Genomic DNA, 230,686 nt, shown 5'->3' on the forward strand with positions numbered 1-230,686 from the left:
TTACTTTGTTACCGGAAAATATTCAATGATTTTATCAAGTTGCTTTAATAGATGTGGAATATATGTCTGGTCGAAATAAAAATAAGAAGTTAACTTATTTCCATATCCAGGTGCATCGTTGGCTACGCATATAGCATTTAGGTGACCTAATCCGTCCCCTTTAATATCTATTTTTAAATATCCCTCTAATCCTTCAAATTTTGCTGAACTATCTAAATTGATGTATAGGTTTTTTTAATTCCTTTTTAAAGGCCACGAAATCGTGGGTCATAAATTCCCCCCTATATGTTCCAGTAAATACACCGGCTTTGATTTCTATTTTGGTTTTTATCCAGTTTTTATCCCATGAGGTTTCCGAATCATAGATTATAAATTCAACTGGGGTTATTTTTATTGAATCGCCATCGCATTTCAACTCAAAAAATAATTCATCCTGATCTTCCACATCCTAAAAGTATTAATTTTCTCAAACGTTTGTGTTGTATCCATAGCATTTTTGACATTTCCTCAATTCCCCCTTCCCTGCAAAATCCGTATCTTTGCGGCAACATAAATAACCCATCTATGCTTAAAGGATTTTTTAATGTTCCGCCGCCGCAAAATGAGCCTGTTTTAAACTATGGCCCGCGCAGTTTGGAACGTGTAGCGCTTAAAGCCGCCTTAGAGGCTGCCCGTGCTCACCAATTGGATATACCTATGTACATCGGCGACAAAGAAGTACGTACGGGCACTAAGCTCGAGATCCGCCCGCCGCATGATCATAAACATTTACTGGCTACTTTTTCTGAAGGTGATGCCAGTCACGTTACTGCTGCTATTGATGCTGCCCTGGCTGCCAAGGCCGATTGGGAAAATTTACCCTGGGAGCAGCGTGCCGCCATATTTTTAAAAGCTGCCGAACTGATTGCCGGTCCGTACCGTGCGGAAATTAACGCGGCAACCATGTTGGGCCAGTCAAAAAACGCTTACCAGGCCGAGATCGATTCTGCCTGTGAACTGATCGATTTTCTGCGTTTTAACGTGGAGTACATGACCGAGATCTACAAGCAACAGCCACCTGTATCAGGCAAAGGTGTTTGGAACCGTGTGGAGCAACGCCCGCTGGAAGGTTTTGTATTTGCTTTAACGCCATTTAACTTTACAGCTATCGCGGGTAACCTGCCTTCGTCAGCGGCCATGATGGGTAACGTGGTGGTTTGGAAACCGGCCTATACCCAGATATTTGCCGCCAACGTGATCATGAAGGTGTTTAAAGAAGCGGGTGTACCAGCTGGTGTTATCAACCTCATTTATGTTGACGGCCCGGTTGCAGGCGAGGTGATATTTAACCACCCTGATTTTGCCGGTATCCACTTCACCGGATCAACCAAAGTGTTCCAGAATATCTGGCAAACTATTGGTACCAACATTCATAAATACAAAACCTACCCGCGCATTGTAGGCGAAACCGGTGGTAAAGACTTTGTGCTGGCCCACCCAAGTGCCAATGCCGATGTAGTAAGTACAGCGTTGGTTCGCGGTGCTTTTGAATACCAGGGACAAAAATGCTCTGCCGCTTCACGCGCCTATATCCCGGCCTCATTATGGCCTGCGGTAAAAGCCAATGTGCAGCGCGACATCGCCTCGTTTAAAATGGGTCCGGTGGAAGATTTTGAAAACTTTGTTAATGCCGTGATCACCGAAGTATCGTTTGATAAACTGGCCAAATACATCGATGAAGCCAAAGCTGATAAAGGTGTTGAAGTAGTTGCCGGTGGTAGCTATGATAAAACTGTTGGCTGGTTTGTAGAGCCTACTGTGCTAAAAGTAGATGATCCGTACTATGTAACCATGTGCGAGGAGCTATTTGGTCCTGTATTGACCATTTACGTGTACGAGGACGCCAAATTTGATGAGGTGCTTAACATCGTAGATAAAACATCCATCTACGCGCTAACAGGCTCTATTATATCGCAGGACAGATATGCCATTGCCGAGGCTACTCAGCGTTTACGTAACGCTGCCGGTAATTTCTATATTAACGACAAACCGACGGGTGCCGTTGTTGGTCAGCAGCCATTTGGCGGTGCCAGAGGATCCGGAACCAATGATAAGGCTGGTTCTATGATCAACCTGCTGCGCTGGGTATCTCCACGTACTATTAAGGAAACCTTTGATCCGCCGAAGGATTACAGGTATCCGTTTTTGACAAAGGAAGTGTAAGCGCCAGAGTCAAGAGACAAGAATCAAGACGTAAATTTGTCTTTAAATAAAAGAGCCGGGAATTATAATCCCCGGCTCTTCGCATATCATGATATTTATAATTTTAATCTTGTCTCTTGACTCTCTCGACTACTTAAACTTAAACACGTTCTCCATATTATCGTTGTTATAAGTGCTCACGTTCATGTCGCCGATTTTGCCGGTGCTCAGGCTATAAACCCAGCCGTGCACACCCAGTTCCTGGCCGCTTTTCCAGGCATTCTGCACGATGGTGGTTTTACAAAGATTATATACGTTTTCTTTCACGTTAAGCTCTACCAGGCGGTTGCCGCGTTCGGTTTCGTCAGTAATGGCATCAAGTTCATCGGCATGCAGGCGGTAAACATCTTTAATGTGGCGCAGCCAGTTGTCAATCAATCCAAAGGCTTTGTTGCTCATGGCGGCAAGTACACCACCGCAACCGTAATGGCCGGTTACAATCACGTGTTTTACCTTCAATACGTTTACGGCATAGTCCAGTACACTCAGCATATTCATATCAGAGTGAATAACCATGTTGGCAATATTGCGGTGTACAAATATTTCGCCGGGTGCTGTATTGGTGATCTGGTTGGCCGGTACGCGGCTATCGGCGCAACCTATCCACAGTATTGGTGGTTTTTGGCCATTGGCCAGTTTAGTAAAAAAGTCCGGATCGGAGTCTAAGGCGTTTGCGATGAACTGCTTGTTACCTTCCAGCAAACCTTCGTAAGTAATGTGGCTGGTGTCGTGAATGCTTGTTTGGGCGCACATAGGTGTAAATGTTAAAGAGTTAATGATCTAAACCGGCCTGCTTTTATCCGTCCGGAATATCCGGCTGATCTTATGCAGTGCTACCGGCGAAAGAATCTAAACCGGCCTGCTTTTATCCGTCCGGAATATCCGGCTGATCTTATGCAGTGCTACCGGCGAAAGATCGTAATATAAAATGGTAAGCAAAATTAGCGGAATGAAATAAAATATCGCAAAATCATACAAATTAAAAAAGAACCCACCCATGATGCCGCCGAAAAAATAAAAGCCCAGTACGGTGAGGCGCACGTAGATCTTGTTGCGGGTAGTTTCGGTTTTGGCGGTATTGGGATGAAACCATTCAGATACATCGCCGCCCAGGTCAGTGAACAGGCCGGTTAAGTGTGTCGATTTGATGAGCCCGCCGGATATGGTAGATACCAGGCTGTTTTGCAAACCCATGCAAAAAATGATCACGCCGATAACCACTTCACGCTCGGTTTGGGTTTCGCGGTAAAAGTTATGGCCGTAAATAGCCACAAACAGTAGCAGAATGATCTCGATGACAATGGGAATGGAATGTGCCCGGTAGCGGCTTTTATGCTCCAGCGAGTGGACAATAAAGTTAGACATAAATGCCCCGGCAAAAAACATAAGCAGCCATATCAAGAAAACCACAATTTCGCTCCAGTTTTGTTCAACCACGTGCTTGGCCAGGTTGGCCACATGCCCCGTGATATTTGAAGTAAAGGCCAGAAAGGCGATCATGCCGGCCACATTGGTTACCCCAGATACAAAGGCGGTAGATGAGGCCAGTAATAGGTTTTGCTTTAAAGTGCGTGTTTCTTTTGATTGCCTCAGCATAAATATTTTTGCTTGTTGCTTCAGGATAAAAATAGGATAAAAATTGAAGGATTGAGTATGAAGTCAGTAATTTCAATATATGTTATTCAATTTCCAGGCAGATTTTGAAGTTCTGTATAATATCCACGCGTCATTGCGAGCGCAGCGTGGCAATCCCCGATTAACAGAGCCGCTCTGTATAGTTTGGGATTGCCACGCTGCGCTCGCAATGACGTGGGGGATTGGACTTTCCGTCATTAGCAGATGAATAGGGTTGTCGCCTTCAAAAAAAGAACCCCGGCCATTAACAATGAACCGGGGCAAACCAAACATAAACCTCTCCCTTTGCAGGTATTGAGGGAGAATCCTTGAAGGCTTAAGGGCAGCAGCCTTTATTAATGTTGAGCAACAGCATTTGCGTTGTCAAACTCATACACATAACCCAGGTTATGCGGACTGCTGCTGGAAACTTTTAAATCCTTGATCAAACCTGTACCCAGGTCAATCACCCAGCCATGAACTTCCAGGTCATGGCGTTCCTGCCATGCATTTTGTATAATGGTGGTTTTGCACACGTTGTATACCTGTTCGCTTACATTAAGCTCCACCAGGCGGTTGGTGCGTTCCTGTTGGTCTTCAATAGCATCCAGTTCTTTAGCGTGCAAACGGTAAACGTCTTTTATATGGCGCAACCAGTTGTCAATAACACCAAATTGCTTGTTACTCATAGCAGCAGCTACGCCGCCGCAACCGTAGTGACCGGCCACAATAACGTGTTTTACTTTAAGCACGTTTACTGCGTAGTCCAATACGCTCAGCATATTCATGTCAGAGTGTACCACTACGTTGGCAATGTTGCGGTGTACAAACACTTCGCCTGGTTTGGTACCTGTTACTTCATTGGCAGGTACGCGGCTGTCGGCGCAGCCTATCCATAATACTTCGGGGCTTTGGCCTTTAGCCAGTTTTTTAAAATAGTCTGAGTCTTCCTGTAGTTTCAGGTCAACCCATTGGCTGTTGCCGCGTATCAGGGCATTATAGCTACCGTCGTTATTTACCAGTTTTAAATTATTATCTATTGAGGTCATGATTTTTCTTAGTTAGTGGGGTTATACATTAATTCTTTTAAAGGAGGTATATCGTACTTGTCCTTTATTTCATGCAGTTGCACAACGATGCCTTTAGTGTAGGCATTGTGCTTGTAATTGTGGATGATCTCGATCACGTCCGGGTCAATAAACCTGGAATTGGAGCCATCGATGATCACATCTGTGCCTTTAGGTAAGCTGGTTAGCGTTATCTGTATGGCCGCTTTATTTAAAAAGGATACCTCCTCGGCAAGCTTTATCCTAATCACCTTTTTATCGCCATTACGATCGATCTGGTAGAAGTAGGGGTTGCGCAAATTGGTACGCAGGATATAAAATATACCCACCAGCATACCAATGCCCACGCCTATCAACAGATCGGTTAGTACTACGGCAACAATGGTTACTACAAATGGTATAAACTGGCTCAGCCCTAAATGCCACATGTGTTTAAACAGGCTGATGCGGGTTAGTTTATAACCGGTCATGAGCAGTATAGCTGCCAGGCACGATAACGGGATGAGGTTGATGAGGAAGGGGATGCAAAGCAAGGATACCAGCAGGAGCAAACCATGTATGATGCTGCTCATTTTGGTACGCGCGCCAGCATTTACGTTGGCCGATGAGCGTACAATTACGGCAGTCATAGGCAAGCCGCCTAATAAGCCGCTGGTGATGTTACCAATTCCCTGGGCCACCAGTTCGCGGTTGGTGGGTGAAATACGCTTTATCGGGTCGATCTTATCAACAGCTTCGAGGCTAAGCAAGGTTTCCAGGCTGGCTACTACGGCTATGGTAAACGCAGTTATCCAAACCTCTTTATTGCCGATCTGGCTAAAGTCGGGCGATTTGAATAAGCCGAAAAACTCGGCGCTGCTGTTTACGATAGGTATGTGTACAAACTGCTTATCCAGCAAGGCAAATCCACTTCCTTTAAATACCATACTCAAACCAACACCAGCCAAAACAACCAGTAGCGGGGCCGGAACAATGGCCAGCTTTTTGAATTTTGGCCAGTAAATAAGCAGTAGTAACGAAACCGCAGTAATAATAACTGCCCCGTAATTGATACGGGCTACCGCGCGCAGGATACCTGAAAAAGTATTGTGTTCGTCTATCTGACTAAAGCGCTCATCACCCTCAAAGTCGGCATCATAACCAACAGCATGTGGAAATTGCTTCATGATCAGGATGATACCTATGGCCGCAAGCATGCCTTCAATTACCGATGAAGGGAAGTAATTGGCAATGGTACCCGCCTTTAATATACCCAGGAGCATCTGGAAAACACCGGCCAGCACAATGGCCAGCAAAAAGGTTTCGTACGCGCCAAGTTTGGTTATGGCATTCAATACAATAACCGTTAAACCGGCCGCCGGACCTGCCACGCTCAGTTGCGAACCACTGAAGGTGCCTACTACAATACCACCAATAATGCCGGTTAATACGCCGGCGAATAAAGGAGCGCCCGAGGCCAGTGCTATTCCCAAACATAGAGGGAGCGCAACCAGAAATACAACGACACTTGATGGAATATCCTTTTTTAAGTTTTTGGATAAGAAATATTTTTTCAGGTTGAGATTGCCCGCAGCAAAGCCACCTTGCTTATCTTGCATAAGATCGATAATTTGAATGAAGCCTTCCTTCCGATCATATCGGAGGATAGTTTCATCATCGTTAATAAATTATTTTGACGAAAAATTTAAATGAATTGTAAAGCGTTAGCATCCGGATAGGGAAGTATCCGGTTAATCATTTAAACGTTGGGTGGCGGCGTGGGGACAACAGGGTGATATGCCTGTTTATATAGATGGTCTTCCTGATTATGAAGTATATTGTTTTCTGCAACAAATGTAATATAGGCTACACTGTGCATATAATATTCATCAAAGGCTTTTTTCTCCTTAAAAGTGTCCTTATCCGGGTTTTCTTTTTCGGTTTTAGATTCCTGCTCAAGCTGTAGTATAACTGCTCTTACTGTTTTATTATCAAGATACAAAAACGCAGGCGCAAGGGATATAGCCATCTTTATCATAAAGACACCCATAAACATTACTACTATCAGCGTTTTGAAATTCCTGATCCTCATTACTACAAATATACAATTTTACAGCTGTTAGAACGTAGCGAATATGATTTTAGTCTAATCTTACAATTTAATTACTATTTAGCCTCACCTGATCCGCTCCAAAGAGTATCAGCTCATGAAAGGCATTTGCTAAAAAAGAGATCAAAGCCAAAATACAGGGTAATAACCTGTTGTCATAATTTGCCCTTAATTTGTCGTTTTTACACCTCATCGGGTTGCATTAATGCCCGTATGTTTGTTTCAGACATTTAAACAAATAAACATCTAATCATCAAACATCATGGCAACTCAAATTTTTGTAAACCTACCTGTTAAAGACCTTAACAAATCAATCGAGTTTTTTACCAGCCTGGGCTATAGCTTCAATCCACAGTTCACTAATGAACAGGGTGCATCATTGGTTATCAGCGATAATATATTTTTTATGCTGTTAACCGAGCCATTCTTTAAATCATTTATTAAAAAAGATATCGCCGATGCTACCAAAGTAGCCGAAACCATTAATTGTATTTCGGTTGATAGCCGGGAAACAGTTGATGAAATTGTGCACAAGGCAGTAGCCGCAGGTGCCACAGTACCTAACGAAAAACAGGATTATGGCTGGATGTACAGTCACGGTTTCCAGGATCTTGACGGTCACCTGTGGGAATTTGCCTATATGGATATGAGCGCTATACCGCAGCAAATGTAATAGATGTACGGATGTGCAGATTTCAAATGTGTAGATTGAAATTTCCTTAAAAAGGCGTCATTGCGAGGTACGAAGCAATCCCCAATTGGCAGAGTCACTCCGCGCCGTTGTTGGTGTTGTCACCAACAACTTATTATGGTCGACCAAGCAGTAGAATGTTGGTGACAACACCAACATTGGCGAGGCAAAGTGCACAAATAGATCCTTCGTTCCTCAGGATGACAAATGGTAAAAGCATTATAAAAAAAACGCCATCCGATTTCGGATGGCGCTTTTTTATGTTGTCCCACACCTTTCAGTGGGCCGGTCGTCTATCAAACTTTGATCTCAACTTCAACACCGCTTGGCAATTCAAGCTTCATCAGGGCATCTACAGTTTTTGAGTTAGAGCTGTAAATATCTAATAAGCGCTTGTATGAGCATAATTGAAATTGCTCACGTGCTTTTTTGTTTACGTGTGGTGAACGTAATACAGTGAAAATTTTCTTTTCGGTTGGTAAAGGAAGTGGTCCGCTAACTACAGCGCCAGTTGGCTTTACTGTTTTTACGATCTTCTCGGCAGATTTGTCTACCAGGTTGTAATCGTAAGATTTTAATTTGATCCTGATTCTTTGGCTCATTTTATTTTTTGTTTTTAGTTACCCTAAGAGCTATTTATTAGAGTAACTGTGATTTATTGTAAGATTACACCGATCATCTGTGAAATCACAAAAAGATCGGTGTAATCAAAGATTTGTTTTACGCGTTTTGAGCAGCTTTTTTGCCTTTTGCTTTGGCTACTACTTCGTCCTGTACGTTACGTGGCGCTTCAGCATAGTGATCAAACTCCATGGTTGAAGTAGCACGGCCTGAAGTAATGGTACGTAACTGGGTTACATAACCAAACATTTCAGAAAGTGGCACAGTAGCTTTAATAACCTGTGCACCTGCACGTGAATCCATACCTAACAGTTGGCCACGACGACGGTTCATGTCACCGATAACATCACCCATGTTTTCTTCAGGGGTTAAGATCTCGATTTTCATGATCGGCTCAAGCAATACTGGTTTACATTTTGGCAATGCCTCACGGTAAGCCATTTTAGCAGCTAACTCAAATGATAAAGCATCCGAATCGACAGCGTGGAACGAACCATCAATTAAACGAACTTTTAAGCTAGTTAATGGATAGCCGGCTAATACACCGTTTACCATGGAAGCCTCAAAGCCTTTTTGAACAGATGGGATAAACTCACGAGGGATTGAACCACCGCTAATTTCGTTCACAAACTGTAAACCTTCTTTACCTTCGTCATTTGGAGAAAGGATAACCTGTATATCTGCAAATTTACCACGACCACCGGTTTGTTTCTTGTATGTTTCGCGGTGTTGAATAGTACCTGTGATAGATTCTTTGTAAGCTACTTGCGGAGCACCCTGGTTAACCTCTACTTTAAACTCACGTTTTAAACGGTCCATGATGATATCCAAGTGAAGCTCGCCCATACCTGAAATTACAGTTTGGCCGGTTTCTTCGTCAGAGTTTACACGGAAGGTTGGATCCTCTTCGGCTAATTTACCAAGAGCCATACCTAATTTATCTACGTCGGCCTGAGTTTTAGGCTCAATAGCTAAACCGATAACCGGCTCTGGGAAGTTCATTGACTCCAGAATGATCGGGTGTTTCTCGTCGCAAAGAGTATCGCCAGTTTTGATATCCTTAAAGCCTACTACCGCAGCAATATCACCTGCACCTACGTTAGGGATAGGGTTTTGCTTGTTAGCGTGCATTTGGAATATACGGCTGATACGCTCTTTGTTGTCAGAACGCATGTTATGTACGTATGAACCAGCTTCCAAGTTACCAGAGTAAACACGGATAAAGCACAAACGGCCTACGAATGGGTCAGTCGCGATTTTAAATGCTAAAGCTGCAAATGGCTCTTTAACATCTGGTTTACGTAATATCTCTTCGCCAGTATCAGGGTTAGTACCGATGATACCTTCTACGTCCATTGGTGAAGGCAATAATTCCATCACATAGTCAAGCATGGTTTGTACACCTTTGTTTTTGAAAGATGAACCGCAAACCATAGGAACAATCTTAGCATCTAAAACCGCTTTACGTAAAGCGTCAAGCACTTCGCGTTCAGTGATGGTTTCAGGAGCGTCAAAGAATTTTTCCATCAGGCTTTCGTCATACTCAGCTACTGATTCCAGTAATTTCTCTCTCCACTCGGTTGCTTCTTCGATCATATCCTCAGGGATAGGCACTTCGGTAAAGGTCATACCCTTATCATGCTCATTCCAAACGATACCTCTCCAGTTAATTAAGTCAACCACACCTTTAAAGTTCTCTTCGGCACCAATAGGTAATTGAAGCGGAACGGCGTTGCTGCCTAACATGCTTTTAACTTGTTTAACAACGTTTAAGAAGTCGGCACCAGAACGGTCCATCTTATTAACGAAACCGATACGGGCAACGTTATAGTTGTTAGCAAGCCTCCAGTTAGTTTCAGATTGTGGCTCAACACCATCAACCGCGCTAAAAAGGAAAACCAAACCATCTAATACACGCAGGGAGCGGTTTACCTCTACGGTAAAATCCACGTGTCCCGGAGTATCAATGATGTTCATGTGATAGTTATGGCCTCTGTATTTCCAATTTACGGTTGTAGCAGCAGAAGTGATAGTGATACCACGTTCCTGCTCCTGTGCCATCCAGTCCATGGTAGCAGCACCTTCGTGCACTTCACCAATTTTGTGGCTAACACCAGCGTAATAAAGGATACGTTCGGTTGTGGTGGTTTTACCGGCATCAATGTGGGCGGCAATACCTATGTTTCTTGTATATCTTAGATCTCTTGACATGTTAATTATTGAGTTATTGAATTAGTGAATTAGTGAGTGAAAAATTACTTTTTAAAATTTCAAATCACTGATTCTGTTATTCAGTAAATTTTGTTTAAGGAATTGCGAATTTGTGAATTACCGATTAGCATAATGTTACGTAATCAATAATTCACTAATTCACTAATTCAATAATTAAAACCTAAAGTGTGAGAACGCTTTGTTGGCCTCGGCCATTTTATGCGTATCTTCTTTTTTCTTCACTGCTGCACCTTCACCTTTAGCTGCTGAGATGATCTCACCGGCTAATTTCTCCATCATGGTTTTTTCACCACGACGACGGGCATAGCTGATCAACCATTTCATACCCAAAGCAATTTTACGCTCCGGACGAACTTCGGTTGGTACCTGGAAGTTAGCACCACCTACACGGCGGCTTTTTACTTCAACAGCAGGCATTACATTGTTTAAAGCCTTTTTCCAGGTCTCTAAACCGTTTTCGCTTGTTTTTTTCTCAACGATGTCAACTGCGTTGTAGAATATTGAGTACGCGGTAGATTTTTTACCATCATACATCATGTTATTTACAAACCTTGTTACCAGGGTATCATTGAACCTTGGATCAGGAAGGATAATTCTCTTTTTTGGTTTTGACTTTCTCATTGCTATCTATCCTCCTTAATTATTTCTTTTTACCTTTTGCAGGGGCTGCAGCAGCTTGACCTGGTTTAGGGCGTTTAGTACCATATTTAGAACGACGTTGGTTACGACCGGCTACACCTGATGTATCTAACGCGCCACGGATGATGTGGTAACGTACACCTGGTAAATCCTTAACACGACCACCGCGGATCAACACGATTGAGTGCTCTTGCAAGTTGTGACCTTCACCTGGGATGTAAGCATTTACTTCTTTACCGTTGGTTAAGCGCACACGGGCAACTTTACGCATTGCTGAGTTTGGTTTCTTAGGGGTAGTGGTATACACACGGGTGCATACGCCTCTTCGCTGTGGACAGCTGTCCAACGCTGGTGACTTACTCTTGTCAACCAGAGCTACTCTACCTTTTCTAACTAATTGCTGAATAGTAGGCATTTTTCCTTTTTTGTATTTACAGTTTTATCCTTATTTTAAGGACTGCAAAAGTACGGACTTATTTTTTGATTTTCAAGCGGTTGTGTAAAAAAGTTTTTGTAATGGCTTGATTGGGTGCGGGTGCGAGGTGCGAGAGCGGGATTTTTAGGCGGAATTATTTGCTAATTAAGCTATTGGTGGTGGAGGGAGCAACTCAACAGTAATATTACTGGGGCCGCTGCCATAATACATTTCGCCGCGGAAAAATATGACAGGTGCAAAATCAAAATAACCATTGAACAGCGCATTATGTAATTTACATTCATCGGGCCCAAAATATGGTGTATGCAAACCCTTCACATAAAGCAGGCTTGTTCTGATCGGAACAAAACTGTAATCTACAAATTGCGCCTCGATTTCCTTTTGTAAATAATTAAAATCGGTTCCAAATTCCATGTATGGCGATTCTGTGATTACATTAATGGCACGGTAACCGTAAGCTAATTCATCTGCCTTTTCTTTTATAACAGTTTCATCGACGCCGTATATAGTAAAGTAGGGGGCAATTAAGCTAACGGAAAACCGGATCATTTTTATCCTCAGCAATGCATCATCCTGGTAGCGTTCAAGGGTGAGCTCACCGCTAAAAGATACATCATGCACATAGCTACAGTTGTGTATCTTGCTTTTTGATCCGCTTCGCAGTTTTTTTAGAAAATCAGCCCATGGTTTGTTAAATTTTTTATTTTGGGTAGCATTCTCCTCCATAATGGCCATGATTTTTTTCATCCCAGGATGCGCATTATATTCGGGATCATCGGGCGTTACTCCAATAGGATAATACTGCTTGATGGTTTCGCCTATTTCTGCGTATAATTTATTATAGGGATTATCTAAAGGAAAATAGCGGATCATATTAATTTAATTCACAGTTTATAACTAAAACGGAGTATCATTTTCCAAACTTATCATCCAGCACTATCTTATCCTTATTCCCCAGTTTCACATACTTTATCTCGCCCGAGCCTTCAAATGCGATACAGATACCGGCTATTTGCGTAATGGTTTGGGTGATGGGTTTTGTAAAAATGAGGTTGTTGTTCAGGTAAAGGCTTAATGTCATGTCCTTAACCTCGCATTTGAGTTTTTGGAATTGGCTGAAATCGCAGCCAAAAGCGCTCAGGTCGTTACTTTTGCCAGATACCCAGTCGGATGAGGTGAATATGTTGAGGTCCGAAATACAGCCTTTATCTGCCAATGGAATAACGATGGCATTTTGTTTTCCCAAAATATACAGGATCATTTTCCGGCAGGATGATTCATCCACTCCCGAAGTATTACGCAATGTAGTTTCAAAAGTAAAGTTACCGCCATCAAGCCCGTCAAATTCACGTACATTATAAAAACTGAGCCATTGGCCATTAAATACCGGCGATGATAATTTTAAGGCCAGGGTTTTACTATCCAGGCCCATGCTCCCGGGTTGATGGATATCCTTATCGGCCAGGTAAAGCGGGTTGTTGTTTCTTCTGATAATACCCGTCCACCCGTGCGTTTTAATAAACACCGGATTTTCTTTTTTTAACCTGCCGTTGGCTATCAGTTTGGCTGTAAAATAACCGGGATAGTAATAGATGGAGGTATGCTGCCTGCCGCTTGTGGGGATCCTTTCTACCCGCGATGGATCCCAGCTTTGCTGCAGGGTTACGCTATCTATATTTAAAGCCGACGCATCATAATCAAACACCACAGAATTGGGCAGACCATCGGTCACTTTCCGGCTCGAAAATTTAACCGGTCCGTTGAGGTTGGGTTTTACAGCTTTCGGCGGAGTTAAATTGCGGGCGGCTAATATGCCTAATACCACCACAACCAAGGCCATAGCCATCGCTGCCATAATGTATCCTTTTTGTTTGATGCCTGTTTGTGGTGATGGAGTAGGGAGGCAAGATCTTTTTTCGGCTGCTATATTTTTCTTGTAGCCGCGCCAATCTTCGGCCCCGGCGTAGCGTGCCATGGTATTTAAGGTGGCTGTGGTGGGCGAGCTGTTGTATTTAACCCTTCCCCAGATACGCTTGAGGGTGGTGATGCTCAGCAGCGTACCGGTTTTCTGAAATATTAACTCGCCCAGTTTCTCAAAATCATGATCGCTCCAGGACGAGCTTTCGCCCCAATCCAGCGATCGCTCAACTGTTTTGCACCAGGTATGGATATATAGAGCCTCTTCCTGCATGATTTATGACCGTGAACGGGATTGAATGTACTTGAATATGGGTTTACAGTAATACAATTTCACCTTTAGCTAAAATATCCATAAAGATGAAAAATAAACTTAACCAACACAAAATTAAACCATTAATTACAAGTATGCTATGCCTGTTCCTGTTCAGTACCATGGGTATGGCCCAGGTAAAAACCGGCAAGGGAAAAGTGATAGCTATTCCTTTTGAAGCGAGCCGCTGGGACACTTCTAAGCAGCATGCGGAATTTTTGACCTACAAAAATGCAAAAGCCATGAAAATAGTGCGGGGCAAGGGTGCCAGTAACCAGGTGATATTAAAAGATTTTAGCTTTACCAATGGTACGATTGAGTTTGATACGCAACCTATTGATGGCAGTAAGCCGGCATTCATGAGTGTGTACTTCAGGCAGCAAAGCCCCAGCGAAACCGAAATTGTTTATTTACGCACCCAGCCCGATGAAAGTCAGCAGCGTAATACCGCTATACAGTACGCACCCATATTGCATGGTATAAATATGTGGGATTTATATGGCCATTTCCAGGGACCGGCGCCTATTCGTAACGACGACTGGAATCACTTTAAACTGGTGATATCGGGCCTGCAAATGAAGGTGTATCTGAATAACATGGAACGCCCGGTATTACAAATTCCGCGACTGGAAGGGGAGAGCCGCACCGGGACAATTGCCTTTGACGGGCCAGGCTACTTCGCCAATCTTATTGTAAAACCCAATGAAACGGAAGGTCTATCGCCGGAAGAAGGCATGGACCTTACCAATCATGATATCAATTATATCCGCCGATGGGATGTATCCGCCTCGCAGTTCCTGGAAGATGGGCGGGAACTCATGGTTAAAGACCTGCCCACAGATACCTCCAAATGGAAACCCATACAAGCCGAGCGAAGGGGACTGATTAACCTAAGCCGGGTATACGGAGGGATGGAAAACAGGGGCGGCGGTGTTCAGAGTAAAAACCGGTATGTATGGCTTAAAACTAACATCCACTCTACTAAAGATCAAATAGCCAAAATTCAGCTGGGCTTTAGCGATGAGGTGTATGTGTTTATTAACCGGGGTTTACTCTATGTAGATAAGAATGAATTTGGGCGACCCATCATGAAATATCCCGCCGGGCGGTTGGATATTGCCAACTCGTCGTTTGACATTCCGCTCAAAGCCGGCGACAATGAACTGATCATTGGGGTATCCAACTATTTTTATGGCTGGGGCATTGTTGCCCGCATGCAAAACACGGATGATATTACGATTTTGCAGCAATGATCAAAAACAAAAAAAGAGCGGTAACACTCACGCACCGCTCTTTCATCATTTATCAAAACAAACTCAATTAGCACTTTATTAATAACCATGCGTGCTGTCATGGTAATGATCACCGCGGTTATAACCGTTGTCATAACCATAGCCATTGTGGTACCTATCATGATGGTACCTGCGGTTTCCGTATCCTTCACGTACCATGCAACCTGAGGTTACTGATACGATGGCTGTTAACGCTAACATATATGCAAACAATCTCTTTTTCATGGTGATAACTATTAATGTGGCTGTCTAACTAACAGGCATTATACAGGTTTGACTGCGGTAAAATGAAAAGGATTAATACAGGCGTGGAGGAATGGTATTGCGATGACATACCCATCATTATGAACAATTAGCAACAAAAAAAGAGCGGTAACACTCACGCACCGCTCTTTCATCATTTATCAAAACTTAACTCACTTAAACTTTAACCATTAATAACCACGGTAATGGTAACCGTCATGATATCTGTGATGATACCCATATCCCCCTTCACGTACCACGCAACCCGAGGTTACGGATACTATTGCTGTTAATGCTAACATATATGCAAAAAATCTCTTTTTCATGATGATCGTATTTAAAGTTTTGCCCATCCTTTTAAAGATGTATAACTATATGACTGGATAAAAATGAAAAGGATTAATGGGTGGGAATTTAGAAGAAGTCATGCTGAACTTGTTTCAGCATCCCACATCCTATGTGGTACAGTTGGCGGTGATCTATCTTGCCGAGACGCCGAAATAATAATATTGATAACAACACATATAATGTAATGGTACAGAAACTTATAGAAGATTCTGCAAAATAGAATATGATAAGATAGTGTGATAGAATTTTTAATAAATACTAAACTAACCATTTAAATATAAAATTAGCAATTACTCCAGTTGTTATACCTAAAAATATAGATGTGAAGAATACGGTCCATGTTTTTTCTAATTTTTTCTTGGTTTCATCTTTATATTCGTTTGCTTTTCTTGTTAAAACCAAAAAGCTTGGTTGAATGCTATTTGAGGCGGTATTGTCTATCCATATTCCAAAACCAATTGAAGTTAATAGTGAAATCAGAAGAAATATACTTACCTTAAAATAATGCTGTGTTGAGACGCCACTTGCAATATAAGAGGTGAGGAAATTTAATTGTTGATCGACGGTATGTGTTTTTACCAATGAGAATGATTGGACTTTTTTAAGTTCGGAGTTAATAAAACCTTGTGTTATAACGAACGATCCAATAATACTTGATAAAAAGAAAAGTGCACTAAAGCCAATCGATATTTTGCTACTATATTTTTTTATAAATTTTCGGTATTTGTTATCTTTAATTAGGTGGGATTCGATCTGATTACTTAGCATATTTTCCATGTCAGACCCCCAACTTCTTGCAGTATGCTGAATTGTTATTTTAAACTCTCCTCTTTTAGGCAAAAGGAAAGACAAGGAATCGTCCTCTTCTAATAATTTATTAGTTGCAATGATTAAAAGCTCTATACTTTGTTTTTCAGGTTGAGTTTTATCATGAAATTGAATTAAAAAATCCCAACTCAATTGTACTGCTTCTGAAATTATAGGTTTTACTTCATTATAAGTAACGAGTTCATGATAGCTACCTAATTGTACTGTTGATCTATCTGTAAAATAGATCTTGATATTAAATTGAATTAGTTTTCCATTGTTTTGTTGTGAAACTCGCTGAATTACTAAATCATAAAAACTCTGTAAATCTTTTAAATGAATTTCAAAATTTCCAGATATTCTTTTTGTAATAGTTTGAGGTTTACCCAAAAGTCCTACGATAAACTCTTTAAATTGATCGTTATCGAATGGTAATGCTAAGAAACCTTTTGAAAAATTTTTTGGCTCACTACTAGGGTCTTCGTTGATAATTGTGATTTCTGACATGGTTTAAGTTTTAAGGTTTAGAATCAAAAATAGCACAAAATGTTAAATTTGAAAAATAACCCAATATGTACTATCGCTAATACTATTCACCTAATGGTATCAGTAGGGTTTAATGGCGCACAAAACTATTTTACACCAAGCCCATGCTCTCTCTATATTCCTGCTGAACGATGAGCAGGCAGTTGGCGCACAGGCATCCATCATACATTTCGCTTACGTACTGTACCTCGTTGAGGCTGAGCTGTACGGTACTGCACTGGCACTTGCTGAATGAATTGGCTTTACATTCAAAAGGGGCCTGACAGCGTTCGCAACGGATGATCTCGTGTTTGGTCATTGTTTTTAAAAGTCCATGGTCCATAGTCGATAGACCATAGATTACTTTATTTAGCAAAAGTAGCTAAAGTTGAAATGATTAATAAAACCCTAATGTCATTAATGAAAAAAGTCCATGAACTATAGCTTTTGCAGCTATGGTCCATGGACTATCGTCTATCGACTAATTAAAACTTATGCAGAGCAGGTTACGCAACCTTCTTCCATTGAGCAGCTTGGGCCTTCTGGTACGTTGTCGGCAATTTGCTCAACCACTTCTGGTATTACAGGCTCCATGTTTGAACCGCCCTGATTTTCCACAGTGAATTTAACTGCTTGTGATGCCGCTTGTGTACGCAGGTAATACATACCGGTTTTTAAGCCTTTTTTCCATGCGTAGAAGTGCATTGAAGTCAGTTTCGACGCGTTTGGCGAGTTGATGAACAGGTTTAATGATTGCGACTGGCAAACATAAGCACCCCTATCAGCAGCCATATCAATGATGTTACGCATCTTGATCTCCCAAACGGTTTTGTACAGTTCTTTGATATCGGCAGGTATTTCGGCAATATCCTGGATAGATCCGTTGGCGCTGATGATCTTATCTTTCATGGCCGGGCTCCATAAACCAAGGTTAACCAGATCGCGCAGCAAATATTTGTTTACCACGATGAACTCACCGCTCAGTACACGACGGGTGTAAATGTTGGAGGTATATGGTTCAAAACACTCGTTGTTACCCAATATTTGTGAGGTTGACGCGGTTGGCATTGGCGCAACTAATAAAGAGTTACGTACACCATTTTTCATCACATCTTTACGCAGGGTTTTCCAATCCCAACGGGTGCTGGCAGGTTCTACATTCCACAGATCAAACTGGAATTTACCTTTTGACAACGGTGAACCCTTGAAAGTTTCATACGGACCTTCGGCAATAGCCAGGTCTTTTGAAGCTGTCATGGCAGCGAAGTAAATAGTTTCGAAGATCTCTTTGTTCAACTGTTTGGCTTCGTCGCTTTCAAACGGCATGCGCAGCTGTATAAAAGTATCGGCCAAACCTTGCACACCTAAACCAATAGGGCGGTGACGCAAGTTAGAGTATTCTGCTTCGGCAACAGGGTAGTAATTACCGTCGATGATGCGGTTCAGGTTCAAAGTAGCCTGGTAGGTTACTTCGTACAGTTTTTGGTGATCAAACTCGCCATTGATAATATAGCGTGGCAATGCTAATGAAGCCAGGTTACAAACGGCTATCTCATTGGCATCGGTATACTCCATAATTTCGGTACACAAGTTTGAGCTTTTGATGGTACCTAAATTTTGCTGGTTTGATTTTGCGTTAGCAGCATCTTTATATAACAAGTATGGTGTACCGGTTTCAACCTGGGCATCCAGTACGGCAAACCACAATTCCTGTGCTTTGATCACTTTACGTGCACGACCTTCTTTTTCGTATTGGGTATACAGGGCAACAAACTCATCGCCAAAGCAATCGGCCAGGCCTGGTGCTTCGTGCGGGCAGAATAAGCTCCAGTCCTCATTGGCTTCTACACGCTGCATAAACAGGTCAGATACCCAAAGTGCGTAGAACAAGTCGCGGGCACGCATTTCTTCCTTACCGTGGTTTTTACGTAGGTCAAGGAATTCAAATATATCGGCATGCCATGGCTCTAAATAAATAGCAAAGGCACCTTTACGTTTGCCACCACCCTGATCAACATAACGGGCAGTATCATTAAACACACGCAGCATCGGGATGATACCATTGCTGGTACCATTGGTGCCGCTGATGTACGAACCTGTAGCCCTTACATTGTGGATGCTTAAACCGATACCACCGGCGCTTTGCGAAATTTTGGCGGTTTGTTTTAAAGTATCGTAGATACCGTCAATGCTGTCATCTTTCATAGTTAACAGGAAGCATGACGACATTTGTGGTTTTGGTGTACCTGCATTGAAAAGGGTAGGAGTAGCGTGGGTAAACCAGCGCTCGCTCATTAAATGGTAGGTTTTAATAGCGCTTTCAATATCGGCTTTGTGGATACCTACCGATACACGCATAAACAGGTGTTGCGGGCGTTCAGCAATTTTACCGTTGATCTTTAACAGGTATGATTTTTCCAGGGTTTTAAAGCCGAAATAATCAAAACCAAAGTCGCGGTCGTAAATGATGGTGCTATCCAGTAACTCGGCGTTGGCTTCAATCACGTCCCATACATCATCGGCAATCAGGGATGCTTCTTTGCCGGTTTTTGGATCGATATATTCATGCAGTAAACGCATGGTTTCAGAGAACGATTTGATAGTGTTTTTATGCAGGTTGGATACCGCTATACGCGATGCCAGCAAAGCATAATCGGGGTGTTTGGTGGTTAACGATGCAGCTGTTTCTGCAGCCAGGTTATCCAACTCAGACGTAGTAACCCCATCAAACAAACCTTCAATTACTTTTTTGGCCACATCAATGGGGTCAACCAGATTGAACCCATAGCACAGTTTTTCTATACGTGCTGTGATCTTGTCGAATTTTACCGACTCTTTTCTACCGTCTCTTTTTACTACAAGCATGTTTTTATCTATTTAGTGGCCGGCACTAAGGCTTTTGCAGGACCTTTTTACCGACTGGTGAATTTTTATATTTAGTATCAAGTAGTTAGTATCAAGTATTAAGACCTTTTTACTAACCGTGTTGTTAAGGTTTCGTATCGATTGCTAATAGTGGGTATCAAAATTGTTTTTATCGTGATACTTGATACTAGCTACTTGATACTATACCTAGAAATCCTCGTCCAACGAAAACGCTTTGCTTTCGGCATTGTTCATGACGCCGCTTTTTTGATAGTCGCCTACGCGTTTTTCGAAAAAGTTGGTTTTGCCTTGCAGCGAGATCATCTCCATAAAGTCGAATGGGTTGGTGGCGTTATAATGTTTTTCGTAACCCAGCTCGCCCAACCATCTGTCGGCCACAAACTCAATATACTGGCTCATCATTTTGGCGTTCATACCAATCAGGTTTACCGGCAGGGCATCGGTCACAAATTCTTTTTCTATTTCTACCGCGTCGGTAATGATCTTAGTTACCGCTTCGGCACTTAAGCGGGTTTTCAGCATTTTGTATAACAGGCAGGCAAATTCACAGTGTGAACCTTCATCGCGCGATATCAATTCATTACTGAAAGTTAAGCCCGGCATCAGACCGCGTTTTTTAAGCCAGAATATAGAGCAGAAGCTGCCCGAAAAGAAAATGCCCTCAACAGCGGCAAATGCTACCAGGCGCTCGGCAAAGTTGCCGTTGTTTATCCAGCGCAGGGCCCACTCGGCCTTTTTACCTACACACGGCACGGTATCAATGGCGTGGAAAAGGCGGTCTTTTTCGGCCGGGTCTTTTATATATGTATCAATAAGCAGGGCATAGGTTTCGGAGTGGATGTTCTCCATCATGATCTGGAAACCGTAAAAACAACGGGCTTCGGGCAACTGCACCTCGCTCATAAAGTTTACGGCCAGGTTTTCGTTCACGATACCATCGCTCGCAGCGAAGAACGCCAGGATGTGTGAGATGAAATGTTTCTCGCCCTCATTCAGGTTTTCCCAATGTTTCATATCGTCCGAAAGGTCGATCTCCTCGGCCGTCCAAAAGCTGGCTTCGGCTTTCTTGTACATTTCCCAAATGGCAGGATATTTAATCGGCAGAATTACAAACCTGTCCTTGTTTTCTTTGAGTAATATTTCATCTTCCTGTTTCATATGATACCTATTTTATTGTTCCTTTTTATTACTTCAAGCAATCAGACACGAAACCCACCCCAATTTTTCAATCAGGTGATTTGGTTGTTTGCGTTTGGTCTGACCAATCACAGGTTTTATTATGTAACTTACTGACAGCTAAGTTCTTGTATTTTGGATGGGGAATACATCCGGCTGTCTTTTGAATACTTTTTGCGAACCTTGTTCAACAAAGTTAAGGTATGATATCTTAAGATTTTAGTGTTAGTTTTTAACAAAGGGGCGAGTTATTAACACTTTGTACCCCTGGGTGAACAAAATGGAAAATTAATGAACTTGATTCCAGTCGGTTAAAAATTGTGGTCAAAATTTGTCGTCCAAAAATTTGCAGAAAACGATAATTTAACATTAAGAATTAGTTGACTTAACACCGACAATTATTGCCAATTACATAATACCCTTGCTAAGCCTTAATTCCAATTTCGAAATTTGTTTGAAAACCCGGTCCTGATACCCCAATGTTGAAAAAAATATCCCGGCAAAACCAGTCGTTCGCCGGGATATCTCTCCAGTTTTTTTAATTATTTTTTTATATCATCGGCCGATACAAATTTCATCGATACCGAATTAACACAATGACGCACATTTTTAGGTGTGAGGTATTCCCCCTCAAACACATGACCCAAATGGGCACCGCAATTGGCACATACAATTTCTACCCTGCGACCATCGGCATCAGGTACCCTTTTAACAGCTCCGGGTATCTCATCGTCAAAACTTGGCCAGCCGCAGTGCGACTCAAATTTTGATTCGGAGGTATACAACGGTGTGTCGCAGCGTTTGCAAACATACAGGCCCTGGGCCTTATTGTCCAGCAAAGCACCGGTAAATGGTCTTTCGGTTCCTTTATGCAATATCACCCATTCTTCTTCGGGTGTTAACTGATTATACATCATTAATTATTGATTTAGTGAATTACTGAATTCGTGATTTCTCATCCCTTTTTCTTTACTTAAAGATACGAAATTTTGTTGGTATAGATTGCCTTGGGAGGCCTTGTTTACACTGGTTTGACATGGGCCTGGGGTATTTACAGAGAATGTAAAAGTTGTCATCCTGAGCGTAGCGAAGGATCTGTTATTGACCATGCAAATAGCAAAATAGATGCTTCACTTCGTTCAGCATGACAAAAAATTTGAGGGAGAGAGAGAAAACAAAAATGTCATCTCGAACGAGGTACGAGGAGAGATCTTTTACGCCGGGACTTATCCTGTGTAAAAGATTTCTCTCTTCGTTCGAAATGACAGACGGAGTAAAGATATTTTCCCTACCCTCTTTCTGCCGTAGGCGAAGAGAGGGTGGTCCAGCGAAGCGTAGACCGGGTGAGTCGGTTCTGCGCCATGACTTTGGGTGTGTTCAAATGTTCAATAACACACTCTGCCTATTTAAGCGTCCACGCTTAAATAGGCAATAGGTGAGCGTCGACGCTCACCTGATATAAGTTCAAGTGAAGACACTTGAACTTACGGCTTTTAGATACTATTGTTTCGTTTTACTTTCCAAAGCTATCGGCTCAACATCAATCAATTCGAGCGATTTGACCATATCATTTGTGGTGCTCTTGTATTTTTTAAAATGAGCTGTTTGCAAATGGGCCTGGTATGCTTCGGCGTTAGCATATATTTCAAAAACCGTGATATGGGCGGGGTTATTTTTTTCGGCCACAGCATATAAGGTTATTACCCCGGGTTCTACACGTACAGCTACTTCGGCATGTTCCTTCAATGCTGCCTTGTAGTTTTCCAGTTGAGCAGGATCTATCTGTAGTTTGGCTATCCGTACCACCTGATCCTTATTTTGCGCTATGACGTTACTGAATGAAAACAGCATCAGCATAAAAAACATAACCATAGGTATTAGCCCTACGCTCGGTTTCGAAATAACACGCTTCATCTTCTTTGTTTTATTGATTATTATATTGTTCGTCTGTCACCTGCTCCATCCAGTCAACCGGCGAACCATTGTGCTTTTCCTGGATGGCGATGTGACTCAGTGCCGTAGTGGCAGTAGCGCCGTGCCAGTGCTTTTCGTCGGGGTCAAACCAAACTACATCTCCGGGGTGAACGTTCTCTATCGGGCCGCCTTCGCGCTGCACCCAGCCGGCGCCAGCGGTAATAATCAATGTTTGTCCCAGCGGGTGGGTATGCCATGCCGTGCGCGCGCCCGGCTCAAAGGTAACCTGTGCCATGGCTACGCGTGCGGGGTCTGGCGGATTGAAAAGGGAGTCTATACGTACCGTTCCGGTAAAATATTCTGCCGGGCCTTTGCCCGATGGTTGTGAGCCGCTGCGTTTAATTTCCATAAAATGATGTCTTTGATATTGTTACTACACAAATTTATTCATTAGTGTTTCATGCAGCACAAAGATACCGTAGCCAAGAGGCCGGAGGCTAACGAAAATCAAACCGAAACGTACGAAAATCAAACAGGAATGCAAGCCGGAAGGTAGTGGGAGACACATGCGATGTGTCTCTACGGATTATTGTTGTAGAGACACACCTACTTGCGCTCGTTTGCAACGAGTGCTTATTGTGGTTAAGCGATTGCATCGCCCTTGCGTTTAAAACGCAAACCCATGTTAAGCACTTGTTGCAAACGAGCGCAAGAGGGCTTTGGCTGGAAAGAAGAGCGGTTTTCTCTCTCTACGCGTCATTGCGAGCGCAGCGTGGCAATCCCCTACTTACAGAGTGAACCTGCATATCGGGGATTGCCACGTCGTTCCTCCTCGCAATGACGTATTGGTGAAATTGCCCACAAAAAAATCCCGGCCAAACCTTGACCGGGATTTTTTTAATATGTTTTCCAACCTCCCCCTTTAGGGGGCCGGGGGCCTTATAATTTAGCCAGTTCTTCTGCCATGGCAGCGCCAATTTCGGCAGGAGATGCTACTACGCGGATACCGCATTCGGCCATAATTTTCATTTTGGCAGCAGCAGTATCATCGGCACCGCCAACAATAGCACCTGCGTGGCCCATACGGCGTCCAGGAGGCGCTGTTTGGCCAGCAATGAAACCTACTACAGGTTTTGTACCATTGGCTTTGATCCAGCGGGCAGCTTCGGCTTCCATGCCGCCGCCAATTTCGCCTATCATGATGATACCGTGTGTGTCCGGATCGTTCATTAACAATTCAACAGCTTCTTTGGTAGGTGTACCGATGATCGGGTCGCCACCAATACCAATAGCGGTAGTGATGCCTAAACCGGCTTTAACCACCTGGTCAACTGCCTCGTAAGTTAAAGTGCCTGATTTTGAAACTACACCCACATTACCTTTTTTGAAGATAAAGCCAGGCATAATACCAATTTTGCTTTCGTCTGCAGTAATAATGCCCGGGCAGTTAGGGCCAATAAGGCGTGCATCCTTATCGGTTAAATATTCTTTTACCTCGATCATATCCTTTGTAGGGATACCTTCGGTGATACAAACAATAACTTTAATACCAGCTTCGGCAGCTTCCATAATGGCATCCGCACCAAAAGCCGGAGGTACAAAAATGATAGATACATCGGCACCTGTAGCAGTAACCGCGTCTTTAACAGTATTGAAAACCGGTCTGTCCAGATGTTGCTGACCGCCTTTACCCGGTGTAACACCCCCAACCAATTGGGTACCATAAGCAATCATTTGCTCCGCATGGTAAGTACCTTCTTTACCTGTGAAACCCTGTACAATAACTTTAGAATTTTTATTTACGAGAACACTCATTGGCTTTTTTCGTTTAGTACGGCAAAGCTAAAGTTATTGACAATAAAGTCAAATTAAATTTAGCCGCCCTAACTGCTAATGCTGTAATAATTTTATTTGTTAACATAAAGTTGACTTTTGGGTTATCAGAAAGAGCTTGCTTAGGATGGTTATAAGCGTTTAAAGTTATATAAGTGCTTACTTAAGCATCCCGATGATAAAAGCCGAGATACAAGGCAATAATAATGTGAGTACCCAATGCTTAACAGAGGCACGGCGAAATATGAGCACACCCATGAATAAAGCAGATAAGAGCCCTATCAAACACTTAATATATAGATGTTGGAGACCAAAGCCCAAACCACCAATAAGTAAAAACAGACAGATTATGATAGTAACAACCTTATAGGCTATATTGTTAAGCTTAGTTCCTTGCATGTTTTGATAGAATTTGATAAATACTAATATACGATATCGCTGGTGTTATTGACAATGCAAGCTTTTCTACGAAGTTTTACAAAACTATTTACAAGTATGAACAAAAAGTTGACTTTTAGGTTATCACAAACAACTTGTTTAAGAGAGTCTGATAGTCCCTATCATTTTAATTAAATTAGTCGCACGTTACACCCCTTAACACTATGAAAAAAATAAACAAAAACCTGATCACACTACTTGTAGCCTGTATTTCCTGTATCACCGTCGCGCAGGCGCAATTTGGCGGCTTAGGAAAAAAGCTGTTGGACAAAGGCACCGAAATGGCTTCGGGAGGCGGACTCAACAAGATCCTGAAACAGCCCCAGGCAATCACCACCAGCTTTAAAGATGTCAACAAAACAGGATCGAAACCGCCGTCGTTTATGGAAGGGCAAACACCCGAGCCCCTTTATCTTTTACCCAAAACACCTGAAGGTGCTTATAAGCTTTGCGCCGGTTTTTATGAAATGACCTGCAAAAGCTATTGCCTGCATGCGGGTACACGTGGCCCCAGCAGCGGTGATGGCTATATGCTTGCCCCGGTGCTTGGCCCCAAACGCGATGTGGTGATCCTGATACTGAAACATGCCGAAAAACACCCGGAAGTTAACCAGCACAGCATCCAGGTATTGTTATGGGCCATCATAGCGCGTACCCGTTTTATTGATTTTGGTACGGATATTAAACTTACGGCCACCACGCTGCTTTCGCCCAACGAATTGCTGATGCTGGAAGGCGGCGCTTTAGGCGTATTGCCTGCCAGCGTAATGGCCAAGGCCAAAGATCAGCTGCCACCCGCTGCGCAAAGCGTTTTTGAGGCCGAAAATAATATCCGTCAGCTGGCGGCATCAGGCAACGCCTCGTATGAGCAAATGGAGAAATATGCCATGATTGCCGGATTGGCTCCGCAGCCCGATCCGGAAGTTCCATCGGGCATATGGTCATTACACCCCGATGGTTATTATATTCGGTTTATTCCGCATGGTTACTCGCGCACCACCGTACAGATTTATGTGCCCAAAGAACTGGTAGATACCAAACCCGGACTGATCTATGACGGTCCCAATGGTATAGCCTGCCCCGCCAACGTTGGCGCCCAGCGCCTGGCCCAAACCAATGAGCCATTGAACCCCGATATGACGAAGAAATTGAAGGTGATTTGTAATTAGTAAAGAGGGGAAAGGACAAAGGTAAAAGGTGTCACCCTGAGCGCCGTCGAAGGGTAGAGCGCAGAGGCCTGCCCACCCATGCTTCGACGGCGCTCAGCATGACAGCTTTATTTGGCAAATGTTTAATGCCGGGAAGCTTTTTGATTTTGCCCGATAATTGCTTCTACCGCTAAATTTTTGTATCTTTAAAAATGTCACGGCCCGTTTCTCCAGGTAAAGGAGTAACGGGCCGTTTCAGTTAAGACCAAAACACGTCAAAAATTGACTAATTTTTATATAGCTATTTGATAATCAATAAATTAAATTTTTTTAAAGTTTTAAAAACCGCTCAAAATGGCCTTGAAATTTGTTAAAAAGCGTTAAAACGAGGATTTTTGAACAATTTTTGAGTGATTTTTATGCGATTTTGGCCAGAAAAGTGTTAAAATTTAAGGTTTAAAAAGTTTCTGGCATCATCTGGTCTAATTACCACCCCGGAAAGTAGTTAAAAACTTTCCGGCTCCTTTTATAAAATCAACTGTACCGTCATCGTCGTCATTTTTATCCGGTTGTGGTGTAAATTCTTTCTCACTCTTGGCTATTACAATGGTAGCTACCCCATTGCCGATCACGTTGGTGATGGCCCGTGCTTCGGACATAAACCTGTCGACCCCAAGTAGGATCGCTACCCCCTCCACCGGGATTACTTTGATGGCTGTGAGGGTACTGGTGAGTACGATGAAACCACTGCCGGTAACACCTGCCGCGCCTTTAGAGGTCACCATCAGGATGCCTATGATGGTGAGTTCCTGGAATAAGGACAAAGGGATATTGAAAACCTGCGCCAGGAATATAACACACATGGAGAGGTATATGGTAGTGCCATCCAGGTTAAAAGAATACCCGGTAGGGATCACCAAGCCCACTACCGATTTGGAGCAGCCGAAAGTTTCCATCTTATTCATCATACCCGGCAATGCCGACTCAGAAGAGGATGTTCCCAGTACTATCAGGATCTCCTCTTTAATGTGTTTCAGGTATTTCCAAAGGCTAAATTTAAACAGGTAACAAATGAGGTTAAGCACCACAAAAATAAACAGGAACATGGTGAGGTAAACCGAACCCATGAGCAAAGCCAGGGGTTTTAACGTTTTTAAACCATATTTGCTGATGGTAAAGGCCATACCCCCGAAAGCGCCGATAGGAGCCACCTTCATTACTATCTTCATTACATTGAAGAATACTTTTGACAACTTATCAAATAGTTGTATTACAGGTTGTCCGCTTTCGCCCATCAGGCTAAGGCCATAACCAAACAGTACTGCAAAAAACAGGATCTGCAAAATATCGCCTTTGGCAAAGGCTTCAAAAGCGTTGGATGGTATAATATGCGCGAAGAAATCGCCCCAGTGCATTTCAGAAGCAGCCTTCTCATACACAACAAGCTTACTGGAATCAACAGGGCCTTGCCGCACAAAGCCTGCGCCTGGTTTAAGAAGGTTAGCCACGGTAACCCCAATGATGAGGGCAAGAGTGGTCACTACCTCGAAATAGAGTAAGGCCTTGCCACCTACACGGCCTACTTTTTTCATATCGCTCATGCCGGCTATTCCAAGTACAATGGTGAAAAATATAATCGGGGCTATCAGCATCGTGATCAGGCTGATGAACATTTTGCTGATCATCTCGGCCGTAGGTCCGAATTGTTTAAAATTCAGTCCTACGATAATGCCCAAAGCAATTGCGATAAGTACCTGGACGGTGAGGTTTGATAAAAAACGTTTCATTACTCAATGATACAGTTTTAGGTTCAGGATACCAACAAACGATATGACACTTGTCTGATAAATGGGCTTGTAATTTAATTGAAAAAGTACCGTTCTTTGAAATAGTGAAAGCAACAGCGCTCCTTTTGGTTATTTGTATGGTCTTTGTTTCTGTTTTTACAGTAAAGGCTAACGGTAGGGGTATGCTTGAAAAATGCTGCCACAAAACAGCCCAAAGCCAACCCTGCGAACACCAGCAAAAAGACGATTGCGGTGCGGGGATGTGCAACACCATGCTATCCTGTAATACTTGCGGATTTTTGTATGTAGAGCGGGTAACTGTAAATTCAATTGTTCCGGTTTTGAAGGAACAATCCATTACACCTTACCTTTCGGGAAGCTTGTCTGCTTATTCATCGTCATCCTGGCGCCCTCCAAAAGTTTAATAATATGATCCCGTCTGCCTTTACCTTATCCGTTTAGGTTAAATTTTTATTATTAAACAATTTAAAAAATCAAATCATGAAAAAGTTTCTTTTCATCGCTATAGTGATGATCTCATCTTTGGGTACCACATCAATCGCTAACGCTAATACACCATGCTGCAACAGTAAAATGAACCATTGCACTAAATGTTCAAAAACCTGTGATAAAAATACCTGCATGGATTATTGCAGTAACGTTTGCAAAAGCTCTGGCAATTGCAACAAAACTTGTAAATAATAAAATCTGCTAACGCATCAAAAAGCCGGGTTAGCCCGGCTTTTTGATTATCGGCGAAAATATCGACCCGTAATTTTCTGCCGTTCACCGAGATTTTCCCGCACCTGGTCAAAAAGCTTTGGCGGGTGTAACTTCCACACAGCAATTTTGAAGAAAAAACAATATTGCTATGAAAATTTTATCCGCACCTATTATATCATTGATCGTTTATCTGCAGGAACATTCTCCCTTGTTCACGCAACTAGTAGCTAATTTATTTACCTGAAATAAAGGCATTCCATAACCGGTTAAAGCTTTTTCGTTCATCGGTGATTTTCCGCCGTTTACCGGAAGTTTAGCCGCCTTTACCTAAAAGCACTACTCAAAAACATATTCTGTTAGCACATTTGAACCATAAAATCACCACATCATGAAAACGTTACTTGCCATACAAATTATGCATTTGATCATGAAAGCTTTAGTTTACGCCGAAGCACTATGGCGCTCTATTGGTCACCTGATAAAATAATATTGATTATCAAATCATTAACCGGTATATCTTGTTGATATATATAAATATTCAACATGATGAAAAAGGGAGATACCGTAAGCTGGAAGTGGGGCAAATCAACCGCCGAAGGCAAAATAGTGAAGGAGCATGAAAAATCCGTTACTAAAACTATAAAGGGCGCAAAAGTAAAGCGTAATGCCAGTAAAGATGAGCCTGCTTATGAAATTGAACAGGAAAATGGCAATAAAGTACTCAAATCTGAAAGTGAACTAAAAAAGAATAATAAATAAAACTTGCTTTTAATAGCCTGAGTGTTTCGTAAAAATTCTGTAATACGAATAAAACTCATGGTTATTTCATTATAGTAATGCATTTTTACCCTATGACAAAACAACCCATCATCACTGTAAACGACCTGGTAAAAAACTATGGAGATTTTGCAGCCGTAAAAGGCATTAGTTTTGAAGTATATGAGGGCGAAATTTTTGGTTTGTTGGGCCCAAACGGCGCCGGTAAAACCACTACCCTGGAAATTATTGAAACCCTGCGCGAAAAAACATCAGGCCGCATCATTGTTGATGGCTTTGATATAGAAACCGATACCGACAGTATTAAAAAACGTATTGGCGTACAATTGCAGGCTGCAGGTTATTATCCCAATTTAAACCTGTCGGAATTGATCACCCTGTTTTCCGGCTTATATGGCATTGATAAAAGCCCTATGGAAATGCTCGAAAAAGTAGCGCTAACGGATAAGGCCAAAGCAAAATATAAAGACTTATCCGGCGGGCAGAAGCAACGATTCTCCATAGCTACCACGCTTATCAATAACCCCAGGATCATTTTCTTAGACGAGCCTACAACCGGTTTAGACCCACAGGCCCGCCGCAATCTATGGGATCTGATCCGGGAAATCCGTGACCAGGGTACAACCGTTGTGATCACTACCCACTATATGGATGAAGCCGAAGTATTGTGCGATAGGGTAGCCTTTGTTGATGGTGGCTATATCATAGGTATCGATACCCCCGATCATTTTATTGATCAACTGGTAGCCTCTGGCTTTGAACGCAAGAAGCAGGTAAAACTGGCCAATCTGGAGGATGTATTTATAAATCTCACCGGTAAGGAGTGGCGGGAGGGATAGCCCACCAGTCCCCTGAAGGGGAGCCAGTAAACGCAGCTGGCAGTTTACAGTTCGCAAATCCCAGGATGACCGAATGACAATTCCTAATGAACTAATGAACAATTGAACCAATGAACCCAAAACCATACAGCAATACAAAAGCAACACTGGCTATAGCCAAAGCCAGTTTCCGGTCGATACTGCGCAGCCCCTCGGCTGTGGTATTTACCTTGGCTTTCCCTTTGATATTTATTATAGTTTTTGCCAACATTGGCGGCGGCGGCGTTACGGTTGATGTGGGCGTAGCTAAAAGCTGCGATACGCTTAGTCCGGTTTATCAGGCATTAAAAAACGTAAAGGTGGTTCATCTGATAAAGGATCAATCCACCGAAGAGATGAATACAAACCTTTCAAAAGGGAGTATCGATGCTATTATCAACATACAAAAAAACAATACCAGGCCGCCATTTACGGTAAATGTAGAGTATACTAAGGCATCAGCCGAAAAGGGGAATATCCTGCGGTCGGTGCTCAGCAATATTTATTACAATATCAATAATAATGCACAGATCAATACCCCGCCGGTAGCCGAGATCAGGGAAACCACTATACAAGGACGTGAGTATAAATACATTGATTTTATATTGCCCGGACAATTAGGCTTCTCTTTGTTGAGCAGCGGTGTTTTTGGTACGGCATTCGTGTTTCTAAGTCTGCGCTTAACGCTGGTGATCAAGCGTTTTTTTGCCACACCAGTTAAACGCTACAGCATTGTGCTGGGTGAAGCTTTGGCCAGGATGACCTTCTCTTTATTAGGCTCTCTATTCATTATTTTAGTTGGTCACTACATGTTTGGCTTTACCCTGGTGCATGGCGTAACTACGGTGCTCAATATGCTGGTGCTCTCGGCCATTGGGCTCATTATTTTTATGGGTTTCGGTTTTACCATATCGGGTATCGCCAAAAACGAAAGTACGGTGCCCCCTTTATCTAACATTATAACGTTACCGCAATTCTTGTTATCCGGCACATTCTTTTCGGTTACGGCTTTTCCTAAATGGTTGCAGGGAATAAGTAATGTGCTGCCGTTAACACACCTGAACAACGCAATGCGTAAGGTTGCCTTTGAAGGCGCCGGCTTAGGCGATGTTACCCATCAGTTGTTTATACTGCTAATATGGTTTGTGATTATATATGCGGTTGCGGTTAAAACCTTTAAATGGGAATAAAAGAGGGCGCGTTAACATAGTGATAATCCCTGCTTAATGTAAAATCCCAAAACCGAAAAATGAAAGTCGATTTCTTGCTTTGTTTATCAATTTTCCGCTGTATTCTTTAAAAAATCGTATTTTTGAGCTGTATTTCAGATCATCATACTGGCAGCAGTAAACTATAAATAATCGTAGCTTATGAATATCGTTCATAATAAGGATATTGGGACAAAACAAAAAGCGCTTGCCATTAACCTCGACCCCGCAATTTATGGTTCATTTGCCGAAATTGGTGCAGGGCAGGAGGTAGCTGCCAATTTTTTCAAAGCTGGAGCCTCGTCGGGCACAATCGCCAAAACCATGTCGGCCTATGACATGATTTTTTCTGATGCTATTTATGGGGTTCAGCAAACAAGACGCTACGTAAGTGAATCGCGCTTAATATCCATGCTCGATCATGAGTATGGCTTGCTGATTGAGCGTTTGGCGGCGTTGCGTGGTGATACCACAACTTTTTTTGCTTTTTCAGATACTTTTTCGGCCCTCAACTATCATAAAACAAACGAAGGGCACGGCTGGATGGGGGTTCGTTTCCAGTTGGAGCCTAACGGCGAATATAACGATGTAGTGATCCACGTAAAGCTGTTGGATAATGATAATATCCTGCAACAGCAGGCGGCGGGTATATTGGGTGTTAACCTGATCTATGCCTGTTTCTATTATCATGAAATAGCTCCTGTGTTTTTACTTTCGCTGATAGATAACCTGTCAAGAGATCGTATCCAGATAGATATGATCAGCTTTGAAGGCCCTGATTTTCAGAAAGTAGATAATCGCTTAATGAGTTTGCACCTGGTTAAGTTTGGATTTTCAGATGCTGCCGTATTTGGCCCTGATGGTAAAAATCTGCAACCTACAGAGGCATTATATAAAAAACATGCGGTAGTAATACGCGGTCGTTTCCGTCCGGTTATCAACGTGCACATCGATATGCTAACCCAGGGAGTTAAGCAATTTCTGCAGGAGCCCGACGTAGATAAAAGCAATGTGATAGTTGTTACCGAACTTACGCTGCAATCATTAAAGGAAAGGGATGCCGATCTTAATGCCGAGATCGACGAAAAGGATTTTCTTGACCGTGTGGACATCCTTTGTTCACTTGGGCAAACGGTTTTGATCTCTAATTTTCATGAGTATTATAAACTGGTAGCTTATCTATCCAAGATCACCAAGTTAAAAATGGGTGTAGTATTAGGCTATCCCAACCTGGAATACATTTTTTCGGAAGAGCACTATCAGGATTTGCCGGGTGGTATCCTCGAGTCATTTGCCACCTTGTTTAGCCGTAAAGTAAAGCTATTCATTTACCCCACTTTACGTGATGGGATAATCTGGAATTGTCTGAAATTTTCGCTGCCTCCACATCTGATCGACCTGTTTAGATACTTGATAGCCAATAATAAAATTGAAGATATCAGGCACTATAACGAAAATAACCTGAACGTTGAGACTGATAATGTATTACAGCTCATCAAGCAGGGAGCAACCGGATGGGAAGAATATGTACCAGCTGAGGTAGCTACCATAATCAAAGAAAGGCATTTATTTGGTTACCCAATAACAATTGAGGAAGCCAAACAAGACTTACCCGCTGCAAATGAAGATTCGGGAGCGGTGAAAGATATTGCTTAACATTATCATAACATTAACTATTATAAAATTAACATTGAGATAATATTGTGGAAATATCTTTGCGGTAATAAACCCGCATAAGATGTTGAAATCCCCTATTATTATAATTGTAATTTTTGTATTGCTAACCGCACATTCTTTTCGTGCTCATGCCCAGGATTCTAAAGTTGGTACCTGGGGAATTGCCACGGTTGTGCTCCCTGGCGATAGTAGCCATAAATGGGGTGGCTACTCCGAGCTGCAGGTGCGTACCAATGGGCCGTTAAGCCAATTTCAATACTACGAGGCCAAAGCCGGTGTAAGCTATGACATCAATAAGGACTTTACCGCTTTGTTGGGTACAGGTACATACCATACATATGATTACGCTGATCTGGGCAGCGGCCCCAATACCAATGAATTTAGGTTATGGGAGCAAATGACCGTTAATCAGTTCCTATATCGCCTTAAATTTGAACATCGTTACCGTATAGAACAGCGCTGGGTTAATGGCGATTACCGTAACCGATTCCGGTATAGATTGAATATGTTTATTCCATTGAATAATACCAAGATCGTCGCTAAAACCTGGTTTCTATCTGTTTTTGATGAAGTCTTCTTCAATAATAAGGCGCCGAATTTCGAGCGTAACCGGATATCGGCAGCATTGGGTTACCAGTTCGACAGATCATGGATAGCGCAGGCAGGCTGGATTAATCAGCGTAATTACACGGCTTCTCAAAGCAGCGGGAAAAACAATATCTTACTGATGGTTATGTATCGTATCAGCCGTAAAGGAGCTGGTCAGCGTGAGCATGTACCGACAACAACGGATTAAAGGTAGTACGGACTTATGAAGTAAAGAACAAGGATCTTATTTGTATTGTCTTTATTCTTAAAGAAAGCTTAACGCTAATATCTTAACTCTTTTTTGTGATTTCTTGAATTTGCTGTTAACTTAGCCCGCGGTTTACAAATTACAAATATCTGACAATAAACTATGAGCTTAATAATTGACGTACACGCCCGCCAGATCTTAGATTCGCGCGGTAACCCCACTGTGGAGGTAGAAGTTTTAACCGAGAATGGCGCTTTAGGCCGTGCTGCTGTACCATCAGGTGCATCAACCGGTGCGCACGAGGCTGTTGAACTTCGCGATAACGATAAATCAAAATACATGGGTAAAGGCGTTTTAAAAGCCGTTGCTAACGTAAATGACATCATTGCCCCAGAGTTAAAAGGCATTGACGTTTTTGAACAAAATGCTATCGATGCCATTATGATCGAGATAGATGGTACCGAAAACAAAGGCAAATTAGGCGCTAACGCAATCTTAGGTGTTTCTTTGGCCGTTGCCAAAGCAGCAGCTCAGGAAAGCCGTCAGCCTTTATACCGCTACATTGGTGGTGTTAATGCCAATACTTTGCCTATCCCAATGATGAACATCATCAATGGAGGTTCGCACTCTGACGCGCCTATCGCGTTCCAGGAATTTATGATCATGCCGGTTGGCGCGCCATCTTTTTCTGAAGCATTACGTTGGGGTACCGAAGTATTCCATAACCTGAAAAAAATTCTGCATGACCGTGGTCTTTCTACCGCTGTAGGTGACGAAGGTGGTTTTGCTCCAACTTTTGACAGCACCGAAGATGCAGTTGAAACCGTTTTAAAAGCTATTGAAAAAGCAGGTTACAAAGCCGGTGAGGATATTTTCCTGGCGTTTGACTGTGCCGCATCTGAGTTTTACAAAGATGGTAAATACGATTACACCAAATTTGAAGGCGAAAAAGGTGCTATTCGTACCAGCGCCGAGCAGGTAGAATATCTGGCCGAATTAGCATCTAAATACCCTGTAATTTCTATTGAAGATGGTATGCACGAAGATGATTGGGCTGGCTGGAAATTATTAACCGAGAAATTAGGCGCTAAAGTACAGTTAGTAGGTGATGATTTGTTTGTAACCAACACAACCCGTTTACAAAAAGGTATCACCGAAGGCATTGCTAACTCCATCCTGGTAAAAGTAAACCAGATAGGTTCATTAACCGAAACTATCAACGCGGTAAGTTTAGCTCAAACTAATGGCTATACTTCTGTAATGAGCCACCGTTCTGGCGAAACTGAAGATGCAACAATCGCCGATCTTGCTGTAGCCTTAAATTGCGGCCAGATCAAAACCGGTTCAGCTTCACGTTCAGACAGGATCGCGAAATACAACCAGTTATTACGCATCGAAGAAGAATTGGGCAGCAATGCAAAATTCATCGGTAAGAATTTTAAATTCTACAAAAAATAATTCAACTCATCAAAGAGCCATCTGCCTAAAAACAGGTGGCTCTTTTTAATTGGTATAGATGGGAAAGAACAAACAGCCGGGATGGTTAAAACGGGAGATAAAGTACTTCAACAAGGCCGATGAATCCTTAGCTGGCGAAGCTGAGCTTGCACCTATTGAGCTATCAATCCTGCAAAACTATTTTGAGGCTGATACCGACGATCCCATATTTGATACCTACCAGCTTGAGCCTGTCGACGCTACTTTTTTAAAACCATATACCACCCTTGATTTTGATTTTGAAAAGTACGACTATTGGCTGGCAGCCTACACCAATAACTGGGAGCAAACCAAACGCGACAAAGGTTTTATGGGCCAATATCCCCTGCCCAAGCAATAGCTTCCTAAATAATTTAACTATACCGGCAACGTTATTACAATAAAACTATATCAATGAACAAAAAGTGGGTTTTGAGGGCTTTGGCGATACTATTGATCCTGGTTGTTGATATCGGTTTAGATAGAATTTTCAAGAATCATATACGTCATAACTTTCTGCTCTACCAGGAGTTTTATCCTTTCAAAGGTGATACCCATTACCTTATTACCCGGGTTGAAAATACAGGCGCCTTTTTAAGCCTCGGCGATTCGCTGGGCAATCCATGGCGGTTTATGCTGCTTACGCTGGTGCCGGCCGCAGTACTGTTATTTGGCTTGGCTTATATCATTATCAAAACCAATCTGCACAAATTAACCGTGCTGGGCATTATCCTGGTGCTTGCCGGTGGCATGGGTAACCTGTACGATCGCTGGGTTTATGGCAGTGTAACCGATTTTATGCTCATCAAATATCCCTGGTTTAAAACCGGAGTGTTCAACGTGGCCGATGTATCCATCATGATAGGGGTAGGCCTGTTACTGATCCAATCATTTTTGAATGACCGGAAATCGTCTAATAAAAAATCCGAAAACAACCCCGAAAAAGCAACCGCTTAATTTATTCTTCAGGTTACTTAAAAACTTTTTAAACCTTAAATTTTAACACTTTTTTAGTCGAAAACAGGGTAAAAAGACTTGTGTTTTGATCGTTTTAACTAAATTTTAACGCCATTTTAACACTTTTTAACAAATTTTTAGCACACTTTTTTTACTTTAAAAAGTATTTGTGCTGGTTAAACAACTTAATTTTAAGACAAGTTGCTTGGCCCTAATTGTTGTCAAAAAAATAACCTCATCTTTGTTCAGAGAGCCTATCTGCCATCGATACAGATGTACAAAAATAACAGGAGATATTTGGGGCATCTGCACATTTGAAACTTGCATATCCGCACATCTGTTAGCATCTGCAATAAAAAGCGTATCTTTGCAAAAAAGATTACACGATCGCTTACGGTTTTGATCACCGAAACTCTTCAGACCCGCTTATGCTTTGGCGATAGCACATACACATTACAATCATTACATGTCATTCGAAAATTTAAATTTAATTGAGCCCTTATTAAAGGCTTTAAAAACCGAGGGATATACCTCACCAACCCCTATACAAGCGCAAGCTATACCTATTGTATTGCAACGACGCGACCTTTTAGGCTGCGCCCAAACCGGTACCGGTAAAACCGCTGCCTTCGCGCTGCCTATTTTGCAATTGTTGCATCAGGACAGGCAACAACATAAGGAACAAAAGACCATCAAGGCCCTTATCCTTACACCAACCCGCGAACTCGCTATACAAATTGCCGAAAGCTTTACCGCTTATGGTAAACATACCGGTTTAAAAAACCTGGTTATTTTTGGCGGTGTATCACAAAACCCGCAGGTTGACGCTTTAAGGCGCGGTGTAGATATCCTGATAGCTACCCCAGGTCGTTTGCTCGACCTGGTGAACCAGCGTTACGTTCACCTGGAACACGTAAAAATGCTAATCCTGGATGAGGCCGACCGTATGCTGGATATGGGCTTTGTGCACGATGTTAAAAAAATCATCACTAAAGTACCTGCCAAAAGGCAAACCCTGTTCTTTTCGGCTACTATGCCCAAAGAGATACAGCAACTGGCCGACAGCATCCTGTCTGACCCTGAAAAAATTGAAGTTACTCCGGTTTCTTCCACAGCCGATACTATACAGCAGTCGCTTTTTTATGTTGATAAGGGCGATAAAAAATCATTGCTGATCCACATATTAAAAGATAAGAATATTAAAACCGCCCTGGTATTTACCCGTACCAAACACGGTGCCGATAAGGTGGTGAAGGATTTAATACGTGCCGGTATTACTGCCGAGGCTATCCATGGTAATAAATCGCAAAACGCGCGTCAGCGTGCGCTTACCAATTTCAAAAATCGCACCACACGGGTACTGATAGCTACCGATATTGCTGCCCGGGGTATTGATATCGACGAGTTGACCCACGTGATCAACTACGAAATCCCAAACATCCCCGAAACCTATGTACACCGTATTGGCCGTACCGGCCGTGCAGGGGCAAGCGGTATAGCGCTTTCTTTTTGTGATGAGGATGAAATAGAGTTTTTAAAGGATATCCACAAGCTTATAGCTAAAGAAATTCCTGTTGAAGAAGCACATCCTTACCCGCTTAGTCCGGTAGCTATTGCCGCTGGCATGGGCGCCAAAAAAGGAACGGCTAATGCCAATTTGCGTAACGGCTCATCGGGCCGTAGCGGTGGGGGTAATAAACGTCGCGGAGGCAACGGAGGCGGCAATCGCTCAGGTGGCGGTGGTAAACGCTCAGGCGGGGGTAATAGCCGCAACGGCGGCGGCAAACCAGGCGGCAGCAGCGGCATGAGCGGAGCCAGCAGGTCATCAGGCGGCGGTCGTAGCTAATATTAACTTATAACAGGTTTTTCAACCTGGTTAAAACCCCATTAAACATTGTTTAATGGGGTTTCTTGCATTATGCAGGCCCGGTTTACGCTGCCGGATAGCAGATCGATAATCACAAAAAGGGGGGCTGTCACCCTGAGCTTAGTCGAAGGGTTGAGCGCAGAGGCCCGGCCACCATGATGTCCATCAAAAGAGCCCGGGGCTTGGTGCGATTCCTTCCCTCGGGAAGGGGAGGATGGGGTTTATCGAATAGGATAATCATTGCGCGTAGAAACCCCTCCCTGCCATTACACCTGCCCAACGCACCCCTCCCGTGGGGAGGGAATTAAAAATGAATTTCTTAATTCAAAATCTTTCGTCCTCTCAGGGGCTCCTGAAAGGGACCCTGAGAGGACAACGGGGATGAGACCGGAGTGGATAAAAAACGCTTGCCCCCGCATATGGGGAGTGTATCCCCACTTTAGGGTATAGTATGGCATAGCCGCTCATGGCATCTTTGTAAAGCAAAATTGCTAAACAAGTAAAATCCACTAAAACATCTTTTATTATGGAAATGCAAGCTCAGGAACAATTAAAAGGAAAAAAAATATTATTTGCTACCATTCCGGCCGATGGTCACTTTAATCCGCTCACCGGTTTGGCCAAGCACCTGCAAAGCCTGGGGTGCGATGTGCGCTGGTTTACATCAGATTACTTTGCCGGGAAACTGGAAAAACTGGGCATCCCGCACTATGGTTATAAAAAAACACTAAACCTAACCGGTGATAATGTAGATGACTATTTGAACCGCCGGTCGATCACCGACCCGATCGAAAAGTTGAATTTTGATTTTGAACACATTTTTATCGCCCGTTCTCCCGAATCATATGCAGATATCGCGGAAATACATGAAAGCTTTCCATTTGATCTGTTGATAGCCGATAGCACATTTACCGCTATTCCTTTGGTGAGGGCGGGTTTAAATAAACCGGTGCTGAGCATTGGCATTGTGCCGCTGGTAGAGGATACGCCCGAACTGGCTCCTTTTGGGATGGCCCTGCCACCAGCTACCGATGAAGTAACACAAGCCGAATATGCTATGCTGCATGAACAGGCTGTTAATATATTATTCAAAAAAACGATCGATCTGCACGAGGGAATTTTGAATGAATTTGGGGTGAAGTATGAGCGCTCAATGTTCCCTAACCTGCTGGTTAAACAAGCCGACCTGTATTTGCAGATAGGCTCGCCTGGGTTTGATTATGAGCGCAGCCAAACGGGTAGCAATGTACGCTATGTAGGTGCGCTATTACCATATCAGCCAGATAACAGCGAGCATAACTGCTGGTTTGATGAGCGCCTTAACCAATATGAAAAGATCATCCTGGTAACACAGGGCACGGTTGAAAAAGATACCAGCAAATTAACCGAGCCTACCCTGGAGGCCTTTAAGGATACCGATGTACTGGTGATAGCCACTACCGTGGGCAGTAAAACCGAGGCCCTGCGCGAAAAGTATAATTTCAATAACATCATTATTGAAGATTATATACCATTTAGTGATGTAATGCCTTATGCCAGTGTGTATATCACCAATGGTGGTTACGGCGGTAGTTTACTTAGCGTCAATCATCAATTGCCGATGGTAGCAGCCGGTTTACATGAAGGCAAAAGCGAAATATGCGCCCGTATAGGTTACCTCGAATACGGTATCAACCTGAATACAGAAATACCAACCCCCGCAGCCATTAAGGCAGCAGCAGAAGAGGTGATGGCCAACGAGAAATATAAGCATAACATGATCAGATTATATCATGAAATGAATAGCTATAACGCCAGAGAGTTGTGTACACAGTATATAGCGGAGTTATTATCGGGTTTACCAGTGTCTAAGCAGGAACAAATAGATATTGAAATAAATTAAGAACGTGTTTTCGTACCCCTATGTCCCTGGTAGCCATATGTATTATGGCTGCCGGGACTTTTTTATTTAGCAACAACGCGTGCAATAAAATTCATTGTTAATAAGTTAATAAGCATATTTGTAGCGGTCAAAAAAAATAAATAGCTTTAAATGAAATTTATAGAGCCCATATCCATGAAACGCCTCATTAACCTTTTGAAGAACAAATTCTTTTTGGTTACGCTGGCCTTTTTAGTTTGGATGATATTTTTTGACCGGAACGATCTGTTCTCGCAGTATGAGTACCGCAAACAGGTAGGTAAACTAAAGGAGGAGCGTGATTTTTATAAAAAAGAGACCGACCAGGTAACTAAAGAACTGGACGAGCTAACCTCGAACCCCCAGAAACTCGAAAAGTTTGCCCGCGAAAAATACCTCATGAAAAAAGATAACGAGGATGTTTTTGTGATCGTTCACGAGAAAAAGGAAAAGTAAGGGATTTTACAATCAAGAGATAAGAGTCAGGAAATAAGATATAGAAAGCGGTGGATTATCCATCGCTTTTTTTTGTGAAATTGAAATTCGAAAACGGGATATCGGAACTATGAGGGATAAATAATATGAGGGATAAATAAAAAGCAGAGGCCTCGTGCGATTCCCTCCCCACGGGAGGGAATCGCACTGGCCAACGCTTTTTATCTTTTATGTTGTTTTTCTCTTCATTTAATGTCCACTACAATCCTTCCGAGGGAGGGAATCGCACCCGGCTTGGGCTTCTTATCTGTTATTATTTATACTTCACCTTATTTTCTACCATCATTATACCACCTCCACCGCCACACGGTTTTTACTATGCTTCCAACGCTGTAATAACTTATCCCTTATTTTTAAAGATGGTTTCTCGATAGTATATCTTAGTATCAGCGCGAATGTGATGGTGCTGAACAGGCAGCAAAGCATCATCAGGTTACTGTTTTTGTCGATACCGTTTTTTTGAAGCAGGTTTTGGGTAAGGTGGATAACCAGTTTGTGCGAAAGATAAATGCTGTAAGATAAAGTGGCTAATTGCGCTGTTATGGCCGACCCTCGGCGATACAGAAAATTGGACGGGCAAACGATCGCTGCCAAAATGAGTCCGTATCCCAGCGAAACTAAAGGAAAGCCCCAAACAGTACTGATTAGGCTATCGCCGGGCGAGCAAACAAAATAAGCGGCTATTAAAATCACCAGTCCCAGCAGCATCAGCAGGTGATTACGCCTGTTTGCTATTTCTTTTACGCAGGGATAAAAAGTGTAAGCACCGGCAATGCTCACGCCGATAAGCAATCCGTCTAAACGATTATAAGTGGGGTAGTAGATCACCCGGTGCCATATCGCCCCAAAATCATCTTCGGCGAGATGAGGAGCTGCAAAATAATGCCAGCCTGCATATCTGATGATGAACCCGGCGACAAGCAATCCTACGAGAATATAAACAGCCGTTTTACCTGCTTTAAAATGGTTGAGCAGCCAAAAGGTTAATGGCAATATTAAATAAAACTGCTCCTCCACACATAACGACCAGGCATGGGTAAAAGTCCCGGTGGTTTTCAGATCCAGGCCAAAATTGAGGGTAAAGGTGATGTATTTCCAGAGCGGGGCCATGTGTTCCCGCTCGCGCAGATATGGGATAGCGGTATATAAAAGCAATACAACCAGGTAAGGTGGAATGATGCGGAAGAAACGCTTGGCGAAAAATTCGCGCATATTGATGGTCTTGCCTTTTTTGATGGTATTAAAAAGTTGCCCCGCGATCAAAAATCCGCTAAGAACAAAAAACAGGTCGACGCCCGTCCAGCCAAAACCGCCTATTTTATTTACCCATTCCGGGTGCCCGAAAAGTTGGTAATGAAACAGCAAAACATAAGTAATGGCCAATGCCCGTAAATGATCTAAACCCAATAATTTATGCTTATCGGATATACTGGCTGTGATGGTATCTGACATGAAATATGTGCGGGGAATTTAGGCTGTAATTTATTGAATAAAGAGGATAAATAGGAGGGGAGGTTGTTTTATTTCTTGATCTAAATTTTAGTGTTTGGCAATACTGATTACGATGGAAATCATATGTTTTGCTGAAGCAATGGCCTCGTGCGATTCCCTCCCTCGGGAGGGGCAGGGAGGGGTTTGTTCGTGCGGTATATCGGATAAACTGAGGGGCTTCTCAAACTATTTCAGCAAGCTTAGATCAAATCCTACCGGTAGTTTAATAGACGGATCATTTTTCACCAATATAATTACAGTACTTTCAATAGTGCGTATTACATTAAACATATCCTGTTTTACCTCTGTCTCAGTAAATCTTAAAAAGTAAATCCCGAAACCCTCTAATTTTTGTTGTCTCTGTTCATCTTTATAAAAAGCCTCTTCATGATTGTGCGACATTCCGTCAATCTCAATAGCCAGCATTAAATTTTTAGAATAGAAGTCGACTATATAATTATCTATACAACACTGACGGTCAAAGTCAAAACCGAATAGTTTATTGTTTTTTAATTCATCCCATAGCAAAACCTCCCCAAAAGTCATATCCTTTCTGAGTTTGCGAGTCAGTTTCTTCAGTTTTGGATTGTATGGGATGATTTTAACCATTGCTGTTGTTTTGCCGCTTGCAGAGAACCCCTCCCTACCCTCCCGAGGGAGGGAATCGCACGAGCCGTGTCTCCATTTTTGTCTTATCTCTTAATCCTAATTTCCAGCTTCTCTCGCCCTCTAAACCTCGCCTTCGCGTTTACGCAAAAACCACTCGCCGGATAGTAACAGGAGTATCAGTATAAATATCCATTTTACATCAATGATGTCGCTGTAGTGTTTGTCTTCATAAACAACGGTTTTGATGTTGTCGTTTTTGCGGATGAGATTGGTCAGTTGGTTGAGTTGATCAGGGTATAGCATTTGGCCGCCGCTTTGTTTGGCTATCGTATTTAACAATTGATGATTGGCTGCGCTTTGCCGGGTTTCCAGGTTGAGCGGTTTTATGGTTAATTGTCCGCTTGCATTAAAGCGTTGGGCTCCGTTTTGGGTAGCCGCGGTATAGCTGTATTCGCCAATGGGCAGCGTACCGGCATCCAACTGGTAGCTTTGTCCGCTGCGGCTGAACAGGAAGCTATAGTTTTTACCGGCCTGGTTCTTCAGTTCGATCCTGACATCAGGCGTATTGATCAGTTCCAGGGCGTCGTTATACAATTCGGCATTCAGGATCACATTTTCACCTTCGTCAAAAACATTGCGGGCAGGGTATACCCTGAAACGCTGGCGATTGGCATTGGCGGTTAAATATTGTACACTCTGACTCAGGAGTTCGTCGGTAGCGTTGCGGTTGCCGTAGTTCTGGTACTCGGCCAGTTGCCAGCGCCACAGGCCCTCGCCGGTAAGTATAGCGGTACGGCGGCCTGCATCATCGGCAAAAGCCAGCAGGGGATAGGTGGTAGCTACCGCGCCAATTTTTTGTTTCAGGAGCACAGCCGTATTGGCAGCCGAGCCATAGCTGCCAAAGGGAGCCAGCAAGGGCGGCATTACCGCTATTTTTTTGCGGGAAGAATCAGACAGGGTAAAAGCCGAAAAGCCGGTCTCGGGCAGGGCCAGTACTTCCTGCGATTCGGAACGACCCGCGCTGATCTTGATACTGTTTTGCGCAGCATTAAAGGCCTGCAGATCTGTTTGCGAACCCAGCATATACCAAACCGGGATCTTGCTTTTGGCTATAAAGTTTTTTAGCAGCGGGTATTCTTCCGCAGGGGTTTGGTATAGGATCACGAGACTGTAATCAACCAGTTTAATGGCGGCTATATCGGCGAGCAATACGGTTTTTACCTCGTAGTTTTTATTGGTTTCGATAGCCTGTTTGATAACCGTAATATCGGGATGCGGACTGCGGTATACCACCAGTACTTTTTGGCGGGTATCCAGCACATCTACATAAATGGTTTCGGTATTGTTTTGGGTGGATAGCTCGTTTTTTACCGGGGTAATGCTGATGTTGTATTTCCGCAGACCTTTTTTATCAGCGGTAAGCTTGATAGGGATGATCTTTTTAAAATCAGCCGAAGTAACGGGGATGGTTTGGGTGAATACCTGTTTGCCGTCTTCGGTAACAGTGATGTGCATGTTTTCGCTTTTGCTTTGGTAAGCCGCGGCCAAAACTTCTATTTCAAAATCGTTATCCAGGAAGGCTGTTTTGTTGTAGTTTACATTGCCGATGAGGAGATCGCGTTTGGCAACGGTATCGCCCAGGGCAATGGTGTATATGCTGGTCTTGATGTTTTTGGCTTCATACTGCGGATCGTTACCCTGGTTGTAGAGGCCGTCGGTAGCTAAAACCAGCGCGCCGATGTTTTGGTTTACAAAGCGATTGTTGAGCTGTCGTAATGCCCCCGCCATATCGGTTTGCTTACCGCTGAATTTATCTGACAGGCCGTTAGACAGGGCTTTGCTGAAATTGAACTCCTGTACATCATACTGATCGCCCAATTGCTGTTTGAGTTTAGCCAGATCATTGATAAATTGAGCGGAACTAAAACCGGCGGGTTTAAAAGTATTGATGGAGGATGAATTATCCTGTGCGATGAGCACCAATGGTTTCTGCGGATCATATTTGATGGTTTTTACCAGCGGCGAAACCAGCAGCATGGCAATAACAAACACCACCAGCACACGCAGCACAGCTAACCACAACCTGAAATTTTTGCCCAGGTTAACGGGTTGCCGGTATAATAACCAGGCATAAAGCACGCCCAGTATTAAACAAACAGGCACCCACCATCCGGAAACAGACCCCCAGGTTATTGAAAACATTTTTTATAGGTTGTATTAATGCGCTACGTACAGCTGCAAAATGCGAAATTATTGTGAAATGCGGGTGAATAAGTTTTTATTCGCTTAGAGAGGGGTCTAGGTTAATGGGTATAGAGTACATACAGGGTACAGGTTTGCCATTACATTTACCTGGCTTCCACTTTAGGGTTGCGATATTTCTTAGTATTTGATTTCCAAGGAGGTGCTCATCGCCGGAAGGATCTCTTTTTACCCGCTGTCCATCTATTTGGCCATCAGCCTCCACCACAAATACGATTATCGTCAAGCCGTAATAATTAGTGCTAGGTGGTAGCTTTAAATTCTTGGTGATCACCTCATTTATTTTAAGAAATCCATCTACCGGTTCGGGTGCTTCATCAACCTTTGTGTAAACAAATTTATGCAGAATAGAATCTTGTTTGCCTTCGCAGGTATTTTCGCTGTTTTGGGCGAAAGCATCAACAAAAGCAAAACATAACAAATAAAAGATAATGATACTTTTCAAAAGCTAAAGTTTAAGGTTGAGACTAAAGATATGCTTTTTATAAATAGGCAGAAAAGACCAAAATCAAACAAGGCCAGCTTTAGCCGGCCTTCTTTAAAAATATGTTTGTCATACTGAACGGAGTGAAGTATCTAATAGCCGGTTTGCATAGTTTGCTAACAGATCCTTCGCTGCCGCTCAGGATGACTTATCGCTGAGTATTTTTGATTTTTTACTTTTGAATTTTGACTTTCTACTAAAGCATTCCGCCATCAACCGGGATCACCTGGCCAGTAATGTAGGTGGCCATGTCTGATGCCAGGAAAACGCAGGCGTTGGCCACATCTTCGGGCTGGCCGGCACGTTTCAATGGGATATCAGCTTCCCAGCCTTCAACCACCTTAGGGTCGAGCACGTCGGTCATTTCGGTTTTGATAAAGCCAGGCGCAACCACGTTGGTACGGATGTTACGTGAACCCAGCTCTTTAGCTACCGATTTTGAGAAACCGATGATGCCCGCTTTTGAAGCAGCATAATTAGCCTGCCCAGCATTGCCTTGTACACCTACTACCGAGCTCATGTTGATGAATACACCATTACGGTTTTTCATCATGATTTTGGAGGCTGCTTTGGTTACGTTGAATATTGATTTCAGGTTCACGTCAAGCACTTCGTCCCAGTTCTCTTCGGTCATACGCATCAGCAGGCCGTCTTTGGTGATGCCGGCGTTGTTAACCACTATATGCAGGGTGCCAAAATCGGCAACAATATCATTGATGAGTTTTTCGGCTTCGTCAAATTTGGAAGCGTCAGAGCGGTAGCCTTTTACCTTGGTGCCAAAGCTTTGCAGTTCCTGCTCAAGGGCCTGCCCTTTTTCAACCGACGATAAATAGGTGAATGCCACATTGGCGCCTTGCTCGGCAAACTTCTCGGCTATTTTACGCCCTATACCTTTTGACGCGCCGGTAATAAGCGCTATTTTTCCTTCTAATAATTTCATAAACTGACTATATGATTTCGGGCGGTGAAGTTAGTGGTTTTTTATTTTGGTTCATAGTTAGTAGTTGATGGTTCATAGATCATGGTTCATGGTCAGTATTTTTTGTTTTGTAGACCATAGTTCATAGAGGTAATTTAAACCAGTTGAATAATAACATCTTTGGCTATGATCTATGAACCATTAACTATGAACTGTTTTTCCTACAGAAAAACTTAATCAATTAACTAAATATCACTACCTTTGCGGCTCAAAAAATTACGTGTGCATGAGCCAGTCTGTTCAAATAAAAAACGCTTTAATTTCTGTTTACTACAAAGATAATTTAGAGCCCATTATCCTGGAGTTAAACCGCCTTGGTGTCGAGATATATTCAACCGGCGGAACCGAAACTTTTATCCGTAACCTGGGTGTTAATGTAGTGCCTGTGGAGGACCTTACATCGTACCCATCTATCTTAGGCGGACGTGTTAAAACACTGCATCCCAAAGTGTTTGGTGGCATCTTGGCCCGAAGAAGTTTTGACGGCGATGAACAGCAACTGGCCCAATATGAAATTCCGGAGATCGACCTGGTCATTGTTGATCTTTACCCTTTTGAAGAAACCGTAAAATCTGGCGCAGCCCAGGAAGATGTGATCGAAAAGATTGACATTGGTGGTATTTCCCTGATCCGTGCTGCTGCTAAAAATTTTAAAGATGTAGTGATCGTAGCATCTAAAAATGATTACGGCACGCTTGAAGAAATTCTGAAAACACAAGGCGGTGCAACCACGCTTGATCAGCGCCGGTCATTTGCACAAAAAGCATTCAATATATCATCACATTACGATAGTGCTATCTTCCAGTATTTTAACCAGGAAGAACCGCTGCCGGTATTTAAACAAAGCATACAAAGCAGCCAGGTTTTACGTTACGGCGAAAACCCGCACCAGGGTGGTGTATTTTATGGCGACCTGGATGCCATGTTCACCAAATTGCATGGCAAAGAGCTATCCTACAACAACCTGGTTGATGTGGATGCTGCTGTAGCCCTTATTGATGAGTTTACCGAGCCAACAGTGGCTATATTAAAACATACCAACGCTTGTGGTATCGCTTCCCGCTCTTCGATAAAAGAAGCCTGGATCGATGCGCTGGCCTGTGATCCGGTTTCGGCTTTCGGCGGTGTTATTATCGCTAACGATGAGATCGACGCGGATACCGCTACAGAGATTAGCAACATTTTCTACGAAGTACTGATAGCCCCGGCCTATACCGATGAAGCTGTACGGATATTACAAAGCAAAAAGAACCGGATCATCCTGGTTCGTCAGCCGGTGGCCCTGCCAACCAAACAGTTCAAAACTTTGTTGAACGGTGTTATTGAGCAGGATAAAGACGCGGTTATTGAAGGCCCGGCCCAAATGACCCCGGTTACCAACAGAAAACCTACCGAGCATGAATTGCACGATCTGTTCTTTGCCAATAAAGTGGTAAAACATACCAAATCAAATACTATTGTGTTTGCCAAAAACGGTCAGCTGATGGCCAGCGGTGTTGGTCAAACCTCCAGGGTTGATTCTTTGAAACAGGCGGTTATCAAAGCCGAAAGTTTTGGGTTCGATCTGCATGGCGCGGTAATGGCATCTGATGCGTTTTTCCCGTTCCCGGATTGCGCCGAGCTGGCTGCAGAAGCCGGAATAACTGCTATATTGCAACCCGGTGGATCAATAAATGACAAGCTTTCTGTTGAAATGTGTAATGAAAAAAACATTTCGATGGTGACTACCGGCGTTCGTCATTTTAAACACTAAAATTTTAAATTAAACGGGCTTATTGGGTTTGATGAAGTGTGGAAGATTGGAAATGGGAAAGGATTTTGAGATCCCGAAAGCCCGATTAACATAATTTAACATAACCGACCTGTCCAAACAATAAATATGAAATTTATACGCTCTTAATTGCAACTATGTGATTTTTTTAAGCGTATTTTTATAAACTTTACAGATTATTTGAAAGAAGCAACAGATGGGTTTATTTAACTTTTTTACACAAGAAATAGCTATCGATTTGGGTACCGCGAATACCCTCATTATACATAACGACAAAGTTGTTGTTGACGAACCTTCTATCGTGGCGTTCGACAGAACAACCAATAAAGTAATTGCCATTGGCAGGCAGGCCATGCAAATGGAAGGTAAAACACATGATAACATCCGCACGGTGCGCCCGCTGAAGGATGGTGTAATTGCCGACTTTAACGCTGCCGAGCATATGATACGCGGCATGATCAAAATGATCAACCAGGGCAAGGGCTGGTTTTTTCCTTCACTGCGTATGGTGATCTGTATTCCATCGGGTATTACTGAGGTAGAGAAACGTGCCGTGCGCGACTCGGCCGAGATTGCCGGTGCCAAAGAGGTTTACCTGATACATGAGCCTATGGCTGCCGCCGTGGGTATCGGTATCGACGTGGAAGAGCCGATGGGCAACATGATCATTGATATTGGTGGTGGTACTACCGAAATCGCGGTTATCGCCTTATCAGGTATCGTTTGTGATCAGTCTATCCGCGTAGCGGGTGATAACTTTGACTCAGATATTGTACAATACATCCGCCGTCAGCATAATATCATGATCGGTGACCGTACCGCCGAGAAGATCAAAATAGAAGTTGGTGCCGCGTTGCCGGAACTGGCCGATCCGCCAAGTGATTTTGCTGTTCAGGGCCGCGACCTGATGACCGGTGTTCCAAAGCAGATCATGGTATCCTATACCGAGATTGCGCACTGTTTGGATAAATCTATCTCTAAAATAGAGGAAGCTATATTGAAGGCATTGGAAATTACCCCGCCAGAACTATCGGCCGATATTTATCAAACCGGTATTTATTTAACAGGTGGTGGTGCTTTATTGCGTGGTTTAGATAAGCGTGTGGCAGCCAAAACAAAACTACCGGTTCACGTTGCCGAAGATCCGCTGCGTGCCGTAGTACGCGGAACCGGAACCGCTCTTAAAAACATAGGAAACTTTAAATTTTTAATGCAATAATTTGGTGAGTGGTGAGTAGTAAATGGGCAGTAGTTAATCAAACTTTCCAACCACTCACCACTCATTACTCACAACTCACTACCCGATGCGTAACCTCTTGATTTTTATCACTAAGTATAACGCGTTTTTTCTATTCCTGATTTTTGAGATAAGCTCGTTGCTTATTTATGTAAAATATAACTCTTTTCAGAAAGCCACCTTCATCAATTCAACCAATAAAGTTACTGGTACATTATACACCCAGGTTAGCCAGTTTTATGGGTATTTATCGTTAAAAGAGGTGAATGACAGCCTTGCCCGCGAAAACGCCCAGTTGCGGGGGATGCTTAAATCGGCATTGTATGTTGATACGGTTGAAAAACATAAAGTGGTTGATACCACCTACAAACAGCAATATACTTATATTGTAGCCAGGGTGGTTAATAACTCCACCAACAAGCGCAGCAACTATATTACCATTAACCGCGGGAGCAAAGAGGGGATAGCCAAAGACATGGGTGTTATTTGCGGATCGGGCGTAGTGGGAATGGTGGTAGATGTGTCGGAGCATTTGGCTATAGTACAATCGGTATTGAATAAAAATACCCGCTTTAGCGCCATGCTGGCTAATAACAAGGAGATCGGTTCATTTATATGGGGTGCTGATCTTGATCCTAAAAAGGGATTGTTAACAGATATCCAGAACGATGCGCAACCCAAATTAGGTGAGCAGGTAGTTACTTCGGGTTATTCACTTTTTCCTACCGGTATTCCGTTTGGTAAAATAAGCAACTTGCACGCCAAGGGTGGCGGACTATTGCTTAATGTGGATGTAACCCTTGCGGTTGATTTTAGTAAACTGGAATATGTTTACGTGGTAAATAATAAATTTGCACAGGAGCAAACGGGACTGGAGGCCGGACAGAAGAAAAATGAGTAGAGCTATTTTAGTCAATGTCATACGGTTTCTGATACTGGTTTTTATGCAGGTTTTTCTGCTCAAGAATATTACCTTTTACAACCTGTCAACCCCATACCTGTACATTCTGTTTATTTTGCTGCTTCCATTTGAGGTACCAAATATATTGCTGTTCGTACTTTCGTTTTTATTAGGGTTAACCATCGATGCTTTTTACGACACCCCCGGTCTGCATGCAGCCGCGTGTGTGGTGCTGGCTTTGGTACGTATCCTGTTTATCAGTATCACGGTACAAAAAGATGGATTTGATAATGAACCCGAGCCCACATTGAGTATTATGGGGTTTCGGTGGTTTTTTACTTATGCCCTGGTGCTCACTCTTTTTCATCATTTTTTTCTGCTGAATTTAGAGGTATTTAGTTTTTCTGAAATCCAATATACACTAAGCCGTGTTGTATTGAGTTCAATATTTACTGTATTTTTAATGCTTATTTCAGGACTGCTATTTTTCAGAAAGAAAGAACGTAAATGAATAAGTTTTTTGAGCGTCGATACGTTATAACGGGTATTTTTCTGGTAATTATGATCACTCTTTTGGGGAGGCTTTACTATATCCAAATAGTTGATGACCGTTATACCTTATATGCCAACAGTAACGTACGGCGTATACAGATCCAGTATCCATCGCGCGGTCCTATACTTGATCGTAATGGTAAAATACTGGTTCAAAATGTGCCAATTTATGATATTACCGTTAATCCTAAAGAAGTAAAGCCTTTTGATACCCTGGAGTTTTGTAAATTGATAGGTATTGATAAAGAAGGTTTCGATAAACGTTTACTCAAAGCCATTAAATATTCCCCCAATAAAGAATCGATATTTGAAAAGCAGCTTCCTTTTGAACTGTACGCTTCGTTTCAGGAAAAGTTAACCGAATTTCCGGGCTTTTATGTGCAGCCGCGTACGGTAAGAACCTATCCCGACTCAACCGCCGCTCAGTTTTTAGGTTTTATTGGCGAGGTGCAGGATCGTGATATTATGCGCTCCAATGGTTATTATCGTCCAGGCGACTACATTGGTGTTACCGGTGTGGAAAAATCCTATGAGCAGATTTTGCGGGGACAGCGTGGCGTAAAAATACAAATGGTTGATTCGCGGGGCATTCCCAAAGGCTCTTTTGCTAATGGAGCCTTCGATACTTTGGCCCGTCCCGGCGAACGGCTTACTTCATCATTGGATATCAACCTGCAAAAGCTGGGCGAAAAGCTGATGAAAAATAAACTGGGTAGTATTGTAGCAATTGAACCCTCAAGTGGCGAAATATTGTGTTATGTAAGTAGTCCTACCTATGATCCCAACCTGATGGTTGGCCGGGAGCGTGGTAATAATGCATCTAAGTTATACAATGATCCTTACAATCCGTTTTTTATCCGACCTATACAGGCTTATTATCCTCCTGGATCGTCATTTAAGCCTTTGAGCGCGCTTATTGCCATACAGGAGGGGGTAATTACCCCCGAAACTATGTATTACTGCCCCGGGTATTATATAGCGGGTAACAGAAGGATACCTTGTTTTCATGGCGAGGTACATGGGGCGGTTAATTTAAGTAAAGCCGTAGCAGAGTCATGTAATGGCTACTTTGATATGGTTTTTGAGAAGTTGATAAACCGTAATGGCGCCAAAAAGACTGATACATCATTTAACTATTGGCGAGGTAATGTAGCCAAATTTGGTTTAGGTACCAAATTAGGCCTCGATATGCCAAACGAAGGCCGGGGAAACCTGCCCAGAGCATCGTATTATGATAAAGTATATCACAAAGGCGGCTGGCGTTCAAGTACGGTTATTTCATTAGGCATAGGGCAGGGCGAGTTATTAGCCACTCCCTTACAGTTAGCCAATATCGAAGCTACTATAGCCAATCGTGGTTTTTATTATAAGCCACATTTGATAAAAGCTATTGGTGATAAGCAGGTGATCAAACACGAATACAATGTGAAGAATTATGTAGGTGTAGATTCACAGTATTTTAAACCGGTTATTGATGGTATGGAAAGTGTGGTTGATTACGGAACGGCCAAAGGGGCAAAAATACCTGGTATCATCATGTGCGGAAAAACCGGTACGGCTCAAAATAGAACCGGTAAGGATAATTCCGTATTTGTGGCTTTTGCTCCACGGGATAACCCTAAAATAGCTATAGCCGTAGTGGTTGAAAATGCCGGGCAGGGTGGTACATGGGCAGCACCTATTGCCAGTTTTATTGTGGAACAATATTTAAAAAAGTCAATATCGCAACGGCCTTCGGGTATTACGCCTGATTATTATATCAATGCCAACTTGTTGCCCGATCTGAATATCTATTTGCCCGAAAGATTAAAAGAACGCAGAAGGGATAGTATCCGGAGTGTAAGGGCCGACTCGATCAGGAAGGTTAAAGCAGATTCGATAAAAAAAGCGGCTCAGCTTAAAACAGCTAACAATAATAAACAAAGTGGTTTAAGCGCCCTTTTAGCAGCTAGGAGGGCTGGTAAATAATATGAGTGTGAATAACCAGCGCAGCTTTTTTTTCAATGTAGATTGGCTAACCGTACTGTTATACCTGGCCCTGTGTACCATTGGCTGGTTTAATATTCATGCCGCTGTATTTGATGAAAAGCACCCGAGTATTATTGATGCGTCAACCAATTATGGTAAGCAGTTCATTTATATCAACGTATCCATTGTGGTGGCTATTGTTATATTATTGCTGGAGAGCAGGTTTTTAACCGCGCTGGCACCCGCATTTTATGGCATAACGGTGCTGCTGTTAATACTCGTACTGGTAATAGGGCGAAACGTTGGCGGTAACCAGGCCTGGATAAATATGGGAGGAGGGTTTAGGCTGCAACCCTCGGAGTTTGCCAAATTTTCCACATGTTTGCTATTGGCCCGTTATCTGAGCTCGGTTAATATTAAAGTTACTGAACTCAGATCATTCCTGATAGCAGCAGCTATTATTGGTTTCCCGATGTTGCTGATTATGCTGCAGCCAGATACCGGATCAACCCTGGTTTTTTGTTCGTTGATATTTGTGCTTTATCGCGAGGGTTTATCCCCATATTTTTTAGTGGTTAGCGGTTTACTCATTACGCTTTTTGTGGTTACCCTTTTGTATAATCCACTGTATGTTATTCTGGTATTGGTGTTATTAACCGCGCTGATCATATTTTTATTCAAACGGCAGCGTAAGCTTATTTTTACCATGCTGGTAGGATTGGCTATATGTGTGGCTTTTATTTTTAGTGTTAAATTTATTTACTCCCACGTTTTAAAGCCTCACCAAACCGAACGTATCAATATATTATTGGGCATTACTACCGATTTAAAGGGTAAAGGCTATAACGTAAATCAGTCAAAAATAGCCATCGGATCGGGCAAGCTATGGGGCAAAGGTTATTTGCACGGCACGCAAACCAAATACTCCTTTGTACCAGAGCAAAGCACCGACTTTATTTTTTGCACCATAGGCGAAGAATGGGGTTTTGCAGGGTCTGTTGTTGTGCTTGGACTGTATCTGTTTTTAATATTACGGGTGATTTACCTGGCCGAAAGGCAACGATCCCCTTTTTCCCGGATATACGGATATGGGGTGGCGTCGGTATTGTTTTTTCACGTGGTTATCAATATTGGCATGACCATTGGTGTGGTACCGGTAATTGGCATACCCCTGCCATTTATCAGTTATGGCGGTTCTTCCTTACTTAGTTTTACCATCCTGCTCTTCATCCTTGTTAAGCTCGATTCCAACCGAATGGGGATCGTTTAATTTACCCGGAAGCTGCGGTGTCAAAGTGCTGATTATGCAGGGCTTATAATTTGGTTTATTAAAACATTGTTATACTAATATTAATTTATTTAATATTGATATGTTAAATATTAGTTGCTGAATGGTTAAATATTTAAAATCATAATAGGCAAATTATTTATCTTTTAATTAAATAGTTGAGTTAGTAACAATTGTGTTAATTATAGATTACTTTTCTTAAGAATTCATTACTTAGCCCGTATTTTGACTTTTATTTATTAAATAGCCCCCCGAAATCGGTACTGGAACTCTTGCAGAGTAAAATGAATGAATTGAATATGAATTCGTAAAAGTGTGTTTTTGGTCTAAAAAGCAGGTTTTTATTGTGTTTTATCCGGTTTTTAGGCCTTTTTTTCTTTCTGAAGCCTTACCTCCAATTAGGAGCTCATTCAAGTATTTATTGTTATATATTATATTTGTTTTAAGCGTTTGGCCAAACGGAGGCGTATCCTGAAAAGCCTATAAATAGAGTAGGGGGACAAAACAATAAGTAACACTATTATGAAAAATTTAGAATTAAAAGAACTTGGTGTTCAAGAAATGAACACTGCAGAAATGACTAAAGTAAACGGTGGCGGTCCATTAAGCGATCTGTTAGTTAACACTTTATTTGTGGCTTTGGGTGGCGTAAGCATTTTAGTAAACAACACAGTTCAGTTTGTTGGTTACACTGTAAATTCGCTTTTAAGCTTCGTTAAAAGTTAATTAGTTTATTTAACTATTTCCCAAAAACAATTTCACAATCCGTACTTAAATAGGGCGTTTAACACGGCCTGTTTTATTGGTTGCGATTCTAATTAATTTATGGCATTGCCATTATTGGCCGGCCAAACGGGCGAATCCTGAAAAGCCCTAACAGAGTAAGGGGTTATTGAACAAAAAATACTATTATGAAAAATTTAGAATTAAAAGAACTTGGCGTTCAAGAAATGAATGCTGCTGAAATGACTAACGTTAATGGTGGTTTATTAGGTATCAGCATTGACCTGGGTCCGCTTTTTGCTCAACTTAACAAAACAGTAACTGAAGTTGTATCATTTGTTACTACTCAAGTTAAGATTGTAGGTGCTATTCTTGGCGCATTATAATAAAAACTTTTAAAATAGCCGTTGCCCAAATTGGGTTAACGGCTATTTATTCCTATCGCACGTTACAAATCCTATTCCTCAAATTCACATAAATGGCGGATCCCGAAAAGCCATGAACAGAGTAGGGAAAATTTTTTAAACTACCCTTATGAAAAATTTAGAGTTAAAAGAACTTGGAGTTCAGGAAATGAATGTTGCCGAAATGGCTGATGTAAATGGCGGCAGTGTAATTGGAGGTATCATCGATGCTGTTCAAGCACTTGTGGACGGCCTTCAGAAAAATGTAAATCTTGATGGAATCATTCAGGACTTTAAAACCTTTTTTACTACCCTTAAAGGGTTGCTTCACCCGTAAGCTAAAAGTATCCCTGAATTTTATATAAACGGCGAATCCTGAAAAGCCATAACAGAGTAAGGAGAATGTTTAAGACTACAATTATGAAAAATATGGAATTAAAAGAACTCGGTGTTCAGGAGATGAATACTGCTGAAATGACTATCGTTAATGGTGGCGCTATTCTGGGTGGTGTTGCTACCCTTGTAGATAACCTGGCTATTATTATAGGTGGTACCCTTGGTCCGCTACTTCCGGGGCTTTCACTTGTACTTGTGGGGCTTTTACATTCTGTGTCAGGTCTCCTTAGCGAAGTTTAAGAGCTTACAGGAATTTAAAGTTAATAAAAGAAAAGCTACAAAATAGCTTTATGACGTGATATACCGGCTTCTGCCGATTAAGGCGTATCCTGAAAAGCCTTAACAGAGTAAGGGATTAATATACAAAAATACAATCATGAAAAATCTAGAATTAAAAGAGTTGGGTGTTCAGGAAATGAACACTGCTGAAATGACAAAAGTTAATGGCGGTGGCTTAGGCGACATTTCAATTAGCCTTAACCTTGAGCCTGTTTTGAAATTTTTAGCAGGTGTATTAACTGATACTGGCTCACTCCTTACTAAAACATTGGGTTCGCTGTTTCAATTACTTCAGGGGCAATTGTAAAAAATACAGAATAGCCGTTGCTCTTAAATACTTAAGAGCGCGGCTATTTTGTATTAACAAAGCCAACTTAATTAAGCTAATTCTCGTAAACAAAAAACAAATAAACACTCACAATTATGAAAAATTTAGAATTAAAAGAACTTGGTGTTCAGGAAATGGATGCTAAAGAAATGATCAATGTTAACGGTGGATACGGCTTAGGCGATCTGCTTGGCGCCGTTTTTACAGCTTTAGGCTCTATTTTAGACGCTGTTGTTAAATTGGTTCAAGGTTTATAAAAACATGGAGTAGTCATTGTCGTGAATTTTTCAGGATAATGACTATTTTAATATGTTAACAAGAGCATGGCATTATCTACCTATTCTACAGAAACAATTGCTGAAACCTCTATCGTTTACCGTTCACAGATCAGCAGGAAAACCCAGCTCATCTACTTAGTTACGGTAATAGCGATAATAGTAACTTTTGCAGTGCTTCCATTTATTAAAACCCCTATCAGTATAAAGGGTAACGGGCTTTTACAATCATCTATCGAAAAAGCCGAGTTAACTATTCCGGTTAATGGACGGCTCACAAAACTTAAACTTACCGACAATCAAAAAATTACCCGCGGCGATACCATTTTAGTGATAGACGCCTCGGTTCAGAAACAACAAGGCGCCTTGGCCGACAATCGTAAAAGGCAAATAGGGCAGTTTCTGGGAGATATTAATGAACTATTGGCTGGTGTTAACAGCGGGAGAACAAGTACCCCTAATTTGCAAACCGGGCAATATAATGCCTCATGGCAACAGTTTTCACAGGAACTGGAAAATTCGGCCATAGCCAAACAACAATCAGCAAGTACATTTAACCGCTATAACGAACTATATAAAAACAAGGTACTCACCGAATCTGAGTATGAAAAATATAAGTTTGAGTATGAGCAGGCCAAATCGGCCTATTTAATGGTGCTGGCTAAATATAAAACACAATGGCAAACGGAAGCCAATGGGTTCAGGAATGAACTTCGTCAGTTAAACGGACAGGAAGCTGAGATAAACGAACAAAAAAGACAATATATGCTGAGGGCTCCAATAAGCGGCTCAGTTCAAAATATATCGGGTGTGCAAAATGGCGCGTATGTATTTGCTAATCAAAAAATTGGTGAAATATCACCCGATGCCAATTTAACTGCATTTTGTTATATCAAACCTTCAGATATTGGGTTGATTAAAAAAGGGCAGCAGGTACGTTTCCAGGTAGATGCCTTTAATTATAATCAATGGGGCCTGGCAACTGGTAAAGTAGTAGATATTTCTGATGATATCATCATCATTAATCAAAATCAACCCGTATTTAAGGTAAAGTGTACCCTTGATAAAAATTACCTCACACTAAAGAACGGCTATAAAGGATACCTGAAAAAGGGGATGAATTTTACAGCCCGTTTTAGTGTAACCAAACGGAGCCTGTATCAATTATTATATGATAAGGTTGATGATTGGGTAAATCCTAATATTGGCAGCTAAACCAGAGAGTAATGAGCATTAAAATAAAACAGCGGGATATAACGGATTGCGGGGCAGCTTGTTTAGCTTCTGTCTCTTCACATTACAAACTCGACCTCGCGGTTGCCCGTATCAGGCAGCTTGCCGGTACCGATAAAAAAGGAACCAATGTACTGGGTATGGTTGAGGCCGCCCAGAAGTTGGGATTTGAGGCCAAAGGCGTAAAAGGACCTTTTGAAAGCTTATTTAAAATACCCAAACCTGCAATTGCCCATTTGGTAGTAAAAGAAATTTTGCATCACTATGTGGTGATATATAAGGTTACCGACAAGTACGTTGAGGTAATGGACCCCATTGACGGGCAGCTAAGCCGCAGAAGTCATGATGAATTTAAAAAAGAATGGTCTGGAGCACTGGTATTGTTGTTGCCATCAGAAGAGTTTGAAACAGGTAACGAAAAGAAATCCGTAAACGGCCGCTTCTGGAACCTGATTAAACCACATAAGAGCATTCTGATACAGGCTTTGTTTGGTGCGGTTATTTATACCATTTTGGGTTTATCAACCTCTGTTTTCGTACAAAAACTGGTCGACTTTGTATTGGTTGATGGTAACCGGAATTTGCTCAATATTATGGGTATTGGTATGGTTATCATTTTGGCATTGCAGCTTTTTATAGGTACAGCCAAAACCATATTTACCTTAAAAACGGGGCAAATGATTGATGCCAAGCTCATTTTAGGGTATTATAAACATTTGCTCAGATTGCCGCAGCAGTTTTTCGATACCATGCGCGTGGGCGAGATTATTTCCCGTATTAATGACGCGGTAAAAATCCGTACGTTTTTAAATGATGTGAGCATTAATTTCCTGGTGAACATATTTATTGTGGTGTTTTCGTTCATCATGATGTTTACCTATTACTGGAAACTGGCACTCATCATGCTTAGCGTTATTCCTTTATATCTGGCTATTTATTACATCACGGATAAACTTAATAAAAAGGCGCAGCGTAAATTGATGGAGGATGCCGCGGAGCTGGAATCGCAACTGGTAGAGAGCTTAAACTCGGTTGGTACTATTAAGCGCTTTGGGTTAGAAGACCATGCAAATGAAAAGACTGAAGTACGTTTTGTTAAACTGCTGAAAGTTGGTATGAAATCAAACCTGAACTCAGTTTTTTCAGGTACTTCTTCCGAGCTGATATCCCGTTTACTCACTATAGCCTTGCTTTGGGTTGGTGCCGGTTATGTAATGGATAATAATATAACCCCGGGCGAGCTTTTATCGTTTTATACCCTGATAGGCTATTTTACTGGTCCGGTATCATCATTGATAGGGATGAACAGAACCGTACAGGATGCTGTGATTGCTGCCGACAGGTTGTTTGAGATCATGGATCTGGAGCGCGAAAATGATGAGAATCAGATTGAGCTTAGTCCGGATAAAATTGGTGATATCCGTTTTGAAAACGTGTCCTTCCGTTACGGAACCAGGGTGGCTGTTTTTGATAACCTGAACCTGATTTTACCAAAAGGTAAATTTACTGCCATTGTAGGCGAAAGCGGTTCCGGTAAATCGACATTGATGTCGATATTGCAAAACATATATCCTATACAAAGTGGTAATGTGCGCATTGGTGAGTATGATCTTAAATATATCAGCAATTCGTCTCTTCGTCAAATGATATCAGTGGTACCGCAGCAAATAGACCTGTTTGCGGGCAATGTTATTGATAATATTGCGGTTGGCGATAATGAGCCGGATATGAAAAGGATCATCGACATATCGGCCAGGCTGGGCATAACCGGCTTTATAGAATCTTTACCAAAAGGCTTCCAAACTTACCTGGGCGAAAACGGTACATCGCTGTCTGGTGGTCAAAGGCAACGCATCGCGATAGCACGGGCACTATACCGTAACCCCGAGATCCTGATACTGGATGAGGCGACCTCTTCGCTTGATTCGGTATCTGAAAAATACGTGCAAAAGATGATTGAAATGTTAAAGGAAGAACAAAAAACGGTAATTGTAATCACACACCGTTCAAGCACCTTAAATAATGCCGATAATATCATTGTGCTGGACAAAGGCGTAGTGGTAGAACAAGGCAGCCATAAAAAATTGAATTATAGCTTAAGCTAAGAGCTGAAGGCTTAAAGCGAAAAGCTTGATACTGAAAAAACGCGTCATTGCGAGGAGGAACGACGTGGCAATCCCCGCTTAGCAGAGCCGCTCTGTATAGTTAGGGATTGCCACGCTATCGCTCGCAATGACGGGTTTCTTATAAAACAACAAAAGCGAGGGCATGCCCTCGCTTTTGTTTTAGCCTTTAGCCTTTAGCCTTTAGCCTTTAGCCTTTAGCCTTTAGCCTTTAGCCTTTAGCCTTTAGCCTTTAGCCTGTTGGGTATCTTCGTTTGAGCAGAGCATAAAATTTTTCGGCAGTAGCGGGTTTGCTTTCCCAGTTGTTTTTTACAACATAGTTGGTTTTCAAAAAGCGCTCCGCTTCATCAAATGAATTAAAGCGGTTGGCTATTTCAATAGCTTCGCTGTAGGCCAGGCTGTAACCATTAAACAAGTCTTTGATATAAAGTAATTTATCATTCAGGTTAATGGCCGATTTCAGATCGGTAATAGGTAAAACAGCCGCAGGTGACGTGGTTGCTGCTACTTTATCTTTTTCGGCTTTTAATGCCGATATTTTTTGGTTAATAGTCAGTACTTTATCGTCGGTTACGGCTTTGCCGTTATTGGCGTGATCTGGAGTCTGTTCCGTATCGGTTACGGTGAGCCCCTGTTCGGCAACTGGTTGAGTATCTGCCTCTGCCGGAGGTAGTTGTTCGGTAAGCTCTTCCTGTTCAAAATGATCTTCTTCATCTTCCCATTCTGCAGCTTGTTCAAGCTCCAATTCTTCTTTTACCGGCTCTTGTTCATGGCGCTCAAATGAATAGGTATCACCCGTACTTTCGACCTTCAGATCAATGGTTGGAGCAGACTGCTGTTCTTCCTGTACAGGTTCAGGCTCCGGCTCGTTTTGAACAGGGTTATACGGTGGCTGAACAGGTATTGCTGGAATATCCTGGCTTAACTCCAGTTTGGTTTCGGCAACAGGTTTTTGTTGTACAACGGGTTCAAAATAGCGGGGCTCGGTTACTGGCTCCGGCTTTTTTTCAATAGGTGCCGGAGGAGGCAGAGGCAATGGAATAGGCTTACTTATTTCTATTACCGGTTCGGGTTTTTCGGCAACAGGTACCGGCAGAACCGGGTTGGCACGCTCATGCAACCGGCGTAATATTTCGGCATGATCTTTTAAAAAATGGGCGTTAGCAACAAACAGCTCCAATTCCAATTCGTTCAGTTCGCTGCTTTCGGCTTCAAGGTAATTATATTGGTCATTAAGCTCTTTTAAAATTCCACCTATCTTTTTAAATACATCCAGTTGCTTCATGGCTTTAATCTTAGAAAAATGCTTATCAAAAATAGGATTAAATTCTGATATTTGCCCTCCACAATAGTCAGAATGGTATTTAACGAGGAAATTTTTAAACGTAAAAGTGAATTAGGCGGAAGTATTGAACTGATCTGCGGATCTATGTTTTCTGGTAAAACAGAAGAGCTCATCAGAAGGCTTAACCGTGCTCGTATCGCGAAGCTAAGAGTAGAGATATTTAGCCCTAAAGCCGATACCCGTTTTGTTGAAGATGCCCTGGTTTCACACAATGCTAATTCTATACCTTCAACCCCGGTTGATAGCGCTTCGGCCATATTGTTACTCAGTAGCGATGCACATGTTGTAGGTATTGACGAAGCCCAGTTTTTTGATGATGAACTGCCCGAAGTTTGTAACATATTGGCTAACAAAGGCATTCGTGTAATAGTTGCAGGTTTGGATATGGATTTTAAGGGCCGCCCGTTTGGTCCAATGCCAGCTATTATGGCCATTGCCGAGTCGGTTACCAAATTACATGCTGTTTGTGTGAGATGTGGTAATCCGGCGCTTTATTCATATCGTTTGGTTCCAGACGAAGCCAAAATACTCCTTGGCGAACAGGAAAGCTATGAGCCTCGATGCCGTATTTGCTACCATAGCTAAAAGATCAAAATTATTTTGCTATAAATCCCTCTTTTCCAAAACAAAAGGTAGCACATCATGTGTTTATATTTAAGGCAGGATGTGGTTTAATTATTAATTATAATTAATTGCTCCTGCTTTAAGCAAAGCATCTATGGCCAAAAAAATTTTTGTAATAGAGGATGATAAAGACATCAGGGATACCATTGTATATGTGCTGGAGGAAGCAGGCTACGAGGTAATTGCCTCGGATAATGCCAGGATATTAAAAAAAGTTAGCGAGCTGGAGCCCGATCTGATATTGCTTGATAACTGGCTTACCGACTGGACAAGCGACCTGAGCGGGCAGCAACTGAGCAAAGCTTTGAAGAATGATCCTGCAACCAGTCATATCCCGGTAATACTTATTTCGGCGGTAAATAACTTAAAGGAAATTGCCAAAGCAGGCGAAGCGGATGGCTACATTCAAAAACCTTTTGACCTTACTCAATTAACAGAGGTTGTAAAGCGCCATATCAAAATAGATCTTTAAGCGTATCAAAGGTTAAGATTGCGATAACAGAGGTGATACTAAGCATAGTTTTATCCGGATTTGTAAAAAACAGATAAATATTAAAGGAAAATTTACTGTGTTATTATTACACTAAGTATTGATCGGAATCGCCTGTTTTAAGGTTATATTTAGCTGCTGGCAGATGCTTTTTCAGGAAGCGTTTATCAGGTTAATATAAAGTATTAAAACTTAATTGGCTTATTTATAATTAATTGTTAATTATTAACCGTATCTTTACTTAATTAAATAAAAATATAATGCAAGGAACAGTAAAATTTTTCAACGAAAGCAAAGGTTTTGGATTTATTACACCAAGTAATGGTGGTGCCGAAGTTTTTGTACATGCCTCAGGCCTTATTGACACTATCCGTGAAAACGACAGTGTTACCTACGATGTAGAGCAAGGTAAAAAAGGCTTAAATGCGGTAAATGTAAAAGTAGGTTAATAACTATCATTATAAAATCGTACAAGCATCTGCACATTGTGTGGGTGCTTTTTTTATGCTTGGATTTTTCTTGCCTATTTGTCATTTTGAGCGATAGCGAAGGATGACATACAAGGAAGGAGAAATAGAAACAAAAAAGGCCGATGGTAAAACCATCAGCCTTTTTTATAAAATTTGGGCGCTGTGCGCCCGCAATATTAGTTCAAATACGATTGTAAAAGATTTGATTTGGAATTATGACGCAAACGCATCAAAGCTTTATCCTTTAACTGGCGTACACGTTCGCGGGTCAGGTTAAATTTCTCGCCTATTTCTTCCAAAGAATGCGGAGCGTAGCCACCTAAACCGAAGAATAAGATGATCACCTCGCGGTCGCGTTCGGCAAGGATGCTTAATGAACGTTTGATCTCTTGTGATAGTGAGTCCATCATCAGTTCGGTATCAGTTGCCGCATCGGTACTTTGCAGTACGTCAAGCAAAGTGTTTTCTTCGCCCTGGATAAACGGAGCATCCATAGATATCTGGCGGCCTGCATTACTCAGGGAGTCGGCTATTTTATCAACAGATATTTCCAGGTCATCAGCCAATTCCTCTGGTGTAGGCTGTCTTTCAAACTCTTGCTCTAGTTTTGAAGCTGCTTTATGTATTTTGCTTAATGAACCAATTTGGTTTAAAGGTAAGCGCACAATACGTGATTGCTCTGCAACTGCCGATAATATCGACTGGCGGATCCACCATACGGCATATGAAATGAATTTAAAACCTTTGGTTTCATCAAAACGTCTGGCTGCTTTAATCAGGCCTAAGTTTCCTTCGTTGATAAGGTCGCCCAAAGTAAGGCCTTGATTTTGATACTGTTTTGCTACTGACACCACAAAACGAAGGTTAGTTTTGGTTAACCTTTCTAATGCGGCCTGGTCGCCCTCACGGATCTTTTGTGCCAGGATCACTTCTTCCTGCGCACTAATTAAATCTACCTTGCCTATTTCATGCAGATACTTTTCAAGCGACTGAGACTCGCGGTTGGTAATGGATTGGGATATTTTAAGTTGTCTCATTTTTTTGAATAGATTTTTTTCAAGCTAATAAACAGTCCGATAAGATTTTTGTCCGGTTAGCTTTAACCGGGCGGTATTAAAAAATAAATTAAATTAAACTTTGCTTCCGTAAATTTTACTATACCCGGGATAGTTACGAGGGTTGGCTAATGCTGTTATTGCAGTACGAAGCGTGGTGTTAGTAACCAATAAATGTTTAATCAAATGTATGATCTCTTAAATGGATGCACAAAGATACTCAATTAAATGCTATTATTGTGTCAAAATTACATGACGCAAGGATGTAATAACGGTTTATTATAGCCTTTTTTTAATTTAGTTGGTTATTTCGGCGCTGGTCTCTTCTTTTTTCGCTCTGTTCTTGTTCCATTTTATTTTAATCTTGCCGTCGTCGCCGTCTGTAGCTAATATATGTAAAACAATACCCTTCATGCGTTTTTTATTTCGTTCAGTTTGATCAACTATAGCGGTATCTTTTTTAGGATTACGCAATGGTATATCAAGCGCTATATTGGTACCTTTTGAAAGGGAATATACGCCGGCTACATCCATGTTGAGCACACTCGAGTTGATTTGCATAGGACTGATGTTGATCTTATCGCCGTCAATATCAAACTTACCCTTCAGGTTTGAAAAGGTGATATTCTTCAGATCGCGGAAAGGGAACGCGAATTTCCCTACACTTGTTATCGGGCTAAAATTAATCAAGGCCCCTTTTTGCAGATCGATGGTGGCTGTTCCCTTTAATGATCGTGGTACCAGATTACCATCATTATTGATCCCGCCTGTAAGATGAGCCTGCGCCGATAAAAATCCTCTAAGGTTTTTTGATGAAAAGCTCTTCAGGCCAAAATCATTAAACGATTCAAAAAAGTTGCTTACATTTACATTATCAACCTGCGTGTTAAGCAAAAAGTTATTCACCTTGCCATTTTGTACCAGGTTGCCGGCCAGTTTTAACGACCCGCCCGCGTTTTTAACGCTAACATTTTGAACTTTTATAATATTATTATCCAGCAACAGATCGGCAGTGGCATCGGTAGCTAAAAACTTTTTATAATAAACTTTGGCAACACGCAGATGCAATTCGGCCCTGCCTTTGTCAAATGCGGTGTTGAGTTTGTTGTTCAAATTTATTTTGGTATTTTTTGTTTTAGCCGGCGCTTCGCTTTGGCGGGCATTCAAAAAGCCTAAAAATTCGGCTATATGTAACTGCGGACTTGTTATTTGCCATACGATCAGTATTTTCTCAGGGGCTGTGTAGTACAGATTTAAAAAATTACTCACCTTTCCTTGCATATTTACCACACTATTACCCGTTTGCAAGCGGATATTATTCATATACAAATCGTTCTTATAAAATCTCAGTGCTATACCCGTATTTTTAAAATGAAGGTTACGCGGTAAATAACTAACATCAGCATTTTTGATGTTAACTACACCGTCCAGCACAGGTTTGTTTAACTCGTAATTTACCAGGTCGGCTTTGTAAGCCATGGTAATATCGGCGGTACCTTTTGTAAACTTAAGGCTCTGCTCGCCAATAACGGGATTAAGTTTTTCCACGTCAAATTTTGACCGGAATATACCGGTGGCTACCGGCGTATTCAGGTTATTAATAAAAGCGGTATCAACTGTAAAAGGCAAACCCTTGTAATCGCCATTGAAATGATAAAGCTTAATAACCGAATTTTCATCGCCCAACCCTTTGCCGTTGATATAATTATTGCTAAATACCCCATTAAAACTGCAATTATTTATATTGCCGCCCGGAGTAGTTAATGTATTATCTTTTACCTTACAGGTAACAAAGATCAAAGGATCTCCGCCTCCGTTAAAACTACCTTTTAAGTCGCACTTTACGGCGATTGGTTTGTCCAGATCAAACATCCGGAGGCTTTTAGTAATATTGGCCGCTAACAGGTTTGATGCACTTCTCCAAAGGATATTATCGTTAGCTATATTTATGGTAAAGTCTGTGGATTTTTGAGCCAGGTTAAATTGTGCACCAATAGTGAAGGTATCATCGCCAATATCCAATTTGTTAGGAGCAACGGTGATCAGTTTGCTTTTGTTTTCATAGCCGATATCAAAAGGCCCATTAAGCAGCTTGTCTTTCATGAAACTCCCTTTTCTGGTATTGAACGAGAAACTTTTTACCAGCGTTTTTAGTTGAAGGTGAGCCCTCCAGCCTGTAGCAGGATAATCCATTCTGCCATCAATATCCTGCACTTCAAACTGGAATAATTTATAAGCCTTCCGGTCGTCGACAACAAAGGTAACGTTGTTTAATTCAAAGCGTTTTATTTGGGTTGATGAGTTGCTCTTATCCTTGGTTTTTGGCGTATTTTCAGGGCTCTTGCTTTTAAAAACGGCAGTATTACTATAGCCTGTACTGTCTGTAAACAGATCAATTTTGGCATTGCTGATCTCTATTTTATTGATATCGACTGTGCCCTTCAGCAAAGCGCCGGCATTTACAGAAACATAAATATCATTCGCGCTGAGCAGTGTATGGCGATGGCTGGCCCACAGTTTATCTTTTAAGGTTACATTTTTTAGCGCCACAGACACACCTGGGAATCCCTTGAAAAAGGTAGGGTCAAGCCCGCCGATGGTAAGCGTGCCATTGATGTTTTTGTTAAGCTCGGTAGTGATCATGGTAAGCACTTTTTGCTTGTTGTAAATCACATAAGCAGTAACAATGATAAAGGCTATTATAACCAATGCTATAATACCACCTAATATTTTTAATAATGTTTTAACCCACTTAGGCATATTTATTAATTTAACAATAAAGGGTTAAACAATCTAATTGTTTGAAAACAAAGCTCCTTGTTGTGAAAAGTATATTCTTTTTTACAAAGTTTAAGGAAATTATAAACAATATGACGTAACAAAACTTTGCCTTAAATATCTTAATAATTTATTCCGTTGAAATGAAAATACGCTGCCTGTTAACCTTAACCATAATGCTGTTTGCCATTGAATTGCCCTTATCAGCACAGATAAAGCAACTTAATGAGCTGGTATATACCAAACAATATACGCAATTAGAGCAGGTTTTAAGCACCTCTCATTTATCGGCAAATAACCGGATGCTTTATCAGGCATTTTTAGCCAACGTATTTAATCAGCCCGAAACATCAAGCGTATTGCTTAAAAAAATATTTGCCGGTAAAATAGGGGCAGGCGACAGTAAATTGCAGTTTTACCTGCACCGTATTGCTTATGATAATTATGTTAAACTAAGTCAATACAAAGGGGCGCATACAGCTGCCGAACAATTGGTTAAGGATTACCGTGCCATGTTTAGCCCAAGTGAATTAACCGATCAGCTGGACGAAAACAAGATATGGGCCGCGCTTGCAAACACTCCTGTTCAGCAGGTGCAGAAACAAGCTTCATCAGCCATCCCGGTAAAAAAAGATATGGCCGGTTTGTGGAATATCCCGGTGCAGCAACAGGATAGCAGTTATCTGTTCATTTTTGATACCGGCGCCAATATATCAACCATAACCGCCACCTATGCCCAAAAGCTGAACCTGGATGTTATTAAAAGCTCCGAAGTGCGCATAGACGGTGGCATGAACGGTGTGAGCAGCAAAGTGAAATTAGGCATGGCCAAACATTTACATATTGGTAAAGTGCAGATCAATAACGCCTTGTTCCTGATATTTCCGGATAGCGCATTAAGTTTTGCGGGCGGGGCCTATAAAATAAACGGAATTATTGGCTTGCCCATTATTAAAGCATTGGAAGAAATAACCATTGCCAGGGATACTATGCATATACCTTTAGTGGCTGATAAAAGGCCTGTGCCACATAACCTGGCGCTTGATCTGTTGCAGCCCATTATATATATGGATTATCAGAGCAAGGCATTACCTTTTACTTTTGATACCGGCGCACAGGGGACTTTATTTAGCGATAATTTTTATAAGCGGTTTAAAACCCAGCTGGATAGCATTTCCAAAAAAGACAGCCTGCAAATGGGAGGGGCCGGTGGTTCAAGACGAATGAATATTATCAAGGTGCCTCAACTCACTTTCACTGTTGATCATAAGCCGGTACTCTTCCGCAATACCCAGGTAAGCCTGGAAACAGCCCAGGTAAGCGACAAATATTACTATGGTAACATAGGGCAGGATATGTTTATACAGTTTACCAGTATGACCATCAATTTTGTAAATTCATCTGTTTCCTTTGGTGATAGAAAAGAACCGGCGAAATGATTAGTTGCTGTTGATCAGTTTCAAAGCCTCCTGAATATAATGCATCCCCTGATCAGAATAAGGCAGGGTTAATGCAAACTGGTGCCCGTGCGTATCCATTTTTAGCAGTGACTTTTTGAGAATATTGATCACCTTGTCGGCTTCGTACTTAGGATGAAAATCCTCATATTGAAACTGCAGAAAAACCAGGCAAAGGGCGTTTTCCATGGTTTGCACATCAGGATCAACCTTAATCTTTTGTTTTAATAATATCTGCCTCACCCGGGCAATTTGCTCTGGAGTATAACCTGCATCTTCCATCATAGCGGTAGATTTTTCGGCATGGTGCAGGGCAAGGTCTTTACGCCATTTTAAATAAGCCTCACGGCCATCGGGATAGGTATTACGGGGGATTTCCCAGCGACCGATATGCTGGCTCCGGGAGGCCAATAATAATTCCTCGTTGGCATCAGGTTGCAATTGTTTTACCCAATCATATAGTTTAATGGCCAAAAAATATTCCTGCGGATAACTTTTGCCTTCCCAGGTAAAAGTGTGAGGATCTTTTTGATTATAGGCATCAAATTGCCCAAAAGCCGCGCTTAATTTACTCATGATTATAGTTTTTAACCAGAATACTCTTTCAACAATTGCCGGTAGCGGTTTAAAACACTTGATTTGGATATAAAGCCTACAAATCTATGCTGATCAACCACCGGAAGGTTCCAGGTATTGGTTTCATCAAATTTCCTGACAATTTCCCGCACATCATCTCCGGCATCAATAATAGCGGGTGGGGTAACCATTACTTTTTGTACGTTTAGTTCATCATAAAGTTCTTTATTGAACATCACAGGTCTGATATCATCCAGCAGGATAATACCTTCCAGTACGTGATCTTCATTGGTTACGGCGATGAAGTTTTTCTTACCTACGCTGATCAATCCAATTAATTCTGTGAATGATGCATAAATGCTGATTTCCTGTACGTCATGGTCGATCAGATCGAGCGTATGCAATAGCAGGAGCAGGTTTTGATCGTGTTCACGGGTAAATATTTTGCCCTCTTCGGCCAGTTGCTTTAGATCGGGCGATATGGCCGAGAAACGTTTGGCAATCAGGAACGATATCACCGAAACGATCATCAACGGTATAAAAAGATCATACCCCGAACTGGATTCCGCTATCAGGAATATGGCCGTCAAAGGGGCATACAACACGCCGCTCATTACCCCGGCCATGCCTACAATAACCATATTGGTTACCGGCACATTCGGGATACCCATCTGTGTGCATACTACCGCTATAAAATAGCCCAGCGTACCGCCTGCAAATAACGATGGCGCGAAATTACCGCCATTACCGCCGCCATAGATGGTAATGGAGGTTGCAAAGGCTTTTAACAGGCAAATAAAGCCCAGGAACAACAAAATAAACCACTCATGAAAAGTGAAGTATTTAAAAAAGCTAACTGCTACCACCGCCTCTATCTTACCCGTAGCTAGCACCTTAATGGTCGAATAACCTTCACCAAATAGAGGCGGAAACAATACACAGAGTATAGATAGTAATAACCCGGCAATGATGGCTTTTTGCAACCTGCTCCTTTTGAGGTGTTTAAATTGGTGCTCTACCCATTGCGATATCACCACAAAATAACGGGCATATAAACCACAGGCAATACCCAGTACAATATAGAACGGTATATTTTTGTAGTTGAATGGGTTGCGGGATGTAAACTGAAATAAGGCCTCCTCGTTCAGAATGATCCTTGATACCAGGCTACCGCATACAGCAGCTACCACCAAAGGAATAAAATCAGTAAAAACCACACCAGTGAGCAATATTTCAAAGGCGAACATCATCCCTGCTATAGGGGCATTGAATGCCGAAGCTATACCTGCCGTAGCACCTGCGGCCAATAGTAGTGTACGGTCTTTATAGTCAAGCTTGTAGGTTTTGGCGAAGTTGGAACCAATGGCCGAACCCGTTACCGCGATAGGGCTCTCTAAACCCGCCGAACCACCCAAACCCACCGTAATGGCGCTTTGCACTATCTGGGAGTACATTTTTACCGGTGATACCAGGCTGGAGTTCTGTGCTATTTCATACAGTATGGCTGGGATTCCTTTACGGTCGTTGCCCCGGTAAATGTATAGTACTACGAGTGTAGTGATCACAATACCGAGCAGGGGAAATACCACATAAAACACGATTTGTTGCTCGAACTGGAATTTGGAGGTGATTAGATAATGGATATAATGCACCAGCATTTTTAAAACAACCCCAGCCAAACCCGCCGTACAGCCCACCAGGATACCCGATAGTATCAGGAAATGACTGTGCGAAAGATTGTTTCGCAGCCAGAGCAGCACTACCTCATAACTCCTGACCTTTTGAACACTGTTGGCCCGGAAATCGCGCTGAAACTTAAAAAAGTTATGAAACCGCCTTAATTTGCTGTACTTGCTCAATGAAAAACCTCCCGGCTGCAATTTAGGTATAAATTCAGAACAAGAGTTTAAGATATTCAAATCGGGTAAATTAGATGGTAGTTATATCTGTCCTGAGGGATTCTGAAACAAGTTTAGGATGACAGAACAAGCTGCTACCTCTTCCGCCCCAAAGTCATTTCTTTCAGAGCATCCTCGTTCAGGAGCTTGAAGCTTTTGCCGTCGAGGGTGATAAGCTTGTTTTGGATAAATTCCTGTGTTACTTTAAAAAACGTTTCGTACACAACGCTTGCGTAGGAGGAGATATCCTGCCGGGTGAGTTCAATATCCACATAACCATCAGTATTTAAGCCAAACTGGTTACGGAGAGAGAGCAGTGCCTGTGCAATGCGTTCTTTTACCGGCATATGCGCCAGGTTTCGCATTCGTTTTTCCGATTCCTGCAGCTCATTGGCAAAAAACTTCATGAGCTTGTACGTAAGCTGACTGTTTACATTTAATGACGATTCAAAGAAATCCATAGCAACGTAGCAAACAATTGCCGGTTCAATAGCAGTTGCCGATATAGGGTAGGTTGATGTTTCGCCCAAACCTAAATGACCTACAATATCGCCCTGTTGGGCAAACCGCAGGATGAGGTCCTTTTCCTGGTCCCACTGTTTGTGGACTTTTACCACGCCCTGATACATAAAGTATATGCCCGTTACATCGTCGCCTTCTTTAAACAGCTGTTGCCCTTTTTTCAAGGTGATGTTCTGTTTGTGGGCGCCTATAGCCGGTAGCCAGTCTTTGAGGCTGTTGCGGCACAAAAAACAGGTGCTCAGATCGCAGGTGTTGGCGGCTTTTGTCATAAATGTTGTGCAATAATAATTATTTAATTGTTAGCCTAACCTAAGTTTAGCGACTCACCCCGATGTCGCTGCGCTTGTCACCCCTCTCTCCGCTTTGCGCATAGAGGGGGATACATTACAATTTCCGCGCGTCATTGCGAGGTACGAAGCAATCTCTATGCTATACAGAGCCACTCTGCTTATCGGGGATTGCTTCGTACCTCGCAATGACGCGTGTATTAAAAAGCGTAGACCGAGTCGATTCTACTCATCACAATAACTTACATGTGAGTTATTGTTTAAATAATACAATTAATATTAAAATGTAAAATTAATGTTTTATTTATATTGTTTATGCAATATTTGTGATGAAAATATTCTAATTTTGTACCCCGAAAAGCTGGCCCAAATAATCATTTGCCGGCATCGCAAAAATGGAATCATTAAAAAAAGCTACAGGTAAAGCCGGGATACCCATATCGCCCGCGTTAAATTATATAGAGAACCCATCTAATTCCGGAAACGGTATCATTCAAAAAAAGCGACTCGTATTTATTTCTTGTTTATCGGTAGCGGTGGCCGTAGCTATCAGTCTTATCGCCAAGGTTTTGATCTTTCTGATCAACCTGGTTACCAACATCTCTTTCTATGGATCGTTCAGTCTGGGATTTCACTCGCCTGCCGGTAACCATCTGGGGCCATGGGTTATTATTATCCCGGCCATTGGTGGTATACTGGTGGGTATTATGGCCTTTTACGGGTCGAAAGCTATCCGGGGGCACGGTATCCCCGAAGCTATGGAGCAGATATTGGTGAACGAAAGCAATATTAACCCGGCTATAACTTTTTTGAAACCGGTATCATCGGCTATTGCTATAGGTACCGGTGGGCCGTTTGGTGCCGAAGGACCTATTATAGCCACAGGCGGCGCCTTAGGATCAACCCTGGGGCAGTTGTTCCGGATAACCGCTAATGAGCGGAAGATCATTCTGGCAGCAGGGGCAACGGCGGGCATGTCGGCTATATTTGGTACACCTATAGCGGCCGTGTTTTTGGCTATTGAGTTGTTGCTGTTTGAATTTTCCCCAAAAGCCATCCTGCCTGTGGCTTTAGCCTGTATAACTGGAGCGGCGGGTCATCATTTGTTGTTTGAGGCAGGACCGGTATTCCCCATGCCGGATTTGCCGACGCCATCAAACCTGGCATTGGGTATTTACAGCTTTATGGGTATCGTTATTGGCTTTTTATCATTGGGCATTACCAAAATAGTATACGTTATTGAAGATAATTTTGAAAAACTGCCCATTCACTGGATCTGGTGGCCGGCTATCGGCGGCCTTGCGGTAGGTGTTATCGGCTTTTTCGCGCCGCATACGCTGGGTGTAGGGTATGATAATATTACGGGTTTGCTATCGGGCAAATGGCCGCTGATCATTATTTGTAACCTGTTGTTCCTGAAATTTTTATCCTGGGCCATCGCGCTGGGTAGCGGTACATCCGGTGGTACTCTGGCGCCATTACTCACGATGGGCGGAGCGGCAGGTGCGCTCACGGGCACGCTTATTTTATTGGTATTCCCTAATTCGGGTATCAGTATCCCGATGGCGGCGCTCATCGGTATGTCGGCCATGTTCGCGGGAGCTTCGAGGGCATATTTAACCAGTATTACTTTCGCGCTGGAAGCTACGATGCAATCGCATGCGCTGCTGCCTTTGCTGGGCGCTTGTACGGCTGCTTATATGGTGTCATTTTTCCTGATGGAAAATACTATCATGACCGAAAAAATAGCCCGCAGAGGTATTTTTACGCCAGATTCCTTTGAACCCGATCTGCTGCAGAAAATGGTGGTTTCGCAGGTGATCAGCGATGAAGCAACAGTCATCAATCTTAACAACAGCATTGCCGATGTGCGTGCCTGGGCAAGTACTAATAATATCCACGATAATTACCTTGTTGTAGTAAATAACGATGGCGAATTTAACGGTACTTTAAAGCTGACGGATATTTACAGAACTGATCTTGACCCTGCTTCGCCATTACAGTATCTGCTTAAAAAAGAGGCCTGGGCTTCCGTTAAAAGCACCGATACGCTGCGGTATGCAATGGAGATGATGTCGAAAACTGATGTGGAAGTGTTACCTGTACTATCATCAGTCGATAACCAGGTTACGAGTATATTATCCTACCGGGATATCATCTCGGCCTTTAAAATGGAGGCTGATAAAACACAGCAACCTTATGTGAAAATATCGCTTAAACGCCAGCGCATGAAAATGCTGCTGAAGGGGAGGAAAACCTCAGCCAACCCGATCCAAAGAAGAGGGCTTTAAATTTATAGCTACCACGTTATTGAGCGCAGCGTGGCAATCCCCAAAATATAGAGCGGCTCTACAAATCGGGGATTGCCACGCTGCGCTAGCAATGACGCGTTTATATGAATGTCAACAAAAACTCCCGCAACACTACTGCATGGTTTTGCTTTTCGTCATGAACGGAATAGAGTAGCGTGACTGTATCGTGCGTTTTGATCAGTTCGATCAATTCATTAACCGCTTCTTTTGATTGCTGCAGTTCGGCGATGTAGTTGTGCTGAAATTCTGTCCAGTTTTGCGGGTTGGCATGGAATTGTTTGCGCAATTCGGTTGACGGGGCTACGTCCTTCATCCAACGGTCAATTTGTGCCCGTTCTTTGGTAACACCGCGGGGCCACAGGCGGTCCACCAGTACGCGCAGGCCATCGGTTTTGTCGGCGGGGAGATATATGCGTTTTAGGTTGAGAATCAAGAGACAAGAATCAAGAGTTAAGAAAATGTCCAACAATTTAGGAAATAAATAATCATATTCCTTTTTTCTTGATTCTTATCTCTTAATTCTTGCCTCTCTCCCTCAACCTTCCGTTTTATACTCCTCTATCTCCTTCAAAAACTCCATAGCTTTGATGATCTTTTTGCCTCCAAAACTTTCAACAAAGCTCCGTACCCATTTGCGGTGTATGTTTTTATAGGTTAGGGCATTGAACAGATAGAGGGATAGTATAGTAAACAAAGCGACTACGGTAAGGTTGATAGCCCAAAACGTTGTTCCACCATGATCAACCAACTGCTGATTGTACCAAAACGTACACCAAAATGGGGTTTGCAATATCATGATACGGCCGACCATGTTCAACGAACTTTGTATAGCCGCCAGTTTTTCCTGTGTGTGGGTTATGCTATCGGCTATACTTATACGCTCCAGCATGGCCAGGTGCCTGATGTAAGCGGCCACGGCAAAAATATTGAACAGGGCGATAAGGCCGATGGAGATAGCGAAATAGATATTGTTTAAACTATTGATCACCAGGAAGCCCAGAAAAACGGTAAATAATATGCCTACCCCCACACCCAAAACCTGGTTGCGGCGAAACGAGTTGATATGGTCCTCGATCTTTTTGGTTTGCATTTCCCTGATGATCTTATAATTGAGCTGCAGGCTTTTTTCCAGCTTCTGATCATACTCCTGCCACAGTTGTTTTATCATTGACTCTTCCATTGTATTAAGCGTTAATTTTTGAAAATTTTTGTTTTAATTGTTCTTTAATGCGGTTGGTTTTGGTGCGCACGTTAGCTTCAGACAAACCCAGTATTTCGGCTATTTCCTTGCCGCTTTTTTCTTCCAGATATAGCAGCATCAGGGCCCTGTCCAGCTCCTTCAGTTCGTTAATAAATTGCTGCAGGAGACTAAGCTGTGTTTCGGGTGACGTCTCTGTTTCCTCGCTAAAATCCATCATCGTTTCGGACAGTGGAACGATCACGTCATTCTTTTTTTTCTCCTTCCGGTACGAGCTGATACCCACATTTAGCGCCACACGATACATCCAGGTAGACAGCTTACTGCGGTCATCAAAACAGGGGAAGGCCCGCCAAAGCTGCAGGATGATCTCCTGCACCAGGTCCTTTTTATCATTTTCATCTTTCTTGAACGAATTGGCGATCTTGTAGATGATTCCCTTGTTCTGTTCAATTATGGATAAAAATATTTCCTCTTGTTGATTACTCATCGAAGTACCTATCTATTGTGTTTTACCAATTATTCGCACGGGGGGGTAAAATGTTACAGTTTTTTTAGAATCAAGAGATAAGAGTCAAGAATCAAGAGGGAAGAACCTGTCCGCGTTATCTCATTTCTTTCGCAAATTATGTCTTTTGTATTTACGTGTCTTGATTCTTGACTCTTATCCCTTGATTCTATTCCCTATATAAATCTATAGGATTTTACTTGTCTTGATTCCTGATTCTTATCTCTTGATTCTATTCCTGATTTTTTTTCTCAAAACAGAGTCAGGGTAAAGTTTATGGAGTGTGTCATAGCTGCAAATACACGATAAATAATACAGTTATGAATTTTTACTCTTACAATGACAGCATCTTATTAACTATTTTAAAAATATGGACGTTTTGTTTAATAGTATTTGTGGGCACCAATGCACAAGCTCAGGATCATGACCGGCCCCGTACCAATGTTGGCCTGGTTTACCCACTCAGCAGCAACTGGACAAGCGCTCCACGCGACACCAATAGTTTTTCGTTAAACCTCATCGCCGGTGTATCGGCCGCCGAGCGCGGGGTTACCATTGGCGGTATCACCAATATCATCCACAATGACGCGCGTGGTTTCCAGATAGCCGGATTTTCAAACCACGTTGCTAAAAATGCTGATGGCACCATGGTAGCCGGATTTTTAAATACTTATGGCGGCGGTAATGGGGTAGCAATAGCCGGTTTTGCCAACATCGCAAAGAATAGCAGCGGCGCCCAGATAGCCGGTTTTTTGAATAAAGGCGGCAATGTTTCAACCCTGCAGCTTGCCGGTTTTATGAACATAGCCCGCGATAATAAGGGCACGCAGATAGCTGGTTTTATGAACCTGGCCAAAAAATCAAAAGGTACACAAATAGGCTTTATGAACATTGCGGATAGCGCCGGTACACAGGTAGGGATCATCAACATAGCCAAAAACGGCGAGAAAGGTCTTGGCGCTACTTTCGATCAAAATCAAACCGCGTTGTTAACCTTCCGCTCTGGTGGTAAGGTGTTTTACGGGATTGTGGGTATTGGTTACAATTTCAAGAATAAAAAACAAAAGTATGCCTACGAGGCTGGTTTTGGCGCGCATGTGTTAACTATTCAATCGTTCCGCCTGAATACAGAATTGGTTAACGGCGGATTGGAAAGTTTTAAGGATGGGGATGAGTACTGGAAGTCGACGTTCCGCCTGATGCCATCATTTCGGATAGCCAATAAGGTAGAGATATTCGCCGGTCCGTCTATCAATTATGTAAATACCAATACCGAAGAAGGCCGCAGTATGACCACCAAATATATCAACAGCTGGACACGTCATGATGGCCGCGACCTGCATGGATTCTATTGGGGTTATACCGCGGGCATACAGGTGGGTTTGTAATAGCCTCACTGATAAGTTCCCTCCCCACGGGAGGGGTGTGATGGGTTGAGTTGTGGCAGGGAGGGGTTTATGCAATATGCATTACGAATAAACCCTCCCTGCCCCCTCCCAAGGGAGGGAATCGCACCGGTCCGGCGCTTTAAAATTTAATAAAGAAGGGTCTAAAACAAAATTTTTTCAAAACACAGTCAGGGTAAAGTTTACCGGGCGTGTCATACTATCGAATAACAAAATAATAAACAGATAAAGATGATCACAAACAAAAACCAAAAAATGAAAGCAATTAAATTATTTGCAACAGCAGCTATCCTGGTTACCTTAGGGATAGGTTCTGCAAAGGCGCAGTCGACATCAGATCTTGAATTTGGTATCAAGGCGGGTGTTAACTTTTCTACCTTAAAAACAGGCTTGAGCGCTATAAACGATAAATCGGGCAAAATAGGTTTTAACGCGGGTATATTTGCCAGGGCCGGACAAACCTTATATTTTCAGCCGGAGTTAAACTATGTAACCTTCAGCGATAAATACCGTTTTAATTCTAATCAGTACGAAGCTAAATTCAGGCAATTGAACGTACCTTTAATGGTAGGCTACAAACTTGTGAATACTGCCGATCTGAATTTCAGGATATCAGCAGGTCCGGATCTGTATTATAATCTTAAAACACCAATTGCTCCGGAAGGATTTAAATACAAGAAATTTAGCGCCGGTGGTGTAATTGATGCAGGTGTTGATATCGGCAGCCTTACTTTTGATGCCCGCTATAGCCTGGGTTTAAGCAAGGTGAATAAAGAGCTTGGTCAAAAAGCCAATATCTTTAGCCTGGGGGTTGGTTTTAAATTTCAATAGCTTATAAAAGAGAGTCAAGATATAAGAGTCAAGAGACAAGACAGGAAACAATAACAAACGAATTAATTTTGTCCTTATCTTGACTCTTGGCTCTTGATTCTAATCTAAAAAGCCCATAATGGATAATAAGGAGACGACGGCCGATTTGATCAATAAACACGAGGCCGTTTTTGAGCAGCTGTTCAAAAAACATTTTAGGGAACTCCACGCGTATGCTTTCACATTGTTGAAGGACTGGGATGTGGCGGAAGAAATTGTACAGTCGCTGTTCTTGAAACTGTGGGAAAAAAGCGAGTGGGCGCATATTCAAACATCCATTAAATCGTACCTGTACAAATCGGTATATCATGACTGCCTGAATTATATCAGGCGACAAAAAGTTCAATTAAAATATCAAACCTCAACAGCGTATGCCATGAAGAACGATACAGATGATGCGGCGGGCAAGCTAAAAATGAGCGAACTGGAGCACCATTTAAACAATGCCCTGGGCAAACTGCCCGAAAAATGCCGGGCCATATTTCAGCTGAGCCGCTTCCAGGAATTAAAATACCAGGAGATAGCTAACCAGCTGGATATATCCATAAAAACTGTAGAAACTCACATGGGCAAAGCGCTACGGATATTAAGAAAAGAAATGAAGGAATTTTTACCACTTATTGCATTTATGCTATTTAATATGTTTAGATCATGAAACAGGATATGAGCGAAGATATACTGATCAAATATATTTTGGGAGAGGCCAGCACCCATGAAGGGCAGGAGATTGAAACCTGGAAGAGTGCTAATCATGCCAATGCCAAAAAATTTGAGGAGGTAAAAATTATCCTGGAAACCGGTAAACGGTTGGCAGAGGTAAGTCCGCTAAATGAGGCTGAGGCCTGGGAGAAATTTAAAGAAATAAGAGCGACAGCACAGCGGGAACCTGCCAAAGTGGTTCCCATGAACAGGAACACCAGCACCAACTGGCTGCGCATAGCCGCAGCTGCCATACTGGTACTGGGTGGTGGCTGGATAGGTTATGCTTTATACCAGCAGAATGCCGCCAACCAGGTAGTGAATATCCAGGCAAACAATCAGGTACGGGTAGATACTTTGCCCGACGGGTCGGTAGTGCATTTGAACAAGAACTCGGGCATAAGCTATACTGGTACTTTTAAATCGAAGCGGGTGATCACCCTTACCGGCGAGGCATTTTTTGATGTGAAGCACAATGAGGCAGCCCCCTTTACCGTGCACGTGAATGATGTTACAATCAAAGATGTAGGCACGGCCTTTAACGTAAAAAGCAAACAGCGCAACACTGAAATTATTGTAGAAAGCGGCATTGTACAGGTAAGCCGGAGCAGCAACGCCGTGAGGCTAACCCGCAACCAGATGGTAAGCATCAAGCCCGGGGATAAACAATGGAAAGTTGAAGAGAATACCGACAACCTGTATGGCTATTACAGGGATACCGTATATAACGCTAATGCTGTACCGCTATCGCGTTTGGTTGGTTTATTGAACCAGGCTTATGGCGCCAATATCAAAATTGAGAATGCCGCCATGCACAATATCCCTATTACCATGCCCATCAAGTGGACCGATCCGTTGAGCAACGTATTGGCTGCTATAAAAAACACAACCCCTACTATGAAAATCATAGAAGTAGGAAATACGGTCATCATCAGATAATAAAAGAGGCCGATCATCAATCATGATCAGCCTCTTTTATTTGATCTGTCCGGATACTCCATGATCTTAAATTAACCAAAAAGTGGGTTTACATGGTTTACACTTTTTAGGGTTGATATTGATTTATATTATTGATAATCAAATAATTGATAATTTTTTCGAAGAAAATGTGTAAACCCACTTTTTGTATCGATTCGCGTTGGTTCAACCGTGGATGCCTGGATTGGCAGAGGGTTTATAAAAATTATATCACGCGAGCGTAGTATGGACAACCGACCGGAGGGAGCTCATTAATGCCTTAAAAGAATAATTAACACCATTAATAATCTCCTCGCGTTCAATATGCATAGGAGGAGATTGCTTCGTCGTTCCTCCTCGCAATGACATGATAATGTGAAAGTCGAAGCGCAGGAGCCTGCCTACCATGCTTCGACGGGGCTCCTTGACATCCGTTTTTCAATTACTCTTTTACCCCTATTCATATAACTAAAGAGACGCATCGCACGCGTCTCTTTTTTTATTACCAAACAAATTGCAGGCCGCCGGTTATGCCAATACTTAAAGTGGTGATATTATCATTGCTGATGTGTTTGCTCAGTTCCCAGCCGCGTATTTGGACATCGTCATTGGGATCGGAGCCGCTGATATTGAATGTGGGGCCAGCAAACAGGCGTAACAGTTTGGTAAGTTTATAGCCAGTTAGCAGCCTGAAAGATTGGGTCTGATAGGATTTAGTAAAGATCTGTACCACGTACTCACTACTCAGGGAAAATTGGGGATGATTGATGATATGAGCGCCAAAACCTATATCAAATACATGTTTAGATGAAGCGTCTTTAGATGATGCATCGCCAAACTTATAACCGGCACCAATTAAACCGTACATCACCCTGCCGCCCGAGCGAAAATCAAGATGGGTAAACGATGTTTCATCTGTGCTGATGGCCAAACTTTTTTCGCCATTTTTTATAAAGTTGATGATGCCGATGGGGTGGTCGCTGCTATCAGCTACATTAAATAAAAAGCCAAGCTGAAAGCCCTTTACCTTTTTGGCCACGTTGAAAAGGCCTGCCATTTGTGAGCCCGTTTGCCCTGTCGACCAATTGAACAGGCCCGCAAACTGCACGCCACTGGATTGCTGCCCGGTATTGAACAAGCCTGCTACCTGTACACCGCCGGTAAAATCTTTTACACTATTAAAAAGCCCTGCCATTTGAAAGCCACTTGCATCCTGATCGCGGTTGGCTATACCAGCCACCTGCATGCCTTTAAATTTATGGGTTCTGTTACCTATACCGGCCACTTGCATACCGCTTGCATCGTTGAGCACATTGTTGTAAATTCCGGCTATTTCAAACCCACTCAGGCTGCCGCCCACCACGTTAAATATCCCGGCCATCTGAAAGCCTTTCACATCTTTACGGTTAATATTAAATATGCCAGCTGCCTCAACACCGTTAATACCGGCAGTATAGCCACCCAACAAATTATAAGAAACTTTATCAATGATTTGGCTGTTATACATACCATGCGTGCTCAGGCCGGGCACCAGCGAAACCTGATAGGGGCTTGTGGCAAAAAAGTTGCCCAGGTTCATGCCCTGCACCAGTTGTTTGGAGCTGATAAAGAACCGGGCAAAACGACTATGCTCTACACCGTTTCCCGAACCTTCATCGGGGTAATATTTATAATTCTTGTTGTTATTATGTTTGGAGTCCACATTCACTACAGGCAATATATAAAGAGCCGTATCGCGGTAATTCTCCTTACTTACGCTTAAGGAGAGCGGGCCGGTTGGGTTTTTAAGCTTGAGCTCAAAATAACCCTTGTCGTTGGTTAAGGTTGATACCAGCTGATTTTTTTCGTAAACGCTGGCTTGTGCTATAGCTTTCTGTCCCGAAACATCATTTACATAACCTTTAACTATTGCGAATTCCTTATCTACCTCGGCGGTGATGTACAACCTACCGGGCGCATGTCGTAATACAATATACCCGGGTACCTCTTTAAACTCGTAGCTATCGCCCAGTAATTTATCCAGCAGGCTAAAAAGTGTTCCGCGGTAACCGGCCACGGATACCATGCTATCAGCCGGAATGTTTTTGTTATTGTAGGCAAAGTAAAAGTTGCCCTTGCTGGCTATCTTATCAAGTACGGTGCCCATTCGTTGTTGTTTGATCTCACCGATCGAGATTTCCTTCATCAGGTTATTCTGAGCGTAAAGTTTGGTGCAAAAAAGCACGGGTATAAAAAGCGCGAGGCCACGGGTGATTAGTTTTTGGTTGATGGTCATTAATTTATAGATGCTTTGTGTGTATAGCGCGTCAGTTTTATGAGCCGTTACAGGCAACATAAAGCATGGCGTATATGTAACACGCTCAAGGGCTTTTACCCTTACCCAATTTTTAAATTATTTTAGGTTAGATGCCGGTTTTGCTAAATAGTGACAAAGAAATCTTCGGCGGTGTTTTGAATACGGCAAAATTAACCATTTTATTCCCTAAATGTCAGTGCATTGTAAGCAATAAATAAATATTGATTTTTATTTTGAAATGATCGTTTCAAAATACTTATCTTTGATTCAACATTTCAAAACAGAAATCTTAAACAAAAAAAATGAATAATTTAACCAACAAAATTGCCGTAGTTACAGGGGGTAACAGCGGTATTGGATATGCAGCAGCTAAAGAACTGATAGCACAAGGTGCAACCGTAGTGATCACCGGCCGTAATCGTGATGCCGTAAACAAAGCAGCCGAAGAACTGGGTGCTACAGGCATTGTATCAGACCAAAGCAAAATTGAACAGATAGATCAATTGGCTGAAGCCGTTAAAGACCAATTTGGCAAGGTAGATATTCTGTTCCTGAACGCGGGTATCGCAGCTTTTAGTCCGGTGGAAACCGCTACCGAAGATCATTATGATAGCATCATGAACCTCAATGTAAAAGGCGTTTATTTTACCGTTCAAAAATTTATTCCTTTGCTGAATGATGGCGCTTCTATTATATTTAATACCTCGGTAAATGCAGTTTTGGGTGTGGCCGATAGCAGTGTTTATGCCGCAAGCAAAGCAGCCGTATTATCATTTAACAAGGTATTGGCCCGCGAACTGGCATCACGTAAGATCAGGGTAAACGCTATTTCTCCCGGCCCGGTTGCAACACCACTGTATGACAAATTAGGGTTGGAGCAGGAGCAGGTTGATGGATTTGGCGCTGCTTTGGGGCAAAAAATATTGCTGAACCGCTTTGCACAACCCCAGGAAATTGCCAACGTAGTACGGTTCCTTGCTTCTGATGATGCTTCATTTATCACAGGTACCGAAATTACCGTTGATGGCGGCTTAACAGTGAACGCTATTATCTATTAAAAAATTTGCCCGTATTTGAAACGATTGTTTCAAATTATTGAATTGATTAACTTTGCCTCATGTCCTGCTTGCCTGATCGATAAGCAGGGCTTGATTTTTTAAATTGATTGACCATGGCACGTAAAAAAGATTTTGATGAGGATGAATTGCTGGGGAAAGCGGCAGAACTTTTTTGGAGAAAGGGATATAATGGCACCTCAGCGCAGGATTTGGTAGATTGTTTGAACATTAACCGGTCGAGTTTGTACAATACCTATACCGATAAAAGAACGCTGTTTAAAAAATCCCTGTCGCTGTATCAAACTCAGCAAACCGGCGCTATGCTCAGTATGCTGGCCAAAGCTACAGACCCGGAAGCCACCATAAAGCAAATTTTCGACGGCCTGATCAAGGAGAGTGTGGAAGATAAGCTGCTGAAAGGCTGTTTCATGGTAAACACCGCTGTTGAACTGGCGGGGCAGGATAAAGAAATAGGCGATATGGTTAATAACAACAACCTGAGTGTGGAAGATGCCTTAACCAAACTGATAGAGAGCGGACAGAAACAAGGGCAGTTTTCGACCCAAAAAACAGCCCATACATTGGCCCGGTTTGTTTTTGCCAATATCACCGGCATCAAGGTAGCTGCCCGCACCGGTGCCGATGAACAAACACTTCGTGATATTGCCGATGTGGCTATTGATGCTTTAAAATAAAGCAGGGATAAATTATTTTTTTAAATAATGATCCAGGCTCCAGTGATAAACCGGGATGGTTGACAGTAGCAGGGCGGCGGCACTATCAGCAAATACCGAATAGTTGAATGGTATCCTCGGCCCAACAAAAATGGCCATACTCAAGGCAAATGTCAATGTAAGCGCGAAGCTTCCTAAAGCGGTGAGTCTGGTTTTATAGCCGATGATTAGTAAAACGGCAAACAGAGCTTCGGCAATAGTAGCCAGCAATGCCATAATACCCGCAGCTGGTTTGCCCAAAAATGGGAGCAGTGTATTGGTATAAGTTACAAAATTGGCCCAGTTACCCCAGGCGTTGCCGTTTACGCCGGCATCGCCTAATGCGCCCAACCGGTCTAGTACTGGGAGTATAAAACCAATACCCAGGGCCAAACGCAAAAATAATTGTGGTGTTTTAGCAGTGTTATTCATGATGATAGTATGTTAAGGTAGGGGTAAAGTTAAATAACATTTACACACCCAAAGGCTTTAAGTAGTTACGCCTTTAAAATTGACATATTTATGGCAACAGCTCTTGTACTAAAAAAATAAGAAAATGATATCATCATATTACCCTGATTAAACAGTTGTAAGATCAATTGTTAATTTTCATCTTAAAACAATTAATTAATATAGGTTTAACCGAGGGGTAGTATTACCTGTTTAGCTTTGCCCTTGAGTTAAAAGAAGGCCATAATTTATTTGTGGTAATTAGTAGAGCGCTGGATGGCAGCACGCTGAAGGTTCGAATCCTTCCTCTACGTCCAAACCAATTTACAGGTAATGAACTACCCCATAATAGCTCTGATTATTTTACTGGCGCTGGCTTTTGTGGTTTTATTGGCCTGGAAAAATCAAAAAGACAGGAAAAAGATGGAGGAAGAAATGAACCGTTCCGAGATCAGGCCCGAAAAGCATGATGAGCATAAATCAAACGCTTGAATAGCACCCCAACCCCAACGCTGCTACCTTATTGATATTTAATTGTTATTTCAATGTTTCGTTAATGTAATCTGCTTATTTGTTAACATTAAGGTTACATTAAAATGTTTTCTTTGTTTGCTATTCCTAATAGCGAGTTAATGCCCTGTTTAATACTATGATCACCCATTCAATTTTAATGTATGGTTAGCATTTATGCCCGGCCCTCGCAATTTATGTCGGTATTGTTGGGAATTCTTGTATGCTTAAGCATGCTCGCCCATGCCCAAACCGAAAAAAATACCCAACTTCAGCAATTACAATCATTAGGACAGCCCCATCCCGATTCGGCGCTTATTGTACTTAAAAAAGCGCATGCCAAAGCGGTTCAGGATAATGATAACCTGGCAGCCGCCAAAATATTGCAGCAAATGGGGCAAATATGTTTTAACCAGGGGCATTACGCGCAGGCACTCGATTTTTATTTACATGCCGATAAAATATTCGTCCAGGAAAATAATAAAAACCTGCTGGCAGATAATATGGGCAAAATGGGCATCCTGTATTATTATAACAAACGCTCTGACAAATCATTTCAGCTTTATAATAAAGCCCTGGCTCTTTACAGATCTACGGATAATAAAAAAGGACAAGCCGAAATATTTGGCGCGATAGGTCACCTGTACGAGAAACATCATCAGTACGACAGCTCTTTTTATTACCAGCATTTGGCCCTGCGTACCTATAACCAGATAGGGGATAACTACGGGCAGGCAAAAATATATGAAAATCTGGGCAGCATTCATGAGGATCTGGCCAATTATGATTCATCTTACTCTTGTTTTAAAAAATCGCTGGAGATTTACCGGCAGCACCATGATGAGGTTGCCAGTATTGAGGTGATCAATAACATTGGCGATATTTTACGTAAAACGGGTAAATACGCGCAGGGGATTGAGCAATCGCGAAAGGCTTATGCTTTGTCGGTAAAAAATGATAACCTGTATCAGCTGGCCTCGGCCTGCCGCGACCTGGGTAAGGGATATCAGTTGCTGCATCAGATGGATAGTGCCTATCATTACCTGGAGTTAAGTCGTAAATATTCGCTTGAGGTATATTCGGGGGAAAGCCTTAAACAAACCTCTTTTTTACAGGTGTTGTATGATATGGATAAGAAGAGCGATGAAATTACGCGTCTGAACAATATCCGCAAGATAAACCAGATAATTACCATTGCCATAGTTACCATTGTACTACTGCTGATTGTACTTGGGCTGGTAACCTTTAGCCGGCAGCGATTAAAGATCAGGGATCAGCGTGTTTTGGCCGAGCAAAACAAATCGATATTTGAGGCCCAGCATGAGTTGATGCAGCTTGAACTGAAAAACAAACAGTTGGAAGAAGAAAGTCTGAAGCAGCAATTGGAGCTTAAAAGCCAGGAGTTATCGGCCCATACTTTAAACCTTATCAAAAATAACCAGCTGCTGGAAAGTATGCGTAATACGCTGCAGGTTATGGTTAAGGATGACAAGCGCGATCAGAAAAAGCAAATGCAGCAGATTATCCAGCAAATAAACCAAAGCTTTAACCATGAGCAGCAATGGAAAGAGTTTACGCTGGCTTTTGAGCAGGTGCACCAGCGATTTTTCGACAAACTGAAACAGCATACCAACGATCTCACCTCAACGGATATGCGATTGATAGCCCTGCTTAAAGTAAATATGGACTCCAAAGATATTGCCGGACTATTAGGCATCTCTAACGATAGTTTGCGTGTTGCCCGCTACCGTCTGCGCAAAAAGCTCAACCTGGAACAGGGTGATAATCTGTCGACTTTTATACAAGCTTTGTAGTGAGTGGTTTAGAAAAATGGCAGGTAATCTAATCAAATTCAGAAAATCCTTTAATTCTGAAAACGGCGTAGTCCTCAATAGAGTTAATTCTGATTCAGACAGAATGACAAACTGTTTTGATAACTACTCTCTCCTAACTACTCACCACTCTCTATAAGTGCTTAATATTCTCTTAATGTAACGGTAAACTAATGATAATGGAGGTTTTGTTATTTATTATATAATTGATAATGAGTTATTTGTGATTTTTTGTTGCCCTCGTGTATACGATGCTTGTAACGGTGTTTCCTTTTTGTAACGGCAAATATTCGCAGGCATCAGTATGGTTTAAACACTTTTGCAGCGTCAAAAAAAATCAATTCACAATTGTATCAATCGCTCACAAAAATGAATAAATATTTACAAACCTTATTGTTCCTGCTGCTATGCGTTACCGCTGCTAACGCTACCAAGCTTAAGGGGCATGTGTATGACCGTAAAACCGGCGAACCCATGGTAGGCGCTACCGTTAGTCTCGACAAAACCAATAAAGCTACCACTACCGGGTTGGATGGCTCATTTGAATTAAAAGATGTGCCCAAGGGTATATTTAATCTCCGGGTTTCCTATATCATGTTTAAAACTGTGATACAGGAAGTGGATATCGAAAAAGGGGATAACTTACAGCTGAAAATTTATCTGGAAGAAGCGGGTAAATCGCTGCAGGAAGTTACCATATCTACCAAAAAGAATGCCTCCTCTGAGAATACAGCCAGGAGGTTGGAGCAGCAATCAACCCAGGTACTGAACGTAGTATCAGGCAAGGCTATCGAAATATCGCCCGATTTAACGGTGGCCAATGTTATTGCCCGTGTATCGGGTGTGTCTGTTGAGCGTAACAGCAATGGCGATGGACAGTATGCCATTTTACGTGGTATGGACAAACGCTATAACTACACCCTGGTTAACGGCGTAAAGATTCCGAGCCCGGATAATAAGTACCGCTACGTTCCGCTTGATATTTTTCCATCAGATCTGTTGGATCGTTTGGAGGTTTACAAAAGCCTTACGCCTAATATGGAAGGCGACGCGGTTGGTGGCGCCGTTAATATGGTGATGAAAGATGCTCCCGACCGTCTTACCGTGAATGCCAATATTGCCGCAGGGTATAGTCAGCTATTTATCGATCGGAAGTTTATGAGCTATGATTACTCCGGTATCAACTATAAATCACCTTCGGAGATACATGGCAAGAGTTACCAGGCCACTCAAAATGATTTCTCAAAAGGTACTTTAAGCTATGCTTTAAAACATCCTGTTCCGAATGTGGTTGGCAGCTTAACCCTGGGCCAACGTTTTTTTGATAATAAATTAGGTGTACTTGTGGCCGGTAGTTATCAAAATACTTACCGGGGCAGCAATAGCGTGTTTTACAATTCGCAGGTTGTTAGTACAGATAAATTTGCCTCTATTACCAGCAGAAGCGACAGGCAGTATTCGGAACAACAAAAGCGTTACGGCCTGTTCTCCAAAGTTGATTATGTGATTGACAGCCGGAATAAATTGAGTTTATTCAATACCTATGTTAACCTGACCAATATACAGGTACGCGATGAGATTTCAACCAATTTTTCGACTAATTACGAACCTGAGAAAGGTAACGCGCAACTCAGTTATTCAACCCGTAGCCGCTTAACCGAGCAACAAATTTATAATGGTATGCTTCGGGGCGATCATAAATTGTTTGATGATAAATTAAAAATACAATGGTCGGCGGTGTATTCATCAGCCGAAAACGAAGTGCCCGATAACACGACGATCAGTTTGAACGGTGTCCGTGAAAACTTTATTAACAGACCTACTTTCCTCACCAATGGTACTTCGCTTACCCATCGCTGGGAACGTAATACCGATGAAGACAAGGCCGGTTATCTCGACCTGACTTACACAGCGCCGGTAGCGGGTGTAAATGTTGATTTTTCTGCGGGTGGTTTATACCGCGATAAGCAGCGCAGCAGCTTTTATAATAATTATGCACTCACTGCGGCTAACCCCGATTTACAATACGGTAAGGATTTTCAAAATTATACCGACTTATCTTTTAACGTAACCAATCCTACCGGCGCAGTAAACAATCCTTTAACCTATGATGCTTCCGAAAAAATAAGTGCAGGGTATGGCATGTTTAAATTTACAACCAAAACAGTTCAGGTAGTTGGTGGCGCGCGGGTTGAGCATACCGATCAAGGGTATAATATGCTTTTCCCGCAGGGTGAGCCACGGCCGCAGGGTAGTCAGGTTTATACCGATGTATTGCCAAGCCTTACTTTAAAATATTTTTTAACTGATAAAGAGCAATTGCACGCGTCTTATTTCAGATCAGTTAACCGGCCTGGCTTTTATGAGATAGTGCCCAGCAAAATAGTAAATGAAGAGTATGAGGAACGTGGTAACCCTGATCTGAAACGCGCTATAGCCGATAATTTTGATTTACGATATGAGCTCTTCCCAAGTGCATCCACACAATTGCTGGTTGGTGGTTTTTATAAAACCATTAAAGATCCTATCGAATATATTTTTAAACCGGATGCTACACGCGGACAGGATATATATTACACTCCGGGTAATTTTGGTACAGCACACAACTATGGTTTAGAACTTGATTTTATAAAATTCTTTAACAAATTCGGTGTAAAAGCCAATTATACCTATACACACTCGCGCATTACCACGCCAAAAAGCTCCAGGTACATTGATGCCAATGGCAACCCACAACTGGAATCTGTAAATCAAACAAGGCCACTTTACGGACAGTCGGAGCATATTGCAAATGTTTCCCTTTTATATAAGGATACCAAAAAAGGCTGGGATGCACAGCTGGCTACAAGTTATACCGGTCCGAGGATCAACACGGTATCGCAATTTCTGGATAATGACCTGTGGCAAAAAGGTTTTATACAAATGGATGCCTCTGCCGAAAAGAGATTTAAAAGTGGCATAAGCGTTTTTGTAAAAGCAGGTAACCTGTTAAATACCCCCAATAAATTATTTATAAAAGGTACCAATGCAGCCAACGCGAATGTAGAAGGGATAGACGAATCAAATGGTCATACTTTAATTCGCAGTGATTACTACAAACAGACATACCTGATTGGTGTGCGCTATAAACTTTAAAACATTAATCATTTTAATCAAAAATAAGATGAACTTAAAACCAATATTTACAGCACTGCTATTATCGGCCATAGCCATTGGCGGTTGTAGAAAAGCCAACCTGGATGTGGATACCAGCTCTGGCGACGGTTCGGCGCTGGGCGAGATATCTGGCGTGTGGGCAAAAGGCAGTACCCAGGTTATTAAAGGGGATGTGATCATTCCCGAAGGGAAATCACTGATCATTGAAGAAGGGGTAACCGTATTGATGGATACGGTAGCCAAACCCGAATTTATAGTAAAAGGCAACCTGTACTCAAGGGGTACTGCAGAGAATCCGATAAAATTTACGGTGAACGACGCCTATAAAACCGACGCCAAAAAATTCGGAAAATTGTGGGGCGGAATATTGGCAGCTAAAACCTGCCAGGAACTGGTTTTGGATCATACCATATTGGAGTACGGCGGCAATACCACATCAGATGCCTCAACTTCGGTAAAACAGGGTTTGTATAAAGCTGTTGCCGGCGAAAACGTACCCGCCTTATGGTTTTCCAATGTGAACGGTAAGCTGATTGTGGTTAACTCCATTGTTCGTAATTTCCAGGAAGACTGTACCTATATTGAAGGCGGCAAGATCATTTTTGCCAACAATACTTTCTATACAACGGGCGTAACAGGTGGCGAGGCAATGAACTTTAAATCGGGCTGTTTGGCTGATGTAGGCTTTAACCTGGTTTACAGCGCCAATACCAATGCCCTCAAATTGTCAAACGCGGGCGATCGTAACCCGCAGGCATATATCATTGCCTATAACAATACCATGATCAATACAGGCTGGCGCAGGCCATCGGCCAAGGGCGGTTCTATTTGGTTAGAGAGTACAGTACACGCCGATTTATATAACAACCTGTTTGCCAATACGCGTTTCGGTATAAAAAGAGATACTAAGGCTCCGGAAGATAAACGTTCGGTGATCAGCAATAACCTTTATTATGGTTATGATCAAACCACGGTAAATCAGTTCCAGCCCTCGAAAGATATTGTTGCCGGTATTAATGATATCATTAGTACCAAAGCAGGCGACAACGACCCTAAGTTTGTGAATTATCCTGAATCTACCCCGGTACTCAACGCAGTATTTAATACCGCCTGGGATTTTCATTTGCAAAGTGGATCGCCGGCCTTAAATCATGGTATTACCAACTTTACGCGCCACCATGCGGTAGGTATTACGGTAAATGGGGTAACCTATGTATCGCCAGATCCGGCTAATTACATCGGCGCTTTTGGTACAAAATAATTGAATGTAGCATACTATGCAGCCCGGCTATATGGCCGGGCTGTTTTTTAAGATAAATTAATGAATAAATTAAGCAGTTATATAATTATAGCAGCAGGGGTAATGCTGTTTAATACAACTTGTGGCCAAAGTCAGGTACGTGATCACAAAGGAAATATGATGCCAGCAGTTTCATCGCAGGCTATTAAACCTGTTATTATTACTGATACCGTATTGTTTGATACGGATGATCCCGCTATCTGGGTAAATCCTGCGGATCCGGCTAAAAGCCTCATCATCGGTACCGATAAGAACAGCGAAGGAGCACTTTATGTATTCGATTTGCAAGGAAAAATTGTGAAAGACAAAGTGGTGCGTGGATTAAAGCGCCCAAATAATGTCGATCTGGCTTATGGCCTGATGTTGGGTGGTAAACTCACAGATATTGCTATTACTACCGAACGTATGACCCATAAGCTGCGGATATATTCCCTGCCGGATATGAAGCCGGTGGATAATGGCGGTATTGACGCATTTGTAGGCGAAACTGGTTTTGAGTACCGCGACCTGATGGGTATATCTATCTACACCGCAAAAAATGGTAAAATGTACGCGGTGGTTGGTCGCAAAAACGGCCCGAAAGATGGCGGGTATGTTTGGCAGTATTTATTGGAAGATGATGGAACTGGAAATATTAAAGCGACATTGGTGCGCAAGTTTGGCGAGTACAGCGGTAAAAAAGAGATTGAATCGATAGCGGTAGATAATGAGCTGGGTTATATTTATTATTCCGATGAGCAGGTTGGTGTGCGCCAATACTATGCCGATCCGGATAAAGGCGACAAACAGTTGGCTATATTTGGCACTTCGGGTTTTGAGGCTGACCATGAAGGTATCTCCATTTATAAACTGACAGATAAAACAGGCTATATCCTGGTATCTGACCAGGGGGCCAACCGTTTCCAGATTTTTAGTCGTGAAGGAACAAAAGCAAATCCATTTGAACACAAACTAGTGAAAATTGTGAATGTTGCTGCTCAGCAAAGTGATGGATCTGATGTAGTGACCACACCGCTTAATACTACCTTTAAACATGGTATTTTTGTGGTGATGAGTAACGATAAAACTTTCCATTACTATCGTTGGGAAGATATTGCAGGTAAAGAATTGAAGGTAAAATAGGTTATAATTATCCATAGGAAAAGGTCGCCCTTAGGGCGACCTTTTCTGTTTTATCCGTACTTCTAAAATAAGAGTAATGCAATATAAAAGCCGTTTAAACTTGCAATAAAAATACTAATAATATTAGCATTTTAATAAAATTTGATATAGGTTTGTATCATGAAATAAGGTCGGTATCAGACTTGATAATGGGGTATAAAAAACGTGATATGAAAATTGAGGATAAGATTTACGGTAGTTTTGAAGTTGGGCCAGTGCTGGAAGAGTTGATCTTGTCGGCACCTGTGCAACGGTTAAAAAACATTCATCAAGGTGGGGCTATATTCATGGTGAACCCGGCTTTAAACCAAACACGCTATGCGCATTCTGTTGGTGTGCTTTACCTGGTAAAACATTTTGGCGGGGATATTGAAGAACAAATAGCAGCTTTACTGCACGATGTTTCACATACCGCTTTTTCGCATGTGGCTGATTATGTGTTTGACAACATCAATGAAGATTATCATGAAACCATATTCGACGAGGTGATCAACCGCTCAGAAATTCCCGTCATCCTCAAAAAATACGGGTTTAACAGCACTACCTTATTTAAACAAGCCTATACCATATTGGAGCAGCCACTCCCAGCGCTTTGTGCTGATAGAGTTGACTATACTCTGAGGGATCTGTATCAGGCTGATTTTATCGGGTTAACCGAGATCCGGAATTTTATCAAGGAGCTTACCATTCAGGATGGTTGCATGGCGGTGAAGTCTGAAACGGCGGGTGAATGGATCAAAAATCAGTTTCGCCGTTTAAACGAGGCTTATTTTAAAAAGCCGGAACACGTATTCGCTAACCTGAAGCTGGCCGAACTTATAAAGGATGCTTTAGATGAGGGGATACTTCAAAAAAATGATCTTTTACGGGATGATTTCCAGGTATTGCGTAAACTAAATAACCATGTAACCATGAACCAGCGATTAAATGACATCGGAAACCTGGTTCACTTTAAACAATTTTATAATAAAGGTGCCGCAGAACGATTTAAACAAAGATCGCTGCACCCATTGATCATGGGTTGAAACCGTATCTGCAATAAGAAATAAATACAACCTAAACTTTATACAACAAACAAGCCCGGAGATTGCTCCAGGCTTGTTTCATTTGAGCTCAGGCAAATCGTTCCTATTCGACCGACCTTAATATTATTGGCCTTTCACCGCGGCCAATACTGCGGCGCCGTAACCATTTGGGTCACTATTGAAAGCATAAACGAATACGCCTCCTTTTTGCCCCTGGGTTGGAGTCCATTTGGCAATGCTAATAGCATCGCTTTGCGAGCTTGGAGTTTCGGCATTATGTCCGTAAACCATTTTGCCCGATGGTATTTTATTGGTCCCCGTAGCATAATTATTCATTAACTGGGTGCGGGTTGAATCACCGTCGTAAGATTGTACGCCGAAATAAGTAAAGTTGTTTACAAAATTGCTGGCTATATTATTCCAGGCATAGCAATCCAATCCCGATGCTATTTCCAGTTCATTACCGGCTGTGGTGCCAAAGTATTTGGTCATTTCTTTAATGCAATTGATATAGTTTGCATTGGCGGCCATGCTGGCACTATACCAGCCATAGTAGCCAATCTCAGAATATTTTGGGAAAGGCGGAATTGGAGAAGGCCGCGTACCGCTGTGTTCCACATCTAAAGTTATGCCATCTAAATGCAGCTGATCAAGCAATACCTGTTTCATTTTTAAAGCGTAGGCCGATGCACTGGCGTACCCGGCGGGCTTGGTGGTTTGCCAGCTTGATTCATCATCAATATTTTGTATTACTTTAATGCCCCTTGCCTGGAGTTTTTTAATATCACTGTAAAAAGAGCCATAGGATTTATAAGCACCGATGTAGCCGCCGCTGGCCGGATATTTTATGGTATCAATATAATTGGGAAGTTTAACTACAAACAACACCACAATGTCTACGCCGTCAGGAATATCGGTTAGCTTATAAGTAGGATTTCGGCCGTCGGTTACAAAATAGGCAATAAATTTTTGTGTGGTGGCGCTGGTGGTTACTGCTCTTTTAACGGTGTTGTTTACCGGAGCCTGTGCCTGGCTGTCTTTTTTACAAGATGGAGCGAATGCGAGCACTAACAGGCAAAGCATCAAAAGCCCGGTTAAGGAAATAATGTTTTTTTTCATAATTGATTTTTAAAGGGGGATATGGGTAAAATTGGTTGTCTCAGTGTCCTTGATATATTCGCTTTTAAAAGCACATGGTATCGCCCGGCAGTACTTTCGGAAGGGGAGTAACGGATAGTTTAAAAGATTAAAAAAGGACCCTTCCTGAAAAGGGCCCTTATACTAACCACTTAATCAACCATACCCAGGTCTCACTCCAGGTAGAAGCTAATTTTTTAATTACCGGCTTTTAGGGGCGCCGGTATTTTTGCGTAATAACCCAGTGTTATAACCTAACTAACACTTAAGTGAATGTAAATCAAAAACATGTGATCTTGTATTTTTATTGTTACACAAACGTTTGCGTAAACGAGAGATGTTTAATGTAACATTCCTAAAAGCTCTAAGCAATGTGGAATTTTTGTGGTAGATAAATAGTTTTACCACCGGTAAATTGAGTTAAATAAAATTACCTACGGCCGCATTTTTAATTAGACTTATAAATTGAGCTTGAAATCATCACACAAACGTTTGTGTATGAATTTCATAGTATGATAATTTGTTAAGTTTTTCGATAATATATATTGTCTTTACTATCTATCCTTGTTTGAATGGATAGGAGTGTTTCTTTACTTTACCGTAAAATTGTTAAGCATTGCGTAGATATTGTCAAGCCAGATAGGCGAGTGATCCGGAACTTTGTTTAAACAAAAGACACAGATCATGAAAAAGACCATATTGATTACCGGCGTATCCTCTGGCATTGGCCGCGATGCCGCCAAACTATTTCAACAAAAAGGCTGGAACGTTATTGCCACCATGCGTTCGCCCGAAAAAGAGCAGGAACTTAACAGACTAAACAACGTGTTGGTTACACGCCTCGATGTACAGGACAAGACATCTATTAATAATACTATTGCAGAAGGTATCGCCCGTTTCGGCCGCATAGATACCCTTCTCAATAATGCAGGTTACGCGTTGATTGGTGTTTTCGAATCAGCTACTGACGAACAGATCCGCAAGCAATTTGATGTGAATTTTTTTGGACTGATAGACGTGACCCGGGCTATATTACCGCACATGCGTTCGCAGGGCAGCGGCACCATTATTAATATCTCGTCGATGGGTGGGCTGATAACATTTCCTTTTGGGGGCTTATATCATAGCACTAAATTCGCTGTGGAAGGGCTTTCCGAATCACTTGCGCATGAGCTGCATTCTTTAGGCATCGCTGTTAAGCTTGTTGAACCTGGCAGTATTGCCACCAATTTTCGTGGTGCGGTTGATATGATCAAAAATGATATTGCAGCTTATGATCCCATATTTGCCGGATTCTTTAATCATTATGCAGAAGCTGCCGCTCATTTGCGCAAAGCCACATCCGAAGAAGTTGCTCAAACCATTTATGAAGCAGCCACCGATGATACCGGTTGCTTGCGTTATGTAGTTGGTGCGGATGCTCACTTCTTTATCGATACCAAGTATCAAAATAGCGACCCCGACTATATGCGACAGATGCGCAGATATTTCATTAAATGATGTGTTAAACGGTCAATTCGTAACTTAATAACTAAATTTATCATATGCCACCCTATGTCGATATTGAATCCATCAGTGAATTGCACGAGTTTTATGGTGTAGGCAAACCAAAACACCCTTTAATTACGGTGATTGATGTAGGCAGCAACCAGGTAAATCGCCCAAAGGAACTGCTTACTTATCGGTTAAGTTTTTACACCATTTTTTGTAAGAAGTTCACCGGTACATTGAAGTATGGCCGTTCTTATTACGATTTCAGGGAAGGATCTTTAATGTTCACAGCACCGGGGCAAGTTGTAACTGCAAGTCCTGATATGAACATAGAGGAAGGCTGGGGACTTTTTTTTCATCCGGACCTGGTTAATACAGGTGTATTGGGCCGCAAGATGATCGATTATACCTTTTTTCAATATGAGGCCAACGAAGCGTTACATGTGTCTGAGGATGAAAAGGATGTCCTGACCACCTGTATCCAAAATATCCGTAAAGAGTACCTACAGAATATTGATAAGCATACTACTGGTTTGATCCAGGCTAATATAGAACTGCTGCTCAACTATTGCAGCCGTTTTTATGACCGCCAGTTTTATACCCGCGAAAAAGTGAATACCGATGTAGTGCAGCAGTTTGAAAAACTGATTAAAGATTATTTTGCAGGGGAAACGCCAATGAATTCTGGTTTACCCAATGTAGGTTATTTTGCTTCGCGAATGAATTTATCGCCCAATTACCTATCCGATCTGCTGCACCGCTTTACCGGTAAAACCACACAGGAACATATCCATCTGGAAATGGTGGAAAAAGCCAAGTCTCTATTGTGGAGCACGCAAAAATCAGTCAGTGAAATTGCTTATACATTGGGGTTTGAACATCCCTCACACTTCACCAGGTTATTCAAAAGCAAAACAGGTTACGCTCCAAGTGATTACCGACATTTGAATTGAACATCAATACCGGTAAGCAAGTAAACCCAGTTGACGCATCCCTGCCTGTAAAAAGCGAAAAGTGTTAATCTTTGAACACATTTCGCTTTTCTTATATAGCATTGTAACAGAAATATTATTTCTGCTTATTTCTGAGGTAGTATAATGCTTTAAAATATGAAAGCATATCTTCTATCATAACTTACAATAGTGAATTATTGCCATTTTAATTTTTTTGTTCACTAAATATTGATTTTAAGGCTGGTTTTTTAAGGGAATTTCATTAAAAATGAAAAAAGTGAATAAAAAGAACTGGGAATAATAATATTAAATGTATTTATATTTACTTTAGTATTAAACCCTAACCTTTTTAAATTATGAAGATTACTCAAAGCATCCCCCCTACAATTTAAGATAAGTCCATTTATGTACCAGCGTCATGCTTTGTTAAGTATGGCATTGGTGTAGTATGTTCTTTTTTTAAAGAATGTAAAACCTTTTACAATAAATAAACCAAAACCAACCAATCACTAATCACTTAAAATTATGGACAATCCATTTCTTGGTACCATTTCATTATTTGCCGGCAATTTTGCACCACGCGGCTGGGCGCTTTGTAACGGCCAGCTTTTACCTATTGCAAGGTACAGCGCGCTTTTCGCTATTCTGGGCACCACTTATGGTGGCGATGGCATAAACACTTTTGCCTTACCCGATCTGCGCGGGCGTTCGCCTATGCATTGGGGAAACGGTCCTGGTTTAACCCCCAGAAATCTGGGTGAACTGGGTGGCGAAGAAAGCGTTACATTAATAAATACGCAAATACCGATACACACTCATTCACTTAATGCAAGCACCAACACTGGTAATCAGCCTTCGCCAACAAGCGGGGTGCTGGCTGTATCATCAGACCCCGACGTTGGTGGTGCGCCATTAAATTTCACGGCAGCATCGGGTATCAATACAATTATGGCTCCTAATGCTATCGGCCCAACCGGCGGAAGCCAGCCACATGATAATATGGAACCATACCTGGCAGTAACTTTTATTATCGCGCTGGAGGGGATATTTCCGTCGCGCAACTAACAACTAAAAAATATACAGTTCAGTAAACTGATGAAAATAGGTATTGTATCCAATTCAGCAACACTGTATATGCCCCTGCTTTCGGCCTTATCCACTTATAAGGCGAAAGCAGGGCTTATGCTTTACGTAGGTAGTTCCACAGCGCCTGAGAACAACGCGCCCGAAACTATCAGGTATTGCAATGCTGTTGGCATTGAGCTTACTTTTGAGCACGATAAGACCAACCTTTATGCCTGGTTGCAACAACAGGATATTGTTTTTTTTTCGGGCTATAGCAATATTGTTAAAACACAATACCTGGAACAAGTACCCTATGGGGCTTATAACATTCATTTTGGCGCATTACCACAATTTCGTGGGCCATCGCCGGTTTTCTGGCAGTTGCGGAATGGTGGTCAGGAAATTGGACTGGCCATTCATGTGCTTGCAGATCAGTTAGATAGCGGCCCTGTTATTTGGCGACAAAATATACCCAATCAACCACATTATAACTACGACAACATTCACCAATTGTTTGGCCAGTTACAGATACAAGGCGTACTGGCCGTACTGAATGGAATTAACAGCGGCAACAAATTACCGCTTATTGAACAGGATGAGAACCTTGCGGCATATTACCCGCGACCTGAGCTGAAAGATGTTTTTATTAACTGGCAAGAGATGGATGCAGCAGAGGTTATGGATATCATAAAAGCCTGTACCCCCTGGAATATAGGTGCTATTTCACTTATTAACGGGCAGGAGCTGAAAATACTGGACGCGTCCGTTGGCTTAGCCAATCACTATTCTTATCCATCGGGTACTATCATAGTTAATAAACGCACGTTCGCGGTGATGTGCAAAGGCGAGCGGTTATTGAATATTAACTTTTTTAAAATGGGCAATAATTATGTGCCGGCCAGGTTTGCCGGTGCTTACGGTTTAAAAAGCGGACAAAGCTTCGTAAACAACATACCGAATTTAGCCCCAACAGCAGCAGAAACAAACTAATAGCTACAATAAAATTATTAAAGGCAGGTAACAATAAATACCGGCCTATCATTACCAACCTTATTCAAATGAAAAAACATCTACTCGTTTTTTGTATTGCCCTTTTAAGTATCATAACCGGCTTCCGGGTTTCGGCTCAAACATTCGACTGGTCATGTTTCCCTACCTCAGGTGTTATACTGGCCGATAACAATGTCATCGCCAATCTTAACCTCACCAATGCCAATTGCAGTGTGGCCAACGGCTGGGTATTACAGTGCCAGGGAACCGGCGAACAGCGCATATTGACCTCGGCCCTGGGCGGTAACCCCTTCATCCGCATGCAAAAGGTAGGCACGGATGCAACATTTAACTTTGCGCGGATACTAACGGCTTCCGGCTCCTTATTTACCTTGCGGAGTATATCGGTTACGCCAACATCTGTAGGTGCCGCAGCCGGTGGTAATCAGGTAATTACCCTTCACGCCTACAAAGGTGGGCGCGAATTGGGATCAACATCAACAGCAGCCCTCGGCGCAGTGGCGCTGGTGAATATACCGGAATCGCAATTAGGAGCCTTTGTTAATATCGATGAAGTAAGATTTACCTCTGATAAACCTGCAGCCTTTGGTGTTGGTATTGATGATGTGGTTATCTCTACTGGCGCAGTACTACCAACAGTAACCACGGGCGACCCGGCTGCGGTTACTTCCAATTCGGCTACATTATCAGGCAATGTAACTGCCGATGGCGGCGCTACAGTGAACGAAAAAGGGGTAGTTTATGCTACCACGGCCAACCCCACTATTGCTAATACTAAAATAACCAATGGCACAGGTACCGGTGCTATTTCTGTAAACGCGCCTGGTCTGGCTGGTAGTACTACATACCATGTGAGGGCTTATGCTACCAATAGTATTGGTACTGCTTATGGCGCCGATAAAACCTTTATTACGCTTGCTGTTAATACAGCCCCGGTAGCGGTGGCTGATAATTATAGCTTTAGCACAGGGGTAGCCTTAACCATTCCTGCTCCGGGCGTTTTAGGTAACGATACGGATGCCGACGGCGATGCCCTGACGGCCATATTGGTAACCGGCCCGGCCAATGGTTCACTGGTATTAAATGCTAACGGTGGTTTTACCTACAACACAGCCAGTACGGCTAATGATCAGTTTACCTACAAAGTTAATGACGGTAAGGTTGATGGCAACACGGTTACGGTAACACTGACGCATGTTAACGCCGCCCCGGTAGCGGTGGCTGATAATTATAGCTTTAGTACCGGCGTGGCCTTGACTATTCCTACTCCTGGCATTTTAGGCAACGATACGGATGCCGACGGCGATGCCCTGTCGGCTGTATTGGTATCCGGCCCGGCACATGGTTCGCTAATCTTAAGGGCAAACGGCGGTTTTACCTACAATTCAACCGGTACGGCTGATGATCAGTTTACCTATAAGGCTAATGACGGTAAGGTGAGTGGCAACACGGTTTCCGTAACGCTTACACATGCCAATTCTGCTCCTGTGGCCGCGAATGATAATTATGTACTTAATCAAAATGCCAGTTCCAGTAATAATGTACTCAGTAATGATACAGATCCAGATGGCAATCAGCTAACAGCATCGCTGGTAACCGCTCCTATAAATGGTACCGTGGTGTTGAATGCCGACGGCAGCTTTACCTATACGCCAAATGGGGGATATGTTGGTACCGACAGTTTTAAATACCAGGTGTGCGACAACGGAACCCCGTCGCTTTGTGCTACGGCCACCGCAAACTTTACTATCAGCGCGGTTAACCAGGCCCCGGTATTAGTTGCATCAGCAGGCACAACTGTATTTTCAGGTACGGATGTTGCTGTTGATCCGGTAATTACAGTGAGTGATGACGGTGGTACTTTAGCTTCTGGTATAGTATCCATTACCGGTGGCTTGCACTCGACAGAAGACAGGTTGGTGTTTACAGCCAGTGGGGCCACGGGTGATATTACCGGCTCATATAACAATCTCGTCGGTATACTTTCCATGCAATCAGCAAGCGGTACGGCTACTACTGCACAGTGGCAGGCCGCGTTGCGTTCAATAGTTTACAGGAACACGCAGGCATCCCCTACAGCAAACATCAGGACCATCACCTTTTCAGTAAATGATGGTACTTTGAGCAGCAATCCAGTCAGTAAAACTGTAAGTATAGCCCCAGCCGCCATCAATACAACCGGTACATTATCAGCTTTCACCACCACTTACGGCACAGCTTTAGCTTCGGGTTCGTTCAATGTATCGGGTGTAAATCTTAGCGCCGGTATACTGGTTACCGCACCAACCGGTTTTGAGGTGAGTAGTGATAACACCACATTTACACCGACGGTTACCATTGGTGCAGCTGGAAATATTCCTTCAACACCGGTTTACATCAGGTTAGCGGCCAACACCAATGTGGGCACTTACTCGGGTAATGTAATATTGAGCAGCGCTGGTGTATCCAGTGTAAATGTAGCTACGGTGGCCAGCACGGTTAACGCTAAAAAACTGACCATTACCGCCAAAAATATAACCAAAACTTACGGCCAGGCCCTTACCGGCGGTGCCACCGCTACAGAATTTACCACATCCGGTTTGGTAGGCACAGAAACTGTTGGCAATGTTACCCTTGCTTACGGAACAGGTGCTGCCGCCAATGCCGCGGTTAACACCTATACCGGGTCGATAACAGCCAGCGCCGCCAACGGCGGTACATTTAATCCGGCCAACTATGCTATTAACTATATAGCTGGCAATATTGTGGTGAACAAAGCCGCATTAACCATTACTGCCAATAATAAAGGCAAAGCATTTGGAACTGCCCTTACCGGTGGACCGGGCTCTGTTGATTTTACCTCAACCGGGTTGGCTAATGCAGAAACCATAGGCAGTGTAACCATTACTTATGGCGCAGGATCTGCAGCAGGGGCGCCAGTAGGTCTTTACCCGGGTTCCATCGTGCCAAGTGCGGCAACGGGTGGTACTTTTAACGCAGCTAACTATAATATCACCTATACAACCGGTACACTCACCGTAGGGCAGGCAATTTTAACTATAACAGCAGTCAACAAAACCAAGATATACGGTGCAGCTATTCCCACACTTACGGTAAGCTACAGCGGTTTTGTAGGTACTGATGATCCATCCAGCTTAACCACACTGCCCGTTATCAGCGTTGCAGCAACACCAAACTCGCCTGTAGGTACTTATGCCATAACAGCAAGTGGCGCGGTATCATCAAACTATACCATTGTTTATCAGCCAGGCACACTAACGGTAAATCCGGCAACGCTAACCGTAACCGCCAATGATGCCAATAAAATTTACGGCGCTGGTATTCCGCTCCTGAGCGTAAGCTATAGCGGCTTTGTAGGCACAGATAATGCCGCAAGTTTAACTACGGCTCCTACCTTAACAACGCCGGCAGTGACCAATTCGCCGGTAGGTACTTATCCAATAACACCGAGCGGCGCGGCAGCACATAACTATACTTTTACATATAAGCCAGGCACTTTAACGGTGAACAAGGCTGCCCTAACCATTACCGCGAGTAACCAAACCAAAACATACGGACAAACCCTTACCAGCGGCGCAGGTTCTATAGCTTTCACGTCAACCGGACTGGCGGGTACCGAAACCATTGGCAGTGTAACACTCACTTACGGAACTGGTGCAGCAGCAGGGGCCGCGGTAAATACCTATACCGGTGCCATAGTGCCAGGTGCTGCTACAGGTGGTACGTTTAATCCGGCGAATTATACCATCACCTATGTTGCCGGGGATATTACCATAGGCAAAGCGGCTATTACGGTTACTGCCAATACGGGGAATAAAATTTATGGCAACGTTGACCCTACTTTAAGCTATGCCATTACCACAGGCGCATTGGTAGGTACTGATGGATTTACCGGTTCCCTTACCCGTGCACCGGGCGAAAATGCGGGTACTTATGCCATCAGGCAGGGAAGCCTGGCGCTCAATAATAACTATACGCTCACTTTTGTTACCGCTAACTTTATCATTAATAAGGCCGATGTAACCGTTACCGCCAATCCGCAAACCAAAGCTTTCGGCGCTGCAGATCCGTTCCTGAGCTACAGTATTACCAGCGGAAGGCTGGCATTTGCCGATACATTTACCGGCTCGCTTACCCGTGCCCCGGGTGAAAGTGCAGGAACTTACGCTATTCTGCAAGGTAGCCTGGCACTCAGCAGTAATTATAGCCTTACTTACGTAGGCGCTAACCTCACCATTGGCAAAACGGCCATTACCGTAACCGCTGATGTGCAAACCAAAACTTATGGCGATGTTGATCCGGTATTAACCTATAAGATCACCAGTGGCGCATTGGCACCTGGGGATACATTTACCGGCACACTTACCCGGGCACCCGGTGAAAACGCTGGTACTTATGCTATTCAGCAGGGTACTTTGGCGCTCGGCAGCAATTATACGCTGACTTATGCAGGTGCCAACCTCACGGTAAACAAAGCAGCCATCACAGTAACCGCCGATGCACAAAATAAAACTTATGGCGCAGCCGATCCGGCATTAACCTTCAAGATCACGGCCGGAACGTTAAAATTTGCGGATACCTTTACCGGAAGACCTACCCGCGCTGCGGGCGAAAATGCAGGAACCTATGCTATCCAGCAGGGTACCCTTGCGCTTAGCAGCAATTATAACCTCACTTATGCAGGCGCTAACCTAACCATAGGTAAACAGGCTATCACCGTAATCGCTGATGCACAAAATAAAGCTTTTGGTGCAGCCGATCCGGCGTTGACTTACAAAGTTACCAGCGGAGCACTAAAATTTGCGGATACCTTTACCGGTGCGCTGACCCGTTTGGCAGGTGAAAACGCAGGTACTTATGCTATTCAACAAGGTACCCTGGCGCTCAACAGTAATTATACGCTGACTTACGTTGGCGCTAATCTAACCATTGGTAAAGTGGCAATCACCGTAACGGCTGATGCACAAACAAAAGTTTACGGGACAGTTGATCCCGTACTGACCTATAAGATCACGAGCGGTACATTGGTAGGTACTGATAAATTTACCGGTGTGTTGACACGTGCACCCGGTGAAAATGCTGGAGCCTACGCTATTCAGCAAGGTACCCTGGCACTTAGCAGCAATTATACGCTAACTTATGTAGGAGCCAACCTGGCGATCGGCAAAGCGGCTATCGCCGTCACCGTCGATGCACAAAATAAAATTTACGGTGAAACTGACCCTGCACTGACTTATAAAATTACCAGCGGGGCATTGGTCGGAACAGATAATTTTACAGGTACGTTAACCCGCGCCGCCGGTGAAAACGTGGGCATTTACGCTATTCAACAAGGTACATTAGCGCTTGGCAGCAACTACACGCTCAGCTACGTGGGCGCTGATTTAACCATAAGCAAAGCTGCTATTACCGTTACTGCTGATGCGCAAAACAAGGTTTATGGAGCTATCGATCCGGCACTGACCTACAAGATCACCAGCGGAGCGTTAAAATTTGCGGATACCTTTACCGGCTCATTGACCCGTGCCACAGGCGAAAATGTAGGCTCTTACGCCATTCAACAAGGAACGCTGGCACTTAGCAGCAACTATACGCTGACCTATGCGGGTGCTAACCTCACTATAGGCAAGGCTGCTATCACTGTAACGGCCAATGCACAAAACAAAGTTTATGGTGCAGCTGATCCGGCCCTGACTTATGCAGTGACTACCGGAGCCCTGGTAGGTACGGACAAATTTACCGGTGCGCTCACCCGTGTGGCAGGAGAAAATGTGGGTACTTATGCCATTCAGCAAGGTACTTTGGCGCTTAACAATAATTATACGCTTACTTATGTAAGTGCCAATCTTACTATTGGCAAAGCAGCCATCACCGTAACAGCCAATGCGCAAAATAAGGTTTATGGTGCGGCCGATCCGAACTTGACTTATGCAGTGACGACAGGAGCCCTGGTAGGTACAGATAAATTTACCGGTACGCTTACCCGTGATGCGGGTGAAAACGCAGGTGTCTATGCTATTAAACAAGGCACTTTAACGCTTAACAATAACTATACGCTCACTTATGTAGGCGCTAATTTAACCATTGGTAAAGCCGCCATCACCGTAACGGCCAATGCGCAAACCAAAACTTATGGTACGGCTGATCCGGCACTGACTTATAATATCACAACCGGTGCATTAGTAGGTACAGATAAATTTACTGGTGGGCTGACTCGTGTTGCTGGTGAAAATGTTGGCGCTTATGCTATTCAGCAAGGAACTTTGGCACTCAGTAGCAATTATTCACTAACCTATGTTGGTGCAAACCTTACTATCGGCAAAGCATCGGTCTCTGTAACTGCGGATGCGCAAACCAAAGTTTATGGTGCGGCAGATCCGGTGCTGACGTATAAGATCACGACCGGAGGGTTAATAGGTACGGATAAATTTACCGGAGCTTTAACGCGTGCAGTCGGCGAAAATGTGGGTACTTACGCTATTCAGCAGGGAACTCTGGCTCTTAACGGCAACTATACGTTGACATATGTTAGTGCTAACCTAACCATCGGTAAAGCAGCTATTACAGTAACTGCTGATGCCCAAAACAAAATTTATGGTACAGCTGATCCTCTGCTCACCTACAAGATCACGACCGGTGTTTTGGTTGGCAAGGATAACTTTACAGGCACATTAACCCGCGCAGCAGGCGAAAACGCAGGCATATATATTATTCAACAAGGTACGCTGGCGCTCAGCAGCAATTATACCCTTACTTATGTAGGCGCTAACCTTACCATTAGCAAAGAGGCGATCACCGTAACTGCTGATGCCCAAACCAAAACTTATGGTGCGGCCGATCCGGTGTTGACTTACAAGATCACCACCGGTGGATTAGTGGGGGCTGATAAATTTACCGGTGCGCTTACCCGTACTGCCGGTGAAAACGTGGGAGTTTATGCTATTCAGCAAGGCAGTCTGGCTCTTAGCAATAATTACACACTCACTTATATTGGTGCTAACCTTAGTATCGGCAAAGCAGCTATTACAGTTACTGCTGACGCACAAACTAAAGTTTATGGCGCAGCTGATCCGGCACTTACCTACAAGGTCACTAATGGTACATTGGTAGGTACAGATAAATTTAGCGGTGCACTTACCCGTGCAGTCGGTGAAAAGGTGGGCATATACGCTATCCAACAAGGTACACTGGCACTCGATGCCAATTATACGCTGACGTACGTTGGTGCTAATCTGACTATTGGCAAAGCGGCTATCACAGTTACCGCCAATGCACAAACGAAGGTTTACGGTGCTATTGATCCGGCACTAACTTATACCATCACTAATGGAGCATTAGTAGGCACCGATAAATTTACTGGTGCACTTACCCGTGTGGCCGGAGAAAAGGTAGGTACTTACGCTATTCAGCAAGGCAGTCTGGCGCTCAACGGTAATTATACACTCACTTATGTTGGAGCTAACCTCAATATTACGCTAAGAACGCTCACTATTACCGCTAATAATGCCAGCAAAATTTACGGCTCGGCTAACCCTGCACTGAACATCAGCTATAGTGGATTTGTGAATGGTGAAAATAATAGTAACTTAACTACACAGCCAATTGTGACCACAACCGCAACACCATTGTCCGCAGCTGGAACTTATCCTATATCGGTAAGCGGGGCCGCCAGCACCAATTATCAAATTGTTTACGTATCCGGAACATTAACCGTTAATAAAGCTACGCTAACGATTACGGTTGAAAATAAAAGCCGTTTATATGGAGTCGCCAATCCAGCGTTCACTGCGGTTTACAGCGGTTTTGTAAATGGTGATGATCAGACGGCATTGACCAAGTTACCAGTGTTGGCTACAGTGGCTAATTCTAATTCATTGCCAGGTTCATATCCTATTACGGCAAGCGGTGCGATATCAGCTAATTATTCATTTAATTATGTACCGGGCAAATTAACGGTTATACCACTTAGCAATGCTAAGCTGATTAACCTGGTTCCAACATCCGGTACCTTAACACCTTCATTTAATTCGGACAATTTTAGCTATAACGCTCAGGTCGATAATGAGATACAGGGAGTACGTCTCACACTCACTTTTGACCCAACGGCTACGGCGACCATTAACGGATCATCGGCACCAAATGACAGGCAGTCATTCTTCATTCCGCTTAATGTAGGTAATAATACCATTAGTATCCTGGTAACCGCTCAGGATCATATCACTAAAAATACCTACACACTGGTTATTTACAGGGGTGAAGATCAAAGGAATATTGTTGCCAGTAATATACTTACCCCTAATGGCGATGGTAAGAATGATACCTGGGTGATAGCTGATATCCAGCTTTTCCCTAATAACACGGTTACTGTTTTTGATAAGGCGGGACGTACAGTTTACACCAAGCATGGTTACACTAATGATTGGAACGGCACTTATGGCGGCGCTCCGCTTACAGAGGGAACGTACTATTACATTGTTGACCTGGGGCCGCAAAAACGTCAGTTTAAAGGATTTATCACCATTATCCACGACAGGTAAAATAACCAGAATCAGATAAACAGGAAAAACCGCAGATCAAAAGAAATTATAAATAAAATGAAAAACCTTCAACAACATCATAATATAAAATTCAAAAAGGCTTTGCTGTTAATGGCGCTGCTTACATGCTTCTCTATGTACAGCAGGGCACAGTTAAATCCTTTTCAATCCATGTATTTCCAGAACAGGTATTTGATCAATCCTGCTATGGCCGGTCTGGATCGGGGGTTGAATATTAATTTAGGCTATCGCCAGCAATGGAACACATTTCCGGGTTCACCAAAATCACAAACACTTACCGCCGATTACCAGGCTACAGATAGGGTTGGATTGGGGTTGAATATTACAGACGATCAGTCGGGTTTGCTTAGGCAAACCCGCGCCATGGGCACCTACGCCTATCACCTGCCGCTTAGCGACAGGAATCAGAAATTGAATTTTGGTCTTTCATTGGGCGTTAACGATGGCCGTATTGACATGAACAAGATTGTAGGCGATGAAACAGATGAACAGATAGCCCGGTACAACCAGGCTAAACCTTACGTAGATGGAGATTTTGGTATAGCATACACCAGCGATAATTTATTTTTAGAAGGGGCTATCCCCAATTTAAAAGCTGCCTTTTTCAAAAACTCTATCGAACGTATCGATGTGGACCGTGTGGAATTTTTTGCCGCCGCCAGTTATAAAATATACGTAAGCAGCGGTTACACCGATTTGTTGATTGAACCACTTACCGCATATCGGAAAATTAAAGGTGCAAAGGATATTGTTGATGCCGGTTTTAATTTTACCATGAGCAACTACTTTGTATCGTTGCAGGCCATATATCATAGCAATCAAAGCACTGGGCTTGGTTTGGTGTTTGACCAAAAGGCCTTTGCTTTTAACTTTACTTATAATCTGGAAACCGGAAAGCTTGCTGGGTATACCACCGGTGCCCTTGAACTTGGCTTAAGGCTAAAGCTGTTCCGCAGGGATAAATAAAGGTTTGCCGATAGTTGTTATCCGGGAGGGAAAGTTAGCGAATAATCTATCCTTTTATAGATCTTTAAAGATCCACTCTCTAGGATTTTTGGATATTGTAGGGGACTGTGTGAGTCGGGAAAAGTTAATGGACTTTGAATCAGTCGATCTGATCCAGTTTAATCCCACACATATACCAATGCCGTAAAATCTGGAGTTGTGGGTATTGAGCAAATGGTGCTTCTTTTAAGTTTTACCTTAAATGGCTCGTTGCCTCGGGCAGGCCTTATGTGTTGGTTATGCTATCAATCAAGAATAATCAGAGCAAGATTCCGACCAATGAAGTGATGCCCGACCTGCTTAAACCGGTTGGTACAACTTGCTCCGCAGTGATGCTATACAACAAGAGCCGTAGTTAACCCAGCCGGCAGTACAAAGTTTTATACACGAGTGGTCAAAAAAAGGTATATAATTAATAATCTATAAATTCTATAGATATAGTATATTATTAAATTAATAATTATATTTGCTAGCATAATTAATAATATATCATGTTACTACAATTGCCTGCTTTGCTGCCATATCAATCACCCCATGTACAATCAGCCCCTATTAAAATTCTTGGTGCTTGTTGTAACTCCTGCTTTTATTTTCTTTAATCGGTTTACTGATGTAAGGATTTAAATACTGCATGCCTGTGCTATTTACAGATAGCTTTAAGGCGGGGTGGCCGAGTGGTTTAGGCGGAGGTCTGCAAAACCTTTTACGACGGTTCGAATCCGTCCCCACGCCTCAAAAACAATGAAACAATGAAAAAAAATCTATTACTGTTGCTGCTGTTAATATGTGGCAATATGGCCTTTGCCCAGGAAAAGCCGCTAACCATAGAGAACTATTACAAACTGAAGTGGGGACATGCTGATGAGTTTATCACGCTTTGGCAAAAGAATCATTATCCGCTACTTAAAAAGCTACAGGAAAAAGGAGATATATTGAGTATTAAAGCCGAAGTGCCGATCATACATAGCGGAGAGGACACCCGCTGGGATTTTAAAGTGATACTTACTTTTAAAACGGAGCATCTGGCATTAGACTACAGTATTGTCGATCCCTACAAAAAACAACTTTTCCCTGATCAGGATAGTTATATAAAAGCTGAACAGCGACGTTTTGAACTGGTCGTCGCCCATTGGGATGTCCCTGTAGAAACGCTTCCTTTAAATTGATTATAAAGTGAAAAAGATTAATTTTTTTTGTGATTTATAGTTAAAGTGTCGCTTATTCGTCAGATCAATAGTGAATTATGTAATAAATAAGTGCAGACGATCTTAAATACGTTTGCCCTTCATAACTCCTTTATAGTTGTAAACCATCGATCCTGATTATGAATATTATAAATCAGCACGGGATTATCCTGACTTCGTATGGTGGTTATATAATATTCAATGATACATTCCTGGCCATATTTTAAGAATGGCCGTTAGTCATGATAAAGACAGCTTTACCTGGTAAATTAATAGTATCAATAATTTACCGGGTAAAGCTGCCTGTTTTTTATATTTGATAGAACCTAAATGTATATTAAGATGAAAAATCTTATTCTCTTCTTGGCTATTATTGCTTTCAGCATCAACTGCTTTGCACAAGATACCGCTAAACCTGTTTATGACGCCGCGCTTGCCAAAAAACTGGGTGCCGATCAGTACGGAATGAAAAAATATGTACTTGCCTTTTTAAAGGAAGGTCCAACCCAGCTCAAAGATTCAGCGGCACGCGTGCAATTGCAAATGGCCCATTTAAAAAACATTGGTCGTTTGGCAGCAGAGGGAAAACTGGTAGTGGCAGGCCCATTTCTGGATAATCAGCCTATCCGCGGGATATTTATTTTCAATGTAGAAACGCTTGAGGAAGCCAAAAAACTAACCGAAACCGATCCCGCTATAAAAGCAGGTAGCCTGGTGATGGAATTACATCCATTTTACTGTTCTGCAGCCTTGCTGGAGGTTGTTAATATTCATAACAAGCTGCAAAGCAAAAGCATCACCAATTGATGATGGAGGATGTTGATGAGGTTATTGGGTTTTTGAAAGAAAAGGCCGATGCGGCCTATTTGGTTGGTATGCAGCGTTATGGCATTGATAATACAAAAGCTATAGGCATTCGTCTTCCTGAACTGCGCAAGCTGGCCAAAGCCATTAAAAAAGATCATCAACTTGCTCTTGACCTTTGGGCTACAGGTTTGCACGAGGCGCGCCTGCTGGCATCGTTAATTGATGACCCCGCCCAGGTTACCCAAGAGCAGATAGACAACTGGACAAAAGATTTTTATTCATGGGACCTATGTGATCAGGTATGCGGCAACCTGTTTGACCGTACCCCTTTTGCCATGAGCAAGGCACTTGAGTTTAGCACTAACGAAGCGGAATTTATAAAACGCGCTGGTTTTGTGCTTATGGCTGAATATGCAGTGCATGATAAAAAATCTGTTAATGAGGTATTTATAGCACTAATGCCGGTTATTGAGCGAGAGGCTTGGGATAACCGAAATTTTGTGAAAAAAGCGGTGAATTGGGCTCTTAGGCAGATCGGGAAGAGGAATGATGTGTTAAGAATGATAGCTATACAAACAGCTCGAAATATTTCAAAGCAAGAACACAAAGCAGCCAAATGGATTGCCTCTAATGCGCTGGCAGAACTAACACCCCGATAACTATAATTTATTATTGACGCAAAAACGGATAAAAAACAGGACATTCTTCTAAAAAATATCACATTTGCGTCTCAATTTTTCTTCGGCAATGCCATTATGAACATTTTTTAAAAAAATCAGGGCTCAAATCATAATTGTAATATCTTTTTACAATTAAATGCAGGCAAACTGTAATCAAACGTGGTCCAAATCAACTATTTTGAGCCATTGACCCATTCAAATGACAATATTTTAATACAAGAAAGTTTATTTGCTAATTGCCAGTATTAGAGTTGTTTATATAATTTCAAATACTATATTTGAAGTCTGTTAATTTAGACTTAATACTGCCGATCAGAAAAAAAACACACACAACGTATGGTTGTAATTTCCGTGATTTTAAATTATGGCACATAATTTTCTTATAGAGAGCATGTTGTTATCAAATAAATGAGTAGGTATTGATTTATATGAGTTTTTCTGAGGATAAGTTTTCTGATGACAGCAGGCTGCATCTTGCTCAAATAATTGATAACATTAATGCAGGTATTTGGGAATATAATATTAATACAAGGGTCATTAAATGGTCGGCAGGTTTTTATAGTATTTTAGGATATGAACCTAATGAAATTGAATGCTCCAATCACATTTTCTTTGATCACCTTTTATATCACCAGGACAAAGCTGTTTTTCTGAACGCTTTAAATGATCTCAATACTAATCCTGCTAAACCTATTCAAATAAGATTACTTACCAAGTCATCAGGGTATCATTGGTTTGAAAGCACTATCAAAAAGCAATATGATAAAAGTGGACAGATCATTTATGGTTCCATTATCAATATTAATCTGTATAAACAAGCTGAACTGAAGGCCGCGCGCAATGATCAGCATTACGACGATACTATTAAGATAGCTAAATTAGGTAGTTGGGAAATTGATGCTGCTACCCTTAATTTAACTTTATCCAAGCAGATATACGATATTTTTGAGCTGCAAACCGAAATAAAACTCAGCATTGAAGAAGCGGTAAGCTTTTTTGAACCGCCCTATCGCCCTGTTGTCCAAAACGCCATTAATAACGCGCTGGAATTTTGCCAACCCTATGACCTGGAACTGTTATTCAGAACAGCTAAAAACCACGTGATATGGGTACGGGCCAAAGGTGTGCCTATTATTAATGAATATGGCAAATGCGTTACAATAAGGGGTATTTTACAGGATATCGACAGCAATAAACGTAAAGGACTGAGTCTGGAATCATCCCTCAATTTGCTGACTGATCAAAACAGGCGCCTGCAAAATTTTGCTTATATCGTATCACATAATCTGCGTTCGCATACGGGTAATCTGCAATTCATGGTAAATCTGTATGAAGAAACAGAATTGGCAGAGGATCGTACGGAGATCTTCGCGCATATTAAATCGATCAGCGGTAGTTTAAACGCTACTATCGAACACCTGAACGAAATTGTTAAGATACAGACCGAAATTACCAATGAGCGGAGTATAATTAACTTTGAGGCTATTTTTAACAACATTCAATCGGCTATAAAAAATAATATAGAAGCGTTTAATGCCCGCATAGAATATGATTTTAGCCAGTGTCCACAAATAAGCTATATACCGGCTTATATGGAGAGTATTTTACAAAATCTGCTTACAAACGCGCTAAAATACAGTCATCCGGACAGGCAGCCCCATATCAAGTGCCATACATTAAAAGAGCGAAACCACATTTACCTGATATTTGAAGATAATGGCATAGGAATAGATCTTGACAGGTATGGTGATAAGGTTTTTGGAATGTACAAAACATTTCATCAAAATCCAGATGCCAAAGGTATAGGCTTATTTATTACCCGTAACCAGGTTGAGGCACTTGGCGGTAGCATCAAAATTGAAAGTACGGTAAATATTGGCACTAAATTTACCATTAAACTGGTATAATTTAAACTGATAAATGATCATAGCCCGTCCTCCTGTTAGTGCCTGTATTATTGATAATAACGAAATTTACGTTTACGGATTTAAAAAGCTACTTAGTATAAAAGAACTGAACGCTCAGGTTACTAATTTTAGCAATGGTAATGAAGCTATTACCTATTTAAGAGATCCCAATAACGCCGGTGATTTACCGGATATCATATTTCTGGACATTGTTATGCCGGTAATGGACGGGTGGGAATTTATGAAAGAATTTGAGGAAATAAAATCACAACTGGGGAAAAAAATCTCCGTTTACATGCTTAGCTCTTCTATTGACTCGCATGATATTGACCGTGCGAGAAATATCGCTTCAATTTCCGATTATATCTACAAACCGGTGGATATTCAGCAACTTCAAAAGATCTTCAAAGATTTGCCAGGATTAGCAAGACAGTAGAAGAATTTAGTACAGGTACTTTAATATGGTACCTGTACTCATTGCTATACTATTCAATATAACTTTCCAGTATTTTAAAGCCACCGGTTGTTTCCAGCTCAACCTGGTCAATGTTTTTAGGTAGCAGGATGCATTCACCCATTTTTACAGTGTATGCCTCTTCATTGTACTTGATAGTATAATCCCCCTCCACACACACATGGATCACAAATGAATCCAATGCTGAGTAATCTTTAGAAGTACCATGTGTAAAATCAAGCAGGTTGGTTGTAAAGTACGGGCAAGTAACCAGTTTTACCGTTTCGTCTTTTTTAGGCTGATATTTGGTTTTATACTCTGGGTAATGTTTATAGTCGATAGCGGCCAGGGCTTCTTCAGTATGCAGTTCGCGCTTGTTGCCTTTATCATCAACCCGGTCAAAATCATATATACGGTAAGTGATATCAGATGTTTGCTGAATTTCGGCGATTAGCAAACCTTTACCAATGGTATGTACCCTGCCTGCCGGTAAAAAGAACACATCGCCCGCTGTAACATCTTCTTTATTCAAAATATCGGTAAGATGCCCGCTATTAAATTTATCAAGATAAATTTGCTCAGTAAGTTCCTGATTAAAACCCGCTATCAGTGTTGAACCCGGGTCGGCTTCAATTACATACCACATTTCGGTTTTTCCAAATGAATTGTGGCGCTTTTTGGCCAGTTCATCATTCGGGTGCACCTGGATAGACAGATCTTCATTGGCATCGATAAATTTTACCAGCAAAGGGAATATATTACCAAAATGCGCGTAAACTTTTTCACCTACCAATTCGCCCTGATATTTCTCCAGCAGATCGGCAAGCGACTCACCTGCGAGCGCACCATCAGCAACTACAGATACATCAGATTTTACACCCGATATTTCCCAGGTTTCGCCACAGTTTGGTAACGAACCAAAATCTTTATGTAAATAGGTTTTGATCTTTTGACCACCCCATATCTTGTCTTTATAAATAGTTTTAAATTTTAACGGATATAATGCTGACATCGGTTTTGTTTTTATATCGCTAAGTTAGTAGTTAAAAAAGAAACAGGTAAACCGATTCAGCTTTTTTTACTAAAAACTTATAGGCACAAAAAAACCCGCTAGTAAAGAGCGGGTTTTCCTATAGTTTTAACTATTGCTTATTTACCTAATTTAACTTTCAGGTTTTCGTCAATTGCAGCTAAAAATTCTTCGGTGTAAAGGTAATCTGTACCATGTTCAACCTTTGGCTTAATGGTGATGGCCAAATCCTTGGTCATTTTGCCGCTTTCAACAGTTTCGATACAAACCTGCTCTAAAGTTTTGCAGAAGTTTACCAATTCCTGGTTGTTATCCAACAAACCACGGAATTCCAAACCTCTTGTCCATGCGAAGATAGAAGCGATAGGATTTGTTGAAGTTGGTTTACCAGCCTGGTGCTCGCGGTAGTGACGGGTTACTGTACCATGCGCAGCTTCGGCTTCCATAACGGTACCATCTGGTGTAACCAGGGTAGAGGTCATTAAACCTAATGAACCAAAACCTTGCGCTACGGTATCTGATTGTACGTCGCCGTCATAGTTTTTACAAGCCCATACAAAGTTACCGTTCCACTTTAAAGCAGATGCAACCATATCATCAATTAAACGGTGCTCATAAGTGATACCGGCATCAGCAAATTTTTGTTTGTAATCCTGCTGATAAATCGCTTCAAAAATATCTTTAAAACGACCATCGTATTTTTTCAGGATGGTGTTTTTGGTTGATAAATATAAAGGCCAGCCTTTCATTAATGCCTGGTTAAAGCAGGCGTGTGCAAATCCTTTGATAGATTCATCCGTGTTATACATAGTTAAGGCTACACCATCGCCCTTAAAATTATACACTTCGTATGATTGCTCTGCACCACCATCTTCGGGAGTAAAAGTTACGGTTAGTTTACCTTTTCCTTTAGTAACAAAATCGGTAGCACGGTACTGATCGCCGAATGCATGACGGCCAATACATATAGGGGCGGTCCAGTTAGGAACCAGGCGCGGTACGTTGGACATTACAATGGGTTCACGGAAAACGGTACCATCCAAAATGTTACGGATAGTTCCGTTTGGCGATTTCCACATTTGTTTTAAACCAAACTCTTCTACACGGGCTTCATCAGGTGTAATAGTGGCACATTTAATACCTACGCCATATTTTAGAATAGCATTTGCGGCATCAACAGTAACCTGATCATTAGTTTCATCACGATACTCGATACCCAGATCATAATATTTGATATCAAGATCAAGATAAGGAATTATCAACCTGTCTTTGATAAATTTCCAGATAATTCGGGTCATTTCATCTCCATCCAGTTCAACTACCGGATTTTCTACTTTAATTTTTGACATACCTGATGTTGTTGTTTTTTATTTTAATGGCTTCAAATATATTAAATAGACTTTACCATTTCCATTAATAGCAAATGAAATTTATTGATTTAGTTTTGACTAACTGTTTATTATGGCAAGTTTATTGTGTTTGCAGGCACAGATACTATTTTGATGAAACTCAACGTTGGTAATTAAAACAGATTGCCAATTAATAGCCCCCTAATGTCTATTTATGACAAAACTGATATTAAGAACAGCCCTCACGTTTATTTTATGTACAGCCGCATTTTTAGCAAAAGCCCAATTAGGTTACGACTATGCACAATATGATGTTGGCGCCGCGGTCGGTCTCAATTATCCTATCAGTACAGATGTAACCAAGGCTTTAAAATACACGCCATCTGCCCAGTTTAATTTTACATATAACCATGGCCCATTTGTGAACTATGTTGTCGAAGGCCAATTTGGTAAGCTTAAAGCCGGTGACCCCAGTCTGGGCTATGGCCGTACATTTGAAAATCATTTCTGGGCCTTTGGCTTAAGGGTGCAGCTGCAGGCCGGAGAGGTGATAGATTATTCACAGAGTCAGGTAGCCAATGCGTTTAAAGGCCTTTACATTTCAACAGGTATTGGGTATCTGGTGAACCATGTAAAAAGGGGAGGAGATAACACATTGCCGGCAGGTGTTCAAGCTCCGGGTGATAATAACAGTCAGATACCTTATATACCCATAAGGCTGGGCTACGAGATAAAGTTGTTTAACCAGTACAATGAACCCAGCATCAAAATAGACCTGGGTTATCAATACAACAAGGTATTAGATGATAACCTTGACGGATACAAGACCGGCCGCTATAAAGACGCGTTTACACAGTTAAGCCTGGGCATAAAAGTGGCCATAGGCCGTGTTATATCGTACCGCAAACAGATATATTATTAATTGCTCTTTTTGAATTTTGGCAAGGTTTTTTGGTATATTTAATCAAAGCAAAAAACGATGAACAATCAAAATATAAACCCCGGATTTGATGATGATTATGAAGACGATGACGCTTTAAATGATAATAGCGCCGATCGGGACAGAACATTAAAGGATGAATTAGGCGAAACCATCGACACGGAAAACCTTAATTACAACCCTGATGATAATAGCTTTGAATATGATGTAAAAAGCAACGATCCGGATTATGATCATCCTGACCCGTACAAAACCTCGGTTAAAAATGGTAACGATATGAATTCCACTTATGACGAGGCCAACCCCTATGACGATACCGATGACGAATATGCCGGAAAAAGATCATTGGAAACAGATGTTGACGATCTTGGCATGCACATTGACGAGGGCGATATTGTAGAGGTAGACCCTGCAGATTCTGCATTAGCACACACTCCGGAAGATGACCGTGACGATCTGGATGAAGAAGGTTATCCTAAAAATGATTCGGAATTTTTAAAATAAGTTTTGGGCTGTGAGTGATGAGTTGTGAGTTTTCTTACTATTCTTCACTCACAACTCACTAATCTCCTAATCAAAATCAAGATTAAAGCGGTTGCGGAGGTCCACGAGCTGCGGATTACGGGCAGCCAGGTACTGAAATTTTTCTATCGCTGTATATGGTTTTCTTACCACCTCTTGTTCATCTACACGTGCATTTACTTCAATGGTAAAGTTTTTTAAGCGGCCCCGCAGATAATTATGCAAAGCGGGCCTTTCTTCTTTAAATAAATTTTCCTGCAATTTGGTACCCACTACTATCTCAAACTCATAAGGCTTAAGCATTCGCGGGGCATTGGCTATAAATATGGTTACCAGGTTTTTTTTACCATCGGTTTTGATCTTGGCGGCAAAATCGCTCCAGCATTGTAAAAAGTTATCCATGGTAAAATCCTCCCGGTCATCACCTTTCAAATAAGGGTCTTCCTCATCGGCTTCTTCTTCAGGCGTTTTGCCGGTATCGGTAAGCGAGGGTATTTTTATGGATAACGAACCCAGGCTTGGCGAGGGTATAAATATTTTTGGCTTCTCGGCAGACGGTTGTTCTTTTAATTCTGCTACCTGTTTATTTTCAACGGTTTGTGGTTTTGTGGTATTATAAGATAGCGGTGTATCACTCAATACCGGCGATTCGTTAACTATTTTGTTAGCTTGTACCGGTGTTGTTACTGCTGAGGTATCAGGTTTTTTTTTTAATGACCCGTCTGCGGCGGATGTTGCTGTAAGCGGCGAAGCTACCATATTAAATGCCGAAGATAAGTGGCACATCTTAAGCAATGCGAGCTCAACCTGGAGCCTTTGATTTTTACTCAGCTTATAATTGATATCGCATTGGTTGGCAATATTCATAGCCGAAAGCAGGAACGATACCGGACTACTTTGCGATTGCTGCAGGTATTTGTTTTTGATACCCTCGCTTACCTCAAGTAACTTTAAAGTTGATTGATCTTTAGTCACCAGCAAATTCCGGAAATGCTCGCACAGACCGGCTATAAAGTGAGCTCCATCAAAGCCCCGTGATAATATCTCGTCAAAAAACAACAGCGCTTTGCCTGTATCTTCCTGTAACAGGCTATCGGTGATGTTGAAATAGTAATCGTAATCAAGTATGTTCAGGTTGTCAATTACCGAACGATAAGTCACCTTGCCACCAGAAAAACTAACGATCTGATCAAACATAGACAAGGCGTCACGTAAACCGCCATCCGCTTTTTGCGCTATAATATGTAAGCCATCGGGTTCATAGCTGATATTTTCTTTACCGGCAATAGAGGCCAGGTGCGCAGCCATATCCTCTACCCGGATACGGTTAAAATCAAATATCTGGCAGCGCGAAAGTATAGTAGGCAGTATTTTATGTTTCTCGGTAGTGGCCAGTATAAATATGGCGTAATGAGGCGGTTCTTCGAGCGTTTTCAGAAAGGCGTTAAAAGCCGCCTGCGACAACATGTGCACCTCATCAATGATATAGACTTTGTAACGTGCGGCCTGTGGTGGTATCCGTACCTGGTCAATAAGGCTCCTGATATCATCAACCGAGTTGTTTGAAGCGGCATCCAGCTCATGAACGTTAAAGGAGTTGCCATTCTCAAATGCCTTGCATGAAGCACACTCGCCGCAAGCTTCGCCGTTAGGGAGTAAATTGGTACAGTTGATAGTTTTAGCCAGGATACGCGCGCAGGTAGTTTTACCCACACCACGCGGCCCGCAGAATAAAAATGCCTGCGCCAGCTGATTATTTCTAATAGCGTTTTTAAGCGTGTTGGTTATATGTTGCTGACCAACAACAGTTTCAAAAGTAGCCGGGCGGTATTTACGGGCCGAAACAATAAAATTATCCACAGCTACGAAGTTAGCAAGAAAATGCCTGAAGTTAAAGTGCCGATGGAATGATTATGTAATTAAACTATTCCGGCTTATTCATCATCGTCATCGGGCTGAGGGTAATCATCCTCCGGATCGGGTTCACCCAGATCATCATCTACCTGAATTTCATGCAGATCGTCTAATTGATTATCCAAATCATCATCCTCATCGTTCCAATCGCTTTCAAACTCGTCGTCTTCACCGGGTACTACCATCACCATGTTGTTGTTATAGGCCGGTATTGCTGCATCTTGATATTCAAGGTCTATAAATTCCATAAAAAATGATTTACATGTTAACTACGGCTATAAAGATAAACTTCATAAGTTAAGTTTAATGGTCATTATTTATAAAATATCAATACTTAAAATTTCTTTTACTTTATAATAACCTTTAGCCTGTGGCAGATATACCTCTATCTCCTGCCACTTGATGTTTGCTTTTTTTCCGGCGTATTTAGCAACTCCATTCATGAAGTTTTCTGACCCCGGAAACTGACGAAGCCAGATAAAAGATTTTTCATTGCCGGTATTATCAGTTAAAACTATATAATTAAACCCTTTGTTATCTATTCGTTTTAATGCTCCGGTAGTTGTTTGCTCCGGCGTGGCTTCATTCCCATCCTTTTGTCCCATAATCACCGCCAATTTTACAAATGACGAGCAATTGCGTTTGATTAAATTTTTGCCTATTTCTGTACCTATCCGGTTCATAGCCTCATCATCGGTAAATTCCGCGTTTTGTTCCTTAGCCACATCGGCCAAAAGATCCACATGGGCCGTAAAGCATTGCATAAAAACATCGTTTGCTTCTTTGGCCGTTTTTATCTTTGAGATATCAATTTTAGACATACAAGTACAGATCGAATCAAGCAGTTTTTGCTGTGCCGGCCCTGGTTCTGTTTGGGCGTTAGCAGTGCCACAACCAAGTATAAAAACCGTGATAATAAGGCTTAGGTATTTTTTCATGTTGAATTTTTCATCAAATATATATTTTGATCTTTATTTTATGCTTAAACAATTTAACTACGATATCTAAAAACATTTGATAAATACAGATAATCTTTCTACATTTGCAGCCCCGTTATAGCGGGTAATTAATTAAAAATCAAAGTATAATAATGCAACAGTACGAAATCGTGATCGTTCTAACCCCGTTGTTATCAGAAGAGGTTGCTAAAGAGGCTAATGCCAAATTTAGCAAGATCTTAACTGATGGCGGAGCCGAAATTGTCCAGGAGGATAATTGGGGTTTGAGAAAATTAGCGTACCCTATCCAGAAAAAAACTACAGGGTACTATCACTTAACTGAATTTAAGGCTCCAGGTGAATTAATTAATAAATTGGAGGTTGAGTTAAGGCGCGATGAGCGTGTTTTGCGTTTCCTGACCATTGCTTTGGACAAACATGCCATTGCTTACAATGACAAAAAACGCAGCGGTGCTTTCAACAAAAAACCAGCAGCTAAAGTGGAGGACGCAAACTAATGGCTAACGAACAAATTAAATACGTTACCGCTCCAAAAGTGGAGGATAACCGTAAAAAATACTGCCGTTTCAAAAAGAATGGCATTAAGTATATCGACTACAAAGACGCAAACTTTTTATTAAAGTTCATTAACGATCAGGGTAAAGTATTACCACGTCGTTTAACTGGTACTTCATTAAAATTCCAGCGTAAAGTAGCTCAGGCTGTTAAACGTGCCCGTCATATCGGTTTGTTACCTTATGTTACAGACTCATTAAAATAATAGGAGATTTAAAGAAATGGAAGTTATTTTAAAACAAGATGTAAAAAACCTGGGTGACAAAGACGATATCGTAAATGTAAAACCAGGTTATGGCCGTAACTATCTTTTACCAAAAGGATATGCCATATTAGCTACCGAAAGCGCCCGTAAAGTTTTAGCTGAAAACTTGAAACAAGCTCAGTTTAAACAAGAAAAAATCCGCAAGGATGCCGATGCTGTAGCTGCCAAATTAGAAGGTGTAAAACTGACCATCGGTGCTAAAGCTGGTGAAACCGGTAAAATTTTCGGTGCTATCAACACTATTCAAGTTGCTGATGCATTGAAAAAAGAAGGTTTTGAGGTTGACCGTCGTCGCATTACCTTTGATCAGGAACCAAAATTTGTTGGTGATTATGTTGCTAACATTAACCTGCACAAAGAAGTAAAAGTACAAGTACCTTTCTCTGTAGTAGCAGAGTAATTTATATTTCGGAATTCGGAGTTTTTATTTCGGGTTTTGAACTTAATTGTAGAATTTTAGAGGGTGTTTTGCCAAGGCAAAGCACCCTCTCTGTTTTATAGAATTTATTATCAATAGTGAAACGCACCTCAGCCTCATCGTCGAAAAAAAGCGCGAAATCAAAGTCGTGGTTTTCAAAACTCAGGAACAATGGAATTGCCAGGCTTCTGTTTAGAATTATTAAGCTTGCCTTTTTGTTATTTATAGGATTAAGCTTATTGGGTGTGCTTTTATACCGCTTTGTAAACCCACCTTTTACCTGGCTTATGATTGAGCGCGGTTTTCAGCGTAAGGCTGCTGGTAAGGATTGGAAAATTGATAAACAATGGAAGGATTTTGACGATATATCCGACAATATGAAACGCGCAGCCGTAGCCGCCGAAGATCAAACTTTCCTGGAGCATCATGGTTTTGATTTCCGTGCCATTGAAAAGGCTATTGAAAAAAACGCGCACAGCAAAAAACTCATTGGTGGCAGCACCATATCGCAACAGGTGGCCAAGAATGTTTTTCTATGGGATGGCCGTTCATTACTACGTAAAGGATTTGAAGCTTACTTCACGGTGTTGATCGAAACTTTCTGGAGTAAAAAACGCATCATGGAAGTTTATCTCAATGAGATTGAAATGGGTGATGGCATCTATGGCATCGAAGCAGCCTCGCAGGCTTATTTTCATAAATCAGCCGCCGATTTAACCAAACATGAAGCAGCTGCTATAGCGGTGATATTCCCGAGTCCCCTCAGGTGGTCGGCCACCAATCCTACCCGTTATTTGAGGCACCGGCAATACCTCATCATGAAAAATATGCGCAGATTGGGCCCGCTGGATTTTTAAGTCCCTACCCCCCTAAAGGGGGAATAATAATTGGTAAGTTTAGGTTCAGCCCTCTAAGATACAAGCATCCTCAAGATCCATTCATAAGCCCCTGAGTGGGTTTACATGTAAACCCGCTTTTTTACAATAAATTAAATATAACTTATTATATATCAACAATATATATCAATGTAAACCGTAAAAAGTGTAAACCATGTAAACCCACTTTTTAGCCTATTTATATTTCCAATTTCTTGATTTACCTTCGCTCATCCACTCGGCAGCGGTTTCCATTCTTTTTTGGCGCGTAGCTTCTGTTTTGGCTTCCGTGATCCATTCTACGTATTCCTTTTTGTTGGAGTAACTAAAATCATGAAACACTTGCACAGCCTTAGGATAGGCCGCCAAAAACTCCATAAAATAATCAGGGATTACCAATTCTGCTTTCTCGGCAGGGCTCTTTTTGGGATTAGCCTTTTTGATGCCTTTTTCATTTAGCTCGATGCCCTGCAATACATAGGAAACTAATATTTCCTTTGACGGAAGATCTTCAATGGTGGTAACACGTCCAAAACTGCCTGCCGCGGCATCACCCGTATGGTTTGCGTCGCCACTCATCAGCGACCATCGCCAGAAACCAAAGGCGCAATGCTGTTTAAAGGCAGCCATTTGACATACCGGCCCTTTACAATCAAAAAATGGCATTCCCCACTTTATGGTTTCGGTAATCAGCGGGGATGCTTCATGAACCACCTCCCGGATGTATTCCAAAATCGGTTTTGCAAAATCGGCCGATTTTGCGATGTAAAGATCTACCCGGTTATCATACTGTTCCATAAATAAATTTATAGAAACACCCTCACTTTTACAAGCGCCTTTTAACTTATCAGGTCCCTGAACAATTGTATATGCCAGCTATTTTTAAATGGCACTTCCCATTTACTTTCCAGTTCACTTACATTTTGCACCATGTTATTGTAAACAATGGTTTCGGTATTTATCTTTCCTTGTTTCAAAAGATCCTCAAAAGCATGACGGGGTAATGAAAGCACTTCACTACCTTCGCGATATGCCAGATTGAACCTGTCGAACAGGTTGATGTGATACTGCTGTTCCAGGTGCTTCATAAAATGAACCGATTTATCTATCGAACATCCACTGGCACCTGCCTGGCTTTCATCAACTATTAAAATCAAAAAGCGGTTATACCTGATCTCGGCACCTGCTTTTAATTGGTTATTGTGGGCCGTCCAACCAGTGGTAAAGTCATCCAATTCCTCCTGTATCTGTTCCACTTCCGGATCAGTTAATTTCCTATCAGATTGATATATCCAAACTCTTGAGTGTTGAGAAAATTCCATTTACAAAAATATCAATTTATTAACTTCGGGTTACATTTTGTTGTCATGAAAAAATCACTTCAGCCGCAAACAAAAAAGATTTTAGTATTTACCCTCATTTTATTGGCCGGATGGCTAAATTATAGCTTCAGGCCACAAACAGACGACCAGGAATGGCTCAGCTGGAGTAATAAATGCCTCACAGAGTCATACAATCCTGCCCCCGATGTTAAATTAAAAAAGTGGGAACTAACCCTGACCAACGATTATTTTTTGCGCCTCAGAAAAACTTATCAACATGGCCGGCAGGAATATTTTTCCTTTAATTTACACCGTTTAAACCAGGTACAATACCAGGGTGATGATAAAGCCGGTACGCTGGAATTAAGTACCAATGCCGATGACATTATTGTACAAACCTATGAGGATCCAAAGGGCGATATAGACTCTATGTCGACGGTACTGGAGTTGCCCGTCAGGAACATGAATGCCGCCCGGTTGGATAGTTTAAAAAACGCATTAAGCTACTTTAAGGCAAAGGCTTTATAAGCCATTTGCCCGGGCAGTTATCTCGGCAATATCCAATACTTGTATCTCTTGCTCCTTATCATGATGTTTTACACCATCGGAGAGCATTGTCATACAAAACGGGCAAGCTGCAGCCACAACCTGAGATTTCGCTTCCAGGATGTCGGTCATGCGTTCCATATTGATCTCTTTTTTGCCGGGCTCGGGTTCCTTGAACATTTGACCACCACCGGCACCGCAGCATAAGCCATTTGATTTGCAGCGTTTCAACTCTACCAGTTCGGTATCCAAAATTTCAAGGGCCGCGCGCGGTGCCTCATAAACATTATTACCCCGACCCAAATAGCAGGGATCATGAAAGCTGATGCGTTTGCCTTTGAAACTCTCACCGCCTTCTGCCCGCAGTTTTCCTTCATCGATCAATTGCTGTATCAGTTGTGAATGGTGGATCACCTCGTAATTGCCCCCTAAGCCTGGATACTCATTTTTGATGGTATTGAAACAGTGCGGGCAGCCGGTTACTATTTTTTTGATGTTGTAGCCATCAAGTACCTGTATATTGGTCATGGCCAGCATCTGGAACAAAAATTCATTACCGGCACGCTTGGCCGGATCGCCGGTGCAGCTTTCCTCGGTACCTAAAACGGCATATTTAATCCCTACGTGTTGGAGTATTTTACAAATATCACGGGTTATCTTCTGCGCTCTTTCGTCAAAACTACCGGCACAGCCAACCCAAAACAATATTTCGGGCTCTTGTCCTTGTGCGGCCATATCGGCCATGGTAGGTATTTTTTGATCCATTATTTATGATTTTCCTCAGTTAATCAAGTGACTCACTGATCTCTGTTATAAATTCGTTTATACTACTATAATTTTTAAAGCTAATTGCCGAGTTAATGGCATTCAATTGTTCCAAAACATCAACTGCCAAATCTAAAGCAGTACTTTCTTTTCCAAACATGTTAGCATCCCAGTTAATGCCGGCTAAAACTTCGTTATCAGCCATCTCGATGCACCAGCTTTCTAAAAATTCTGCTAAAGGAATTTCGACCGGTAAATAGCCCTTCCAATCATCCCGGGCACATGCCTTGGCATAAGCTCTGTCTGACCAGAATGGAATTACATCTACATCTTCGCTGTCATTAGAATGAGAGTTGGCCCAGCCATTTTTGCTCTTTAGCGCCCACACCGATTTTGATGCCGCGGTTTTTTCGATAAACAGCTTATATTTTGATTCGATGGTTGCAATATCTTGTAACATATGATCAGGTATTATAAAGCCGCTGGCTTAATTATTTTCGGCCCAATTAAAGCGGTCGGCCTGGCTGTATTTCCAGGGGGCGCCATTATTTTCAACGTTGCCAAACATATTGTTAAGGCTGGCAGGCGCCTGCGATTCCTCCATTACAATATAACGGCGCATTTCGGTAATAATCTCTAACGGATTAATATTCACCGGGCAGGCTTCGGCACAGGCATTACAGGTAGTACAAGCCCAAAGCTCTTCACGGGTAATGTAGTTATCTAATAAAGCTTTACCGTCATCGTGGTCTTTCCCATGCTTATCCAGGTTATTACCTACTTCGGTAATTCTGTCGCGGGTATCCATCATAATTTTTCGGGGTGATAAAAGCTTGCCCGTGATATTAGCCGGGCATACCGAAGTACACCTGCCACATTCTGTGCAAGTATAAGCCTCCATCAGGTTTTTCCAGCTCAGATCGGTAACATCTTTAGCACCGAAACGTGCCGGCTCACCTGTATTCTCCGGAACAAAAGATGGGTCAAGCATAGCCTTTACCTCGTTGGTAACCGATGCCATATTGGTAAACTTGCCTTTGTTGTTCAGGTTAGAGTAATAAGTATTGGGGAAAGCAAGCAGGATATGGAAATGCTTGGAATAGGGTAAATAATTCAAAAATGCCAATATCCCTATAATATGAAACCACCAACATACACGCTCTACAATAATCAGGGCGCTGGCATTGTCAGGCAATAACGGAGCTATTAGCGAACTTACCGGAAAACTGCCAGCTGTAACATAACGACTAAAATGTAATATCTGTAATTTGTAATCGGCCGCGTTCATCGTTAAAAAGGCGCTCATTAACAAGATTTCTGTAATGAGGATATAATTGGCGTCAGACCGGGGCCACTTGGTCATTTCGGTGCCTGTGAAGCGCTTTAAATGAACAATATTACGCCTGCAAAGGAAAACAACACACGCAGTAAATACCAATACTGCTAACACCTCAAAGCTCCCGATTAAAAACCCATACAAACTGCCTAATGGGTGTGAAAATATTCTATGCGAACCGAATACCCCATCTATCATGATCTCCAATACTTCCAGGTTAATGATCACAAAACCGATATAGATAAAAAAATGCATCACGGCAGCCACCGGGCGTTTTACCATTTTGGTTTGCCCAAGAGCTATTTTTGCCATTACTTTCCAGCGTTCGGCAGGCCTGTCAGATCGGTCAGTATCCTTTCCCAGCAATATATTGCGCCTTATTTTGGCTGCGTTTTTAGCAAACAGGTAAATGGCGGCTCCTAAGATGATAATAAATATAGCTTGTGCAATCATTATGCGTGCATAGTATTTTATTCAAAGTTAATTGAATTGTTGAAAGAGAAAAATGTTTTAGGATTGAAAAATATCTTTAAAGCTAAGTAACTGATTAACTGTTTAATTGTTTAGTTTTAAAAATCAACACAGGCTTTCTAGCAAATATTTTTAAACTTTTTTCAAAAAAAACTTTTCAAACATAAAAAAAAAGCTACATTTGCACTCCCCAAATGGAGGAATGGTACCATAGCTCAGATGGTAGAGCAAAGGACTGAAAATCCTTGTGTCACTGGTTCGATCCCAGTTGGTACCACTTAAAAATAAAAGCCTCGATTCCACACTGGAATCGAGGCTTTTATTTTTGTCATCTTTTTAAGGCCCTCATTGAGGACGATTCCAATAGGGTTAAGAAAAAAAGCCGGGCAATTTGCCCGGCCTAAAATTAAAACTTCGCTAATAGTTAATAGAATATATTTAGATAGGGTATTCCCTTTATTAAAGATTTCCTCTTATTTCCTGCTCGCGTTCAATGGCCTCAAACAAAGCTTTGAAATTGCCCGCACCGAATGATTTGGCTCCTTTACGCTGTATGATCTCAAAGAACAGGGTGGGCCTGTCTTCGATAGGTTTAGTGAATATTTGCAGCAGGTAGCCTTCATCATCACGATCGACAAGGATACCCAGTTTTTTCAATGGTTCCAGGTCTTCATCGATATGACCAACACGATCTGTTAATTCATCATAGTAGGTAGTAGGCACGGTCAGGAATTCTACACCGCGGCTTTGCAGGTCGGTTACAGTGGCTACAATATTATCGGTTGCCAGGGCAAGGTGCTGTACGCCTTCACCTTCATAAAATTCGAGGTATTCCTCAATCTGCGATTTCTTTTTGCCCTCGGCAGGCTCATTGATCGGGAATTTGACGAAGCCGTTGCCATTGCTCATCACCTTGCTCATGAGGGCAGAATATTCGGTGCTAATCATTTTATCGTCGAAGGTTAAAATGTTCCGAAAACCCATCACATCTTCATAAAAATTCACCCAGTCGTTCATTTTATGCCAGCCCACGTTACCTACGCAATGGTCGATATATAAAAGGCCCGCAGTAGGTGGATTATAGTTGTTCTCCAATTTTTGATAACCTGGCAAAAACAAGCCATTATAGTTTTTACGCTCAATGAACATATGCACAGTTTCGCCATACAGCATGATACCGCTGGTGCGCACTTCGCCATGTTCATCTTTAAAGGTTTGCGGCTGCTGATAGGGCACGGCGCCGCGTTTGGTGGTTTGTTCAAAGGCGTCATAAGCGTCGTCAACCCAAAGGGCCAGTACTTTTACACCATCTCCATGTTTTTTAATATGCTCGGCAATAGGGTGATTGGAGTGCAGAGGGGTGGTGAGCACTATCCTGATCTTGCCTTGTTGTAATACGTATGATGCCCTGTCGCGCACCCCAGTTTCGGGTCCGGAGTAGGCCAGGTTTTGAAAGCCGAAGGCTGTTTTATAATAATGGGCCGCCTGTTTGGCATTACCCACATAAAACTCCACATGATCGGTACCGTTAAGCGGTAAAAAATCTGTAGTGCCTGGTGTTTTATCTAAAGTTTGTGTTTGCATGGTTTTTAATTATTGAATTAGTGAGTTAGTGAATTAGTGATTGCTTGGAGCCTTCTTCTTTCGACCTCACATTTTAATTATTGAATTAGTAATTGCTTTGGGCTTTTAGCTCACATTTGCCAGCTCTTGTAATAATTTTCGTCTTCTATTTTTATAGCGTCTTCGGTCAGCATCAGCGGACGGAAGGGATCTATCATTACCGCCAATTCATCTGTTGATTCCTTACCGATCGATTTTTCGACCGAACCCGGGTGAGGTCCGTGTGGGATACCTCCAGGGTGCAGGGTGATCTGTCCTTTTACCACGCTTTTACGGCTCATAAAATCGCCATCCACATAGTATAAAACCTCATCGCTATCTACATTGCTGTGGTTGTAAGGAGCAGGGATAGAAAGTGGGTGATAATCAAACTTGCGGGGCACAAAAGAGCATATCACAAAATTGTTGCCCTCAAATGTCTGATGTACCGGTGGTGGTTGGTGCAGGCGACCGGTTATCGGTTCAAAATCATGTATGGACAGGGCCCATGGATAATGAAAACCATCCCAGCCAATAAAATCAAATGGGTGGGTGCCATAGATGTATGGATAGATTAAGCCCTGTTTTTTGATCAGAATTTTAAAGTCGCCTTTTTCATCATGCGTTTTCAGATCAGCCGGGCGTTTGATATCGCGCTCGCAATACGGCGAATGCTCCATCAACTGTCCGTATTGGTTGCGGTAACGTTTAGGTGGCCTTATCGGACTAAAGCTTTCTACAATGAACAGCCGGTTATCGGGCGTATCAAATTCCAGCTGATAAATGGTACCACGGGGGATAACAAGGTAGTCGCCATAAACAAATTTGATATTACCGAAGCCTGTTTTGAGGGTGCCAGAGCCTTCATGTATAAAAACTACTTCATCGGCCTGGCTATTTTTATAGAAATAATCCGTCATTGATTTACGCGGTGCAGCCAGTGAAATATGCAGATCGCTGTTGACCAGCACTGGTTTACGGCTTTGCAGATAATCATCCTCAGGCTTTACATTAAAACCAATCAGACTGGTGTGTTTCAGATGCTTTTCGCGCGCTATTTTGGGCTCAACGCTGTATGGTTCGCCCAAGGTTTTTACAATAGTAGGCGGGTAGGCGTGATATACCAGCGAGTAAAGGCTCGAAAAACCTTCTGTTGATACCAGTTCTTCGGCATATAACGAACCATCGGGTTTGCGGAACTGCGTATGCCGCTTATGCGGGATAGCTCCTAATGTATGATATAAAGGCATGATGTTTTAATTGGTTAACAATAAAACGTTTAAAATATCAGGATAGTTTTTGGAGGAATAAGGATTTGGGGACTATTGGATTGTACGAAATTAGGCACAAGCCTTACTTGTCCTTACTCCCAAAGTCTCTTTATCCCAAAATCTAATTAGTATTGAGCCAGCACTATTTTGGCAAGCATAGCATCCCTGAACGATGAGGCATCGCTCATGCTGGTGAGGCCCAGTGAAAACAGAAAATGTTTTTGTACGCTTAACATGATTAATACGAAATTAGAAGTAATATTTTTAATATGCAAGCATAATATTTTAACCACGCATGCGGTAAAATGTTTAGTTTTGGCTCAACCAATTCTGCCATTTATGAAATTAGTATCCTATAAAACCGAAGACCGCGAGCATTTAGGTATTTTTATAAACAAGCACATTTATAACCTGAACTCTTGCGATAAGCTGATCCCCGATAATATGAACGAGTTTTTATGGGGCGGCGATGAACTGATGGATCATGCCAGGCGCGTTCATGAGGCCATTAGTTCGGGAAAAATGGAGGCTAAGGAGGAGTTGTTTTTTGAGCTGATAGCTCCTGTGCCTCATCCAACGTCATGCCGCGATGGTTATGCTTTCAGGCAGCATGTGGCCGCCGCGCGCCGCAACCGCAAGGTGGATATGATACCCGAATTTGACCAATACCCTATATTTTATTTTACCAACCACAATGCCATACAAGGCCCAGGTGAAATTGAATGTATGCCCGACCATTTCAACAAGCTCGATTTTGAGCTGGAAGTAGCCGTAGTGCTCAACAAAAAAGGCCGAAATATTAAAGCCGCCGATGCCGATAGCTTTATTGCCGGCTACATGATCATGAACGATATGAGTGCCCGTACCCTGCAAATGGAAGAAATGCTGCTCAACCTTGGCCCGGCAAAAGGCAAAGATTTTTCGACTGTGATTGGTCCCTGGCTGGTAACGCCCGATGAATTAGAGCCTTATAAAACAGCGCCCAGACCTGGTCATATCGGTAATAGTTACAACCTGCAAATGACCTGTGCTGTAAACGGTAAACAGGTATCGGCAGGTAATATGGCCGATATGGACTGGACTTTTGCCGAGATCATTGAGCGCTGCGCCTACGGCTGCGATGTGCTGCCCGGCGATGTGATAGGCTCAGGTACCGTGGGTACAGGTTGTTTTCTGGAATTGAACGGAACCGGCCTGCTCAATGATGCCAATTATAAACCGCAATGGCTGCAACCTGGCGACCTTGTTGAAATGGAAATCACCGGATTGGGGATGCTGGGCAATATCATTAAAAAAGCTAACAGTGATTTTTCGATATTGGCATTAAAGAAATAAGTTAAATTCCGATGCTATCACTCAAAGTAAGCGAGCTTTCCATTTTTCAATTGCAAAATTATTTGAACCATGCCGTAGCGCCGCGCCCGATCTGTTTAGCCAGTACGGTGGATAAGGATGGTAATATTAACCTGAGTCCCTTTAGTTTTTTTAACGTATTCAGTACCAATCCGCCGGTTTGTATATTTTCACCATCGCGTAGTGTGCGGGATAATATTACCAAACATACGCTGCAAAACATTTTAGAGGTTCAGGAATGTGTGATCAATATTGTTGATTACGAGATGGTACAGCAGGTTTCCCTCTCCAGCGTTATGTACCCAAAAGGGGTAAACGAATTCATCAAATCGGGGCTAACCCCTGTAGCATCTGAACTGGTTAAACCACCCCGCGTAGCTGAGGCCCCGGTGCAACTGGAATGTGTAGTGAACCAGGTGATTTCGCTTGGCGATACTCCGGGTGCCGGCAACCTGATCCTGGCCGAGATCAAGATCATCCATATCAAAGACCATGTTTTGGATGCCGAAGGTAAAATCGACCAGGCTAAAATGGACCTGGTAGCTCGCTTGGGCGGCGACTGGTATTGCCGCGTTACCGAGGATAACCTGTTTAAGGTAGCCAAGCCCAATGCTAAAATAGGTATAGGTGTGGATAGCCTACCGCATGCCATACGCAACTCTCGGGTACTTACCGGCAACAACCTGGGGCAACTGGGTAACCTGGAGACCCTGCCCGCCGATGATGCCATTGAACTATACAAACAAGACCCCGCTATCAAAGAACTATTAGACGCCACTATAGGCGACAGCCAAACCCGCGAACTTCAGCTACATCTGAAAGCCAAACAACTCCTGGACGAGGACAGGGTAGAAGAGGCCCTGATGGTGCTGCTGATCGATTAAAATTCCGGATTTTAACATTTCCCAGCTCCTAAAACTTTTTAAAACTTAAATTTTAACACTTTTCTTGCCAAAAACGGCATAAAACTGATCCAAAAACATTCAAAAAATGTCGATTTTAACACTTTTTAACAAATTTTAAGGCGGTTTTGATGCGTTTTTAAAACTTTAAAAAGTATTAATTTATTGATGGTCAAATAAAACATACCAAACGGTCGGTTTTGGGGTCTTGTTTGGGTTTTAACAAAACAGCCCGGCTTCCTGATAAAAGGAAGCCGGGCTGTTGATTGATATAAATATACGAAAAATTGGAGGGAATATAAAATGCGTTAAAATCAAGTTGTGGGAGACGAGACACAAAAAAAGAGACGCATGTAATGCGTCTCTACAATATTCTTTTCAATACTGTTTTATATGCCCAGCACTTGTTTCAGCTTTACGTAGCCGGTTTTGCTTACGGGTATTTTGGCGCCCGACTTGAGGATGGCCAGGTGAGCGTCTTTTTCATATGGATCTATACGGGTGATCTGTTGTATAGCAATGATGTAGGAGCGGTGTACGCGCACAAACTGGCGGGCATCCAGCGTTTTTTCAAAAAAGTTCATCGTTTTGTTTTTCAGGTACGATCCTTCTTTGGTAAATACGCTTACATAGTCGTCATCGGCTTGCAGATATTCTACATCGGCAACCGGGATAATTTTTACTTTGGTGCCTGTTTTTACCACAATGCGCTCGTTTTGTCCTGGCGATTGCGAAGCGGCGGTTTCAAGCAGTTCTTCGGTTTGCTTGGGTACTTGCTTTTCGGGCGCCGTTGCCAGGAATTTTTCGACGGCCTTGTTAAAACGGTCTTTATTAAAGGGTTTCAACAGGTAATCTACGGCGTGGGCCTCAAAAGCTTTAATGGCGTACTCGTCAAAAGCGGTAGTGAATATTACAGCGGGCTGCTGCTCTACCAATTCCAGCATTTCAAAGCCATTTATTTTAGGCATCTGCACATCCAGGAAGATCAGATCGGGCTGATGCTGCTGTATGGCTTTTAATCCTTCAAAGCCATCGCCGCATTCCTGTATCAGTTCAATTTCACTAAAGTTTTGCAGATATTCCTTTACAACCATTCGTGCTAAAGGTTCATCATCAATAATTAAGGCTCGCCTCATAACTGTGGTATTTTTATAATGGTTGTAAATATATTATCATTTCCATGAGTTTCCATCAAATCGTTACGGGCAAAAAGCAAATAAAGCCGGCGTTGTACCCCGCGTAAACCAAAACCGGTGCCTTTTTGCGGGCGCGAGGTTTGTGGATCGTACGGGTTTTGCACCATCAGTACCAAATAATTATCCTCCATTTCGCTGCGGATGCTTACGGTTACTTCGCCAACGGTATCATATAAGCCAAATTTTATGGCATTCTCTACCAGGGGTTGCAGCAGCATGGAGGGCATCACGGCGGTGCCGCATTTATCATCGCAGCTTATTTCGGTTTGCAGTCGGTGCCCAAAACGTACCTTTTCAATCTCAAGGTACAGGTTCAGGTGTGCCAGTTCTTCGCTCAGGGGAACCTGTTGCTGATCGTCCTTTTTAAGCGTACCCCGTAAAAAATCAGATAGTTGGTGTATCATCTTGCGGGCCTCATCGGGTTTAAAACCGATAAGCGCGTTGATGGAGTTTAAGCTATTGAACAAAAAGTGAGGCTGCAATTGCTGCCGCAGATTATACAATTCGGCATCACGGGCCAGTTGTTCGGCCTCGGTTTTGCGTTTCATGGTTTCTTTCTGGTCCAGCTGCGAATACCAAAGCAAGCTGATCATGGCCATCCAGCCGATAGCCAGGAAGTTGGTAAAAAAGCGAATGGTTAAGGATTGCTGTACAAAATTCACAAACACCTTATCGGTATTGATGAGCGGCAGCAGGTAGCGGCAGCCCACGGTACAGATACCGGCCAATGCCACACACCAGATAAACAGGTTAATGTAACTGCCCTTACCAGGCTGATAGTAACGCAGGTTGTTGTTGATGAGCCAGCAGGCCCCCGAAAGCAATATGGCGCTCAGGAACCCGTCGGCCGAGGCCGTGAACCAATAAAAGCCAAAGCTATGTATAATATAAGTTTGCAGGCCACCCCAAACCAGCCCGCAAACGATAAATGCGCCGTATAATTTTGAAGCTGAGATAGACGGTATTGCCAAAACTTATATTTTTTTAAATGGAGAATCAAGAATCAAGAGACAAGAATCAAGACCGGAAAACGTGGACAAAACCCATATAAAATGTGTGCTTTGTATTCCTGCTTCGATTCTTTTAACCATATTTTCAATGTGTTTTTCTTGATTCCTGACTCTTACTTTCTTGATTCTTTTGCTTAGTTTCTCACACCTAATAAGGCCGATTTGTGGTGTGCCCAGGCAATGTACAGGTCGGCATCGGGTGTTTCATGTATATTATAGTACAGTTCGGCGCCATCGGTAAGTTCGCCTATCTGGTTTAATTCGGCCACATCAATAAACTGCCATTTAACGGTTTGTTTTTCGATGTTTTTAAAACTATCCTGATTGGCATGACCAATTTTGTTTGCTTTTTCAAAGGCGCTCAGTTCGTTATCGGCATTGATGAGGCGTAACTGTTCATCAAACTGTGCCTGGTGATCGCCATTGCCGCTGATCACCCTGAAAACTAATTTTGCTACGTACCAGTTCATTATGTTTGTTTTTTTAGAAGTATCAAGTAGTTAGTATCAAGTATCAAGATTTTTGGTATCAAAACTCAGATTTTGTCGTGATACTTGATACTAACTACTTGATACTAAATCATCAATAGCTGCGTATATCAACCCCGGCAAAAATGGAGGTTCCTTTAAGTACTAGTATTTTATCGTTATTGGGCGATGCGGTGCTGCGGATGCGTTTATCGTCGACCCCGGCAAAAACGGCTGCCAGGTCTGATACCACCTGCCAGTTGGATGGCACAATGATCTTGGTGCCACCAAATACCTGGGTAATATCTATATAAACCCTGCCGTTGATGTCGGCCTGGGTAAAGTCAAGTTCGGCACCGCCAAAAATGTTCACTATTTCGCCGCCCTTAAAGTTTTTGGATAGGATGGTTTTGTTAACCCCACCAAAAATAGAAACAGCGTCCAGGTAATCGTCGCCGTTATGGTAGCCAAACGGCGGAGTGTTAGGATCTTTGGGTGGTACATCATCGCCATCTTTTATGGCGTAATCGGCTGCTTCGGGGTCATTTTTACCAAAATCAAAATTGGCGGGTTGTTTACTCCATTTGCCGTCTTGTTTACTCCATTTGCCATCTTTGATGTTTCGTTCCCACTCATTATGCCTGCCACGCCTTAAAATAAGCCATATGCCAAAACCGATGATGGCTATGGGCCATACTATGCGGTCGGCATTGCCAATGTTGTCATTTAACAAAAAGATGATGCCTAAAATGATCATGATACTCCAGGATGCTTTCCTGAAGTTATGTTTAGCTCCAAAATAAAGGCCGCATGCTATAATCCACATAGGCCAGCTGAATATCCAATCGGGAATTAAAAAATCGGCAAATTGCCTTAGGAGCAGCACCCCTCCTACGGCAAGTAGTATAACCCCAGCCATCGCTTTTCCTTTATTGGGGTTGGTTGTATGTTCTATATCGTTGTTCATTTGTGTGCAAATTAAATCGTATCCAAAACTAAGGTAACATAATACATGTGCCAAACAAAAACTGGCGATATATTTAAAGAAATCGGTAGAGGTGGATGTTTTGTCGGTGAAAAAGTTGGCGGGCGATTAGTATCAGGTAGCTAGTATCAAGTATCAAGACTTTTAAGGGGGAATTTGGGCTCGTTAGCGATCATGGATGTTGGGAAAATTATGTGTTGTTGGGCAAGCTCCCCTCTTGAGAGGGGGCGCGTGGGATTGTGTAGTAGGAGGGGTGTGTTCTTAAAGCCGAAAAACACACCCCTCCACCCCTCTCAAGAGGGGAATCGCACAGGCCCCACACTTTTTCGGTATTCCAATATCTGTGTTTGCGAGCAAGTGCAAGTGTCATGATACTTGATACTAGCTACCTGATACTAAACCCCACAACAAAAGGGAGTCCGCAAACCGGTACTCCCTCATGAATTGACTACAAAACTATTAACTATTAAATTAAACTTCTGGTTCGGTTGTTTTATCGAAATGCAAAGTGTCTTTGGGCTTTTCGAAATGAAATTCCTCTTTATGTTTGCGGGGTTTAAAGGCTACCCAGGCGCCAAATGCCATAATGCCTACCGGCCAGATAATGCGGTCGGAATCGGGTATGTTTTCGTTAAGCAAAAAGGCCACACCCACCAGGGTAATCAGGATCCATGATGTTTTACGGAAATTGTATTTGGCACCCATATATAAACCCCAGGCTACTATCCACATGGGCCAGCTAAACAGCCAGTCGGGGAAAAGTACAAAGTCAAATTCTCTGATCAATAGTATACCGCCAATGATCAGTAAAATTACCCCTGCAGCAGTTTTGCTATTATTGGGGGTAATGGTAGTTTCTATATCGTTGTTCATCGCTTTAAGTATTAATATTATACCCTAAAGGTACGGCGGTATATAAAGCTGGGCAACGTAATATAGGTGAGATGGGAGGGGAATATCGGTAAAAGTATGGGTTTATCCGGTGAATGAAGAAGGGGTGAATTGAGAAGGGGGAGGCAAGATATAAGAATCAAGAACCAAGAAAAGGCAGCGTGTTATTTGGATGACAAAATGGGTGGTATCGGCTCACCCGGCCATCGCTGCGCTTGGCCACCCTCTCTTCGCCTGCGGCGGAAAGAGGGGATTAGTCTGGTGAAAATTCTTTTGTCATCCTGAGGAACGAAGGATCTGTTATTGAACATGCCGAGCGCAGAATAGATGCTTCACTTCGTTCAGCATGACAAACTGTTTTATAAAGCCCCCTCTTTCCGCCGCAGGCGAAGAGAGGGGTGGGTGTCCAGCGAAGCGCAGACGGGTAAGTAGAAACCGCTGGCCTTAAACCTCTGGTTCCTGCTGGCTAAGGCAATGGAAACTACCCAGCCCCCAGATAATATCGGTTGAATCGATGCCGATCACCTCGTGATCAGGGAAGCATTGCTGTAAAATATCGCAAGCCTTATCGTCATTTACCGAGCGGTAAGTTGGTACAATAACCGCTGAGTTGGCAATATAAAAGTTGGCATATGATGCCGGCAGGCGAGTATCCTCGTAAATCACGGCTTCGGGCATAGGTAGCTCCACAATGTTAAGCTGTTTGCCGTTAAGCAGGCGCATTGTTTTCAGGCTCTCGAGGTTTTCCTGCAGCAAGTGATAGTTCTCGTCGTTTTTGTCTTCTTCTACCACGGTAACTACGGTGTCCTCGTTCACAAATCGGGTAATATCATCAATATGACCATCGGTATCGTCGCCAACAATGCCATCGCCCAGCCACAAAATCTGCTCGGCGCCGTAGTAGTTGCGCAGGTAAGTTTCTATCTGATCCTGACTCAGCAGCGGGTTACGGTTTTTGTTGAGCAGGCAGGCCGTAGTGGTAAGGATAGTGCCTTTGCCATTAAAATCAACCGATCCTCCTTCCATCACAATACCAGGGTTAAATACTGGTAACCCAAAGTGATTACCGATCTTGGTCGGAATTACATCGTCCAGATCAAAGGGCGGATATTTGCCACCCCAGGCATTATAACCCCAATCAACAATGGCTTTTTGTTTAGTTTCGGGATTGATGACAAATGCTGGTCCGTGGTCGCGGCACCAGGCGTCGTTTGTGCCAAAAGCAAAAAGCTCCACCCGGCTCATATCCACACCGGCATGCTGCAGTTGAAAAACTACGGCGGCTTTCATTACCTCGTCAACCACGTTGATGCGCACAAGCTCATTACGGGTGAGGATCTTGATAAACTCGATGTACGATGGATAAATGGTATCCAGCTTACCCGGCCAGGAAGCTTCCTTGTGCGGCCAGCTTAACCAGGTGGCGGTATGCTTAGCCCATTCAGCAGGGAAGTGAAAACCTTGCGATGCGGGTGTCTGTATAGTTGAAATGTTTTGGCTCATATTGGGTTAAAAGCAAAATATATACCACCACGTCATTGCGAGGAACGAAGCAATCTCTATGTTATACAGAGCGGCTCTGCAAATCGGGGATTGCTTCGTACCTTGCAATGACGCGTGGGGGGTTAGTCTTCGTCAAGCAGGCGTTTGGTTATAGGTTGATATGAGTCAATCCTTCTGTCTCGTAAAAAAGGCCAGTGACTGCGGTAGTAATCAGATTTATCAAAATCCAGCTCCTGTACCACTACTTCTTCCTGGTCATGCGAGGTTTGGTGGATGATAGCGCCAAACGGATTGGCAAAGAACGATCCGCCCCAGAATTTTACGCCGGCTTCTTCGCCTACACGGTTTACGCTTACTACGTGTATGCCGTTGGCTACCGCGTGCGAGCGCTGTATGGTTTGCCAGGCATTGTATTGCTCCACGTTGGTAGCCTCGTCCTGCGTAGTGGCCCAGCCAATAGCGGTTGGATAGAATAAAATATCGGCGCCCATCAATGCGGTAATGCGGGCAGCTTCGGGATACCATTGATCCCAGCAAATGAGCACACCCACTTTGCCATATTTGGTTTTAAATACTTTATAACCCAGATCGCCGGGGGTAAAGTAAAATTTTTCGTAAAAACCCGGATCGTCAGGAATATGCATTTTACGGTATTTGCCTAAGTAGCTGCCATCGGCATCAAGCACGGCTGTGGTATTGTGATAAACACCCTGCGCGCGTTTCTCAAACAGCGAGGCAATAATCACCACATTCAGCTCGGCGGCTACTTTTTGCAGCTCGTCGGTTGATGGGCCAGGGATGCTTTCGGCCAGCTTAAAGTTGTCGTAATCTTCCACATCGCAAAAATAAAGCGAGGTGAAAAGTTCCTGTAAACAAACTATTTGCGCGCCTTTTGCAGCGGCTTCCCTTACTTTAACAATAGCCTTTTGCAGGTTCTGCTGTTTATCAGCAGTGCAGCTCATCTGTACCAGGCCAACTTTTACGTTACTCATACTCCTAAAATTTGCGCAAAAATAACAATTGCTGTTTAAAGTATCGAGTATCAAGTATCAAGTATTGTGACTTAAATGTAAAATAGGGAGTAGTGAGTGGTGAGTACTGGAGTTAGTATCAAGTAGCTAGTATCAAGTATCAAGACACTTACGCTGGCGCGATTAAAAAATATTTTGTAAAACATTCAAAAACAAAAACGGTTCAAGTCTTGATACTTGATATTCTGAATAAAGAAAAGTCTTGATACTAGCTACTTGATACTAACTTCGCTACTTGATACCAAAAAATAATTAGCTTTGCAGCCAATGACAGAAGACGAAATACCAGCGCCAAAAACATTTAAGCAGCAACTGTGGAATGTTACTAAAACTGTATTAAAAATAGCTGTTACCACAGCCCTGCTTATTTGGGTATTTAGCAAGGTGCCTATTCAATTGGTAAAATACCGTTTGCTGCACGCCAATTACTGGTGGATGGGCGCTGCGGTTGTTTGTTATTTCTGCTCGATGGTGGTATCGTCATGGCGCTTGCTCAGCTTTTTTCGGTCGATAGGTTTGCAGCTGAACCCTAAGTATAACCTGCGTTTGTATTTCCTGGGTCTGTTTTATAATGTGTTGCTGCCCGGCGGCATCGGTGGCGATGGTTACAAGATCTTCATTTTGAATAAAGCGCATAAAGTTCCCGGCAAAAAACTGTTCTGGGCCATTATGTTCGATAGGCTCAGCGGACTTTGGGCCATCGGCCTGATCACCGTAGCCCTGATATTCATGATCCCGCAGATTGATATTCATAAGGCTCTCCCGGTGAGTATATTCCTGGGGGGCTCGGCGGTTTATTATTTTGTGGCCTACATGTTTTTCAGGGAGTACACCAAGTACTTTTTCGAGGCGCATCTAAAAGCCCTGGTATTACAAGGATTTCAGCTGCTGGCTATTATCTGTGTGATGTTCGGACAGGATTTTGATGGTAAATTCTCGCCGTACCTATTATCGTTCCTGATTTCGGCGCTGGCATCAATCATTCCTATTACAGCTGGTGGCGCGGGTGCACGGGAAGCCATATTTACCAAACTATCCGATTATTTCCCGATGGATAAAGGACTCTCGGTTTTCCTGCCATCGTCATTTTATCTCATATCGCTTTTGGTGGCCCTGTTTGGGTTGTACTACGTGATCCGCCCAAGCCGGTTAGACAAAGGTCTGAAAAAGTATGACGAAGAGGTGACCGAAACTGCCACGGATCCGGGCGGCGAGTAGCGAAAATAAAGTGTGTGAGTACACCTAATTTTCTAAATTTGCGTTTCTTCTTATAAACCACTACAACGTAAATGAGCCATTTTAATGATTTTAACAATCCGCAGGTTGCGGCCTTGCCCGGTCATTTAAAACAATTTATAGTCGACCAGCACTACGAACATTATACACCTATTGATCATGCCGTTTGGCGCTATGTCATGCGCCAGAATTACAGCTATCTTAAAGACGTTGCCTACTATCCGTATATACCTGGCTTAACCAAAGCCGGTCTTACTATTGAACGCATTCCCGATTTGCAGGAGATGAACGATGCACTGGCCAAAATAGGCTGGGGCGCTGTTACCGTGGATGGTTTTATCCCGCCCGCTGCCTTTATGGAATACCAGGCCTACCGGGTGCTGGTTATAGCGGCAGATATCCGCCAGTTGCGCCATATTGAATACACCCCTGCTCCGGATATTATCCATGAATCGGCCGGGCATGCGCCTATTATTGCTGATAAGGATTATCACGAATACCTGAGCTATTTTGGTTCGATAGGAGCTAAGGCCATGTTTTCGGCGCAGGATTTTGAATTGTACGAGGCTATCAGGGCGCTATCAATATTAAAAGAAATGCCCGACGCGGATGACGCGGAGATCAGCAAAGCCGAAGAGTTGGTGGCTCATCGCCAGGAAAACATGGGCGCACCATCTGAAATGGCCCTGCTGAGCCGCCTGCACTGGTGGACGGTGGAGTACGGTCTGATCGGTACGTTGGAAACGCCTAAGATTTACGGCGCTGGTTTGCTGTCATCAATAGGGGAGAGTTCCAGCTGCATGAACCCAGAGGTGGAAAAATTATGGTACACCATCGATGCGGTGAACTATAGTTATGACATCACCAAACCACAGCCGCAGCTCTTTGTAACGCCAACTTTCCAAAACCTGATTGATGTGCTGGAGGAGTTTGCCAATACCATGTCGTTCAGAAGGGGAGGAGCATACGGTTTAACCAAAGCTGTGGAAAGCAAAAATACCTGTACCGCGGTTTACAGCTCGGGTTTGCAGGTATCGGGTACCATTACCGATTTTAAGATTGATAAGAATGATCATTCTTACTTTATCAAAACTACAGGCCCAACAGCTTTATCTGTAAATGATAAACAACTGCCGGGGCATGGTAAAAACTATCATGCAGATGGTTTCAGCTCACCGGTAGGAAAGCTGAAGAATATCGCAACGCCGTTAGAGGAGCTAACCGAAGCAGAACTGGAAAATATCGGCATCGCCAAAGGTAAAACCGTAGAGCTTGATTTTGAAAGCGGCATCACCGTTAAAGGAACTATAAAAAGCATATTGGCCTTTTTGGGTAAAACGCAGCTGATTACCTTTACCGATTGTACCGTTACTGATAAAAAAGGGCATATATTGTTCGATCCATCATGGGGTGTATATGATATGGCCGTAGGCGAAAAGATTGTATCTGTATTTTGTGGAGCTGCCGATAAAGCCGCTTTTGAAGAGATCGTTTACAAATCGCAAACCGCAACCCACCATGTGGAATATGATCTGCGTACCCGCGAGCTTCACAAACTTTACCAGCAAGTGCGTAATCGCCGGCAAAAAGGCGGCGACTTTGGCTTTTTGGGTAATGTATGGTTCAAATTACAGAAAAATCACCACGACGACTGGCTTTGCGCACTAGAAATACTGGAATTGCTGGAGCATGAGGATGTGGAACCCATACTTAGAACCGAGATCAGGCAATTCCTTGAGCAGAAGGCCAAAGACCAGCCCGAGCTAAAAAAACTCATCAGCGATGGTTTTTATCTGATTGATCATCCTGTTGAACAAAAATTGGTATTTTAGGCCCGGTTAAACGCAATAAAAAGAACCCGTCATTGAGCGTGGAGCCTCACCCAACCCTCACCAAAGGAGAGGGCTTTAAAGATTTTTTTAAGTCTCCCCCTTTGTGGGGGATTTAGAGGGGGCCTACGCTCGCAATGACGGTAAATAACAGAACGGGCATATGAATATCATTATAACAGGCGCCAGCAGCGGCGTGGGATTTGAAGCGGTAATTGAACTGATACTTTCGGGTAACAATAAGGTAATTGCATTGGCCCGCTCGCAGGACAAACTGGAGCGCCTGCTCGAAATTGCCCACGGTCTTAACCCCGATTGCCAGTTATTCGCCCTAAATTTTGATATTGTACATGACGATTATGAGGGCCTGCAGCAATTTATAGCCTCTAATTTTGATAACCGGGTTGATGTGCTCATCAATAATGCCGGTATGCTCATCAACAAACCATTCACGCAATTGCTCGAAACCGACTTTGTAGAAATGCTGCAAAGTAATTTCATCGGGCATGTACGCATGATACAGGCGCTGTTGCCGCTGATGCCCTCCGGTTCACATATCCTGAACATCGGTAGTATGGGTGGTTTTCAGGGTAGCGCCAAGTTCCCGGGTTTGTTGGCCTATTCGGCCAGCAAATCTGCCTTACATACCCTAACGGAATGTCTGGCACAGGAACTTATAGAACAGGACATCAAAGTAAATTGCCTGGCCTTAGGTTCGGCACAAACAGAAATGTTGGAGAAAGCTTTTCCCGGTTATCAATCGCCGGTAATGGCTTTTGAAATGGGTAAATATATAGCCGATTTTGCGCTTACCGGGCATAAATTCTTCAACGGGAAGGTATTGCCGGTTGCTGCTACTACTCCATAAATCAATTAATAAAAACTCCTCATTGAAGCCATTTTTACACATGTCATTGCGGCGTAGCGTGGCAATCGCATGCTATACGGGGCGGCTTTGCATGGCGTACACCCGCTCTTGGCCGCGGGAGGGCCTAGTTACTTTGTGGCCACAAAGTAACCAAAAGGCTTGTCATCAGAAATGCTTCTTTGCCCACGTAGCCTTTACCCTGCAAACCGAGCAGAACCAGGGCTGCAATTATTTTGCGCTACTTCGTTCCCGCATTTCCCTCCGCTTCAGCAAAAACTTGCTATGCCCTTTACAACCGCGCCGGCCACCATTGTTCTGCCCGCTTTCACCCGAAGCTTGTCTGCTGACGGGGGAAAGAGAGGAGTTTTTTACAATATGTTTGTCATGCTGAACAGAGTGAAGCATCTATTAAACGATATGCCTGTTTACGAATAGATCCTTCGTTCCTCAGGATGACAAGTTAGTTTAATCGAATAATGAAGAGATCCTGATAATCCCATAATCCTATAAATCATGGTTCAGAAAAAATCAGCGGAATCAACGAAATCATTGATTCCCAAAATCTCAAATCTCATATCTCACATCTCACATCAAATTTTTATCTTTGCCCATGCAAGAAAAAATCCTCATTCTTGACTTTGGCTCGCAATTCACCCAACTCATCGCGCGCCGCGTCAGGGAGCTCAATATTTACTGTGAGATCCACCCCTTCAATCATTATCCCGAAATTGACAGCACTGTAAAAGGAATCATCCTTTCCGGCAGTCCTTATTCTGTAAGGCAGGAAGATGCGCCTCATTTTGATTTCGCGCAGTTCCATACCACCCGCCCAATCCTGGGGGTTTGTTATGGTGCACAGTACGTGGCCCATTTCCATGGCGGCGAAGTTTTGGCTTCAAGCACCCGCGAATACGGTCGTGCCAATCTGGATTATATCAACAAGGAAAATCCGCTGTTTAAAAATATCCCTGAGAACTCACAGGTATGGATGTCGCATGGCGATACCATTGCCCGCATCGGCGATAATTTTGAGGTTATTGCAAGTACCGATAGCGTAAAAGTTGCGGCTTACCAGGTAACCGGTACCCAAACTTACGGTATCCAGTTTCACCCGGAAGTAACGCACAGTATCGATGGCAAGCAATTGCTGGAGAATTTTTTGGTTGACATTTGCGGTTGCAAACAGGATTGGACACCCGATTCGTTCATCGAAACCACCATTGCCGCCCTGCGCGAAAAACTGGGCGATGATAAGGTAGTATTAGGTTTATCAGGCGGTGTTGATTCATCGGTAGCGGCAGTATTACTGCACCACGCCATCGGCAAAAACCTGCATTGCATATTTGTAGATAACGGCCTGCTGCGCAAAGGCGAGTACGAACAGGTACTCGACTCTTACAAGCACATGGGCCTAAACATAAAAGGTATTGATGCCAAACAACGTTTTTATGATGCGTTGGCAGGCGAAAAAGATCCTGAGAAAAAGCGTAAAGCCATTGGTCGCGTATTTATCGAGGTATTTGACGATGCCGCTCACGAAGTTCAGGATGTAAAATGGTTAGGACAAGGCACTATCTATCCTGATGTTATTGAGTCGGTTTCGGTAAAAGGTCCGTCGGCCACCATCAAATCGCACCATAATGTTGGTGGTTTGCCCGATTTTATGAAACTGAAGGTGGTTGAGCCGCTGAATACCTTATTTAAGGATGAAGTTAGGCGTGTAGGCAAGGCCCTGAACATCGATCCGAATATTTTAGGCAGGCACCCATTTCCGGGTCCGGGTCTGGCAATCAGGATTTTAGGTGATGTTACACCAGAAAAAGTAGCTATATTGCAGGAAGCCGACGCGATTTACATCAACAATTTGCGGTCATATGGTGTTTACGATAAGGTTTGGCAGGCCGGCGCTATATTTTTGCCGGTACAATCGGTAGGGGTAATGGGCGATGAGCGTACTTACGAGAACGTGATATGCCTGCGTGCTGTGGAATCACTGGATGGAATGACAGCCGACTGGTGCCATTTACCTTATGACCTGCTGGCCAAGATCTCCAACGAGATCATCAATAATGTAAAAGGAATTAACCGGGTAGTATATGATATCAGTTCAAAACCACCTGCTACCATTGAGTGGGAATAAATGGTTATTGTTTTTTAGCGTGGCGCTGATACTGGGTGCATGTTCACCCAAAGTGCAGCCTGTATCAACGCCCGTAAAAAAAGTCGAAAAACCCCAGCCCAAGCCCGCAGAAAAACCTCCCGTTAAGCCTGCTGCGAAAGTTGCTGTCATATCCATGATATTACCTATGGGGCTTGATCATGTGCGGCCGCGCAATTACAGCAACGCAGGCTTGAGCCAGGCTAATATGAGTGTTGAATACTACCAGGGTTTTAAACTGGCTTTAGACTCGCTGGCTGCCCAGGGTGCTAATTTTAAGCTACAGCTTTATGATTCCAAAGATGATAACTCCACCACGCTTGGTTTGGCTTATCATACCGAGGTAAGAGCCAGCGACTTGATAGTTGGCCCGGTTTATCCTGATGGGTTAAAACAGTTTGCCGTAGTTATGGGTACGCGCATGGCTGTTTTGTCGCCGTTATCACCCGCTTCACCGGCTACCATCAAAAGCAACAACCTGATTACGGCTATACCTCCGCTGGAGTATCACGCCGTGGGCGCAGCGCAATATATTAACGACAAAGTCAAGCCCAAAAAGATCTTCATTCTTCGCTCGGGATTTAGCCAGGAGAACGATTATGTGTTCAACTTTAAAAAAGCAACCGATAGTTTAAGCAATAAAAAAGTTAAAATTATAAGCGTGATCATTACACGGGGCAAACTGAGCGGTTTGCTGCCCCAGTTGTCAAAAACAGAGCGTAATGTGTTTGTGATACCGGCTACCGATCAGGCATTTTTGGGTGTTACGCTGCGGTCACTGGATACTTTAAACAAAAATTATCCCGTGGTACTGTTTGGCCATCCCAGCTGGGAAAAGTTCGGCTTTTTAAAAGCCGATATATTGCAGCGGCTTAAAACGCATATTACATCAAGCGATAAGGTAAATTACAAGCAAGAAGCTACCATTGCCTTTTTACGCAGTTATCGTAAAGCATACCACGTGGAGCCTACCGAATATGCCATTAAAGGCTTTGACGAAGGCTTGTTTTTTGGACGCCAGCTTTCTGAAGGGAATAGGAATATGACGGAGATTGACAAAACCGATTTTACAGGGATACATAATGGCTTTCATTTTGTAAAAAAACCTGGATTAGGTTGGGTCAATACACACGTAAATATATTAATGTATAGTAACTTTGAGTTAAAACAGGTAGAATGAAGGCTATAAACCAGCTTAAAACGTTTCAGCGAATTTTGGGTGAATACCCTGCCGATACGCCTCTAAGTAAGTTTTTGCCCGGCTTTTACCGGCAAAATAAACAAATGGGATCAACGGACAGGCGTATTGCCAACCGGTTGATGTACAATTACTTCCGGATAGGCATTGCTCTCCGAGGTTTACCTGCCGACGAGCGTTTATTTGTGGCCGAATTTTTATGCAACACGCAAATCAATTCCTTTTTACAAAATTTTAAACCGGATTGGGCCGCTTGCATTGGTTTTAATATTGACGATAAACTGGCATTGGTAAAAACGGCATATCCTGATTTTGACCTGGATGATGTATTTCCATGGGTGTCGCAATTATCGCCGGGCATTGATCGTAATGCTTTCTTAAGATCATTTTTCACACAACCTGATCTTTTTATCCGGGTGCGTAATGGTTACGATCACCTGGTTAAAGCAGAGCTGAGTAAAGCGGAGATCGTATTTAAAGACGAAGGTAACGGCTGCTTATCGCTGCCCAACGGTACCCGGCTCGAAACCATATTCCCCAAACAACATTGGTTTGAGGTGCAGGACTTTTCCTCGCAGCAAACCGGCGATTTTTTCAGGCCGCAACGCTGGGATAGCTGGTGGGATGCCTGTGCGGCATCGGGCGGTAAATCGTTGCTGCTGCATGAAGATGAGCCCAACATTAAGCTGGTGGTGTCAGACATCCGCGAATCGGTGCTGGCCAACCTGGACGAGCGCTTTCACCTGGCTGGTTTAACCAAATATCAGAAAAAGGCGCTTGATCTCACCACCAATGTCGATCAGGTATTGCATGATTATGCTTTTGACGGCATCATCCTCGACGCTCCATGCAGCGGATCAGGAACCTGGGGGCGTACACCCGAGATGATAGCCCAGTTTGATCAGCATAAGATCGAATTTTTCCAGAAGCTCCAAAAAAGCATCGCCCAAAACGTAGTTAAGTATCTGAAGCCCGGTAAACCGCTTATTTATATCACCTGCTCGGCCTTTAAAGGCGAGAACGAAGATGTGGTTGATTTCCTGGTGAAAGAGCTTGGGTTGAAACTGGAAGAAAGCCAAATACTCAAAGGCTACGAGCGCAGGGCTGATACTATGTTTGTGGCGAGGTTGAGTTTTCCAGTACCCGTAATATAAAAATTATGTCATTCTGAACGGAGTGAAGAATCTATTATTCAATAGACAAAGTTTATAATAGATCCTTCGTTCCTCAGGATGACAAATCTTGTTATAAGAGTCACTTTATAGCACACCATTGTAACAAACCATAGCAAACCTCCGTCTACATAGTCAAATAAAATATATTACTATACTATGGACATTAACCTGATCAACACGAATGATTTAATTATAGCCGAAATTGTAGCCGATAGCATCATCATTAATGATGCCCAGGATGCATTAGATATACTGGCTAACTGCGCGTATCAGGATGCAAACCGGATCATCGTTTACCAGAAAGACATTACGGAAGATTTCTTCGAGCTTAAAACCAAACTGGCCGGGGAGGTACTTCAAAAATTTTCTAATTACAACTCCAAATTAGCCATTGTAGGCGATTTTTCCGGATATGGCAGCAAAAGCCTGCGCGATTTTATTTACGAAAGTAATAAAGTCGGCAGGGTAAGTTTTGTAGCCACCAAGGAAGAAGCCATAGAGGCGCTGTTAAAGGGCGTGAAAGTATAAGAAGGCTCGAGCGAAAAAAATGAAAATAAATTTGCGCAATTGATTGGTTGCGTTTACATTTGCAATCAATCGGTTGCAAATAATATGAGACGAGACATTTTTCAAGCTATAGCAGATCCTACCAGGCGGGCGATTTTAGGCTTACTAGCCTTGCAGGCGATGACACCCAACGCTATTGCCGAGCATTTTGACAGTAGCCGGCAAGCGGTATCTAAACATATTCAGATCCTGATGGAATGCGAAGTGGTGAAACAACAGCAAACCGGCAGGGAAATTCATTACCATTTTAATCCGCAAAAAATGAAAGAGATAGATTTATGGCTCGATCGTTTCCGCAAGTTGTGGGAAGATCGTTTTGATCAGTTAGATAATTTATTAGAAAACCTATAAACAAATTCAATATGAGTGCAAAAACGGAGATCACTAAAGACCTGGCTAACAAAAAAATACGCGTTGTACGGGAGTTTGCCGCCCCTTTAGAAAAAGTATGGAAAGCATGGACAGATGTTAGTCTGCTGGAACAATGGTGGGCACCAAAGCCCTGGAAAGCCGTATCTAAAACATACGATTTTAGTGAGGGTGGTTTTTGGCTATATTCGATGGTAGGCCCAAATGGCGAAACAGCCTGGTGCCGGGTTAATTTTAAAACCATAGTACCACAGCAGAGCTTTACCTCTACAGCCTTGTTCTGTGATGAAAATGGCGTAGTAAATCCTGATTTCCCGGCGATGCATTGGCTGGTAACTTTCCACTCGGTTGGAGCAACTACGCAAGTAGTGGCAGAACTGACATTTGATAATGAAGCCGATCTGGAAAAAATCGTTGCAATGGGCTTTCAGGAAGGCTTTACTATGGCACTGGGCAACCTGGACGAGCTGTTGGCAGCTTAATTATTATAACTATATCAAAGAAAGAGGAGGCTGGCCTGAAAGGTGGCCTCCTTTTATATTTTGTGATAAATAAGGTTCGAAAACGAGGGTTGTCATCCTGAGCTCCGTCGAAGGATAGAGCGCAAAGGCCCCTACACCATGCTTCGACGGGGCTCAGCATGACACCCTTTTTTAATACCCCCCTTTAGGGGGCAGGGGCTACAAGTGCGTATTGCTCCTGAATAGTTTAATAGCGATGGCCAGCAAAATAATCCCGAATGATTTTCGCAGGATGCTCAGGCCAACCGGGCCTAAGAGTTTTTCGATCCACTTTACGTTTTTGAGTACGAAATAAACCACAATGGTATTGAGTACTATACCCACCAGAATGTTCTGGGTTTGATATTGCGATTTGAGCGAGAGCAGGGTGGTCATGGTTCCGGCTCCGGCAATCAGCGGGAAAGCCAGGGGCACTATAGAAGCCGACAGGGGGACTTCTTCTTTAAAAAAGTCAACACCAAGCACCATCTCCATGGCAATGATAAATATCACCAATGAACCTGCAATGGCAAATGAGGCTACATCCAAACCAATAACGGCGAGCAATTCATCGCCCACAAACAAAAACACCACCATCAGGATAAGTACCGCTATGCTCGCTTTTTCCGATTCGATATGCCCCACACGCTGCCTTACCTGGATAATTACCGGTATAGCGCCAAGGATATCAATAATGGCGAAAAGGATCATGGTAACGGATAGTACTTCCCTGAAAACTAATGGATGCATGGCTGTAGGGTTTATGCTGGTGCAAAAATGTGATTAAAATATAAAGAAAGATAAAAAGAAAATATGATGTGCGGAAATTTATACAGCAAATGGTTGCAGGGGGCGGATACAAAAAAGGTCCTGAGTTAACTCAGGACCTTTTTATAAATAATGATATAATCTTAGCCTTTTTCAATTGGGTTCATTGGATCATTTGGGTCTTTTGGGATGTTGATAATTCCTTGTCTGATAAGCGAATGCTTTTTACTGTAGAAGAAATAAATTAACAAACCGATGATCATCCAAACAGCCAAACGGATCCAGGTATCAAGCGGTAAGGAAACCATCATTAAAACGCAAATGATAATACCGGCAATGGGTACAAAAGGCACCCAAGGTGTTCTGAAAGGGCGTGGTGTGTTTGGATCGGATTTTCTCATCACCATAACGCCAACACAAACCAGAACAAATGCGAACAGGGTTCCGATAGATACCATTTCGCCTACCACGTGTACAGGTACAAAGGCAGCGAATAAACTCACGAACACCGCAAACAATAAGTTTGATTTATAAGGAGTTTGGAATTTTTTATGAACCGCCGAAAATGTTTTAGGGATCAGGCCATCTTTTGCCATGGTGTAAAAAACACGTGATTGGCCCATCAACATCACCAATATTACCGAGGTATAACCGGCCAATATAGCTACGATGATAGATTTTTGTAACCAGGCATAAGGTGTTTTGGCTATCGCTACAGCAACAGGTGCCGCGCTGTCCTTAAATTCTTTGTAATTGGCAACGCCGGTCATTACATGCGAAAATAATACGTACAATATGGTACATACCAGTAATGAGCCTATGATACCAATTGGCATTCCCTTTTTGGGGTCTTTGGCTTCTTGTGCCGCTGTTGAAACCGCGTCGAAACCGATAAAGGCAAAGAATACCACACCGGCCCCGCGTAATACACCTGACCAGCCAAATTCACCGAATTTACCGGTATTAGGTGGTATATAAGGGGTATGGTTCGCCGGGTTGATAAAGCCCCAGCCAACAGCTATAAATACCAATACAACCGCAACCTTCAATACAACCAACAGGTTATTTACAAAGGCCGATTCTTTTGTACCGCGGATGAGCAGCAGGGATAAACATACAATGATAAATACCGCGGGAAGGTTCATGATACCATGTACCACCGTACCATCGGCAAGGGTCCCGGTTTCCCAGGGCGATCGCGTAAACTGGGGCGGGATTTCCAAATTGAAAAAGTGGAGGAACTTGGTTAAATACTGCGACCAACTGATGGACACGGTAGCAGCACCCAATGCATACTCTAAAACAAGATCCCAGCCAATGATCCATGCGGTGAATTCACCCATGGTAGCGTAGGAGTAGGTATAAGCCGATCCGGCGATAGGGATCATACTGGCAAATTCGGCGTAGCACAAACCGGCAAACGCGCAACCTATGGCCCCTATCACAAATGATATGGTAACCGCTGGCCCGGCGTTATTGGCCGCTGCCAAGCCTGTTAATGAAAATAATCCGGCACCTATAATAGCGCCGATGCCCATAGTTACTAAATTAAAACTACTTAACGTTCGTTTTAATGTACCTGCACCTGATTCAGATGCTTCCTTCAGTAATAAATCAAGAGGTTTTTTAAATCTCATAAATTGTAATTAAAAGTATTTTGTTTTGATAAGAGGGATCTTAATAAATTTAGGACGGGCATAATTGCAGTAACTATGATATTATTAGAAATAACGAAAAAGATTAGGGAAATGGATTGTACCTCTTTTAAAATTAAAGGGTGCATGATCTTGTTTTTTCTTAATTATTTTAACTATAAACTTATATAAGTAGAGGAGTCAAGGTAAGAAGAAAATATCATGTGCCAAAATTAATACAACAAATCACTTTGAAAAATCAACAAATCAAAAAGGTCCCGAAAAATCAGAACCTTTTTGATTTATAATAACTTGTATAATTATTCAACAAATTTTGGGTTGATAGGATCGTTGGCAGCCTCAACTTTGCCATGCCTTACATGCGAACGTTTGATACTGTAGCCAAAGTAAATTATAAAACCGATCAGCAGCCAAATGATAAGCCTTGCCCAGTTTTCCCATCCTTCACTGGCAATCATACACAAGCAAATGAGTGCACCCAACGGACAAACGATCATATAAAGCGGCGTCTGGAACGGGCGTACAATGTTTGGATCTGTTCTGCGCAGAATAAATATACCTATACAAACCAGTACGAAAGCGAACAGGGTACCTATACTCACCATATCGCCAACATATTTATCCGGTATAAAACCGGCAAATATAGATACGAATATGAAAAATAACCACTGTGATTTATAAGGTGTGCGGTATTTTGGGTGAAGTTTTGAGAATACTTTAGGGATCAAACCATCGGTGCTCATGGTATAAAACACACGGGTTTGGCCCATCAGCATCACCAGGATTACGGATGAGAAGCCAGCAAGGATTGATACGGTAACAAACGAAGCCAACCAGCCATAACCAGGCATGGCAGTTCTGATAGCGTAGCTTACAGAAGCTTCTTTACCTTGTATCAGGAAGTCTTTATAAGATACCAAGCCGGTAAGTACGTGTGAGAATAAAATGTATAATGCTGTACAGAAAACCAATGATATCAGGATACCTTTTGGCATATCTTTTTGTGGATTTTTGGCTTCCTGCGCAGCAGTCGAAACGGCGTCGAAACCAATAAAAGCGAAAAATACTACACTGGCGCCGCGTAAAACACCCAGCCATCCGTGGTTAAAAGTATCGCCATAATCAACAACTCCTGTACTTACCTTTATGGTACCAGCATCAGCCGGGATCATGTACGGGGTATGGAACGCTGGGTTTATAAAATGCCAGCCCAAACCAATAATCAGGAGTACAATAGCTACCTTAACAATTACAATAATGTTGTTTACCACAGCCGATTCGGCCATGCCGCGGATAAGCAATAAGGTAAGCAGAAATATGATAAATATAGCTGGTAAGTTTACAATCCCTCTGGTACCCAGTTCGGCAGCATACATTCCGGAGGTTGTGTTTGACACTTCAAAGAAGGAGTGTGTCCACTGGTAGGGGATATGAAAATTAAAAAATGTTATTAAGAATTCGTTGAAATATTGCGACCAGCCAATGGCTACAGTGGCCGCCCCAAGTGCATACTCCAATACAAGGTCCCATCCTATGATCCAGGCAATAAATTCGCCCATGGTGGCATAAGAGTAGGTATAAGCCGAGCCGGCTATAGGTATCATGCTGGCAAACTCTGCGTAGCATAAACCAGCAAGGGCGCAGCCAGCCGCCGCGATAAGGAATGAAATAGTAACGGCCGGGCCTGCATGTTCACCGGCTGCCGCTGCTGTGCGCACAAAAATACCGGCTCCGATAATAGCACCAATACCCAGTGCTATAAGCGACCCAACGCCTAAGGTTCTTTTCAGCGATTTTTCCGTCTCGACAGACGCAGCCATCAATTGCTGAATAGGTTTCTTAATAAATAACTTCATTTGAAAATAATAAGATCAGTTTTAAAAATTCAAAATTCACATTTCGCCAAACGTACTTAAATTTATTGGAATCCTAAAGCGCAGAATGTAACATCACTATAATGAGGTATTTCCAAATAAAAGTGTGCAAAATCGAGTAAATCTATAGGTGATGAGATTTTCTATAAGGACTTATGTAAGTGCCTCATTTGTAGCGGAAGCCGGTAAAATCGGTGTTTTAATGACACATTACCTTTTAAGCAAAAATAACTGTTAAATAAACACCGGTAAAATCAAAAAATATTCTTAAAGTTAAACAGATCGCTCTCTTTTTTTTATTTATTTCGGCTTAATTCCGCCTGTTTTTCTTAAAAAAACATTTTAACCTGCAAAGTTTTATGGTTTACCGGTTTTTAAATGCTATAATTTAGGATATTGTTTGTATCAGCGATATTCATTCTTTCCCTTTTGGTATATCTTAGCAAAAATTTCCCATTTCTGCTATCTTTCCTTATTATTAGCCAAATTATAAACTCTGCCTGCTTTGAAATTTACTGGTACTTTACTCTTTTTAGCCTTTTTATGCACTGGCCTTTCGGCACAAATAAAATTAACAGGAACCGTGACCGACGCTTCTAAACACGCTTTAGGCTATGCGGGTGTAAGCCTGCTCAGCATTGGCAGTAATAAAAATCAATCTTTACAAACGGATGCGGAGGGTAAATTTGCTTTTCAAAATCTGCAAACCGGGCAGTACTTGCTTACTGTGGCGTTTACGGGTTATACTAAATATGAATCGCCATTATCCATTATAAAAGATACGGTGGTTAGCGTTATCCTACAAACGTCAAACACGCAATTGGGCGAGGTGGTGGTTACCGCTAACAAAGCCGCTGTTGAAAATAACCAGGAAAAACTGGTTTACAATGTATCTGCCAATATCACCGCGACAGGTACCGACGCGTTGACTGCCATAGGTAAAGTTCCCGGAGTAAAAGTAAATGGAGATGACATCAGCATTGTGGGTAAAGGTAAGAGTAATGGTGAATGATCGGGTTGTGCAATTGGCCGGCACCGACCTGGCCCGGTATTTAAAGTCGATATCGGCTAACCAGATCTCTAAAATAGAAGTGATCAAAAATCCATCGGCCAATTACGATGCCGATGGTAATGCCGGACTCATTAATATAACCACTAAACGCAGCAGCAAACAAGGATTTTCGGGCAATGTACAACTCGGCGACAGGCAATCGCTGCATAGCCCGGCCAACGTTTTTGGTACCAGTAATTACTGGCTGGCCGCGGGCAGCGCCAATTTGAATTATAATGCTGATAAATGGTCGGCTTATACCAATGTCAGTATGGATCATGATCATGAACTGGAAGGTTTTGAAACAGATGTTTTTTACCCTAAACAAAGCTGGCTGCAAACAGATACGGGCAATTACAGGGGACACAATTTTAATATTATTGCCGGGGTCGATTATAAGGTAAGCCCCAAAACCACCATTGGCCTATCATACCTGGGGGGCAAAAGTGTTTATGACGGATCTGATCATGTGAACAATCCTGTTTATAATACCAGCGGCGGTCTGGATTCAACCTTAAGAACTTATGCCACTTATCACCCCATAGCTATCAGCAATTCGGGTAACACGCACGCGGTGATCAACTTTGATACTACCGGCAAAAAATTAGTACTTAATGCCGACTATTTTAATTATAACCGTAATGACCGGTCGGACTTTGAAAGTAACAGCTACCTGCCCAACGGACAGGTGATCCCGGCCAGTAACACCCGGTATTTTGATACCAACAAGCAGCTAATCAACCTGTACACCTTTAAAGCGGATGCCGAGATACCCACCAGCTTTGCCAAATTGGCTTTTGGTGGTAAACTGAGTTTTATCAATAACTACAGTAACGCCTATTATTATAATAAAGGCCCTAATGACGAACTTACGTATAATACCAATCTGAGCAACGAGTTCCGGTATATCGAGAACACGCAATCACTCTACATCAACCTGAACAAGGAAAAGGATAAATGGAAATACCAGGCAGGGCTGCGTGCTGAGTACACCGAAACCAAAGGCACTTCTTACACGCTAAAACAGGTGAACACTAAGAAATACCTGCAGTTGTTTCCTTCAGTGCTGATATCGTACCAGGCTGATACGGCAAACAGCTTTTCACTAAGCTTTGGCCGCAGGATAAACCGGCCTACCTTTTGGAACCTGAACCCATTCAAATCATTATTTACGGCTTACAGCTATGGCGAGGGCAACCCATTTTTGCAGCCGGAATATAACAGCAACCTCGAGCTATCACATACCTACAAAAATATCCTCACCTCGGGCTTGTTCTTAAACATTACCGACAATGGGTTTAACAACCTAACTATAGCCAGCGACGATACCAACCTGGTGCGCACCATACCCCTTAATTTTATAAAAACTTACCGGGTAGGAGTATCTGAGAATTTGTCGCTACACCTGTTTTCCTGGCTGGATAATAATAACCAGGCCACTTTTTATCATACCGACGCGCATTCCAGCTTGTCTTATATCAAAAGCATCAGCGGGTACGGGGCTTACCTGGCCACCAATAATACGGCTTATTTTAATGCCGGTAAAACTTTTGCCGCGGCTGTGAATTTCTGGTACCAGTTTCCGGAGGTTGATCATATTGGCCGTTCAGACGCCTACTATAAACTAGACATAGGCTTTACCGCATTGGCCATGCAAAAAAAGCTAAACATTACCCTAAATCTTAACGATGCTTTCAGGAGCAGTGCTTCGGCGGTAACAACTACCGTTAACGGTATCAGGAGCAAGTTCACCAACTTCCAGCTCAATCGCTTTGTACAATTGGCGTTAAGCTATCGCTTTGGCCGGGAAACTACTGCCGAAAAACGCGACACGGGCAACGAGGAGGAACGCGGAAGGATACATTGAGAAAGCTTAAAGCCGAAGGCTGAAAGCTTAAAGCGAAAGGCACTCTCAAAAATGGAAAGCTAAAAGCGCACACGATCATAAAAAAGTTTTGAGCCTTCGGCTTTAAGCTTTTAGCTTACCTATCGTGTATTTTACAAAACAGTGAGCGCTTTAATGCTGTTAGTTACCATATTTGCCTAAAAGATTAACTATGGCTCATCTGTTTTCTCCCCTAAGAATAAAAAACATCGAATTAAAGAACCGTATTGTGGTATCGCCTATGTGCGAATACTCTGCCGAGGATGGTTTTGCCAACGACTGGCACCTCATTCACCTGGGCAGCCGGGCCATTGGTGGCGCCGGGCTCATCATTACCGAGGCCGCCGCAGTTTCGGCCGAAGGTCGTATTACTTTTGCCGACCTGGGTATTTATCGTGATGAGCATATCGAAAAACTAAAACGCATTACCGACTTTATACATGCCAACGGAGCTATTGCCGGCATACAACTGGCCCATGCCGGGCGTAAAGCCAGTCATGTGGAGCCCTGGAACGGGGGTAAACAAATCCCTTCAACCCAGCCCAAAGGCTGGCAAACATTAGCTCCAAGCGCCATCCCCTTTGCCGAAGGTGAAGAGGCGCCGCTTGCACTGGATAAAACAGGCATTGAAAAAATAAAGGCCGATTTTAAAGCGGCCACCAAAAGGGCTTTAGCTTCAGGTTTTAAGTTAATTGAACTGCATGGTGCACACGGCTACCTGATACATCAGTTTTTATCGCCTATCAGTAATCAACGTACAGATGAATATGGCGGGTCATTTGACAACCGTATCCGTTTGCTGCTTGAGGTGGTGGAAACCGTTAAGGAGGTTTGGCCCGAAGAAAACCTTTTGTTTGTACGGCTATCATCAACAGAATGGACGGAAGGGGGCTGGACGGCCGATGACTCCGTAGCCTTGGCCAAAATATTGAAAGATAAAGGAGTTGACCTGATTGATTGCTCAAGCGGCGGTAACGTAGTGGGTGCCAGGATTCCCTTAAAACCGGGTTACCAGGTAGAATTTGCCGAGAAAATTAAAAAGGAAAGTAGTATACTTACAGGGGCGGTAGGACTAATAACTACCGCTTACCAGGCCGATGAAATTATACAAGAAGGGGAGGCCGACCTCATATTCCTGGCCCGCGAAATGCTGCGCGATCCGCATTTTCCGTTACGTGCCGCGCATGAATTAGGGCACGAAGTAAAATGGCCTGTGCAATATGAACGTGCCAAATGGCCGTCTGCAGAAAAAAGATAAAAAGAACAGGGAAAAAGAGCTTACACTTGTTTTGAACTGCTAACTTTGGTACTAACCAACACAAAAAACATCATTTAAACAACAACTATGAAACGTACAGCAAACGCCCATTGGAACGGCACATTACAAGCAGGTCAGGGAGAGATTACCACCCAGAGCACCGTGCTAAACAAAACCCAATATTCATTTAAAACCCGTTTTGCCGATGGTATCGGTACTAACCCCGAAGAGTTGCTTGCTGCAGCACACGCAGGCTGTTTTACCATGGCCGTTGGCGCTGCCTTAACCCAAGCTGGTTTTACGCCCAATGATTTGACCACCGATGCCATATTGGATCTGGATATGGTTGGTTTGGCAGTTACGAACATTCACCTGGAACTAAAAGGCTCTGTTATTGACGGTGTTGATGAGGCAACCTTTAAACAAATTGCCGAAGGCGCCAAAGCCAATTGCATTATTTCAAAAGCACTGAGCGTACCTATTACTTTAAACGTTACTTACGCTTAAAAATTCCCATACGTGTCATTGCGAGAAGGAACGACGAAGCAATCTCCTCGTTGATATAAACGCGAGGAGATTGCCACGCTGCGCTCGCAATGACATATTTGATTTTTATTTCTGTATCAGCGCCAGCAAAGCCTGCGGTGTTTCGTAAGTGCCGCTTTTATAGGTGAGTACTTTTACACCTACGCAAAGGGTATCGACGGTGTTGTTGGGGTGGGTAAGATAAATCTTTCCGCGAACATCGGGCTGATAACCATCATCTGTCCTTTTCATATCGGTTAATAACTGCATCACACTGTCGATACCTGCTTTTTGCGTGAAATTTTTAACCTTGCTTTCCGGAAAGTAATAATCAAACTTATCGCAGGTTATCCTGAATTGTGTTTCGCGCCCCAGCTCGGTAAATTTAAAACGGATGCTTTTAATCTCATCGGCAGGATTGGTTTTAGGCTTGCAGGCGAAGAGGGTGGATGCTATTAGGATGATAGCTATGCTTAGTTTTTTCATATTCGTTTAAAAATGAAGCTCGATCTTTTTACAGTAAAAAACGCCATCATTGCAAATAGTAAAGCAGGCGCATAAAATTTCTTGATTATTTGCACCTGTTCCTCCCATATTTTTTGATCGGTTTTAATTTCAACATAAGTATATCTAATACCTCCACACGGCATTGCATAAGATTTACTATCCTTTTGAGGAGCTACATAACCTGCATATATATCATCCTGATACGGGGTATAGGCCAGAACACCTTCTATCTGGCATAAATTATGTGCCTGTACATATGACCAGTATTTGCTGGTTTTTCCAAAATGAAACCTGACCCCCTTATGAGTATCCTTTGATTGGAGTATTTCCCTTATTTCTAACCGTGCAAAATCTAAACGGCTTTTATTGGCGGCATCATTACCATCCAGGTTGATATCTACATAATTCCGAACAGGAGGGAATTGGGTATGGTATGTTTCGGAGATTTTTTTTGCATCCCATCCAGATTCATACATGGCAACATCAATATAGCCCAGATGTACAAATGCCTTATGTTGAAACAAAAACACCAAACAAAACACAGGCAGCAACACCAGGCTGATCACCCCGGGCAGATAAATGATCGGTTTACGTGGGGTTAAGGTTAATACTTTCATGATTCAGGTTGCTGGTAATAAATTTAGGATATAAAAACCGCAAATCAAAAAGCTCCCCCTTCAAAGATTGGGCACTGTCATTATTTAGGAATACTCCGTAGGAGTAAAAGCTTTGTAGAAAACCCAATAATAAACATTTAGCATGCTGTAGGTATGGAACCAGAGTATAGTACCTACGGCACTGAATGAGAACGGACTTTTTTCTACAAAGTTTTAATCCTGATGGGGTTTGCAAATCACTTCACTTAATGATATTGAGGGAGCTCTACTTCAGCACATCCAGCACCCGGAACATCTTTTCTTTGATGCCCCTGCTTGATCCGTTAAAGTTGTTCACCATGATAGAGAAGCACAGCTCGCGGCCATTATGGGTTTGATAGCCTGCATAGCATAGCACACTGTTGATGCTGCCGCTTTTCATTTTCATGTCGTTATAAACCGGCAAACTCTCATACAAATCGGCAAACCAGCTTTCTTTTTTGGCCGATTGCAGTATTTTGGCCAGTGTTGAGGTAGTTACCCTGTCGCCTGGCGACAGGCCGCTGCCATCGTAGGTATTGATGCTGTTCGGGTCGATACCGCGGGTTTTCCAGAATTTTTGAACTTCTTCAACTCCGTTGGCCGATGTAGGTTTGCGGCCCTGTTTCCAGGCAATGGTTTTGAGCAGCTGCTCGGCATACAGGTTGATACTTTTTTGGTTGAGCCAGTAAACAATGCGGCTCAATGGCGGTGACGATATAGTAGTTAAGTTTTTGGCGATGAGCGGCAATTTCAGATCCTTAGCCGCTAAAGTAGTCGCCGATTCTGGATTACCAGTTACTAAAACGCCTAATTTTTTTAAGGTATCTGATAAACGCAGCGCAGCATCATAAGCCGGATCGGGGAGGGCTGCGGATATACTCTTTTTCTCCTTATCAATAGCATAACTACCTCGCAAATACATCACCGAACTGCCAACGGGCAAAAAGGCATAGGCATTATCGCCGGAGCCTGATTCGCCATTGATCAACTCGCTTTTAAAAGTAAGGTATGGGATGTTGGGAACGGTACGGGATATACCAACCGGGTTACCTACCACACCGGTTCGCAATTTGATATCAAACTGGTTCTCGCGCCAGCACAGGCCCGATGTGCCCGCGCCATAGTAGTTGCCCACATCCTGCCATATCCACCCTTCGGGGATAGATTGCGTACCGAAAATACTATCATCGCCAATAATACGACCATTGATTTTTTTGATACCTGCTTTTTGTAAAGCATCGGTCATCAGGGTTAATACATGAGCCTCTTTGGTTTGTTCATACCTCCAGCTGCCCAGGGTAGGGTCCCCCGCGCCTTTGATGATCACATCGCCATTGAGCGTGCCATCAGTAGCAATTTCACCGGCGTAGCCCAGTTGGGTCTGGTATTTAAAATCGGCCCCCAAAATATTGAAGGCCGTTATGCTGGTAATAGTTTTTAGGGTTGATGCCGTAGCCAACCCCATATTGGGGTTGGCGGCAAATATTTGTTCGCCTGTTTTGGCATCCAGTACTGTTAGTGATAATGATGCATAGCTGCACTGACTATCGGTTTGCAGCCTGCCAAAGGCATTCGATAATTTCTGCTGAAGATCCTGGGCATAAAGCTGCCCGCTTATTAAAAATAAACTAACTGCCAGTAACCGTTTCATCATGATGTTTAACGTTCCGCTGCGATATAAAATATATCGGGATACCTATCAGTACAATAATTAAGCCTGGCCAGGTAAATTGCGGTTTATATATAATGAGCAATATACAAAATGCCAGTCCCATTAAAATATAAATAGCAGGTAAAATAGGGTAACCAAAGGCTTTGTAAGGGCGTTCGGCATTAGGGTGTTTAGCGCGTAAAATAAAAATACCGATGATGGTAAGCATATAAAATATCACTACCACAAAGGATATCATATCCAGCAGATCGCCGTAACGCCCACTTAAACATAGTATAGAAGCCACCACACACTGTATCCATAAGCCGAATTGCGGAACCCCAAATTTATTCAGATCGCCGGTACGTTTAAAGAAAAGACCATCTTTGGCCATGGAATAATATACCCTTGCACCAGAAAGGATCAATCCGTTATTACAACCAAAGGTTGATATCATGATCATCACCGCGATAACATAGGTGCCGATATTACCAAATATCACATGCGAGGCTGCCACTGCAACACGGTCTTTTTCGGCATTGGCAATATCATGCAAAGGCAGCACTCCTGTATACACCACGTTGGCCGATACATAAATAATGGTTACAATTAAGGTGCCCAGCCCCAAACTCAGCGCCACATCGCGTTTGGGGTTCTTCATTTCACCGGCAATAAAGGTTACGTTGTTCCAGGCATCGCTACTGAATATAGAACCTACCATGGCTGCCGCGATAGCGCCCAATGCTCCGCCTATGGTTAAAGCGGTAATGCTACCGTCTTTACTCAAGTTGTGAATATCCCAGGCATTGCTCCAGTTGGCATGCCATATGTCACCTTTTAAGGCTAAAAAACCAAAACCGATCAATCCAAAAAGACTTAGCAGTTTGGTTAACGTAAATGTGTTTTGGATCAGCTTTCCGCCTTTTACGCCTCTGGTATTGATAAAAGTTAAAAATATGATCAGTACGATGGATACTACCTGGGCCGCGCTGATTTTCATGAAACCCAAATTCAGCAGGATATTATCTTCACTAAAAGCGGGTATTAAATAAGCAGTAAATTTAGAGAAAGCTACACCCACAGCGGCTATGGTGCCGGTTTGTATCACCGCGAAAAAGCTCCAGCCATATAAAAAAGCAATGAATTTGTTATAAGCTTCTTTCAGGTAAACGTATTGTCCGCCGGCTTTGGGGAACATGCCGCTGAGTTCGCCATAGCTCAAGGCGGCGGTGAGGGTCATAAAGCCGGTGAGTACCCAAATGGCTATTAGCCAGCCAGATGAGCCTACGTTGCGGATAATGTCAGCACTTACAATGAAAATACCCGAACCTATCATGGAGCCCGCCACCAGCATGGTGCCGTCGAGCAGGCTCAGTTCGTGTTTCATTTTTGGTTGATCAGTTTTTTTTGTCATGTGTTATTCAAAGGGGTTTAAAGGCCTAAACTATTTAAAAAACTTTATAATAAGCAGGCTCTTTGTAAAGAAAATAAAATTACTATTTTGCATCCACCAATTAATAGAGGCTAAGGATTACGAATTTTTGAGGCAGGGATTTTTAGAACGAGGATCGGTTATCAAATATAAAGATTTTTGATACACCGCAAAATATCCGTTCTGAAATTATCGGTGCTTCCTGTTCGGCAATACCTGGCTTCTGACTACCATTTACTAAACCATTACTAAACCAAATTTGTGAACATGGATTTTTTGAACAACTACTTGATCTACTTAATTCCGGTAATAGGCCTTATAGGCATTCTCGCGATGGCGATTAAAGCTGCCTGGGTTACCAAACAAGATGCTGGCGACGGCGACATGGCCCAACTGGCAGGCTATATTGCTGATGGGGCAATGGCTTTTTTACGTGCGGAGTGGAAAATACTGAGCGGGTTTGTACTTATAGCGGGCATTTTACTCGCCTGGTCGGGCACCACAGTGGCTACATCAAGCCCGGTTATTGCCATATCGTTTTTAATTGGCGCGTTTTTATCAGCATTCGCAGGTTTCCTGGGTATGCGTATAGCTACCAAAGCCAACGTGCGCACCACACAGGCCGCGCGTAGCAGTTTGGCCAAAGCCTTAAAAGTTTCCTTTACCGGTGGTACGGTAATGGGATTAGGGGTTGCCGGTTTAGCCATTATTGGTTTAGGATCATTATTTATTGTTTTTTATACCATGTATGTTAAAAGCCATGGACTTGATGTAAACAGCGAAGCCATGGCCAAAGCGCTTGATGTTTTAGCGGGCTTCTCGCTGGGGGCCGAATCGATAGCATTATTTGCCCGCGTGGGTGGTGGTATTTATACCAAAGCAGCCGACGTAGGTGCCGACCTGGTTGGTAAAGTGGAAGCGGGCATCCCCGAGGATGACGTACGTAACCCGGCCACTATTGCCGATAACGTAGGCGATAATGTGGGTGACGTGGCCGGTATGGGCGCCGATTTGTTTGGATCATACGTGGCTACTATGCTGGCTACTATGGTACTGGGACGCGAAATTGTATCGCATGATGCTTTTGGTGGTATTGCCCCGGTATTATTACCCATGGTGATAGCTGGCTTAGGTTTGATATTTTCTATTGTAGGTGCAGCCTTTGTGAAAATCAAAAACGAGACCGATAGCGTTCAAAAAGCACTTAATATTGGTAACTGGGCGTCTATCGTTTTAACTGCTATTGCCACGTATTTTGTGGTACAATGGATGTTGCCTGCTGGTGAGTTCCATATGTCGCGCGATGAGGCTAATGGTTCTATCAAAGCCGGTTCGTTAATATTTACTAAAGACGGGGTTTTCCTGTCGATAGTTGTGGGCCTTATTGTTGGTACCTTAATGTCCATCATCACCGAATATTATACCGCTATGGGCAAGCGCCCGGTACTTAGCATTATCCGCCAGTCATCAACCGGGCATGCTACCAACATCATCGGTGGTTTGGCTGTAGGTATGGAATCAACAGTATTGCCTATTTTGGTACTGGCATCAGGTATTTACGGCTCATACCATTTTGCAGGTTTATACGGTGTGTCGATTGCTGCCGCGGGTATGATGGCTACTACAGCTATGCAATTGGCTATCGACGCTTTTGGCCCTATTGCCGATAATGCCGGTGGTATTGCCGAAATGAGCCGACTGCCCGAAGAAGTACGTCACCGTACAGATAACCTGGATGCCGTAGGTAACACTACCGCTGCTACAGGTAAGGGATTTGCCATTGCTTCGGCCGCGTTAACCTCACTGGCCTTGTTCGCGGCCTTTGTGGGTGTGGCCGGTATCGAGCATATTGATATTTACAAAGCCGATGTTTTGGCTGGTTTGTTTGTGGGTGGGATGATCCCCTTCATCTTCTCGGCTTTATGTATTTCTGCAGTAGGTCGGGCGGCTATGGCCATGGTGGAAGAAGTAAGACGCCAGTTTCGCGAAATACCGGGTATTATGGAATATAAAGCCAAACCCGAGTATGAAAAATGCGTGGCTATATCAACCAAAGCTTCTATCCGCGAGATGGTTGCTCCCGGTTTGATCGCCCTGATCACGCCTATTATCATTGGCTTTGCTTTTGGCCCCGAAGTTTTGGGGGGCTTACTGGCAGGTGTTACCGTATCAGGTGTGCTGATGGGTATTTTCCAGAGTAATGCGGGTGGTGCATGGGATAACGCCAAAAAATCATTTGAGAAAGGCGTGGAGATCAATGGCGAGATCCACTACAAAAAATCGGAGCCACACAAAGCATCCGTAACCGGTGATACCGTGGGCGATCCGTTTAAAGATACCTCAGGCCCGTCAATGAACATCCTCATCAAACTGATGTCGATCGTTTCATTGGTGATCGCGCCACATCTCAATCACTCGGATGCTGGCAGTCAGCATGCCCAACGTGAGGTGCACCGGCAATCGCTAATCACCCACGTAGTGATCAAGGCCGACAAAAAGCTTTAATTCAAATAGTAGTGTTGAGGAGCTGCCTGAAAGGGCGGCTCTTTTTTGTTGGAGGAAAGATATATCTTAGTTCTGATGAAAAAGTTAAAGCAATTCAATCCCCGGGATATAATTCTTACTACAAGTATTGTGGCTTTTCTTATTTCATTAACTCAACAATGTTATTGTACAACCGATAGTTGTGGATATTCGATCGCGGCAGTTTTTTCGGGTGCAATAGGTCTTTTACTTGGTGGTGCAGGCATTACATGGCTTGCAAATCCGTTCTTATTAGCTTCATGGATATTGGCTAAAAAAAGTCCTGAGTTTTCTTTACTAATGAGTTTTTTAGCGGTTGCTACCGCGCTTTTCTTCCTGTCATTTTCAAAAATCATGGTAAATGAAGCTGGAAGTTATGGTCAGATCATCAGTTACAAATTAGGTTACTGGCTGTGGGTATTAAGTTCTATTATTATGTTTGCAGGAAACAGTTGGTTATATTTTTCAAAATGGAGAGCTGTGGCGCAACGAGATCTGCCTCTTCAAAACAATACCTGAATTTTTCGTCTCCGCAGGGTTTCTCGCAGCGGGCCCTGCGTTTTGAATTACCATACGATGAACCTCAGGGCCCCTTTCAGGAGACCCTGAGGGAACGAAAATAATTGAACTACTTTATCATTCTATTCCCATGTTTTTACTTGTAATACTTCAAGCATCAAGTAATTTCTAAATTAGCGGTATCACATCACCCTATACTACTACTACTACTACTATGAAAATTAAGGAAATTCATTTGCTGACGAATAACCTGCCGGTAACAGAGCAATTTTACAATCATGTACTCGATATTAAAACTAACCGGAAAACAGAAAACGAGCTTTCATTTTTAATAGGCAAAACCAGGGTCACTTTTATACATTCAAAAGAAAGCGTAAATCCCAATTATCATCTGGCATTCGATATCCCCACCAATAAACTCGAAGAAGCTTTGGCATGGATAAAGGAAAAAGTAACCATACTCCCGGTTATTGCTGATACTTACCTTTCGGACATTAAACTTTGGAACGCCCGGTCATTTTATTTTTATGATAACAATGAGAACCTGCTGGAATTGATATGCAGGTACGATCTTCTAAACCAATCCGAGGCTCCGTTTAGCGGTGATTCCATTCTGCACGTAAGCGAAATTGGTATAGTGACCTCAAATGTGCAAGCTTGTGCTGATGATCTTATAGCCAGATACGGTTTGGATTATTATGCCAAACAACCCAAACAGGATAATTTTATGGCCTTGGGAGATGAGGGCGGTCTGTTTATATTGGTTGATCCAAACCGGAATTGGTTCCCAACGGATAAGAAAGCTCAGCCATTTTGGACAAAGCTCACATTCTTCTCAAAAAATGAGGATCATATTTTGCATGTAAACCATGCCTGAAGTTATAGCGTTTTAAAACGTGTAAAGCACGACAAACTTTACCCGTTAAAATATATTTTTAGGCGAAACAAGAATAAATCAGCCGAAATAACATCAATAGGTAATAAACCTATTTGGCGGATCCATAAACAAGCCATATCCAAAACAATACCTGAATTTCGTATGTTAGGCTCATTTACGGACAAACATTAAAGCACCCCCCAATTTGACTACATACACAACCCTTATTATACTTAGCGGACTGGTCATATTTTCCTACCTGTTTGATCTGCTGGCCGGTAAAACAAAGATCCCATCGGTTATTTTATTGCTACTGCTGGGCATTGGGCTGAAACAGGTGGTAGAATACTTCAATATCCCAATGCTCAATTTCTCGCTCATCCTGCCCACGCTGGGTACATTGGGTTTGATACTGATCGTATTTGAAGGGGCCCTGGAGCTGCGGTATAACAGCGATAAAAACGCGGTTATCAAAAAGGCATTCTTTTCGGCATTGGGTGTGTTGTTATTGAGTTCGGTAGCCATCACCGGTATTATCTATTACCTTACCGGCGAAAGCATCTACAAATGCTTTGTGAATGCCATACCTTATTGCGTGGTGAGCTCGTCTATCGCCATACCTTCTGCAGCCAATCTCATCAAGAGTAAAAAGGAATTTATTATTTATGAGTCCTCGTTTTCGGATATCCTTACGGTAGTGCTGTTTAATTTTATCGTCCGGAATCCTAAGATAGATATAGGTTCATTTGCCAAGCTGGGTGGCGAGCTTACGGGTATTATCCTGGTGGCTATCCTGTCGTGTCTGGCCTTGTTATATGTTATCGGGCGCTTAAAACATCATATTAAATCGTTCCTGATCATATCATTATTGATCCTGGTTTATTCTATCGGGCAATCATACCATTTATCGGCGCTCATCATCGTATTGGCTTTGGGTTTGTTCCTGAACAATGCCAACCAGATCAATTTCTCCTGGTTCAGGAAAACGTTTATTTACCCTGCCTTTAAGCATGATATTAAGCAATTGCACCAGCTTTCGGCCGAAAGCGCTTTTTTGATGCGTACATTCTTTTTCATCGTTTTTGGTTATACCATGAATATACGTGAGTTGAACGATATGCCAATTTTGCTGAGCGCCGGGGCCATTTTGGTTTCTATTTACATAGTACGTTTCCTGTACATTAAACTGGTATCCAAAACCGACCTGATGCCCGAGCTTTTTATTGTACCCCGCGGATTGATCAATGTACTATTATATTATAACCTGCCGGCCAATTTGCGCATCCCGCAGGTTGGCGCCAGTTTGTTATTTGTGGTAGTGTTGGGTACCAGTATTATACTGAGCCTTGGTTTGCTGGTAACCAAAAGACAGGCAACCAGTCAGAGTCAGGAATTTGGTGATGTTTAGCTCACTCGCTCTTTTGAAAAGTTATAAATCATGGTTTACATGTAAACCCAGTTTTTGACTAAATAAATTAATTAAATAATTGATTAACAGTTGTTTATATTAATATAAACCATGAAAAGTGTAAACCGTGTAAACCCACTTTTGCTTGCTGCTCTCCTCACGCGTCATTGCGAGGTACGAAGCAATCTCTATACTATACAGAGCGGTTCTGCTTATCGGGATTGCTTCGTACCTCGCAATGACACGTGTATCAAAAAACATAGATCGGTGAATGGACTCCACGCCGAAATTTGAATTGCACTCATTCCAAACAATTGTCAGGAATTAATGATATTTGATTAAACGATTACATCTATGACTATTACTACCCGCCTTGCTACTTTTGAGGATATATCTTTTTTACAGCAATTGATAGGGGCATCGGTACGTGGATTGAGTACAGCTTATAATACCCCAAACCAGATAGAAAGTGCCATTAAATATATTTTTGGTATCGATACACAACTCATCATTGACGGTACTTATTATGTGGCCCAGATTGGCGATACCATAGTGGGTTGCGGCGGCTGGAGCAAACGGAATACACTATACGGTGGCGATCAGCATAAAGCTGTGGAAGACACGCTGCTTGATCCGGTAACAGATGCTGCCCGCATCCGGGCCTTTTTTGTACATCCCGACTGGGCCCGGAAGGGTATTGGCAAACATATTATGCAGGTATGCGAAAACGCGGCTATTGAAAATGGCTTTACCCGTTTTCAGCTGGGAGCCACTTTACCAGGGGTGCCGCTTTATGAGGTGATGGGTTATCGCCCTGTAGAGCATATAGAACAGCCCATGCCCGATGGCGAAATGCTGCCGATTGTAAAGATGTATAAGGGCTTGTAGCCGCTCTAAACTGCGCAAGTTTCGGGTTTTATAGGGGTTGATATCGGGGTAAATTTGTTTATCAATAATTAATAAACAAGACGATGAACACACAAGAAAAAATCAATTACGACCGTATCGCCGAGGCGATCAACTATATAAAGCTGAACTTTAAAAATCAACCCAACCTGGATGATGTAGCCGAAAAAGTGCATTTAAGTCCTTTCCACTTTCAGCGTTTATTTACCGATTGGGCAGGTATCAGTCCTAAGAAATTTTTGCAGTACCTGAGTTTGGATTACGCCAAAAACCTGCTGAAAGATAAACAGGCAACTTTGTTTGCTGCCGCTTTTGAAACCGGCCTGTCGGGCACCGGCCGCCTGCACGATCTATTTATCAATATTGAAGGCATGACACCCGCCGAGTACAAAAATGGCGGCAAGGAGCTGGATATCAACTACAGCTTTGCCGAAAGTCCTTTTGGTAACATCATTGTAGCCTCAACTCCCAAAGGTATTTGTTATATGGCTTTTGCCGATGACCGGGAAGACGCCTTTAACAAGCTTCTGGAGCAATTCCCCAATGCGTCCTATACACAAGTTGTGGATGTGGCCCAGCAGGATGCACTGCATATCTTTAAAAAGGACTGGTCGGAGTTATCCAATATAAAGCTGCATTTGAAAGGTACCAGCTTTCAGCTTAAAGTATGGGAAACGTTGCTAAAAATCCCTATGGGTGATCTGAGCACTTATTCCGATATCTCTAAGCAGATCCATCAACCCAATGCCAGCAGGGCGGTAGGCAGCGCGATAGGCGCCAACCCGGTTGCTTTCCTGATCCCTTGTCACCGCGTTATCAAATCAACCGGCGAATCGGGTGGATATCACTGGGGGCCAACCCGCAAATCGGCTATCATTGGCTGGGAAGCCGCTTTAGTTAACAACCAGGCATAATAGCACAGATATGAGTATTCAAGAACGAATTGCCGGCCTGAACTGGGCCGGCATTTCCAATGGGATGGATAGCAAAGGTTATGTGCTGGTAAAAAATGTATTAACAGCGGAGGAATGCGATGATCTCACCGCTGAGTATACTAATGATCAACTGTACCGGAAAACCATCATCATGGAGCATCATCAGTACGGATTGGGAGAGTATAAGTATTTTAAATATCCCTTGCCTGCGCTTATCCAGCAATTGCGGGAAAGCGTTTATCCACAACTGGCGCCCATTGCCAATGGCTGGATGCAATATTTGAATAAAGAACAACGCTTCCCGGATACTTTGGATGAGTTGCTGCAGCACTGTCATGTGCATGACCAGCTAAGACCAACACCACTGATATTGCAGTATACCCAGGGCGGCTATAATGCTATGCACCAGGATCTGTATGGCGAAGTATTTTTTCCGATGCAGCTGGTTTTTATATTGGATGAACCCGGCCGGGATTATGAGGGCGGTGAGTTTATACTGATGGAGCAAAAGCCCAGGGCACAATCGCGCGCTATAGTGCTCAAACCGAGTAAAGGTGATATGCTGCTGTTTACAACAAGTTACCGTCCCGCCAAGGGCAGCATGGGCTATCATAAAGTAAACATGAAACACGGGGTAGGCGAGGTAATCGCAGGCAAACGTCGCAGTATGGGGGTTATTTTTCATGACGCCAAATGATCAGGCATCTGGAACTGGGCTATAAGGCTTTTACCCGTAGCAGAAAACTCAAGCAACTGCTCGATGCCAAACAGATTTGGTTTGGCGGCAATGCCCGGCTTAAAATTTATGGTACGATGAACTGCGGATCGGGCAAAAGAATGAAACCAGAAAACCGGGTTTTCTTTACTTCGGAAGCAGAGGCGCGTAGCCTGGGATATCGCCCTTGCGGACACTGTATGAGAGCGGAATACCAGAGATGGAAGAATTCCCAACATAATTAAAGCGCACCTTATTGCGTTTATATGATTGGCTAAGTACATTTAGCCAATCTTATCATCATGCTCAGGAAAACCATCTTTATTCTATTTATACTCGTAGCCGGCAGAACGGTTTATGCGCAAACCGCTGACGAAGTATATGATCGTTATGTTGATTTTAACGAAGCGTTTCTGAATGCCAATATGGAAAAAGCCATGACCCTTGGCGAGCAAATATTGCCCGATACCGCCAAACTGAAACCCGGCATCCGTACCAGTTTCTATAACTTTATGGCACAGGTTTATGAAGGTGATCAGCAAAGCGGCAATGCCATTATGTATTATAATAGGGTAGTTGCAGCAGAACCCAATTACTATGTAGCTCACAGGGCCTTAGGTTTTCTGTATATTAAGGATATTTCGGGCAAGCCTGCTAATGAGGTTGTAGTAGATGCAGCTTATATCAGCAAAGTAAAAAAAGCCTTACCTCACCTGGAAAAAGCCCAGGCCTGCGACCCGGACGATGAAACACTAAACCTGATCAAACTGCTTTACCGCAATATAAAAGATCAGCATGGTATTGATACCTTACCCGCCCGACTTGCCCAACTAAAAAAGAGCTGTGTAGATATCCTGAGCCCATGAAGATGTGCAAATGTGCGGATAAGCAGATATGCAAATTAAAGATGTGCAGATAATTTCAATGCAACTCATTTGCATATTTAAAATCTGCACATCTACAAGCTTACTTTTGCCTGAAGCTATCGCCTATGAATTCCAGGGCATCGGTAATGCCGGTGCGCCAGTAGGTCCAGTTGTGGCCGCCATCACGTATCCTGAATTCATGCGGGACTTTCTTCTCCATCAGGGCAATGTGAAGTAGAGAGTTGCCCTTGCTTAATGGATCGTCGTCGCCACAGTCTATCCAATAGCGAACCGTCTTTAGTTCGTCAGTAGTTTTACTTTGTACCAGGCCCAGTATTGAGTAGTTTTGCCAGGTAGTATTTAAGCGTTCCTTACCTTTCAGATCAGGGCCGATCACTTTGCTATATACTTCGGCCCAGCGTGCACCCGGGATGGCTATCAGATCCTCATCACTACGTACCGCCGCACTCAGGGCTGCTGCTGCCGAAAACATTTCGGGGTGTTTAATGCTATAAACCAGCGTACCAAAACCACCCATGGATAAACCTGCTACACCGCGGTATTTTTTTTCGGCTTTGATGTGATACTCTCTTTCAATATCGGGGATAAATTCCTTAAAAAAGAAATCCTCATAATTTTGTTTCCCATCGTAGGAGTTAATATAATAGGTGGTCTGGGCATCGGGCATCACAATAATCATGGGCGGAATTTTACCTTCGGCAATAGCTTTGTCGGCATAATGGTTTATTTCGCCAAACTGCAGCCAGCCGGTTTGATCGTCGCCATAACCATGCAGCAGGTACACCACCGGGTATGTCCGGTTTGATGTTTCATAATCGGGGGGCAAATAAATAGCGTATTTTACATTATGGTTTAAAATATCGCTTTTGATGTTTTGCTCGTCTATCACTTTACCTGTATGCTGGGCAAATGAGGCGCCAGTGCTTAAAAGTAATAAAAGCAAGCAGAGCTTAAGGTATAATTTCATAGATTTTTAGTATCTGTTTAGTATCAAGCAGCGAGTATCAAGTATCAAGCCGGTTTCTCATTTGGATATATACGTTGTCATTTGCCTATCCGCACATCAAAAGCTCCCCCTTCAGGGAGCTGGGGGGCTCTATTTCTGTCTGAAACTATCGCCTATAAATGCCAGCGCATCAGTAATACCTGTACGCCAGTAGGTCCAGTTGTGGGCGCCATCCCGAATCCTGAACTCATGCGGTACTTTTTTCTCCATCAAAGCTACATGCAGCAGGCTATTGCCTTTGCTTAAAAAATCATCATCACCACAATCAATCCAATAGCGTACGCTACTTAGCTGCTCTGTGGTTTTATCCTGCACCATGCCCAGTACTGAATTGGCCTGCCAGGCCTTATTCAAGCGATCTTTACCTTTGAGCCCGCGCCCATAGAGCTGTGCAAATACATGGTCCCAGTTTTCATCAGGCATACCCACCATCTGATCATCCGGAAGTACGGCCGCGCTCAATGCCGCTCCGGCAGCAAATAACTGAGGGTATTTGAGGGTATAAATAAGTGTGCCATATCCTCCCATTGACAAACCAGCTACACCCCGGTATTTTTTATCGGCTTTAATGTGGTAAACTTTTTCAATCTGCGGCATAAATTCTTTAATAAAAAAGTCTTCATATTTTTCTTTGCCGTCATAAGAGTTGATATACCAGCTTGAATCGGCATTGGGCATCACAATAACCATGGGTGGAATAGTGCCTTCGGCAATTGCTTTATCGGCATAACGGTTTATTTCGCCAAACTGCAGCCAGCCGGTATTGTCATCGGTATAGCCGTGCAATAAATAAACAACAGGGTAACTGCGATTGGCTGTTTCATAATCGGCCGGCAGATAGATAGTATATTTTACACTGCGTTTTAAAATACTGCTTTTAACGGTTTGCTCCTCAATAACTTTGCCCTGCGGCTGTGCAAATGAGGCATTAACCCATAGGATGCAGCAAAACAGCAGGCACTTCTGAATGGTGTTCATAGATAGGCGGTTTAGTTTTGGTTGATGGAAATTTAGGTAATTTTTAGCGTTAGCCAAATACTATCTAAAAATTAAGCGCTTTACCCTGTACCGGGTATACCAGGTTTAGCTGTAACTGATTGGCAGTTTTAAGCTGGGCCTTGATCCGGGCTATGCTGTTGGCGGGTGGTTTAAGATGTGTAACAACGATATTTAACCCTTTTAACTCAGCCGGACCTGTAAGCGCGGCCAGCTTATCCATTTCGGTCATGAACCAATGTGGTGTCAGATGACCAAAAAGTGTTTTATCAGGTTGTTCATCAGGGAAAGACACCTCGATCAGGACGGCTTTTAATTTTTTGGTTTTTATGAGTGGGGCGATAGCCTGCCAAAGGTTTTGCAGGTTGGTGCTTTTTTCAATAGCATCGGCGCCGGTATCGCCCAGATACAAAACGTAATCATCATTACTTTGTACCAGGAAGGCGGTACTGGTTAAGTTAGAGTGACTCAACGGGAAGGCCTGTACTTTAAGCTGAGTATTTTCGATAGGAGTTTCGGTGCCGGGATATAGTACCTTATAGCGATATTTTTTTAAAGCAGGTGTTTCGCCTTGATCTGCAAAGTTGGCCCAGCTTGCCCAGGTAAAATAATGAGTTTTGATAGTTTCAATGGTACCCTGAAGACCATAAATGTTTTTGCTGCTGTCTTCGGGCGAATTGATGATGAGCCCGGCTATATGATCAAGGTGAGCATGTGATATAAAATAGCCTTTAATATATTGTCTCAGTACCTTATCACCAGGTACCTGGAATGTTTTGTTTGCCACCGCTTTTTGGATACCATAATGTAAGGTGCCGGCGTCAAAACAAATATATTGCTGAGTGCCGGTGGCGGCCAGCATATAGGCCGAAAGATTGCTTTCGTCGATACCGCCAAGTACACCTAAGGGCACCAGTCTGAAAGCTGGTTTGCTTTTGGGTTGTGCCAGCACAATAAAAGGCAGCAGAATATAAGTAACTATCAGTAATGCTTGCTTAAGGCGCATATTTAGTTTGTTTTTTGATTGCAGATTATCGCAATTGTGGCCACTAAATTAATGATCCCATGGCATTAAGCAGGGCGATAATTAAAAAATATAGCGGACTTTGAGACAGCGTGTACAAAAGAACTTTTTTATGGGAAGCCAAAAGAGAAATATTTTAATAAATGGATCCCTTTTACGACGTATATCAAGAACTTCTTTGCACTTTTTACATCTGTAAACAGGGCGTGGCGGGGCATTAACAATTTGCATTACTTAGGGGGATTAATACAGCACAAACCTAAAACAAAAGGCCGAAATTTTAAAGCGGCTTCTTCCAAAAAGGTATTAACTTTCTGTTAAATAGAGTTACTCTGTTTTCATTTCGGCGGCAGCAGGTTTTTTGTATTCGTAATCACCACCTAACAGATAGCCCCACGGCTTTAAGCTTTCGATACGGTCAAATATGATCTTGAAAATAGCTATAACCGGTATCGACAGGAACATGCCCGACAGGCCCCAGATCATTTCGCCTAAAATGATCCCTATAAATGATATCAAAGCATTGAGCCTTACTTTTGAACCTACAATGGTAGGCAATAAGAAGTTAGCATCAATAGCGTGTATGCCAATTACGCTACCCATCACCAATAAGGTGTCCTTAATGTTACCTGTAGCAAAGGTGATAATGGCACTAAGTAGCAGCGCGGTAAAAATGCCAATATAGGGTATGATATTGAATAAGCCTACAATTATACCCAGCAAAGCGGCATACTTAATGCCAATGAGCAGGAAAACGCTGATGGCCACGGCCGCTACGATTACCATTTCCAGCAAAAGTCCCAGGATGTATTGCCTTAATATAGACTGGATATTCTCTACTATATCCATTACAATGTGTTGGTTTTCATCACGAAAAACCCATATAATAAAACGTAACAACAGGCGTCTGTAGAGCAATATAAAAAAGGTAAATATCAGTATGAATACATAAAAAAGCATCAGCGATGAAATAGCTCCGAAGGTTGTACCCAAAACGTCGCCGCCTGATGCCATGATCTTATCTGCAGTACTGTGCACATAACTCATTTGCTTTTCGGTATCAATATGAAAGGCGGAATTTACCCACTGCTGCAAATCTTGCAATGATTGTGTTACCTGTTTCTTGAGCATAGGCCAGTCGCTGGCTACTTTTGATATTTGTGAGCCAACCAGGTATAATATGCCGTAAACAAAACCAATAAGCAGTAATATGGATAATAAGGACGACGCGCTTCGTGGCAGCCGGCATTTTTTTTCCAGAAAATTAGATACAGGTAACAGTAGGATCGCGAAAATAAATCCGAATATCATCGGATCAAGCAGATCTTTACCAATAATAACAAGATAACCAAGTGCGAAAAAACCGATTAATATCAGTGCAAGTCGTTCGTAAAAAGGGGCGATCAGTTTTTTTGCTGACATATTAATTAAATTGCTTTTTCAGTGTTTTTCAGATGGGTAACATAAATGATTGCCGGATGTTTGAAGTTAAGTAATAATTGCCGACAATTTTGCCATTTTAAGTTTTTTGTACACCTGAAGCGATCAAATGTATGTTCTGTACCGGAATAGCTGTTTGGCTAGATGAGATTTGGCAAATATTTTGCACGAGTTAAATTATCTATCTAAAAACTAAAATTATGGCAAAGTACTCAGAAAAAGCAGGTGAAAAAGTTGAAAAAACCATGCACGAAATGAAAGAGGGTAAACTCAAAAGCGGTAGCGGCAAAAAGGTGACCAGCAAAAAGCAGGCTGTAGCTATTGGCTTATCCGAAGCACGTAAAGAAGGTGCAAAAGTGCCTAAAAAGAAAAGCTGAAATTTAAAATGGAAAGCGTTATTGCTCCAAACAATAACGCTTTTTTACCCATGACTGGTAAATGCATCCATCACATCCATTAGCACAATCGCTTCTTCTATACTGCAAGGATTCGGTCCTTCGTTTTTAAAGTAGGCTACTATCTTTTCGATCATCGGTTGTTGTATATGCTGCGGATGCGTAAAAGTTATGGTTTCGTCTTCTGTATCGGTTTTCCAGCTGATGTAGTTACCAAAAAAGGGGAACATGATCTTACCTTTGGTGCCGATGATCTCGCAGGTATCAGTAGTTAAGTTTTCAGCTACATTAAAGCACCAGGAGCCGTTTACTACCACTTTGTTTTTAAATAAGATCTCTCCGCAAACGTGATCGTCGGCCGGGGTAGCGCCCGATTGGTTGAGCGAGAAGCCATGATATTTCTCAGGTTGGCCAAAGTAATACAGCATCAGATCGAGCTGGTGCGGGGCAAGATCATGGAAATAGCCACCACCAGACAGTTCCGGATTTACCCGCCAGTTGTCCTTGGTTTTGGCAATCAATTCTGGTTTGCGGCTTTGCCACATTCTGATCTGTACCGTGCGAATATCTCCTATCTTTTTGTTATCGATTAGCTCCTTAACGGTTAAAAACATAGGTACAGCACGGCGATAATGGGCAACGGTAAGCTTCGCATTGCTTTGTTTTACAGCTTCGGCCATTGCGCGGGCCTCAGCGGCGTTGCGGGTAACCGGTTTTTCCACATATACATTCAGCCCTTTTTTTAAGGCACTCAGGGCATATTCCAGGTGCGAGGATGGGGGCGTAGCAATATAAATGGCGTTAACACCGGCCTCATTCATCAGTTTTTCGGCATCACTGTACCACTGGCCTACCAGGTGGCGCTGGGCATAGTCGGCAGCTTTGGTTGCGTCGCGACGCATCACAGCCAACAGATCGCTATCGGCTACTTTTTTAAATGCCGGTCCGCTTTTTACTTCGGTTACGTCGCCGCAACCAATAATGCCCCAATTGATGTTGCTCATATAAGTAAGTACTTTAAAAACGTTGTCATGCTGAGCGTAGCGAAGCATCTATTATCCAATAAAACAGGGTCTGGAATAGATCCTTCACTACGTCCAGGATGACAATTATATATAATGGTCGTCCTGGCGACACTCACTCCGGGGTTTAGGCGGCCAATATTTTTTCTATCTGCGCTAATTCATCAGCAGAGAATGCGATATTATCCAAAGCCTTTAATGAGTCGGCCAGTTGTTCTGCACGGCTTGCGCCAATCAGTACCGAGGTTACCCGGTTGTCTTTCAACAGCCAGGCCAGGGCCATTTGCGCCAGTGTCTGGTCGCGTTTCAGGGCCAGATCATTCAGTTGTTTGATCTGGGCTATCCGTTCAGGTGTTACCTGGTCTTTTTGCAGGAAACCGGTTGATTTGGCGGCTCTTGAATCTTCGGGAATACCGTGAAGATATTTGTTGGTCAACAAGCCTTGCGCCAAAGGTGAGAAAGGGATACAGCCTACACCGGTATTACCCAGCACATCCAATAAACCTTCTTCCGGATCGCGTACAAACATGGAGTATTTGGGCTGATGGATGAGGCATGGTGTGCCCAGGTCTTTCAAAATTGCGATAGCTTTGGCTGCTTCTTGAGCCGGATAGTTGGAAATACCTGCATATAAGGCTTTGCCCTGACGAACGATCAGATCAAGCGCAGCCATGGTTTCTTCCAGCGGTGTTTCCGGATCCGGACGGTGGTGATAAAATATATCTACATAATCCAGCCCCATGCGTTTCAGGCTTTGATCTAAACTGGCTACCAGGTATTTTTTGGAGCCCCAATCGCCATAAGGACCGTCCCACATGGTATAACCGGCTTTGCTGGAGATGATCATCTCATCGCGGTAACCACGAAAATCTTCTTTTAAAATACGACCAAAATTTTCTTCGGCAGAGCCCGGAGGCGGGCCATAGTTGTTGGCCAGGTCAAAGTGGGTGATGCCGCTGTCGAAAGCCAGGTGTAAAATTTTTCGGTAAGTTTCGGTTACATCTACGTGCCCGAAATTGTGCCACAAACCAAGCGAAATAGCCGGCAATTTAATACCGCTATGGCCGCAACGGCGATATTGCATTTTTTTGTATCTGTCTGCTGATGGTAGATATGTCATATAAAATATGGGGATTATATTGTGGAGTAAAAATAGAATTTTATGTAGATAACGGAAGTAAATTATTTGTTAAGTAGAACATCCGGGCTGACATATATTTCCCGCGTCATTGCGAGGGGCGAAGCAATCTCTATGCTATACAGAGCTGCTCTGCTCATCGAGAATTATTAATATTGATTATTTTCAATCGGTATTAATGAGCTCCCTCCGGTCGGTTGTCTTCGTTCCTCGCAATGACGCGCGGGGACAGAAGGATTTCATCCTCTTTCCGCCGCAGGAGAAGAGAGGGTCGACTAGCGAAGCGTAGTCGGGGTGAGTCGTTTCAGTAACAGGATTATCCCGCGCAAAAGATCTCTCCTCGTACCTCATTCGAGATGACAATTGAGTTTTATCGAGTTATACGATCTCCGCTACCACAAATGTGCTGCCGCCTGCAAATACCAGGTCTTGATCCGTAGCATTGGCCTGGGCTGCCAATAAAGCTGCTTTTACAGAGGGGTAGGTACTGCCGTGTAGGCCAAAACTTTCTGCTTGCTGTTGCATGCTTTCGGCATCCAGTCCTCTTGGTATATCGGGTTTGCAGAAGTAATAGGTGGCATCTGTGGGTAGCATGGCCAGTACTTTGCTGATGTCCTTATCGTTCACCATGCCTATCACAAAATGTAGTTGCTGGTAGTTAATCGCAGCTATATTTTTCAGTACTTCCTGTATGCCATCAGGATTGTGACCGGTATCGCAAATAGTGAGTGGGTTGGTACTTAATGCCTCCCAGCGACCGTGCAGGCCGGTGAGCGTCTTTACCTGTTTTAACGCGGTGGTAATGTGTTCATCGGTTATTTCAAAACCTTGTTTACGCAGTTCGTCTACAGCAGATAAAACACCCTTGATGTTTTTAAGCTGATAGGTGCCTGTAAGGTCGAGCGACATGGTAAGTGGTTGGTAGTGAGTGGCGAGTAGTGAGTGGCGAACCTCAATTGTTAAGAGGATTGGACTTTCGGACTTTCCGACTTCCGGACTTTCCGACTCGCGCCAAACCTCCGATGCAAAAGTGATTGGACTATCTTCCTGGTTCGCTTTATCGATGAAAACCTGTGCCGTTTCGGGTTGGGTTTCGCTGATCACTACGGGGATACCCGGCTTGATGATACCTGCCTTTTCGCCGGCTATCAGTTGCAGAGTATCGCCCAGCATATTCATATGATCCCAGCCGATATTGGTAATAACAGAGAGGAGCGGGGTAATGATGTTGGTGGAGTCTAAACGCCCGCCCAGGCCTACCTCGACTATAGCTATATCCACTTTCTCTTTAGCGAAAACGTCAAAGGCCAGGGCTACGGTCATCTCAAAAAAGGAGGGTGCTATTTCCTCAAAATCGGTACGGCGGGTCGCGACAAAATCAATCACGGTTTGCTCACTGATCATTTGCCCGTTAATGCGAATGCGCTCCCTGAAATCTTTCAGGTGGGGCGATGTATATAGCCCGGTTTTATAGCCCGCGATTTGCAAAATGGCGGCCAGCATGTGCGATGTGGAACCCTTACCATTGGTGCCTGCTATATGCACGCTTTTGAACTGATGCTGCGGATCGCCCAGTCGTTTGCAAAGCTCAATAGTATTGGTGAGATCCTTTTTAAAAGCCGAGGCCCCATCCCGCGTAAACATGGGGAGCTGAGTGTATAGATATTGGATGGTTTCGTTGTAATTCATGGTTGCAGTGGCCCATAGTCGATAGACTATAGCTATGGCGAATATTCAACAAACTTATAAATAAATTTATTGCTGTGGTTTACAGAATACAGGTGCTTGTGAAAATGTGGTAAATCAATGATACAACCCTTTCTATGGTCTATCGTCCATCAACTATTGAGCAAGCTTAGTTTACCTTAAATACAAATACCACGGAGCCTTTCTGGGTATCAGGAGCGGTATCCAGCGAGGTGATGCGGGCATTTCGTACGGCATCCTCGCATTTCTGGATCAGGTTATAATCAGATATTGTGGTTCCGCGGCCAGCCTTGGCGTAGGTTACATTACCGGCCTTGTCTACCTGTATATCTATCACTACTTTACCTGTAAAACGGTTACCGTCATCCACATTGGGTTTACTAACAAAGTTACGTGCCGATAGGTTAAGGTTACCGCCATTGCCAGATCCCGTTCCGTTATAATTATTGGTGAGTGTTGTACCTGTGGGCTTGCCCTGGTTACCTGGTGTATTGCCGGTTCCGTCGCCTTCGCCGGTGCCTGTTGTGGCCTTGCCTTTATATAAAGCGTTTTGGTTCACGGTTGGTTTGGGCTGTGTTTTGGTAGGCTGCGGAGTAGCTACGGTATTGCTTGGCTTTTTTGTTGGGGCGGCCACTTCCGGGGCGTCCTCGGTATTTTGGGTCACCACTGTTTTGTCGCTGCTTTGCGGCGTGGGCTTATCCTCGGTGGGCTTTTCGTGGGTAACTTTATCCGGTTTGGTATTGTTGGCCTTTTCGGCAACCGAAGGCTCTTCGGTGCTCATATAATCATTACCTGTACCTTCATCAACAGTCCCGTAATTTACAAGTATGCCCCCTGTACCTTCTTCCTGTTTGGGCGGGTTTTGAAACACGATAAAATAACAGGCAGCTATAAGCACAGCCAGAATAATGCCTGTTGCCGCGAACGCCTTTGGATAGTTATTTTCTTCTCTGTATTCCATTTTTTAGTATCACGTAGTTAGTATCAAGTAGCTAGTATCAAGTATCAATATTTTTTGTGGTCGACTTTTAAATGTCGTGATACTTGATACTAGCTACTTGATACTATTTCGGTTCTGTTGCCAGAACGAGTTTGATGTTTAATTTTTGTGCTATATCCATTACCTGTACCACATCCTGTATGGCTACGGTTTTGTCCACGTATAAAACAATGGTGAGTTCTGTTGCCACGGTTTTATAGCCCGCCAGGGTAGTTTGCAGGGCATCTACCGGAACTTCCTTTTTATCAACGTAGTACTTCAGATCCTTGGTTACCGACACGGTGATGGTTTTTTTGGATACCGATTGCCCGCTTGATGATTTAGGCAGTACCAGTTTAATCACGTTGGGGTTGGTTACTGTTGACGCGATGAGGAAAAACAGAAGCAGGAAGAACATGATGTCGTTCATGGCAGAGGTATGAACCTCTGCCGATGCACCTCTATGTCTTTTTCTTAAATTCATTTGCTCGGCTCCTCTAACAGGTCAATAAATTCAATAGCATCTGTCTCCAGGCTCAAAATTACCTTATCAACCATCATATTCAAAATATGGTAACATACATAAGCCACAATACCCACCATTAAGCCGGCGGCTGATGTAACCATTTTTACGTATAAACCACCAGATATAACACCCATGCTGATGTTATCGGTTTTAGAAATATCATAAAAGATCTTGATTACCCCGGCAATGGTACCCAGGAACCCAAACATGGGCGCGATGCCTGCTACGATACCCAGGATGCCGATGTTCTTTTCCAATTTGGATACTTCTAGTTTGCCTACGTTTTCAATAGCACCCTCGATATCTTTAATAGGGCGACCGATACGCAACAATCCCTTTTGCAGCATACGGCCCAGCGGCGAATTATTATTGCGGCAAAGTGCAATGGCCGCTTCCAGGTTACCAGAGTGGATACTGGAGCGTACCTGCAGCATCAGATTGGCCTCGTTTTTAGAGGCTTTGCGAATAGTAAAATAGCGTTCAAAAAATATAACCAAACCTAAAACAGCCAAAATACCTATGGGAACCATCACCCAACCGCCTTTGATCAAAAGATCACCAAAACGCAGCTCTTCGGGCTGTGTAGTAATCGGTTGAGTAATATGGCCTGCGGTGTCTGCTAAATGTTTCGCGGTATCTGCTATCTGCTGAATCAATAATAATGTCATTTCTTTTCGTTAATTTCTTGACTGTATGAGTCTTTGCTTATTTTTTTCTCTTTTATTAATTTAAGTCTTTCGGCTTCTGCCTCGGCAGATGTGGCAAAACTACCAATGATTACTTTTATACGTTTGCCTGAGCCAGGGGCATGCCATGTGCGGGCATCAACACCTACACTTTTGTATATTTTAACCGCTTCATTACTTTTGGTCTGCGTTTTAAACGAACCGGCGAAGATAACATATTCGGGTTTACCAGTATCAGCAGCAGCTACTGTTTTCTTTAACGCCGTATCGGGTTTAGAAATTGCCTTAGCCTGGGTATCCAGGATAGGAGCAGCTGTTTTATTGCTGTCATCAGCACTATCCGCTGCAGCAGCGGGTTTTGTTTTAGGTTGCTCGGTGCCTGGTTTTGCCGGTTGCTTCATAAAGCTGAATAAAGCCGGGTTATATTTATAAAGCCCGAATGCTGCTGCCGCGATAATCACCAGGATGATAAGCGCGATAAGCCACGGACTTGTTGAACGTGTTTTTTCTTCAGTCTCCTCGTCCTCATATACCTCGGGTTGGTCGGCAGTTGGCGCGGGAGAGGTGCTGACTGGAGCAATAGGTTGCGGTGCTACCGTGAATGGTAATGGTGCCGGAACCGGACTTTCGGGCCCTTTTTCCGGATTAAGTTTTTTGATAGGTATCGGCGTGAGGCCGTAAAACTCTGGTCCTTCGTTATGGTTTTCGCCGGCTTTAAAAGTTATTTCCCCATTATTGGTATAAAACCAGCCCAGGCTGGCAAAGGGGACCTCTTTAAAAGCGGCATCCTGCTTTAGGGAGGTAATATACTTTTCGGTAAAATATTTTGATGATGCCAGCGATATGTTTTTCTTTTGGGCGATATGCTCTACCAGTGTATCATCGTCAAACGGATCCGGACTGAATTGTACCTGGTAACCGGGCGGATATAGCTTGCCTTCGACGCTGTTATAATAACCATTTACACGCACTTGTGTAAAAGAACCCAGGCCTGGCACACCTACTTTACTATGCCTGCCTAAGAGTTCGCTTAAATAATTGGCTATATCCATTCGCTAAAAATACGGTTAATTATAAAACATCAAAAGGCTTAAAAAGAATACCCTACGCCGCCAAAGATATTAAATCCGTAGTTAGGGTAGTATAACCAGTTTTGATAACTGGTGCTTAAAATGTTATTAGCCTGTACAAATACGGTTATCTGACGGGTAGCCTTGTATTGAACACCGCCACTTAAGTCGGCAAACGAAGCTATCGGTTTTTGAACCAGAGTTGATGTACCACCTGTAGTGGTAAATGTTCTGTCGTTTGTTGATCCGCGGAACAATAACGAACCGGTAATGCTTACCTGGTTGTTGATATTGATAGATGTACCAGCGGTTAACAAAAACTTAGGCAGGTTCCAGGGTTGTGCCTCGGAAGCCATCTGATAATCCTTGATCTCTACGCGACCAAAGATGTTAAAATCATCGCTGGCTTTAAAGTCAAGCTCACCGTTAAAACCGTTCACGCGGGCCTTTCCATCATCATATATCACCTTGAATTTGTTCACTTCGGCGTCGAAATTGCTTACCAGCAGCGGCATGTTCTTCACGCTGTTGCGAAATACCGATGCCTTGAAGCTTAAGCCTGGAGCAAGAGTACCTTTTAAGCCCGCGCTAAGATCCAGCTGGTCAACTGAGTTTTTGATGTCGATATTTTGACCAAGGAAAGGATTGATGTAGGCCAGATCATGCAGGGATGTGCGGTTGATATCGCCTTTGGCTTCAACAAACAAACGTACATATTTCGGGATCACCTGTACCTCCAATTTAGCGGCAGGGAAGATATAGAACTTGCCAAATTCGCCAAATTCCTTCTCGATATTTACACCCGCGTCAATCTTATAATTAGTACCCTGGAATTTAATATAAGGGTTTAAGCGCAAAATATTATTGCTGATTTTGTAAAGGCTATCTTTCTGTGAGTTAATGTCCACCGAACCGCTCAAGCCCGCATAAAATTGTTTTACAGTTTGGTTGATAAAGCCCGAGATCACGAAGTTGTTTTCCCTGGCCTGGTAAGCATTGCTAAAAGCATAACCTTTTATTTTCAGCGCATAGGTAAAATCGTTTTCGACATCCTTATAATTTTTGGCCAGCTCGGCTTCGGCGCCAATGGTATTAAAATGCTGTTTACCGAGAACAAATGTGCTTACCGGGGGAACAGATTGATCATACCCGTAAAAGTTGGTACCCATACGATTATAGGTGATGCGGCCGCTGATATTATTGTCTCCCAAAATGCTTTTGCCAAATACGCCTACATCATCCTTGCTCTGGCTTTGCTTTTCTAACGAGCCCGATTGCGAAAAATGTTTTAAATACCCACCAACTTGCAATGCTTGGTCACGGCCATTGGAGAAATAAGCTTCACCAAAGAGCGATTTCAGATTTCCGGCGCCTACTTTCACATAGTTATTCAGCAAAACGGAATCCTGTTCGGCTGGCCTTTTCATGGCCTCCAACTGCCTGATCTCGGAGTTTTGCTCTTGCCGTTTATCCAGCGGAGTATATACCAGTGGCGCTTTAAACGGTACTTTATCTTCCAGGTCGGGATTGCGGCGTATTTTCACCGCATCGGCCAGTACCGGTTTGTAAGCGGTAGTTACTACAATCTCTTCAGAAAGGCTGCCACCGTTATCGGCATTAGTACCATTGCCACCTTTTTTGGTAGTATCAGCGGCTGATTTTGCAGCGGCATCACCTAAATTTTTTGATGATGCTGATTTTTTAGGTGCGGTAGTTTTAGTCGCAGGCTTTTTAGCTGCCGGTTTTGCCGGTGCTTTTTTCGCAGCGGTTTTTGTTGTAGCCTTTTTGGCCTGTTTCTTTGTTTGCGCTTGTGCAGGGACAAAGTATAATGCTATTATTAAGGTAAGCAGCGTATAGATATATTTTAATTTCATTGCTTGTCTTTTTATATTATTCTTTGCCATCCTGTTAATTTTGACCGGTTTTGGTAGTATCGGCCGGGGCCGGTTTATTATCATCACTTGTATCGGTTACCGGGGTCTCTATTTTTACAGGTTTACCCGTCAGCACACCCAGCTTTTGCTTAGCTGTTGGTAGCACATCGTCGTTACCTTTATAATTTTCAATAATACTTTGCAGTGTAGCTTTGGCCTGGAAGTTATCTTTCAGCTTCACATAGTTATCGGCCAGCAAAATATAGGTTTTGGCTACCCAGTAATCATAGTTCGGCATTTCTTTAGCCAGGTCGAAACACATTTTTTGTGAAGTTTTGTACCTGCCTTTTAAGTACTCTACATTGGCAATGTTGTATTTAGCTTCGGCTGCTGCTACGGTTTTGGTATTGGCTACAGTATAGTCAAACTCTTTTACCGCGGCAGTGGTATCACCTTTCAGCAGGTAGGCTTCGCCGGCGTATAAACCGGTACGGAATTTATCTTCCTGAGCGGCTTTGTCATTACCTCTGATCTGTTTCACGTAGTTCAACACGTCATCGGGCATATTCATTTGAGCGTAGCATAGCATCAGGTTATTGATGGCGAAGGAATAATCCTCTTTAAACTCGGCATTGGTTTCCAGTTTTTTCAGGAACACAATGGCTTCGTTATATTTTTTTTGTGAGATATACAGCTTGGCCATGCTGATGAGTGATTTCTCGGTATAGGCGCTTGTCCAATCGTTGAGGATCACGTTATAATCAACTACGGCTTCCTGGGTGCGGTTCAGGTTAACTAAACTTTGCGCACGTATAAAGCGGGCCTGTTTTTCGTAGATCTGTTTGCTCGGGAATTTATCCAGGTAGGCGTTAACCGCGCCTACGGCTCCCTGCCAGTCGCCTTTTAAATAAAGGTTGTTGGCGGCCGTGATCATAATATCTTCCTGTTGGGAGGTGGTATAGTTACCGATAGATGTTGTACCTGCATAGTTGATAAACGTTTGGGCATCGCCTTTATCGGTGTATATTTTTTCAATTTGTTTAAGCGATTGTTTGGCCTCATCTGTTGAGGAGTAATCGGCAACCACTTTTTTAAATGATTCAACAGCCAGATCGTCGTGACCGGCGTTGTAATCAATAAGGCCTATGGTGGTAAGCGCGCGCGGTACATAACTGCTATGCGGATACTTCTGGATCATGGCATTCAGATCGCTTTTGGCGCGTTCGCCATCATTTTTAAGGAAATAGGTATAAGCTATTTCGAAAGAGGCATCATCAGCATAATCCGAATTCGGGAAAGTGCTCAATACGTCGTTCAGCGTGCTGATTTTGGTATCCAGTGAACCTTGTAAGCCCTGTATCATACCGCGTTGAAACAAGGCGTAGTCTTCGCCCTGGTTGTGCATAGCTATGATGCGGTTGTAATAATCTAAAGCGGTGCCATAGCTTTTCAATACAAAATAGCTATCACCCAGGCGGGTTATCGCGTCGTTTTCGGTGTTTTTATCTTTTACATCGCCACGCAGGAATTTTTCGAAATAGTTGGCGGCTTTTTTATATTGCTCGCCGTAAAAGGCAGCATAAGCCAAGGCGTAATTGGCGTAATTGCCCAGGTCGGTCTCTTTTGCTTCGGGCATGCTTAAAAACGCCTCGAAGTTTTCAACCGATTCTCCATATTTACGTACCTCGTACATCGCCTCGGCCATCCAGTAAGTGGTTAAAGCCTTAGTTTTTGGATCGACCGGATTTTTTAACGACCGCAGGAAAATACCAATGGCATTTTCAAAAGCACGCTCATTATAAAACTCCAGACCGCGATAGTAGGTAACTTTTTGATAAGCTATCTGCGCGCTTTCCGATTTGTTAGGTATCGGTTCCAGTATCTCTACCGCTTCTTTGTAGTTGCGGGAGTTCAATAGTTCTTCACCAAGCAACACTTTTACTTCATCGTTACGGCGAGAGCGGGGATAATTTTTGAGGTATAAACGGGTAGCTGCCAGCGCTTCTGTATTGAAATCGAGCTCGTAAGATAATTTGGCGTACTCGTACAAGGCATCTTCCTGTAATTGCTTGTCGTAAGTCAGTTTAGAAGCAGCCAGAAACGCGTTACGGGCGCTTTGTTTGTTGTTCATTTTCAGGAAAACATCACCGAGGGTATAGTTACCACTTTGGCTGTACACATCGCCCTGTTCAATCAGGCGTTCCAGTTCGGTTGCCGATTTGGCGTAGTTGCCTACCTTGTAATAGGTGTAGCCAATCTGGTAGCTGTCCTGCGTGTTTTGTGTTTTACCCTGGTCGCCGCTCTGGAAACGGTCGTAATATTTAACAGCGTTATCATAATCGGCTTTAGCGAAGTATGAGGCGGCAATAATACGCAGCATTTCGGTTTCGTGCTCCTGGCGGGTACTGTTTACAATAGGCACAGCGTAGCTGATCACATCATCATACCGTTTATCTAAAAAGTAGACTGCCGATATGTAGTATGGATAGCTCCGTTCGTACTTTTTGGAGTTTTTAAGCTTTTCGAAATTGGCCAGGGCCAGGTGATAATCTTTGTTCAGATAAGCTATATACGCAAAGTAGTACGTAGCATCTTCAGTAAATTCAGACCTTTTATTTTTTACTTCGGCAAAAAGTAGCTGAGCGTTCTTGTAATCTTTAAGAGAGAAGTAAGCGTAACCCTTACGGAATTTGTACTCAGTATTATCATGGCCGTTCAGTTCGCTGGCTTCTACTTTGTCAAACCAACGGATAGCATCTTCATATTTACCTTGTTTAAAATACGATTTACCTATCTGGAAATAAGCCAGCTTGGTTAAGGGGTTTTCGGGATGTTCCTTTATAAAACGCAGGAACATACTTTCGGCATCATCGTTACCCAAATTGAGGGCGCAAAAAGCCTCGTAGTATTGGCTGTTTTCTTTTACCAGCGAGAGCTCCGATTCAAACTGGGGCTGGGTGGCTGTTTTAAGGCGTGTTGCTTCAACAGAGCGGAATTGCTCGGCAGCGGAGGCAAATTTACCCTTGTCCATCAGATCCATAGCGGTATGATAAGTGCGGTAAACCTGGAAGGATGGATTTTGCTGCGCGCTGGCTGTTGAAACAATAAATACGGGGATTAACAGGGAAATGTATTTTATTTTGATCATAAAGCGCATACTAACGATGGTGCTAAATTAGCGAAACGAAAAAGAGCTATTAACATAAGTAATTAACAAATGTGGATAACACTTTTAATTGAACGAAGGTAATACTTAAGATGATATGTGTGTGGAAAACTTTAAAATTGTTGAACAAAAGCCATGGTACTGGCATCGATGGCCAAAGGTAATCAAATAGAGCATCCGGAGGCAATTTATTTTTAAATTATGCATTATATAGTATGAACCGTGATAACCCGATGCGCTTATTAATTCACCGCGTTTTTTTTAGCATGGCTATGTACCGGTTTGTCATATTATTATTATGTATATGCCTGTTTGTACCACGGGTTTTATGGGCCCAGAAAATAGCAGGCCCAATAGTTTTAAAAAACGAACAGTTACCGGTAACGGCAAAGGAGTTTTATGTGGTCGGAGTAGTTGACGACAGGGTTGACCGGAACGCGGTAGCCTGGCTATGGTCAACCGGTCCGGGTATCCCTGCAAAATATACTATCGATCTTAAAGGAGGAACCATAGCCGCTATCAAACAGTTTGTAAATGCCGCTTTGCCGCCTAATAAGATATTAAGACCAGTCATCATCCATATCCAAAAATTCAGATTAGATGAAACACCCTTATCTTTGGATCATGTGGAGGGCAAGCTAAAAGTATCGCTGTCATTCTACCTGCAAAAGGGTGATCAAAGTATCCGGCTTTCTGACTATAATGGCAGCGCGGGCTATAACCGGCATGTTAACCAGCAGATAGATATAGAGCCGGTATTTCGCCATGCGCTGGAGTATGGCCTTACTTATTTTAATACCTGGATAAACAGCGAAGCATCAACCAATATTAAACTGGCGAGGGCGGTAAAGATCTCCTTTACCGATTATACCGAACAGCCCGAAGGTGATACTGTTTACTATTCATTTAAAAGACCCTTAACCTGGGACGACTTTAAGGCCAAGCCACTAAATAGCAAGTTTGGAGCAGAGATTTTACCAAGTATTGGTTACAGTGAGGATGTAGATGTAAGCAAGGGTATTGTAAATGTGCACCTGAGCACCAAGGCTTTTGTGCCCAAAAGCGCCAGTTGGGTAAAAACTGATAGTAAAAATGCCTATAGCCTAAACCACGAACAGCGGCATTTTGATATTGTTAAAATAATAGTGGAACGGTTTAAACAAAAGTTGAGAGCCGAAAAGTATACTGTTGATAATTACGACGGCCCTATTAATGTACAATACCTGGAATCGTTTCATGAAATGAATGTAATGCAGGATCAGTATGATACAGAAACTGCTCACGGCATGAATATAGCCGCCCAGGAAGAATGGAATGAAAAGATAGATAAGGAATTGCGGAGTTTTAGGTAGTGATGAGCGGTTGGGGAAAATGGGGAAACAAGATAATGAAAAATCCTGTAAATCAAGGTTCAGACAAAAAACCGAAATATAGCATCCGAAATTCCAAATTAAAAATATCTTTCATTTATTTTTGAAAGTTTAAAAAGTTATCTATATTTGTATATGGAACTGGCAGAGGCAAAGCTAAAATTTATTGAAGCCTGGGGTAAGCTGGGGTCGGAGTGGGGGATTAACCGCACCATGGCTCAGGTACATGCCTTGTTGCTGATCTCGCCGGAGGCCTTAACCACCGAAGATGTAATGGCCGAGTTGAGCATATCGCGGGGTAACGCCAATATGACCCTGCGTGATCTGATTGGTTGGGGACTAATTGAAAAACAGCATAAAACCGGCGAGCGTAAAGAATACTTTTATGCCGAAAAGGATACCTGGGTAATAGCCAGACGGGTAGCCGAAGAGCGTAAAAAACGCGAACTCGACCCGGTGATCAAGATACTGGGCCAGTTAACAGAGGTAAAGGGGGATAAAAAGGATCCGGCTTTTAAAGCATTCCATTCATCAGTAACAGACATTAGCAGGCTGGCCAACAATGTGAACAAAACATTGGATACCATGCTCAAGGCCGAAGAGAGCTGGTTTTTTGGTTCGATATTTAAAATATTCAAGTAATATATTTTTTGCAAATAAATTTCAATTTTTACTGAAAATTCAATAATTAATAACATATAAATAATCACAATCATGAACTACTTTATTTTAACTTATGTTGTTTACCTGTTGGTAAGCATAGCATTAACCGTATGGGTGGCTAAAGTGCTGTTTAAAAACGGTCGTATATTTTTGGTAGATATTTTTCATGGCAATAATGAACTGGCCGATTCTGTGAACAAGTTGCTGGTAGTAGGGTTTTACCTGGTTAATATAGGCTATATGAGTCTGGCCCTCAAGGAAACGGGTAATATACCCAGCGCGCAGGTAGTAGTTGAGGTTTTAAGCTACAAAGTAGGGTGGATTATCTTGATATTGGGCGGAATGCATTTTATGAACCTGATTGTATTTTTCAAATTACGCAACCGGGCAAAAAGAGAAAGAGCATTTAACATTAATGTCTGAATATGACGGGGATAAAACAAAAGGGCCGCGCTAATTAGCGCGGCCCTTTTGTTGCGTATTTTAAGCTGCATTATTTAATTGCCGGTTGATGCTACCAAGTAACACATCAATATCAAATGGTTTGGCAATAAAATCATCAGGAGCGCCGGTTTGGTTTAGTGCCCTGGAAACCTCATGACTTGCCGAAATGAGTATAACCGGTATATCATGTGTTTCAATGCTGGTTTTAACACTTTTACAAAGATCCCGGCCGTCCAAATTACCCAACATAATGTCTAATAATATCAAATCGGGCTGACTTTCTTTTATTTTATCAAAAAGATAGTGCCCATCGGCAAGGGTTATTACTTCATAACCCGAATCTTCCAATATGTATTGTAAAACCTCCAGTATATCACTGTCATCATCAACCGCTAATATCCGTCTCATATTTTATTCTTAAGTATCATCTACAAAATGCTTCCAGATAGTAAAAAGTAAGCTGTATGAGGTTTAGCAATTCTTGTACCAAAGTAATAGTTAAGTACTTAAAGTAAAGTTTAATATCGTCGCTGATACTTAATAATAAAGTGATTTTTTTTCGCTGAAGGTATTATGTAAAATACAAACTGGCTTTTAATGCCTGTTTAAATAAACACCCGTTATGCCTAGGCATGAGATTTATCAACAAAAATATAAGACGCCTTTTTGCATTTGGCGCAGAAATACTTTCGTACAGGTAAAAAATATAATACTCTTTTTACAAACCAGCTTCTCTTTAACTGGAAATGGAATGGCTCACCGCACTTGGAGCAGTGATACTTTCTTCTTTTCTGGGTGCTTGAATTTAGGTCGGTCACTATAAATAAAATAGTGTGCAAAATACAATACATCCTTCAAGAATGAGGGGCTATTTAATGTAAACTTACTATTAGGTATGTTTTAATTAATTTAAAAGGTAAAAAATATCGTTCAGATTAATTATCCCAATATATAGCGCTTACGCTGGCATCTGTAACAGATATAACGTTTTAAAGGCAGGAAGAATAGCAAAGTTTTTACCAAATAGCTACGTGGTACGCGATCGTCAAGCTGATTTTTACACTTAGGGCATAAGGGTAATTTTTTACCTCGAGATTCGATAGATTCAGTTGAATTTACTGGAATAACCATATACGCTCCGGGGTTTACTGTATATCAATATCCTTAATACTGTTCTTAACAAATCTAATAATAATTGTGAATATTTTAACCCGAGTGCTTGATTATTAGTTAAATGTGATTTTTATGACGGAATTTTAATAGAAGTGGTAAAAAATAGACGTTTTGAAGAACGTTTTTTATTTGTCTGTTAAATGGTCACCAACAGGAAGAGTGGGTTTAGCGGAAAATAGAATATCCTGGTGCAAGATAAAAACACAACATACAGCCAATAAGAGGGGGGATTTTAATGACTTAAATTAAATTATTAACTTTTTCAACGAGTTCAGAAAGATCAAACGGTTTGTTAATAACGCCGTCGCAACCGTAATTTAATAAATGATCATCGCCATTCAGATAGGCCGAAAAAATAATAACAGGTATGTTGCTGAATTTGCTGTGTAACTTGATGCTTCTGCAAATTTCGCCCCCGGTGGTACCCGAAACCCGATAGTCTAATATAACCAGGTCTGGGAGAAACTGCTCCATTAGTGGTAATACATCAAGGCTGTTGGAAGTACTTTTTACCTCAAACTGTTCATAAGTAAGAGTTTCATGCACAATATCTAATATGTCCTGATTGTCATCTAATACTAAAATACGTTTTGACATAAAAAATATTCAATAGTGAAAAGGGTCGAAGGTAGTAAATAAGTAAAACTAATTAAAATAGCATAAAAAATTATGGCTTGAGCAAAAAAAATTATCGGGTAAATAAAGTACAAACTTAACTATTTTTTATATTATTGAGTCACAAAAAATAGAGCCGTCCCACATATATTTTTGTTTTAATTAAAGTTTTGAAAAATAAAGATCAAAATATAGCTGCAAAGCAACACATAGATGATCTGATTATTCAGGCTCCGGTAGCTATCGGTTTTCTAAAAGGCCCCGATCTCATCATTGAATCGGCTAACACCAATATACTGGAGTTATGGGAAAAACAAACTGATATTATTGGCTGGCCGCTTGCACTTATCTTAAAACCGGATGATGTAAAACTGGTTTGGGATGCGTATAAAAGCGGCCATATCCATTATGGTTATGAAACACCTATCTGGCTTAACCGGAACGGTCATATTAATTTATTTTATTTCGATTTTGTTTACCAGCCGGTTAAGGATAACGATAATAATATAATTGGTGTTATGGTGGTTGCCACAGAAGTAACCAAGCAGGTGATAGCCAGGCAGCTTTTGGAGGATGCGGAAGAACGCCTTCGCCTGGCCATCGAAGCTACGGGTATTGGCAATTGGGACCTTGATCTGGTAAATAACGATGTTATCGCGTCGCCAACACTTTCCGTGATATTTGGTCTTGACCCTGATGAGTCTGTAACACACATGGAGCTGCGGGGAATGATACACCCCGATGATAAGTCGCTGGTAAATGACGCCTATAAGAAAGCTATAAAAGCAGGAGTTTATTCGTATGAGGCCCGTATAGTATGGACTGATGGATCGATACATTGGATACGGACAACCGGGAAGATTTTGTATGATGCCCTCCATAAACCTGTACGTATGCTGGGCACAACTCACGATATTACCAAACGTAAGCAAGAAGAGATCATGAAAAATGATTTTATTGCTATGGCCAGTCATGAATTAAAAACACCGCTCACCTCGCTCAAAGCTTATACACAATTACTGGTATCCAAAGCCCAAAAAGCAGGTGATGACTTTTTTATAAGCGCGCTTGAAAAATCAGAAAATCAGATCAACAAAATGAGCAGGCTCATCCATGGTTTCCTGGATATGTCAAAAATTGAATCGGGTAAGCTAAAACTTAATATCCAATCCTTTGATATGAATGAATTGGTTGTCGAAATAATGGCCGATAAAGTGCTAATAGCACCCGATCATGTTTTATCTTTTAAAAGCAAACAATCCATTCAGATCACTGCCGACAGAGAAAAGATAGCCCAGGTAATAAGCAACTTTATAAGCAATGCTGTAAAATATTCGCCAAAAGGTAGCGCAATAACTATCGTTGTTAAAAAGCATAATGAAGATTTGAAAGTAAGCGTAAAAGATGCAGGCATTGGCTTAAAAAAGAGTGATCAGCAAACTGTTTTTCAACGTTTTTACCGGGTAGAAGATGAGAGCACCCGGGGGCTGTCAGGCTTTGGTATAGGTTTATATTTATCGGCCGAGATCATCAGGCTGCATCATGGTAAAATAGCCGTTGAAAGTGAGGAGGGAAAAGGCTCCGAATTTTATTTCCTGTTGCCTTTAGAAACCGGTGAGGGTCAGCCCGCTTAATTGTAACGGTTTTGTCTATAAGAATCCGAAACTCAAATATTGTTATTACTTTAGGCAGATAACATGCTGCGTGGCTTCTACCCGTACATAACCGTTTAAATCATGGCATTACTAACTATTCTGATCTGTATTATCCTGCTTGTTTTATTGGTGAGCTGGGCAAAAGTTAATCCGTTCATCGCTTTTCTTTTGGTATCTATTTTAGCCGGCTTAATGCTGGGTATCCCCATCAATAAAGTTACGGCGTCTGTACAAAAGGGTATGGGCGATATTATGGGCCAGCTGCTAATTATCATTTGCCTGGGCGCTATGTTAGGCAAATTGGTAGCCGTAAGTGGTGCCGCCCAAAAAATTGCCGAAGTGTTGGTGAACGCTGTTGGCCAAAAATATATACAGTGGGCCTTGGTAACTGCAGGCTTCATCATCGGTATTCCGTTGTTTTACGGTATTGGCTTTGTGCTGATGGTGCCGCTTATATTTTCGGTGGTTTACAAATACAAACTACCGGCGGTATATATAGGTTTGCCTATGCTGGCCTCGTTATCGGTAACGCATGGTTTTTTACCACCGCACCCCTCACCATCGGCACTTGTAGTATTGTTTCATGCCAACATGGCTACCACTTTTATTTATGGTTTGATGATAGCTGTGCCTGCCATTATACTGGCCGGACCTGTATTTGCCCGCTTCCTTAAAAAAATACCCTCAGAGCCGCTGGCTACCTTCCGGGCCGAAGAACTGCCTGAAGAAAAATTACCCGGGGCATTCAATAGTTTTTTTACCGCCTTGCTGCCTGTGATGTTATTGATGCTAACCGCGTTTTTCCCGTACCTGGGTATCAAGGATCCGGGCCTATTAAAACTGGTAGCTTTTCTGGGCGATCCATCCATTGTAATGCTCATTGCCCTTATTGTGGCTACTTTTACACTGGGCGTAAAACAGGGTAGGAGCATGAGCCAGCTGGCCACTAATTTTACCGATGCTATAAAAGATATTGCTTTGATCTTATTGATCATTGCCGGCTCTGGAGCGTTTAAAGAGGTGTTGACGGCAAGTGGTGTAAGTGATCAGATAGCCGCTCAGTTGCAGCAGTTTAATTTGCCGCCATTGGTACTGGGCTGGGTTATCGCGGCTATTATACGCATCAGTTTAGGCTCGGCTACGGTGGCTGGGTTAACGGCAGCTGGTATTGTAGCTTCATTAGTAGTACAAAATCACGTGAACCCCAATTTAATGGTACTATCCATTGGGGCGGGCAGCCTGGCTTTCTCCCATGTTAACGACTCCGGTTTCTGGCTGTATAAAGAGTACTTTAACCTCAGTATAAAAGATACCATCAAATCATGGTCAATGATGGAATCATTGGTTTCTGTTATAGGCTTAATAGGTGTTTTGATCATTAACCAGTTTGTAAAATAGCCCTCCACCATGAAAAAAAGCGTCATCATCCTGTTACTACTTATATTTGGATATAACAGCCAGGCACAATCTCCAGGTAGTTATTATACTGCGGTTGATGGTACAAAAATATACTACGAGGTAAAAGGCGGTGGCTTTCCGGTGATACTCGTTCACGGATTTTCTGGTACGGGCGAGGGCTGGAAAAAAGGCCCGCTTTATGCCGACCTGCTAAACGCCGGTTACAAGGTAATCATTATAGATCAGCGGGGCAATGGCCGGTCAGACAAGCCACATAGCGATGCCGGTTATGCCAATGATGCCGAAGCTAAGGATGTCATGGGGTTGGCCAGCCATCTTAAACTTAAAAAATATGATGTGGTGGGTTACTCGCGCGGTTCCATTATTGCCTCCCGGTTGTTGGTGCTGGATAAGAGGGTGCAAAAACTGGTAATGGGCGGCATGGGCGATGCCTATACCAACCCCGAATGGCCCAGGCGCGTACATGCCTACAAGGCGCTTATGGGCGATACTACTTTTCACGATGTAGATGGCATGATCAATTATATCCACAGCAACCCTGCTTTTGATGTAACCGCGTTGGCCCTGCAGCAGAAATATCAGCCATCAACAAGTCCGCAGGAGTTGGCCAAAGTAAAAATACCTGTGCTAATCATTTGCGGTACGGAGGATCATGATAACGGATCAGAAACCGCACTCAACAAACTTATCCCTGGTTCAAAGCTCAATTATGTGCCCGGCGATCATAACAGTGCATCGAGAACTATACAGTTTTCGGCAGATGTACTTGCCTTCCTGAAGTAAATGTCATCTTTAGGTGATATAATACAGCCTTTTAAATAAGCGGCTTGCTATTTGTATAGGTATGTTCAGAGATAATTTTTAACACTTATCAATACATATTTTATGAAAAAGCTAATGATATATGCCTGTCTGTTTGTAGCGTTTCTGCTAACGCTGACATTTAACGCCCAGGCGCAGACCAAGAAAAAAATGAGCAAGCAGGCTAAAGGAGCCATCATTGGTGGTGCCGGCGGTGCGGTTGCAGGCGGACTTATTGGACATAATGTTGGTGGGGCCTTAATTGGTGGTGCCATTGGAGCCGGCGGTGGTTATATTATAGGTAACGAACAACGCCGTGCCGATGAAAAGAAACGCAGGGCTGCCTGGCGCAGGGCGCATCCTAAACACCATCATTACACCAAAACAACTACACACTAACTAAATGTTAATTATAGTTAAAAAGCCGGCGGTTTATTTTACCTGCCGGCTTTTTATTTTATCTTGATGACTGTGTTGCTTCCGGCTAATAGTATGCGTATTATTATTTATACAGTGAAATAAATTTTGCAGATGGATATATAGCCGAGATAAAAATTTAAATCATATATAGGGCGTTATTATATCAGGCATTTTACAAACAAGGGCAGTGAATATTTGGTTTAGTATATAATGGTTAAAACGCTTTCGGCATTACTTTTTTGCTTTCTTTCTGCTGTTGTAATGGCCCAAAGCAAGGCAACCGCTGTTGATACGCTTCAGGTTAATAAAGATACCATTGCGCAAAAAGACCTTATTGATATAGCCCGATCTCTGTTTAAAATAAAGCCCCGTAAAATATCGGCCACCGAAAAAAAGAAGATTTATTTTTCTATCTTACCTATCTCTTCTTCAGATGGCCGAAGTGGGGGGAGGGCACTTTTTACTTCAACATCATTGGCGGTATACTTGGGGGATCCTGCAACAACCAACCTGTCCAGTTTTATATTTACTCCTTATTTTAACTTTAAAGGAAGGTATGGCCTGCCCATCCGCTCAAATATCTGGCTCAATAACAATCAGTGGAATATTGTTGGCGATACCCGTGTATTGGTATATCCGCAATACACCTGGGGTTTGGGTGGGAAACAACCCGAAGATCATCGCTTTTTGGTGAACTATAATTACGGGCGTTTTTATCAAACGGTATTGAAAAGAATAAAACCATACTTTTATGCTGGCCTGGGTTACGATCTGGATTATTATCAGGACATTGACAGCGATGGAGATGTGAGTCTGCATAGTTTTACCGGTTATAAATACGGCACTACTAAAGATCAAAATGTTTTTTCGTCAGGGGTGACTTTCAATTTGCTATACGATACCCGCAAAAACTCCATTAATCCTCTGCCGGGGGCCTATGCTAATATCATATACCGGGTAAATTCAAAAATGCTGGGGAGTAATACCAACTGGAGTTCGTTATATATCGATCTACGCAAATACGTATCATTAACCAATAGCGGTCCTAAAAACGTACTGGCATTCTGGTCATATTTCTGGACATCACTTACACCTGGTACACCGTATTTGAATCTGCCCAGTTTGGGTTGGGAACCTTACCAGCGATCGGGCAGGGGATTTGTGCAAAACAGGTACAGAGGGCAACGACTGGCTTATTTTGAAACTGAATACCGGCGTGATATTACTCGCAACGGCCTTATTGGCTTTGTTTTATTTGCCAACGTAAACTCGGTTACCGAGCCCAATACACATGATTTTGTTTACTGGCGACCCGCTGGTGGTACAGGCCTGCGTTTTAAGTTCAACAAAAAATCGGGGACTAATATTGCCCTGGATTATGGTGTGAGCAAAAATTTCTCATCGATAAACCTTAACCTGGGAGAAACGTTTTAGGGGATTAGAGCTTTGTTGTTTTATTATAAAAAGTGCCTCGTAATGACGTGTTTGATTTTTGTATCTTATCTATTTTCCTAAAATGACAAAACAAGGATATAGGTTTTGAAATTTAAATTTTATTTTCGTGGTATGTTTTTATCCGGCCATTCGTAGTAAAAGACCCTTCAGTACCTCGCCGGTAATATCCTGTATTTATTCTGTTAACCCTGGTCAAAAACCGACCATCTGCCAAAAATCACATGACAAAAAAACGTTACGTAACACTGATACTCATTTTGGGTTCATTAACCGCATTGGGCCCTTTCTCTATAGATATGTACCTGCCTGGCTTTACAGCCATCGCTAAATATCTGCATACCAGTACCGATAAGGTAGCCTTGTCACTGTCGAGCTATTTTATAGGTATATCGGCCGGGCAATTATTGTATGGCCCTTTGTTGGACAGGTATGGCCGTAAACGCCCCTTGTATTTCGGTTTATGTCTTTATATAGTGGCCTCTGTGGGTTGTTTCTTTTCCACCTCGTTAGAAATGCTAATCGTGATGCGGTTTTTTCAGGCCATAGGCAGCTGTGCTGCTACCGTTGCGGCTATGGCTATGGTACGCGATCTTTTCCCGGTGGAGGATAACGCCAAAGTATTTTCGCTGTTGATATTGGTACTGGGTGCTTCACCTATGCTGGCGCCAACCATTGGTAGCTATATTACAGCTGCATTTGAATGGCAGGTAATATTTTTGATATTGACGATTATTGCTGTACTGATACTATTAGCGGTTATATTTTTACTTCCCGAAAGCTATCAGCCCGATCCATCATATTCCTTAAAGCCACTGCCTATTATCCGTAACTTCTGGCATGTATTAAAAAATTCGCAGTTTTTAACTTATGCGCTTTGCGGGGCATTCGCTTTTGCAGGCCTGTTCGCTTACGTATCATCGTCGTCAATTGTATTTATTGAGGTGTTTAAAGTAAGTCAGAAAGGGTTTGGGTGGATATTCGCCGGACTTTCTGTAGGGTTTATCGGCTCGAGCCAGGTAAACAGCATCCTGATGAAAAGATATAAAAGCGAACAATTGGTGAATGCCTCATTAATTTGGCTGGTATTTATCTCGACTGTATTTTTAATAGGTGCGTTCAATAACTGGTTTAACATTGCTGGCACCATTGCCATGATATTTGGTGTATTGTGCGGTGTGGGTATCAGTTATCCTAATACAGCTGCCTTATCATTGGCACCTTTTACCAAAAACGCGGGTTCGGCTTCAGCATTAATGGGAGCCTTCCAAATGGCTATTGGCTCACTGGCATCGGTGGGTATCACACTCATTACAAGTCATAGCGCATTACCCATGGCAGGGGTTATGGCGGCGGCAGGTGTGGTAGCATTGCTTACTTTACTGATAGGCAGCCGGTTTATCAAGCATAAAGTATCGGCATCGGTAGATGCGGGTGTGATAGCGCATTGAGGACTGTGATAGACGACCCACTCCGTCTGTGTGTTGTCAATAGAGCAAAATGCTATATGCGCCTATTTCTACGATTTCTTCTAATGAAGTAAATTACACAAGTAACAAGAATAAGAAACGTAAGGATCTGCCACCAACTAAAAATAAGTCCGAAAGAAAACCCACCGGCTACAACGTCGTCGTTTAGTAACATGATAATAAATCTTGTGCTCATTGCTTGCGGATAATAAAACCAAGATAAATAAAAAAGCCTCGTTAAGAGGCTTTTTTATTGGCGATATGGAGCTTGGTTTTAAAACCCTCTCCAAAGGAGAGGGTAGGGTGAGGTGTTACCCCAACACCTCATCAATTATCCCAAACTCTTTTGACTCACTGGCTGTCATCCAGTAATCCCGGTCGGATACATCATGAACCTTTTGGTATGGCTGGCCGCTATGCTGGGCGATGATCTCATATAGTTCCTGTTTCATTTTGCGGATCTGGGTAGAGGCTATTTCAATGTCTGATGCCATACCCTGCGCCCCGCCCGATGGCTGGTGCAGCATAATGCGGGAATGCTTGAGCGCTGCACGTTTACCCGCTGCACCTGCACATAGCAGTACTGATCCCATGGAGAGGGCCATGCCGGTACAAATGGTAGCCACATCGGGTCCTATAAAATGCATGGTATCATAAATACCCAAGCCGGCATAAACCGAACCGCCCGGCGAATTGATATACATCTGTATATCTTTTTTGGCATCTGTCGACTGCAGAAAAAGCAGTTGCGCCTGAATGATGTTGGCTACATGATCGTCAACGGCTTCGCCAAGAAAAATGATCCGGTCCATCATCAGACGCGAAAATACGTCCATCTGGGCTACGCGCATTTCGCGTTCTTCGGTAATGTAGGGCGTCATGGCTACGGGTAACGTGCTTTTTTCGACCTGTGAAATAAAGCTATCTACCCGGGTACCGGCAATAGCATGGTGCATGACCGCATATTTGCGGAATTCCTGTTTATCGATATTCATAAAATTGTGGTTTTTAAAGGGGAGAGTGGGAGCGAAGAACCGAGAGCCAGAAATTGTTTTACCGTCTTGATTCTTGATTCTTACTTCTTGATTCTATCTTAAAAAGATGCGTGCTATTTTTTGCCTGAAACTCAGATGTTCGGGCTGGTTAAATAATTGTTGATGAACGGCCTCGATCTCGGCTTTTACCTGTTTGCGGCCATATTGCTGTACCAGGGTATATACCTGTTGTTGCTGCGAAACACGGGTCTGCAGATCCCGATCAAGCAGCATTTTGGCTTCGAACAGCAGAGAGCTGGTAGGGTTCGACCTTTTGAAAAGGTAGGCTTCGGTTTGTGCTATGTTATTCAAGGAAGTCCTCATAGGTTAATGCTTTTTGTTTTACGGATTCCCTTATTTTTTCGATGCACTTATATTTTTGCACGGTTGCCGAACGCACCCCGGAAAAGCCAAATAGTTGTGCCAGTTTGGTCATGGGTAACTGATCATAATAAAAGGAGCGTAGCAGCTCCATACAGCGTTTGCCAGCTGTTTCCAGGAAGTTCAATAGTTTATCGTCGGCGAGGGGTACGATGGTTTCCACAGCTAAGTCAGTAGCGCTGTCGTCCAATTGTGTGGTTTGCTGGCCTTCTTTGTAGCGTTTAATCCACAGGTAGCGGGCAGTACCATAAATATAGGCACCTTCGCTGCTTTTAATATCGGCATTGGCCGATCTGCTTTTTTCATAATAGCTCAGCAAAGCATCCTGGAAAACATCTTTGGCCTCGTCAAATGATCCGCCGCATTTGCTCACATACCGGGCTACCGCCGGGAAAACTTTTTGATATAATGTGATGAAAAGCTGCTGCCGTTCTGCAACCTGCTCTTCTAAATTAACTGCATCCATTGTACACTGTTTATTACCATGTGTAACTTATAACAGATATATCACCTTTTTTGGCTGAAATTTTTTTGGAGTTTATCTATCTTGTCATCCTGAGCATAGCGAAGGATCTTCTTCAACATGCTTTGCTTGTCGTATAATAGATGCTTCACTGCGTTCAGCATGACAAAGCAAAATCTAAAACTTACTCGCCCGCAAAGCCGTAACCTTTGATCCTTCCGGGCCGGTGCTTTCAAAAACGATCCTATCATCCGTTAATTCCGATACATAAAAGACAAAATCACGGGTCTTGCCATCGGGCAGTACTTCTTTTACATTCATATTGCTGCCGTTGAGCGTGAAAGCACCGTGCGACAGGAATTTACCTCCCCATACAATCGTATATTTCATTTCAGGCGTAAACTGTATGTAGGGCACAGCCTCATCCAACTCGGCCTTTTTTACCGTATCCGGCGGGCTGGCATTTGGGTGCTCTATTTTTATATACTTCCATTTGCCGGTAAGTGCCTGGGTGGTAACTGCCGGTTTGCATGATGCCATAACAAATAGCGAGAGTGCAAATAATATAAAACCGTAAAATTTCATGATCGCATTAATTTAATCTAAGCTATGCAATTACGGTTAAAGTATAAAATCAGCTTTTGCCTTTCAGGTGCTTTTTTGTTCGCTCTTCGGCTTTTTTTACCTCGTCTTTTTCGCTTATTGGCGCTTCTGTTTCGAGTCGCTTTCTGTTCTTACTATCTGTAGTTTTTTTGCTGGTGTTTTTTGATATTGAAGTATTCATGACCGTAAAGATTAAATGAGATACTATTGATTTAACTATCGGTAAACTGAATTGTTTACAATTAATTCATTATGAATTGTTACCGGAAAATATCATCTTGGGTAAAAATCCTATAATCCTTAATCCAGTAAATCATGCTTCAGCGTAATCAACGAAATCAAAAAAATCAGCGGTCAAAAATATTTTTTAAAAAAGTTGTAACATCCTGTAATTGCAACTGTCTTAATGACACTATATAGCCAAGGTACTCCAATCCAGTTTAAGCTATAAGTTATTGTGAGGGCCCGCACCTTAAGGGTTCCGTTAAAAAATCAAATTATTTAAATCTTAAAAAAAATGAACAACAATCTAATTGTTATGCTTTGGTGGGCTGTGCCTGTCATCCTGATTTTGTTGATGTACAAATTTGTTTTGCGCGTGTTTTTCGGTATGGTGATCGTGCCGGATAACCGTATCGGACTGGTGGTCAAAAAGTTCACTCTGTCAAGCAAATCGCGTTTGCCCGATGGTCGTATCATCGCTATTCATGGCGAGGCTGGTATGCAGGCCAAAGCGCTTGCCCCTGGTTTGTACTGGGGTTTGTGGCCATGGCAGTATGGTATTACCATGGAGGCGTTTACCGTGATTGAGCAAAACAAGCTGGGACTGGTAAAGGCAAAAGACGGAGCTTCGCTGGATACAGGTCGTGTGCTGGGTAAACCGGTTGATTGCGACAAGTTCCAGGATGCTATTGCCTTCCTGGACAATAATGGTCAGAAAGGTCCGCAGGCTGCTTTCCTTACGCCGGGTAGTTACCGTATCAACACCTTCTTGTTTGAGATTGAGATGGTACCCATCACCCAGATCCACGAAAATAAAGTAGGTATCGTCACTACGTTGGATGGCGAGCCGCTGGATAAGGGCGAGATTGCCGGTGAATCTGTATCGGGCCATAAAAACTACCAGGACCCTATCGCGTTTATTAATGCCGGTGGTCGTAAAGGTTTGCAGGAAGACGTGATACTGGCCGGTACTTATTACCTGAACCCTTGGTTTGTAATTGTTGAACAGGTAGATATGACCTATATACCTATTGGTTATGTAGGTGTAGTAAACTCCTTTGTTGGGCCCGAAGGTAAAGATACCAGTGGCGATGCCTTTAAACATGGTAATATCGTTCATCGTGGCCAGAAAGGTGTTTGGGAAGATCCGCTTGATCCGGGTAAACACCCGATCAACATTTACACTCATGCGGTGGAGATTGTACCAACAACCAACATTGTGTTGAACTGGGCCGATAGCCGCACTGAAGCACATGAATTGGATAAAAACCTGTGTACTATTACGGTAAGGTCATCTGATGGTTTTACATTCAACCTGGATGTGTCACAGATCATCCACGTGCCACGTAACGAAGCGCCAAAGGTAATAGCCCGTTTTGGTAAGATGAAAAACCTGGTATCGCAGGTATTGGAACCTACTATTGCCAACTATTTCCGTAACTCGGCACAAAAGAGTGACGTGATAGGCTTTTTGGCTAACCGTATCCAAAGGCAAAGTGATGCACGTGACCATATCGGCGCGGTATTAACCACCTATAACGTAATTGGTGTAGATACCCTGATTGGTGACATAGTACCGCCAGCCGCCCTGATGAAAACTCTGACCGACCGTAAACTGGCCGAAGAGGAAAAGGTGACTTACGAGATACAACGCCATGCGCAAATTGAACGTAAGGAATTTGAAAGCGCCCGTGCCGGTGCCGATATGCAGCCAGAGGTGGTAAAATCAACCCGCCAGGTTGAGATCAACACCCAGATGGCTGCCTCAAAAGTTGCAGCGTCACATGGTGAAGCTGAAGCCAAAACCATTAATGCTAAGGCCGATGCCGAAGTAAGGATTACCATAGCCAAAGCCGATGCTGAGGCCAAAACAGTGAATGCTAAGGCCGACGCTAACGCTACCGAGGTAAATGGTATTGCAGAAAGTACCAAGATCAAAGCCATCGGTTTGGCCGAAGCTGAGGTAACCAAACAAAAAACCGAAGCCATGGGTACCGAACAATACGCCATTGTACGTGTAGCCGAAGCCCTTGCCGCAGCCGGTATTAAACTGGTACCAGAAATATTGGTAAGCGGTAAAGACAACGGAGGTAACGGTATAATAGATGCCCTGATAGGCACAGAAATGCTTAAAAAGCTACAGAAGGAGAATGAAGGGGGAAAGAGTGAGGAATAAACTATACGTTTAATATTACGTATCCCGTTAATCAAAAGGGCGCCAACTGGCGCCCTTTTCTTTCTTTTATTGGTTTCTCAATATGTTAAAATAAGTTAAAAAGTTTATCTATAAATTTGTGTTTTGTTATTTTGGATACTTTATATATGCCTCGTCAGTTCCTGCTCATATTGATCGCTTGTTTTGTTTCGGCACTGGCCTATGGGCAGGGTGTACAGAAAGGTACTGTTTATGAGATCAAGTCTCATACCGTAGTTGCTGGTTTGCGGGTGGAAAACTCAACCAATGGCAAAGTCACCGCAACCGATAAAGCAGGTAAGTTCAGTATCCCCGCCAAAGGCGGCGACATTCTCCTGTTTAAAAGTTCGTTTTATCTTCCGGATACTGTTGTTGTAACTGATTTGCGTGGTATTCAGGTGCTTATAACGGCTAAGCAAAATGAATTGAAAGAGGTAAAAGTAACCAATGTGGAGATCAAAAAGCCGGCAAGTGGTTATGTTGACCCGGAGTTTCATGGGCAAACCATGATCTATCAGCGTAATGCACCCAGCCCGGGCAATCCAAAAGGCGATCCCAAAGGTGGTGTAATACTTCGCTTGCATTACTGGAACAAAGACGAAAAAGATAAAAGGAAACAAGCAGAGTTATTAGAGAACGAAAAAGTACGCGATGAGATTACCAATGTGTTTAAACCCGATAATATAGCTAAGTACGTTCCCCTAACAGGTACTGATCTTGAAAATTTTATATTGTTATACATTCCATCGGTTAAGGTTTATACAGCCAATGATTTTAACCTCACCAACTATTTAAGCGCGAGTTATAAAAGTTTCATGGCACTCCCCCCGGATAAACGCAATGCCGGACAATTGATCAAATAATTGCAAAGCGGTGTAACTAATTTGAAATAAAAGCATCCTTTAGGTGTATCAAATTATAAAATATCGCTTAACCTATACCAATGCAAGATCAAACCGCTGTATTACCCGCTACCGCTGGCAGTAATACACAAACAGTTAAAATTGTATATATCGATAATCTAAAAGTAATGCTTACCGTTTTAGTGGTATTGCATCATGCTTTTATTACTTATGGCGCCCCCGGCGGCTGGTATTATGCCGAAAAAACAACCTCTGTTGCCGCATCAATACCGATGACCTTGTTTGTGGCCACCAATCAGTCGTTTTTTATGGGCTTTTTCTTTTTTATCTCGGCCTATTTCACCGAATCATCCTACCATAAAAAAGGCGCTGCACGTTTTACCATCGATCGGTTAAAACGTCTGGGCATTCCCCTTATATTTTATTCATTTATCCTGTCGCCGGTATTATGCTTCCTGGTTTACCGTTTTGCACTGGGTCATGACATTACCTACATCCAGTTCCTTGGTGGTTTTCATCCCTGGATAGATTTTGGGGTATTATGGTTTGTGGCCGCCCTGCTGCTGTTTAGTTTATTGTATGTGGGCATCATGTTGTTGTTTAAAAGCAAACTATCCGCATCGGGGAAAATGCCTTCCACGCTCACTGTGGTTTTATTTGCGCTTACACTGGCTTTAGGCAGCTACCTGGTCCGGTCGGTATTTCCGGTGGGCTGGGTATTAAAACCAGTAGGTTTTCAGTTGGGGCACTTTGTACAATATATCGCTTTATTTACTTTAGGTATAGTAGCCTCGCGCGGGAAATGGCTTAATATAGCGAGCTATAAAATGGGTAAGGGCTTCGCCGTTATGGTTGCTGTCATGATCTTAGTGGTGTTTCCGGTAATATATTATATCAAAGAAGTTACCAACAGCCCTGTAGAAACTTTTAGCGGCGACGGACATTGGCAATCCTTAATGTATGCCTGCTGGGAGCAGTTCACCGGGATATTTATCATTGTGGCTTTACTGGGTATTGCCAGGCAAAGATGGAATAGTCAATCAATGTTCATGAAAAATATGTCGAGAGCTACTTTTGCGGTTTATATATTTCATCCGTTGGTGCTGATTTCCTTGTCCATGTTATTCAGACCATTGGATGCCGATCCTGCTATAAAATTGCTTTTTGTGGCACCGTTGGCGGTTATTGGTTCATTTGTTTTGGGTAGTTTACTGGTGAAAATACCGGGAGTAAAAGCGATTATTTAAAATCTTAACCAACCCTCTCCAAAGGAGAGGGCAGGGTGAGGTATTAGACCAATTTAAACCTATCTGCAAATTCCTGTGCAAAGGCTTCCAGTTTGATAATACCAGGTACTTTGGGTTTATTTTGATCATAATCGCCCCATAATAAGCCTGATCTTATAGCGGTTCCCATTTCTACAAAATTGCGGGCCATTTCGGGTGGCAGGCCGTTTTGCAGCATCCCGTTCAAGGCCTGCTCATCGGTAAATTCAACCCAAGGTAATTCTGGTTTGCCTATGGCGGTACCTAAAACGGTGGCTATGGGGCCCATGGTACGGTCGTCGCTTACCAGGTAGCGTATGCTTTTGCCAGTAAATTCCTGTTGTATTTCTTCCGCGGCAACGGCAGCAATATCCTCCGGATGAACCATAACTAATCTGGCTGTCGCAGGGTAGTTAGAACCTAAAATACCCATATTCCGGATCATATCGATATTGCCCTCAAAGTTTACATAAAAGAATGGCGCACGTAGGTGTTTTATGGCTACATTGCTCAGCTTATTCAGTTCCAGTTCCACATCGTGCATGCCGGCGATAGGGCCAGTGCCTGCATCAAGATGCGCGCCTATACTGCTCAGGTTTACCACACGTGGCACGCTTGCCTTTTCAATAGCTTCAGCGTAATTTTTACCGATACTCCGCACATATTCCCGGAAGTTGTTTGCCCCAAAATAAGGCGGCACCATGGTGTACACCACATCAGCTCCGGTAAAAGCTCGAGTTAAGAATTCTACATCGGTAACTACGCCGATGGCCGCTGTTGCCCCTATGGCTTCAATAGCTGCCGCTTTCTCGGCGTTACTGCTGATGATAGTTAATTGGTGGCCGGCCCTTATTAATTGTTTAGCCAGTGGTTTGCTGATATTGCCCAATGAGCCTGTGACGGTGATTTTCATAACTTTATATTTTGTTTTTATTACCAGCAAAGCTATCTTAGTACTTACTTTTATACAAGTACTTACCCTGAAGTATGTAGCCATGACAGCAATCAAAGAGAGTTCAACCATACAGGAAAACAAGCAGACCGCATTTAAAGAATGTCCGGTAACCTATGTAATGGAAAAGATAGGGGGGTATTGGAAACCCATCATTTTGTTTCACCTGTTATCGGGCAGCAAACGGTACAGTGAGATCAAAAAAGCCATCCCGGCCATTACCGAAAAAGTGCTGATCCAGCATCTGAAGCAGTTAGAAGCCGATAATCTGATAGTAAGAGAAGCGAAGCCTGTAGTGCCGCCTTATGTTAGCTATACGCTTACTGATGCAGGTATGCGTTTAAAACCTATTTTGTACACCATGGCGGTGTGGGCAATGGAACAAAGCAGTGTAGATCCCAAAATGTATTATAAAAACATGGATGAGTTTCCCGGCAAGATCTTGCATCCGGATACGGTAGCGTAGTAAAGCACAAAAGCGGTCGCTCGGCTCCAGCCTACAGGTGTTGGGAAGATATAATTTCCTGCCAAATTTGTCATTTCGATAAGCAGAAGCCGGGGTTTGTGGCAGAGGGCGAAGAGAAATCTTGTACAATTTGCTTATCTCGAAGTATAAGATTTCTCCTCGTACCTCGTCGAAATGACAACTTTTTCTTCTTCTCAACACCTGTAGGCTGGAGCTGAGCGACGGCTGTGAGAAGATAAGTAGATTATCCCTTAAACTTCCGTCCGCCTACATTAACTATAACCACCCAGAGAAGTACAATAATGCCAAAAGCGATCAGCATGTGATCGGTATGGTTGGGCATTAGGGTGGCTACAATGCCTAATAAAAGGCATAGGAGCCCGGTGATCAGGAGACTGCCGCCTATCCAATTGGCCAGACCGTCTTTGTCCTTACAGGTTCGCTCGTCATAACCGGCAATGATCTCAACTCTTTTTTTGTATTTGATAAGATAAGCCAAAAAAATGAGCAGCCCTGCCGCGCACATCTCAATTATCCCCAATACCATACATCCGCTTTGCATACCTGTAGTATAAAGTTTATTGCGCCTTTAAACTATCAGCCTTGGCTTTTGCCTTCTTTTTGAAAAAGCCGCGCAGCAGAAAATTGTGCTGTACTGCTTCCAGGTCATCATTAAGTTTAACCGAGCTTTGTTGCAGATAGTTCAGTGTGGTTTGTACCTGTGTGGCGCCTTTCTGATCGTTCAGCAGCACACCCAGAATGTTGTCGGTAGTATTCAGTTTATTGCTGGCTTTGGTCAGGTTTTCGGTAAGGGTTGATGCATTCGCCGCTGTTTTTTGCAGCTGGGCAACCGATTGGCTTATTTTGTTGAAAGTAGCTGTGTCGGTAAGCAGTTTATCGGCAAAGCCGCCTTTGGTATTCATTTTGGCGCTGAAATTATTCAACTGTACGGCCATGTTTGCAGCACTTTGTGTGGCGGCCTGTAAATTACGCATGGCGCCGCGCAGTTGTATGGCCATGGTGCTATCGGCCATTAAGGCGCCAACAGTTCCCTTGCCTTCCAGTATTTTATGGCTCAGTACTTTAAAATCGGTGGTGATAGCCAGCAGATTCTGGTTATTATCCTGTAGGGTCTTCAACATGTCGTCGGTTGAGAGCATTTTCTCGGCCTGCAATACGTCGCCGTCCTGAATTTCAGGAGCTTGCGGACTACCGCCATCAATCACGATGATCTTATTACCAATTAACCCGTCGGAGCTTACTTTGGCGCCGGCGTTGCGGTGTATATATTGCTGAGTGGCCTGATCAACATTCATAAACACCTGTACTTTTGATGGGCCGATGAATTTAACCTCGCTGATGGTACCTACCTTAACGCCCGAAAACCATACGTTATTACCTTTTTTTAGTCCGGCTACGTCGCTAAAAACGGAGCTTATTTTTATGTTTTTTACAAAGCTTTTTTGCTGGCCGCCAAGCGTGAATACCCCCAAGATAAATACGATGAGGCCAAGCGCTAAAAATATGCCTACTATTATTGCTTTTCTATTTTCTGTTGCATCCATGATAATGGTATAATGTCTGTTCTTAGTGAATAAAGTTGTAATCAAAAAATGGTTTAACCCGGGTATCGTCGGTATCAAAAACCTCATCAAAAGTGCCGGTACGCTGAAACTGCCCATCGAGGAGCATGGCTATACGGTCGCCGGTTTGTTTGGCGCAGGTTAAATCGTGCGTAATGATGATAGATGAAGTATTGTAGCGCTGCTGCACTTCGTTAATGAGGTCATTGATCTCGATACAGGTTATCGGATCAAGACCGGCAGTGGGCTCGTCATACAGCATGATCTCGGGGTTTAGGATCAGCGTACGGGCAATACCGATACGTTTACGCTGACCGCCCGAAAGCTCGGCAGGCATCTGGTTAATGGTTTGCGACAAACCAACGGCATCCAGCACGGTTTCCACCGCGGTATTGATCTCAGCCCGGGTAATGCCTTTACGGTTACGCACCAATGGAAATTCCAGGTTTTTACGAACCGTCATACTATCATACAAAGCGCTGTTCTGGAACGAAAAGCCGATCCTCACCCGCAGTTCCTGCAGTTCTTTTTCGGTTATTTGCTCCATATTATGCCCCAGTACGGTTATTTCGCCCGCGTCTGGTTTCAATAGGCCCGAAATGATCTTGATCAATACCGATTTACCCGTACCCGACCTGCCCAGCACGACCAGGTTTTCGCCCTGGTAAAGGTCAAGGTCGATACCGCGCAGTACGGCATAATCTTCGAAGGCTTTTTTAAGCCCTCTGATACTGATAACCGGGTTGCTGTGATCTGTTGGTGTATGTGTCTTTTTCATATTAACGGAACCAGCTGGTTATCTGTACAATAATCACTTCTTCAATAAATACCAGGAACATGGCGGTAACTACGGCGCCGTTAGCTGCCTTGCCAACACCTTCGGTTCCTTTGGTCGAATTGTATCCCTGGTAGCAGCCTACAATACCTATGGTAAAACCAAATACGATTGATTTGATGAGCGATGCCACAAAATCAACAAAAGTTAAAGGCTCAAATACCTGTTGTATAAAGGTACTCCAACTGGTGCCTTCGTTCTGACTTACATTTAAAAATCCGCCCAATATGGCTATCAAACCGGTATAAGTTGATAAAATAGGAATGGTAAGGGTAGTGGCCAATACGCGTGTACACACCAAAAATTTAAAAGGTTTGGTGCCCGATACTTCCATGGCGTCTATTTGTTCGGTTACACGCATAGAGCCCAGCTCGGCGCCAATACTTGAACCTACTTTACCCGATGCGATAAGGGCGGTAACCAAGGGTGCCAGCGCACGCATAATAGCGATAGATACCAATGATGGCAACCATGACTGCGCTCCGAACTCGGATAAGGACGGGCGAGACTGTTTGGTAAATATCACCCCAACAATAAAACCGGTAACCGATATCAAGGTAAAAGAACGTACACCTACCTCGAAACACTGCCTTACGATCTCTTTAAATTCAAACGGGGGGACGAATGCCTCCCTGAAAAAACGCAAAATAAATTGGTTGATCTTATAGAGATCGGTAAAAAAGTTAACGAGGCTTTGTTTAAACTTCGAATTCTTTTTAACCGCTGTTGTGCTTTCTGCTGTATCCATTAAATACGATATAGTAGGTATTTGTACAAATTAATTATGGTTACTCTACAATAACCTGATGCAATTGTTTGAACTTGATATATAATATGGCAGTTTTCTGTTTTTGCATGATAAAATCTAAATTCACTATACAATTAACAAGCCAAATTATAGGCCATGGATTAACCTGCTGAAAGTTAAGGAGGCCGTTTTTAATAACATATTAAATTGAGTTTAAGTTTCTGACCATATGGGTAAAAAAATAAAACCGCAATTGGCTGCAAACGTAACAGTTATAATTTATATTGAATGACAGGGCTGAGAAAAATATAGTTGATGGAGTGTAAAATTTCTGTTCAACAACACTTTTAATAGTAAATTAGTGGCTTGCCCTGTTTATTAAAATATGCATATAGTTTTGAGGTATATAATCATTACCGCTTTGTTTTTATTGTTTTACAACTTGTTGGCCAGCGCGCAATTATATAGCCCCAGCGATAAGAAAGCCACGGCCGAAACCAGCGCTCTCTTTTTTAGTATGCAGCGTTTGTTGGGTGCCGGCGTTCTGTTTGGACACCATGACGATACGGCTTATGGTGTTAACTGGAAGTTTGAGCTCAACGGCTCGGATGTAAAAAGTGTTACGGGTTCATACCCGGCGGTGTATGGTTGGGATTTGGCTAAAATTGAGCACGACAGTATTAATGATATTAACGGGGTCCCTTTTAAACTGCAAAAACAACTGGTAAGGGAAGCCTATGCGCGCGGCGGTATCAATACTTTTTGCTGGCACATGGATAATCCGGCCAATGGTAAAACGGCCTGGGATACCACAGAACATACGGTTAAAGAATTGATACCTGGCGGGGTTTACCATGATGTTTATGTTTCCTGGCTGGATAAAGCAGCCGCATATATGGCCGATATGAAGGGTCCTGGCGGCGAAGCCATTCCCATCCTGTTCAGGCCTTTTCACGAGCTCACCGGCAGCTGGTTTTGGTGGGGCAAAAATACTTCGTCGGCCGATGAATTTAAAACGCTGTGGTGCTTTACTATTGATTACCTGCGTAAGAAGAAAAAACTGCATAATCTGCTCATCGTATATTCCGCCGCCGATTTTGATTCAGAAGGGGAATTCCTGGAACGCTACCCCGGCGATGACTATGTTGATTTTGTGGGTTTTGATAATTACTGCTACACTAACGTTGCCGATTATCAAACCAAACTGGATAATCGCCTTACTATTTTAGAGACCATAGCAACCAAACATCATAAAGTAGCCTGCCTGCCCGAAACGGGTTATGAACAAATACCCCAAGCCGACTGGTGGACAAAAGTTTTGCTGCCCATACTGGCCAAACACAAACTATCCTACGCATTGGCTTGGCGAAACGGCACTGCAAGCCATTATTTTGTACCCTATCCGGGACAAGTCAGTGCTGATGATTTTATAAAGTTTTATAATAGCGGGAAAGTAATATTTCAGGACAGGCTTACACCTTTGAGTGTGTATGGCAAGCCGAATAGTGAGTTGTGAGTTGTGAGTTAAAAATGACGGACAATTTAGACTAAAATCCTGAGAATCCTTAAATCGTATGAATCAAGGTTCAGACAAAAAACGCACTACTCACCACTCACTAACTCACTATCGGGCCTTCCTCAACACCAGTACTCCAAGCACACCTGCCAATAAGGAAGCTAACAAAATACCATATTTAGCCTGATCAACCATTTCCGGGTGACTAAAGGCAAGCCCCGATATAAACAACGACATGGTAAAGCCCACGCCAGCCAGCAGGGCCACCCCGATAATCTGTTTCCAGGTAGATTTTGCGGGCAGTTGCGCACCAAATTTTACCATAAGCCAGGTGGCCAATAACACACCCACAAACTTGCCCGCCAGTAAACCGATTGCCACTCCCAGGCTTACTGGGTTAGCCAGTGACGAAAAGAAGTTAGCGCCGATCACGATACCGGCATTGGCCAAAGCAAAAAGCGGCATCACCACAAAAGCCACCCATGGGTGCAGCATAAATTCTACTTTTTGCAGCGGTGTCTCGGCATCCATGCTTAATTTTTTTATTTTTTCGATAGTGTCATGCTGCTCGGGCGTGGTTAGGGTGCTGTTGTTAGGGATGGCATTTTCAAAATTGAGCAGTAGCTTGCGCAGGTTATCGGCATAGCTTTTTTCGTTGATGCGGGTACGTGCAGGGATGGTAAAGGCCACTAATACACCCGCAATAGTGGCGTGCACTCCCGAAAGTAAAAAAGCTACCCAAACAGCGAAGCCTATCACCAGGTAAAAAGCAATATGCCTGATGCCCATTTTGTTGCCTATAAGCAGTATCACCAATAACCAAACCCCAATGGTTAAAGGCATTAGGGCAATATGCGAACTATAAAATATAGCAATCACCAGTACAGCACCCAAATCGTCTGCCACAGCCAGGGCTGATAAGAATACTTTGATGGAGGATGGGATATGTTTGCCCGCGATGGAAAGCAGTGCCAGCGCAAAGGCAATATCGGTGGCCATAGGGATACCCCAGCCATGTTCAGATGGGGTGTTTTTGTTGATCAGGAAATAAATAAGGGCCGGTACCAGCATACCACCCAAAGCAGCCACCATGGGGAAGGATGCTTTTTTGATGGAGGAAAGCTCACCGGCCATAAACTCCCGTTTCAGCTCCAGGCCTATCACAAAAAAGAATATAGCCATCAGTCCGTCGTTGATCCACAGGTGCAGGGAATGATCAAGTACATGACCGTTAAAGCCCAGGGAAAATTTGATGTCCCAAAGGGCATGATAGAAATGCTCGAGCGGGGAGTTGACCCAAATGATGGCTATTACCACGCTGATAAAAAGCACAATGCCGCTGGTATGTTCCTGGTGGATGAACTTATTTACAGGAGCGGCGATCTTTTCAATGGGAGTTTTTTGCCTCATCGCTCCTAAATTAAGGAATTATTTAAAACCAAGTCAGGTGCTCAAACCTTTATTTCTATAAATAGCAATATGAACACTTATCAGCAAAAATGGATCGATGTACTAAATCACGCCAACCTGCCGGGATGGAAGATAGAGGCACAGGGAGAGGATATATTCGTGGAGATGCCCCATATAACCGATCTGAAATTAATAAGGGACAACCTGCCGCAAACCATCGGCTTAATGTCATTGGATATTGAAGCACCCAAAGAGCGTTTGAAATTTATTTTTCATAACGGACATGAGCAGTTTGAGTATTTGCTTAACCCTACAGAAGATGATTTGAACAGGGAGTGATCAAATTTTGGCTTTGGTAGATACCACTACTACCGATATCCCCATGCAGGCTATCAGGATAAACGAAGCCCTTAATGTTGCCAGGCCCGCTATGAAACCAATGAGGGGCGGGCCCACCAAAAAGCCCAGGAAGCCTATAGTTGATACTGCTGCCAAAGCCACACCCGGCTGCATGGTTTTTGATTTGCCCGCAGCGCTAAAAACCATGGGCACAACCGATGATACACCAACACCTACCAATAAAAAACCGGCTATGGCTGTATATACATGAGGAAATGCTACCGCGAAAAGCAAACCCGTAGCCGTTAATGTACCGCTTACCTGCAAGGTGCGCTTTAAGCCATAACGGTGCGCGAACTTATCGGCAAAGAACCGGCCTCCCGCCATGGTAAGCATGAAAGCAGTAAAGCCCACGCCTACAAGGGCTGTTGGTGCAAGCACTACCTTTTTAAAGTAAATAACACTCCAATCAAACATGGCGCCTTCGCAGATCATCGAACAAAAGGCGATAACACCCAGTTTGATCAGTGAACTATCGGGCATCACGAAAACCGGACCCGCGTTGGCTACTTTATCATCTTTCAGATAGCGGGCTGCTATAATTACACCTATCATGATCACCACCATCATTAATATAAAATGATGATAAGGCGCTACATGGTTGGCGATCATAAATGTACCCACACCCGCGCCTGTGAATCCTGCCAGGCTCCATAAGCCATGAAATGAGGCCAGGATGGGGCGTTGATATAATTCTTCGGTAAGTACGGCCTGGGTGTTTACAGATATATTTACGGCGTTGCTGCTGAAGCCGAAACAGATGAGGCAAATGATCAGCTGAAAAGGATTTTGCGCCAAACCTAAAGTCACCAGCGCCATCGAATAAACCAATAAAGCGCTGATCAGCAATTTACGGCTGCCTATTTTAGTGATGATCCAGCCCGAAAAAGGGAGGGAGCACATTAAACCTACCGGCAACGCAAATAATACTGCGCCCAAAGCAGCATCAGAGAGTCCCATGTCTTGTTGTACCGTAGCAATGCGCGATGCCCAGCTCGAAAAGCTAAGGCCGGCCATAAAAAACATGGCCCCCACAGCAATGCGGAGTGCTTTTTTTGATACAGGAAGAGGTACAGCTGGCGCGTCGATCATTGATATTTATGTAAGTGTATTTGTTACACTATGTATTGTATATACAAAGGTATAACAAATATGTTAAAAATTAACAGGCTAAATCGTTTTTTGCCTGATACATAAATATTTACCCGCGATATAGAATTATCCGCAATCGCCATCGGGTGAGCAAGATTCTCCTTCAATAATGGTTAATGAAGGCTTTTTATTTTCCTGCTGCCACTCGCTAAATGATTTTTCGATAGTTTCCAGGAATAGGGGAACGGCCTGTGCGCCCGATACGCCATATTTATTGTTCATCACAAAAAACGGAACGCCACGGATGCCTAACTGCTGCGCTTGTGCTATATCGTATTTTACCTCATCGGCATAAGTATCACTTGCTAATACTTGCTTTATTTCAGCGGCATCTAAGCCAATGCTTATACCCAACTTAATCAGGGTATCGTTATCGTCAATATTCTGTCCTTCGGTAAAGTAGGCTTTAAACAAGGCCTCTTCGGCGGCGTCGCCCAGATCATGTTTTTTGGCGAGGTGTGTAAAACGGTGCGCATTAAAACTATTGGCTACTACGGCGCGGTCGAAATTGTAGGTGAGGCCAACCTCGGCGGCCATTTGGGTTACATGATCGTTCAGTTGAGCGGCATAATCCAGTGTCCAGCCTTTGGCATCGGCCAGGTATTGATTAATATTGGTCGACAGATCGGTTTTCATATCGGGGTTGAGCTGAAAACTTTTCCATTCAATTTCTATCTGCTCCTGGTGCCCTGATTGTTGCAGCGCATCCTCAAAACGGCGTTTGCCAATGTAGCAAAACGGACACATCACATCAGACCATATCTCTATCTTCATGTTTTTCTTTTTTTTAGAATATGCAAAGTTAGCATAGCCCTGCCATCCCGTGGTAAAAGCAACGTAAAATTTACAACGACTTATGAATAATGTATACTATAATATTTGCCAAACTGCTAAAAAAACGATTGTTTTGCTGCCACATTTACAATGTATTATTAGCTATGAAAAAATCCCCTATTTATTTCTTGCTGGCTGTTATTTGTTTCAGCTTTACAGCATCGGCGCAACAAAAAGCTAAACCAGTTAACCCGAACGATCGTGATCTGTTCAGTGCCGGTTTAGCTTCGGCATTTATTGGTGGTTTGTATGATTCGTATTATCCATACAAACAATTAAAACAGCATGGTAATTTTGGTTTGGGCGCGCCGGCCAGGCTCGATGGCGAACTGCTTGTTTTTAAAGGACATTTGTACCAGACACAGGCTACCGGTAAAACCACCGAAATACCCGATACCGGTAAAACGCCGTACGCGGTAGTGTGTTTTTTTAATGCCGTTAAAGTGTATAAACATAGTGGGACATTAAACAAAGCGGCGTTTTACAGTTACCTGGATAGTTTGCTCACCAACCAAAATGGTATTTATGCTATCCACATCAGTGGTAAATTTAAACTGGTAAAAACCAGGGCATTCCCGCCGGTTGAAAAGCCGTATCTGCCCCTGGCCTCGATGTTGGACAGGCAGCACTTTTTTGACCATGCCGATATGAACGGCGACCTGATCGGTTTCCGGATACCAAAGTTTATGGAGGGGCCGCACATTGCCGGTTATCACTTTCACTTTTTATCAACTGATAAAGCCTTTGGAGGCCATGTGGTTGACTTGATAGCCGAAAATATTACGCTTGAAATTGAACCACTTAATAGCTTTACCCTGGATGTACCACAGACTGCCGATTTTGATCATTTTGATTTTGCAAAAGATCGTAAAGAAGAGATCAAAAGCGTAGAGAACGGTAAAAAGCAGTAAAATACCAGCTTTGATGGGCAGGTTTTTGACTAAAAATAATTATAGTGTGGGCTGTTTTTTATCAAGTAATTTTTAATAAATTCGGGATGATTTTAGACTGATTGTTTGAAATTACTTAGCAGGGTAAACCAAAACCTATACTTTACTATTGATATGCCATATATATTTTTAGACGAAAACCTGTCAACGGATGCTTTGTTTTATGGCCGTTTTGCCGGTATATTAAAAACCAATGACTATTTGCTGTTACCCTACCGTTATGCTGTCTTAAACCCCGAAGTGTAATGAGCAGTAGGAGCAGAGCTTGGATATTTTGGCTGGGTGTTATTTTATTGATTGTACCGGGATTGGTGCACGCTTACCTGCTGATGCCTTTTCCAGGCAGCCAGGATCTGGATGCCATTACCGTATGTTATTATCTCGAAAAACTGGTTAACCCATTACGTGTGGTTGCTACGCTGCTCATTGTAGGGTATCTGATCAAATATTATGGGTATTATGGAAAAAATACGGCCAGGGGTAATATTATAAAGGTGGTGGTATTGGTGCTTAGCCTCATCAGTTTTTATTTTACCGATTTTGCCTATAAGGCCGAAGCCATGTTTAAAGAAACAGCCAGGGTGAAATTCGCTACCGGTTTTACCAATAAAGTACCCTTGAATTACCTGGTTATAGGGGTGGTGATTAATGGCGCGGCCAGGGCTTATCCGGTAGTTTACCTGGGCTATCATCATAAAGTACAGGACGAAGTTGGGCGGAAACCTGTCTTGGTAACTTATTGTACCATGTGCCGTACCGGTAGGGTATACGACCCGGTTATCAATGGAGTCACGCAGCATTTCAGGTTGGTAGGAGCCCGGCACTATAATGCTATTATTGAAGATGAAAACACCAAAACCTGGTGGTACCAGGCCACGGGCGTAGCTGCCGTTGGCGAATTGAAAGGTCATCAACTAAAAGAATTACCTTACGAGCAATCAACCCTGGGAGCCTGGTTACAAAAACATCCTAACTCGTTGATCATGCAGCCGGATAAATTATATGCTGATGATTATGCCGATCTAAAAAATTATGATCGTGTGCAGGCCATTGATCGCGATAGCACGCTGGAAAATAAGGATGCGCTAATCCCTAAAAGCTGGGTAGTGGGGATAATTATCAACGGTAAAGCCCGGGCTTATGATTGGCGGCGTTTAACTAATAAACATTTGCTTAATGATGAGTTTAATCATCAGGCGTTGCTATTGGGTGTTGAGCATGACAATCTTACTTATCATGTCTGGAATACAAATATCAATGGTAAAACCCTGCATTTTAACCTGGGTAATGATGGCTTGCTAACCGACCAGGAAACCGCTTCGGTTTGGGATTGGGATGGCTTGTGTATTTCCGGAACGCAAAAAGGGCAGCGATTGGCCAAAGTGCAGGCCTACCAGGAATACTGGCGGTCATGGAAGCATTTTCATCCAACCACAACGTTTTGGAAAGGTGGCGAAGTGGAAGTAATAGCTGATGTCTATTAACGCTTAGCCCTCAATAACGGCCACAATTTTGCCAATGTCGCTGTTACTCATCAGCTCATCTTCGGGCAGGTTAGGGTAGTATTTATTCAGGATCTTTTTAATGAGCAGGTAACTCTCTATGGATTGAATAGGTGGATTGGCCAGCTCGTTGATAATGGAGCCTACCATCTTGATCTTTTTAGCTTCATACTGGTTCAGTACAAAATCTGAGGTCTTTTTTTGGCGACTGGTAGCAATCAGTTCATCCAATTTCTTGATGTCTTCAACCAAGTCCATCAGCTTTAATACGTCCACCTTTTTCATCGGGTCAAAATTAAACAATTATTTGTGCCGCAAAATAACATTCAGTTAATATGTAAAAATAAAAGGGCAAATAACTTGTTTAAACCGCTATTTTATCTTAACTTTTGTATAGTTTAAATAACGCGTACTTAACTGATTTTTAACAAAAAACACATTATCTTAGGTAAATTAAAAATACGTTATGAAAAGAAAGTTTTTTACTACCGCGATGTTAGTAGGTTGTTTTATGGTTTGTATGGCAGCCATTGCCGATTTGAGTGGCAAATGGGCCGGAAAATTAGTTTTAGGTGATGGTTCCGAGTATCCATTATTATATAATTTTAAAGTTGACGGCGATAAGCTAACCGGCACGGCTTTAACACCCGAAGGTGATGTGCAGATAGCTAATGGTAAAACCGATGGTACTACTTTTTCATTCAGTGTTACTACCAGCGGGATGGATATTCCGCATACCGGCAAGTTCTATGGTGATTCAACCGGAATCGACCTGGAGATCAACGGAGCTAAGGTTCATTCGGTATTAAAAAGACCAGAAGAAAAGAAATAATATTAAAGTATTTTCATACTTAAACCTCGCTATGAAAACCTTACTTTTTAGTAAGGTTTTTTTGTTTGGTTAAACTATTTAACCAAAAGTTTGTATATCCATAGCGGCAGGGCTATAATGCCTGTTGGCAATATCCCTATGAAAAAAAAGATGATGGCGACTGCCGTTATGGTTATTACGGTGATGATCTGTTTTGCCGCGGTAATAAATATCAACGGAAAATGGACAGGAACGCTCAAACTGCCCAACAATACCACATTTGTATTAAACTACACCTTTAAGGTGGATAGCGATAAGCTTACCGGCACAGCCCATATGCCCGAAGGAGATGTGCAAATTACCGATGGCATGATTAACGGCAGCGATTTTTCTTTCAACGTACCTGTACCCAATGGTAATGCACCGCATACCGGGAAAATTTACCCGGATTCCATCCAGATGCATATTGTTTATAAAGGGGAGCATCTGAACACGGTATTGAAACGGGGTAATTAAAACTTATTTTTTATAAGGCATTGCTTATTAAACGTGCAGCTACTACCTTTGCGGCATCATGCTGCAACGTTTTACAGCCTATTTACTCATCGTTTCGCTGATCACGGTTAATTTCTCGCGATTTTTTATTTACGCGGGTTTTGAACTGAACAGGAACTACATTGCTACCAAGCTTTGCGAAAACCGGAATAAACCCTGGTTGCATTGCGATGGTAAATGTTATTTCGCGAAAAAGATAAAACAGGCAGAGGAAAAGCAGGCAAGCGATGAAAGGCAGTCGCAAAAGAGCCTCTTTCAGGAAGTTTACGTAGCCAGTTCAACGGTTATTAAATTTCACTCCAGCTTGTTGCAAGTGATTGTAACCCCTTATGATTGTACCCTTCCGGTCGACCGTGTCGGTACGATCTTCCAGCCTCCCCGGTTAGGATAATTCCCATTTTATTTTCCCGGATTTTTTGGATTGATGGCTTTGCTGTGTGCTTTTGCATGTGCAATTGTCTGAATCAGAATTTACAGAATTTTAGGATTTACAGAATTCTGGTTCAAACAAAATGCAGTAAAGTAATTGATATGCAAAGGTTTGCCGTATGCGTTTCAGAATTATTCTGTTAATCCTAAAATTCTGTAAATTCTGATTCAGACATCCATTCATCCCCCCGGGAAACCCATTGTCCTATACTTAATTTTTATACCGGGGCTTCGGCTCCTGATGATTTATTCATGAAAAAATATCTAATTCTATCTATACTATTTATATCATTTTTTACCCGGTCATATGGCCAAACCATCCTGCAGGGAACCATTACAGATGCCAATACGCATGAGGCGCTGGTGGGTGCCTCTGTATGTAAAGCCGATGCCGCTACCGGCGTAAAGCTGGCCACAACCAATGCTAAGGGCCATTTTAGCATCAATGCGCAGGGGATTACCAAACTTAAATTTGCTATGGTAGGTTATAATGCACGCATTGTGGATGTGGCTACGTTGAAAGGGCACGACCTTGACATCGCCCTGGAGCCTTCAACAGTGGATCTGCAACCCGTGGTAGTAACCGCCAGCCGGGAAGGGCAGGCCAGGCAGGATGCGCCTATCGCTATCAGCAAAATAAATTCTACCCAGATCAAAGACGCCAAAGCTACCGCCTTATACCAGTTATTGAACAAGGTAGCCGGTGTTTATATGGTGAACCTGGGTAACGAGCAGCATACCATGGCCATCCGTCAGCCTATTACCTATAACGCGCTTTATTTATATATGGAGGATGGTTTGCCGATACGCCCTACAGGGATCTTTAACCATAACTCGCTGTATGAGATCAATATGTCGGGTGTTAAGGATATCGAGGTGATCAAAGGTCCGGCGTCATCGCTGTATGGTAGTAATTCTATTGGCGGCGCGGTAAACTTTATTACGCAAGGGCCGCCTACGGGTTATGCAGGTAATGTTTCTGTTCAGGGCGATAATTATCACTATCGCCGGGTTGATGCCGATGGCAGTTTTAGCCAGGGCAAGTTTGGTTTGTATGTTGGCGGATATGTGGCTCATCAAAAAGACAGCTGGCAGGATTATTCCGACTTTGACAAGTATTCGGTTAATTTTAAAACCACTTACGATTTTAATGCAACCACGCGTTTAACCACCGCCGCTGCTTACAATTACCTGGATACCCAAACACCGGGCAGTTTGGATAGCACCCGTTTTTACAGCCGTAAATATAGTGCCAATCAGCGTTTTACCTACCGCAGGGTGAAAGCTTTCCGGGCAAGCACACGATTGGATCATCAGTGGGATGACAAGAACAGCACTTTTGTAACCCTGTTTTTTCGCGATAACTCTACCGCGCAGCTGCCCAGCTATTATATCTCTGATGTGCGGGATAATACCGGCAAATACGTAAGCTCGAACGGGCAGGTGAACGATCAGAAATTTCAGAGCTATGGTTTACTGGCCCAGCACCGTGTAGATATCGACTTTCTGCATTCGCGTTTGATTGGTGGTGTTTATATGGATGATAGTCCGAGCTCGTACTATGCCCAGTACCTGAACATTGATAAAGATGTGCAGAACAACTACTACACCGGCTTTACCAATACCGGCAGGTACATTGATAATTACAACATCAAACTGTTCAATACGGCCGCTTACCTGCAATACGAAATAAAACCAGTAGAGGCACTACGTATCGTCGGTGGCCTGCGTTATGACAGGGTACATTATGATTTTACCAACAGCATCCCGGCGGGGCAAACCAAATACAAACAGCAGGAAACCAATAATTTTAATATCCTGGCGCCAAAACTGGGTTTAACTTATGATCTGGGTCATAACAAAGGCTTCTACGCCAACTACAGCGTAGGCTTTCAGCCACCAGAAACCGGCGACTTGTACAGCTCGCGCCAGTTAACACCATTGAAGCAAGCCACTTTTGATAATTACGAAGTAGGCGGATGGTTTTCGGCGTTCAACAAGAAGTTATACTTTGAATTGAGTTTGTTTGATATGGAAGGGCATAACGAGATCATCAGTCAGCTGTTGCCCGATAATACCACCCAAAACCAAAACGCAGGTGCAACCCGTCACCGCGGTGTGGAGTACTCCGTAACCGTGGCGCCGGTGAAAGAATTGACCTTCCGGTTTAGTGGTACCAATGCCCGCCATACCTATGTAGAATACAGCGAAGTACGCACCAGCAATGGCACCAGCACGGTGATCAACTACGACGGCAACCGTATGAACAACGCACCCGCCTGGATAGCCAACTCCGAGCTCACCTACAAGCCGCAGTATCTGCAAGGTTTCCGCATTGCTACCGAGTGGCAGCACATTAACCAGTACTATACCAATCCGGCTAATACCAAAACTTACAGTGGTTACGATATTTATAACCTGCGTTTGGGCTATGATATCAAAAGCAGCGTGATCAAAGGAGCGGGTATCTGGTTTAACGTGATGAACTTAACCAACAAGTTATACGCAACCACAGTAACCAGCAACCAATACGGCGATACGTATAATGCCGCGCCGCCGCGTACTTACACTTTGGGTATCAGTTACTCTTTTTCAAAATATTGATCATGGCATCATCAGCAATAAAAAGTAATTTTTATAAATGGCATCGTGTACTGGGCTTAATAGGCCTGGTACCGGTGATCTTTTGGACATTAAGCGGGCTTTCGCACCCTTTTATGTCAAATTGGTTCAGGCCATCCATTGCCAAAGAGGTGTTTAAACCTCTGCCGCAAAGCAAAATGGCACCGGCACTGTCCCTGCAACAAGTGATGGATCAAAACAATCTGCACGAGCTGCGGAATTTTAATCTCATCCATTTTAACAAAGGTACCTTTTACCAGGTGCAAGGGCGCGATAGTGTTTACCAATACTATTCGGCTACCGACGGTGTACTGCTGCCCAACGGCGACGTACAGTATGCCGAATACCTCGCCCGTTTTTTTACACAGGACTCTACATCTACCCTGAAAAGCATCCTGCTACAAACCAATTTCGATGCGCAATACCAGCCTATCAATCACCTGTTGCCCGTTTGGAAAGTTTCCTTTAACCGCCCGGATGGCATGGATGTTTACGTAGAAACAGGCCATAACCGCATGGGCACATTTAACAACAATACCCGGAAAACCATGCTCTGGGTATTTGAACAGTTCCACACCTGGCAGTTTTTGGCCGATATTGCCGGCGATACTTTCCGCAACGCGTTCCTACTGACTATTATGTGCGTGATGTTGTTCTCGCTCATCAGCGGGCTAACCATCTACGGTTTGTTCTGGAAAAAGTTCAAGGCCATACAGCAAAACCGTAAGGCCAAAGGCGCGGAGGATAAACGCTTTGTGCACCGCTTTCATCGGCAGATAGGGCTGATTGTATCTTTTGTGATGTTCACCTTTGTGGTAAGCGGGGCTTTTCACCTGTTTGTAAAACTATATCACAACGAACCGGCTAAAGCTGACTATGGGCAGGTGATCAACCGTAAACAATTAGCTGTTTCCAACCTCAACTTACCCATTGCCGATAGCACCATCAAACAAAGCGGCTTGGTAAGTTTTAATGGCAATACTTTTTACCAGGTGGTCGACAACAAAAAAGAGGTGCTTTACTTTGATACGCAAACCGGCAAAGAACGCGAATTAGCCGACGAGGACTATGCCCGCTTTTTAAGCACCTATTATCACACTGCGGCCTCGGGTTTAAAAACATATAAAGGCCGGGTAAAGGTAGATGTGATCAAGCAGTTTAATAACGAATACGGCTTTATCAACAAGCGCCTGCCGGTTGCCCGGGTTAGTTACCCCAACGGCGACAATTGGTACATCGAAACTACCTCATCAAAGCTGGCTGCCAAAGTTGCCGGTATCGACAGGGCCGAAGGTTTATCCTTTATCTTCCTGCATAAGTATTTTGGTATGAGCTGGGCTGGTAAGGATATCCGCGACATCGTGAGTATGCTTGCCGCCCTGGGTGTGCTGGTGGCATCGCTGTTTGGCTTTGCCGCATTTTTAAAAAATAAATAACCATGAAAAGATCAATCATTATTTTGTGTTTAGCGGTATGGTCATTGGGAACCATCACGGCTTGCAGCAACGGCCCTAAAGCCATAGAAAAGCATCAAAAGAAAAGCAAGTACACCTGCACCATGCACCCCGACCTGAGTTTCGACAAACCCGGCGTTTGCTCCAAATGTGGCATGGAACTGGTGGAAAGGGATACGACGGAGTAATAGTTGAGTCGACTCACCCGACCATCGCTACGCTTGGTCACCCTCTCTTCGGTTTTGCCGGAAAGAGGGGATTTAAAAATGGATGAAAATAAAAGAAAAAATTTCCCATGCCCTCTTTCCGCCGAAGGCGAAGAGAGGGCCGTCCAGCGAAGCGCCGACGGGGTGAGTCGTCGCCATTATGCTGTCATGACATACGGGGTTTTAAACTTCGTATGTCTTATTTCTTGATTCTTATTTCTTGCCTCTTCTTCTACTTCTTCCTCAACAAGGTTGTATGCGCTTTGGTATCACCCACGGCAATATCAACCCCGATTGAATCTGCATAAAATTTGCCGGTGTGGGCAATTTCCATGTCGCCCAGTGTTACAGTGAATTTGAAATCGTTGCCGGTTATTTTACCGTCGTCAATAGGCAGGTCGCCTTTGGGGGTTTTGGCTGTTCCGGTTAATTTATCACCGTCAATTTTAAAGTTGTACAACAGCGGATAAACCTCGCCGGTTTCTACTTTTAAAGTACCTGTCCATAGGCCCGAAAAATCGGCGATAGCGGCGAAACTGGCTAAAAAGCAGCAAATTAATAAGGCGGTTATCAAAAATGTCCTTTTCATGTGGTTGTTTTTTCGATACTTAAAGTTAGTCCCTCAATTATAACTCATGGTGAACAGGAGGTTAAATTTCAATGTACCTAACGCTATGTTATTGTTAAAAAAACAATAATTGTTAAGCATACATTTTATGGCTTAATGCTGTATCTTAGTTGCTCCTGAATTTTCAAAAAGAGAGAACTGTTAAACCTGTTAAATTACCCTGAATGAGAAAACTACTTTTACTTGTTTTGCTTGCCGCGGGCTTCTCAAGCGTCCGTGCGCAGCATGTATCCCTTGCCAAGGGATGGAAACTGGCCGTTGGCGATTCGACACAATGGGCCTCGCCAACGTATAATGATCAGCATTGGAAAGAGGTTAACGTAGCCCACAGCTGGGAGCAGGAAGGCCATCCCGGTTATGATGGTTTTGGCTGGTACCGCATCCATGTGGTAATCCCCGCATCATTAAAAGAAAAAGCATTTTTGAAAGACAGTCTGCGGATTAACCTGGGCAGTGTTGATGATAACGACGAGGTTTTCCTGAATGGTAAACTGATAGGCCGGTTCGGCGGCAAAACCGGCGACATTAAAACCGGTGGTTTTTATGGTCCGCGTACGTATACTATAGCCGCCAATAACCCGGCTATTTTGTGGGACAAGGAGAATGTTTTGGCCGTTCGTATTTTTGATACCGGCGGCGATGGCGGCATCTACGGTACCAACTTTAGCATTGGCATGGCCGATGTGATGGATCATGTAACTGTAAACACCGAAGCCGATTTTGAATATGGCGAGCATCAGAGCTTGAGCAAATCGGTAAAACTGATCACTACCAATCATTATGATTACAACGGTAAGCTGGCCTTTAGAGTGACCGATCCCGAAACCAATGCCGTTTTATACGAAAAAACAAATGACGCCGCCTTTACTTTTGGCAAGCCATTTACCTATTCGTTTAACATAGCCCGTTTAGAGAAAAAATCATACACTATCACCTATAATTTTACCGACGAAAAATCGGGCAAGGAAATAACCCACACCGAAACAACACCTTACTTGCTCACCCCGTATCCATCGGCCAAACCCAAAATAAATGGTGCCGAAGTTTTTGGCGCACGCCCGGGTAACCCTTTCTTATACCTGATACCGGCCACCGGTCAAAAGCCTTTAATTTATAAGGCGCAGGGGCTGCCCGATGGTCTGAAACTGGATGCAGCTACGGGCATCATCACCGGCGCGGTTGCCCAAAAGGGCACGTATCCGGTAACCTTTACCGTGAGCAACAGGCTGGGTAGCAAAACAAAAGCCTTCACTATTATTATTGGCGATAAAATTGGCTTAACACCGGCACTGGGCTGGAACAGCTGGAACGCCTGGGGTTTAAGTGTGGATGATAAAAAGGTACGCACTTCGGCAAAAGCCATGGCCGACAGGCTAAGCGCGCACGGTTGGGCCTATATCAATATCGACGACGGCTGGGAGGCCGAACAACGCCAGACTGATGGTAAAATAACGGCTAATAGTAAGTTTCCGGATATGAAAGGACTTACCGGTTATGTACACAGCCTGGGCTTGCGTATGGGGATCTATTCGTCGCCGGGGCCGCGTACCTGCGGCGGTTTTCTGGGCAGCTGGCAACATGAAGACCAGGATGCGCAAACTTATGGTGATTGGGGCATCGACTACCTGAAATACGACTGGTGTGCCTACTCCGAAATAGAGCCGCATCCTGATCTGGCCGCGCTTAAAAAGCCGTACCAGGTAATGCGTAACTCTTTGGATAAAATAAACCGCGATATCATGTACAGCCTTTGCCAGTATGGCTGGGGTAAGGTATGGGAGTGGGGTGCCGAGGTAGGCGGCAATAGCTGGCGCACCACCGGCGATATTCAGGATACCTGGCGCAGTTTATCGTCTATAGGTTTTAGCCAGGATAAAGCCGCTCCATTTTCTCAGCCGGGCCACTTTAATGATCCCGATATGCTGGTAGTAGGTAAAGTAGGATGGGGGCCGAGCCTGCATAATACACAGCTCACTTATGATGAGCAGTACACGCACATTAGTTTGTGGAGCTTGTTATCATCGCCATTATTAATTGGTTGCGATATGGGCCACCTGGATAGGTTTACGTTGAATTTGCTTACCAATGATGAGGTACTGGCTATTGATCAGGACGCTTTAGGCAAAGGTGCCAGCCAGTATATCAAAAAAGACGATTACCAGATCTGGGTAAAGGAACTGAAAGATGGCGGCAAGGCCATCGGCCTGTTCAACCTGTCCGACAAGTACCAAACCATCAGCCTGGATAAAAATGATGCTGCCTTAAAAGGCTACACCAAATTCAGAGATGTGTGGCAGCAAAAATACGTGATCACCACCGGTAAAGATTTCAGTGCCAAAGTAGCGCCTCACGGTGTTATGCTGATCAGAGTGGAGAAATAGCTATTTGACTAAACATCATGTCATTGCGAGGAGAGACGACGAAGCAATCTCATTGCCTTCAATATGCAAGCGAAGAGATTGCCACACCATCGCTCGCAATGACATGTTTTTTATGCAATTCTATATTCAAATAACTGGTAACAGTCTGTTTTCTCTTCCCCGTCAGCAGATAAGCTTCGGGCGAAAGCAGGCAGAACAATGCAGGGCGGTGCGGATGCGGGGCATAGCAAGTTTTTGCTGAAGTGTAGGGTTGCGCGAACGAAGTAGGGCAAAATAATTGCAGCCCTGGTTCTGTCCGATTTGCGGGGCAAAGGCTAAGAGCGCAAAGAAGCATTTCTGCTGAAAGTCTTTTGGTTACTTTGTGGCTACAAAGTAACTGTCCCTCCCGCGGCCAAGAGCGGGTATACGCCCGGCTAAACGACTCCTGTATAAGGTGAGTCACGCTACGCAATGACGCACGGGATTTAACCTACTCCGGTGTTTCGTAATAATAAATAGGGGCAAAAACGCCTTCGCTGGTAGTATAATACGCTTTACCATCAGGGGTGAAACCTATCGCTTCACCTTGTTTTTCAACCTTATAATGCAGTTCATCAGGTTTCCTGAGCATGGTTTCCCATATGTGCTCTTTGGGCTCGCGTTTCCAGTAATAAACCTTTTCATAGCTTTTCAGCAGAATTTGCTTGCCATCTTTGGATATGTCGCCGGCGGTGATCCATTTAAAAGGTTTAAAGCCAGAAAAAAACAGTTGAGCACGTTTGGTGAGGGTAACAGTATCCTTAGCATTATACATCAGCGGCGTGGTATAAACCGATACGGTATCCCTTCTTTTGCTTACAATACACAGCAATTTTTCAACCGGGTCAAGCATCAGGGTTTCGGCATCTTTTGGGCCATCGGGGTATTTCAAATAAAGCGGTTCGGCTTCGGCATGGGTGAGGCTGTCGGTTGCCCATGATCTTTTTTCGCGGATCCGGTAAATGGTGATATATGGCCATCTGCCCGCATTGTCGCCAATATCGCCTATATAAACGTAGCTTTTGCCTTTGGCTGGTCCCGGGCCTACTGCAATGTCTTCACAATCGCGTACACCTAAAGGTATATCCTTTGAGCCGGTAAAGTAAATAGTGGTTTTTAATTTTCCGTCAGGCGTTATCGCAAAAAAGCGACTGGTATCACCACTGTCGTTATGTACATAATAAATGCCGGGGTTGATGGTTGAGGCGGCTATACCCGATGTCTCATCCATTTGTTTACTTTGGAGCGTGCCAGATTGCGCAACCTTGTCAAATAGCCTGTGCTTGGCAAAGGCCCCCACAAAAATAAGGATGACTAAGGGTGCTATTAATTTTAATTTTTTTGATCTGGACATCTTATTTGTTGCGAATAATAACGCAAATTAACCAAAATATTATGAAGATAGCATTAAATAAATGCCTTGGATTATAAGTAAACAGTTGGTGAGCAATAAATTAGGGGCAATAAGCTGTTTGTCAGAAATGCTTCTTAAAGTAAGAGCCTATGAAAAGGGCTTGCCTACTGCCTTGACATAGCTCAGCATAAGACAGCCACCAAAGGAGCCTTGGGCTCGTGCGATTCCTTCCCTCGGGAAGGGGAGGAAGGGGTTTATGGAATGGGGAATCATCGTGTGTAGAAACCCTTCCCTGTCATTACACCTGTAAGTGTTTTAATTTAAATGCTGGGTGGGCCGTTCAAACTTTTGGAAGGGCATTTTAACCGCACCAACAAAAGTTCCGTTTAATTCTTCGTTCATATGAGTGTCAATCCCAAATACAGTTTCCTCCTGGCTTAGTTTGCCAAAAGTGCCAAAAAGCCGGTCCCAGATGCTCAGCACATCACCATAATTGCAATCGGTATAGGGTAACTGATAATGGTGGTGCACATGGTGCAGGTTGGGGGTTATAAACACTAAACCTACTATTCGGTTAACTTTTTCGGGTAGCCTGAATTTCGTATGCGCGATGATATTGGAGAAAGATTGAAACGTTTGACGCAAAATTAAAACGCCAATAGCCGGGCCGCAAATAAATACCCACAGCATCAGGAAACAAGTGCGTATACCGGTTTCAAAAGGGTGTTCGCGGGTGGTAGTGGAAACGTCAACATTCAGATCGCTGTGATGTACCAGGTGAAATTTCCATAGGGCTTCAACCTTGTGCATGGTCACGTGGTAAATATATTCGCACAGATCAAGCAGTACAAACAAACTGGTATAATATACCCAGGGGTTTTTATAATACGGAATAAAATTGATGAGCCCCCAATGATGAGCTATAGTCCATTTAGATATCAGGATAACAAAGGTAGTTAAAGCGAGTTGTATGGGTAACGCGGTGAAGATAAACAAAGCGTTTACCGTAGAGTGTTTCCACTTGCTGAGGGCACCTTCTGATGAAACCATTGCTTCGGCAAACCATAAGCTCGTAATGATGCCTGCATATAAAATTACCTGGGTAAGATCTTCGTGATGTGAGAAAAAGGAACGCAATTCTGCCATTTATCGAATTAAATTAATAGGGATTTAAAGGTAAGTTAATTTAGCATCAATCAGATATTTGATCTTTTTGTCTTCATCATTTGTTCATTTTTGGGAAGGGGATTTGAGTATCTCTCATGGAGATAATAGGAAGGTAAAATGCCTGGGAAATGTGTGATTTCCTCCCTTGGGGGGAGGAAGCTTTTTCTATGATGATAGCATAAACCCCTTCTCAGGTTTGCGCTCGTTTGCACTACAGGTGTTGGGAATACGGAAAAAGAGCGAAGGATGGCGCGATTCCCCTCTTGAAAGGGGTGGAGGGGTGTGTTCT

The 230,686-nt window shown here is 42.9% G+C and carries 213 protein-coding genes and 2 tRNA genes; 116 read left to right on the forward strand and 99 right to left on the reverse strand.

Going from position 1 to position 230,686, the window contains the following annotated elements; genetic code table 11:
- Nucleotides 1-222, reverse strand: a complete 222-nt coding sequence (locus ACTJKG_RS16460; RefSeq protein ID WP_440739991.1) for a WapI family immunity protein — start codon at nucleotides 220-222, stop codon at nucleotides 1-3.
- A complete protein-coding gene (locus tag ACTJKG_RS16465) occupies nucleotides 209-445 on the reverse strand; it encodes a WapI family immunity protein (RefSeq protein ID WP_440739843.1) in 237 nt (78 codons plus the stop codon). The genes ACTJKG_RS16460 and ACTJKG_RS16465 overlap by 14 nt, the downstream gene beginning before the upstream one ends.
- A 119-nt stretch (nucleotides 446-564) precedes the next feature.
- Between ACTJKG_RS16465 and pruA the strand changes: the two genes are divergently transcribed.
- Complete coding sequence (gene pruA, locus ACTJKG_RS16470; protein WP_440739844.1) at nucleotides 565-2,202, forward strand: L-glutamate gamma-semialdehyde dehydrogenase; 1,638 nt, start codon at nucleotides 565-567, stop codon at nucleotides 2,200-2,202.
- A gap of 129 nt (nucleotides 2,203-2,331) precedes the next feature.
- On the opposite strand, the gene can is transcribed toward pruA, so the two are convergent.
- The 5 genes from can to ACTJKG_RS16495 form a co-directional block, all read right to left on the reverse strand.
- Nucleotides 2,332-2,994: a carbonate dehydratase gene (gene can / locus ACTJKG_RS16475; protein WP_172337947.1), complete on the reverse strand. Its 663-nt coding sequence runs from the start codon at nucleotides 2,992-2,994 to the stop codon at nucleotides 2,332-2,334.
- 96 nt (nucleotides 2,995-3,090) lie between these two features.
- Nucleotides 3,091-3,837 (reverse strand): YoaK family protein, encoded by a 747-nt coding sequence (locus ACTJKG_RS16480; RefSeq protein WP_172337948.1) that lies wholly within the window; start codon nucleotides 3,835-3,837, stop codon nucleotides 3,091-3,093.
- A gap of 374 nt (nucleotides 3,838-4,211) precedes the next feature.
- Nucleotides 4,212-4,904: a carbonic anhydrase gene (locus ACTJKG_RS16485; protein WP_172337949.1), complete on the reverse strand. Its 693-nt coding sequence runs from the start codon at nucleotides 4,902-4,904 to the stop codon at nucleotides 4,212-4,214.
- An 8-nt stretch (nucleotides 4,905-4,912) separates the two neighbouring features.
- The gene (locus ACTJKG_RS16490; protein WP_440739845.1) at nucleotides 4,913-6,520 is read right to left on the reverse strand and encodes a SulP family inorganic anion transporter; all 1,608 of its coding nucleotides are present in this window, start codon (nucleotides 6,518-6,520) and stop codon (nucleotides 4,913-4,915) included.
- Nucleotides 6,521-6,660: 140 nt separating this feature from the next.
- Entirely contained in the window at nucleotides 6,661-6,930 is a 270-nt protein-coding gene (locus ACTJKG_RS16495; RefSeq protein ID WP_440739846.1) for a hypothetical protein, read from the reverse strand.
- 343 nt (nucleotides 6,931-7,273) lie between these two features.
- Here ACTJKG_RS16495 and ACTJKG_RS16500 point away from each other — a divergent pair, with 343 nt between their 5' ends.
- Entirely contained in the window at nucleotides 7,274-7,684 is a 411-nt protein-coding gene (locus ACTJKG_RS16500; protein ID WP_172337952.1) for a VOC family protein, read from the forward strand.
- A gap of 314 nt (nucleotides 7,685-7,998) precedes the next feature.
- Here the strand turns inward: ACTJKG_RS16500 and rpsJ are convergent, their stop codons facing one another.
- The 6 genes from rpsJ to ACTJKG_RS16530 form a co-directional block, all read right to left on the reverse strand.
- Nucleotides 7,999-8,304 (reverse strand): 30S ribosomal protein S10, encoded by a 306-nt coding sequence (rpsJ, locus tag ACTJKG_RS16505; protein ID WP_022830652.1) that lies wholly within the window; start codon nucleotides 8,302-8,304, stop codon nucleotides 7,999-8,001.
- 118 nt (nucleotides 8,305-8,422) lie between these two features.
- Complete coding sequence (gene fusA / locus ACTJKG_RS16510) at nucleotides 8,423-10,534, reverse strand: elongation factor G (protein WP_172338438.1); 2,112 nt, start codon at nucleotides 10,532-10,534, stop codon at nucleotides 8,423-8,425.
- 174 nt (nucleotides 10,535-10,708) lie between these two features.
- On the reverse strand, nucleotides 10,709-11,176 hold the full coding sequence (gene rpsG, locus ACTJKG_RS16515; protein WP_090462876.1) for a 30S ribosomal protein S7: 468 nt from the start codon (nucleotides 11,174-11,176) through the stop codon (nucleotides 10,709-10,711).
- Nucleotides 11,177-11,195: 19 nt separating this feature from the next.
- On the reverse strand, nucleotides 11,196-11,609 hold the full coding sequence (rpsL, locus tag ACTJKG_RS16520; protein WP_002993550.1) for a 30S ribosomal protein S12: 414 nt from the start codon (nucleotides 11,607-11,609) through the stop codon (nucleotides 11,196-11,198).
- 165 nt (nucleotides 11,610-11,774) lie between these two features.
- Nucleotides 11,775-12,503 carry a hypothetical protein gene (locus tag ACTJKG_RS16525; protein ID WP_172338437.1) on the reverse strand — a complete coding sequence of 243 codons (729 nt, stop codon included), beginning with the start codon at nucleotides 12,501-12,503 and terminating at the stop codon, nucleotides 11,775-11,777.
- A 37-nt stretch (nucleotides 12,504-12,540) separates the two neighbouring features.
- Entirely contained in the window at nucleotides 12,541-13,821 is a 1,281-nt protein-coding gene (locus ACTJKG_RS16530) for a hypothetical protein (RefSeq protein ID WP_440739847.1), read from the reverse strand.
- Between the two features lie 86 nt (nucleotides 13,822-13,907).
- Here ACTJKG_RS16530 and ACTJKG_RS16535 point away from each other — a divergent pair, with 86 nt between their 5' ends.
- Nucleotides 13,908-15,113 (forward strand): hypothetical protein, encoded by a 1,206-nt coding sequence (locus ACTJKG_RS16535; RefSeq protein WP_172338435.1) that lies wholly within the window; start codon nucleotides 13,908-13,910, stop codon nucleotides 15,111-15,113.
- Between the two features lie 78 nt (nucleotides 15,114-15,191).
- Here the strand turns inward: ACTJKG_RS16535 and ACTJKG_RS16540 are convergent, their stop codons facing one another.
- The 9 genes from ACTJKG_RS16540 to sucD form a co-directional block, all read right to left on the reverse strand.
- Entirely contained in the window at nucleotides 15,192-15,377 is a 186-nt protein-coding gene (locus tag ACTJKG_RS16540; RefSeq protein ID WP_172338434.1) for a hypothetical protein, read from the reverse strand.
- A gap of 624 nt (nucleotides 15,378-16,001) precedes the next feature.
- A complete protein-coding gene (locus tag ACTJKG_RS16545) occupies nucleotides 16,002-17,057 on the reverse strand; it encodes a hypothetical protein (protein ID WP_440739848.1) in 1,056 nt (351 codons plus the stop codon).
- A 130-nt stretch (nucleotides 17,058-17,187) separates the two neighbouring features.
- The gene (locus ACTJKG_RS16550) at nucleotides 17,188-17,394 is read right to left on the reverse strand and encodes a cysteine-rich CWC family protein (protein WP_440739849.1); all 207 of its coding nucleotides are present in this window, start codon (nucleotides 17,392-17,394) and stop codon (nucleotides 17,188-17,190) included.
- 173 nt (nucleotides 17,395-17,567) lie between these two features.
- Nucleotides 17,568-19,940 carry a ribonucleoside-diphosphate reductase subunit alpha gene (locus ACTJKG_RS16555; RefSeq protein ID WP_172338431.1) on the reverse strand — a complete coding sequence of 791 codons (2,373 nt, stop codon included), beginning with the start codon at nucleotides 19,938-19,940 and terminating at the stop codon, nucleotides 17,568-17,570.
- Between the two features lie 207 nt (nucleotides 19,941-20,147).
- On the reverse strand, nucleotides 20,148-21,119 hold the full coding sequence (locus ACTJKG_RS16560) for a ribonucleoside-diphosphate reductase small subunit (RefSeq protein WP_172338429.1): 972 nt from the start codon (nucleotides 21,117-21,119) through the stop codon (nucleotides 20,148-20,150).
- 560 nt (nucleotides 21,120-21,679) lie between these two features.
- Entirely contained in the window at nucleotides 21,680-22,054 is a 375-nt protein-coding gene (locus ACTJKG_RS16565; RefSeq protein ID WP_440739850.1) for a methionine-R-sulfoxide reductase, read from the reverse strand.
- A gap of 583 nt (nucleotides 22,055-22,637) precedes the next feature.
- Nucleotides 22,638-23,051, reverse strand: coding sequence for an antibiotic biosynthesis monooxygenase (locus ACTJKG_RS16570; protein ID WP_172336929.1), 414 nt, complete (start codon nucleotides 23,049-23,051; stop codon nucleotides 22,638-22,640).
- Nucleotides 23,052-23,061: 10 nt separating this feature from the next.
- Nucleotides 23,062-23,460: a (R)-mandelonitrile lyase gene (locus ACTJKG_RS16575; protein WP_440739851.1), complete on the reverse strand. Its 399-nt coding sequence runs from the start codon at nucleotides 23,458-23,460 to the stop codon at nucleotides 23,062-23,064.
- Between the two features lie 530 nt (nucleotides 23,461-23,990).
- Nucleotides 23,991-24,866, reverse strand: coding sequence for a succinate--CoA ligase subunit alpha (gene sucD / locus ACTJKG_RS16580; RefSeq protein ID WP_172336931.1), 876 nt, complete (start codon nucleotides 24,864-24,866; stop codon nucleotides 23,991-23,993).
- 620 nt (nucleotides 24,867-25,486) lie between these two features.
- On the opposite strand from sucD, the gene ACTJKG_RS16585 reads away from it, so the two are divergent.
- Nucleotides 25,487-26,491 carry a hypothetical protein gene (locus ACTJKG_RS16585; RefSeq protein ID WP_440739852.1) on the forward strand — a complete coding sequence of 335 codons (1,005 nt, stop codon included), beginning with the start codon at nucleotides 25,487-25,489 and terminating at the stop codon, nucleotides 26,489-26,491.
- Between the two features lie 461 nt (nucleotides 26,492-26,952).
- Here ACTJKG_RS16585 and ACTJKG_RS16590 read toward each other — a convergent pair whose 3' ends face one another.
- Together ACTJKG_RS16590 and ACTJKG_RS16595 are read right to left on the reverse strand one after the other, a co-directional pair.
- Nucleotides 26,953-28,257, reverse strand: coding sequence for a dicarboxylate/amino acid:cation symporter (locus tag ACTJKG_RS16590; protein WP_440739853.1), 1,305 nt, complete (start codon nucleotides 28,255-28,257; stop codon nucleotides 26,953-26,955).
- 494 nt (nucleotides 28,258-28,751) lie between these two features.
- Nucleotides 28,752-28,901 carry a hypothetical protein gene (locus ACTJKG_RS16595; protein WP_440739854.1) on the reverse strand — a complete coding sequence of 50 codons (150 nt, stop codon included), beginning with the start codon at nucleotides 28,899-28,901 and terminating at the stop codon, nucleotides 28,752-28,754.
- Nucleotides 28,902-29,523: 622 nt separating this feature from the next.
- Here ACTJKG_RS16595 and ACTJKG_RS16600 point away from each other — a divergent pair.
- The 11 genes from ACTJKG_RS16600 to ACTJKG_RS16650 all read left to right on the forward strand — a co-directional run bounded on the left by ACTJKG_RS16600 (nucleotide 29,524) and on the right by ACTJKG_RS16650 (nucleotide 40,951).
- Complete coding sequence (locus tag ACTJKG_RS16600) at nucleotides 29,524-29,739, forward strand: DUF2945 domain-containing protein (RefSeq protein ID WP_216650645.1); 216 nt, start codon at nucleotides 29,524-29,526, stop codon at nucleotides 29,737-29,739.
- 92 nt (nucleotides 29,740-29,831) lie between these two features.
- The gene (locus ACTJKG_RS16605; protein WP_076377317.1) at nucleotides 29,832-30,596 is read left to right on the forward strand and encodes an ABC transporter ATP-binding protein; all 765 of its coding nucleotides are present in this window, start codon (nucleotides 29,832-29,834) and stop codon (nucleotides 30,594-30,596) included.
- Nucleotides 30,597-30,706: 110 nt separating this feature from the next.
- Nucleotides 30,707-31,804, forward strand: coding sequence for an ABC transporter permease (locus ACTJKG_RS16610; protein WP_172336935.1), 1,098 nt, complete (start codon nucleotides 30,707-30,709; stop codon nucleotides 31,802-31,804).
- A 180-nt stretch (nucleotides 31,805-31,984) separates the two neighbouring features.
- Nucleotides 31,985-33,478, forward strand: a complete 1,494-nt coding sequence (locus ACTJKG_RS16615; RefSeq protein ID WP_172336936.1) for a TonB-dependent receptor — start codon at nucleotides 31,985-31,987, stop codon at nucleotides 33,476-33,478.
- Nucleotides 33,479-33,560: 82 nt separating this feature from the next.
- A complete protein-coding gene (locus ACTJKG_RS16620; RefSeq protein ID WP_172336937.1) occupies nucleotides 33,561-34,295 on the forward strand; it encodes a DUF2490 domain-containing protein in 735 nt (244 codons plus the stop codon).
- Nucleotides 34,296-34,457: 162 nt separating this feature from the next.
- Nucleotides 34,458-35,753 carry a phosphopyruvate hydratase gene (gene eno / locus ACTJKG_RS16625; protein WP_166095758.1) on the forward strand — a complete coding sequence of 432 codons (1,296 nt, stop codon included), beginning with the start codon at nucleotides 34,458-34,460 and terminating at the stop codon, nucleotides 35,751-35,753.
- 58 nt (nucleotides 35,754-35,811) lie between these two features.
- Nucleotides 35,812-36,132, forward strand: a complete 321-nt coding sequence (locus ACTJKG_RS16630) for a DUF7683 domain-containing protein (RefSeq protein WP_172336938.1) — start codon at nucleotides 35,812-35,814, stop codon at nucleotides 36,130-36,132.
- 53 nt (nucleotides 36,133-36,185) lie between these two features.
- Entirely contained in the window at nucleotides 36,186-36,728 is a 543-nt protein-coding gene (gene lspA, locus ACTJKG_RS16635; RefSeq protein WP_440739855.1) for a signal peptidase II, read from the forward strand.
- A 466-nt stretch (nucleotides 36,729-37,194) separates the two neighbouring features.
- Entirely contained in the window at nucleotides 37,195-38,574 is a 1,380-nt protein-coding gene (locus ACTJKG_RS16640) for a DEAD/DEAH box helicase (RefSeq protein ID WP_440739856.1), read from the forward strand.
- Nucleotides 38,575-39,121: 547 nt separating this feature from the next.
- Entirely contained in the window at nucleotides 39,122-40,477 is a 1,356-nt protein-coding gene (locus tag ACTJKG_RS16645; protein WP_440739857.1) for a glycosyltransferase, read from the forward strand.
- A gap of 174 nt (nucleotides 40,478-40,651) precedes the next feature.
- The gene (locus tag ACTJKG_RS16650) at nucleotides 40,652-40,951 is read left to right on the forward strand and encodes an FtsB family cell division protein (RefSeq protein WP_172337130.1); all 300 of its coding nucleotides are present in this window, start codon (nucleotides 40,652-40,654) and stop codon (nucleotides 40,949-40,951) included.
- A gap of 324 nt (nucleotides 40,952-41,275) precedes the next feature.
- Here the strand turns inward: ACTJKG_RS16650 and ACTJKG_RS16655 are convergent, their stop codons facing one another.
- From ACTJKG_RS16655 to fabG, 5 genes are all read right to left on the reverse strand, one after another.
- The gene (locus ACTJKG_RS16655; RefSeq protein WP_440739858.1) at nucleotides 41,276-42,442 is read right to left on the reverse strand and encodes an acyltransferase family protein; all 1,167 of its coding nucleotides are present in this window, start codon (nucleotides 42,440-42,442) and stop codon (nucleotides 41,276-41,278) included.
- A 225-nt stretch (nucleotides 42,443-42,667) separates the two neighbouring features.
- A complete protein-coding gene (locus ACTJKG_RS16660; RefSeq protein WP_440739859.1) occupies nucleotides 42,668-43,090 on the reverse strand; it encodes an endonuclease domain-containing protein in 423 nt (140 codons plus the stop codon).
- A gap of 120 nt (nucleotides 43,091-43,210) precedes the next feature.
- Nucleotides 43,211-45,292 (reverse strand): hypothetical protein, encoded by a 2,082-nt coding sequence (locus ACTJKG_RS16665; RefSeq protein ID WP_440739860.1) that lies wholly within the window; start codon nucleotides 45,290-45,292, stop codon nucleotides 43,211-43,213.
- 76 nt (nucleotides 45,293-45,368) lie between these two features.
- Nucleotides 45,369-45,797 (reverse strand): energy transducer TonB, encoded by a 429-nt coding sequence (locus tag ACTJKG_RS16670; RefSeq protein WP_440739861.1) that lies wholly within the window; start codon nucleotides 45,795-45,797, stop codon nucleotides 45,369-45,371.
- 235 nt (nucleotides 45,798-46,032) lie between these two features.
- Complete coding sequence (gene fabG, locus ACTJKG_RS16675) at nucleotides 46,033-46,776, reverse strand: 3-oxoacyl-[acyl-carrier-protein] reductase (RefSeq protein WP_172336948.1); 744 nt, start codon at nucleotides 46,774-46,776, stop codon at nucleotides 46,033-46,035.
- Nucleotides 46,777-47,041: 265 nt separating this feature from the next.
- On the opposite strand from fabG, the gene purH reads away from it, so the two are divergent.
- From purH to ACTJKG_RS16745, 14 genes are all read left to right on the forward strand, one after another.
- Nucleotides 47,042-48,568 (forward strand): bifunctional phosphoribosylaminoimidazolecarboxamide formyltransferase/IMP cyclohydrolase, encoded by a 1,527-nt coding sequence (purH, locus tag ACTJKG_RS16680; RefSeq protein WP_440739862.1) that lies wholly within the window; start codon nucleotides 47,042-47,044, stop codon nucleotides 48,566-48,568.
- 214 nt (nucleotides 48,569-48,782) lie between these two features.
- Entirely contained in the window at nucleotides 48,783-49,805 is a 1,023-nt protein-coding gene (locus ACTJKG_RS16685; protein ID WP_076378059.1) for a rod shape-determining protein, read from the forward strand.
- 85 nt (nucleotides 49,806-49,890) lie between these two features.
- Entirely contained in the window at nucleotides 49,891-50,724 is an 834-nt protein-coding gene (mreC, locus tag ACTJKG_RS16690; RefSeq protein ID WP_440739863.1) for a rod shape-determining protein MreC, read from the forward strand.
- Complete coding sequence (locus ACTJKG_RS16695; protein WP_172336951.1) at nucleotides 50,717-51,235, forward strand: rod shape-determining protein MreD; 519 nt, start codon at nucleotides 50,717-50,719, stop codon at nucleotides 51,233-51,235. The genes mreC and ACTJKG_RS16695 overlap by 8 nt, the downstream gene beginning before the upstream one ends.
- Nucleotides 51,232-53,244 carry a penicillin-binding protein 2 gene (mrdA, locus tag ACTJKG_RS16700; protein WP_172336952.1) on the forward strand — a complete coding sequence of 671 codons (2,013 nt, stop codon included), beginning with the start codon at nucleotides 51,232-51,234 and terminating at the stop codon, nucleotides 53,242-53,244. The genes ACTJKG_RS16695 and mrdA overlap by 4 nt, the downstream gene beginning before the upstream one ends.
- A 7-nt stretch (nucleotides 53,245-53,251) precedes the next feature.
- Nucleotides 53,252-54,514: a rod shape-determining protein RodA gene (gene rodA / locus ACTJKG_RS16705; protein WP_371742471.1), complete on the forward strand. Its 1,263-nt coding sequence runs from the start codon at nucleotides 53,252-53,254 to the stop codon at nucleotides 54,512-54,514.
- Between the two features lie 540 nt (nucleotides 54,515-55,054).
- Nucleotides 55,055-55,258: a hypothetical protein gene (locus tag ACTJKG_RS16710; protein WP_440739864.1), complete on the forward strand. Its 204-nt coding sequence runs from the start codon at nucleotides 55,055-55,057 to the stop codon at nucleotides 55,256-55,258.
- Between the two features lie 185 nt (nucleotides 55,259-55,443).
- Complete coding sequence (locus ACTJKG_RS16715) at nucleotides 55,444-55,641, forward strand: hypothetical protein (RefSeq protein ID WP_172336955.1); 198 nt, start codon at nucleotides 55,444-55,446, stop codon at nucleotides 55,639-55,641.
- Between the two features lie 148 nt (nucleotides 55,642-55,789).
- A complete protein-coding gene (locus tag ACTJKG_RS16720; RefSeq protein ID WP_172336928.1) occupies nucleotides 55,790-55,996 on the forward strand; it encodes a hypothetical protein in 207 nt (68 codons plus the stop codon).
- 83 nt (nucleotides 55,997-56,079) lie between these two features.
- Nucleotides 56,080-56,295, forward strand: coding sequence for a hypothetical protein (locus ACTJKG_RS16725; protein WP_172336956.1), 216 nt, complete (start codon nucleotides 56,080-56,082; stop codon nucleotides 56,293-56,295).
- A gap of 136 nt (nucleotides 56,296-56,431) precedes the next feature.
- A complete protein-coding gene (locus ACTJKG_RS16730) occupies nucleotides 56,432-56,641 on the forward strand; it encodes a hypothetical protein (protein WP_172336957.1) in 210 nt (69 codons plus the stop codon).
- Nucleotides 56,642-56,757: 116 nt separating this feature from the next.
- A complete protein-coding gene (locus tag ACTJKG_RS16735) occupies nucleotides 56,758-56,919 on the forward strand; it encodes a hypothetical protein (protein ID WP_172336958.1) in 162 nt (53 codons plus the stop codon).
- 66 nt (nucleotides 56,920-56,985) lie between these two features.
- Entirely contained in the window at nucleotides 56,986-58,152 is a 1,167-nt protein-coding gene (locus ACTJKG_RS16740; protein WP_172336959.1) for an HlyD family secretion protein, read from the forward strand.
- An 11-nt stretch (nucleotides 58,153-58,163) separates the two neighbouring features.
- Nucleotides 58,164-60,275: a peptidase domain-containing ABC transporter gene (locus tag ACTJKG_RS16745; RefSeq protein WP_172336960.1), complete on the forward strand. Its 2,112-nt coding sequence runs from the start codon at nucleotides 58,164-58,166 to the stop codon at nucleotides 60,273-60,275.
- A gap of 250 nt (nucleotides 60,276-60,525) precedes the next feature.
- Here the strand turns inward: ACTJKG_RS16745 and ACTJKG_RS16750 are convergent, their stop codons facing one another.
- Nucleotides 60,526-61,578, reverse strand: coding sequence for a hypothetical protein (locus tag ACTJKG_RS16750; protein ID WP_440739865.1), 1,053 nt, complete (start codon nucleotides 61,576-61,578; stop codon nucleotides 60,526-60,528).
- Between the two features lie 72 nt (nucleotides 61,579-61,650).
- Here ACTJKG_RS16750 and ACTJKG_RS16755 point away from each other — a divergent pair, with 72 nt between their 5' ends.
- From ACTJKG_RS16755 to ACTJKG_RS16765, 3 genes are all read left to right on the forward strand, one after another.
- Nucleotides 61,651-62,223: a thymidine kinase gene (locus ACTJKG_RS16755; RefSeq protein WP_172336962.1), complete on the forward strand. Its 573-nt coding sequence runs from the start codon at nucleotides 61,651-61,653 to the stop codon at nucleotides 62,221-62,223.
- Between the two features lie 133 nt (nucleotides 62,224-62,356).
- Nucleotides 62,357-62,734, forward strand: coding sequence for a response regulator (locus ACTJKG_RS16760; RefSeq protein WP_172336963.1), 378 nt, complete (start codon nucleotides 62,357-62,359; stop codon nucleotides 62,732-62,734).
- 275 nt (nucleotides 62,735-63,009) lie between these two features.
- Entirely contained in the window at nucleotides 63,010-63,201 is a 192-nt protein-coding gene (locus ACTJKG_RS16765) for a cold-shock protein (RefSeq protein ID WP_076378023.1), read from the forward strand.
- A gap of 197 nt (nucleotides 63,202-63,398) precedes the next feature.
- On the opposite strand, the gene ACTJKG_RS16770 is transcribed toward ACTJKG_RS16765, so the two are convergent.
- Entirely contained in the window at nucleotides 63,399-64,259 is an 861-nt protein-coding gene (locus ACTJKG_RS16770; RefSeq protein ID WP_172336964.1) for a sigma-70 family RNA polymerase sigma factor, read from the reverse strand.
- A gap of 315 nt (nucleotides 64,260-64,574) precedes the next feature.
- The gene (locus ACTJKG_RS16775) at nucleotides 64,575-67,037 is read right to left on the reverse strand and encodes an AsmA family protein (protein ID WP_172336965.1); all 2,463 of its coding nucleotides are present in this window, start codon (nucleotides 67,035-67,037) and stop codon (nucleotides 64,575-64,577) included.
- Nucleotides 67,038-67,198: 161 nt separating this feature from the next.
- Between ACTJKG_RS16775 and ACTJKG_RS16780 the strand changes: the two genes are divergently transcribed.
- A complete protein-coding gene (locus ACTJKG_RS16780; RefSeq protein ID WP_172336966.1) occupies nucleotides 67,199-68,494 on the forward strand; it encodes a pepsin/retropepsin-like aspartic protease family protein in 1,296 nt (431 codons plus the stop codon).
- On the opposite strand, the gene ACTJKG_RS16785 is transcribed toward ACTJKG_RS16780, so the two are convergent.
- The 3 genes from ACTJKG_RS16785 to ACTJKG_RS16795 all read right to left on the reverse strand — a co-directional run bounded on the left by ACTJKG_RS16785 (nucleotide 68,495) and on the right by ACTJKG_RS16795 (nucleotide 71,777).
- Complete coding sequence (locus ACTJKG_RS16785) at nucleotides 68,495-69,088, reverse strand: DUF4202 domain-containing protein (RefSeq protein WP_172336967.1); 594 nt, start codon at nucleotides 69,086-69,088, stop codon at nucleotides 68,495-68,497.
- Between the two features lie 11 nt (nucleotides 69,089-69,099).
- The gene (locus ACTJKG_RS16790) at nucleotides 69,100-71,007 is read right to left on the reverse strand and encodes a chloride channel protein (RefSeq protein ID WP_440739866.1); all 1,908 of its coding nucleotides are present in this window, start codon (nucleotides 71,005-71,007) and stop codon (nucleotides 69,100-69,102) included.
- 74 nt (nucleotides 71,008-71,081) lie between these two features.
- Nucleotides 71,082-71,777 (reverse strand): Crp/Fnr family transcriptional regulator, encoded by a 696-nt coding sequence (locus tag ACTJKG_RS16795; RefSeq protein WP_172336968.1) that lies wholly within the window; start codon nucleotides 71,775-71,777, stop codon nucleotides 71,082-71,084.
- Between the two features lie 413 nt (nucleotides 71,778-72,190).
- On the opposite strand from ACTJKG_RS16795, the gene ACTJKG_RS16800 reads away from it, so the two are divergent.
- Nucleotides 72,191-74,086 (forward strand): chloride channel protein, encoded by a 1,896-nt coding sequence (locus ACTJKG_RS16800; RefSeq protein ID WP_172336969.1) that lies wholly within the window; start codon nucleotides 72,191-72,193, stop codon nucleotides 74,084-74,086.
- 100 nt (nucleotides 74,087-74,186) lie between these two features.
- Here ACTJKG_RS16800 and ACTJKG_RS16805 read toward each other — a convergent pair whose 3' ends face one another.
- The 3 genes from ACTJKG_RS16805 to ACTJKG_RS16815 all read right to left on the reverse strand — a co-directional run bounded on the left by ACTJKG_RS16805 (nucleotide 74,187) and on the right by ACTJKG_RS16815 (nucleotide 75,795).
- Nucleotides 74,187-74,540, reverse strand: coding sequence for a DUF488 domain-containing protein (locus tag ACTJKG_RS16805; RefSeq protein ID WP_172336970.1), 354 nt, complete (start codon nucleotides 74,538-74,540; stop codon nucleotides 74,187-74,189).
- A 102-nt stretch (nucleotides 74,541-74,642) separates the two neighbouring features.
- Entirely contained in the window at nucleotides 74,643-75,275 is a 633-nt protein-coding gene (locus ACTJKG_RS16810) for a hypothetical protein (protein WP_440739867.1), read from the reverse strand.
- A gap of 16 nt (nucleotides 75,276-75,291) precedes the next feature.
- Nucleotides 75,292-75,795, reverse strand: coding sequence for an RNA polymerase sigma factor (locus ACTJKG_RS16815; RefSeq protein WP_172336972.1), 504 nt, complete (start codon nucleotides 75,793-75,795; stop codon nucleotides 75,292-75,294).
- 338 nt (nucleotides 75,796-76,133) lie between these two features.
- Between ACTJKG_RS16815 and ACTJKG_RS16820 the strand changes: the two genes are divergently transcribed.
- From ACTJKG_RS16820 to ACTJKG_RS16835, 4 genes are all read left to right on the forward strand, one after another.
- Nucleotides 76,134-77,201, forward strand: a complete 1,068-nt coding sequence (locus ACTJKG_RS16820; RefSeq protein ID WP_172336973.1) for a hypothetical protein — start codon at nucleotides 76,134-76,136, stop codon at nucleotides 77,199-77,201.
- Nucleotides 77,202-77,474: 273 nt separating this feature from the next.
- Complete coding sequence (locus ACTJKG_RS16825; protein ID WP_172336974.1) at nucleotides 77,475-78,050, forward strand: porin family protein; 576 nt, start codon at nucleotides 77,475-77,477, stop codon at nucleotides 78,048-78,050.
- Nucleotides 78,051-78,168: 118 nt separating this feature from the next.
- A complete protein-coding gene (locus ACTJKG_RS16830; protein WP_172336975.1) occupies nucleotides 78,169-78,744 on the forward strand; it encodes an RNA polymerase sigma-70 factor in 576 nt (191 codons plus the stop codon).
- Nucleotides 78,741-79,727, forward strand: a complete 987-nt coding sequence (locus tag ACTJKG_RS16835) for a FecR family protein (RefSeq protein ID WP_440739868.1) — start codon at nucleotides 78,741-78,743, stop codon at nucleotides 79,725-79,727. The genes ACTJKG_RS16830 and ACTJKG_RS16835 overlap by 4 nt, the downstream gene beginning before the upstream one ends.
- A 520-nt stretch (nucleotides 79,728-80,247) precedes the next feature.
- Here ACTJKG_RS16835 and ACTJKG_RS16840 read toward each other — a convergent pair.
- On the reverse strand, nucleotides 80,248-82,020 hold the full coding sequence (locus ACTJKG_RS16840) for a hypothetical protein (RefSeq protein WP_440739869.1): 1,773 nt from the start codon (nucleotides 82,018-82,020) through the stop codon (nucleotides 80,248-80,250).
- A 323-nt stretch (nucleotides 82,021-82,343) separates the two neighbouring features.
- Between ACTJKG_RS16840 and ACTJKG_RS16845 the strand changes: the two genes are divergently transcribed.
- Complete coding sequence (locus ACTJKG_RS16845; RefSeq protein ID WP_172336978.1) at nucleotides 82,344-83,099, forward strand: SDR family oxidoreductase; 756 nt, start codon at nucleotides 82,344-82,346, stop codon at nucleotides 83,097-83,099.
- A 113-nt stretch (nucleotides 83,100-83,212) separates the two neighbouring features.
- Entirely contained in the window at nucleotides 83,213-83,794 is a 582-nt protein-coding gene (locus ACTJKG_RS16850) for a TetR/AcrR family transcriptional regulator (protein ID WP_440739870.1), read from the forward strand.
- 12 nt (nucleotides 83,795-83,806) lie between these two features.
- Here ACTJKG_RS16850 and ACTJKG_RS16855 read toward each other — a convergent pair whose 3' ends face one another.
- Nucleotides 83,807-84,244, reverse strand: a complete 438-nt coding sequence (locus ACTJKG_RS16855; protein WP_440739871.1) for a DoxX family membrane protein — start codon at nucleotides 84,242-84,244, stop codon at nucleotides 83,807-83,809.
- Between the two features lie 351 nt (nucleotides 84,245-84,595).
- Here ACTJKG_RS16855 and ACTJKG_RS16860 point away from each other — a divergent pair, with 351 nt between their 5' ends.
- The 6 genes from ACTJKG_RS16860 (at nucleotide 84,596) to ACTJKG_RS16885 (ending at nucleotide 93,246) form a co-directional block, all read left to right on the forward strand.
- Nucleotides 84,596-84,754, forward strand: coding sequence for a hypothetical protein (locus tag ACTJKG_RS16860; protein WP_172336981.1), 159 nt, complete (start codon nucleotides 84,596-84,598; stop codon nucleotides 84,752-84,754).
- A 182-nt stretch (nucleotides 84,755-84,936) separates the two neighbouring features.
- Nucleotides 84,937-86,586 carry a tetratricopeptide repeat protein gene (locus tag ACTJKG_RS16865; protein WP_440739872.1) on the forward strand — a complete coding sequence of 550 codons (1,650 nt, stop codon included), beginning with the start codon at nucleotides 84,937-84,939 and terminating at the stop codon, nucleotides 86,584-86,586.
- A gap of 387 nt (nucleotides 86,587-86,973) precedes the next feature.
- Nucleotides 86,974-89,739, forward strand: a complete 2,766-nt coding sequence (locus ACTJKG_RS16870) for a TonB-dependent receptor domain-containing protein (RefSeq protein ID WP_440739873.1) — start codon at nucleotides 86,974-86,976, stop codon at nucleotides 89,737-89,739.
- A gap of 28 nt (nucleotides 89,740-89,767) precedes the next feature.
- Nucleotides 89,768-91,021 (forward strand): right-handed parallel beta-helix repeat-containing protein, encoded by a 1,254-nt coding sequence (locus ACTJKG_RS16875; RefSeq protein ID WP_440739874.1) that lies wholly within the window; start codon nucleotides 89,768-89,770, stop codon nucleotides 91,019-91,021.
- A 60-nt stretch (nucleotides 91,022-91,081) separates the two neighbouring features.
- Nucleotides 91,082-92,182, forward strand: a complete 1,101-nt coding sequence (locus ACTJKG_RS16880; protein ID WP_440739875.1) for a phytase — start codon at nucleotides 91,082-91,084, stop codon at nucleotides 92,180-92,182.
- A gap of 209 nt (nucleotides 92,183-92,391) precedes the next feature.
- Nucleotides 92,392-93,246, forward strand: a complete 855-nt coding sequence (locus tag ACTJKG_RS16885) for an HD domain-containing protein (protein ID WP_172336983.1) — start codon at nucleotides 92,392-92,394, stop codon at nucleotides 93,244-93,246.
- Between the two features lie 123 nt (nucleotides 93,247-93,369).
- Here ACTJKG_RS16885 and endOF3 read toward each other — a convergent pair whose 3' ends face one another.
- Nucleotides 93,370-94,365 carry an endo-beta-N-acetylglucosaminidase F3 gene (gene endOF3 / locus ACTJKG_RS16890; RefSeq protein WP_440739876.1) on the reverse strand — a complete coding sequence of 332 codons (996 nt, stop codon included), beginning with the start codon at nucleotides 94,363-94,365 and terminating at the stop codon, nucleotides 93,370-93,372.
- 702 nt (nucleotides 94,366-95,067) lie between these two features.
- Between endOF3 and ACTJKG_RS16895 the strand changes: the two genes are divergently transcribed.
- The 12 genes from ACTJKG_RS16895 to ACTJKG_RS16950 all read left to right on the forward strand — a co-directional run bounded on the left by ACTJKG_RS16895 (nucleotide 95,068) and on the right by ACTJKG_RS16950 (nucleotide 113,480).
- Nucleotides 95,068-95,883: an SDR family oxidoreductase gene (locus tag ACTJKG_RS16895; RefSeq protein ID WP_440739877.1), complete on the forward strand. Its 816-nt coding sequence runs from the start codon at nucleotides 95,068-95,070 to the stop codon at nucleotides 95,881-95,883.
- A 44-nt stretch (nucleotides 95,884-95,927) separates the two neighbouring features.
- A complete protein-coding gene (locus ACTJKG_RS16900; protein WP_440739878.1) occupies nucleotides 95,928-96,827 on the forward strand; it encodes a helix-turn-helix domain-containing protein in 900 nt (299 codons plus the stop codon).
- 525 nt (nucleotides 96,828-97,352) lie between these two features.
- Nucleotides 97,353-97,892: a phage tail protein gene (locus ACTJKG_RS16905; RefSeq protein WP_172336987.1), complete on the forward strand. Its 540-nt coding sequence runs from the start codon at nucleotides 97,353-97,355 to the stop codon at nucleotides 97,890-97,892.
- A 30-nt stretch (nucleotides 97,893-97,922) separates the two neighbouring features.
- Nucleotides 97,923-98,882, forward strand: coding sequence for a methionyl-tRNA formyltransferase (locus ACTJKG_RS16910; RefSeq protein WP_440739879.1), 960 nt, complete (start codon nucleotides 97,923-97,925; stop codon nucleotides 98,880-98,882).
- 68 nt (nucleotides 98,883-98,950) lie between these two features.
- Nucleotides 98,951-107,440, forward strand: a complete 8,490-nt coding sequence (locus tag ACTJKG_RS16915) for an MBG domain-containing protein (protein WP_440739880.1) — start codon at nucleotides 98,951-98,953, stop codon at nucleotides 107,438-107,440.
- Nucleotides 107,441-107,497: 57 nt separating this feature from the next.
- Nucleotides 107,498-108,427, forward strand: coding sequence for a PorP/SprF family type IX secretion system membrane protein (locus ACTJKG_RS16920; RefSeq protein ID WP_440739881.1), 930 nt, complete (start codon nucleotides 107,498-107,500; stop codon nucleotides 108,425-108,427).
- Nucleotides 108,428-109,126: 699 nt separating this feature from the next.
- Nucleotides 109,127-109,199: transfer RNA gene (locus ACTJKG_RS16925), tRNA-Cys, on the forward strand.
- A 16-nt stretch (nucleotides 109,200-109,215) separates the two neighbouring features.
- Complete coding sequence (locus tag ACTJKG_RS16930) at nucleotides 109,216-109,632, forward strand: hypothetical protein (protein ID WP_172336991.1); 417 nt, start codon at nucleotides 109,216-109,218, stop codon at nucleotides 109,630-109,632.
- Nucleotides 109,633-109,992: 360 nt separating this feature from the next.
- Nucleotides 109,993-110,457 (forward strand): YciI family protein, encoded by a 465-nt coding sequence (locus ACTJKG_RS16935; protein WP_440739882.1) that lies wholly within the window; start codon nucleotides 109,993-109,995, stop codon nucleotides 110,455-110,457.
- Nucleotides 110,457-111,116, forward strand: coding sequence for a DNA alkylation repair protein (locus ACTJKG_RS16940; RefSeq protein WP_440739883.1), 660 nt, complete (start codon nucleotides 110,457-110,459; stop codon nucleotides 111,114-111,116). The genes ACTJKG_RS16935 and ACTJKG_RS16940 overlap by 1 nt, the downstream gene beginning before the upstream one ends.
- 449 nt (nucleotides 111,117-111,565) lie before the next feature.
- Nucleotides 111,566-113,044: a PAS domain-containing sensor histidine kinase gene (locus ACTJKG_RS16945; RefSeq protein WP_440739884.1), complete on the forward strand. Its 1,479-nt coding sequence runs from the start codon at nucleotides 111,566-111,568 to the stop codon at nucleotides 113,042-113,044.
- A gap of 13 nt (nucleotides 113,045-113,057) precedes the next feature.
- Nucleotides 113,058-113,480 carry a response regulator gene (locus ACTJKG_RS16950; protein WP_172336995.1) on the forward strand — a complete coding sequence of 141 codons (423 nt, stop codon included), beginning with the start codon at nucleotides 113,058-113,060 and terminating at the stop codon, nucleotides 113,478-113,480.
- Nucleotides 113,481-113,529: 49 nt separating this feature from the next.
- Here the strand turns inward: ACTJKG_RS16950 and ACTJKG_RS16955 are convergent, their stop codons facing one another.
- Nucleotides 113,530-114,510, reverse strand: coding sequence for a type I phosphomannose isomerase catalytic subunit (locus tag ACTJKG_RS16955; protein WP_440739885.1), 981 nt, complete (start codon nucleotides 114,508-114,510; stop codon nucleotides 113,530-113,532).
- 137 nt (nucleotides 114,511-114,647) lie between these two features.
- A complete protein-coding gene (locus ACTJKG_RS16960) occupies nucleotides 114,648-115,877 on the reverse strand; it encodes an NADP-dependent isocitrate dehydrogenase (RefSeq protein WP_440739886.1) in 1,230 nt (409 codons plus the stop codon).
- Nucleotides 115,878-116,091: 214 nt separating this feature from the next.
- Here ACTJKG_RS16960 and ACTJKG_RS16965 point away from each other — a divergent pair, with 214 nt between their 5' ends.
- Both ACTJKG_RS16965 and ACTJKG_RS16970 read left to right on the forward strand, forming a co-directional pair.
- Nucleotides 116,092-116,799 carry a hypothetical protein gene (locus ACTJKG_RS16965; RefSeq protein ID WP_172336998.1) on the forward strand — a complete coding sequence of 236 codons (708 nt, stop codon included), beginning with the start codon at nucleotides 116,092-116,094 and terminating at the stop codon, nucleotides 116,797-116,799.
- A 57-nt stretch (nucleotides 116,800-116,856) separates the two neighbouring features.
- Nucleotides 116,857-117,321 (forward strand): hypothetical protein, encoded by a 465-nt coding sequence (locus ACTJKG_RS16970; protein ID WP_172336999.1) that lies wholly within the window; start codon nucleotides 116,857-116,859, stop codon nucleotides 117,319-117,321.
- Between the two features lie 66 nt (nucleotides 117,322-117,387).
- Here the strand turns inward: ACTJKG_RS16970 and ACTJKG_RS16975 are convergent, their stop codons facing one another.
- The 3 genes from ACTJKG_RS16975 to ACTJKG_RS16985 form a co-directional block, all read right to left on the reverse strand.
- Nucleotides 117,388-119,199 (reverse strand): DNA polymerase III subunit gamma/tau, encoded by a 1,812-nt coding sequence (locus ACTJKG_RS16975; protein WP_172337000.1) that lies wholly within the window; start codon nucleotides 119,197-119,199, stop codon nucleotides 117,388-117,390.
- A 74-nt stretch (nucleotides 119,200-119,273) separates the two neighbouring features.
- Nucleotides 119,274-119,501: a hypothetical protein gene (locus ACTJKG_RS16980; RefSeq protein WP_172337001.1), complete on the reverse strand. Its 228-nt coding sequence runs from the start codon at nucleotides 119,499-119,501 to the stop codon at nucleotides 119,274-119,276.
- 69 nt (nucleotides 119,502-119,570) lie between these two features.
- Nucleotides 119,571-120,191: a hypothetical protein gene (locus tag ACTJKG_RS16985; protein ID WP_440739887.1), complete on the reverse strand. Its 621-nt coding sequence runs from the start codon at nucleotides 120,189-120,191 to the stop codon at nucleotides 119,571-119,573.
- Nucleotides 120,192-120,343: 152 nt separating this feature from the next.
- Between ACTJKG_RS16985 and rpsF the strand changes: the two genes are divergently transcribed.
- From rpsF to mtgA, 4 genes are all read left to right on the forward strand, one after another.
- Entirely contained in the window at nucleotides 120,344-120,709 is a 366-nt protein-coding gene (gene rpsF / locus ACTJKG_RS16990; protein WP_172337003.1) for a 30S ribosomal protein S6, read from the forward strand.
- Nucleotides 120,709-120,972, forward strand: coding sequence for a 30S ribosomal protein S18 (gene rpsR, locus ACTJKG_RS16995; RefSeq protein WP_022833472.1), 264 nt, complete (start codon nucleotides 120,709-120,711; stop codon nucleotides 120,970-120,972). Before rpsF ends, rpsR begins: the two co-directional genes overlap by 1 nt.
- A 16-nt stretch (nucleotides 120,973-120,988) precedes the next feature.
- Entirely contained in the window at nucleotides 120,989-121,432 is a 444-nt protein-coding gene (gene rplI, locus ACTJKG_RS17000; protein WP_172337004.1) for a 50S ribosomal protein L9, read from the forward strand.
- 194 nt (nucleotides 121,433-121,626) lie between these two features.
- Nucleotides 121,627-122,307: a monofunctional biosynthetic peptidoglycan transglycosylase gene (mtgA, locus tag ACTJKG_RS17005; protein WP_172337135.1), complete on the forward strand. Its 681-nt coding sequence runs from the start codon at nucleotides 121,627-121,629 to the stop codon at nucleotides 122,305-122,307.
- Nucleotides 122,308-122,520: 213 nt separating this feature from the next.
- Here the strand turns inward: mtgA and ACTJKG_RS17010 are convergent, their stop codons facing one another.
- Entirely contained in the window at nucleotides 122,521-123,123 is a 603-nt protein-coding gene (locus ACTJKG_RS17010) for a YdeI/OmpD-associated family protein (protein ID WP_440739888.1), read from the reverse strand.
- Between the two features lie 41 nt (nucleotides 123,124-123,164).
- A complete protein-coding gene (locus tag ACTJKG_RS17015) occupies nucleotides 123,165-123,647 on the reverse strand; it encodes an ABC transporter ATPase (RefSeq protein WP_440739889.1) in 483 nt (160 codons plus the stop codon).
- Between the two features lie 45 nt (nucleotides 123,648-123,692).
- Between ACTJKG_RS17015 and ACTJKG_RS17020 the strand changes: the two genes are divergently transcribed.
- Entirely contained in the window at nucleotides 123,693-124,175 is a 483-nt protein-coding gene (locus ACTJKG_RS17020; protein ID WP_440739890.1) for a hypothetical protein, read from the forward strand.
- Here the strand turns inward: ACTJKG_RS17020 and ACTJKG_RS17025 are convergent.
- The 3 genes from ACTJKG_RS17025 to ACTJKG_RS17035 are packed head-to-tail and all read right to left on the reverse strand — an operon-like array spanning nucleotide 124,170 to nucleotide 126,747.
- The gene (locus ACTJKG_RS17025) at nucleotides 124,170-124,958 is read right to left on the reverse strand and encodes a (Fe-S)-binding protein (protein ID WP_172337008.1); all 789 of its coding nucleotides are present in this window, start codon (nucleotides 124,956-124,958) and stop codon (nucleotides 124,170-124,172) included. The genes ACTJKG_RS17020 and ACTJKG_RS17025 overlap by 6 nt on opposite strands.
- A gap of 19 nt (nucleotides 124,959-124,977) precedes the next feature.
- Entirely contained in the window at nucleotides 124,978-125,418 is a 441-nt protein-coding gene (locus ACTJKG_RS17030) for a DUF2750 domain-containing protein (protein WP_440739891.1), read from the reverse strand.
- A 27-nt stretch (nucleotides 125,419-125,445) separates the two neighbouring features.
- On the reverse strand, nucleotides 125,446-126,747 hold the full coding sequence (locus ACTJKG_RS17035) for a 4Fe-4S dicluster domain-containing protein (protein WP_440739892.1): 1,302 nt from the start codon (nucleotides 126,745-126,747) through the stop codon (nucleotides 125,446-125,448).
- Nucleotides 126,748-126,969: 222 nt separating this feature from the next.
- On the opposite strand from ACTJKG_RS17035, the gene ACTJKG_RS17040 reads away from it, so the two are divergent.
- Nucleotides 126,970-127,042: transfer RNA gene (locus tag ACTJKG_RS17040), tRNA-Phe, on the forward strand.
- Between the two features lie 182 nt (nucleotides 127,043-127,224).
- On the opposite strand, the gene hppD is transcribed toward ACTJKG_RS17040, so the two are convergent.
- Nucleotides 127,225-128,349 (reverse strand): 4-hydroxyphenylpyruvate dioxygenase, encoded by a 1,125-nt coding sequence (hppD, locus tag ACTJKG_RS17045; protein WP_440739893.1) that lies wholly within the window; start codon nucleotides 128,347-128,349, stop codon nucleotides 127,225-127,227.
- A 110-nt stretch (nucleotides 128,350-128,459) separates the two neighbouring features.
- Entirely contained in the window at nucleotides 128,460-129,617 is a 1,158-nt protein-coding gene (locus ACTJKG_RS17050) for a homogentisate 1,2-dioxygenase (protein WP_172337012.1), read from the reverse strand.
- Nucleotides 129,618-129,977: 360 nt separating this feature from the next.
- Between ACTJKG_RS17050 and ACTJKG_RS17055 the strand changes: the two genes are divergently transcribed.
- Nucleotides 129,978-130,973: a fumarylacetoacetate hydrolase family protein gene (locus ACTJKG_RS17055; RefSeq protein WP_172337013.1), complete on the forward strand. Its 996-nt coding sequence runs from the start codon at nucleotides 129,978-129,980 to the stop codon at nucleotides 130,971-130,973.
- A gap of 11 nt (nucleotides 130,974-130,984) precedes the next feature.
- Nucleotides 130,985-131,875 (forward strand): flavin reductase family protein, encoded by an 891-nt coding sequence (locus ACTJKG_RS17060; protein ID WP_172337014.1) that lies wholly within the window; start codon nucleotides 130,985-130,987, stop codon nucleotides 131,873-131,875.
- A gap of 407 nt (nucleotides 131,876-132,282) precedes the next feature.
- Here ACTJKG_RS17060 and ACTJKG_RS17065 read toward each other — a convergent pair whose 3' ends face one another.
- The 7 genes from ACTJKG_RS17065 to ACTJKG_RS17095 all read right to left on the reverse strand — a co-directional run bounded on the left by ACTJKG_RS17065 (nucleotide 132,283) and on the right by ACTJKG_RS17095 (nucleotide 138,937).
- Entirely contained in the window at nucleotides 132,283-133,029 is a 747-nt protein-coding gene (locus ACTJKG_RS17065) for a LytR/AlgR family response regulator transcription factor (RefSeq protein ID WP_172337015.1), read from the reverse strand.
- Nucleotides 133,026-134,060, reverse strand: coding sequence for a sensor histidine kinase (locus tag ACTJKG_RS17070; protein ID WP_253952283.1), 1,035 nt, complete (start codon nucleotides 134,058-134,060; stop codon nucleotides 133,026-133,028). The genes ACTJKG_RS17065 and ACTJKG_RS17070 overlap by 4 nt, the downstream gene beginning before the upstream one ends.
- 173 nt (nucleotides 134,061-134,233) lie before the next feature.
- A complete protein-coding gene (locus tag ACTJKG_RS17075; protein ID WP_440739894.1) occupies nucleotides 134,234-134,569 on the reverse strand; it encodes a DUF4288 domain-containing protein in 336 nt (111 codons plus the stop codon).
- A 112-nt stretch (nucleotides 134,570-134,681) separates the two neighbouring features.
- On the reverse strand, nucleotides 134,682-135,533 hold the full coding sequence (locus ACTJKG_RS17080; protein WP_440739895.1) for a LiaF transmembrane domain-containing protein: 852 nt from the start codon (nucleotides 135,531-135,533) through the stop codon (nucleotides 134,682-134,684).
- Between the two features lie 489 nt (nucleotides 135,534-136,022).
- Nucleotides 136,023-136,424 carry a LiaF transmembrane domain-containing protein gene (locus tag ACTJKG_RS17085; protein ID WP_172337018.1) on the reverse strand — a complete coding sequence of 134 codons (402 nt, stop codon included), beginning with the start codon at nucleotides 136,422-136,424 and terminating at the stop codon, nucleotides 136,023-136,025.
- 462 nt (nucleotides 136,425-136,886) lie between these two features.
- On the reverse strand, nucleotides 136,887-137,945 hold the full coding sequence (locus ACTJKG_RS17090) for an agmatine deiminase family protein (protein ID WP_440739896.1): 1,059 nt from the start codon (nucleotides 137,943-137,945) through the stop codon (nucleotides 136,887-136,889).
- 122 nt (nucleotides 137,946-138,067) lie between these two features.
- Nucleotides 138,068-138,937, reverse strand: a complete 870-nt coding sequence (locus tag ACTJKG_RS17095; protein WP_440739897.1) for a carbon-nitrogen hydrolase — start codon at nucleotides 138,935-138,937, stop codon at nucleotides 138,068-138,070.
- Between the two features lie 306 nt (nucleotides 138,938-139,243).
- Between ACTJKG_RS17095 and ACTJKG_RS17100 the strand changes: the two genes are divergently transcribed.
- The 9 genes from ACTJKG_RS17100 (at nucleotide 139,244) to ACTJKG_RS17140 (ending at nucleotide 148,858) form a co-directional block, all read left to right on the forward strand.
- Nucleotides 139,244-140,194 carry a lysylphosphatidylglycerol synthase transmembrane domain-containing protein gene (locus ACTJKG_RS17100; protein WP_440739898.1) on the forward strand — a complete coding sequence of 317 codons (951 nt, stop codon included), beginning with the start codon at nucleotides 139,244-139,246 and terminating at the stop codon, nucleotides 140,192-140,194.
- A 71-nt stretch (nucleotides 140,195-140,265) separates the two neighbouring features.
- Nucleotides 140,266-142,044, forward strand: a complete 1,779-nt coding sequence (locus ACTJKG_RS17105; RefSeq protein ID WP_440739899.1) for an aromatic amino acid hydroxylase — start codon at nucleotides 140,266-140,268, stop codon at nucleotides 142,042-142,044.
- Between the two features lie 160 nt (nucleotides 142,045-142,204).
- Nucleotides 142,205-142,909, forward strand: coding sequence for an SDR family NAD(P)-dependent oxidoreductase (locus ACTJKG_RS17110; protein WP_172337024.1), 705 nt, complete (start codon nucleotides 142,205-142,207; stop codon nucleotides 142,907-142,909).
- Between the two features lie 610 nt (nucleotides 142,910-143,519).
- Nucleotides 143,520-145,049 carry a glutamine-hydrolyzing GMP synthase gene (guaA, locus tag ACTJKG_RS17115; protein ID WP_172337025.1) on the forward strand — a complete coding sequence of 510 codons (1,530 nt, stop codon included), beginning with the start codon at nucleotides 143,520-143,522 and terminating at the stop codon, nucleotides 145,047-145,049.
- Nucleotides 145,006-146,247 carry an ABC transporter substrate-binding protein gene (locus ACTJKG_RS17120; RefSeq protein ID WP_172337026.1) on the forward strand — a complete coding sequence of 414 codons (1,242 nt, stop codon included), beginning with the start codon at nucleotides 145,006-145,008 and terminating at the stop codon, nucleotides 146,245-146,247. The genes guaA and ACTJKG_RS17120 overlap by 44 nt, the downstream gene beginning before the upstream one ends.
- Nucleotides 146,244-147,419 (forward strand): RsmB/NOP family class I SAM-dependent RNA methyltransferase, encoded by a 1,176-nt coding sequence (locus tag ACTJKG_RS17125; protein ID WP_172337027.1) that lies wholly within the window; start codon nucleotides 146,244-146,246, stop codon nucleotides 147,417-147,419. Before ACTJKG_RS17120 ends, ACTJKG_RS17125 begins: the two co-directional genes overlap by 4 nt.
- A 177-nt stretch (nucleotides 147,420-147,596) precedes the next feature.
- Nucleotides 147,597-147,968 carry a DUF4180 domain-containing protein gene (locus ACTJKG_RS17130; protein WP_172337028.1) on the forward strand — a complete coding sequence of 124 codons (372 nt, stop codon included), beginning with the start codon at nucleotides 147,597-147,599 and terminating at the stop codon, nucleotides 147,966-147,968.
- A gap of 84 nt (nucleotides 147,969-148,052) precedes the next feature.
- The gene (locus ACTJKG_RS17135) at nucleotides 148,053-148,358 is read left to right on the forward strand and encodes an ArsR/SmtB family transcription factor (RefSeq protein ID WP_172337029.1); all 306 of its coding nucleotides are present in this window, start codon (nucleotides 148,053-148,055) and stop codon (nucleotides 148,356-148,358) included.
- 11 nt (nucleotides 148,359-148,369) lie between these two features.
- Nucleotides 148,370-148,858, forward strand: a complete 489-nt coding sequence (locus ACTJKG_RS17140; RefSeq protein ID WP_172337030.1) for an SRPBCC family protein — start codon at nucleotides 148,370-148,372, stop codon at nucleotides 148,856-148,858.
- 198 nt (nucleotides 148,859-149,056) lie between these two features.
- Here ACTJKG_RS17140 and ACTJKG_RS17145 read toward each other — a convergent pair whose 3' ends face one another.
- The 3 genes from ACTJKG_RS17145 to ACTJKG_RS17155 form a co-directional block, all read right to left on the reverse strand.
- Nucleotides 149,057-149,626 carry a MarC family protein gene (locus ACTJKG_RS17145; protein ID WP_076377851.1) on the reverse strand — a complete coding sequence of 190 codons (570 nt, stop codon included), beginning with the start codon at nucleotides 149,624-149,626 and terminating at the stop codon, nucleotides 149,057-149,059.
- 161 nt (nucleotides 149,627-149,787) lie between these two features.
- Complete coding sequence (locus ACTJKG_RS17150) at nucleotides 149,788-151,281, reverse strand: amino acid permease (RefSeq protein WP_172337031.1); 1,494 nt, start codon at nucleotides 151,279-151,281, stop codon at nucleotides 149,788-149,790.
- 317 nt (nucleotides 151,282-151,598) lie between these two features.
- The gene (locus ACTJKG_RS17155) at nucleotides 151,599-153,155 is read right to left on the reverse strand and encodes an amino acid permease (protein WP_440739900.1); all 1,557 of its coding nucleotides are present in this window, start codon (nucleotides 153,153-153,155) and stop codon (nucleotides 151,599-151,601) included.
- Between the two features lie 523 nt (nucleotides 153,156-153,678).
- On the opposite strand from ACTJKG_RS17155, the gene ACTJKG_RS17160 reads away from it, so the two are divergent.
- From ACTJKG_RS17160 to ACTJKG_RS17175, 4 genes are all read left to right on the forward strand, one after another.
- The gene (locus tag ACTJKG_RS17160; protein ID WP_440739901.1) at nucleotides 153,679-154,185 is read left to right on the forward strand and encodes a carboxypeptidase regulatory-like domain-containing protein; all 507 of its coding nucleotides are present in this window, start codon (nucleotides 153,679-153,681) and stop codon (nucleotides 154,183-154,185) included.
- The gene (locus ACTJKG_RS17165) at nucleotides 154,142-156,091 is read left to right on the forward strand and encodes an outer membrane beta-barrel protein (RefSeq protein ID WP_440739902.1); all 1,950 of its coding nucleotides are present in this window, start codon (nucleotides 154,142-154,144) and stop codon (nucleotides 156,089-156,091) included. Before ACTJKG_RS17160 ends, ACTJKG_RS17165 begins: the two co-directional genes overlap by 44 nt.
- A gap of 190 nt (nucleotides 156,092-156,281) precedes the next feature.
- Entirely contained in the window at nucleotides 156,282-157,367 is a 1,086-nt protein-coding gene (namA, locus tag ACTJKG_RS17170; protein ID WP_440739903.1) for an NADPH dehydrogenase NamA, read from the forward strand.
- A gap of 87 nt (nucleotides 157,368-157,454) precedes the next feature.
- Nucleotides 157,455-157,874, forward strand: coding sequence for an OsmC family protein (locus ACTJKG_RS17175; RefSeq protein ID WP_172337035.1), 420 nt, complete (start codon nucleotides 157,455-157,457; stop codon nucleotides 157,872-157,874).
- A gap of 105 nt (nucleotides 157,875-157,979) precedes the next feature.
- Here the strand turns inward: ACTJKG_RS17175 and ACTJKG_RS17180 are convergent, their stop codons facing one another.
- The 4 genes from ACTJKG_RS17180 to ACTJKG_RS17195 all read right to left on the reverse strand — a co-directional run bounded on the left by ACTJKG_RS17180 (nucleotide 157,980) and on the right by ACTJKG_RS17195 (nucleotide 162,102).
- Complete coding sequence (locus tag ACTJKG_RS17180) at nucleotides 157,980-158,378, reverse strand: hypothetical protein (protein ID WP_440739904.1); 399 nt, start codon at nucleotides 158,376-158,378, stop codon at nucleotides 157,980-157,982.
- Complete coding sequence (locus ACTJKG_RS17185) at nucleotides 158,375-159,016, reverse strand: hypothetical protein (protein ID WP_440739905.1); 642 nt, start codon at nucleotides 159,014-159,016, stop codon at nucleotides 158,375-158,377. Before ACTJKG_RS17185 ends, ACTJKG_RS17180 begins: the two co-directional genes overlap by 4 nt.
- A gap of 265 nt (nucleotides 159,017-159,281) precedes the next feature.
- On the reverse strand, nucleotides 159,282-160,691 hold the full coding sequence (dacB, locus tag ACTJKG_RS17190; protein WP_440739906.1) for a D-alanyl-D-alanine carboxypeptidase/D-alanyl-D-alanine endopeptidase: 1,410 nt from the start codon (nucleotides 160,689-160,691) through the stop codon (nucleotides 159,282-159,284).
- The gene (locus ACTJKG_RS17195; RefSeq protein WP_172337038.1) at nucleotides 160,666-162,102 is read right to left on the reverse strand and encodes an amino acid permease; all 1,437 of its coding nucleotides are present in this window, start codon (nucleotides 162,100-162,102) and stop codon (nucleotides 160,666-160,668) included. Before ACTJKG_RS17195 ends, dacB begins: the two co-directional genes overlap by 26 nt.
- A 285-nt stretch (nucleotides 162,103-162,387) precedes the next feature.
- Between ACTJKG_RS17195 and ACTJKG_RS17200 the strand changes: the two genes are divergently transcribed.
- The 9 genes from ACTJKG_RS17200 (at nucleotide 162,388) to ACTJKG_RS17240 (ending at nucleotide 170,869) form a co-directional block, all read left to right on the forward strand.
- Nucleotides 162,388-164,625 carry a sodium-translocating pyrophosphatase gene (locus ACTJKG_RS17200; RefSeq protein WP_440739907.1) on the forward strand — a complete coding sequence of 746 codons (2,238 nt, stop codon included), beginning with the start codon at nucleotides 162,388-162,390 and terminating at the stop codon, nucleotides 164,623-164,625.
- A gap of 75 nt (nucleotides 164,626-164,700) precedes the next feature.
- Nucleotides 164,701-165,162, forward strand: a complete 462-nt coding sequence (locus ACTJKG_RS17205) for a hypothetical protein (protein ID WP_440739908.1) — start codon at nucleotides 164,701-164,703, stop codon at nucleotides 165,160-165,162.
- Nucleotides 165,163-165,376: 214 nt separating this feature from the next.
- Nucleotides 165,377-166,039, forward strand: a complete 663-nt coding sequence (locus ACTJKG_RS17210) for a VOC family protein (protein WP_172337041.1) — start codon at nucleotides 165,377-165,379, stop codon at nucleotides 166,037-166,039.
- Between the two features lie 205 nt (nucleotides 166,040-166,244).
- Complete coding sequence (locus tag ACTJKG_RS17215; RefSeq protein ID WP_440739909.1) at nucleotides 166,245-167,447, forward strand: sodium:proton antiporter; 1,203 nt, start codon at nucleotides 166,245-166,247, stop codon at nucleotides 167,445-167,447.
- Between the two features lie 354 nt (nucleotides 167,448-167,801).
- On the forward strand, nucleotides 167,802-168,335 hold the full coding sequence (locus ACTJKG_RS17220; protein WP_440739910.1) for a GNAT family N-acetyltransferase: 534 nt from the start codon (nucleotides 167,802-167,804) through the stop codon (nucleotides 168,333-168,335).
- A gap of 83 nt (nucleotides 168,336-168,418) precedes the next feature.
- On the forward strand, nucleotides 168,419-169,267 hold the full coding sequence (locus ACTJKG_RS17225) for a bifunctional helix-turn-helix domain-containing protein/methylated-DNA--[protein]-cysteine S-methyltransferase (RefSeq protein ID WP_440739911.1): 849 nt from the start codon (nucleotides 168,419-168,421) through the stop codon (nucleotides 169,265-169,267).
- Between the two features lie 10 nt (nucleotides 169,268-169,277).
- On the forward strand, nucleotides 169,278-169,985 hold the full coding sequence (locus tag ACTJKG_RS17230) for a 2OG-Fe(II) oxygenase (RefSeq protein ID WP_440739912.1): 708 nt from the start codon (nucleotides 169,278-169,280) through the stop codon (nucleotides 169,983-169,985).
- Nucleotides 169,982-170,248, forward strand: a complete 267-nt coding sequence (locus tag ACTJKG_RS17235; protein ID WP_172337046.1) for an Ada metal-binding domain-containing protein — start codon at nucleotides 169,982-169,984, stop codon at nucleotides 170,246-170,248. Before ACTJKG_RS17230 ends, ACTJKG_RS17235 begins: the two co-directional genes overlap by 4 nt.
- Nucleotides 170,249-170,305: 57 nt before the next feature.
- On the forward strand, nucleotides 170,306-170,869 hold the full coding sequence (locus ACTJKG_RS17240; protein ID WP_172337047.1) for a hypothetical protein: 564 nt from the start codon (nucleotides 170,306-170,308) through the stop codon (nucleotides 170,867-170,869).
- A 100-nt stretch (nucleotides 170,870-170,969) separates the two neighbouring features.
- Here ACTJKG_RS17240 and ACTJKG_RS17245 read toward each other — a convergent pair whose 3' ends face one another.
- The 4 genes from ACTJKG_RS17245 to ACTJKG_RS17260 form a co-directional block, all read right to left on the reverse strand.
- Nucleotides 170,970-171,857, reverse strand: a complete 888-nt coding sequence (locus ACTJKG_RS17245) for an alpha/beta hydrolase (RefSeq protein WP_440739913.1) — start codon at nucleotides 171,855-171,857, stop codon at nucleotides 170,970-170,972.
- A gap of 129 nt (nucleotides 171,858-171,986) precedes the next feature.
- Entirely contained in the window at nucleotides 171,987-172,874 is an 888-nt protein-coding gene (locus ACTJKG_RS17250) for an alpha/beta hydrolase (RefSeq protein ID WP_172337049.1), read from the reverse strand.
- A gap of 64 nt (nucleotides 172,875-172,938) precedes the next feature.
- Complete coding sequence (locus ACTJKG_RS17255) at nucleotides 172,939-173,898, reverse strand: MBL fold metallo-hydrolase (protein ID WP_440739914.1); 960 nt, start codon at nucleotides 173,896-173,898, stop codon at nucleotides 172,939-172,941.
- 345 nt (nucleotides 173,899-174,243) lie between these two features.
- Entirely contained in the window at nucleotides 174,244-175,338 is a 1,095-nt protein-coding gene (locus ACTJKG_RS17260; RefSeq protein ID WP_440739915.1) for an AI-2E family transporter, read from the reverse strand.
- A 218-nt stretch (nucleotides 175,339-175,556) separates the two neighbouring features.
- Here ACTJKG_RS17260 and ACTJKG_RS17265 point away from each other — a divergent pair, with 218 nt between their 5' ends.
- Nucleotides 175,557-175,733 carry a DUF6496 domain-containing protein gene (locus ACTJKG_RS17265; RefSeq protein ID WP_167516215.1) on the forward strand — a complete coding sequence of 59 codons (177 nt, stop codon included), beginning with the start codon at nucleotides 175,557-175,559 and terminating at the stop codon, nucleotides 175,731-175,733.
- Nucleotides 175,734-175,777: 44 nt separating this feature from the next.
- On the opposite strand, the gene ACTJKG_RS17270 is transcribed toward ACTJKG_RS17265, so the two are convergent.
- The 9 genes from ACTJKG_RS17270 to ACTJKG_RS17310 form a co-directional block, all read right to left on the reverse strand.
- Entirely contained in the window at nucleotides 175,778-176,803 is a 1,026-nt protein-coding gene (locus ACTJKG_RS17270) for a Gfo/Idh/MocA family protein (protein WP_440739916.1), read from the reverse strand.
- 97 nt (nucleotides 176,804-176,900) lie between these two features.
- The gene (gene mgrA / locus ACTJKG_RS17275; RefSeq protein ID WP_440739917.1) at nucleotides 176,901-177,893 is read right to left on the reverse strand and encodes an L-glyceraldehyde 3-phosphate reductase; all 993 of its coding nucleotides are present in this window, start codon (nucleotides 177,891-177,893) and stop codon (nucleotides 176,901-176,903) included.
- 396 nt (nucleotides 177,894-178,289) lie between these two features.
- Entirely contained in the window at nucleotides 178,290-179,600 is a 1,311-nt protein-coding gene (locus tag ACTJKG_RS17280) for a bifunctional folylpolyglutamate synthase/dihydrofolate synthase (protein WP_440739918.1), read from the reverse strand.
- A 166-nt stretch (nucleotides 179,601-179,766) separates the two neighbouring features.
- Nucleotides 179,767-180,579: an energy transducer TonB gene (locus tag ACTJKG_RS17285; RefSeq protein ID WP_172337055.1), complete on the reverse strand. Its 813-nt coding sequence runs from the start codon at nucleotides 180,577-180,579 to the stop codon at nucleotides 179,767-179,769.
- Between the two features lie 103 nt (nucleotides 180,580-180,682).
- The gene (locus ACTJKG_RS17290; protein ID WP_172337056.1) at nucleotides 180,683-181,081 is read right to left on the reverse strand and encodes an ExbD/TolR family protein; all 399 of its coding nucleotides are present in this window, start codon (nucleotides 181,079-181,081) and stop codon (nucleotides 180,683-180,685) included.
- The gene (locus tag ACTJKG_RS17295; protein ID WP_440739919.1) at nucleotides 181,078-181,791 is read right to left on the reverse strand and encodes a MotA/TolQ/ExbB proton channel family protein; all 714 of its coding nucleotides are present in this window, start codon (nucleotides 181,789-181,791) and stop codon (nucleotides 181,078-181,080) included. Before ACTJKG_RS17295 ends, ACTJKG_RS17290 begins: the two co-directional genes overlap by 4 nt.
- Nucleotides 181,788-182,861, reverse strand: a complete 1,074-nt coding sequence (locus ACTJKG_RS17300) for an SPOR domain-containing protein (RefSeq protein ID WP_172337058.1) — start codon at nucleotides 182,859-182,861, stop codon at nucleotides 181,788-181,790. The genes ACTJKG_RS17295 and ACTJKG_RS17300 overlap by 4 nt, the downstream gene beginning before the upstream one ends.
- A 38-nt stretch (nucleotides 182,862-182,899) precedes the next feature.
- On the reverse strand, nucleotides 182,900-184,753 hold the full coding sequence (locus ACTJKG_RS17305; protein WP_440739920.1) for a hypothetical protein: 1,854 nt from the start codon (nucleotides 184,751-184,753) through the stop codon (nucleotides 182,900-182,902).
- 34 nt (nucleotides 184,754-184,787) lie between these two features.
- Entirely contained in the window at nucleotides 184,788-187,901 is a 3,114-nt protein-coding gene (locus ACTJKG_RS17310) for a tetratricopeptide repeat protein (RefSeq protein WP_172337059.1), read from the reverse strand.
- 233 nt (nucleotides 187,902-188,134) lie between these two features.
- Here ACTJKG_RS17310 and ACTJKG_RS17315 point away from each other — a divergent pair, with 233 nt between their 5' ends.
- From ACTJKG_RS17315 to ACTJKG_RS17325, 3 genes are all read left to right on the forward strand, one after another.
- The gene (locus ACTJKG_RS17315; protein WP_440739921.1) at nucleotides 188,135-189,271 is read left to right on the forward strand and encodes a hypothetical protein; all 1,137 of its coding nucleotides are present in this window, start codon (nucleotides 188,135-188,137) and stop codon (nucleotides 189,269-189,271) included.
- 153 nt (nucleotides 189,272-189,424) lie between these two features.
- Nucleotides 189,425-189,931 (forward strand): GbsR/MarR family transcriptional regulator, encoded by a 507-nt coding sequence (locus ACTJKG_RS17320; RefSeq protein ID WP_172337061.1) that lies wholly within the window; start codon nucleotides 189,425-189,427, stop codon nucleotides 189,929-189,931.
- A gap of 72 nt (nucleotides 189,932-190,003) precedes the next feature.
- Nucleotides 190,004-190,375 (forward strand): hypothetical protein, encoded by a 372-nt coding sequence (locus tag ACTJKG_RS17325; RefSeq protein ID WP_172337062.1) that lies wholly within the window; start codon nucleotides 190,004-190,006, stop codon nucleotides 190,373-190,375.
- Nucleotides 190,376-190,435: 60 nt separating this feature from the next.
- On the opposite strand, the gene ACTJKG_RS17330 is transcribed toward ACTJKG_RS17325, so the two are convergent.
- Both ACTJKG_RS17330 and ACTJKG_RS17335 read right to left on the reverse strand, forming a co-directional pair.
- Nucleotides 190,436-190,804, reverse strand: coding sequence for a response regulator (locus ACTJKG_RS17330; protein ID WP_172337063.1), 369 nt, complete (start codon nucleotides 190,802-190,804; stop codon nucleotides 190,436-190,438).
- Between the two features lie 1,005 nt (nucleotides 190,805-191,809).
- On the reverse strand, nucleotides 191,810-192,166 hold the full coding sequence (locus ACTJKG_RS17335; RefSeq protein WP_172337064.1) for a response regulator: 357 nt from the start codon (nucleotides 192,164-192,166) through the stop codon (nucleotides 191,810-191,812).
- 188 nt (nucleotides 192,167-192,354) lie between these two features.
- Between ACTJKG_RS17335 and ACTJKG_RS17340 the strand changes: the two genes are divergently transcribed.
- The 6 genes from ACTJKG_RS17340 (at nucleotide 192,355) to ACTJKG_RS17365 (ending at nucleotide 199,382) form a co-directional block, all read left to right on the forward strand.
- A complete protein-coding gene (locus ACTJKG_RS17340; RefSeq protein WP_172337065.1) occupies nucleotides 192,355-193,818 on the forward strand; it encodes a sensor histidine kinase in 1,464 nt (487 codons plus the stop codon).
- A 102-nt stretch (nucleotides 193,819-193,920) separates the two neighbouring features.
- Nucleotides 193,921-195,237 (forward strand): gluconate:H+ symporter, encoded by a 1,317-nt coding sequence (locus ACTJKG_RS17345; RefSeq protein ID WP_172337066.1) that lies wholly within the window; start codon nucleotides 193,921-193,923, stop codon nucleotides 195,235-195,237.
- Between the two features lie 9 nt (nucleotides 195,238-195,246).
- Nucleotides 195,247-196,041, forward strand: coding sequence for an alpha/beta fold hydrolase (locus ACTJKG_RS17350; RefSeq protein ID WP_172337067.1), 795 nt, complete (start codon nucleotides 195,247-195,249; stop codon nucleotides 196,039-196,041).
- A 102-nt stretch (nucleotides 196,042-196,143) separates the two neighbouring features.
- Complete coding sequence (locus tag ACTJKG_RS17355; RefSeq protein WP_172337068.1) at nucleotides 196,144-196,458, forward strand: YMGG-like glycine zipper-containing protein; 315 nt, start codon at nucleotides 196,144-196,146, stop codon at nucleotides 196,456-196,458.
- A 231-nt stretch (nucleotides 196,459-196,689) separates the two neighbouring features.
- The gene (locus ACTJKG_RS17360; protein WP_172337069.1) at nucleotides 196,690-197,913 is read left to right on the forward strand and encodes a hypothetical protein; all 1,224 of its coding nucleotides are present in this window, start codon (nucleotides 196,690-196,692) and stop codon (nucleotides 197,911-197,913) included.
- A 242-nt stretch (nucleotides 197,914-198,155) separates the two neighbouring features.
- Nucleotides 198,156-199,382: a multidrug effflux MFS transporter gene (locus ACTJKG_RS17365; RefSeq protein WP_172337070.1), complete on the forward strand. Its 1,227-nt coding sequence runs from the start codon at nucleotides 198,156-198,158 to the stop codon at nucleotides 199,380-199,382.
- A gap of 329 nt (nucleotides 199,383-199,711) precedes the next feature.
- On the opposite strand, the gene ACTJKG_RS17370 is transcribed toward ACTJKG_RS17365, so the two are convergent.
- The 5 genes from ACTJKG_RS17370 to ACTJKG_RS17390 form a co-directional block, all read right to left on the reverse strand.
- Nucleotides 199,712-200,395 carry a ClpP family protease gene (locus tag ACTJKG_RS17370; protein ID WP_172337071.1) on the reverse strand — a complete coding sequence of 228 codons (684 nt, stop codon included), beginning with the start codon at nucleotides 200,393-200,395 and terminating at the stop codon, nucleotides 199,712-199,714.
- 93 nt (nucleotides 200,396-200,488) lie between these two features.
- Nucleotides 200,489-200,758 (reverse strand): hypothetical protein, encoded by a 270-nt coding sequence (locus ACTJKG_RS17375; protein WP_172337072.1) that lies wholly within the window; start codon nucleotides 200,756-200,758, stop codon nucleotides 200,489-200,491.
- On the reverse strand, nucleotides 200,739-201,281 hold the full coding sequence (locus tag ACTJKG_RS17380; RefSeq protein ID WP_440739922.1) for an RNA polymerase sigma factor: 543 nt from the start codon (nucleotides 201,279-201,281) through the stop codon (nucleotides 200,739-200,741). The genes ACTJKG_RS17375 and ACTJKG_RS17380 overlap by 20 nt, the downstream gene beginning before the upstream one ends.
- 174 nt (nucleotides 201,282-201,455) lie before the next feature.
- Nucleotides 201,456-201,863, reverse strand: coding sequence for a hypothetical protein (locus ACTJKG_RS17385; RefSeq protein ID WP_440739923.1), 408 nt, complete (start codon nucleotides 201,861-201,863; stop codon nucleotides 201,456-201,458).
- A gap of 49 nt (nucleotides 201,864-201,912) precedes the next feature.
- Complete coding sequence (locus ACTJKG_RS17390; protein ID WP_440739924.1) at nucleotides 201,913-202,062, reverse strand: hypothetical protein; 150 nt, start codon at nucleotides 202,060-202,062, stop codon at nucleotides 201,913-201,915.
- A 336-nt stretch (nucleotides 202,063-202,398) separates the two neighbouring features.
- Here ACTJKG_RS17390 and ACTJKG_RS17395 point away from each other — a divergent pair, with 336 nt between their 5' ends.
- The 3 genes from ACTJKG_RS17395 to ACTJKG_RS17405 all read left to right on the forward strand — a co-directional run bounded on the left by ACTJKG_RS17395 (nucleotide 202,399) and on the right by ACTJKG_RS17405 (nucleotide 206,407).
- A complete protein-coding gene (locus ACTJKG_RS17395) occupies nucleotides 202,399-204,279 on the forward strand; it encodes an SPFH domain-containing protein (protein WP_172337076.1) in 1,881 nt (626 codons plus the stop codon).
- A 146-nt stretch (nucleotides 204,280-204,425) separates the two neighbouring features.
- A complete protein-coding gene (locus ACTJKG_RS17400) occupies nucleotides 204,426-205,160 on the forward strand; it encodes a hypothetical protein (protein ID WP_440739925.1) in 735 nt (244 codons plus the stop codon).
- An 80-nt stretch (nucleotides 205,161-205,240) separates the two neighbouring features.
- Nucleotides 205,241-206,407 carry an acyltransferase family protein gene (locus tag ACTJKG_RS17405; protein WP_440739926.1) on the forward strand — a complete coding sequence of 389 codons (1,167 nt, stop codon included), beginning with the start codon at nucleotides 205,241-205,243 and terminating at the stop codon, nucleotides 206,405-206,407.
- Nucleotides 206,408-206,450: 43 nt separating this feature from the next.
- On the opposite strand, the gene ACTJKG_RS17410 is transcribed toward ACTJKG_RS17405, so the two are convergent.
- Nucleotides 206,451-207,338 (reverse strand): NAD(P)H-binding protein, encoded by an 888-nt coding sequence (locus ACTJKG_RS17410; protein WP_172337079.1) that lies wholly within the window; start codon nucleotides 207,336-207,338, stop codon nucleotides 206,451-206,453.
- Between the two features lie 82 nt (nucleotides 207,339-207,420).
- Between ACTJKG_RS17410 and ACTJKG_RS17415 the strand changes: the two genes are divergently transcribed.
- Nucleotides 207,421-207,843: a winged helix-turn-helix transcriptional regulator gene (locus ACTJKG_RS17415; protein ID WP_172337080.1), complete on the forward strand. Its 423-nt coding sequence runs from the start codon at nucleotides 207,421-207,423 to the stop codon at nucleotides 207,841-207,843.
- A 244-nt stretch (nucleotides 207,844-208,087) separates the two neighbouring features.
- Here ACTJKG_RS17415 and ACTJKG_RS17420 read toward each other — a convergent pair whose 3' ends face one another.
- Genes ACTJKG_RS17420 through ACTJKG_RS17435 form a run of 4 tightly spaced genes read right to left on the reverse strand, consistent with a single transcriptional unit; the run spans nucleotide 208,088 to nucleotide 211,009 of the window.
- Nucleotides 208,088-208,405 carry a DUF3784 domain-containing protein gene (locus ACTJKG_RS17420; RefSeq protein WP_172337081.1) on the reverse strand — a complete coding sequence of 106 codons (318 nt, stop codon included), beginning with the start codon at nucleotides 208,403-208,405 and terminating at the stop codon, nucleotides 208,088-208,090.
- Nucleotides 208,406-208,421: 16 nt separating this feature from the next.
- Nucleotides 208,422-209,408: an MlaD family protein gene (locus tag ACTJKG_RS17425; RefSeq protein ID WP_172337082.1), complete on the reverse strand. Its 987-nt coding sequence runs from the start codon at nucleotides 209,406-209,408 to the stop codon at nucleotides 208,422-208,424.
- A gap of 22 nt (nucleotides 209,409-209,430) precedes the next feature.
- Nucleotides 209,431-210,204, reverse strand: coding sequence for an ABC transporter ATP-binding protein (locus tag ACTJKG_RS17430; RefSeq protein ID WP_172337083.1), 774 nt, complete (start codon nucleotides 210,202-210,204; stop codon nucleotides 209,431-209,433).
- A gap of 1 nt (nucleotide 210,205) precedes the next feature.
- A complete protein-coding gene (locus ACTJKG_RS17435; RefSeq protein WP_172337084.1) occupies nucleotides 210,206-211,009 on the reverse strand; it encodes an MlaE family ABC transporter permease in 804 nt (267 codons plus the stop codon).
- 385 nt (nucleotides 211,010-211,394) lie between these two features.
- Between ACTJKG_RS17435 and ACTJKG_RS17440 the strand changes: the two genes are divergently transcribed.
- On the forward strand, nucleotides 211,395-212,525 hold the full coding sequence (locus ACTJKG_RS17440; protein ID WP_440739927.1) for a glycoside hydrolase family 26 protein: 1,131 nt from the start codon (nucleotides 211,395-211,397) through the stop codon (nucleotides 212,523-212,525).
- Between the two features lie 108 nt (nucleotides 212,526-212,633).
- Here the strand turns inward: ACTJKG_RS17440 and nhaA are convergent, their stop codons facing one another.
- Nucleotides 212,634-213,935, reverse strand: coding sequence for a Na+/H+ antiporter NhaA (gene nhaA, locus ACTJKG_RS17445; protein ID WP_440739928.1), 1,302 nt, complete (start codon nucleotides 213,933-213,935; stop codon nucleotides 212,634-212,636).
- A gap of 69 nt (nucleotides 213,936-214,004) precedes the next feature.
- Here nhaA and ACTJKG_RS17450 point away from each other — a divergent pair, with 69 nt between their 5' ends.
- On the forward strand, nucleotides 214,005-214,274 hold the full coding sequence (locus ACTJKG_RS17450) for a hypothetical protein (protein ID WP_172337087.1): 270 nt from the start codon (nucleotides 214,005-214,007) through the stop codon (nucleotides 214,272-214,274).
- On the opposite strand, the gene ACTJKG_RS17455 is transcribed toward ACTJKG_RS17450, so the two are convergent.
- Both ACTJKG_RS17455 and ACTJKG_RS17460 read right to left on the reverse strand, forming a co-directional pair.
- On the reverse strand, nucleotides 214,275-215,426 hold the full coding sequence (locus tag ACTJKG_RS17455) for an MFS transporter (RefSeq protein ID WP_440739929.1): 1,152 nt from the start codon (nucleotides 215,424-215,426) through the stop codon (nucleotides 214,275-214,277). It abuts the gene before it with no gap.
- Nucleotides 215,427-215,552: 126 nt separating this feature from the next.
- Nucleotides 215,553-216,260 (reverse strand): DsbA family oxidoreductase, encoded by a 708-nt coding sequence (locus tag ACTJKG_RS17460; RefSeq protein WP_172337089.1) that lies wholly within the window; start codon nucleotides 216,258-216,260, stop codon nucleotides 215,553-215,555.
- 164 nt (nucleotides 216,261-216,424) lie between these two features.
- Between ACTJKG_RS17460 and budA the strand changes: the two genes are divergently transcribed.
- From budA to ACTJKG_RS17475, 3 genes are all read left to right on the forward strand, one after another.
- Nucleotides 216,425-217,231: an acetolactate decarboxylase gene (gene budA, locus ACTJKG_RS17465; protein ID WP_172337090.1), complete on the forward strand. Its 807-nt coding sequence runs from the start codon at nucleotides 216,425-216,427 to the stop codon at nucleotides 217,229-217,231.
- A 105-nt stretch (nucleotides 217,232-217,336) separates the two neighbouring features.
- A complete protein-coding gene (locus ACTJKG_RS17470) occupies nucleotides 217,337-217,516 on the forward strand; it encodes a hypothetical protein (protein ID WP_440739930.1) in 180 nt (59 codons plus the stop codon).
- Nucleotides 217,516-218,754, forward strand: a complete 1,239-nt coding sequence (locus ACTJKG_RS17475) for a DUF3179 domain-containing (seleno)protein (RefSeq protein WP_440739931.1) — start codon at nucleotides 217,516-217,518, stop codon at nucleotides 218,752-218,754. Before ACTJKG_RS17470 ends, ACTJKG_RS17475 begins: the two co-directional genes overlap by 1 nt.
- 3 nt (nucleotides 218,755-218,757) lie before the next feature.
- Here ACTJKG_RS17475 and ACTJKG_RS17480 read toward each other — a convergent pair whose 3' ends face one another.
- Nucleotides 218,758-219,057, reverse strand: coding sequence for a hypothetical protein (locus tag ACTJKG_RS17480; protein ID WP_172337092.1), 300 nt, complete (start codon nucleotides 219,055-219,057; stop codon nucleotides 218,758-218,760).
- Between the two features lie 181 nt (nucleotides 219,058-219,238).
- Between ACTJKG_RS17480 and ACTJKG_RS17485 the strand changes: the two genes are divergently transcribed.
- The 6 genes from ACTJKG_RS17485 to ACTJKG_RS17510 all read left to right on the forward strand — a co-directional run bounded on the left by ACTJKG_RS17485 (nucleotide 219,239) and on the right by ACTJKG_RS17510 (nucleotide 224,831).
- A complete protein-coding gene (locus tag ACTJKG_RS17485; RefSeq protein ID WP_172337093.1) occupies nucleotides 219,239-219,604 on the forward strand; it encodes a glycoside hydrolase in 366 nt (121 codons plus the stop codon).
- 138 nt (nucleotides 219,605-219,742) lie between these two features.
- Nucleotides 219,743-220,099: a glycoside hydrolase gene (locus ACTJKG_RS17490; RefSeq protein ID WP_172337094.1), complete on the forward strand. Its 357-nt coding sequence runs from the start codon at nucleotides 219,743-219,745 to the stop codon at nucleotides 220,097-220,099.
- A 58-nt stretch (nucleotides 220,100-220,157) separates the two neighbouring features.
- Nucleotides 220,158-220,529, forward strand: a complete 372-nt coding sequence (locus ACTJKG_RS17495; RefSeq protein ID WP_172337095.1) for a hypothetical protein — start codon at nucleotides 220,158-220,160, stop codon at nucleotides 220,527-220,529.
- Between the two features lie 290 nt (nucleotides 220,530-220,819).
- Nucleotides 220,820-223,171, forward strand: a complete 2,352-nt coding sequence (locus tag ACTJKG_RS17500; RefSeq protein ID WP_440739932.1) for a TonB-dependent receptor — start codon at nucleotides 220,820-220,822, stop codon at nucleotides 223,169-223,171.
- Between the two features lie 2 nt (nucleotides 223,172-223,173).
- Nucleotides 223,174-224,625, forward strand: coding sequence for a PepSY domain-containing protein (locus ACTJKG_RS17505; protein WP_440739933.1), 1,452 nt, complete (start codon nucleotides 223,174-223,176; stop codon nucleotides 224,623-224,625).
- A 2-nt stretch (nucleotides 224,626-224,627) separates the two neighbouring features.
- Entirely contained in the window at nucleotides 224,628-224,831 is a 204-nt protein-coding gene (locus ACTJKG_RS17510) for a heavy metal-binding domain-containing protein (protein ID WP_440739934.1), read from the forward strand.
- Nucleotides 224,832-225,081: 250 nt separating this feature from the next.
- Here ACTJKG_RS17510 and ACTJKG_RS17515 read toward each other — a convergent pair whose 3' ends face one another.
- Nucleotides 225,082-225,438: a hypothetical protein gene (locus ACTJKG_RS17515; RefSeq protein WP_440739935.1), complete on the reverse strand. Its 357-nt coding sequence runs from the start codon at nucleotides 225,436-225,438 to the stop codon at nucleotides 225,082-225,084.
- Between the two features lie 203 nt (nucleotides 225,439-225,641).
- On the opposite strand from ACTJKG_RS17515, the gene ACTJKG_RS17520 reads away from it, so the two are divergent.
- Nucleotides 225,642-227,858 (forward strand): putative Ig domain-containing protein, encoded by a 2,217-nt coding sequence (locus tag ACTJKG_RS17520; protein WP_440739936.1) that lies wholly within the window; start codon nucleotides 225,642-225,644, stop codon nucleotides 227,856-227,858.
- A gap of 469 nt (nucleotides 227,859-228,327) precedes the next feature.
- Here the strand turns inward: ACTJKG_RS17520 and ACTJKG_RS17525 are convergent, their stop codons facing one another.
- Both ACTJKG_RS17525 and ACTJKG_RS17530 read right to left on the reverse strand, forming a co-directional pair.
- Nucleotides 228,328-229,107, reverse strand: coding sequence for a hypothetical protein (locus ACTJKG_RS17525; protein WP_440739937.1), 780 nt, complete (start codon nucleotides 229,105-229,107; stop codon nucleotides 228,328-228,330).
- Between the two features lie 438 nt (nucleotides 229,108-229,545).
- Nucleotides 229,546-230,376, reverse strand: a complete 831-nt coding sequence (locus ACTJKG_RS17530; protein ID WP_440739938.1) for a sterol desaturase family protein — start codon at nucleotides 230,374-230,376, stop codon at nucleotides 229,546-229,548.
- Between the last annotated feature and the right edge of the window lie 310 nt (nucleotides 230,377-230,686).

It is taken from the genome of Mucilaginibacter sp. 22184 (genome assembly GCF_052045695.1).
Lineage (GTDB): Bacteria > Bacteroidota > Bacteroidia > Sphingobacteriales > Sphingobacteriaceae > Mucilaginibacter.

What these genes read in the sequence shown, in the direction of transcription:
- pruA (WP_440739844.1), top strand. Translation starts at nt 565, where the DNA reads ATGCTTAAAGGATTTTTTAATGTTCCGCCGCCGCAAAATGAGCCTGTT.
- can (WP_172337947.1), bottom strand. Translation starts at nt 2,994, where the DNA reads ATGTGCGCCCAAACAAGCATTCACGACACCAGCCACATTACTTACGAA.
- ACTJKG_RS16480 (WP_172337948.1), bottom strand. Translation starts at nt 3,837, where the DNA reads ATGCTGAGGCAATCAAAAGAAACACGCACTTTAAAGCAAAACCTATTA.
- ACTJKG_RS16485 (WP_172337949.1), bottom strand. Translation starts at nt 4,904, where the DNA reads ATGACCTCAATAGATAATAATTTAAAACTGGTAAATAACGACGGTAGC.
- ACTJKG_RS16490 (WP_440739845.1), bottom strand. Translation starts at nt 6,520, where the DNA reads ATGCAAGATAAGCAAGGTGGCTTTGCTGCGGGCAATCTCAACCTGAAA.
- ACTJKG_RS16495 (WP_440739846.1), bottom strand. Translation starts at nt 6,930, where the DNA reads ATGGCTATATCCCTTGCGCCTGCGTTTTTGTATCTTGATAATAAAACA.
- ACTJKG_RS16500 (WP_172337952.1), top strand. Translation starts at nt 7,274, where the DNA reads ATGGCAACTCAAATTTTTGTAAACCTACCTGTTAAAGACCTTAACAAA.
- rpsJ (WP_022830652.1), bottom strand. Translation starts at nt 8,304, where the DNA reads ATGAGCCAAAGAATCAGGATCAAATTAAAATCTTACGATTACAACCTG.
- fusA (WP_172338438.1), bottom strand. Translation starts at nt 10,534, where the DNA reads ATGTCAAGAGATCTAAGATATACAAGAAACATAGGTATTGCCGCCCAC.
- rpsG (WP_090462876.1), bottom strand. Translation starts at nt 11,176, where the DNA reads ATGAGAAAGTCAAAACCAAAAAAGAGAATTATCCTTCCTGATCCAAGG.
- rpsL (WP_002993550.1), bottom strand. Translation starts at nt 11,609, where the DNA reads ATGCCTACTATTCAGCAATTAGTTAGAAAAGGTAGAGTAGCTCTGGTT.
- ACTJKG_RS16525 (WP_172338437.1), bottom strand. Translation starts at nt 12,503, where the DNA reads ATGATCCGCTATTTTCCTTTAGATAATCCCTATAATAAATTATACGCA.
- ACTJKG_RS16530 (WP_440739847.1), bottom strand. Translation starts at nt 13,821, where the DNA reads ATGCAGGAAGAGGCTCTATATATCCATACCTGGTGCAAAACAGTTGAG.
- ACTJKG_RS16535 (WP_172338435.1), top strand. Translation starts at nt 13,908, where the DNA reads ATGAAAAATAAACTTAACCAACACAAAATTAAACCATTAATTACAAGT.
- ACTJKG_RS16540 (WP_172338434.1), bottom strand. Translation starts at nt 15,377, where the DNA reads ATGAAAAAGAGATTGTTTGCATATATGTTAGCGTTAACAGCCATCGTA.
- ACTJKG_RS16545 (WP_440739848.1), bottom strand. Translation starts at nt 17,057, where the DNA reads ATGTCAGAAATCACAATTATCAACGAAGACCCTAGTAGTGAGCCAAAA.
- ACTJKG_RS16550 (WP_440739849.1), bottom strand. Translation starts at nt 17,394, where the DNA reads ATGACCAAACACGAGATCATCCGTTGCGAACGCTGTCAGGCCCCTTTT.
- ACTJKG_RS16555 (WP_172338431.1), bottom strand. Translation starts at nt 19,940, where the DNA reads ATGCTTGTAGTAAAAAGAGACGGTAGAAAAGAGTCGGTAAAATTCGAC.
- ACTJKG_RS16560 (WP_172338429.1), bottom strand. Translation starts at nt 21,119, where the DNA reads ATGAAACAGGAAGATGAAATATTACTCAAAGAAAACAAGGACAGGTTT.
- ACTJKG_RS16565 (WP_440739850.1), bottom strand. Translation starts at nt 22,054, where the DNA reads ATGATGTATAATCAGTTAACACCCGAAGAAGAATGGGTGATATTGCAT.
- ACTJKG_RS16570 (WP_172336929.1), bottom strand. Translation starts at nt 23,051, where the DNA reads ATGAAGCGTGTTATTTCGAAACCGAGCGTAGGGCTAATACCTATGGTT.
- ACTJKG_RS16575 (WP_440739851.1), bottom strand. Translation starts at nt 23,460, where the DNA reads ATGGAAATTAAACGCAGCGGCTCACAACCATCGGGCAAAGGCCCGGCA.
- sucD (WP_172336931.1), bottom strand. Translation starts at nt 24,866, where the DNA reads ATGAGTGTTCTCGTAAATAAAAATTCTAAAGTTATTGTACAGGGTTTC.
- ACTJKG_RS16585 (WP_440739852.1), top strand. Translation starts at nt 25,487, where the DNA reads ATGAAAAAAATAAACAAAAACCTGATCACACTACTTGTAGCCTGTATT.
- ACTJKG_RS16590 (WP_440739853.1), bottom strand. Translation starts at nt 28,257, where the DNA reads ATGAAACGTTTTTTATCAAACCTCACCGTCCAGGTACTTATCGCAATT.
- ACTJKG_RS16595 (WP_440739854.1), bottom strand. Translation starts at nt 28,901, where the DNA reads ATGCAGGTATTTTTATCACAGGTTTTTGAACATTTAGTGCAATGGTTC.
- ACTJKG_RS16600 (WP_216650645.1), top strand. Translation starts at nt 29,524, where the DNA reads ATGATGAAAAAGGGAGATACCGTAAGCTGGAAGTGGGGCAAATCAACC.
- ACTJKG_RS16605 (WP_076377317.1), top strand. Translation starts at nt 29,832, where the DNA reads ATGACAAAACAACCCATCATCACTGTAAACGACCTGGTAAAAAACTAT.
- ACTJKG_RS16610 (WP_172336935.1), top strand. Translation starts at nt 30,707, where the DNA reads ATGAACCCAAAACCATACAGCAATACAAAAGCAACACTGGCTATAGCC.
- ACTJKG_RS16615 (WP_172336936.1), top strand. Translation starts at nt 31,985, where the DNA reads ATGAATATCGTTCATAATAAGGATATTGGGACAAAACAAAAAGCGCTT.
- ACTJKG_RS16620 (WP_172336937.1), top strand. Translation starts at nt 33,561, where the DNA reads ATGTTGAAATCCCCTATTATTATAATTGTAATTTTTGTATTGCTAACC.
- eno (WP_166095758.1), top strand. Translation starts at nt 34,458, where the DNA reads ATGAGCTTAATAATTGACGTACACGCCCGCCAGATCTTAGATTCGCGC.
- ACTJKG_RS16630 (WP_172336938.1), top strand. Translation starts at nt 35,812, where the DNA reads ATGGGAAAGAACAAACAGCCGGGATGGTTAAAACGGGAGATAAAGTAC.
- lspA (WP_440739855.1), top strand. Translation starts at nt 36,186, where the DNA reads ATGAACAAAAAGTGGGTTTTGAGGGCTTTGGCGATACTATTGATCCTG.
- ACTJKG_RS16640 (WP_440739856.1), top strand. Translation starts at nt 37,195, where the DNA reads ATGTCATTCGAAAATTTAAATTTAATTGAGCCCTTATTAAAGGCTTTA.
- ACTJKG_RS16645 (WP_440739857.1), top strand. Translation starts at nt 39,122, where the DNA reads ATGGAAATGCAAGCTCAGGAACAATTAAAAGGAAAAAAAATATTATTT.
- ACTJKG_RS16650 (WP_172337130.1), top strand. Translation starts at nt 40,652, where the DNA reads ATGAAACGCCTCATTAACCTTTTGAAGAACAAATTCTTTTTGGTTACG.
- ACTJKG_RS16655 (WP_440739858.1), bottom strand. Translation starts at nt 42,442, where the DNA reads ATGTCAGATACCATCACAGCCAGTATATCCGATAAGCATAAATTATTG.
- ACTJKG_RS16660 (WP_440739859.1), bottom strand. Translation starts at nt 43,090, where the DNA reads ATGGTTAAAATCATCCCATACAATCCAAAACTGAAGAAACTGACTCGC.
- ACTJKG_RS16665 (WP_440739860.1), bottom strand. Translation starts at nt 45,292, where the DNA reads ATGTTTTCAATAACCTGGGGGTCTGTTTCCGGATGGTGGGTGCCTGTT.
- fabG (WP_172336948.1), bottom strand. Translation starts at nt 46,776, where the DNA reads ATGAAATTATTAGAAGGAAAAATAGCGCTTATTACCGGCGCGTCAAAA.
- purH (WP_440739862.1), top strand. Translation starts at nt 47,042, where the DNA reads ATGAGCCAGTCTGTTCAAATAAAAAACGCTTTAATTTCTGTTTACTAC.
- ACTJKG_RS16685 (WP_076378059.1), top strand. Translation starts at nt 48,783, where the DNA reads ATGGGTTTATTTAACTTTTTTACACAAGAAATAGCTATCGATTTGGGT.
- mreC (WP_440739863.1), top strand. Translation starts at nt 49,891, where the DNA reads ATGCGTAACCTCTTGATTTTTATCACTAAGTATAACGCGTTTTTTCTA.
- ACTJKG_RS16695 (WP_172336951.1), top strand. Translation starts at nt 50,717, where the DNA reads ATGAGTAGAGCTATTTTAGTCAATGTCATACGGTTTCTGATACTGGTT.
- mrdA (WP_172336952.1), top strand. Translation starts at nt 51,232, where the DNA reads ATGAATAAGTTTTTTGAGCGTCGATACGTTATAACGGGTATTTTTCTG.
- ACTJKG_RS16710 (WP_440739864.1), top strand. Translation starts at nt 55,055, where the DNA reads ATGAAAAATTTAGAATTAAAAGAACTTGGTGTTCAAGAAATGAACACT.
- ACTJKG_RS16715 (WP_172336955.1), top strand. Translation starts at nt 55,444, where the DNA reads ATGAAAAATTTAGAATTAAAAGAACTTGGCGTTCAAGAAATGAATGCT.
- ACTJKG_RS16720 (WP_172336928.1), top strand. Translation starts at nt 55,790, where the DNA reads ATGAAAAATTTAGAGTTAAAAGAACTTGGAGTTCAGGAAATGAATGTT.
- ACTJKG_RS16725 (WP_172336956.1), top strand. Translation starts at nt 56,080, where the DNA reads ATGAAAAATATGGAATTAAAAGAACTCGGTGTTCAGGAGATGAATACT.
- ACTJKG_RS16730 (WP_172336957.1), top strand. Translation starts at nt 56,432, where the DNA reads ATGAAAAATCTAGAATTAAAAGAGTTGGGTGTTCAGGAAATGAACACT.
- ACTJKG_RS16735 (WP_172336958.1), top strand. Translation starts at nt 56,758, where the DNA reads ATGAAAAATTTAGAATTAAAAGAACTTGGTGTTCAGGAAATGGATGCT.
- ACTJKG_RS16740 (WP_172336959.1), top strand. Translation starts at nt 56,986, where the DNA reads ATGGCATTATCTACCTATTCTACAGAAACAATTGCTGAAACCTCTATC.
- ACTJKG_RS16745 (WP_172336960.1), top strand. Translation starts at nt 58,164, where the DNA reads ATGAGCATTAAAATAAAACAGCGGGATATAACGGATTGCGGGGCAGCT.
- ACTJKG_RS16750 (WP_440739865.1), bottom strand. Translation starts at nt 61,578, where the DNA reads ATGAAGCAACTGGATGTATTTAAAAAGATAGGTGGAATTTTAAAAGAG.
- ACTJKG_RS16755 (WP_172336962.1), top strand. Translation starts at nt 61,651, where the DNA reads ATGGTATTTAACGAGGAAATTTTTAAACGTAAAAGTGAATTAGGCGGA.
- ACTJKG_RS16760 (WP_172336963.1), top strand. Translation starts at nt 62,357, where the DNA reads ATGGCCAAAAAAATTTTTGTAATAGAGGATGATAAAGACATCAGGGAT.
- ACTJKG_RS16770 (WP_172336964.1), bottom strand. Translation starts at nt 64,259, where the DNA reads ATGAGACAACTTAAAATATCCCAATCCATTACCAACCGCGAGTCTCAG.
- ACTJKG_RS16775 (WP_172336965.1), bottom strand. Translation starts at nt 67,037, where the DNA reads ATGCCTAAGTGGGTTAAAACATTATTAAAAATATTAGGTGGTATTATA.
- ACTJKG_RS16780 (WP_172336966.1), top strand. Translation starts at nt 67,199, where the DNA reads ATGAAAATACGCTGCCTGTTAACCTTAACCATAATGCTGTTTGCCATT.
- ACTJKG_RS16785 (WP_172336967.1), bottom strand. Translation starts at nt 69,088, where the DNA reads ATGAGTAAATTAAGCGCGGCTTTTGGGCAATTTGATGCCTATAATCAA.
- ACTJKG_RS16795 (WP_172336968.1), bottom strand. Translation starts at nt 71,777, where the DNA reads ATGACAAAAGCCGCCAACACCTGCGATCTGAGCACCTGTTTTTTGTGC.
- ACTJKG_RS16800 (WP_172336969.1), top strand. Translation starts at nt 72,191, where the DNA reads ATGGAATCATTAAAAAAAGCTACAGGTAAAGCCGGGATACCCATATCG.
- ACTJKG_RS16810 (WP_440739867.1), bottom strand. Translation starts at nt 75,275, where the DNA reads ATGATAAAACAACTGTGGCAGGAGTATGATCAGAAGCTGGAAAAAAGC.
- ACTJKG_RS16815 (WP_172336972.1), bottom strand. Translation starts at nt 75,795, where the DNA reads ATGAGTAATCAACAAGAGGAAATATTTTTATCCATAATTGAACAGAAC.
- ACTJKG_RS16820 (WP_172336973.1), top strand. Translation starts at nt 76,134, where the DNA reads ATGAATTTTTACTCTTACAATGACAGCATCTTATTAACTATTTTAAAA.
- ACTJKG_RS16825 (WP_172336974.1), top strand. Translation starts at nt 77,475, where the DNA reads ATGAAAGCAATTAAATTATTTGCAACAGCAGCTATCCTGGTTACCTTA.
- ACTJKG_RS16830 (WP_172336975.1), top strand. Translation starts at nt 78,169, where the DNA reads ATGGATAATAAGGAGACGACGGCCGATTTGATCAATAAACACGAGGCC.
- ACTJKG_RS16835 (WP_440739868.1), top strand. Translation starts at nt 78,741, where the DNA reads ATGAAACAGGATATGAGCGAAGATATACTGATCAAATATATTTTGGGA.
- ACTJKG_RS16840 (WP_440739869.1), bottom strand. Translation starts at nt 82,020, where the DNA reads ATGACCATCAACCAAAAACTAATCACCCGTGGCCTCGCGCTTTTTATA.
- ACTJKG_RS16845 (WP_172336978.1), top strand. Translation starts at nt 82,344, where the DNA reads ATGAATAATTTAACCAACAAAATTGCCGTAGTTACAGGGGGTAACAGC.
- ACTJKG_RS16850 (WP_440739870.1), top strand. Translation starts at nt 83,213, where the DNA reads ATGGCACGTAAAAAAGATTTTGATGAGGATGAATTGCTGGGGAAAGCG.
- ACTJKG_RS16855 (WP_440739871.1), bottom strand. Translation starts at nt 84,244, where the DNA reads ATGAATAACACTGCTAAAACACCACAATTATTTTTGCGTTTGGCCCTG.
- ACTJKG_RS16860 (WP_172336981.1), top strand. Translation starts at nt 84,596, where the DNA reads ATGAACTACCCCATAATAGCTCTGATTATTTTACTGGCGCTGGCTTTT.
- ACTJKG_RS16865 (WP_440739872.1), top strand. Translation starts at nt 84,937, where the DNA reads ATGGTTAGCATTTATGCCCGGCCCTCGCAATTTATGTCGGTATTGTTG.
- ACTJKG_RS16870 (WP_440739873.1), top strand. Translation starts at nt 86,974, where the DNA reads ATGAATAAATATTTACAAACCTTATTGTTCCTGCTGCTATGCGTTACC.
- ACTJKG_RS16875 (WP_440739874.1), top strand. Translation starts at nt 89,768, where the DNA reads ATGAACTTAAAACCAATATTTACAGCACTGCTATTATCGGCCATAGCC.
- ACTJKG_RS16880 (WP_440739875.1), top strand. Translation starts at nt 91,082, where the DNA reads ATGAATAAATTAAGCAGTTATATAATTATAGCAGCAGGGGTAATGCTG.
- ACTJKG_RS16885 (WP_172336983.1), top strand. Translation starts at nt 92,392, where the DNA reads ATGAAAATTGAGGATAAGATTTACGGTAGTTTTGAAGTTGGGCCAGTG.
- endOF3 (WP_440739876.1), bottom strand. Translation starts at nt 94,365, where the DNA reads ATGAAAAAAAACATTATTTCCTTAACCGGGCTTTTGATGCTTTGCCTG.
- ACTJKG_RS16895 (WP_440739877.1), top strand. Translation starts at nt 95,068, where the DNA reads ATGAAAAAGACCATATTGATTACCGGCGTATCCTCTGGCATTGGCCGC.
- ACTJKG_RS16900 (WP_440739878.1), top strand. Translation starts at nt 95,928, where the DNA reads ATGCCACCCTATGTCGATATTGAATCCATCAGTGAATTGCACGAGTTT.
- ACTJKG_RS16905 (WP_172336987.1), top strand. Translation starts at nt 97,353, where the DNA reads ATGGACAATCCATTTCTTGGTACCATTTCATTATTTGCCGGCAATTTT.
- ACTJKG_RS16910 (WP_440739879.1), top strand. Translation starts at nt 97,923, where the DNA reads ATGAAAATAGGTATTGTATCCAATTCAGCAACACTGTATATGCCCCTG.
- ACTJKG_RS16915 (WP_440739880.1), top strand. Translation starts at nt 98,951, where the DNA reads ATGAAAAAACATCTACTCGTTTTTTGTATTGCCCTTTTAAGTATCATA.
- ACTJKG_RS16920 (WP_440739881.1), top strand. Translation starts at nt 107,498, where the DNA reads ATGAAAAACCTTCAACAACATCATAATATAAAATTCAAAAAGGCTTTG.
- ACTJKG_RS16930 (WP_172336991.1), top strand. Translation starts at nt 109,216, where the DNA reads ATGAAAAAAAATCTATTACTGTTGCTGCTGTTAATATGTGGCAATATG.
- ACTJKG_RS16935 (WP_440739882.1), top strand. Translation starts at nt 109,993, where the DNA reads ATGAAAAATCTTATTCTCTTCTTGGCTATTATTGCTTTCAGCATCAAC.
- ACTJKG_RS16940 (WP_440739883.1), top strand. Translation starts at nt 110,457, where the DNA reads ATGATGGAGGATGTTGATGAGGTTATTGGGTTTTTGAAAGAAAAGGCC.
- ACTJKG_RS16945 (WP_440739884.1), top strand. Translation starts at nt 111,566, where the DNA reads ATGAGTTTTTCTGAGGATAAGTTTTCTGATGACAGCAGGCTGCATCTT.
- ACTJKG_RS16950 (WP_172336995.1), top strand. Translation starts at nt 113,058, where the DNA reads ATGATCATAGCCCGTCCTCCTGTTAGTGCCTGTATTATTGATAATAAC.
- ACTJKG_RS16955 (WP_440739885.1), bottom strand. Translation starts at nt 114,510, where the DNA reads ATGTCAGCATTATATCCGTTAAAATTTAAAACTATTTATAAAGACAAG.
- ACTJKG_RS16960 (WP_440739886.1), bottom strand. Translation starts at nt 115,877, where the DNA reads ATGTCAAAAATTAAAGTAGAAAATCCGGTAGTTGAACTGGATGGAGAT.
- ACTJKG_RS16965 (WP_172336998.1), top strand. Translation starts at nt 116,092, where the DNA reads ATGACAAAACTGATATTAAGAACAGCCCTCACGTTTATTTTATGTACA.
- ACTJKG_RS16970 (WP_172336999.1), top strand. Translation starts at nt 116,857, where the DNA reads ATGAACAATCAAAATATAAACCCCGGATTTGATGATGATTATGAAGAC.
- ACTJKG_RS16980 (WP_172337001.1), bottom strand. Translation starts at nt 119,501, where the DNA reads ATGGAATTTATAGACCTTGAATATCAAGATGCAGCAATACCGGCCTAT.
- ACTJKG_RS16985 (WP_440739887.1), bottom strand. Translation starts at nt 120,191, where the DNA reads ATGAAAAAATACCTAAGCCTTATTATCACGGTTTTTATACTTGGTTGT.
- rpsF (WP_172337003.1), top strand. Translation starts at nt 120,344, where the DNA reads ATGCAACAGTACGAAATCGTGATCGTTCTAACCCCGTTGTTATCAGAA.
- rpsR (WP_022833472.1), top strand. Translation starts at nt 120,709, where the DNA reads ATGGCTAACGAACAAATTAAATACGTTACCGCTCCAAAAGTGGAGGAT.
- rplI (WP_172337004.1), top strand. Translation starts at nt 120,989, where the DNA reads ATGGAAGTTATTTTAAAACAAGATGTAAAAAACCTGGGTGACAAAGAC.
- ACTJKG_RS17010 (WP_440739888.1), bottom strand. Translation starts at nt 123,123, where the DNA reads ATGGAACAGTATGATAACCGGGTAGATCTTTACATCGCAAAATCGGCC.
- ACTJKG_RS17015 (WP_440739889.1), bottom strand. Translation starts at nt 123,647, where the DNA reads ATGGAATTTTCTCAACACTCAAGAGTTTGGATATATCAATCTGATAGG.
- ACTJKG_RS17020 (WP_440739890.1), top strand. Translation starts at nt 123,693, where the DNA reads ATGAAAAAATCACTTCAGCCGCAAACAAAAAAGATTTTAGTATTTACC.
- ACTJKG_RS17025 (WP_172337008.1), bottom strand. Translation starts at nt 124,958, where the DNA reads ATGGATCAAAAAATACCTACCATGGCCGATATGGCCGCACAAGGACAA.
- ACTJKG_RS17030 (WP_440739891.1), bottom strand. Translation starts at nt 125,418, where the DNA reads ATGTTACAAGATATTGCAACCATCGAATCAAAATATAAGCTGTTTATC.
- ACTJKG_RS17035 (WP_440739892.1), bottom strand. Translation starts at nt 126,747, where the DNA reads ATGATTGCACAAGCTATATTTATTATCATCTTAGGAGCCGCCATTTAC.
- hppD (WP_440739893.1), bottom strand. Translation starts at nt 128,349, where the DNA reads ATGCAAACACAAACTTTAGATAAAACACCAGGCACTACAGATTTTTTA.
- ACTJKG_RS17050 (WP_172337012.1), bottom strand. Translation starts at nt 129,617, where the DNA reads ATGCCTTTATATCATACATTAGGAGCTATCCCGCATAAGCGGCATACG.
- ACTJKG_RS17055 (WP_172337013.1), top strand. Translation starts at nt 129,978, where the DNA reads ATGAAATTAGTATCCTATAAAACCGAAGACCGCGAGCATTTAGGTATT.
- ACTJKG_RS17060 (WP_172337014.1), top strand. Translation starts at nt 130,985, where the DNA reads ATGCTATCACTCAAAGTAAGCGAGCTTTCCATTTTTCAATTGCAAAAT.
- ACTJKG_RS17065 (WP_172337015.1), bottom strand. Translation starts at nt 133,029, where the DNA reads ATGAGGCGAGCCTTAATTATTGATGATGAACCTTTAGCACGAATGGTT.
- ACTJKG_RS17075 (WP_440739894.1), bottom strand. Translation starts at nt 134,569, where the DNA reads ATGAACTGGTACGTAGCAAAATTAGTTTTCAGGGTGATCAGCGGCAAT.
- ACTJKG_RS17080 (WP_440739895.1), bottom strand. Translation starts at nt 135,533, where the DNA reads ATGAACAACGATATAGAACATACAACCAACCCCAATAAAGGAAAAGCG.
- ACTJKG_RS17085 (WP_172337018.1), bottom strand. Translation starts at nt 136,424, where the DNA reads ATGAACAACGATATAGAAACTACCATTACCCCCAATAATAGCAAAACT.
- ACTJKG_RS17090 (WP_440739896.1), bottom strand. Translation starts at nt 137,945, where the DNA reads ATGAGCCAAAACATTTCAACTATACAGACACCCGCATCGCAAGGTTTT.
- ACTJKG_RS17095 (WP_440739897.1), bottom strand. Translation starts at nt 138,937, where the DNA reads ATGAGTAACGTAAAAGTTGGCCTGGTACAGATGAGCTGCACTGCTGAT.
- ACTJKG_RS17100 (WP_440739898.1), top strand. Translation starts at nt 139,244, where the DNA reads ATGACAGAAGACGAAATACCAGCGCCAAAAACATTTAAGCAGCAACTG.
- ACTJKG_RS17105 (WP_440739899.1), top strand. Translation starts at nt 140,266, where the DNA reads ATGAGCCATTTTAATGATTTTAACAATCCGCAGGTTGCGGCCTTGCCC.
- ACTJKG_RS17110 (WP_172337024.1), top strand. Translation starts at nt 142,205, where the DNA reads ATGAATATCATTATAACAGGCGCCAGCAGCGGCGTGGGATTTGAAGCG.
- guaA (WP_172337025.1), top strand. Translation starts at nt 143,520, where the DNA reads ATGCAAGAAAAAATCCTCATTCTTGACTTTGGCTCGCAATTCACCCAA.
- ACTJKG_RS17120 (WP_172337026.1), top strand. Translation starts at nt 145,006, where the DNA reads ATGATATCAGTTCAAAACCACCTGCTACCATTGAGTGGGAATAAATGG.
- ACTJKG_RS17125 (WP_172337027.1), top strand. Translation starts at nt 146,244, where the DNA reads ATGAAGGCTATAAACCAGCTTAAAACGTTTCAGCGAATTTTGGGTGAA.
- ACTJKG_RS17130 (WP_172337028.1), top strand. Translation starts at nt 147,597, where the DNA reads ATGGACATTAACCTGATCAACACGAATGATTTAATTATAGCCGAAATT.
- ACTJKG_RS17135 (WP_172337029.1), top strand. Translation starts at nt 148,053, where the DNA reads ATGAGACGAGACATTTTTCAAGCTATAGCAGATCCTACCAGGCGGGCG.
- ACTJKG_RS17140 (WP_172337030.1), top strand. Translation starts at nt 148,370, where the DNA reads ATGAGTGCAAAAACGGAGATCACTAAAGACCTGGCTAACAAAAAAATA.
- ACTJKG_RS17145 (WP_076377851.1), bottom strand. Translation starts at nt 149,626, where the DNA reads ATGCATCCATTAGTTTTCAGGGAAGTACTATCCGTTACCATGATCCTT.
- ACTJKG_RS17150 (WP_172337031.1), bottom strand. Translation starts at nt 151,281, where the DNA reads ATGAGATTTAAAAAACCTCTTGATTTATTACTGAAGGAAGCATCTGAA.
- ACTJKG_RS17155 (WP_440739900.1), bottom strand. Translation starts at nt 153,155, where the DNA reads ATGAAGTTATTTATTAAGAAACCTATTCAGCAATTGATGGCTGCGTCT.
- ACTJKG_RS17165 (WP_440739902.1), top strand. Translation starts at nt 154,142, where the DNA reads ATGACATCAGCATTGTGGGTAAAGGTAAGAGTAATGGTGAATGATCGG.
- namA (WP_440739903.1), top strand. Translation starts at nt 156,282, where the DNA reads ATGGCTCATCTGTTTTCTCCCCTAAGAATAAAAAACATCGAATTAAAG.
- ACTJKG_RS17175 (WP_172337035.1), top strand. Translation starts at nt 157,455, where the DNA reads ATGAAACGTACAGCAAACGCCCATTGGAACGGCACATTACAAGCAGGT.
- ACTJKG_RS17180 (WP_440739904.1), bottom strand. Translation starts at nt 158,378, where the DNA reads ATGAAAAAACTAAGCATAGCTATCATCCTAATAGCATCCACCCTCTTC.
- ACTJKG_RS17185 (WP_440739905.1), bottom strand. Translation starts at nt 159,016, where the DNA reads ATGAAAGTATTAACCTTAACCCCACGTAAACCGATCATTTATCTGCCC.
- dacB (WP_440739906.1), bottom strand. Translation starts at nt 160,691, where the DNA reads ATGATGAAACGGTTACTGGCAGTTAGTTTATTTTTAATAAGCGGGCAG.
- ACTJKG_RS17195 (WP_172337038.1), bottom strand. Translation starts at nt 162,102, where the DNA reads ATGACAAAAAAAACTGATCAACCAAAAATGAAACACGAACTGAGCCTG.
- ACTJKG_RS17200 (WP_440739907.1), top strand. Translation starts at nt 162,388, where the DNA reads ATGGATTTTTTGAACAACTACTTGATCTACTTAATTCCGGTAATAGGC.
- ACTJKG_RS17205 (WP_440739908.1), top strand. Translation starts at nt 164,701, where the DNA reads ATGAAAAAGTTAAAGCAATTCAATCCCCGGGATATAATTCTTACTACA.
- ACTJKG_RS17210 (WP_172337041.1), top strand. Translation starts at nt 165,377, where the DNA reads ATGAAAATTAAGGAAATTCATTTGCTGACGAATAACCTGCCGGTAACA.
- ACTJKG_RS17220 (WP_440739910.1), top strand. Translation starts at nt 167,802, where the DNA reads ATGACTATTACTACCCGCCTTGCTACTTTTGAGGATATATCTTTTTTA.
- ACTJKG_RS17225 (WP_440739911.1), top strand. Translation starts at nt 168,419, where the DNA reads ATGAACACACAAGAAAAAATCAATTACGACCGTATCGCCGAGGCGATC.
- ACTJKG_RS17230 (WP_440739912.1), top strand. Translation starts at nt 169,278, where the DNA reads ATGAGTATTCAAGAACGAATTGCCGGCCTGAACTGGGCCGGCATTTCC.
- ACTJKG_RS17235 (WP_172337046.1), top strand. Translation starts at nt 169,982, where the DNA reads ATGATCAGGCATCTGGAACTGGGCTATAAGGCTTTTACCCGTAGCAGA.
- ACTJKG_RS17240 (WP_172337047.1), top strand. Translation starts at nt 170,306, where the DNA reads ATGCTCAGGAAAACCATCTTTATTCTATTTATACTCGTAGCCGGCAGA.
- ACTJKG_RS17245 (WP_440739913.1), bottom strand. Translation starts at nt 171,857, where the DNA reads ATGAAATTATACCTTAAGCTCTGCTTGCTTTTATTACTTTTAAGCACT.
- ACTJKG_RS17250 (WP_172337049.1), bottom strand. Translation starts at nt 172,874, where the DNA reads ATGAACACCATTCAGAAGTGCCTGCTGTTTTGCTGCATCCTATGGGTT.
- ACTJKG_RS17255 (WP_440739914.1), bottom strand. Translation starts at nt 173,898, where the DNA reads ATGCGCCTTAAGCAAGCATTACTGATAGTTACTTATATTCTGCTGCCT.
- ACTJKG_RS17260 (WP_440739915.1), bottom strand. Translation starts at nt 175,338, where the DNA reads ATGTCAGCAAAAAAACTGATCGCCCCTTTTTACGAACGACTTGCACTG.
- ACTJKG_RS17265 (WP_167516215.1), top strand. Translation starts at nt 175,557, where the DNA reads ATGGCAAAGTACTCAGAAAAAGCAGGTGAAAAAGTTGAAAAAACCATG.
- ACTJKG_RS17270 (WP_440739916.1), bottom strand. Translation starts at nt 176,803, where the DNA reads ATGCTTCGCTACGCTCAGCATGACAACGTTTTTAAAGTACTTACTTAT.
- mgrA (WP_440739917.1), bottom strand. Translation starts at nt 177,893, where the DNA reads ATGACATATCTACCATCAGCAGACAGATACAAAAAAATGCAATATCGC.
- ACTJKG_RS17280 (WP_440739918.1), bottom strand. Translation starts at nt 179,600, where the DNA reads ATGAATTACAACGAAACCATCCAATATCTATACACTCAGCTCCCCATG.
- ACTJKG_RS17285 (WP_172337055.1), bottom strand. Translation starts at nt 180,579, where the DNA reads ATGGAATACAGAGAAGAAAATAACTATCCAAAGGCGTTCGCGGCAACA.
- ACTJKG_RS17290 (WP_172337056.1), bottom strand. Translation starts at nt 181,081, where the DNA reads ATGAATTTAAGAAAAAGACATAGAGGTGCATCGGCAGAGGTTCATACC.
- ACTJKG_RS17295 (WP_440739919.1), bottom strand. Translation starts at nt 181,791, where the DNA reads ATGACATTATTATTGATTCAGCAGATAGCAGATACCGCGAAACATTTA.
- ACTJKG_RS17300 (WP_172337058.1), bottom strand. Translation starts at nt 182,861, where the DNA reads ATGGATATAGCCAATTATTTAAGCGAACTCTTAGGCAGGCATAGTAAA.
- ACTJKG_RS17305 (WP_440739920.1), bottom strand. Translation starts at nt 184,753, where the DNA reads ATGAAATTAAAATATATCTATACGCTGCTTACCTTAATAATAGCATTA.
- ACTJKG_RS17310 (WP_172337059.1), bottom strand. Translation starts at nt 187,901, where the DNA reads ATGATCAAAATAAAATACATTTCCCTGTTAATCCCCGTATTTATTGTT.
- ACTJKG_RS17315 (WP_440739921.1), top strand. Translation starts at nt 188,135, where the DNA reads ATGAACCGTGATAACCCGATGCGCTTATTAATTCACCGCGTTTTTTTT.
- ACTJKG_RS17320 (WP_172337061.1), top strand. Translation starts at nt 189,425, where the DNA reads ATGGAACTGGCAGAGGCAAAGCTAAAATTTATTGAAGCCTGGGGTAAG.
- ACTJKG_RS17325 (WP_172337062.1), top strand. Translation starts at nt 190,004, where the DNA reads ATGAACTACTTTATTTTAACTTATGTTGTTTACCTGTTGGTAAGCATA.
- ACTJKG_RS17330 (WP_172337063.1), bottom strand. Translation starts at nt 190,804, where the DNA reads ATGAGACGGATATTAGCGGTTGATGATGACAGTGATATACTGGAGGTT.
- ACTJKG_RS17335 (WP_172337064.1), bottom strand. Translation starts at nt 192,166, where the DNA reads ATGTCAAAACGTATTTTAGTATTAGATGACAATCAGGACATATTAGAT.
- ACTJKG_RS17345 (WP_172337066.1), top strand. Translation starts at nt 193,921, where the DNA reads ATGGCATTACTAACTATTCTGATCTGTATTATCCTGCTTGTTTTATTG.
- ACTJKG_RS17350 (WP_172337067.1), top strand. Translation starts at nt 195,247, where the DNA reads ATGAAAAAAAGCGTCATCATCCTGTTACTACTTATATTTGGATATAAC.
- ACTJKG_RS17355 (WP_172337068.1), top strand. Translation starts at nt 196,144, where the DNA reads ATGAAAAAGCTAATGATATATGCCTGTCTGTTTGTAGCGTTTCTGCTA.
- ACTJKG_RS17360 (WP_172337069.1), top strand. Translation starts at nt 196,690, where the DNA reads ATGGTTAAAACGCTTTCGGCATTACTTTTTTGCTTTCTTTCTGCTGTT.
- ACTJKG_RS17365 (WP_172337070.1), top strand. Translation starts at nt 198,156, where the DNA reads ATGACAAAAAAACGTTACGTAACACTGATACTCATTTTGGGTTCATTA.
- ACTJKG_RS17370 (WP_172337071.1), bottom strand. Translation starts at nt 200,395, where the DNA reads ATGAATATCGATAAACAGGAATTCCGCAAATATGCGGTCATGCACCAT.
- ACTJKG_RS17375 (WP_172337072.1), bottom strand. Translation starts at nt 200,758, where the DNA reads ATGAGGACTTCCTTGAATAACATAGCACAAACCGAAGCCTACCTTTTC.
- ACTJKG_RS17380 (WP_440739922.1), bottom strand. Translation starts at nt 201,281, where the DNA reads ATGGATGCAGTTAATTTAGAAGAGCAGGTTGCAGAACGGCAGCAGCTT.
- ACTJKG_RS17385 (WP_440739923.1), bottom strand. Translation starts at nt 201,863, where the DNA reads ATGAAATTTTACGGTTTTATATTATTTGCACTCTCGCTATTTGTTATG.
- ACTJKG_RS17390 (WP_440739924.1), bottom strand. Translation starts at nt 202,062, where the DNA reads ATGAATACTTCAATATCAAAAAACACCAGCAAAAAAACTACAGATAGT.
- ACTJKG_RS17395 (WP_172337076.1), top strand. Translation starts at nt 202,399, where the DNA reads ATGAACAACAATCTAATTGTTATGCTTTGGTGGGCTGTGCCTGTCATC.
- ACTJKG_RS17400 (WP_440739925.1), top strand. Translation starts at nt 204,426, where the DNA reads ATGCCTCGTCAGTTCCTGCTCATATTGATCGCTTGTTTTGTTTCGGCA.
- ACTJKG_RS17405 (WP_440739926.1), top strand. Translation starts at nt 205,241, where the DNA reads ATGCAAGATCAAACCGCTGTATTACCCGCTACCGCTGGCAGTAATACA.
- ACTJKG_RS17410 (WP_172337079.1), bottom strand. Translation starts at nt 207,338, where the DNA reads ATGAAAATCACCGTCACAGGCTCATTGGGCAATATCAGCAAACCACTG.
- ACTJKG_RS17415 (WP_172337080.1), top strand. Translation starts at nt 207,421, where the DNA reads ATGACAGCAATCAAAGAGAGTTCAACCATACAGGAAAACAAGCAGACC.
- ACTJKG_RS17420 (WP_172337081.1), bottom strand. Translation starts at nt 208,405, where the DNA reads ATGCAAAGCGGATGTATGGTATTGGGGATAATTGAGATGTGCGCGGCA.
- ACTJKG_RS17425 (WP_172337082.1), bottom strand. Translation starts at nt 209,408, where the DNA reads ATGGATGCAACAGAAAATAGAAAAGCAATAATAGTAGGCATATTTTTA.
- ACTJKG_RS17430 (WP_172337083.1), bottom strand. Translation starts at nt 210,204, where the DNA reads ATGAAAAAGACACATACACCAACAGATCACAGCAACCCGGTTATCAGT.
- ACTJKG_RS17435 (WP_172337084.1), bottom strand. Translation starts at nt 211,009, where the DNA reads ATGGATACAGCAGAAAGCACAACAGCGGTTAAAAAGAATTCGAAGTTT.
- ACTJKG_RS17440 (WP_440739927.1), top strand. Translation starts at nt 211,395, where the DNA reads ATGCATATAGTTTTGAGGTATATAATCATTACCGCTTTGTTTTTATTG.
- nhaA (WP_440739928.1), bottom strand. Translation starts at nt 213,935, where the DNA reads ATGAGGCAAAAAACTCCCATTGAAAAGATCGCCGCTCCTGTAAATAAG.
- ACTJKG_RS17450 (WP_172337087.1), top strand. Translation starts at nt 214,005, where the DNA reads ATGAACACTTATCAGCAAAAATGGATCGATGTACTAAATCACGCCAAC.
- ACTJKG_RS17455 (WP_440739929.1), bottom strand. Translation starts at nt 215,426, where the DNA reads ATGATCGACGCGCCAGCTGTACCTCTTCCTGTATCAAAAAAAGCACTC.
- ACTJKG_RS17460 (WP_172337089.1), bottom strand. Translation starts at nt 216,260, where the DNA reads ATGAAGATAGAGATATGGTCTGATGTGATGTGTCCGTTTTGCTACATT.
- budA (WP_172337090.1), top strand. Translation starts at nt 216,425, where the DNA reads ATGAAAAAATCCCCTATTTATTTCTTGCTGGCTGTTATTTGTTTCAGC.
- ACTJKG_RS17475 (WP_440739931.1), top strand. Translation starts at nt 217,516, where the DNA reads ATGAGCAGTAGGAGCAGAGCTTGGATATTTTGGCTGGGTGTTATTTTA.
- ACTJKG_RS17480 (WP_172337092.1), bottom strand. Translation starts at nt 219,057, where the DNA reads ATGAAAAAGGTGGACGTATTAAAGCTGATGGACTTGGTTGAAGACATC.
- ACTJKG_RS17485 (WP_172337093.1), top strand. Translation starts at nt 219,239, where the DNA reads ATGAAAAGAAAGTTTTTTACTACCGCGATGTTAGTAGGTTGTTTTATG.
- ACTJKG_RS17490 (WP_172337094.1), top strand. Translation starts at nt 219,743, where the DNA reads ATGAAAAAAAAGATGATGGCGACTGCCGTTATGGTTATTACGGTGATG.
- ACTJKG_RS17495 (WP_172337095.1), top strand. Translation starts at nt 220,158, where the DNA reads ATGCTGCAACGTTTTACAGCCTATTTACTCATCGTTTCGCTGATCACG.
- ACTJKG_RS17500 (WP_440739932.1), top strand. Translation starts at nt 220,820, where the DNA reads ATGAAAAAATATCTAATTCTATCTATACTATTTATATCATTTTTTACC.
- ACTJKG_RS17505 (WP_440739933.1), top strand. Translation starts at nt 223,174, where the DNA reads ATGGCATCATCAGCAATAAAAAGTAATTTTTATAAATGGCATCGTGTA.
- ACTJKG_RS17510 (WP_440739934.1), top strand. Translation starts at nt 224,628, where the DNA reads ATGAAAAGATCAATCATTATTTTGTGTTTAGCGGTATGGTCATTGGGA.
- ACTJKG_RS17515 (WP_440739935.1), bottom strand. Translation starts at nt 225,438, where the DNA reads ATGAAAAGGACATTTTTGATAACCGCCTTATTAATTTGCTGCTTTTTA.
- ACTJKG_RS17520 (WP_440739936.1), top strand. Translation starts at nt 225,642, where the DNA reads ATGAGAAAACTACTTTTACTTGTTTTGCTTGCCGCGGGCTTCTCAAGC.
- ACTJKG_RS17525 (WP_440739937.1), bottom strand. Translation starts at nt 229,107, where the DNA reads ATGGATGAGACATCGGGTATAGCCGCCTCAACCATCAACCCCGGCATT.
- ACTJKG_RS17530 (WP_440739938.1), bottom strand. Translation starts at nt 230,376, where the DNA reads ATGGCAGAATTGCGTTCCTTTTTCTCACATCACGAAGATCTTACCCAG.